General features: G+C 53.0%; 195 protein-coding genes, 4 tRNA genes and 4 pseudogenes (2 of these 203 only partly in view). 87 read left to right on the forward strand and 116 right to left on the reverse strand.

Features of this window, described 5'->3' with window-relative positions; genetic code table 11:
* The 3 genes from rpe to hisG form a co-directional block, all read left to right on the forward strand.
* Window positions 1-399, forward strand: the 3' portion of a protein-coding gene (gene rpe, locus AC1EKS_RS00775) for a ribulose-phosphate 3-epimerase (RefSeq protein ID WP_481008366.1). It extends 261 nt beyond the left edge of the window; the window shows 399 of its 660 coding nt (coding positions 262-660); its start codon lies off the left edge, out of view; the stop codon is at window positions 397-399.
* Between the two features lie 130 nt (window positions 400-529).
* Complete coding sequence (locus AC1EKS_RS00780) at window positions 530-793, forward strand: phosphoribosyl-ATP diphosphatase (RefSeq protein WP_481008367.1); 264 nt, start codon at window positions 530-532, stop codon at window positions 791-793.
* Window positions 794-800: 7 nt separating this feature from the next.
* Entirely contained in the window at window positions 801-1,646 is an 846-nt protein-coding gene (hisG, locus tag AC1EKS_RS00785) for an ATP phosphoribosyltransferase (protein ID WP_481008368.1), read from the forward strand.
* A gap of 65 nt (window positions 1,647-1,711) precedes the next feature.
* On the opposite strand, the gene AC1EKS_RS00790 is transcribed toward hisG, so the two are convergent.
* Complete coding sequence (locus AC1EKS_RS00790) at window positions 1,712-2,842, reverse strand: DUF3866 family protein (protein WP_481008369.1); 1,131 nt, start codon at window positions 2,840-2,842, stop codon at window positions 1,712-1,714.
* Between the two features lie 63 nt (window positions 2,843-2,905).
* Here AC1EKS_RS00790 and AC1EKS_RS00795 point away from each other — a divergent pair, with 63 nt between their 5' ends.
* From AC1EKS_RS00795 to AC1EKS_RS00810, 4 genes are read left to right on the forward strand one after another with little or no spacing between them, the layout of a single operon-like run.
* Window positions 2,906-3,232, forward strand: a complete 327-nt coding sequence (locus AC1EKS_RS00795) for a hypothetical protein (RefSeq protein WP_481008370.1) — start codon at window positions 2,906-2,908, stop codon at window positions 3,230-3,232.
* Entirely contained in the window at window positions 3,233-6,034 is a 2,802-nt protein-coding gene (locus AC1EKS_RS00800; RefSeq protein WP_481008371.1) for a DEAD/DEAH box helicase, read from the forward strand.
* On the forward strand, window positions 6,019-7,623 hold the full coding sequence (gene lnt, locus AC1EKS_RS00805) for an apolipoprotein N-acyltransferase (protein WP_481008372.1): 1,605 nt from the start codon (window positions 6,019-6,021) through the stop codon (window positions 7,621-7,623). Before AC1EKS_RS00800 ends, lnt begins: the two co-directional genes overlap by 16 nt.
* Window positions 7,624-8,358, forward strand: coding sequence for a polyprenol monophosphomannose synthase (locus AC1EKS_RS00810; protein ID WP_481008373.1), 735 nt, complete (start codon window positions 7,624-7,626; stop codon window positions 8,356-8,358). It abuts the gene before it with no gap.
* Window positions 8,359-8,463: 105 nt separating this feature from the next.
* On the opposite strand, the gene AC1EKS_RS00815 is transcribed toward AC1EKS_RS00810, so the two are convergent.
* The 9 genes from AC1EKS_RS00815 to tkt form a co-directional block, all read right to left on the reverse strand.
* Complete coding sequence (locus AC1EKS_RS00815) at window positions 8,464-8,826, reverse strand: RNA polymerase-binding protein RbpA (RefSeq protein ID WP_481008374.1); 363 nt, start codon at window positions 8,824-8,826, stop codon at window positions 8,464-8,466.
* 119 nt (window positions 8,827-8,945) lie between these two features.
* Window positions 8,946-9,656, reverse strand: a complete 711-nt coding sequence (locus AC1EKS_RS00820) for an L-ribulose-5-phosphate 4-epimerase (RefSeq protein WP_481008375.1) — start codon at window positions 9,654-9,656, stop codon at window positions 8,946-8,948.
* Window positions 9,657-9,666: 10 nt separating this feature from the next.
* Window positions 9,667-11,331 carry a ribulokinase gene (locus AC1EKS_RS00825; RefSeq protein WP_481008376.1) on the reverse strand — a complete coding sequence of 555 codons (1,665 nt, stop codon included), beginning with the start codon at window positions 11,329-11,331 and terminating at the stop codon, window positions 9,667-9,669.
* Between the two features lie 61 nt (window positions 11,332-11,392).
* Window positions 11,393-12,754 (reverse strand): sn-glycerol-1-phosphate dehydrogenase, encoded by a 1,362-nt coding sequence (locus tag AC1EKS_RS00830; RefSeq protein WP_481008377.1) that lies wholly within the window; start codon window positions 12,752-12,754, stop codon window positions 11,393-11,395.
* A 27-nt stretch (window positions 12,755-12,781) separates the two neighbouring features.
* A complete protein-coding gene (locus tag AC1EKS_RS00835) occupies window positions 12,782-14,353 on the reverse strand; it encodes an FGGY-family carbohydrate kinase (RefSeq protein ID WP_481008378.1) in 1,572 nt (523 codons plus the stop codon).
* 106 nt (window positions 14,354-14,459) lie between these two features.
* Window positions 14,460-15,320, reverse strand: a complete 861-nt coding sequence (locus AC1EKS_RS00840; RefSeq protein ID WP_481008379.1) for an HAD-IIA family hydrolase — start codon at window positions 15,318-15,320, stop codon at window positions 14,460-14,462.
* A gap of 76 nt (window positions 15,321-15,396) precedes the next feature.
* Entirely contained in the window at window positions 15,397-16,431 is a 1,035-nt protein-coding gene (locus AC1EKS_RS00845; RefSeq protein WP_481008380.1) for a DUF7973 family transport facilitator, read from the reverse strand.
* A 101-nt stretch (window positions 16,432-16,532) separates the two neighbouring features.
* Window positions 16,533-17,024, reverse strand: a complete 492-nt coding sequence (locus AC1EKS_RS00850) for a ribose-5-phosphate isomerase (RefSeq protein ID WP_481008381.1) — start codon at window positions 17,022-17,024, stop codon at window positions 16,533-16,535.
* A gap of 90 nt (window positions 17,025-17,114) precedes the next feature.
* Entirely contained in the window at window positions 17,115-19,214 is a 2,100-nt protein-coding gene (gene tkt / locus AC1EKS_RS00855; protein WP_481008382.1) for a transketolase, read from the reverse strand.
* A 408-nt stretch (window positions 19,215-19,622) separates the two neighbouring features.
* Between tkt and AC1EKS_RS00860 the strand changes: the two genes are divergently transcribed.
* Entirely contained in the window at window positions 19,623-21,617 is a 1,995-nt protein-coding gene (locus AC1EKS_RS00860) for a solute carrier family 23 protein (protein ID WP_481008383.1), read from the forward strand.
* Between the two features lie 16 nt (window positions 21,618-21,633).
* On the opposite strand, the gene AC1EKS_RS00865 is transcribed toward AC1EKS_RS00860, so the two are convergent.
* The 10 genes from AC1EKS_RS00865 to AC1EKS_RS00910 all read right to left on the reverse strand — a co-directional run bounded on the left by AC1EKS_RS00865 (window position 21,634) and on the right by AC1EKS_RS00910 (window position 31,852).
* Entirely contained in the window at window positions 21,634-23,199 is a 1,566-nt protein-coding gene (locus AC1EKS_RS00865; protein ID WP_481008384.1) for an alanine/glycine:cation symporter family protein, read from the reverse strand.
* 161 nt (window positions 23,200-23,360) lie between these two features.
* Window positions 23,361-24,437: an ABC transporter ATP-binding protein gene (locus AC1EKS_RS00870; RefSeq protein WP_481008385.1), complete on the reverse strand. Its 1,077-nt coding sequence runs from the start codon at window positions 24,435-24,437 to the stop codon at window positions 23,361-23,363.
* Window positions 24,419-25,915 (reverse strand): ABC transporter permease, encoded by a 1,497-nt coding sequence (locus tag AC1EKS_RS00875; RefSeq protein WP_481008386.1) that lies wholly within the window; start codon window positions 25,913-25,915, stop codon window positions 24,419-24,421. The genes AC1EKS_RS00870 and AC1EKS_RS00875 overlap by 19 nt, the downstream gene beginning before the upstream one ends.
* On the reverse strand, window positions 25,915-26,916 hold the full coding sequence (locus AC1EKS_RS00880) for an extracellular solute-binding protein (protein ID WP_481008387.1): 1,002 nt from the start codon (window positions 26,914-26,916) through the stop codon (window positions 25,915-25,917). The genes AC1EKS_RS00875 and AC1EKS_RS00880 overlap by 1 nt, the downstream gene beginning before the upstream one ends.
* A gap of 97 nt (window positions 26,917-27,013) precedes the next feature.
* The gene (locus AC1EKS_RS00885; RefSeq protein WP_481008388.1) at window positions 27,014-28,396 is read right to left on the reverse strand and encodes an MFS transporter; all 1,383 of its coding nucleotides are present in this window, start codon (window positions 28,394-28,396) and stop codon (window positions 27,014-27,016) included.
* 130 nt (window positions 28,397-28,526) lie between these two features.
* Window positions 28,527-29,222 carry a response regulator transcription factor gene (locus AC1EKS_RS00890; protein WP_481008389.1) on the reverse strand — a complete coding sequence of 232 codons (696 nt, stop codon included), beginning with the start codon at window positions 29,220-29,222 and terminating at the stop codon, window positions 28,527-28,529.
* Window positions 29,219-29,995, reverse strand: coding sequence for a sensor histidine kinase (locus tag AC1EKS_RS00895; protein ID WP_481010165.1), 777 nt, complete (start codon window positions 29,993-29,995; stop codon window positions 29,219-29,221). The genes AC1EKS_RS00890 and AC1EKS_RS00895 overlap by 4 nt, the downstream gene beginning before the upstream one ends.
* A 2-nt stretch (window positions 29,996-29,997) precedes the next feature.
* Window positions 29,998-30,549, reverse strand: a complete 552-nt coding sequence (locus AC1EKS_RS00900) for a MerR family transcriptional regulator (RefSeq protein WP_481008391.1) — start codon at window positions 30,547-30,549, stop codon at window positions 29,998-30,000.
* Window positions 30,550-30,653: 104 nt separating this feature from the next.
* Window positions 30,654-31,415 (reverse strand): transcriptional regulator FtsR, encoded by a 762-nt coding sequence (ftsR, locus tag AC1EKS_RS00905; RefSeq protein WP_481008500.1) that lies wholly within the window; start codon window positions 31,413-31,415, stop codon window positions 30,654-30,656.
* A gap of 8 nt (window positions 31,416-31,423) precedes the next feature.
* A complete protein-coding gene (locus AC1EKS_RS00910; protein WP_481008392.1) occupies window positions 31,424-31,852 on the reverse strand; it encodes an FHA domain-containing protein in 429 nt (142 codons plus the stop codon).
* Window positions 31,853-32,009: 157 nt separating this feature from the next.
* Between AC1EKS_RS00910 and purU the strand changes: the two genes are divergently transcribed.
* The gene (gene purU / locus AC1EKS_RS00915) at window positions 32,010-32,864 is read left to right on the forward strand and encodes a formyltetrahydrofolate deformylase (protein WP_481008393.1); all 855 of its coding nucleotides are present in this window, start codon (window positions 32,010-32,012) and stop codon (window positions 32,862-32,864) included.
* 60 nt (window positions 32,865-32,924) lie between these two features.
* On the opposite strand, the gene AC1EKS_RS00920 is transcribed toward purU, so the two are convergent.
* Complete coding sequence (locus AC1EKS_RS00920; protein WP_481008394.1) at window positions 32,925-33,785, reverse strand: Fpg/Nei family DNA glycosylase; 861 nt, start codon at window positions 33,783-33,785, stop codon at window positions 32,925-32,927.
* A gap of 62 nt (window positions 33,786-33,847) precedes the next feature.
* Between AC1EKS_RS00920 and AC1EKS_RS00925 the strand changes: the two genes are divergently transcribed.
* Complete coding sequence (locus AC1EKS_RS00925; protein WP_481008395.1) at window positions 33,848-35,827, forward strand: M13 family metallopeptidase; 1,980 nt, start codon at window positions 33,848-33,850, stop codon at window positions 35,825-35,827.
* Between the two features lie 48 nt (window positions 35,828-35,875).
* Entirely contained in the window at window positions 35,876-38,434 is a 2,559-nt protein-coding gene (pepN, locus tag AC1EKS_RS00930; protein WP_481008396.1) for an aminopeptidase N, read from the forward strand.
* Between the two features lie 61 nt (window positions 38,435-38,495).
* Here the strand turns inward: pepN and AC1EKS_RS00935 are convergent, their stop codons facing one another.
* The 5 genes from AC1EKS_RS00935 to AC1EKS_RS00955 form a co-directional block, all read right to left on the reverse strand.
* Window positions 38,496-41,567: an error-prone DNA polymerase gene (locus AC1EKS_RS00935; RefSeq protein WP_481008397.1), complete on the reverse strand. Its 3,072-nt coding sequence runs from the start codon at window positions 41,565-41,567 to the stop codon at window positions 38,496-38,498.
* Window positions 41,564-43,138 carry a Y-family DNA polymerase gene (locus tag AC1EKS_RS00940; RefSeq protein WP_481008399.1) on the reverse strand — a complete coding sequence of 525 codons (1,575 nt, stop codon included), beginning with the start codon at window positions 43,136-43,138 and terminating at the stop codon, window positions 41,564-41,566. Before AC1EKS_RS00940 ends, AC1EKS_RS00935 begins: the two co-directional genes overlap by 4 nt.
* 100 nt (window positions 43,139-43,238) lie before the next feature.
* Complete coding sequence (locus AC1EKS_RS00945; protein ID WP_481008400.1) at window positions 43,239-43,724, reverse strand: hypothetical protein; 486 nt, start codon at window positions 43,722-43,724, stop codon at window positions 43,239-43,241.
* 105 nt (window positions 43,725-43,829) lie between these two features.
* Complete coding sequence (locus AC1EKS_RS00950; protein ID WP_481008401.1) at window positions 43,830-44,108, reverse strand: type II toxin-antitoxin system YafQ family toxin; 279 nt, start codon at window positions 44,106-44,108, stop codon at window positions 43,830-43,832.
* A complete protein-coding gene (locus AC1EKS_RS00955) occupies window positions 44,108-44,389 on the reverse strand; it encodes a type II toxin-antitoxin system RelB/DinJ family antitoxin (protein WP_481008402.1) in 282 nt (93 codons plus the stop codon). The genes AC1EKS_RS00950 and AC1EKS_RS00955 overlap by 1 nt, the downstream gene beginning before the upstream one ends.
* A gap of 363 nt (window positions 44,390-44,752) precedes the next feature.
* Between AC1EKS_RS00955 and AC1EKS_RS00960 the strand changes: the two genes are divergently transcribed.
* Together AC1EKS_RS00960 and AC1EKS_RS00965 are read left to right on the forward strand one after the other, a co-directional pair.
* Window positions 44,753-45,226: a LytTR family DNA-binding domain-containing protein gene (locus AC1EKS_RS00960; RefSeq protein WP_481008403.1), complete on the forward strand. Its 474-nt coding sequence runs from the start codon at window positions 44,753-44,755 to the stop codon at window positions 45,224-45,226.
* A gap of 41 nt (window positions 45,227-45,267) precedes the next feature.
* The gene (locus tag AC1EKS_RS00965; protein WP_481008404.1) at window positions 45,268-45,711 is read left to right on the forward strand and encodes a DUF3021 domain-containing protein; all 444 of its coding nucleotides are present in this window, start codon (window positions 45,268-45,270) and stop codon (window positions 45,709-45,711) included.
* Between the two features lie 117 nt (window positions 45,712-45,828).
* On the opposite strand, the gene AC1EKS_RS00970 is transcribed toward AC1EKS_RS00965, so the two are convergent.
* Together AC1EKS_RS00970 and AC1EKS_RS00975 are read right to left on the reverse strand one after the other, a co-directional pair.
* Window positions 45,829-46,905, reverse strand: a complete 1,077-nt coding sequence (locus tag AC1EKS_RS00970; protein WP_481008501.1) for an ADP-ribosylglycohydrolase family protein — start codon at window positions 46,903-46,905, stop codon at window positions 45,829-45,831.
* A gap of 30 nt (window positions 46,906-46,935) precedes the next feature.
* Window positions 46,936-47,202 (reverse strand): hypothetical protein, encoded by a 267-nt coding sequence (locus AC1EKS_RS00975; protein ID WP_481008405.1) that lies wholly within the window; start codon window positions 47,200-47,202, stop codon window positions 46,936-46,938.
* 236 nt (window positions 47,203-47,438) lie between these two features.
* Between AC1EKS_RS00975 and AC1EKS_RS00980 the strand changes: the two genes are divergently transcribed.
* A complete protein-coding gene (locus AC1EKS_RS00980) occupies window positions 47,439-48,947 on the forward strand; it encodes a hypothetical protein (protein ID WP_481008406.1) in 1,509 nt (502 codons plus the stop codon).
* Between the two features lie 259 nt (window positions 48,948-49,206).
* Here AC1EKS_RS00980 and AC1EKS_RS00985 read toward each other — a convergent pair whose 3' ends face one another.
* The 6 genes from AC1EKS_RS00985 to AC1EKS_RS01010 form a co-directional block, all read right to left on the reverse strand.
* The gene (locus AC1EKS_RS00985; RefSeq protein ID WP_481008407.1) at window positions 49,207-49,509 is read right to left on the reverse strand and encodes a type I restriction endonuclease subunit R, EcoR124 family; all 303 of its coding nucleotides are present in this window, start codon (window positions 49,507-49,509) and stop codon (window positions 49,207-49,209) included.
* A gap of 357 nt (window positions 49,510-49,866) precedes the next feature.
* A complete protein-coding gene (locus tag AC1EKS_RS00990) occupies window positions 49,867-50,343 on the reverse strand; it encodes a hypothetical protein (protein ID WP_481008408.1) in 477 nt (158 codons plus the stop codon).
* 29 nt (window positions 50,344-50,372) lie between these two features.
* Window positions 50,373-51,365 (reverse strand): N-6 DNA methylase, encoded by a 993-nt coding sequence (locus tag AC1EKS_RS00995; protein WP_481008502.1) that lies wholly within the window; start codon window positions 51,363-51,365, stop codon window positions 50,373-50,375.
* 32 nt (window positions 51,366-51,397) lie between these two features.
* On the reverse strand, window positions 51,398-51,631 hold the full coding sequence (locus tag AC1EKS_RS01000; protein WP_481008503.1) for a type I restriction-modification system subunit M N-terminal domain-containing protein: 234 nt from the start codon (window positions 51,629-51,631) through the stop codon (window positions 51,398-51,400).
* Window positions 51,632-51,652: 21 nt separating this feature from the next.
* Entirely contained in the window at window positions 51,653-51,871 is a 219-nt protein-coding gene (locus tag AC1EKS_RS01005; protein WP_481008409.1) for a hypothetical protein, read from the reverse strand.
* 126 nt (window positions 51,872-51,997) lie between these two features.
* On the reverse strand, window positions 51,998-52,135 hold the full coding sequence (locus AC1EKS_RS01010) for a hypothetical protein (protein WP_481008410.1): 138 nt from the start codon (window positions 52,133-52,135) through the stop codon (window positions 51,998-52,000).
* A 94-nt stretch (window positions 52,136-52,229) separates the two neighbouring features.
* Between AC1EKS_RS01010 and AC1EKS_RS01015 the strand changes: the two genes are divergently transcribed.
* Window positions 52,230-52,496, forward strand: coding sequence for a type II toxin-antitoxin system RelB/DinJ family antitoxin (locus AC1EKS_RS01015; RefSeq protein WP_481008411.1), 267 nt, complete (start codon window positions 52,230-52,232; stop codon window positions 52,494-52,496).
* Between the two features lie 6 nt (window positions 52,497-52,502).
* Here the strand turns inward: AC1EKS_RS01015 and AC1EKS_RS01020 are convergent, their stop codons facing one another.
* Entirely contained in the window at window positions 52,503-53,036 is a 534-nt protein-coding gene (locus tag AC1EKS_RS01020; RefSeq protein WP_481008412.1) for a YbhB/YbcL family Raf kinase inhibitor-like protein, read from the reverse strand.
* 206 nt (window positions 53,037-53,242) lie between these two features.
* Between AC1EKS_RS01020 and AC1EKS_RS01025 the strand changes: the two genes are divergently transcribed.
* A complete protein-coding gene (locus tag AC1EKS_RS01025) occupies window positions 53,243-53,704 on the forward strand; it encodes a tRNA (cytidine(34)-2'-O)-methyltransferase (RefSeq protein WP_481008413.1) in 462 nt (153 codons plus the stop codon).
* Here the strand turns inward: AC1EKS_RS01025 and AC1EKS_RS01030 are convergent.
* Window positions 53,701-54,138, reverse strand: coding sequence for a hypothetical protein (locus AC1EKS_RS01030; RefSeq protein ID WP_481008414.1), 438 nt, complete (start codon window positions 54,136-54,138; stop codon window positions 53,701-53,703). The genes AC1EKS_RS01025 and AC1EKS_RS01030 overlap by 4 nt on opposite strands.
* Window positions 54,139-54,422: 284 nt before the next feature.
* Here AC1EKS_RS01030 and lpdA point away from each other — a divergent pair, with 284 nt between their 5' ends.
* Window positions 54,423-55,790, forward strand: a complete 1,368-nt coding sequence (gene lpdA / locus AC1EKS_RS01035; RefSeq protein ID WP_481008415.1) for a dihydrolipoyl dehydrogenase — start codon at window positions 54,423-54,425, stop codon at window positions 55,788-55,790.
* Window positions 55,791-55,814: 24 nt separating this feature from the next.
* Window positions 55,815-57,848 (forward strand): 2-oxoglutarate dehydrogenase, E2 component, dihydrolipoamide succinyltransferase, encoded by a 2,034-nt coding sequence (sucB, locus tag AC1EKS_RS01040; protein WP_481008416.1) that lies wholly within the window; start codon window positions 55,815-55,817, stop codon window positions 57,846-57,848.
* A gap of 86 nt (window positions 57,849-57,934) precedes the next feature.
* Here the strand turns inward: sucB and AC1EKS_RS01045 are convergent, their stop codons facing one another.
* Both AC1EKS_RS01045 and AC1EKS_RS01050 read right to left on the reverse strand, forming a co-directional pair.
* Window positions 57,935-58,957, reverse strand: coding sequence for an RNase H family protein (locus tag AC1EKS_RS01045; RefSeq protein ID WP_481008417.1), 1,023 nt, complete (start codon window positions 58,955-58,957; stop codon window positions 57,935-57,937).
* Between the two features lie 56 nt (window positions 58,958-59,013).
* Window positions 59,014-60,708, reverse strand: coding sequence for a bifunctional folylpolyglutamate synthase/dihydrofolate synthase (locus tag AC1EKS_RS01050; RefSeq protein WP_481008418.1), 1,695 nt, complete (start codon window positions 60,706-60,708; stop codon window positions 59,014-59,016).
* 232 nt (window positions 60,709-60,940) lie between these two features.
* Here AC1EKS_RS01050 and AC1EKS_RS01055 point away from each other — a divergent pair, with 232 nt between their 5' ends.
* The 3 genes from AC1EKS_RS01055 to AC1EKS_RS01065 are packed head-to-tail and all read left to right on the forward strand — an operon-like array spanning window position 60,941 to window position 64,349.
* Entirely contained in the window at window positions 60,941-62,515 is a 1,575-nt protein-coding gene (locus tag AC1EKS_RS01055; RefSeq protein ID WP_481008419.1) for a xylulokinase, read from the forward strand.
* Between the two features lie 15 nt (window positions 62,516-62,530).
* Window positions 62,531-63,577 (forward strand): NAD(P)H-dependent glycerol-3-phosphate dehydrogenase, encoded by a 1,047-nt coding sequence (locus AC1EKS_RS01060; RefSeq protein ID WP_481008420.1) that lies wholly within the window; start codon window positions 62,531-62,533, stop codon window positions 63,575-63,577.
* The gene (locus AC1EKS_RS01065) at window positions 63,570-64,349 is read left to right on the forward strand and encodes a DeoR/GlpR family DNA-binding transcription regulator (protein ID WP_481008421.1); all 780 of its coding nucleotides are present in this window, start codon (window positions 63,570-63,572) and stop codon (window positions 64,347-64,349) included. Before AC1EKS_RS01060 ends, AC1EKS_RS01065 begins: the two co-directional genes overlap by 8 nt.
* Before the next feature lie 80 nt (window positions 64,350-64,429).
* On the opposite strand, the gene ileS is transcribed toward AC1EKS_RS01065, so the two are convergent.
* On the reverse strand, window positions 64,430-67,708 hold the full coding sequence (gene ileS, locus AC1EKS_RS01070) for an isoleucine--tRNA ligase (RefSeq protein WP_481008422.1): 3,279 nt from the start codon (window positions 67,706-67,708) through the stop codon (window positions 64,430-64,432).
* A 272-nt stretch (window positions 67,709-67,980) separates the two neighbouring features.
* On the opposite strand from ileS, the gene proC reads away from it, so the two are divergent.
* From proC to AC1EKS_RS01085, 3 genes are all read left to right on the forward strand, one after another.
* The gene (proC, locus tag AC1EKS_RS01075; protein ID WP_481008423.1) at window positions 67,981-68,796 is read left to right on the forward strand and encodes a pyrroline-5-carboxylate reductase; all 816 of its coding nucleotides are present in this window, start codon (window positions 67,981-67,983) and stop codon (window positions 68,794-68,796) included.
* A 97-nt stretch (window positions 68,797-68,893) separates the two neighbouring features.
* Entirely contained in the window at window positions 68,894-69,220 is a 327-nt protein-coding gene (locus AC1EKS_RS01080; RefSeq protein ID WP_481008424.1) for a YciI family protein, read from the forward strand.
* Between the two features lie 123 nt (window positions 69,221-69,343).
* Window positions 69,344-70,312, forward strand: a complete 969-nt coding sequence (locus AC1EKS_RS01085; protein WP_481008425.1) for a bile acid:sodium symporter family protein — start codon at window positions 69,344-69,346, stop codon at window positions 70,310-70,312.
* 88 nt (window positions 70,313-70,400) lie between these two features.
* Here AC1EKS_RS01085 and aspS read toward each other — a convergent pair whose 3' ends face one another.
* Window positions 70,401-72,185 (reverse strand): aspartate--tRNA ligase, encoded by a 1,785-nt coding sequence (gene aspS, locus AC1EKS_RS01090; protein ID WP_481008426.1) that lies wholly within the window; start codon window positions 72,183-72,185, stop codon window positions 70,401-70,403.
* A 165-nt stretch (window positions 72,186-72,350) separates the two neighbouring features.
* Between aspS and AC1EKS_RS01095 the strand changes: the two genes are divergently transcribed.
* Entirely contained in the window at window positions 72,351-74,216 is a 1,866-nt protein-coding gene (locus tag AC1EKS_RS01095) for a DEAD/DEAH box helicase (RefSeq protein WP_481008427.1), read from the forward strand.
* 120 nt (window positions 74,217-74,336) lie between these two features.
* On the opposite strand, the gene AC1EKS_RS01100 is transcribed toward AC1EKS_RS01095, so the two are convergent.
* Entirely contained in the window at window positions 74,337-75,716 is a 1,380-nt protein-coding gene (locus AC1EKS_RS01100) for a UTP--glucose-1-phosphate uridylyltransferase (RefSeq protein ID WP_481008428.1), read from the reverse strand.
* Between the two features lie 30 nt (window positions 75,717-75,746).
* Window positions 75,747-77,087 (reverse strand): DUF349 domain-containing protein, encoded by a 1,341-nt coding sequence (locus AC1EKS_RS01105; protein ID WP_481008429.1) that lies wholly within the window; start codon window positions 77,085-77,087, stop codon window positions 75,747-75,749.
* 131 nt (window positions 77,088-77,218) lie between these two features.
* Here AC1EKS_RS01105 and AC1EKS_RS01110 point away from each other — a divergent pair, with 131 nt between their 5' ends.
* Window positions 77,219-77,974: an MBL fold metallo-hydrolase gene (locus AC1EKS_RS01110; RefSeq protein WP_481008430.1), complete on the forward strand. Its 756-nt coding sequence runs from the start codon at window positions 77,219-77,221 to the stop codon at window positions 77,972-77,974.
* Between the two features lie 90 nt (window positions 77,975-78,064).
* Window positions 78,065-78,634: a hypothetical protein gene (locus AC1EKS_RS01115; RefSeq protein ID WP_481008431.1), complete on the forward strand. Its 570-nt coding sequence runs from the start codon at window positions 78,065-78,067 to the stop codon at window positions 78,632-78,634.
* On the opposite strand, the gene AC1EKS_RS01120 is transcribed toward AC1EKS_RS01115, so the two are convergent.
* The 16 genes from AC1EKS_RS01120 to thrS form a co-directional block, all read right to left on the reverse strand.
* Window positions 78,623-80,929, reverse strand: a complete 2,307-nt coding sequence (locus AC1EKS_RS01120; protein ID WP_481008432.1) for a RelA/SpoT family protein — start codon at window positions 80,927-80,929, stop codon at window positions 78,623-78,625. The two genes, AC1EKS_RS01115 and AC1EKS_RS01120, sit on opposite strands and share 12 nt — an antisense overlap.
* A gap of 84 nt (window positions 80,930-81,013) precedes the next feature.
* Complete coding sequence (locus AC1EKS_RS01125) at window positions 81,014-81,553, reverse strand: adenine phosphoribosyltransferase (RefSeq protein WP_481008433.1); 540 nt, start codon at window positions 81,551-81,553, stop codon at window positions 81,014-81,016.
* On the reverse strand, window positions 81,550-82,638 hold the full coding sequence (gene secF / locus AC1EKS_RS01130) for a protein translocase subunit SecF (RefSeq protein ID WP_481008434.1): 1,089 nt from the start codon (window positions 82,636-82,638) through the stop codon (window positions 81,550-81,552). The genes AC1EKS_RS01125 and secF overlap by 4 nt, the downstream gene beginning before the upstream one ends.
* Window positions 82,635-84,518, reverse strand: coding sequence for a protein translocase subunit SecD (gene secD, locus AC1EKS_RS01135; RefSeq protein ID WP_481008435.1), 1,884 nt, complete (start codon window positions 84,516-84,518; stop codon window positions 82,635-82,637). Before secD ends, secF begins: the two co-directional genes overlap by 4 nt.
* Before the next feature lie 42 nt (window positions 84,519-84,560).
* Entirely contained in the window at window positions 84,561-84,980 is a 420-nt protein-coding gene (locus tag AC1EKS_RS01140; RefSeq protein WP_481008504.1) for a preprotein translocase subunit YajC, read from the reverse strand.
* A 46-nt stretch (window positions 84,981-85,026) separates the two neighbouring features.
* Window positions 85,027-86,151, reverse strand: coding sequence for a Holliday junction branch migration DNA helicase RuvB (gene ruvB, locus AC1EKS_RS01145; RefSeq protein ID WP_481008436.1), 1,125 nt, complete (start codon window positions 86,149-86,151; stop codon window positions 85,027-85,029).
* 9 nt (window positions 86,152-86,160) lie between these two features.
* Window positions 86,161-86,760, reverse strand: coding sequence for a Holliday junction branch migration protein RuvA (gene ruvA / locus AC1EKS_RS01150; RefSeq protein WP_481008437.1), 600 nt, complete (start codon window positions 86,758-86,760; stop codon window positions 86,161-86,163).
* Window positions 86,761-86,799: 39 nt separating this feature from the next.
* Entirely contained in the window at window positions 86,800-87,438 is a 639-nt protein-coding gene (locus AC1EKS_RS01155) for a crossover junction endodeoxyribonuclease RuvC (protein WP_481008438.1), read from the reverse strand.
* Window positions 87,439-87,447: 9 nt separating this feature from the next.
* Complete coding sequence (locus AC1EKS_RS01160; RefSeq protein WP_481008440.1) at window positions 87,448-88,209, reverse strand: YebC/PmpR family DNA-binding transcriptional regulator; 762 nt, start codon at window positions 88,207-88,209, stop codon at window positions 87,448-87,450.
* An 87-nt stretch (window positions 88,210-88,296) separates the two neighbouring features.
* Window positions 88,297-88,866, reverse strand: a complete 570-nt coding sequence (locus AC1EKS_RS01165) for an NUDIX hydrolase (RefSeq protein WP_481008441.1) — start codon at window positions 88,864-88,866, stop codon at window positions 88,297-88,299.
* A gap of 19 nt (window positions 88,867-88,885) precedes the next feature.
* Window positions 88,886-90,217, reverse strand: coding sequence for a PrsW family intramembrane metalloprotease (locus AC1EKS_RS01170; RefSeq protein ID WP_481008505.1), 1,332 nt, complete (start codon window positions 90,215-90,217; stop codon window positions 88,886-88,888).
* A 97-nt stretch (window positions 90,218-90,314) separates the two neighbouring features.
* A complete protein-coding gene (locus AC1EKS_RS01175) occupies window positions 90,315-91,436 on the reverse strand; it encodes a glycosyltransferase family 4 protein (RefSeq protein ID WP_481008442.1) in 1,122 nt (373 codons plus the stop codon).
* On the reverse strand, window positions 91,433-92,383 hold the full coding sequence (locus AC1EKS_RS01180) for a phosphatidylinositol mannoside acyltransferase (protein WP_481008443.1): 951 nt from the start codon (window positions 92,381-92,383) through the stop codon (window positions 91,433-91,435). The genes AC1EKS_RS01175 and AC1EKS_RS01180 overlap by 4 nt, the downstream gene beginning before the upstream one ends.
* Window positions 92,384-92,998 carry a phosphatidylinositol phosphate synthase gene (gene pgsA, locus AC1EKS_RS01185; RefSeq protein WP_481008444.1) on the reverse strand — a complete coding sequence of 205 codons (615 nt, stop codon included), beginning with the start codon at window positions 92,996-92,998 and terminating at the stop codon, window positions 92,384-92,386.
* 3 nt (window positions 92,999-93,001) lie between these two features.
* Window positions 93,002-93,565, reverse strand: coding sequence for an HIT family protein (locus tag AC1EKS_RS01190; protein ID WP_481008445.1), 564 nt, complete (start codon window positions 93,563-93,565; stop codon window positions 93,002-93,004).
* A gap of 3 nt (window positions 93,566-93,568) precedes the next feature.
* Window positions 93,569-95,578 carry a threonine--tRNA ligase gene (gene thrS, locus AC1EKS_RS01195; RefSeq protein ID WP_481008446.1) on the reverse strand — a complete coding sequence of 670 codons (2,010 nt, stop codon included), beginning with the start codon at window positions 95,576-95,578 and terminating at the stop codon, window positions 93,569-93,571.
* A gap of 51 nt (window positions 95,579-95,629) precedes the next feature.
* On the opposite strand from thrS, the gene gluQRS reads away from it, so the two are divergent.
* The gene (gene gluQRS, locus AC1EKS_RS01200; RefSeq protein ID WP_481008447.1) at window positions 95,630-96,646 is read left to right on the forward strand and encodes a tRNA glutamyl-Q(34) synthetase GluQRS; all 1,017 of its coding nucleotides are present in this window, start codon (window positions 95,630-95,632) and stop codon (window positions 96,644-96,646) included.
* Here gluQRS and pflA read toward each other — a convergent pair.
* From pflA to AC1EKS_RS01255, 11 genes are all read right to left on the reverse strand, one after another.
* A complete protein-coding gene (gene pflA, locus AC1EKS_RS01205; protein WP_481008448.1) occupies window positions 96,606-97,517 on the reverse strand; it encodes a pyruvate formate-lyase-activating protein in 912 nt (303 codons plus the stop codon). The genes gluQRS and pflA overlap by 41 nt on opposite strands.
* 112 nt (window positions 97,518-97,629) lie before the next feature.
* Window positions 97,630-97,881: an autonomous glycyl radical cofactor GrcA2 gene (gene grcA2, locus AC1EKS_RS01210; RefSeq protein ID WP_481008449.1), complete on the reverse strand. Its 252-nt coding sequence runs from the start codon at window positions 97,879-97,881 to the stop codon at window positions 97,630-97,632.
* A 110-nt stretch (window positions 97,882-97,991) separates the two neighbouring features.
* The gene (locus AC1EKS_RS01215; RefSeq protein ID WP_481008450.1) at window positions 97,992-100,088 is read right to left on the reverse strand and encodes a pyruvate formate lyase family protein; all 2,097 of its coding nucleotides are present in this window, start codon (window positions 100,086-100,088) and stop codon (window positions 97,992-97,994) included.
* A gap of 139 nt (window positions 100,089-100,227) precedes the next feature.
* A complete protein-coding gene (gene tgt, locus AC1EKS_RS01220; RefSeq protein WP_481010167.1) occupies window positions 100,228-101,481 on the reverse strand; it encodes a tRNA guanosine(34) transglycosylase Tgt in 1,254 nt (417 codons plus the stop codon).
* A complete protein-coding gene (locus tag AC1EKS_RS01225; RefSeq protein WP_481008452.1) occupies window positions 101,453-102,190 on the reverse strand; it encodes a queuosine precursor transporter in 738 nt (245 codons plus the stop codon). Before AC1EKS_RS01225 ends, tgt begins: the two co-directional genes overlap by 29 nt.
* A 284-nt stretch (window positions 102,191-102,474) precedes the next feature.
* Window positions 102,475-103,137, reverse strand: a complete 663-nt coding sequence (coaE, locus tag AC1EKS_RS01230; RefSeq protein ID WP_481008453.1) for a dephospho-CoA kinase — start codon at window positions 103,135-103,137, stop codon at window positions 102,475-102,477.
* A 107-nt stretch (window positions 103,138-103,244) separates the two neighbouring features.
* Window positions 103,245-104,801, reverse strand: a complete 1,557-nt coding sequence (locus tag AC1EKS_RS01235) for a hypothetical protein (protein ID WP_481008454.1) — start codon at window positions 104,799-104,801, stop codon at window positions 103,245-103,247.
* Between the two features lie 25 nt (window positions 104,802-104,826).
* Window positions 104,827-105,315, reverse strand: a complete 489-nt coding sequence (locus AC1EKS_RS01240) for a hypothetical protein (protein WP_481008455.1) — start codon at window positions 105,313-105,315, stop codon at window positions 104,827-104,829.
* Between the two features lie 173 nt (window positions 105,316-105,488).
* Window positions 105,489-106,946, reverse strand: coding sequence for a 30S ribosomal protein S1 (gene rpsA / locus AC1EKS_RS01245; RefSeq protein WP_481008456.1), 1,458 nt, complete (start codon window positions 106,944-106,946; stop codon window positions 105,489-105,491).
* A 225-nt stretch (window positions 106,947-107,171) separates the two neighbouring features.
* On the reverse strand, window positions 107,172-109,835 hold the full coding sequence (gene polA, locus AC1EKS_RS01250; RefSeq protein WP_481008457.1) for a DNA polymerase I: 2,664 nt from the start codon (window positions 109,833-109,835) through the stop codon (window positions 107,172-107,174).
* A 78-nt stretch (window positions 109,836-109,913) separates the two neighbouring features.
* Window positions 109,914-110,522 (reverse strand): ANTAR domain-containing response regulator, encoded by a 609-nt coding sequence (locus AC1EKS_RS01255; RefSeq protein ID WP_481008458.1) that lies wholly within the window; start codon window positions 110,520-110,522, stop codon window positions 109,914-109,916.
* A 49-nt stretch (window positions 110,523-110,571) separates the two neighbouring features.
* Between AC1EKS_RS01255 and AC1EKS_RS01260 the strand changes: the two genes are divergently transcribed.
* Window positions 110,572-110,657: transfer RNA gene (locus AC1EKS_RS01260), tRNA-Leu, on the forward strand.
* Between the two features lie 235 nt (window positions 110,658-110,892).
* Here AC1EKS_RS01260 and der read toward each other — a convergent pair.
* From der to xerD, 8 genes are all read right to left on the reverse strand, one after another.
* Window positions 110,893-112,332 carry a ribosome biogenesis GTPase Der gene (gene der, locus AC1EKS_RS01265; RefSeq protein WP_481008459.1) on the reverse strand — a complete coding sequence of 480 codons (1,440 nt, stop codon included), beginning with the start codon at window positions 112,330-112,332 and terminating at the stop codon, window positions 110,893-110,895.
* A 41-nt stretch (window positions 112,333-112,373) separates the two neighbouring features.
* Entirely contained in the window at window positions 112,374-113,084 is a 711-nt protein-coding gene (gene cmk / locus AC1EKS_RS01270; protein WP_481008460.1) for a (d)CMP kinase, read from the reverse strand.
* A 122-nt stretch (window positions 113,085-113,206) separates the two neighbouring features.
* On the reverse strand, window positions 113,207-114,337 hold the full coding sequence (locus AC1EKS_RS01275; protein ID WP_481008461.1) for a prephenate dehydrogenase: 1,131 nt from the start codon (window positions 114,335-114,337) through the stop codon (window positions 113,207-113,209).
* Window positions 114,338-114,346: 9 nt separating this feature from the next.
* Entirely contained in the window at window positions 114,347-115,102 is a 756-nt protein-coding gene (locus AC1EKS_RS01280; protein ID WP_481010187.1) for a pseudouridine synthase, read from the reverse strand.
* 170 nt (window positions 115,103-115,272) lie between these two features.
* Window positions 115,273-115,845, reverse strand: a complete 573-nt coding sequence (gene scpB / locus AC1EKS_RS01285; protein ID WP_481008462.1) for an SMC-Scp complex subunit ScpB — start codon at window positions 115,843-115,845, stop codon at window positions 115,273-115,275.
* Window positions 115,838-116,722: a segregation and condensation protein A gene (locus AC1EKS_RS01290; RefSeq protein ID WP_481008463.1), complete on the reverse strand. Its 885-nt coding sequence runs from the start codon at window positions 116,720-116,722 to the stop codon at window positions 115,838-115,840. The genes scpB and AC1EKS_RS01290 overlap by 8 nt, the downstream gene beginning before the upstream one ends.
* Window positions 116,706-117,542 (reverse strand): ParA family protein, encoded by an 837-nt coding sequence (locus AC1EKS_RS01295; RefSeq protein WP_481008507.1) that lies wholly within the window; start codon window positions 117,540-117,542, stop codon window positions 116,706-116,708. Before AC1EKS_RS01295 ends, AC1EKS_RS01290 begins: the two co-directional genes overlap by 17 nt.
* Before the next feature lie 457 nt (window positions 117,543-117,999).
* Window positions 118,000-118,953, reverse strand: a complete 954-nt coding sequence (gene xerD / locus AC1EKS_RS01300; RefSeq protein WP_481008464.1) for a site-specific tyrosine recombinase XerD — start codon at window positions 118,951-118,953, stop codon at window positions 118,000-118,002.
* Between the two features lie 124 nt (window positions 118,954-119,077).
* Between xerD and AC1EKS_RS01305 the strand changes: the two genes are divergently transcribed.
* On the forward strand, window positions 119,078-119,365 hold the full coding sequence (locus AC1EKS_RS01305) for a YciI family protein (RefSeq protein ID WP_481008465.1): 288 nt from the start codon (window positions 119,078-119,080) through the stop codon (window positions 119,363-119,365).
* Between the two features lie 142 nt (window positions 119,366-119,507).
* Here the strand turns inward: AC1EKS_RS01305 and AC1EKS_RS01310 are convergent, their stop codons facing one another.
* The 4 genes from AC1EKS_RS01310 to AC1EKS_RS01325 all read right to left on the reverse strand — a co-directional run bounded on the left by AC1EKS_RS01310 (window position 119,508) and on the right by AC1EKS_RS01325 (window position 124,605).
* Window positions 119,508-120,791: an ATP-binding protein gene (locus AC1EKS_RS01310; protein ID WP_481008466.1), complete on the reverse strand. Its 1,284-nt coding sequence runs from the start codon at window positions 120,789-120,791 to the stop codon at window positions 119,508-119,510.
* Between the two features lie 180 nt (window positions 120,792-120,971).
* A complete protein-coding gene (gene ychF, locus AC1EKS_RS01315) occupies window positions 120,972-122,048 on the reverse strand; it encodes a redox-regulated ATPase YchF (protein WP_481008467.1) in 1,077 nt (358 codons plus the stop codon).
* Between the two features lie 101 nt (window positions 122,049-122,149).
* Complete coding sequence (locus tag AC1EKS_RS01320; protein WP_481008468.1) at window positions 122,150-123,595, reverse strand: alpha/beta hydrolase; 1,446 nt, start codon at window positions 123,593-123,595, stop codon at window positions 122,150-122,152.
* An 8-nt stretch (window positions 123,596-123,603) separates the two neighbouring features.
* Window positions 123,604-124,605: a 4-hydroxy-3-methylbut-2-enyl diphosphate reductase gene (locus AC1EKS_RS01325; RefSeq protein WP_481008469.1), complete on the reverse strand. Its 1,002-nt coding sequence runs from the start codon at window positions 124,603-124,605 to the stop codon at window positions 123,604-123,606.
* 77 nt (window positions 124,606-124,682) lie between these two features.
* On the opposite strand from AC1EKS_RS01325, the gene xseA reads away from it, so the two are divergent.
* The 3 genes from xseA to AC1EKS_RS01340 are packed head-to-tail and all read left to right on the forward strand — an operon-like array spanning window position 124,683 to window position 127,656.
* Window positions 124,683-125,969: an exodeoxyribonuclease VII large subunit gene (xseA, locus tag AC1EKS_RS01330; RefSeq protein ID WP_481008470.1), complete on the forward strand. Its 1,287-nt coding sequence runs from the start codon at window positions 124,683-124,685 to the stop codon at window positions 125,967-125,969.
* Complete coding sequence (locus AC1EKS_RS01335; RefSeq protein WP_481008471.1) at window positions 125,962-126,177, forward strand: exodeoxyribonuclease VII small subunit; 216 nt, start codon at window positions 125,962-125,964, stop codon at window positions 126,175-126,177. The genes xseA and AC1EKS_RS01335 overlap by 8 nt, the downstream gene beginning before the upstream one ends.
* Window positions 126,178-126,180: 3 nt before the next feature.
* The gene (locus AC1EKS_RS01340; protein WP_481008472.1) at window positions 126,181-127,656 is read left to right on the forward strand and encodes an LssY C-terminal domain-containing protein; all 1,476 of its coding nucleotides are present in this window, start codon (window positions 126,181-126,183) and stop codon (window positions 127,654-127,656) included.
* A gap of 69 nt (window positions 127,657-127,725) precedes the next feature.
* On the opposite strand, the gene greA is transcribed toward AC1EKS_RS01340, so the two are convergent.
* Together greA and trhA are read right to left on the reverse strand one after the other, a co-directional pair.
* Window positions 127,726-128,202, reverse strand: a complete 477-nt coding sequence (gene greA / locus AC1EKS_RS01345) for a transcription elongation factor GreA (protein WP_481008473.1) — start codon at window positions 128,200-128,202, stop codon at window positions 127,726-127,728.
* Window positions 128,203-128,347: 145 nt separating this feature from the next.
* Window positions 128,348-129,040: a PAQR family membrane homeostasis protein TrhA gene (gene trhA / locus AC1EKS_RS01350; RefSeq protein ID WP_481008474.1), complete on the reverse strand. Its 693-nt coding sequence runs from the start codon at window positions 129,038-129,040 to the stop codon at window positions 128,348-128,350.
* 150 nt (window positions 129,041-129,190) lie between these two features.
* On the opposite strand from trhA, the gene AC1EKS_RS01355 reads away from it, so the two are divergent.
* Window positions 129,191-129,955, forward strand: coding sequence for an isoprenyl transferase (locus tag AC1EKS_RS01355; protein ID WP_481008475.1), 765 nt, complete (start codon window positions 129,191-129,193; stop codon window positions 129,953-129,955).
* Between the two features lie 3 nt (window positions 129,956-129,958).
* Here the strand turns inward: AC1EKS_RS01355 and AC1EKS_RS01360 are convergent, their stop codons facing one another.
* The 4 genes from AC1EKS_RS01360 to AC1EKS_RS01375 form a co-directional block, all read right to left on the reverse strand.
* Complete coding sequence (locus AC1EKS_RS01360; RefSeq protein ID WP_481008476.1) at window positions 129,959-131,557, reverse strand: AI-2E family transporter; 1,599 nt, start codon at window positions 131,555-131,557, stop codon at window positions 129,959-129,961.
* A gap of 114 nt (window positions 131,558-131,671) precedes the next feature.
* Window positions 131,672-132,169 (reverse strand): hypothetical protein, encoded by a 498-nt coding sequence (locus AC1EKS_RS01365; RefSeq protein WP_481008477.1) that lies wholly within the window; start codon window positions 132,167-132,169, stop codon window positions 131,672-131,674.
* A gap of 73 nt (window positions 132,170-132,242) precedes the next feature.
* Window positions 132,243-133,139 carry a Bax inhibitor-1/YccA family protein gene (locus AC1EKS_RS01370; RefSeq protein WP_481008478.1) on the reverse strand — a complete coding sequence of 299 codons (897 nt, stop codon included), beginning with the start codon at window positions 133,137-133,139 and terminating at the stop codon, window positions 132,243-132,245.
* 153 nt (window positions 133,140-133,292) lie between these two features.
* Window positions 133,293-133,369 (reverse strand) — tRNA-Leu (locus tag AC1EKS_RS01375).
* 149 nt (window positions 133,370-133,518) lie between these two features.
* On the opposite strand from AC1EKS_RS01375, the gene nhaA reads away from it, so the two are divergent.
* Window positions 133,519-134,892, forward strand: coding sequence for a Na+/H+ antiporter NhaA (gene nhaA / locus AC1EKS_RS01380; RefSeq protein WP_481008479.1), 1,374 nt, complete (start codon window positions 133,519-133,521; stop codon window positions 134,890-134,892).
* A 109-nt stretch (window positions 134,893-135,001) separates the two neighbouring features.
* On the opposite strand, the gene AC1EKS_RS01385 is transcribed toward nhaA, so the two are convergent.
* The 4 genes from AC1EKS_RS01385 to gltX form a co-directional block, all read right to left on the reverse strand.
* Window positions 135,002-136,306: a histidine--tRNA ligase gene (locus AC1EKS_RS01385; protein ID WP_481008480.1), complete on the reverse strand. Its 1,305-nt coding sequence runs from the start codon at window positions 136,304-136,306 to the stop codon at window positions 135,002-135,004.
* Window positions 136,307-136,409: 103 nt separating this feature from the next.
* Window positions 136,410-136,485: transfer RNA gene (locus tag AC1EKS_RS01390), tRNA-Glu, on the reverse strand.
* A 32-nt stretch (window positions 136,486-136,517) separates the two neighbouring features.
* A tRNA-Gln gene (locus AC1EKS_RS01395) sits at window positions 136,518-136,589 on the reverse strand.
* Between the two features lie 101 nt (window positions 136,590-136,690).
* Entirely contained in the window at window positions 136,691-138,250 is a 1,560-nt protein-coding gene (gltX, locus tag AC1EKS_RS01400; protein ID WP_481008481.1) for a glutamate--tRNA ligase, read from the reverse strand.
* 149 nt (window positions 138,251-138,399) lie between these two features.
* Here gltX and AC1EKS_RS01405 point away from each other — a divergent pair, with 149 nt between their 5' ends.
* On the forward strand, window positions 138,400-139,584 hold the full coding sequence (locus AC1EKS_RS01405; protein WP_481008482.1) for a MalY/PatB family protein: 1,185 nt from the start codon (window positions 138,400-138,402) through the stop codon (window positions 139,582-139,584).
* A 76-nt stretch (window positions 139,585-139,660) separates the two neighbouring features.
* Here AC1EKS_RS01405 and AC1EKS_RS01410 read toward each other — a convergent pair whose 3' ends face one another.
* Window positions 139,661-140,425, reverse strand: a complete 765-nt coding sequence (locus AC1EKS_RS01410) for a fumarylacetoacetate hydrolase family protein (protein WP_481008483.1) — start codon at window positions 140,423-140,425, stop codon at window positions 139,661-139,663.
* A 55-nt stretch (window positions 140,426-140,480) separates the two neighbouring features.
* On the opposite strand from AC1EKS_RS01410, the gene AC1EKS_RS01415 reads away from it, so the two are divergent.
* A complete protein-coding gene (locus AC1EKS_RS01415; protein ID WP_481008484.1) occupies window positions 140,481-143,153 on the forward strand; it encodes a DEAD/DEAH box helicase in 2,673 nt (890 codons plus the stop codon).
* 111 nt (window positions 143,154-143,264) lie between these two features.
* On the opposite strand, the gene AC1EKS_RS01420 is transcribed toward AC1EKS_RS01415, so the two are convergent.
* Entirely contained in the window at window positions 143,265-148,484 is a 5,220-nt protein-coding gene (locus AC1EKS_RS01420; protein ID WP_481008485.1) for a Rib/alpha-like domain-containing protein, read from the reverse strand.
* Between the two features lie 343 nt (window positions 148,485-148,827).
* Here AC1EKS_RS01420 and AC1EKS_RS01425 point away from each other — a divergent pair, with 343 nt between their 5' ends.
* From AC1EKS_RS01425 to AC1EKS_RS01435, 3 genes are all read left to right on the forward strand, one after another.
* Window positions 148,828-149,397 carry a nitroreductase family protein gene (locus AC1EKS_RS01425; protein WP_481008486.1) on the forward strand — a complete coding sequence of 190 codons (570 nt, stop codon included), beginning with the start codon at window positions 148,828-148,830 and terminating at the stop codon, window positions 149,395-149,397.
* Between the two features lie 143 nt (window positions 149,398-149,540).
* Window positions 149,541-151,163 carry an OmpA family protein gene (locus AC1EKS_RS01430; protein ID WP_481008487.1) on the forward strand — a complete coding sequence of 541 codons (1,623 nt, stop codon included), beginning with the start codon at window positions 149,541-149,543 and terminating at the stop codon, window positions 151,161-151,163.
* A 234-nt stretch (window positions 151,164-151,397) separates the two neighbouring features.
* A complete protein-coding gene (locus tag AC1EKS_RS01435; protein ID WP_481008488.1) occupies window positions 151,398-152,288 on the forward strand; it encodes a DMT family transporter in 891 nt (296 codons plus the stop codon).
* 84 nt (window positions 152,289-152,372) lie between these two features.
* On the opposite strand, the gene AC1EKS_RS01440 is transcribed toward AC1EKS_RS01435, so the two are convergent.
* Both AC1EKS_RS01440 and AC1EKS_RS01445 read right to left on the reverse strand, forming a co-directional pair.
* Window positions 152,373-154,613 (reverse strand): hypothetical protein, encoded by a 2,241-nt coding sequence (locus AC1EKS_RS01440; protein ID WP_481008489.1) that lies wholly within the window; start codon window positions 154,611-154,613, stop codon window positions 152,373-152,375.
* Window positions 154,614-154,963: 350 nt separating this feature from the next.
* Window positions 154,964-156,601 carry an L-lactate permease gene (locus AC1EKS_RS01445; RefSeq protein ID WP_481008490.1) on the reverse strand — a complete coding sequence of 546 codons (1,638 nt, stop codon included), beginning with the start codon at window positions 156,599-156,601 and terminating at the stop codon, window positions 154,964-154,966.
* A gap of 353 nt (window positions 156,602-156,954) precedes the next feature.
* On the opposite strand from AC1EKS_RS01445, the gene AC1EKS_RS01450 reads away from it, so the two are divergent.
* The 3 genes from AC1EKS_RS01450 to AC1EKS_RS01460 all read left to right on the forward strand — a co-directional run bounded on the left by AC1EKS_RS01450 (window position 156,955) and on the right by AC1EKS_RS01460 (window position 160,847).
* Window positions 156,955-158,289, forward strand: a complete 1,335-nt coding sequence (locus tag AC1EKS_RS01450) for a TrkH family potassium uptake protein (protein WP_481008491.1) — start codon at window positions 156,955-156,957, stop codon at window positions 158,287-158,289.
* Complete coding sequence (locus AC1EKS_RS01455; RefSeq protein WP_481008492.1) at window positions 158,282-158,950, forward strand: potassium channel family protein; 669 nt, start codon at window positions 158,282-158,284, stop codon at window positions 158,948-158,950. The genes AC1EKS_RS01450 and AC1EKS_RS01455 overlap by 8 nt, the downstream gene beginning before the upstream one ends.
* 256 nt (window positions 158,951-159,206) lie before the next feature.
* On the forward strand, window positions 159,207-160,847 hold the full coding sequence (locus tag AC1EKS_RS01460) for a mannitol dehydrogenase family protein (protein ID WP_481008493.1): 1,641 nt from the start codon (window positions 159,207-159,209) through the stop codon (window positions 160,845-160,847).
* A gap of 191 nt (window positions 160,848-161,038) precedes the next feature.
* Here AC1EKS_RS01460 and AC1EKS_RS01465 read toward each other — a convergent pair whose 3' ends face one another.
* The 4 genes from AC1EKS_RS01465 to AC1EKS_RS01480 form a co-directional block, all read right to left on the reverse strand.
* Window positions 161,039-161,560 carry a methyltransferase family protein gene (locus tag AC1EKS_RS01465; protein ID WP_481008494.1) on the reverse strand — a complete coding sequence of 174 codons (522 nt, stop codon included), beginning with the start codon at window positions 161,558-161,560 and terminating at the stop codon, window positions 161,039-161,041.
* A 290-nt stretch (window positions 161,561-161,850) separates the two neighbouring features.
* Window positions 161,851-163,647 (reverse strand): PTS transporter subunit EIIC, encoded by a 1,797-nt coding sequence (locus tag AC1EKS_RS01470; RefSeq protein WP_481010169.1) that lies wholly within the window; start codon window positions 163,645-163,647, stop codon window positions 161,851-161,853.
* Window positions 163,648-163,649: 2 nt separating this feature from the next.
* Entirely contained in the window at window positions 163,650-166,175 is a 2,526-nt protein-coding gene (gene ptsP, locus AC1EKS_RS01475; RefSeq protein ID WP_481010170.1) for a phosphoenolpyruvate--protein phosphotransferase, read from the reverse strand.
* Window positions 166,176-166,683: 508 nt separating this feature from the next.
* On the reverse strand, window positions 166,684-168,531 hold the full coding sequence (locus AC1EKS_RS01480) for a phosphoenolpyruvate carboxykinase (GTP) (protein WP_481009863.1): 1,848 nt from the start codon (window positions 168,529-168,531) through the stop codon (window positions 166,684-166,686).
* Between the two features lie 323 nt (window positions 168,532-168,854).
* Here AC1EKS_RS01480 and AC1EKS_RS01485 point away from each other — a divergent pair, with 323 nt between their 5' ends.
* From AC1EKS_RS01485 to AC1EKS_RS01510, 6 genes are all read left to right on the forward strand, one after another.
* Window positions 168,855-169,421 (forward strand): MptD family putative ECF transporter S component, encoded by a 567-nt coding sequence (locus AC1EKS_RS01485; RefSeq protein ID WP_481010172.1) that lies wholly within the window; start codon window positions 168,855-168,857, stop codon window positions 169,419-169,421.
* Complete coding sequence (locus tag AC1EKS_RS01490) at window positions 169,421-170,230, forward strand: energy-coupling factor transporter transmembrane component T (RefSeq protein WP_481009820.1); 810 nt, start codon at window positions 169,421-169,423, stop codon at window positions 170,228-170,230. Before AC1EKS_RS01485 ends, AC1EKS_RS01490 begins: the two co-directional genes overlap by 1 nt.
* Window positions 170,227-171,711, forward strand: coding sequence for an ABC transporter ATP-binding protein (locus AC1EKS_RS01495; RefSeq protein ID WP_481009819.1), 1,485 nt, complete (start codon window positions 170,227-170,229; stop codon window positions 171,709-171,711). The genes AC1EKS_RS01490 and AC1EKS_RS01495 overlap by 4 nt, the downstream gene beginning before the upstream one ends.
* On the forward strand, window positions 171,704-173,518 hold the full coding sequence (locus AC1EKS_RS01500) for an ABC transporter ATP-binding protein (RefSeq protein WP_481009818.1): 1,815 nt from the start codon (window positions 171,704-171,706) through the stop codon (window positions 173,516-173,518). Before AC1EKS_RS01495 ends, AC1EKS_RS01500 begins: the two co-directional genes overlap by 8 nt.
* A 1-nt stretch (window position 173,519) precedes the next feature.
* On the forward strand, window positions 173,520-175,286 hold the full coding sequence (locus tag AC1EKS_RS01505) for an ABC transporter ATP-binding protein (RefSeq protein WP_481009817.1): 1,767 nt from the start codon (window positions 173,520-173,522) through the stop codon (window positions 175,284-175,286).
* Between the two features lie 166 nt (window positions 175,287-175,452).
* Window positions 175,453-177,690, forward strand: a complete 2,238-nt coding sequence (locus AC1EKS_RS01510; RefSeq protein ID WP_481009816.1) for a BspA family leucine-rich repeat surface protein — start codon at window positions 175,453-175,455, stop codon at window positions 177,688-177,690.
* Window positions 177,691-177,699: 9 nt separating this feature from the next.
* On the opposite strand, the gene AC1EKS_RS01515 is transcribed toward AC1EKS_RS01510, so the two are convergent.
* The 4 genes from AC1EKS_RS01515 to AC1EKS_RS01530 all read right to left on the reverse strand — a co-directional run bounded on the left by AC1EKS_RS01515 (window position 177,700) and on the right by AC1EKS_RS01530 (window position 180,521).
* Window positions 177,700-178,221, reverse strand: coding sequence for a methyltransferase family protein (locus AC1EKS_RS01515; RefSeq protein WP_481009815.1), 522 nt, complete (start codon window positions 178,219-178,221; stop codon window positions 177,700-177,702).
* Window positions 178,222-178,286: 65 nt separating this feature from the next.
* Window positions 178,287-178,670 carry a hypothetical protein gene (locus tag AC1EKS_RS01520; protein WP_481009814.1) on the reverse strand — a complete coding sequence of 128 codons (384 nt, stop codon included), beginning with the start codon at window positions 178,668-178,670 and terminating at the stop codon, window positions 178,287-178,289.
* Between the two features lie 265 nt (window positions 178,671-178,935).
* Window positions 178,936-179,136 carry a GIY-YIG nuclease family protein gene (locus AC1EKS_RS01525; protein ID WP_481010174.1) on the reverse strand — a complete coding sequence of 67 codons (201 nt, stop codon included), beginning with the start codon at window positions 179,134-179,136 and terminating at the stop codon, window positions 178,936-178,938.
* Window positions 179,137-179,297: 161 nt separating this feature from the next.
* Complete coding sequence (locus tag AC1EKS_RS01530) at window positions 179,298-180,521, reverse strand: MFS transporter (RefSeq protein ID WP_481009792.1); 1,224 nt, start codon at window positions 180,519-180,521, stop codon at window positions 179,298-179,300.
* 93 nt (window positions 180,522-180,614) lie between these two features.
* Here AC1EKS_RS01530 and AC1EKS_RS01535 point away from each other — a divergent pair, with 93 nt between their 5' ends.
* The 4 genes from AC1EKS_RS01535 (at window position 180,615) to AC1EKS_RS01550 (ending at window position 185,433) form a co-directional block, all read left to right on the forward strand.
* Window positions 180,615-181,316: a TetR/AcrR family transcriptional regulator gene (locus tag AC1EKS_RS01535; protein WP_481009791.1), complete on the forward strand. Its 702-nt coding sequence runs from the start codon at window positions 180,615-180,617 to the stop codon at window positions 181,314-181,316.
* 1,211 nt (window positions 181,317-182,527) lie between these two features.
* Window positions 182,528-184,273: a glycerol-3-phosphate dehydrogenase/oxidase gene (locus AC1EKS_RS01540; protein WP_481009790.1), complete on the forward strand. Its 1,746-nt coding sequence runs from the start codon at window positions 182,528-182,530 to the stop codon at window positions 184,271-184,273.
* Window positions 184,274-184,556: 283 nt separating this feature from the next.
* Window positions 184,557-184,694, forward strand: a complete 138-nt coding sequence (locus tag AC1EKS_RS01545) for a hypothetical protein (protein WP_481009789.1) — start codon at window positions 184,557-184,559, stop codon at window positions 184,692-184,694.
* A gap of 292 nt (window positions 184,695-184,986) precedes the next feature.
* Window positions 184,987-185,433 (forward strand): hypothetical protein, encoded by a 447-nt coding sequence (locus AC1EKS_RS01550; RefSeq protein ID WP_481009788.1) that lies wholly within the window; start codon window positions 184,987-184,989, stop codon window positions 185,431-185,433.
* Window positions 185,434-185,706: 273 nt separating this feature from the next.
* Here the strand turns inward: AC1EKS_RS01550 and AC1EKS_RS01555 are convergent.
* Window positions 185,707-187,276 (reverse strand): annotated as a pseudogene (locus AC1EKS_RS01555) (IS1634 family transposase).
* Between the two features lie 343 nt (window positions 187,277-187,619).
* Window positions 187,620-189,977 (reverse strand): AAA family ATPase, encoded by a 2,358-nt coding sequence (locus AC1EKS_RS01560; protein WP_481009787.1) that lies wholly within the window; start codon window positions 189,975-189,977, stop codon window positions 187,620-187,622.
* 229 nt (window positions 189,978-190,206) lie between these two features.
* Here AC1EKS_RS01560 and AC1EKS_RS01565 point away from each other — a divergent pair, with 229 nt between their 5' ends.
* The 3 genes from AC1EKS_RS01565 (at window position 190,207) to AC1EKS_RS01575 (ending at window position 191,521) form a co-directional block, all read left to right on the forward strand.
* The gene (locus tag AC1EKS_RS01565; RefSeq protein ID WP_481009786.1) at window positions 190,207-190,521 is read left to right on the forward strand and encodes a transposase; all 315 of its coding nucleotides are present in this window, start codon (window positions 190,207-190,209) and stop codon (window positions 190,519-190,521) included.
* Between the two features lie 185 nt (window positions 190,522-190,706).
* Window positions 190,707-191,171, forward strand: coding sequence for a DDE-type integrase/transposase/recombinase (locus AC1EKS_RS01570; RefSeq protein WP_481009785.1), 465 nt, complete (start codon window positions 190,707-190,709; stop codon window positions 191,169-191,171).
* A gap of 29 nt (window positions 191,172-191,200) precedes the next feature.
* Window positions 191,201-191,521 carry an integrase core domain-containing protein gene (locus AC1EKS_RS01575; RefSeq protein ID WP_481009784.1) on the forward strand — a complete coding sequence of 107 codons (321 nt, stop codon included), beginning with the start codon at window positions 191,201-191,203 and terminating at the stop codon, window positions 191,519-191,521.
* 150 nt (window positions 191,522-191,671) lie between these two features.
* On the opposite strand, the gene AC1EKS_RS01580 is transcribed toward AC1EKS_RS01575, so the two are convergent.
* Entirely contained in the window at window positions 191,672-192,064 is a 393-nt protein-coding gene (locus AC1EKS_RS01580) for a hypothetical protein (RefSeq protein WP_481009793.1), read from the reverse strand.
* Between the two features lie 38 nt (window positions 192,065-192,102).
* Window positions 192,103-192,288 (reverse strand): annotated as a pseudogene (locus tag AC1EKS_RS01585) (helix-turn-helix transcriptional regulator); the annotation flags it as partial.
* Window positions 192,289-192,437: 149 nt separating this feature from the next.
* Here AC1EKS_RS01585 and AC1EKS_RS01590 point away from each other — a divergent pair.
* Window positions 192,438-193,010, forward strand: a pseudogene (locus tag AC1EKS_RS01590) (P27 family phage terminase small subunit).
* Window positions 193,011-193,035: 25 nt separating this feature from the next.
* On the opposite strand, the gene AC1EKS_RS01595 reads toward AC1EKS_RS01590, so the two are convergent.
* Window positions 193,036-193,341: a hypothetical protein gene (locus AC1EKS_RS01595; protein ID WP_481009877.1), complete on the reverse strand. Its 306-nt coding sequence runs from the start codon at window positions 193,339-193,341 to the stop codon at window positions 193,036-193,038.
* An 18-nt stretch (window positions 193,342-193,359) separates the two neighbouring features.
* Window positions 193,360-194,337: an Abi family protein gene (locus tag AC1EKS_RS01600; protein ID WP_481009879.1), complete on the reverse strand. Its 978-nt coding sequence runs from the start codon at window positions 194,335-194,337 to the stop codon at window positions 193,360-193,362.
* A gap of 503 nt (window positions 194,338-194,840) precedes the next feature.
* Between AC1EKS_RS01600 and AC1EKS_RS01605 the strand changes: the two genes are divergently transcribed.
* On the forward strand, window positions 194,841-195,284 hold the full coding sequence (locus tag AC1EKS_RS01605) for a hypothetical protein (protein ID WP_481009881.1): 444 nt from the start codon (window positions 194,841-194,843) through the stop codon (window positions 195,282-195,284).
* A gap of 237 nt (window positions 195,285-195,521) precedes the next feature.
* On the opposite strand, the gene AC1EKS_RS01610 is transcribed toward AC1EKS_RS01605, so the two are convergent.
* From AC1EKS_RS01610 to AC1EKS_RS01620, 3 genes are all read right to left on the reverse strand, one after another.
* The gene (locus AC1EKS_RS01610) at window positions 195,522-195,770 is read right to left on the reverse strand and encodes a hypothetical protein (RefSeq protein WP_476466425.1); all 249 of its coding nucleotides are present in this window, start codon (window positions 195,768-195,770) and stop codon (window positions 195,522-195,524) included.
* Window positions 195,771-196,086: 316 nt separating this feature from the next.
* Window positions 196,087-196,710, reverse strand: coding sequence for an alpha/beta fold hydrolase (locus AC1EKS_RS01615; RefSeq protein ID WP_481009900.1), 624 nt, complete (start codon window positions 196,708-196,710; stop codon window positions 196,087-196,089).
* A complete protein-coding gene (locus tag AC1EKS_RS01620) occupies window positions 196,707-196,892 on the reverse strand; it encodes a sodium:proton antiporter (RefSeq protein WP_481010176.1) in 186 nt (61 codons plus the stop codon). The genes AC1EKS_RS01615 and AC1EKS_RS01620 overlap by 4 nt, the downstream gene beginning before the upstream one ends.
* A gap of 361 nt (window positions 196,893-197,253) precedes the next feature.
* On the opposite strand from AC1EKS_RS01620, the gene AC1EKS_RS01625 reads away from it, so the two are divergent.
* From AC1EKS_RS01625 to AC1EKS_RS01710, 18 genes and pseudogenes are all read left to right on the forward strand, one after another.
* Window positions 197,254-197,580 (forward strand): PadR family transcriptional regulator, encoded by a 327-nt coding sequence (locus AC1EKS_RS01625; protein WP_481008983.1) that lies wholly within the window; start codon window positions 197,254-197,256, stop codon window positions 197,578-197,580.
* Window positions 197,580-198,275 carry a DUF5808 domain-containing protein gene (locus tag AC1EKS_RS01630; RefSeq protein WP_481008982.1) on the forward strand — a complete coding sequence of 232 codons (696 nt, stop codon included), beginning with the start codon at window positions 197,580-197,582 and terminating at the stop codon, window positions 198,273-198,275. The genes AC1EKS_RS01625 and AC1EKS_RS01630 overlap by 1 nt, the downstream gene beginning before the upstream one ends.
* Window positions 198,272-198,598 carry a PLD nuclease N-terminal domain-containing protein gene (locus AC1EKS_RS01635; protein WP_481008981.1) on the forward strand — a complete coding sequence of 109 codons (327 nt, stop codon included), beginning with the start codon at window positions 198,272-198,274 and terminating at the stop codon, window positions 198,596-198,598. Before AC1EKS_RS01630 ends, AC1EKS_RS01635 begins: the two co-directional genes overlap by 4 nt.
* 2 nt (window positions 198,599-198,600) lie before the next feature.
* Window positions 198,601-199,434 (forward strand): ABC transporter ATP-binding protein, encoded by an 834-nt coding sequence (locus AC1EKS_RS01640; RefSeq protein ID WP_481008980.1) that lies wholly within the window; start codon window positions 198,601-198,603, stop codon window positions 199,432-199,434.
* A 263-nt stretch (window positions 199,435-199,697) separates the two neighbouring features.
* Window positions 199,698-200,210: a hypothetical protein gene (locus AC1EKS_RS01645; protein ID WP_197413802.1), complete on the forward strand. Its 513-nt coding sequence runs from the start codon at window positions 199,698-199,700 to the stop codon at window positions 200,208-200,210.
* 561 nt (window positions 200,211-200,771) lie between these two features.
* The gene (locus AC1EKS_RS01650) at window positions 200,772-200,978 is read left to right on the forward strand and encodes a type II toxin-antitoxin system Phd/YefM family antitoxin (RefSeq protein ID WP_071128397.1); all 207 of its coding nucleotides are present in this window, start codon (window positions 200,772-200,774) and stop codon (window positions 200,976-200,978) included.
* Between the two features lie 25 nt (window positions 200,979-201,003).
* A complete protein-coding gene (locus AC1EKS_RS01655) occupies window positions 201,004-203,667 on the forward strand; it encodes a type I restriction-modification system subunit M (RefSeq protein WP_481008979.1) in 2,664 nt (887 codons plus the stop codon).
* Window positions 203,661-203,813 (forward strand): annotated as a pseudogene (locus AC1EKS_RS01660) (restriction endonuclease subunit S); the annotation flags it as partial. The gene AC1EKS_RS01655 and the pseudogene AC1EKS_RS01660, both read left to right, overlap by 7 nt.
* 93 nt (window positions 203,814-203,906) lie before the next feature.
* Window positions 203,907-204,872 (forward strand): restriction endonuclease subunit S, encoded by a 966-nt coding sequence (locus AC1EKS_RS01665; RefSeq protein ID WP_235858505.1) that lies wholly within the window; start codon window positions 203,907-203,909, stop codon window positions 204,870-204,872.
* Window positions 204,869-208,021, forward strand: a complete 3,153-nt coding sequence (locus AC1EKS_RS01670) for a type I restriction endonuclease subunit R (protein WP_481008978.1) — start codon at window positions 204,869-204,871, stop codon at window positions 208,019-208,021. The genes AC1EKS_RS01665 and AC1EKS_RS01670 overlap by 4 nt, the downstream gene beginning before the upstream one ends.
* Entirely contained in the window at window positions 208,014-208,760 is a 747-nt protein-coding gene (locus AC1EKS_RS01675; RefSeq protein WP_071128401.1) for a M48 family metallopeptidase, read from the forward strand. Before AC1EKS_RS01670 ends, AC1EKS_RS01675 begins: the two co-directional genes overlap by 8 nt.
* Window positions 208,723-210,321: an ImmA/IrrE family metallo-endopeptidase gene (locus AC1EKS_RS01680; protein WP_481008977.1), complete on the forward strand. Its 1,599-nt coding sequence runs from the start codon at window positions 208,723-208,725 to the stop codon at window positions 210,319-210,321. The genes AC1EKS_RS01675 and AC1EKS_RS01680 overlap by 38 nt, the downstream gene beginning before the upstream one ends.
* Window positions 210,322-210,833: 512 nt before the next feature.
* Complete coding sequence (locus AC1EKS_RS01685; protein ID WP_071128403.1) at window positions 210,834-211,574, forward strand: sigma factor-like helix-turn-helix DNA-binding protein; 741 nt, start codon at window positions 210,834-210,836, stop codon at window positions 211,572-211,574.
* Between the two features lie 5 nt (window positions 211,575-211,579).
* A complete protein-coding gene (locus AC1EKS_RS01690) occupies window positions 211,580-211,825 on the forward strand; it encodes a hypothetical protein (RefSeq protein WP_071128404.1) in 246 nt (81 codons plus the stop codon).
* Window positions 211,822-212,232: a hypothetical protein gene (locus AC1EKS_RS01695; protein ID WP_071128405.1), complete on the forward strand. Its 411-nt coding sequence runs from the start codon at window positions 211,822-211,824 to the stop codon at window positions 212,230-212,232. Before AC1EKS_RS01690 ends, AC1EKS_RS01695 begins: the two co-directional genes overlap by 4 nt.
* The gene (locus AC1EKS_RS01700; RefSeq protein ID WP_481008976.1) at window positions 212,225-213,382 is read left to right on the forward strand and encodes a DUF2800 domain-containing protein; all 1,158 of its coding nucleotides are present in this window, start codon (window positions 212,225-212,227) and stop codon (window positions 213,380-213,382) included. The genes AC1EKS_RS01695 and AC1EKS_RS01700 overlap by 8 nt, the downstream gene beginning before the upstream one ends.
* 6 nt (window positions 213,383-213,388) lie before the next feature.
* Entirely contained in the window at window positions 213,389-213,943 is a 555-nt protein-coding gene (locus AC1EKS_RS01705; protein ID WP_071128407.1) for a DUF2815 family protein, read from the forward strand.
* 76 nt (window positions 213,944-214,019) lie between these two features.
* Window positions 214,020-215,990, forward strand: coding sequence for a DNA polymerase (locus tag AC1EKS_RS01710; RefSeq protein WP_481008975.1), 1,971 nt, complete (start codon window positions 214,020-214,022; stop codon window positions 215,988-215,990).
* Here the strand turns inward: AC1EKS_RS01710 and AC1EKS_RS01715 are convergent.
* Window positions 215,987-216,964, reverse strand: coding sequence for an Abi family protein (locus tag AC1EKS_RS01715; RefSeq protein ID WP_481008974.1), 978 nt, complete (start codon window positions 216,962-216,964; stop codon window positions 215,987-215,989). The genes AC1EKS_RS01710 and AC1EKS_RS01715 overlap by 4 nt on opposite strands.
* A gap of 255 nt (window positions 216,965-217,219) precedes the next feature.
* Between AC1EKS_RS01715 and AC1EKS_RS01720 the strand changes: the two genes are divergently transcribed.
* The 7 genes from AC1EKS_RS01720 to AC1EKS_RS01750 all read left to right on the forward strand — a co-directional run bounded on the left by AC1EKS_RS01720 (window position 217,220) and on the right by AC1EKS_RS01750 (window position 223,462).
* Window positions 217,220-217,999, forward strand: a complete 780-nt coding sequence (locus AC1EKS_RS01720; protein WP_481008973.1) for a phage antirepressor — start codon at window positions 217,220-217,222, stop codon at window positions 217,997-217,999.
* Complete coding sequence (locus tag AC1EKS_RS01725; RefSeq protein ID WP_481008972.1) at window positions 217,999-218,439, forward strand: DUF7768 domain-containing protein; 441 nt, start codon at window positions 217,999-218,001, stop codon at window positions 218,437-218,439. Before AC1EKS_RS01720 ends, AC1EKS_RS01725 begins: the two co-directional genes overlap by 1 nt.
* Window positions 218,439-220,694: a phage/plasmid primase, P4 family gene (locus AC1EKS_RS01730; RefSeq protein WP_481008987.1), complete on the forward strand. Its 2,256-nt coding sequence runs from the start codon at window positions 218,439-218,441 to the stop codon at window positions 220,692-220,694. The genes AC1EKS_RS01725 and AC1EKS_RS01730 overlap by 1 nt, the downstream gene beginning before the upstream one ends.
* Window positions 220,695-220,820: 126 nt before the next feature.
* Window positions 220,821-221,099, forward strand: a complete 279-nt coding sequence (locus AC1EKS_RS01735; RefSeq protein WP_481008971.1) for a VRR-NUC domain-containing protein — start codon at window positions 220,821-220,823, stop codon at window positions 221,097-221,099.
* Window positions 221,080-222,438: an SNF2-related protein gene (locus AC1EKS_RS01740; RefSeq protein WP_481008970.1), complete on the forward strand. Its 1,359-nt coding sequence runs from the start codon at window positions 221,080-221,082 to the stop codon at window positions 222,436-222,438. Before AC1EKS_RS01735 ends, AC1EKS_RS01740 begins: the two co-directional genes overlap by 20 nt.
* Window positions 222,439-222,447: 9 nt before the next feature.
* The gene (locus AC1EKS_RS01745; protein ID WP_481008969.1) at window positions 222,448-222,912 is read left to right on the forward strand and encodes a hypothetical protein; all 465 of its coding nucleotides are present in this window, start codon (window positions 222,448-222,450) and stop codon (window positions 222,910-222,912) included.
* Between the two features lie 160 nt (window positions 222,913-223,072).
* Window positions 223,073-223,462, forward strand: a complete 390-nt coding sequence (locus AC1EKS_RS01750; protein WP_481008968.1) for an HNH endonuclease — start codon at window positions 223,073-223,075, stop codon at window positions 223,460-223,462.
* On the opposite strand, the gene AC1EKS_RS01755 is transcribed toward AC1EKS_RS01750, so the two are convergent.
* The gene (locus AC1EKS_RS01755; protein ID WP_481008967.1) at window positions 223,444-223,785 is read right to left on the reverse strand and encodes a hypothetical protein; all 342 of its coding nucleotides are present in this window, start codon (window positions 223,783-223,785) and stop codon (window positions 223,444-223,446) included. The two genes, AC1EKS_RS01750 and AC1EKS_RS01755, sit on opposite strands and share 19 nt — an antisense overlap.
* 352 nt (window positions 223,786-224,137) lie before the next feature.
* Here AC1EKS_RS01755 and AC1EKS_RS01760 point away from each other — a divergent pair, with 352 nt between their 5' ends.
* Window positions 224,138-226,627: a glycoside hydrolase domain-containing protein gene (locus tag AC1EKS_RS01760; RefSeq protein ID WP_004007624.1), complete on the forward strand. Its 2,490-nt coding sequence runs from the start codon at window positions 224,138-224,140 to the stop codon at window positions 226,625-226,627.
* On the opposite strand, the gene AC1EKS_RS01765 is transcribed toward AC1EKS_RS01760, so the two are convergent.
* Window positions 226,618-227,052 (reverse strand): hypothetical protein, encoded by a 435-nt coding sequence (locus AC1EKS_RS01765; protein ID WP_227469326.1) that lies wholly within the window; start codon window positions 227,050-227,052, stop codon window positions 226,618-226,620. The genes AC1EKS_RS01760 and AC1EKS_RS01765 overlap by 10 nt on opposite strands.
* A gap of 237 nt (window positions 227,053-227,289) precedes the next feature.
* On the reverse strand, window positions 227,290-227,826 hold the full coding sequence (locus AC1EKS_RS01770; RefSeq protein WP_240923141.1) for a ClbS/DfsB family four-helix bundle protein: 537 nt from the start codon (window positions 227,824-227,826) through the stop codon (window positions 227,290-227,292).
* Between the two features lie 70 nt (window positions 227,827-227,896).
* On the opposite strand from AC1EKS_RS01770, the gene AC1EKS_RS01775 reads away from it, so the two are divergent.
* The 3 genes from AC1EKS_RS01775 to AC1EKS_RS01785 form a co-directional block, all read left to right on the forward strand.
* Complete coding sequence (locus AC1EKS_RS01775) at window positions 227,897-228,469, forward strand: P27 family phage terminase small subunit (RefSeq protein ID WP_004007621.1); 573 nt, start codon at window positions 227,897-227,899, stop codon at window positions 228,467-228,469.
* A gap of 79 nt (window positions 228,470-228,548) precedes the next feature.
* Window positions 228,549-229,739 carry a methionine adenosyltransferase gene (gene metK / locus AC1EKS_RS01780; RefSeq protein WP_004007620.1) on the forward strand — a complete coding sequence of 397 codons (1,191 nt, stop codon included), beginning with the start codon at window positions 228,549-228,551 and terminating at the stop codon, window positions 229,737-229,739.
* Window positions 229,711-230,686, forward strand: partial view of a site-specific DNA-methyltransferase gene (locus AC1EKS_RS01785; RefSeq protein WP_004007619.1) — the 5' portion only. 275 nt of this gene lie beyond the right edge of the window; 976 of the gene's 1,251 nt are visible here — the first part of the coding sequence; the start codon lies at window positions 229,711-229,713; the stop codon falls past the right edge of the window. Before metK ends, AC1EKS_RS01785 begins: the two co-directional genes overlap by 29 nt.

The following is a 230,686-nucleotide window of genomic DNA, read 5'->3' on the forward strand; positions in this document are numbered from 1 at the left end:
CATGCCGAGGCGGCCGCCGCCCCGATTCGTCTGGCGCGCGAAATCCATCGCCAAGGAGCGAAAGTGGGAATGGCGCTGCGCCCCGCCACCGATATTGCACCCTATATTGATATCCTTCCCGAAATCGATATGTTGTTAGTGATGACGGTGGAGCCTGGTTTCGGAGGCCAGTCGTTCCTAGAGTCGATGATGGCGAAAGTTCGCCGCACTCGCGAAGCTATTTCTGCCGCCAACCTGCAGGTATCGGTGCAAGTGGATGGGGGAATCACCCGCGAAACTATTAGCGTTGCGGCCGAGGCCGGCGCCGATGTTTTCGTAGCCGGCTCGGCGGTTTATAAAGCTGAAGATGCCTATGCAGAGATAGAGGAACTGCGCAAGATCGCCCAGTCCCACTGCTAAAATTCAGCGGCGTTTTCAGCTGGAAAAGAGCCGGCCTCCTCAGATTTAGCTCCCGCCTTCCATGGGCAGTGTGCGTCTACTAGCTGGAGCCAGCAGGCAAGTTTTTTCAAAAGCCACTAACCTTAAAGCTATGAAAACTTTTGACGAGCTATTTGCGGAGCTGCAAGCGAAAGCTAGCACCCGTCCGGAAGGTTCTGGCACAGTTAAAGAGTTAGACGCCGGGGTGCACGCTATCGGGAAAAAGATTGTGGAAGAGGCGGCGGAAACTTGGATGGCCGCCGAATATGAAAGCCACGATGATTTTTGTTTAGAGGTTTCCCAGCTGCTTTATCACGCCCAAGTGATGATGATTGCTAAAGGGGTCAGCCTCGAAGATGTCTACCGCAAACTCTAGGGGAAAAATGTTACGTATCGCTGTTCCCAATAAAGGTGGCCTGTCGGATCCGGCCATCAGATTGCTTTCGGAAGCCGGATATCGTACCCGGCGCCGGGGGCGAGAACTACATATTACCGACCAAACCAATCAGGTGGAAGTATTTTTTCTCCGTCCTCGCGATATTGCCCAATACGTTGGTGCCGGTTTTATCCAAGCGGGAATTACCGGACGCGATCTGCTAGCTGATTCCGGAGTTAAAGCCGATGAAGTGCTCGAACTGGGGTTCGGAGCCTCTACTTTCCGCTTTGCGGCCCCTCAAGGCACTATGAGCTCAGTTCAAGATTTGGAAGGCAAACGGATTGCTACTTCCTTTGACCGGATTGTGCAAGATTATTTGGCCCGGCAGCAGGTGAAAGCCACTACTGTCCACCTGGACGGAGCAGTAGAATCCTCGGTACGCCTGGGGGTAGCCGATGCCATCGCCGACGTAGTAGAAACTGGCAATACGCTGCGAGCAGCAGGACTGGAAGTTTTTGGCGAGCCGCTGATGCAATCAGAGGCAGTGCTAATCGCTAATCCGCAGGCAGCTGGAAACGCGGTGCTGGAAGTGCTGGAGCAGCGCCTACTAGGGGTGCTCAATGCCCGCAACTATGTGTTGGTGGACTACAACGTACATCGCGACCTCTTAGATCAGGCAGTACGCTATACACCGGGAATATCTTCCCCTACCATTTCTTCCCTGCGAGACAGTCATTGGCTGGCCGTGCGCGCCCTGTGCCAACGCTCTGAGGTTCACGGAGTAGTCGATAAGCTCCATGCCCTGGGGGCGGAAGGAATTTTAGTTACCCAGCTGCTATCGGCACGGATCTAACCAGGGGGAGACCCCTATTTAGTTGTGAGGCTAGTGGTCTGGCGTAGATCGGTCTCAGACACAGCTTAAAGCATTTGGGCGGCGAGGCGGCCGGCTACCGCTGCTGCCAGGAATGGAGCGGCGTCTTCAGCTAGGGAGCGACGCATCGTAGACAGTTTGACCGGACAGTTATCTAATTCTTGGTAGAGTCCGGCGGTTGCGCATTTTTGTACCTGATGCCGAGCACTAATCTGTTTCACTTGCGAAGCTAGTAACTGGGCAAACTCGCGGTTTAAGAGAGACTTTTGCCCTTCGCCCTCATTAGTGAAATCGGGAAGTGGCACCAGCAGCGGAACCGGACTAAAGCCGGAAAGGATCCGCAGGCTGTGGTGGGAGATTCCCTGGTGGCGAGGGCGCGGATCGGCAGCTGACATCCGCAGGGCGCAAATAGCTTTGCCGCCCCCTAAAGCTGCCTGGGTTAAAAAGGCTGATAGATCGAAGCCTGAATAACCATAGGGGGTGCCGGAGCCGGCGTTTCCCGGGCCCTGTCCCACGATCGCAATATCGGCGGATAAGACGTGGCGGGCAGCAAGGAGCGCAGAAAAAGTATTGATAGCTTCCAAGTCACCCCCGAAAGCCTGACCGGCAGTAATCACTGCAGCTAGCCATCCGCTATCGCGCAGTGAAGTAATGTTGCGAGAAAATAATGCCGGCAGCGCCCCACCATCGGTATAAATGTAGACAATTTTAGCCGCCGGTTTTTCCGCTCTGATTCCCGCGATCACTGCGGGTAGCTGGGAATGCAAATCGATGCCTACTACCGGCATTCCCTCCAGGTCTTCTGCCTGCCGCATCTGCTCGTGGAAGGGAGATTCTTGTTCTTCAACGGAGGAAACCATGTATTGGCTGGGAGTGTATCGTGCCTTCATAATGTGACCGTCGTGGGCAGGCAGCACATCTTCTGGAAGACGTCCACAAAGAGCGGTTGCCAACGCGAACCCGCCGGTACCGAGATTTTTTTGCAGGGGAGAACAGTCGAAACGTACCTTTTCGCCCTCTTTTATTTCCCCGGTTAGAGCCGGATAGTTCAAGGCTCGTAGGGTTTCCCCGGTTAAAAACTGGGTTGCCCCGCTAGGGTTAGCGGAGATCTTAACTGTCAGTTCTTGCGTGGCTTTAAAGTTGCGGACAGCTTCGACTTGTCCTTCCCGTAACATCATGCCTTTTATTCTAGCTGCCTTTGCCAGGTGACCGCCGGGCGCATAAACAGGTAGGCTAAGAGTATGTATTGGTTTTTGTTTGCGCTGTGGACGCTGGGGATTCTCGCGGCGATTGTTTGCCCAATCGTGATGTTTATCTGGCTATTTCGCAAGGCCAATGCGACTATTAATCTTTTCGGGGAGCAGACAGCGGCCGTAACCGCCCCGCTAGATAACCTGGGGGAAGCTTCAGACCTTCCGCAGCTACGCCCGGCGGGAGCCAGCGGTGATCCCCAGGTACTTGCGCAGGCTCGCCAGGTGCGCGCTGAGGTAGCTGCCACTCGGCGCACTCGTCGCTACGCCCGCCTAGCAGCAGCCAAGGCACGCTGGGAGAAATTGGGGCTGGTGTAGGTGCCGCGCAGGCGTAAACGAAAAAAACTCACCGCGAAGGGCCCAGATGACTGGGATTCTCTTAGTGCGGCAGAAAAGTTAGCCACTTTTAAACGTAACCAGATAAATAGCGAGACTGCTAGTTTCGCTGCGCGTTTTGATTTTCCCTTTGATGATTTTCAACTTCGCGCTATCCGCGCCCTGGAAGATAAAAAATCGGTACTAGTGGCTGCCCCTACCGGATCCGGTAAAACTTTAGTGGGAGAGTTCTCGCTGTTCTTAGCGTTAAAACGCGGGGTGAGAGCCTTTTATACTACTCCGATTAAGGCGCTTTCTAACCAAAAGTTTCGGGATTTTTGCGCGGCTTATGGCAGCGATAATGTAGGGCTCTTGACCGGAGACGTATCCGTTAACCCGGGGGCTTCCCTGGTAGTAATGACTACCGAAGTACTCCGAAATATGCTTTACCGTCAGGACGGGCGCCTGGATGATCTAGGGTTTGTAGTCCTCGATGAGGTGCACTACCTGGCTGATCGCTACCGAGGACCGGTTTGGGAAGAAGTAATTTTGCATCTGGACCCGGCGGTGAGAGTAATCGCGCTGTCTGCGACGGTATCTAACGCCGAAGAGTTCGGACAGTGGCTACGGCAGGTGCGCGGGGATGTAGAGATTGTGGTTTCCGAAAAACGTCCAGTTCCTCTCTACCAGCATATGTTGGTTGGTGGGCGACTGTTTGACCTAGAAGTAAAATCTTCTGGTGGTAAAACCAAACTCAACCCCGCTTTATTGGCTAGGACCCGTCACTCGCTGGGGCAGACACGCCGGGGTCACCACACTTCTTTACCGGCAGCGGTCGAGGAGTTAAACAATGGCGGATTACTGCCAGCGATAGTATTTATTTTTTCTCGTGCCCGCTGCTCCGAGGGGCAAAAACAACTGGTGGCAGCCGGAATTGACCTGACTACTGCGGAGGAAAAGCGACAAATCCAGACCCGGCTAGAGGAAATAAGTGAAAACATTCCGGCCGGTGACATCTTTACTCTGGGATTCGACTCCCTGTTTGCGGGACTATTGCGCGGAATAGCGGTGCACCATGCTGGCTTGCTACCGGTAGTTAAAGAAGCAGTAGAGAAAATGTTTGCGGCGGGACTGCTGAAAGTGGTGCTCGCTACCGAAACTTTGGCGCTAGGTATCAATATGCCGGCACGTTCGGTGGTGATTGAATCGCTGCGCAAATGGGATGGTCATGAGTTCGTAATGCTTTCTGCGGGGCAATATACCCAGTTGACGGGAAGAGCCGGACGGCGCGGGATCGATACTTTAGGCCACGGAATCGTAATCTTCCGTCCCGGCATGGATCCGGCTATGGTGGCGGCGCTAGCCTCCAAACGTACCTATCCGCTTAAATCAGCTTTTACTCCCACCTATAATATGGCGGTTAACCTGTTGGAGCGAGGCTCTCTAAAGGATACTCGTGATGTCCTTCGGCGCTCTTTTGCGCAGTTTCAGGCGGATCGTTCAGTGGTCGGAAAAGCCCAGCAAGCCGCGGAAAAGCAAAGAGCTGCTGATGAAATTGTCGCTGCAAAAACTTTAGAATGCTCTTTTGGGGATATTTACGAATATGTGCGGCTTCAAAACGAGTTAGAGGCTCGCGATGCCCGTCGCGCTCAACTGCTTGCCCGCGAGCAGGCTCGGCGCCGCAGTGAACTTTTTAGTTCCCTCAAGCGCGGGGATGTTTTGGCATATCAAGATGGGCGCCGCGCCCGGCACGGGATTGTGATGAAGAAATCGGGCACTCGTACCGGGGAAACCACTTTGACGGTGCTAGCAGATAACGCCAAGCTACGAGATTTTTCCACTAATGCTTTTGCAGGCGGACTAGCATTGGTGGGACAAATGTGGGTAAAGGATTATTCGGAGCGAAAACCTCGTGATCGGCAACGCTTGGCCTCTAAGCTGCGTGCCGCTTTACGCGACGGCCTATTTACCGATCCGGAAACCTTAGAACATCCCGGCGAGCAGGCGGCCCCTACCCCCGAAAAACCAGCACTTTCCCCCCGGGAAATATCCTCGCCGTTAGCGGAGAGTGGTGGCCGAGAGCTCTCGCAGCTTAGCGAATTAGAGCTAACCCAGTTGCTCGCCGCCCACCCAGTAGCTAGTTGCCCCCAGCTAAATAGACACTTAAAGCAGGCTTCCCGTTGGGCACGCCTAGAGCGGCAGGCCAGCCGGTTGCGGAAACGGGTAGATATTTCCGAGGGCGCGCTAGTAGATACTTTCGACCGGGTAGTTAAAGTTTTAACCAACTTGGGTTATCTAAATCCGCAGGGAGAAGTGACCGAATCCGGGGCGGTGCTTTGCCGCATTTACAGCGAATATGACCTATTGATTGCCCAATGCGTGCTAAAAAATATTTTCGCGGGGCTAACTCCGGCTCAGCTAGCGGCGGCTTGTTCGGCAGCTAGTTATGAAGCGCGACGAGAAGAAGCAGGCACCCCGGTACCTTCCTCGCTGAAATCGGTAGTGAGCCAGATTGAATATTTGGCTACTGATTTGCGTCAGCTGCAAACCGAGCTAAAGGCTCCGGAAATGCCCCAATCTTCGTCTGCGCTGGTAGCAGCCACTTATTCCTGGGCTAAAGGCAAGCCCCTGGCGGTGGCTTTAGAGGCCGCTGGCTTAGAAGCCGGGGATTTTGTGCGGGCGATGAAACAGCTACTTGATGTCCTGCGCCAACTAGAAATGGTAGGCAGCGTAGAAAGCTCCGCTACCGCCCGAAAAGCCCAAAAACTGATTCTGCGGGGAGTGGTGGCATGGTCGGACGTCTAATCAAAGGCTTTTGGGCACTGTTGGCTGCCGCCGCCATCGCTTTAGGCTTACTGCTGGCTTTTCCTTCTGCCTGGGGATCATATTGGCTGAGTGCCTGGTTAGCTCTGGGGCTATGGCTGCTGATCCTGCGGCGCGCGCGCCGGCGCTACGCCTTGGCAATTTCTATCCTCGCCTCCCTGCTATTTTTCCTAGTACTTTTCCGTTGGGTTTCCATTTCTCTTGGTTTTTCTACCCCCTGGATTGCCCTTGCCCTTTGCGAAACCTTATTTTTAACCCTGTGGGCAGGGTCCGTACTGGCAGTGCGGCGACTGACTAGTCCTGCCTGGACTTTGTGGACGGCGTTCTCTTTTGCCGGGATCGAGGCTTGGCGAGCCGCCTTTCCCTGGACGGGTATGCCTTGGGGAATGTTGGGATTCACGCAGGTAGATAGCCCTATTAAGGGGTGGATACCGCTGCTGGGAGAAAACGGGATGGCCTTCTTGATGGTGGCAGTACTCGCGGCGCTAGTTAGCGTCACCTGGAAAATCTCGATGCCCAATCTGGTAACTGCCGGTCTGGCGCTGCTGGTAGTGATTGCCTCGGGAACGGGGCTCCCTTCCTTACCAAACTCCAAAGACACCCCAAAGATGCAGGTAGCCGCGGTACAGGGGGGAGTTTCTTGGCCGATTGGCGCTACCTATTCCCATCCCGGCACCATTTTGTCCGGTCACCTTACCCAAAGTACTAGCAGTGATCTGCGCGGTTCCCAAGTGATTTTATGGGGTGAGCAAGCCGCAGATATCGATCCTCGCTCCGATGAACAGTGGGGTGAGAAACTGAGATCCTGGCAAGAAGATCTGCAGATTCCCCTTATCCTTGGCACCCTAGTTTATAAGGAAAAAACTACCTCTAACCAGGTGTTAAAGTTTCAGGGCGGCAAAATTTCGCAGGTTTACACCAAGCGGGAACCAGTACCCTTTGGGGAGTTCTTGCCCGGGCGTCCTGTAATCTCTAAGATTTTCCCCGAACAAGTAAAAATGCTGCCCCGTGACATGGTACCGGGTAAAAACCCCGGTGTTACCCCAGTTGGCGAGGCGCGAGTGGGGGCAAATATCTGTTTCGAGGTGGCGATCGATTCGCTGGTGCGCGACACCGTAAATGCCGGTGCAAATCTGCTTTATTTCCCCACCAATAATTCGTCTTTCGGATACTCCTATCAGTCCCGGCAGCAGCTACAGATAGCCCGGTTCCGCGCCCTCGAATATGATCGCTCTTCCGCGCAGGTTGCCGTGGGGGGAGTAAGTGCGCTCGTCAATCCGCAAGGTGAGGTTTTAGCAGAGTCAGGGCTGTTTCGTGCCGATACTTTAAAGGCGGCGTTGCCGTTGCGCGACACTCTTACCGTTCAGGCGCGCTTTGGTGCGGGGATAAACACTTTCTTCCGGCTCGGAGTGCTCGTAGGGTTAGCCTTGATTGGGGGAGTGCTTATTTTTTTGAAAGTACAAGAACGCAGTTTCCAACATTCGCCGACGCCTGCCCGCAGAAGGCGAAAAGCCACTGGTGAAGCCAGGGGAGGGCGCGCATTGAGCGGTTTAAAAGGAAAAGGAAAATAAATGAAAGATACGGTAATTGCCATTCCCACCTATAACGAAAAGGAAACCCTGCCCCGTCAGGTGGCGAAACTGCGCGCCGAAGTCCCGCAAGCAGATCTGGTGATTGTAGATGATAATTCTCCAGATGGCACCGGCCAGCTAGCCGAGGAGCTTGCCCGGCAAGACCGGGGAGTAAAAGTGCTGCACCGGGCCGAAAAAGCCGGACTCGGGCCCGCCTATTTGGAGGCGTTTTCCTGGGCGCAGGATGCGGGATACACCTGGGTGGTACAGATGGACGCGGATGGTTCTCACCGGGTGCGCGATTTGAAAAAATTATTGGCGCGGCGGCTGTGGCCCAGTGAGCCGGATGCGGTGATTGGTTCCCGTTGGATCAGGGGAGGACGGCTGCAGGGCTGGTCCCGACTTCGAGAGGCGCTTTCTCGGGGTGGTAATGCCTATATCGCGGCAATGCTGCTTCTGGGAATCGGGGATGCTACTGCCGGTTTCCGGGTTTATCGGCTCGATTTCCTCAGCCGCTTAGGGTTAGAGGATCTGGATTCGCGAGGCTATTGCTTCCAGATTGATATGACCCGCCGGGCAGTTAGAGCCGGGGGCAAGATTGTGGAAGTGCCGATCACTTTTCAAGAAAGGGCTGCCGGAGCCTCCAAAATGTCCAGTGCCATTATCTTGGAAGCTTTGGCTAAAGTTACCCGCTGGGGGGTAAGCGACCTGTTTAACGCATTATTTGCTAAATAATAGCTCCGGTTTGAGAGGGTAAAAGTGGCTTTAAAAGTAGGGGAGCAGCCCCGGGGCTGCTCCTGCTCAGTAGAGAAAAGTTTCCATTAAAGAGGGTGTAATACTCTAGCGGTAGTGAACCCCGTCCATAAGCGCCCCGGAATGAAGCACCTCGAGTTGTTCTTTCAACAGTACTTGCAGTTCTTCTTCACTGCGACGCTCCATGAGCATATCCCAGTGGGTACGCTGAGGACGTACCGGTTTAGCGTCCTCTTCTACCGCGGGTTCCTCATATTGCAGTTCCCCCATTTCCCCGCATTTGCATTCCCACTCGGCGGGAGCGGCGACTTCGGCGGCAAAAGTCATGTGGAAACGGTGTCCTTGCGGGCAAACATAGAGGCTTTCACGCCTTTCCGCGAATACTACGCCGTCCTCTGTCTCCAGGCTCTTCGACCCGATACTGGTTCCGCGTAGTGCCCGCTCTGCCATAGTTAAAACCTCTCTTTGATGCCCGTCCTAAAAACTCAGCAAATACCGCCCTATTGTAACAGCTCAGCCGGTGGGCAAAAAAGCTAAGGTGCTCTTTTGCCCACCGGCGAAACTTAGTTTTATTTAACCGGAGGTTGCCCGTATACGTTTTGATAACGCTCGTATAGCGAATCTATATGTCTAGATTCAATCGGGCACAACTCCCCGAGGGTGCGGGCGATTGCTACCGTCTTGGCTACTTCCTCTACCATTACCGCGGCTTTCACCGCGGCTTTAGCGTCCTTGCCGATAGTAAACGGCCCATGATTTGCCATTAACACTGCGGGGGAGCGGGAATCTTTCAAGGTTTCCACGATTCCGCGTCCAATGGAGTCATCCCCGATTATCGCGAATGGTCCGATCGGTACTTCGCCACCGAACTCGTCTCCCATCATGGTTAGCACGCAGGGGACCGGCTGTTGCACGGCAGCAAATGCCGTGGCATAGGGGGAGTGGGTATGCACTACCCCTCCCACTTCACTCATATGTCGATAAACATAGGCGTGAGCCGCAGTGTCCGAAGAAGGCTGTAGCTCCCCGGAGGTATCATCATCCAGTTTGTTACCATCTAGATCGCAGACCACCATGGTATCGGCCGATAGCTCATCGTAACGTACCCCCGAAGGTTTGATTACGAATAAATCGGCACCCTCCACCCGCTGCGAAACGTTCCCAGCAGTCCAAACTACCAGCTCGTTAGCCGGCAGTTCCGCGTGTAAAGCCGCAACCACTTCGCGGGTAGCTGCAACCTGCTTGCGGATCTCGGCCGGCAGTTCATTTACATGAGGCATATATGCTCCTTTAGTTAGCGCGGTGTACTCGCGCTCGAATCGCTTTCAAGGTACGCATTACTTCCGTTCCGCCCCGACCGAAGAAGTCGTGCATTTCTTTGAAGGCTGCGTAAATTTCGCGATAGGCTTCCACATTTTCAGGGATCGGTTCGTAGGCATGAGAAATCTTCTTGCCCATAGCCGCCGAAGCCGCGAAAATGTCGGGATATTGTCCATCGGCAACCGCCGCAAACACCGCAGAGCCCAAAGCTCCCGCTTGGTCAGTGGCGGAGATAGAAATGGGCAGACCGGTGATATCGGCATACATCTGCATGTACAACTTATTCTTTAGGAGCCCTCCGGCTACTACGATCTCGTTAATATCGACCCCGTGTTCAACGAAGTTGTCGATAATGACCTTCGCCCCGAAAATAGTGGATTCTAGCAGTGCGCGATACATTTCCTCGGGGGTAGTGGTGAGGGTCATCCCCAGCATCATCCCCGATAGGCGCGCATCGGCCAGAATAGAACGGTTACCGTTCCACCAATCCAAAGCTAATAGGCCGTGTTCCCCAATTCTTTGTTCCGCGGCTTTTTCAGTCAGCAGGTCATGGATATTGATGCCCCGCTTCTGGGCCTCTTCACGATAGCTGGGGGGGATACACTGGGTGGTAAACCAAGAGAAAATATCTCCTACTGCGGTTTGACCAGCCTCAAAGCCCCATTCGCCATCGACAATACCGCCATCGACTACCCCGAAAGTTCCCGGTACGTCTGCGTAGTTATGGGCAGAAACCACGAAACAGGTAGAGGTACCAGCGATTGCGGTTAGTACCCCGTTTTCGGTAGCACCCACACCAGCAGCATGCACATGGGCATCAATATTGCCAGAGCAGACGGTGATCCCTGCATTTAGTCCCATCAGGGAAGCAGCTTCTTCCGTAAGCTCGCCAACTTTGGATCCTAGCGGCGCGATCGGTGCCGACATCTTTTCTTCGAATACGTTGCCGAATCCGGGCGCTAGCGCCTCTAGATATGCTTTATCCGGATACTTGCCGTCCTGGTACATCCGCTTGTAGCCGCTGGCACCAGCGGTTTGGGTGTGTACCCCGGTCATTTTCCAGGTTAGCCAATCCATTACATCGGTAATTGATTCAGCTGCCTGGTATACCTCGGGGGCTTTTTCGAAAAGCTCTAGCATTTTCGGTAATGCCAGTTCAGAAGAAAGCACCCCGCCATAGCGGCCAAGCCAGGGTTCGTTGCGCTCTTTTGCCAGTGCTACGATCCGGTCTGCCTGGTCTTGGCCGCCGTGGTGTTTCCACAGCTTGATATAGGCGTGCGGGTTATTCTTAAACTCTTCCTTTTCACAAAGCGGGGTGCCTTCTTTGTCGGTAACGACGAGGGAAGCGGAGGTAGTGTCTAGACCGATAGCCACCACATCCTTAGGATCTACTCCGGATTCTTTGACTGCCCGCGGAACCGCAGTGGCCAGCACTTTTATATAGTCAGCTGGGACCTCCAGGGCGAATTCAGGAGGCAGTGCCTGCCCGTCGCCCGCGGTTAGAGTTGTATCCATAACTCCGTGGGCGTACTCGGTGACGGCGGAAGCTAATACTTCCCCATCACTTACCCGCACCACTACCGCGCGACCGGACAGGGTACCGAAATCTATTCCGATTACATATTTATTTTCCATTGCAGGCTCCATTGCTTTGCGAATTTAGAAGAGTCTTGAAATTTAACAACTAACTATTTACCTAGTTAGCGTGCCGATGCTTACCCCAGAATCCTTCCGGGCTAAACAGATGATCGATTACCTGGTCGAGAGCGTTAAGATCCATCAGGATGTCCAACACCGTGTAGCGCGAACGAATCATCTGCGCCTGGCGGTGGGTCTTGCGGAAACGATCCCAATCAATCTTGATCATCTCGGGGTGGTAGGGGGCGCCGGCCTTACGCAGGTCTTCTTGCGCTTTCTCCGGAGAGATCAGCTGCTTAGAGCAAACCTCTTTAATATCACTCCATTTTTCCTTCAGCAGTTCCAGGCGTTTGCGCAGGGCTTCTCCCTCTAAATGCTTATTTAGAGTGTGCTTCTTCGCTTCATCCTGAATATTCGGAATGATTAGCTCTTCGACCTTCGCCAAGACATCCGCTTCACTGGGGGCATTGGCAACAATCTCGTCAATGTCCAGGTTAGGAATATCCATTGCCAAGAACTCTTCCCAAATCGCCAAGGAGGCTACTGTGCCGACTCCCACTTTGAAACCGTGCGATAGCGGCGGCTCCCAGTCGAGGCCGTGTCCTTCCATTTCCCAGGTGTGGGAGAACTGGTGACCGGCACCCGAGGCGGGGCGAGAAGATGATAGGGCCTGCATGGCGAGCCCGGACATAATATTGCCTTCAGCCAGCCCTTCGATGGCATCACGATCACCCTTGGCAGCACCTTCCGGATCGGATAGGGCTCCCCGTAGCGGTCCTTGTACTAGGGACCAGGTGTAGTCATCTACGGCTTCGACCCCGAGGCGATCGGCCAGCAGCCAGTCGGCTCCCGCGGGGATCTTTTCAATCAGGTCCCCGTAACCGGTCGCGGTTAGGCGTTGCGGAGCAGCAGCGATTACATCCAGATCAGCCACCAAGCCAACCGGGGCGGGGCAATCACGGGTAATCTTGAATCCATCCTTGGTAATGGAAGCGCCAAAGGCAGCATATCCATCTACCGAGGCAGCGGTACATACGTTCATATAGGGGCGCCCCAGCTCTCCGCTGGCTAGTTTAGCCAGGTCATTTAGGGTACCGGCCGCAATAGAACAAATCACCGTGTCATCGAGATCTTTTAGTACTTCCCGAACTTTAATTACGTTCTCGTAGCCCGCATACAAAGTAGGTTTACCTGGGAAAATATAGGGCTCGTGCATCGGGACCCCAGCTTCCTTCAGGGAATCTACTACTCCCTTTCCAGCTGCCTCGAAGGTGTTTTCATCTGCGACTACCAGGGCTTTTTTACCAGGAAAAAGGCGGGCAAAAAGCGGGCCAGTTTTCTTTAGTACCCCAACGCCGAACTCAATATCTTTAGTGTCGCTAGCAGTCTCTAGTGCTTTCGCGATCAATTCGTTTGTCATTTATACTTCTTTCTTTATTTTCTAGGATTATTCGCCGGCGGCCACGTGGTCGACTAGCTGATGGGTAAGATCCTGCATCGCTGGATAGCTTTCCATGTATTTTTGCAGGTAGAACTGATATTCCTCGTGGGTTTCCGGGTTGGGTTCGATCCGCTCGGTTTCGTGCACCATATTGGCGGCCGCCTCTTGGATATTGGCATATTGGCCAGATCCGACTGCCGCTAGAATACAGGTACCGAGCACTACTGCATCTCCAACTTCCGTCCTTACTAAGGGCTTTCCGGAGACATCGGCGTGCATCTGCATCCACAGCGGCGACTTGGTAGCCCCACCGCACACAGTTACCTGATCGAACCTAAATCCGGCATCTTCCATCTTCTTGAAGTTATAGGCAGTACCGAAAGCTACTGCCTCCATAATTGCATGGTAAACGTGCAGCGGGGTGTGCGACAGCGAGAGACCCCACATAATTCCCCGCGCCTTAGAGTCGGTGTAGGGTGTGCGGTTGCCCTGGAAGTACTCGTTAATAATCAAGCCGTCAGAGCCAGGTCCAATGTTTTCGCACTTGCGATCCAGGATCTCGTAGGGGTTGACCCCTACGACTTCGGCACTTCTTACCAGATGCTCACAAAAACCTTCCTTAAACCATTTCAGGACAGAACCAGAGGAAACCAGGGACCCTTCCAAGGTGTATTGTCCGGGGATAACCCCGTCAGTGTAGGAGCCCATAAAGCCGTTACCATAAACCGGCTTATCAGACTGACCGGCAATAACGTGGGAGGATCCGGTGGTAAGAGATACTCGTCCCGGTTTTACCGCACCCAAGCCGATCTGTCCGGCCCAAGCATCTGCACAGCCCTGAGCGACCGGAGTACCCGGCAAAAGACCGAGTTCCTGCGCCACCGAGGGGAGCAAGCCACCTAGGGGAACCCCTAGGTCTTCAACCCGCTCCGGCATCTTCTCAAAGGCATCGCCGGCCCCGATTGCCTCATAGTAATCTACCGGCCACCCGCCATAGTCGCGGTTGTAGTTCATCCGCATAGAGGCGGAGTTGATGTTAATGGTCCATTCACCGGTCAGGCGATAGGTTAGCCAGTCGGGAGCATCTACGATCCGGTAGGCTTCTTTGAAAATTTCGGGCTCATTTTCTTTTAGCCAGGCAACTTTGAAGGGATACCATTCGGCAGTTGGGGGAGTGGTCTTTCCCCCGTTGTACAAGCGGGCCCAGTGATCCATATCGATGACCCGTTCCATCTGTTTGGTGGCGCGCACGTCCATCCACATAATGGCCCGGCGAATTTCTTTGCCTTCCTTATTGATGGGAACCACGGTCATCGTGGTGGCATCATAGCTGATACCTGCAATATGACGGGCGGGAACACCAGTCTGGTCTAGGACTTTTCTCACCGAAGCTACCAGCGCTTCCCACCAGTCGGAGGGATCTTGTTCCGCCCAACCGGGGTGAGGGTGATGGGTGGGGTATCCGGTGGCGGCAAAGCCAATCGGAGTGCCCCGCAGATCGAAAATTGCGGCCCGGCAAGATTCGGTGCCGTAGTCGATTCCCAATAGGTAAGGACCTTCATAACCGGGTGCTACCATTTGTTTTCTCCTTGAATTTTGCGCCGGCATCGTTGTCGGCGACTTTTGCGCGCAGCAGTGAGCGCATTTCAATATTTTTGAGGGTGCTCAGCAGTTTTATTTAGTTTTAGTCATCTTCTGCGGTCCAACCGTTTTCTTCCCATACTGCAGCGGGAATCAGACGGTCAACACGATCGAGTATAAAGTCGGGTTGATGCTCCTTGGGCAGCGCCAAAGCCTCTTTGGCAGTGGAGTCTCCGGTAAGGGGCATCGCGGAAAACATTCCAGTTTTCTTGGCCATTTCGATATCAGTGTAAAGCCGGTCGCCCACCATCATGCAGTGCCGGGGGTTAACGTCTAGACCTTCAATCGCTACCTCGAGCATTACGGGCTCCGGTTTGCCGGTAATAACCTGGCACTTGGTCTGAGTGCAGGCTTCAATGGCGGCAATAATCGCAGCACAGTCTGGCTCTCCGCGCCCTCCGGGGAAGGGGCAGTAACGATCCGGGTTAGTAGCGACCAGAATAGCGCGGTTATGGAACCAGATGGCATCGAAAGCTATCTGCAGCTTGCGATAGTCAAAAGTACGGTCATACGAAGCGATGACGATATCGATTTCTTTGGGATCATCACTGATCTTGATGCCCGCGTCATGCAGGGCATCAATCAAAGGTTGTTCCGCAATCGGAAAAACGGTCTTATCAGCGTGGTGATCTTTGAGCCAACGGGTCATAGTGACTACGGTGTTGGCAATGTCTTCTAGGGGAGTGGGAATATCCAATCCCTCTAGTTTGTCTACATAAAGATGGGGGTCTTTGGTGGGATTATTCGACAGGAAACGTACCGGAATCTCGCGACGCCGCAGTTCCTCGATTAGTCTTTTAGCCCCGGGTAATAGGTGGTCTCCCAGATAGATGGTGCCATCCATATCGAAAATATAGGCATCATAGAACTCAGTGGGGAACCTTAAAGCATTTCCTGTTTCCAATTGTTTTCCTCTCCAGTATTTATTGGGGTTGGGGTGGAAAGCAAAACTGCTTTCCACCCCAACATTTAGTTATATTTTAGACCTGCGGTGCCGGTACCAGGCCAGCGGCAACTACCAGCAGAGCCGAACCCTTAACCACGGTGTGGGAGAGCCAAATAGCAGCTGCCGGGGGGTCAATATGAGTATCGCCCCGGGCGTACATCAGCCTTTGCGCAAATTCGGCCAAGCCCGCAGCCATCACTCCAAATACTACGGAGGCTAGCAGCGCCAAATACAGGCTGTTTCCTAAAATTGGGAACCAAACCATGGCCGCTAGACCAGCGGTAATCGTAATGTGGTGGGTGACGGGAATCTTGAAGCCGAGAATCAGCATCAAAATGGTGATGGCAGAAATACCGAAGGGCAGAGCCTGAGCATTTCCAAGCAACGCTTTCTCGATGTCTGGGCTCAGGTAGGGGAGTAGGTGGGCAACGCTTAAAGCTAGTCCCCCGGCAAATATCGAAGCTCCTATCCCGATGGTTAACCACTGGGAGGGCTTTTCCTGCCAGCGCAGCCAGCATTCCTTATCGGTGAGCTGCGAAGTCCAGTTAAAGATTCCGGTCTTACCGAAGATCAGGCGGACTAGCAAACCAGATATCAGAACCGTTAATGCCACGGTGTCGGTGTTGTGACCAAACCAAGGAATCAAGCGGATGCAGCGTTCTAATAGGTAGCCGCCCAAGCCGAAGATTGCACCGATCCAGAGCATGGTGGGATTACCAAACCCGGCAGGCGAGGTATCAATATCCTTGCCCTTTTTCTCTCCGTTTAGGCCAAGTTTACCGGCGTAAGCATGGGCTGCAGCTCCACCTGCGAAGCAAATGTGGGGACCAAATACCGGCCCGAATGCCATGTAGTTAAGGACAATATCGCTTCCCGTGCTAGCAGCTACCGCGAAGCCCAGAAATACCGAGAAACCGGTCATTACGAAGGCCCAGTTACCGCCGATCGCAGCCCCGATGATTCCACCGCCAATGGCGCAGATTGCCCAAAACAGTGAAAATCCGGCTGAGGGACCAAACGAGTTTACAAAGTCGCTGGCACTTGCCGCCATTTGTATTGTTTCGATCATATTTTTAATACCTTTATTTAGATAGCGTTTGGCAACATTGCCAAACTTTTCAAAGTTCGACTCAAGCACTCACTTCAGCCGACATTTTACTGAAGTACTGGTTATCCGCAGGAACCAGGAGTGGTTTCCCCGTCGGTCTCCGGTACTTCGTAGTCGCAGATTAACTGGACTTTACGCGCCGAGTTGGACTGGGGGTCAAACTCGTAACCTAGCCATTCATTAACCAGGCGCCGCGCTAGTTCAATGCCGATCACGCGCTGCCCCAGAGTTAAAACCTGACCGTTATTGGACTTGATCAGGCGCTCCACACTGAAAGAGTCATGTCCCACGCTAGCGCGAATACCAGGAACTTTATTAGCGACAATCGCCATCCCGATTCCGGTACCACACAACAGCAGGGCGCGGTCTGCCTCTCCATCAGCAACCATGCGAGCACCTTTGATTCCCACATGCGGGTAGTCAACGTCCTCACCGGCGTTTAGCCCAATATCGATTACTTTTTCAACGCGCTCGTCTGCCTCTAAATCTTTTTTGATTATTTCTTTATAGTCGACGGCGGCTGAATCTGCTCCGATTACTATTCGAAGTCCCATTATTTTCCTCCTCTGGTCCTCGTCTTCGAGACCTAAATTCTTTCTATACTAGCTAGGGCAATTCGCCCTACCGATTCCTTAAAACTGCACTTATGAGCGCACGCGATCTAGAGAGCGTTTGGCAGCAGCTACTACGTGTTCGCTATCTAGTCCGAAGTGCGCAAATAGATCGCCTGCTGCGCCGGGCAGACCGAAGCCTTCGATACCTATGCTCTCGCCGTTATCTCCGACCAGGTCGCGCCAAGGATCAACCAGACCGGCTTCGATCGATACCCGAGCCTTCACGGCAGACGGTAGCACCTGCTCCCGGTAAGCCGCATCTTGAGCTTTGAACCATTCCATACAGGGAACGGATACTACCCGGGCAGCAATCGACTCTTTAGCCAAAGCCTCCCGAGCTTGCAATGCAAACTGAACTTCGGATCCAGAAGCCAGCAATATGACATCGGGCTGGCCCTCGGTGTCGGCCAACACATAGGCGCCCTTGCTGACATTCTTGGCACTGGCTAGCGCTTGGGCGCTGGCTCCCTCCATATCCTCGCGCTCAACGACCGGCAGACCCTGGCGGGATAGAATCAATCCGGCCGGACCGCGTTGACGGAGAATCTCCAACCAGCAAGCAGCGGTTTCATTGGCGTCCATGGGACGTACCATCGCCAAGTTGGGGATTGCGCGGTAGGCAGTCAAATGCTCCACCGGCTGGTGGGTAGGTCCGTCTTCGCCGACTCCGATAGAATCGTGGGTCCAGACATAAGTCACCGGAATATCCATTAGCGCAGCTAGACGCACCGCACCGCGCATGTAATCACTGAAGACGAAGAAGGTGCCTCCAAAGACGCGGGTAAGGCCGTCGAGCCCAATGCCGTTCATAACGGCACCCATACCGTGTTCACGTACCCCGAAGTGTAGTACCCGCCCAAAGGGGTTACCCTTCCACATATCGGTCTGTGCGGATTCGGGGATAAAGCTGGGAGCACCGGCAATAGTAGTGTTATTGGAACCGGCTAGGTCAGCGGACCCTCCCCAAAATTCGGGCATGACTGCGCCGATTGCGGAAATAACTTTTCCAGAGGCCGCCCGAGTAGCGACAGACTCTCCGGCAGTAAATACCGGGAGCGCATCCTCGATGCCCTCGGGAAGTTTACCTGCAAGAATCCGCTCTAGCAGCTGATTCTTGTCCGGATTCGCTTTCTTCCACGCTTCGAAGCGAGGATCCCAGTTGGAGTGCGCCTCCTGGGCACGGGCCGCGGCGTTGTCGCGGGAGTGCTTGACCGCCTCTTCATCGATATCAAACATTTTGTCCGGGTTTGCTCCCAGAGCTTTCTTCAAGCCCTTGAGTTCCTCTTCACCCAGTTTGGCGCCGTGAATAGCCCCGGTGTTCTGCTTGGTAGGCGAAGGCCAACCAATAATAGTACGCAAGGCAATAATCGAAGGCCGATTCTTTTCGGCTTTAGCCGCATTAATTGCCTGGTCAAGAGCGTTTACATCTTCGTCATACTTGCCATCAGCAGCTAGCCAATCCACGCGCTGAGTGTGCCAGCCATAGGATTCGTAGCGCTTTAGCACGTCCTCTTGGAAAGCGATATCGGTGTCGTCCTCGATAGAGATATGGTTATCATCCCAAATCACAATCAAGTTACCAAGATCTTGCACTCCGGCCAAAGAGCAAGCTTCGCCAGAGATACCTTCTTGCAGGCAGCCATCGCCAGCAATCACGTAAATATTGTGGTCAAAGGGACTTTCACCTAGGGGAGTGTCCGGGTCCAGCATCCCGTGAGCACGCCGAGAGGCCATCGCAAAACCAACTGCGGAAGCAATACCTGATCCCAGCGGCCCAGTGGTTACCTCTACACCCTTAGTATGCCGGTATTCGGGGTGACCAGGAGTGTAGGAGTTGAACGTGCGGAACTTCTTTAGATCCTCCAGTTCCAGGTTCTGTCCTGCTAAATACAGCTGAATATATTGCAGCAAGGAGGCATGTCCTGCAGATAGCACGAAGCGATCGCGGCCTAGCCAATCCGAATCTTGAGGATCGAAACGCAAGTGACGCTGGTACAGCAAGTAAGCTGCCGCAGCTAGCGAAATCGGGGTTCCCGGGTGTCCGCTACCGGCATTTTCGACCGCATCGGCGGCCAAAATCTTTGCCGTGTTAACTGCGCGTTGATCAAGTTCATTCCACTCAGTGGTCATATTTTTCCCTTCCAACATTGGATAACGTGGGTTTTTATTCTATTTTGATGCTAACAGCTAGCCTGAAGAAAAAACATCGCTTCAAGTTTTTGCTAACAAAAGTGCAACTATCTTTTTCAAACTTATTTTCGCACTTTGTCATTCGGGTTTGTGTAGATTTGGCGTACCAGTTTAGAAAATCCATAGATTGCACCATTAGTACTAGTTACCGGTCTGTAGGCTGGCAACCGTACCCAAAAGAGCTAGCCCTTCGATCCGATAATGTACATTATGTCAACTAAACTGGATTAAGGCAAATCCCGCCTCTAGGTTTCCCATGCTCCCCCTCTCCTGCCGTTTTGAGTTTAAGGGCCCCAAGGCTTTGAATTGCCTAGGAAACATTCCGGTAGAAAAAGGAGAATATTCCCAATGGCAGCTGACGAGCCGCTGAATCCGCCGCTGAAGGCGCTAGGCGATTCCCTAGAGGCGGAAGTAAAACACGGAAAAAATAAAAAACACCCGATTAATCAAGTACCGTCGGCTCCCCGGACCGCGCTGCTCTCACTGCAGCACGTGTTGGCCTTTTATGCGGGTGCCGTGGTGGTTCCCGTTGTAGTTGCTCACGGTTTAAAGCTAGATACCGCTACCATGGTGCATCTAATTAATGCCGATCTGTTTACCTGCGGAATCGCGACCCTAATTCAGTCGATCGGTTTTTGGCGTATCGGAGTGCGCCTACCGATTATTCAAGGGGTTACCACCATGGCGATCTCCCCGATGATCGCGATCGGCCTCGCAGTGAACCAAAACGGCGGCACCGAAGTACTGCCCACTATTTATGGCGCAGTGATTGTGGCCGGACTATTTACTTTCTTTGCGGCTCCACTTTTTGCCAAACTTATTCGCCTTTTCCCGCCCCTAGTTATCGGGATTGTATTAACTACTATGGGTACCACTTTGCTGGGAGTATCCGCCGCGGATGTAATTGGACGCGTTGACGAACAGGTACCACCGATGCCGATAACTTTGCGCTCTCTAGCCTATGGCCTAGGAACTTTGGCGATAATCGTGATCATCCAGCGCTTCTTTAAAGGCTTTATGGGAACCTTGGCAGTGCTATCCGGGCTGGTTATTGGTACCGGCGTCGCGGCAGTACTGGGCGATACCTCTTTTAATGAAGTCGGTAAATCCTCCTGGGTAACGGTTACTACCCCATTCTATTTCGGCTGGCCGCAGTTCTCCCTCACTGCCTGCATATCCATGATCGTGGTAATGCTGCTGACCATGGTAGAAACTACCGGTGACGTCTTTGCGACCGGCGAGATTGTGGGCAAACGCATTGGCAAGAAAGAAATCACTGCCGCTTTGCGCGCCGATGGTCTGTCTACTACTTTAGGGGGAATTTTAAACTCTTTCCCCTACACCTGTTTTGCGCAAAATATTGGCTTAGTACGGTTAACTAAAGTGCATTCTCGCTGGGTAGTAGCCGCTGCGGGTGGAATCATGATTATCCTGGGAGTTATCCCCAAGGCGGGCGCTATCGTAGCCGCGGTCCCCTCTCCGGTCCTAGGCGGAGCCTCTATGGCTTTGTTTGCGAACCTAACGTTAGTGGGTATTCAAACCTTATCCCGAGTTGACCTGTCTGATACCCGCAACGGAATTATTCTGACTACCTCGATTGCGCTGGCCATGCTAGTCTCCTTCAAACCGGCAATTGCGGACGCTTTTCCAGCTTGGGCGCACATTTTCTTCGCTTCCGGAGTAACCATGGGCTCGGTTACCGCTATCTTACTCAACCTGCTGTTCTTCCATGTGGGATGGCATTCTAAGGGCGAGGACGTAGCGCTGGGCACCGCCGGAAAACGCCGCTCTTTGCGGGCAGTTAACAAAATGAGCGAGGAAGAATTTGTAACCACGTTTGCCCGCTTATTTAACGGGGTTACCTGGCCGCTGCAAGCAGCCGCGGGGATGCGTCCTTTCCGGGACGTAGGCGAGCTTAAAGAAGCACTGCAAGATGCGGTAATGGTGGCAGGGAAAGACGCTCAAGACCAATTGATCGCATCCTATCCGGATGTAACCGCGATGCTGACTGCCAGCGAGAGCGAGGCCAAAGAAATTTCGCAGGACGTCGGCTCTTTGGCCTTGGGCAAGCTCACGGAAGAACAAAAGGCTCAGCTACGCACGCTAGAAAGCTCCTACCATGAAAAGTTCAACCTGCCACTGGTGGCGCTGCTTTCCCGGATGGATAGCGTGGACGCGATTATTAAGGACGGGGTTCACCGCCTAGAGAACTCTCCGCGGCATGAAAGGATAGTTGCCCTGGGACAGGTGGTAGAGGTAGTCAATGACCGCCTGGAGATTATGATGGCGGACGCCAACCCCATCCGTTCGGCTTGGAGCCGCAAGTTCGAGCAGCTCGACTAAAGCGGGCAGCTAACGACTATTTAACCTGGCCTGCCGGGGACGCAGAAGTATCCCAAGTCGGATCAAACCCACCCGGGGTTGTCCATACCCGAGTGGGAAGCTCCCCCGGCAGGTACTGGTTGCTTTCCGAACAGAAGATCGGTCCCGCAGGATCGTCAGTCTTCATTTGCGCCCGGTAGTCGCGCAGGGCACCAACTGCCCATTTTCCAAGGAAAATCAAAGCTACCAGGTTAACCAGAGCCATTAGTGCCGTTGCCCAGTCAGCGATCGACCATACCGATTTTAAGGGCAAAATCGCTCCAATCGCGGTAGAGGCGATTACCAGCAGCTTTAAAGGCAGAGCTGAACGATCTACTCCCACGATGAACTTATAGTTAGTTTCTGCGTAAGTGTAGTTCCCCAAGATGGTGGAATAACCGAAACAAACCATCATTACCATCACGAAAATAAACACCACAGTTTGGGTGGTGCTATTAGAACCTAAAGAAGTCACTATCGAATCCATAGTGAGCACTGCCCCATCGTCATGACTGTGTTTGTCCCAGAAAGGTACCGACATCAAAATAATGAAGGCGGTGGAGGTACAAACCAGCATGGTGTCTACGAATACCCCCAGGGCTTGAATCATGCCTTGCGTGGCGGGGTGACGCACGGTGGCGATAGCGGCAGCGTTAGGAGCCGAGCCCATCCCGGCCTCATTGGTAAACAGGCCGCGTTTAGTGCCGGTAGTGATCGCGGCAATGAACGCTCCCCCGGCTCCGGCAACTGCCGGCGGCATATAGGTGTTTGACTGTCCGAAAGCTCCCATAAAAATTTCCCGGAAAACAAAGGGAATCCGTTCATAGTTCAGGAGGATCACCAAGATGCCCATCCCTACATAGAGCAGCGCCATCGCGGGCGCCAGGTATTCGGAAAATTGGGCGATTTTACGCACCCCGCCAACTACCAACGGCAAGGTTAACAGCACCAGAATCAGGGCGCTAGCCCAGACGGGAAAACCGAGATATTCCGAGTTGGCCAGCTGAGAAATTGAGTTCGCCTGGATCATTTCAAAACTGAAACCGTAGGCGAAGATTAGTAGTACCGCGAACACGATTCCCCAGGCACGCGATCCTAATCCGCGTTGGATATAGAAGGCAGGTCCGCCTCTAAAAGTGCCATCCCCATTGCGTACTTTGAACATTTGCGCCAAGGTCGCCTCTACGAAAGCGGTGGCCATGCCTACCACGGCCACTACCCACATCCAGAAAACTGAGCCTGGACCGCCAGCAACGACCGCCAAGGCGACTCCGGTAATCGAGCCGGTGCCTACCCTATCGGCAAGTCCAATCGCAAACGCCTGAAAGGAAGATACCCCGCCTTCGGAGCCTCCCCGGGAGCGGGTAATCACTTTTAGCATGTGGGCGAACATGGTTATCTGCATGCCTTTGGTGCGCACGGTTAGCCAGATTCCCACCCCCAGCAGGGTCACCATTAACAGCCAGACTACCGAGTTGGAGTAGGCGGTATCTAGCAGACCCGAGATAGTTTCATTCCACTGGTCAAAGGCGCTTAGAGAGTCTTTAGCGGCCGCTATCGGCATAGGATGCTCCTTTTTTGAGGGGGGCGGCGGGTTAAGAAATCCTACCGTCATTCGAGACTGCCTCTCGAAACTTTCTTAAATATACTCGTGAAAGTTTCCGGTTATGAAATTGCGGGTGCTAGCTTAGGTTGGAAAAACTACGCGAATACGGGGGTGCTAGATTAAGCGGGAACTGCCCAAAGATGTTCGGGGAGGGCGGTTACTTTTACCCGATCCCCCACAATGAAGGGCTCGTCTCCGCTTTGACGACGGCTAGCAAGTACTCCGAACTCTGTTTCTACCTGCAATAAATAGGTATCCCCCTCAAATTGGGAACCCACCACCTGACCCACCTCACCCATAATCGGATCGTTTTGGTGCTCCGGTGGTAGATTGCCAATTTTTATGGAATAGGGCGAGCCGACCGCAACCACGTCGTGGCGCTGTCTACTCGCAGAAGATAAACTTTCGCTGGCCGGAATCTCTAAGTCCTCTCCCAAAGCAGATAAATGGGCGCTAACCTGCCCAAATCTATCAGTGGTGATCGTCGCCGGGGCGGCTAGTTGAGTCGTGGCTCCCAGATAGAGCGCAGTTTGTAAGTCGGCAGGGTGAGACACCAGATCCTGGGGGTAGTCATCTTGGATAATCTGCCCGCCACGCAGCAACATAATCCGGTCCGCAACCGCGAAGGCTTCCGGCAGGTCATGAGTAACGTAAAGCGAGGCCGCGCCAATGCGGCGATGGATCCGCTGAATCTCCCCACGCAGACGCGCACGAGAATAGGGATCTACGTGTGCTAAGGGCTCATCGAACAGCAACCACCGTGGCCGGTGCAGCAATGCCCGAGCTAGAGCCACCATTTGCCGCTGCCCAGTAGATAAAGAACCCGGGTAGTGCCGGGTTAAGGAACTAAGCCCCAAGTCAGTGAGGGTTACTTGCAGGTTTTCGCTGGTCCCCCCAGCCAGTGCCACATTTTCTTGAACAGTTAGATGAGGGAAAAGTCCATCAGTATCGGCGACGAGAGCGCAGCCGCGAGCAGCAGGAGGATAGCTCGATACCTCCTCCTGGCCGCAATAAATCTGACCCTTGCAGGGTTGTAAACCCGCAATTGCCCGCAGCAGCGTAGTTTTCCCCGCCCCCGAAGGACCAATCACCGCTACTAACTCCCCCGGATCAACCGAAAAAGATACCGGGCCCAGTACCTGGTGCCCCGAGCGCCAAACCTGCAAATCGTTTACGGTTAGCGTGGACGGTTCCATTTCCCCTCCTCTTTTGGTACCAGCACAAATAGGGTTATGGATACTACTAATGCCGCTAAAGCCAGCCCGAAAGCATCCGCATAGTTCGCTTCGTCCACCATCGCAAACATTTGGGGTACTATTACCGGGGTGTCGGGGGCGGCCACCCACATTAAGGGAGCCGATAAGGTGGTAGAAATGGCAACCACTGTTGCCAGGGTCAAACTGAAATAACGTTTAACTGCGGGCAGAAGAATTTTTAACGCTGTTTGCATGCGCCCCACTCCCAATACTTTCACCGCCTCGAACTCTGCTGGACCGATAGCACGAAAACGTGCCGCCAAAAAATAGGTTACCGGCATCCCAATCAAGAGGAAGGAACACAGGGAGAGGAATCCGCCACTCGAAAACGGCCATGACAGCCCCTGTTGACGTAAAAGCATCCACCCAGCTCCGATAGCGGCTCCCGGAAGAGAAAGAATCACAATAAAAAGAGCTTCGATCGTCATATGCCTGCTGGTAGTCCCCAATCGGCGGGTAGCTGCCAGCACCACTAGACACAAGAATGCAGCTAGGGCAGAAAGTAGCCAGGTGTTGATCACTGATTGCAATTTCGAGGTCGAAAATGAGGCATGATAAAGCAAATAAAGGATCAGTCCTGCCGAGGCTAAAGAGTAGGAAGCTACCCCCAACAGCGGCAGGGGGTGCGGAGAACCTAGGGGGAAGTTGGATGCCCCCAGCGGGGTGGCCGGGAAGAAATTTCGATAAGTAGTGAAATAAAGAGCGATTAAAATGCCCGCTGCACATAGGGAAAGTCCCGTCAATACCAGGGAAGCATGCCCAAGAAAGGCGGTTTCAAAACTTCCGGTGGCGCGCAGCCACAAGGAGTGGGCGGCGTTCATGGTTTTCCCACCCACCAGGTCAGGTACTAGAGGATCGGAAAGGGCCAGGGCAAAGGTAACTCCCAGGGACAAAGGGATAGAGGCAAAAAGCGGACGGGAGATTATTAAACAAAAAATATCCCAACGGCCAAGCCCTAAAATTCGGGCTTGATCTAGCTGATCACGGCGGATTGTTTTCAAAGTGGAGCGCGTAGAAAAATAAGCTAAGGGGGCAAGTGAGAAGGAAAATACCGCAATTACCGGAAGCGGGCCGGTAAGGTTGCTGGCCGAATATCCTGCAAATGAGCGCAGAGCACTAGCGACTATAAAAGGCGGAATGGCGATAGGACATAGACAAAGCATTTCCACGACTTGGCGGAGACGGCCAGATAGCAAACGGGCTCCCAGGGCGGCAGCGCTCCCCCAGGTGGTAGCTAAAATCGCCGAACCTACAGCCTCTAGGAGCGAAAGGCGGAGCGCTGAAGCGATGGCTTCTTCTCCGGCAAAAGGACTCACAATCGCGGCGCGAAATACGAACGCTAGTGGCCAAATGGCAGCCAAGGCGCAAAATCCCGAGATCACTAACCACGATGAACAACGCACCAAGACTTTTCTCATCAATCCCACCCCTGACTAGCAAACCAGGCGAGCCAACGATCGCGATCATCTGCTGATTTTTGCGGGCGTGCCGGCAAAATATGGGGATCTTTTCGCTGCAATCGCGATGCTAAAGAACCGGGGATCTCGTTGGTAATCGCCAGTTGTGGAGTCGCCGATTTTATCGCAACCTCTTGTCCCGGTTTTTGAGAAAGCCAATCCAGAAAGGCTTTCCCCGCCTGGGGATGCCGCGAATTTTTCAGCAGTGCCGCCGAGCCAATTTCATAGGAGGTTCCTTCTCGGGGATAACTAATCTCCAGATTCTGACCACTTGGCGTTTTACCCACGCAATACGGGGTAAAGGTGATCGCGAGTCCTGCCTCCCCTGCCTGCACCAGCTTTACGGGAGCAGTTCCCGAGTTAGTCAAGCGAGGCACGTTTGCATATATCTCTCGGATTGCTGACTTCGCCTGGCTCCCATAGATTTCATCTAGTACTCGGACTACGGTGAATGCTGTACCCGAAGTAAGTGGGGAGGGCGCTGCCACCAGTTTTAGATATTTCTTTTCCCGCAGCTCCGCCCAGGATTTTGGTATTGGCAACCCTTTAGCGGCAAGAGCTTGCCTATTAGAGCAAAACCCTAGCACCGAGCCATAAACCCCGAACCAGTAGTTCTCGCTGTCACGCATATCGGCAGGTATAGCGGCTATTCCTCGCGGTTTGTAGGGGGCAAGGAGATCGCGGCGTCGCGCCAAAACAAAGTTTTCTGCCGGGCCGCCTACCCAAACATCAAAATCAAGATTCTTGGGGCTTGATGCAATCCGGGTAAGTGCCTGCGCCGTAGGTAGCCGCAAATAATCTACTTTTTCGCCCGTGGAAGTGGCATAGGCGTCCCGCCAGGCCTGACAGATAGATTCTTCATTGGAACAGATAAAGAATAACTGCTGCGTTTTAGCTGGGCTGCAGGCGCTGAGCAGCAAGCTGACCGTGAGAGCAGCTAAAACCATTAAGCGGAAGCGCATGTCAGTAACGATAGCAGGCTGGCGGAAACATTTCGGTTTCCGCCAGCCTGACTTTCGCGTTTGTTGTTATTTTAGAGTTTCTGGTCCGAACAGCGTTTTATGCCAAATCGTCCAGTTTTTCTTGATGGGCACTCATAATCCGGCGTTCATCTCGTCCCACGATCGCAAACAGTAGGACAGTCAATACCGAGAACACGATAAACACCATAAAGGTCAGGTTCCAACCGAAGTTATGAACCAAAATCCCTACCCCGGTGGAAGCCAAAGTAGCTCCCAGCAGGTATCCGAACAGACCAGTGAATCCAGCGGCAGTGCCGGCCACATTCCGCGGCGACAAGTCAATGGCCTGCAGACCAATCAACATTACCGGACCGTAGATGAGTCCGCCGATCAAGGCCACCAATAGGATCAAAACCCACATGGGGGTACCTAAAGGCGCCAACCAGTAGCCTAGAATTGCTAGGGCGGTGCAGATAGTAAAGAAGATTCCGGCCCCGGAACGGTAACCTTTGAATACTTTGTCGGACATCCAGCCGCACAGCAGGGTACCGACAATTCCCGCGATTTCATAGGCAAAGATGCCTGCTAAACCGGAACCAATCTCAGCATGATGTTTTTCGTGCATGTAGACGGTGATCCAGTTAAGTACCCCGTAGCGGAGAGCATAAACGAAGACGTTAGCCACCGCGAGCATCACAATGGTGCGGTTGGTGAGAACGTGCTTGAAGATCATATCCTTGGCGGACATCTTTTCGCCCTCATCCACTTCCACTTTGGCGGGGTCGTTACGGTATTCCTCAATGGGAGGAAGCCCCAGCGATGCGGGAGTATCCCGAATCAACAAGAATCCGATAAACGCCACTACCAGCGCGGTTGCTGCTGGCAACCAGAAGGCCGCCCGCCAGTCATTCGCCGTCCAGGCCAAACCGACACCTACGAGAGTAGGTAGTAGGGCTCCCCCGACGTTGTGGGCGGTGTTCCAAATAGAGGTTATAGTGCCGCGCTCATTGGTAGAGAACCAGTGTACTAATACTCTTCCGCAAGGGGGCCATCCCATGCCTTGGAACCAACCGTTTAAGAACATTACGGTAGCGAAGATACCTACCGAGGCGGTCACCCAGGGTACAAAAGCGACCACCAGGTTAGTGCAAGCCGAAAGGGCCAGGCCAATCACCAGGAAGTAGCGGGCATTAGACCGATCCGAGATCATCGCGGAGAAGAACTTCGATAATCCGTAAGCGAAAAGTACCGCATTAGCGATAATGCCGACTCCGACCTTGTCAATGCCAGTTTCATCCATAAGCAAAGGCGCGATGGAGGAGATATTGTTCCTAATCAAGTAAAAACCGGCATAGCCGATAAAAATTCCTAGGAAGACCTGCATACGCAGGCGAGGGAAAAGGTGTTTAATTCTATTTTCTGGTAGTCGTGGCGCCGGCGCTGGTGCCTTTAGCCAGGAAAAGCCGTTTAAGGTTGCCATTTTTCACTCCGCTGTGTTTTAGGCGGCCGTAACCGCCTTATGGAAAACTTACAGAGTCTAGTTTGCCGCCTCGCTGGTAACAGCAAACGGTATTACTGGTGACACCCGGTAACGGCTTTGTTACCGAAGCTCAGCTTTCTGCTCCTAAATATTCTAGGATGTATCCGCCTCCGCGTAGGGTATGAATCATTTCATCACTGCCGGCAGCACGCAGCTTGGCGCGCAGGCGATAGACCGTGGTTTTCACCATATCGCGCCCACCAGAAGTAGAAGTGGTTTCCCACACTTGGTTGAGGAGTTCGCGAATATTAACTACTTCCCCATTAGCTTCAGCTAGCGCGCGTAATAGTTTAAATTCAATTTCGGAAAGTTTGAGGTCTTTACCTTGGTAGTAGGCGCGTCCCCGGGCGGCATCGAGCGATAGCGGACCGAGTTCGCGCCGCGGTTCTGCTTGGCGCGTTTTATGCGTGCGACGCAGAATTGCCTCAACCCGCAGGGACAGTTCCCGGGGAGAAAATGGTTTCGGAAGATAGTCATCGGCACCGGCCTGTAGGCCGGCGATACGCTGTTGGGGATCCCCAAGAGCAGTAAGCATAATGATCGGAACTGTCATCGCGGCCCTAATGCGTTTAGCCAGTTCGACTCCGGAACCATCCGGCAACATTAAATCCAATATCACCAGGGCTAAGTCCGAAGATTTCAGCAGTTTCCAGGCAGAGGCAGCACCGGAGGCCTCTAGGACTTCACATCCGGTTTCCTCCAGGGTGAAACGAACAATTTCGCGCATCTGGGCTTCGTCATCTACTACCAGTACCAGCGGTTTCACTTCGTTCCTCCCTTCGGCAGGCTGACTACAAAAGTAGTTCCTCTACCTTCTAAAGTATCAACCAAAACCTCTCCCCCGTGTCCGTGAACGATTTCAGCCACTACTCCCAGGCCTAATCCCGCCCCCGAATTCGCGGTCGCCGCTTGCGTTGTTTGTCCCCCATAGTAGGTGAATAGGTCACGGCGTTGACTCTTGGAGATGCCCATGCCGTTATCGCTAACCTCTAAAATAACTTGCGAGCCATCTTGGAAAGAACGCACCTGGATTTTTACCCCATCCCGACAGTGGCGGGCTGCGTTATTGATCAGATTCCATATCACCTGGGATAACAACTGACGATCGCCGCGTACATAGAGGGGAGCGCCGGGATCAGTAAGTAAAATATCTACCGATAAAACCTCTCGCACCTGCGAAGCTGCCTGCCGTATCAAAGCGCGTACATCCACGTCTACTATTTCCAAGCGCAGTCCCGAACCGTGGATCTTAGCCCCGGTTAAGAAGGTTTCCGCGAGACGAATAGCGTGGGCAGAGTTAGTGGTGACTGTGTGTAACAGCCGGGTTTGCCGGTCATCAAGGGTGGTATTTTCTAAAAGTTCCGCTGCCCCTGAAATCAGGGTCAAAGGGGTGCGAATTTCATGGCTCAAAAGATCGGTGTTAGTGGCTTCCTGGGGAGTACCCGTTCTTCGTCTGGGTAAATGCCAAATCCATTTATGCAGACCGTATCCAGCTAAAACACCGACAGTCATGCCGATAAAGAAAATTAAGATTCCCACCGTTACCCGGCGTTTCGCCGCGCTCGGGCGGCTGCGAGTTCATCGGGAACTTTCAATTCTTCCTTGGTCGACTCCACGGGAAGTTTTGCCAAAGTACCTTCGATTTCCCGCCAGACACGGCCCACTGCAATCCCGAAGACGCCTTGTCCCCCCTGCACCAGGTCAATTACTTCATCGGTGGAGGTACATTCATACACCGAGGCGCCGTCAGACATCAAGGTGATAGAGGAAAGCGAGTCCACTCCCCGCTTAGAAAGGGCATCAACCGCCACGCGAATCTGTTGCAGGGAAACACCCGTATCTAGCAGACGTTTGACAATTTTCAGTACCAAAATATCGCGGAAGGAATAGAGGCGATGCGAACCGGAACCTTTTGCCGAGCGAATGGTGGGCTCTACCAAACCGGTGCGCGCCCAATAGTCTAATTGCCGGTAGGTTATCCCCGCTGCTTTGCAGGCGATAGGGCCGCGATAACCGGTTTCGGTATCCAAATCCGCTAAGGTATAACCAAATAACATGCCTTGCGAACGCTGCGGGCGCGGCTGCCTATCCATGGGCTGACTCCCTGACGATTGATTTAAGTACTGTCTTAACGGTATTTTCTTTAGCCTGGCCGGTCAAGAACCATTTACGGAAAGTCTAAAGCTTTACTTTAGGTTTAATTCAGCTTTTCGACAGAAACCCGCACCATCTGCAAGAACATTTGGGCAGCGGCTTCAGAAAGTTCTTGCGTTTCCGCTAGATGGCGTGCCTTCGCCACCGAGGAGGCACGGTAGTTAACCGGACTAGCCGCCCTTTCCACTAAGTCGAGCAGGCGGAGAGCAGAAGTTTTTAAGAAACGCAGCTGGCGAGGAGGAATCCCCTGCTCTACCAGGATGGAAGCTAGCTTAACAATCTGGTGGCTGCGAGCAGGAAAACGCCCAGCAAGATCCGGGGAAACCAATCCGGCTTGTACGAAGGAATCTAGTTCTTCAGTAGAAACTCCACTCAAATCTAAAAGTTCGCGGGTAGTAAGGGTCCCATCGGGGGCCGAAGCCGCAACTAGCTGCCCCTCCGAGGCGACCAGTCGGGCCGCCTGTGGTGACGCTGGAACTTCGCTGAGGCTACGACCGGCATCTAGTTGCGCCAGCTGTTCTCGGATAACCCGCAATGGCAAGAAAGAGTCTCGTTGACGAGAAAGACAAAAACGCACCCGCTCGATATCGGCTGCCGAGTATTTACGGTAGCCAGAGGCCGTGCGAGCCGGGGACACAATCCCCTGATCTTCCAGGAAACGCAGCTTCGAGACCGAGATAGTAGGGAATTCACCCTTTACCCGTTCGACCACTTTACCGATCGAAAAAACTGGTTTATTAGATACCCTCGCAGGCCAGGCCGTAGCTTTGGACTCTGGCTGCGAACGCCGCCGCGCCGCTGTCACTGCCAACTCTACGAATCTTTCCGCGAAGCGTAGTAAACCATCCGGTACTTTCCGATTTGTACGCTATCGCCAGTTTTTAACTGAGCAGAATCCACCCGTTCCCGGTTGATATAGGTGCCATTTAAAGAACCGGCATCCCGGACTACGTAACCGCCCTCTTCGCGCACAAAGTTAGCGTGTTTGCGAGAAACGGTGACATCGTCAAGGAAAATATCGCATTTAGGTTTGCGTCCCACCGTGACCTTTTCCGCGTTTAGTAAAAAGCGGGCGCCCACGTTCGGACCGCGCACTACCACCAGCAAAGCCGACCCCTCCGGAAGCTGTGCAATGGTGTTGCGAGCATCTTCCGAAAGCGCACTGTTACCAGCCAGATCATCGTCCCTAATCGCGCCGATAACCGCGGTAGTTAAGGGATCTGCCGAGCCGTTTTCGCTCATGGAGTCCTCCTCTTGCTAGTTCCTTGTCTGCCTACTCTGACAGGCTTTTCAATGTTAACGCAAAAAATCTTTCGCCTCACGGCTTTGTCACATCTTGATAACGAAATTTCTGGCGACAAAATATTGAGAAGCTACCGGCGCTGGTATAGTTTGCGCCATGACCGAACCCGTATCGCATCTCGTTTTAACCCTGTCCTGTCCGGATCGTCCCGGCATAGTCCACGACGTCACTAGAGTGATTGTCGAGGTAGAGGGAAATATTGTTGATTCTCAACAGTTCGACGATCCCGAAACTAAAATTTTCTTTATGCGGGTAGAGATCCATACCCGGCGTAGCGTGCAGGAGGTTCGGGAAGCTTTTACCCCCTTGGCGCAGCAGTATTCCATGCGTTGGAGTGTTAATGAGGTCGGCAAAAAAGTTCGCACCATTATTATGGTTTCCAAAGAAGGACACTGCCTGTCTGACCTGCTGTATCGGCGCCGTAATTTAAATTTGCCCCTCGAGGTAGTGGCCGTGATTGGTAACCATCCAGATTTGGCACCCCTGGCTCAGTTCTACGATGTGCCCTTCCTCTGTATCCCGGTGACCAAAGACACTAAAGCTAAAGCGGAGGCTGAGCTGCTCGCTCTTATCGATGCCGAGAATGTGGAACTGGTGGTGCTTGCGCGCTATATGCAGATACTGTCCGATAAAGTTTGCGAGCGCTTGCACGGTCAAGTGATCAATATTCACCACTCTTTCCTGCCTTCATTTAAAGGCGCCCGCCCCTACCACCAGGCTCATCAGCGGGGCGTGAAACTAATCGGCGCCACCGCCCATTTCGTTACCCCTGACCTAGATGAAGGTCCGATTATTGCCCAAGAGGTAATTCCCGTCTCCCATCGGGATTCCACCGCCTCCATGAAGCAAAAGGGTCAAGACGTAGAACGGCGAGTGCTGGCCCAGGCAGTCACCTGGTATTCCCAACGCCGGGTGCTCCTCAACGGCAACCGCACCGTCGTTTTCGAATAGGACGCGCCCGCGGGCAACAGTAGTCGTCAGCTTTTGGGCCTTTTCCCGCGAAAAAGTATCCTACTTTTGGCACTTAGGACACCAGTAGCTGCGCCTGCCGGCCACTATCTGGTCGCGAATAATCCCCCCGCAGCGCCGACACGCTTCCCCGGAGCGTTGGTAAACCCAAAAACGCCCTTGGGAAGGATCGTCAGTAGTGCAGATCAAGCCTTCTTTCAGGCCGCGGCGCATTTGGGAACGCAAATCTTCCCACAGCGTGCGCAGACGTTTCACCGAAACTTTCGCGGCCTGCCGATTAGGGTTAATCCCGCATCGAAATAGGCATTCGGCGCGATAGATATTGCCGGGGCCAGCAATAAAGGATTGATCCATTACTACTTCCCCAATCCGGCGAGTAGTTTTGCGAGCGCGGGCAATAAAACCCTCAGCAGTGCAAGAATCAATCAGGGGGTCGGGCCCGAGGCGAGCAAGAATCTTCTCTACACCCTCTTTATCTAGCAGTTCGCACTGGTTAGGGCCAGATAGATCAGCTACTGCCCGGGAAAACTCTAGACGCAGCCGCACGTTTTCTCCGGGAGGTAGTGGCTGGAACTGGCCAGAAAAATTTTTATAGGTATCGCCGGGGTGCTCTCCGGGCATCCGGGGGGCGCCAATATGCCCGGGCAGGACTATTCCCGGTCCCGCCTGGAACTTCCACGAACCATAAAGCCCCAGATGTACGTGCAAGCTCGCCGGCTGGGAAATATCAAAATCTAAGAACAAATGTTTTCCCCAGGCCCAGGAGCGAGTAATTTTCGCGTTATCGAGGGCGGCCGCACCCTTTGCAAAACGTCCCTGGGGCGAAGATACACGCGCAGTGCCCAGTTTCGATAACTCGGCAAAAGCAATGGCTAAACGGTGAATGGAATGTCCCTCTGGCATAGGACAATTGTTGCCTAGGGTGCTACGTTTGCCAAACTGCCGGGAATATCTAGGCTTGAAGCATGAGCGAAAATTCCCTGGGGCAAGCCCCGCGTATTCAAGATGACCTCTACCGCCATATCAACGGTGCCTGGCTAGAAAGCTATGAAATCCCAGCTGACCGGGCTGTTGATGGGGCTTTCCGCGACCTGGTAGAGGACGCACTGGCCCACTGTCGCACTCTTTGTGAGGACGCGGCTGCCGGCAGCCTGGAGCGCCCTAAGGATGGTGAAACCAGCAGTGAGCGTTGGGATTTTGATGCCAGCCGGATAGGGCAACTCTTTCAGGCTTATCTCGATCAAGACGCGTTAGTGGCACAGGGAACCGCCCCGATCGCTCCCCTGCTAGAAAAAGTGGGAAACTGCCAGAATCGGGATGAGCTAGCCCAGGTGCTTGGAGAGTTGGAAAGAGAAGGAATCGATTCTCCGGTAGCTTTCCTGGTGAGTATCGATGCCGAAAATCCCGAACGCTATATCGGTCAGTTCTATCAGGCGGGCTTGGGGTTGCCGGACGAGTCCTATTACCGTGAGGATGAACACCGCGAAATTCGGGAAAAATACCGGGAATTTTTAGCGCAAATGGCCCTGGAAAGTGGGATTACTGCCGCCGGAAGCGAAACCGAGTTTGCCCGGCAAGTGTTTGATTTTGAAACCGCGTTAGCGGGCTACCACTGGGATGCGGTGCGTAGCCGCGACGCGCAAGCCACCAATAACCCCACCACTTTTCAGCAGTTTATCGGCGAAAATAAGGGATTTAACTATTCCGCATGGTCAGAAGGCTTGGGAGTCCAGCTTGAGGCCGGCGCGGACCCGATTAACCTCTATATGCCTTCCTACCAGGAAGGATTTGCCCGGCTGTGGGCAGGCACCGACCTGGCTATCTTAAAGCAATATCTGCAGATGAAAGTGGTTTTGGCCTTTGCTCCCTACCTGGATCCGAAGCTGCAAGAGCTGCGTTTTTCCTTCTACGGAACTACCCTTTCGGGGACACCCGAGCGCCCCAAGCTGTGGAAACGCGCCGTAGGAACCGTGGAGTCAGTATTGGACGAGGCACTGGGTCGCGCCTATGTGGCCTATCATTTCCCACCTGAGCACCGCGCAGCGATGGAAAAACTGGTGGACGGGCTTTTAGATGCCTATAAAGATGCGATTAGCAAGCTGGATTGGATGGGGGAAGAAACCCGGGAGCGCGCCCTCGAAAAACTTTCTAAGTTCACCTGCAAAATCGGGTATCCCCGCAGGTGGCGAGATGACTCGGGCCTGCGTTTTAACCCCGGCGCCACCCTGGTAGATATGATTCGGGCTTCCAATGCTTTTGAAACCGACTTCCAGCTGGCGCGGATCTTAAAACCGGTGGATAGAGAAGAATGGCATATGAGCCCGCAAACGGTGAACGCCTACTATTCTCCGCTCACGAACGAAATCGTATTTCCCGCCGCGATCCTGCAGCCCCCATTTTTTGATCCTGAGGCTTCGCACGCCGCTAACTTCGGGGGCATCGGCGCGGTAATTGGCCACGAAATCGGGCATGGTTTCGATGATCAGGGCTCCCACTATGACGGTGATGGCAAACTTACTGAGTGGTGGACCGAGGCCGACCGGGAAGAATTCACTAAACGCACCGCGTCTTTGATCGCCCAATACGATGTTTACCGCCCCAGCGAACTACCCGGGGAGGACGTACACGTTAACGGCGCCCTCACTATCGGGGAAAATATTGGAGACCTGGGCGGTTTGGCGATTGCTTTTAAAGCTTGGAAACAGGCGCATCCGGAAGAAAGCGACTTGGCCCCGGAGTTCTTTTATTCTTGGGCGCGGGTGTGGCGCACCGCGATTCGCCCCGAGGCGGTTCGCCAACGCCTGGTGATTGACCCCCACTCCCCCGCCGAATTCCGCTGTAACGGGGTAGTTCGCAACCTAGATGCTTTCCACGATACTTTCCAGACCACGCCCGCAGATCAGCTCTGGATGGAGCCGGAGGAACGGGTAAAGATCTGGGAATAGGAACCCTTAAAAACAAGCATTAGGATAGGTCTAAAAACAGGAGAGGTTATGCCGGGTACTAATCTGACAAAGATTGAGGCACAAGAGCGTAAGAGCGTTATCGGGAAAGTTGCTTACACCGTCGAGGTGGAGCTATCGGAAAGCGGAGATACTTTCCCTTCCCGCACGGTGATCGATTTTGAAGCCGAGGAGGGTGCGAGCACTTTTGTGGACTTAATCGCCCCAGAAGTGCTGTCTATTAAGCTAAATGGCCAAGATTTGGGTACTGATTGTTACCGCGACCGGCGGATTGAGCTTAGCGACCTGCAGGCAGAAAACCGCCTGGAAGTGGTGGCTAACTGCGCCTATATGCACACTGGTGAGGGCGCGCATCGCTTTACGGATCCCGCCGATGGCCTCACCTATGTTTACACTCAGTTTGAGGTTCCGGATGCGCGAAGGGTATTTGCCTGTTTTGAACAGCCCGATCTAAAGGCGACCTATCAGTTTTCGGTGACGGTACCGGAAAGCTGGACGGTGCTATCCAATATGGATACTCCGCGTCCGCAATCTTTGAAGGTGGAGCGCGCCGGGGATAGTAAGCAACATGTTTTCCGTTTTGAGCGCACCCCCTTGCTTTCCAGCTATATCACTGCCCTAGTGGCCGGCCCCTACCACAGCGTTAAATCGGTGCTTACCAGTATTGATGGGCGCACTATTCCCTTGGGGGTTTACTGTCGGCAATCGCTAGCTAAATACTTAGACGCAGATTTTGTGCTGGAGCAAACCGTTGCGGGGTTCCGTTTTTACGAGTCCCGCTACGCCCGCCCCTATCCCTTCACTAAGTATGACCAGATTTTTGTTCCCGAATACAATGCGGGGGCGATGGAAAACGCCGGTTGTATTACTTTCCGGGATGAATATATTTTCCGCACTAAGCCTTCGGGGGCCCAGCTGGAGCAACTGACAAATACGATTTTGCATGAGCTTGCCCATATGTGGTTCGGGGATCTGGTCACTATGAAATGGTGGGATGACCTGTGGCTAAACGAATCTTTCGCCGAGTTTATGTCGTATTGGTGCATGGCGGAAGGTACTCGTTTTAGTGACGCTTGGACCGGGTTCACGATGCGTAAAGTGTGGGGGGTTAACTGTGATCAGCTGCCCACTACCCATCCGATTGTGGCGCCGATAACCGACCTGGCGGATGTGGAAGTAAACTTCGATGGTATTACCTATTCCAAGGGCGCGTGTGTGCTGCGGCAATTGGTGGCCTATGTGGGTGAAGATAACTTCTTGATGGCGTTGCGCAACTACTTCGCCAGCCACGAATATTCCAATGCTACTTTGGCGGATTTCTTAGGGGAACTTGAGAACGCCAGTGGCCGCAACTTGAAGGAGTGGAGCCAGGTTTGGCTGTTAGAGGCGGGGATTACCCAGCTGGAGTCGCAGATTCAGCGCGACCCGAGCGGTAAAGTTACCAGCTTCAGCATTATCCAGTCTTTGCCGCAGGAAGGCACCAGTTTGCGCCCGCACGCTACTACCGTAGGCGCCTACGATTTTGATGCCAATGGGAAACTGGTGTTGGCGCGCCGGGCTAGCGTAGATGTTCAAGGAGAGGTCACGTCGGTTCCCGGTCTGGTAGGTACCAAGCATGACGTTTATGTGCTTAATGACCAGGATTTGGCGTATGCGAAGATTCGTTTCGATGCTGATTCTTGGGAGGTTATCCGCACGCGGGTTGGTGATTTCGCGGAATCTTTGCCGCGCGCGGTGATTATGTGTGCCGCCTGGGATATGGTGCGTGACGGGGATTTGAGTGCTTCGAAATATCTAGAGATGGCTTTGGGGGCGCTCAAACACGAAACTAATTCTTCGGTTTTGAACGGAATTTTGCGGCATATCCAGGGCGCGTTGGCTTATTATGCTGCCGATCCCGACAGTGCGCATCGCCTGCTAGCGCCGGCGCTTTTCGCCTTGGCGGAGGAAGCAGAACCGGCCTCGGATCGTCAGCGTCAATTGGTGCGGGCATTCTTGCATGTTGCAGGAGCTAAAGAAGCTTCGGAAATCAAAGGTTGGTATGAGGACGGAAAAGTTCTCGAGGGCGTCAGCGTAGATACCGATCTGCGTTGGGATATGCTCTTTGCCCTGGCGGCTAACGGCCAGGCCAACGCAGATATGATCCGTAAAATGGAGGAAAGCGACGATACGATTACCGGTCGGGAGAACGCTTTCTTGGCGCGCGCCGCGATGCCGGGTCGCAAAAATAAAGCGCAGTGGGCGCAGCGAGTGCTGGACGACACGACCCTCACCAATGGGCAGATCGATGCCCTGACAGCCGGAATCGCGCGTTCGCTTTGGCTACAGCCAGCTGATGCCGCCGATATTATCGAGCCCTATTTTGCGGCGCTCAACGATATTTGGTCCTCCCGCACTATGCATATGGCAGAATCCCTGGTGGGCGGGCTTTATCCCTTAGCCGTGCAAAGCCGAGAAGGATTTGACCTGGTAGAGCGGACTGAGCGTTGGCTGGCGGAGAACCCGGATGCCGATAAGGCACTGCGCCGCCTGGTACTAGAAGAGCTCGATGGGGCGCGGCGCTCTAAGCGGGCTCGCACCGGTAAATAAGTTTTTGGTTAGTGGCGGTTGGCTAGTTTGAGAGCAGCTGGCTAAAAACGGCGGGCCGCCGCTAACGAAAGTCCCGGGATTTGCTTTCTACCGGCAGATTCAAAGGTTCAATTTTATCTGCCAGTAGCGCTAGGGCTCCGTCTTTAGCTTGCAGGACTCCCCGCACGATGAGAGCGTTTTGACTGAGGGCGAGGCGGCGGTAACGCTGCCAGCAACCAACTTGGCAAATCACGTTGACTAGCCCGGTTTCGTCCTCTAAAGATAAAAACACTACCCCTTTGGCGGTGTGCGGGCGTTGGCGGTGAGTAACTATCCCCGCGCACCTGATACGTTTGCCCGCCAAAGCTGGATGCAGCTGCTTGGCAGGGAGAATTCCGCGCCGGGTAAGCTCTGGTCGCATTAGTTTTGTGGGGTATCCCCACAGGCTAATTCCCAGGGCAGAGCTGTCCCATTTTACTTGTTCCCCGGTGGTTAAGGGCGCAAACTTAGGCGTCGCCTCGGCGAGGACGAGTCCCGGCAGTTCCGGCTGGTAAAAGCGGTTTTGCGAGGTAGATAATAGGGGCGCGCGCCAGAGTCCTTCGCGGCGGGTAATCCCCAGGGAAGACAGCGCACCAGAGCCAGAGAGAAGTTCTAGCGCCGAAGTGGGCAGAGATACGCGGGAAGTAAAGTCCTCCAGGGTTTTAAAGGGTGCGGCGGCGCGGGCGGATAGGATGCTTTCTATCCATGCCGGGCGCATACCGCGGATCTCCACTAACCCCAGGTTTAGGGAGGTCAGCCCCTCCCCGGGAACCGAATCTTTCTGGGAGGTGTTCACATCTGGGCGTAAGATTTCCAGGCCGTGACGGCGGGCATCAGAGATTAACGATTGCGGGGAATAAAATCCCATCGGCTGGTTAGCGAGGATCGCGGCATAAAAAACCGCAGGATAATAGGCTTTTAGCCAGGCGGAGGCATAGACCAGGTAGGCGAAGGAAAAAGCGTGGGATTCCGGGAAACCAAATTCGGCGAAACCGGACATTTGATCCCAGATTTTTTCTTGTACCGGCGGCGAGATCTGGTTCTTTTCCATGCCCCGAAAAAACTCGACGCGTAAGTCGGCCAGGTGCTCCCCCGGGTTTTTGCGTCCCATCGCTCGGCGCAGGTTATCCGATTGGGAACCGTTAAACCCGGCGGCATCTTTAGCTATCCGCATTAATTGTTCTTGAAAAAGTGGCACCCCCAAGGTGCGTTCCAGGGCGGGTTTTAATAGCGGATGCAGGTAAGTGACTTTTTCTCGCCCTAAGCGGCGTGCCAGATAAGGGTTTACTGCTTGCCCTTGAATCGGGCCGGGACGAATCAAAGCCACTTCGACTACCAGGTCATAGAAGCATTTTGGTTTCAGGCGCGGCAAAGTGGACATTTGGGCGCGGGACTCTACCTGGAAAACCCCGACGGTGTCGGCTGCCTGTAATAGCTGGTAGACGCGCGGGTCTTCCGGGGGTAAGTTATGCAGGCGCCAGGGCTCGCCGGAGGGCGATTTTTCGCCCCGCGCCTCTAAAGTTTCAAAAGCAGTACGCAGCGCCCCCATCATCCCCAGGGAGAGTAAATCGATTTTCACTAACCCGGCTTCGGCGCAGCTGTCTTTATCCCATTGCACCACGGTTCGCCCTGGCATATTTGCCCAGTTAATTGCGGCTACTTCGGTAAGCGGCTTATCGGAAAGCACCATGCCTCCACAGTGAATCCCCAGATGGCGCGGAAGTTTTTGTAGCTGCCCCGCTATATTTCGTACATTTTCCGGTAAAGAGTTCCGGTCTAGCCGCGCCCATTTCGCGACGGTTTTGGCATCGTATCCGAGGGCGCGGGCCGCGTCTTTTAGCGCGGCTCGCGGGCGATAAGTAATCACATTAGCCACTTGAGCGGCATTTTCCCGTCCGTATTTGGCGTAGACGTGCTGAAGTACTTTTTCGCGTTGATTAGATTCAATATCTAGGTCAATATCGGGCAGATCTTTGCGGTCTGGGGTTAGAAAGCGGTCGAATAGCATCTGGTGGCGCACTGCATCTACCGCGGTGATTCCCAGGCAGTAACAGACCGCCGAGTTGGCGGCGGATCCGCGTCCTTGCACATAGATACCGGAGGAAAAACAGTAGTCAACTATTTCTTTCACGATTAGGAAATACCCGGAGAATCCTTTTTGGAAAATCACTTTCAATTCTTGCCGAATTGTCTCTGCCGCTTTTTCCGGCACCGGATCCCCATAGCGGCTACGTGCTCCCTGCCAGGAAAGCTGCTCCAGGTAGGAGTCGGCACTATAACCGGGCGGCACCCGAGCTAAAGGCAGGTGCGGCACCGGGGTAGAAAAATCAAAAATCAGGTCTTTTCCGATTGCGGCAGCATTTTCGAGGGCGTGGGGAATTTGCTGGTAGATGTGGCGCAGTTGCGCCGGGGTGCGCAACATGGCGTGCGAGGCGGGGAGGAAGTCTTGGACTTTATCTAGAGGCAGGCGGTGGCGGGTGGCGGTCATAACGTCTGCCAGGCGCTGACTGGCGGGGTCAGCACAGCGGGCAGCGCTGGTGGCTACTAGCGGCAGCTTAGTTTTACGTGCCAAGTAATCTAGCTGCGCCGCTAGACGATCTTCCCCATCAAAACCGGCTAAGGCGGCCTCTACCGCTATGTTTTCTGCTCCAAACATCTCTTTTAGTTGCTCGAGGAAACGAGCAGCCGCCGCGATTCCGGAGCGGTAAAGTACGCGCCGCAGCGGCCCGGCGCGGGTGCCGGTTAATACTAGCCATTGCCCTTTTGCCCAGGAAGCTAGTGCATCTAGGTTTTGCCGGTCTGCTTCCCGTCTGCCGGCAGCTAGATGATGGGCGCTGATCGCCCCAGTTAAAGCAGAATACCCCTGGTCAGAGCGGCAGATAACCGGCAGATGGGTTTCGTCCTCTAAAGTAAATTCGCACCCCGGCAAGAAAGCGAGGCCGGCTTTGCGGGCAGCGGCGCGCGCCTCCATCAAACCGTAAACTCCGTCATAATCTAGCAGCGCTAGACCAGATAGCCCCAGTTTTTTCGCCCCGTGTACCATTTCGCGCGGCGAACAGGCCCCCACGGCGAAGGAATATGCCGAATGGGCATGCAACTCGATATAGCCGCTCATTTTTGCCCCTCCCAGGCATCTAACCACCAGGAGGATTTGCGGAAAACCAGCAGCAAGGTTTCTTCTTCGCCGTAAACCCGCAGGAAAATCCGGGGACCTAGACGACTGGGGACTCCGGGGCGCCACCACTGTCCGTTTATCGGCCAGGGCCCTTCGGTTTTTTTCACCGCTATTTTGCGTCCGGCTACCTGCACCCATTTGACCGGGGCTTTTAGCTGGCCGTCTCGTCCAGGTAGGATTTGCCGTCCTTGACTGTCAATAATCCCAGCCGGTTTGGGGTGCATGAAAACTATTTCTGGTGCTACCCCACTTAGAGCCCCGACTCTAGGGCGCGGCCGCTTTTGGCTCCCCCGCTCTTGCCAAGTTTTCAGTTCAATCACCGAACGGGGATCATATCCACTGGTTAATTGAGGTACGCGCACCCCGCGTTTACCTAATAAAGAGCTGGCACTGCGGGCTGCCTGATCTACTTCCTGGGGAGGATCGGAGTTTCGTCCCCAAAGCGGGGTCATCGCCTGGCGGGCATCTACCGTCTTTAAGGGATGTAGCTCTATCTGGGAGACCGCCCCTAGGGCTTCGTTGCCGCCACCTCCAACCGTAACCGTCTCTAACTGGTGTTTTATCTTCTCTACTAGGTCTTTGCTGCTAACGTCTACCCCCAAGTTCCAGCTGCGGCTAAGTACTTTTCCGTTTTCGCAACGGCAAATAAACTGCACCTGGGTGCACACCTGCCCGCTTGCGCGCAGGCGGGCATACATTTCTACCACTAACGCCCGGGCGGGCAACAATAGCTGGGTAAGGGAGCTGGCGGGCGGGGTAAAGAACTGGTAGAGACCGGGCGAAGCGGGCGCGGTTTGCACCCGGGCAGTGCCCTCTAGGTTTTCCCCGCTCGCTAAGTCGTAACTAATCGCCCCCAGAGTGCCGAAACGCCGGATTAACGCCGGGCGTCCCAGGGCGCACAGTTGCCCCAAGCTGGTGATTCCCAAGTGGGTTAGGCTGTCTGTCATTTTTGTTAGGTACTGGTCGGAGATATCGAATCCGCTTATTTTTATCCCCGGACGCAAGAAAAAACCCAGGCTACTTAGGGGCTCTGCGCTAAGAAACGGCATTAGCTGGGAATCAGAAACCAGCAGCTGTTCGCGGGCAGCTAGGCACGCCGCCAAAGTACCCCGAGCGATCCCGAACTGCACCGCGAACCCTACCTGCGCTAACTCTTCGGTTAGTTCTGCGGACAGGGCGGATTCTGCGCGGCGCTGACTGCGACTTAAAGTGGCGGTCACCAGCCCGGGAAACCAACATTTGGGGGAATAGAGTTGCTGGGCTGCGGCCTCGATAACCGGTTGAAACGCTAGTTCCGCATCTGCCAGTGAATAGGGTTTTTCTTTGAGGGAGGGACAGAGGACCCGCGCTTGCTTTAGTCGCATCTGCGGCCTGATTCCAGCGGCTCTCGCCGGAGCCGTGACTGCCTGCACCCGTCCGCCACTACACAGCGCGACTGCTTCATCTAGGGGGAGCTTGGCGGCTTGGGCTGGCCACTCGGGGATATAGAGGGCTAGTAATCTATCGTTCATCGCGCCCTCCTCGCCTTAATCGGGACAGCTAGGAGAAAACGAAACGCCAGACATAAACCCAATAACGCCGGTAGCGGGGTTGCAGAGCATAGAGTATCCATCACGCACTCACCTTTATGGCGGTTGCTGCCCCAAGGGAACTCGTAGCAGGCAGGGCGTTAGCTTCTAGGGAGATAGCCCCTGCCCAGGCCGGCGCGGACAGAATTACGCAGCCGGAGCGGCGTGCTTTCGCGGTTAGAATCCGCTGCTGCTGCGGGCCGTAATCTACCATCCCGATAGCCAGGACTGCCGCGCAGGGGACGAAAAGTTGCGCGCATGCCAGGGCGCTGCCGCCGGTATAGGGAACGGTGATTACCCGCCTTAAGTCCAACCCGATTTGCCAGGCGCGCTGCCAGCCTAGATCGGGGAAATCTAGGAATACTGCCCAGCCGCTCTCCCCCATTTTTTCGGCGGCCATCTCTAGCAGCTGCGCTCCGCCCGCTACTTTTTGATAAGCGCTAGCCAGCGGCTTTGGGGCGCGAGACTGCATCGCCAGAACCTGGCGCGCCTTTTCCAGGCGCTGCAACTGAGCCAACTTATCGAACATACGTTCGATTATAGGGAGCCTCCTCCGATTTGTCACCCCTTTTCCCAGGAGTGCTTTTGGGGTAGAAAATCTACCTTTGAGGGGTGCAGATTAGTAGTTCAGAACCTAAAAGAGATCCGCGTGACTTCCGGTTGCAACCAAGGACAGCACCAGTATGTCGTTTTGCTTGTAATAAATCAGCAACCAGTCTGGTTCTATATGACACTCTCGATGTTTTACCCAGTTGCCAGTTAGCGCATGGTCTCGACATTTTTCCGGTAAAGGAGTATCGCTCGCCAGAAGGTCAACGATCCTCGCTAGTTTTCCGAGGTCTTTTCCCCGCTTTTTTGCAGCTTTGAGTTGTTTGCGAAACTGCAAGGAGTACTTAATGGCATAGTGTGCCACTAGTCGTCCTCGCTAAGAGCGGCAGCAAATGCTTCACGGGCACTTGCGTAGCCGGGAATGCGGGGGTCTTTGGCAATCTGTTCCGCCTCTAGCATGGCGGCGATCGTCTCCCTATTAGGGCTGCCTAGTTGAATCTGGAAAGGAATGGCACGCTCGCGGATAGCTTGCCGCACGAAGATGTTGAACGCGGTCGAAATGTTCATTCCCATCTCGCCAAACATCTGATCCGCCTCTTTTTTCAAGGCCGCATCCATACGAATACTGATATTTGTTGTAGCCATAAAAGACCTCCTTTTACGTGCATAGTATGCTAAACGCACGAATAAATCAATACTTTTCATGACAGAAGCAGTATTTAGAAATTACAGATAGACCCGGTAGCGTCTTCGCCACAACGACTGCACGCAAGATCCTAGGGCAGCAGTAACCACGGGCATTTTCTGGGGATACTTTCAGGGTAGAAAATCTACCTTTGAGGGCGGGCGAGCCTCGAAATCTGCCCGCTTGGCGCGGGTTTTATACCGCTTAGTTCAGATTATTTGTACTGTCAGCGATGAGGCTTTTAACTGTAAGTACCAGATACGCAAACGTCCTGGTTTGCGGATTATCGCCGGTAAGTGCGAGAGGAAAGGAGTCGGAACGGAATGAAATTCACGCTCACGATTGATCCCACCGTAACCGAAACTATCGTGACGGTAACGGCGCGGGAGGTCAATGCTGAGGTGCAAGCGATTCAAAGGCTTGCTTCCGGTAGCCTAGATAGCTCATCCTCCCCCGCAGTCGAGCGCCCGCTTCGCCGCCTCATCGGGACGAGCGGCAATGATGCCACGGTGTTGGAAGTGCGTTCGATACTCGCGTTCTTTACTAAAAAGAAAGCGGTGTTTGCCCACACCAGTAAGGGTGATTGGCGGATTAAAGCCCGCATGTATGAACTCGAAGAATCTCTACCTACAGACGATTTCGTACGTATTTCGCAATCAGAAATCGTCAATATTACCGCGATCAAGAAACTTGATCTTTCTTTCTCGGGAACTATCAGTGTGCAGCTAAAAGATGGCTCTCGCTATTACGTTTCCCGCCGGCAACTTCCAGCTTTTAAATCCAAACTCGGACTCTAACCCCCACAGAAAACCTTTAAATCACACGAAGGATAAAAACCATGAAAACTAAAAAAATAGTTGGTCTCACCCTGGCAGGGGCTTGCATTGGGATCACTATCGGCACCAGTATTGAACTTATTTTTTCTTCTCTTTACTCTTCCAGCTATTCGCCTGGGGTTCCAGAATTCTTAAACAGTTTTGGAAACGAAAACGTGGCAGCACTAATTGAGCGGCTGATTTATGCAGCCTACGGCATCATTGGTAGCTTCGCGGGGTTGCTTTACCGTAACGAAACCCGACCAATAGCCCTCAATACCGCAATGCATTTCGGAATCATCCTTATCTGCGGAATCGCAGCTGGCAGCTACCTGAAATGGTGGGGCTCTAGCTTCGATATGCTCGGGGTAATCATAACCATAGTGCTTATCTATCTGCTGATTTGGCTGTTCAATTGGCTAGTGGGTCGCGCCGAAGTCAAAAAGATGAACCAAAAACTGCAATAAAGCCTCACCAGGATTCCCGTTTACTCAAATGGGTAAACGGGAAAATCAGAAAATATTGTTTCCGAACGCTGCTAGAGCGAGCGGCTAGGCGTGACCACAAGCAGCGCACTTATCGGTCTACACGAGATAGGAGCTGTGATCTATTTGTTGGAAGCGTTCGGCTACTTTTTCGAGGTAGTCGCGGCGTTTCAGTTTCGCTAACCATTCAGTAGGGATCGCCTTTTCTCCGTAGACAGCACCCGCAACTGTCCCGGTTAGGCCGGCGTAGGCGGCGCTGTCTCCCCCGAAACTTACAGCGGTTTCGATGGCTTCGCGGAAAGAAATAGTGTGCAAAAGTGAATAGAGGACGATTTCTAGGGTGTCCACCACCTTGCTAGAGGGATGCAAGTCTGCTGGCGTTAGCGCTAAGAAGTTGGGGCTCAAAATTCGTTTATGCATAGAAATGGCTTTTTGCCACTGCGAGTCATCAAGCCGGTAATAATGGAAAAGGATTTGCGAAGTTTTTCGATAGGCCTGCTCAATACTTTCACCAGCGAGAATAAACCGGAGGAATTCACAAAAGTACAGGCAAGATAACTGGGAGACATCAGTGGCGTGAGTTAATGCCGCAGCCTCGCAGACTAATTCGCAGCCCCAATCGCAGATTATGCGCCGGTCAAGCCACAGACTCAGTATATGGAGCAATAGAGGAAAAGTTCGCCGCAGCGCCTCGTTGTCACGTACTCGAGTGTCTGCTGATTTCAGATCCGGCTGTCCGCTCTGGAAACCCTCTGAGGCGGCTAATAACTTTTTTGCCACGTCTCTTGGGCGATATAACTCGCAATAGTCGCTGCTATTTCGGATAAAACACTCCATCATGGCTACCGCCCTGGCAGTATCTGCACCCCAAGAAGCGGTAGGAATACCTGCTGCTGACGCCCCGTAGGCCTCCCCTACTGCTGCCCCGAGCAGTATCGACCGCGTCTGCTCTAGGGTGGGCGGAGGGGTCGTCGTCCAATCGGGATGGCCTAGGCTGTCGTACCAATCTCTGGCTTTGTCTACCTCGATTGTCTTTAACGCTTTGGCCAGTGACCCGGGATCGTAAGGTCCCCAAAAATAGGGCGTGCAGGTTCTACTATCCGTAGACCGATAACAAAGACTCCATTTGTCCAGATCGGGATGGTAGTGAAGGTTGCAATCTGCACGCTCAATAATTTCGACCTGGCTAGCGCCACTTTTTGCTTTTTAGGCTACCCAAACATCAACTAAGGTTTGCGATCCCTGCAGCTTTGTCTTTTGCTGCGAAAAACGGGGACGATACTCCGTTATCGCCACGTGCTGATTCAAAACTTCAATATCGATACAGTGGCGGTCTTGTTTTTCCGGAGGAATCCGGGTTTGTGCCCACCGTTTAATCTCCCTAAGATCTGCAATCGGGATCCTGGTTGGGCGAAACCCGGTTCTATACCCCAAATCTTTCCAAAGTTTTCGCCACCAAGATGGATGATACATACTAAAAATCCTAAAACCCGCCCCACCCAAAGCGGCGGGAAGTTTCCGGAATAGCTAAGTTTTGCCGTCTTTACAGGTAAAGATCTATCCGAGGGTGTGGAAGCGATCGAAGAAGGTTTTCAGCTTTTCTATAACCCGCTTTTTGCGTTCAATCCGACTAGCAGTAACAGGGGTACCGGTAGGGGAATTTCCTTGATACACTCGTTATGGATATCTCATTACAAGCAGGAGGAATAATGAAGGATTGGTTGCGTACCACGGCTGCTTTTGCAGGCGTGGCGGCCCTGACACTGGGAAGCGCTGTTACCGCTACAGCAGCAAATAGCGTAGATGAGGGTAGTAACGTTAAGAGTTTCAAGGTTACTTGGAGCGATAAGGTCAAACGGTACGACCCCAAGCTTGAAGGCACCAAAGTTAACATGATGTTTTATTGTGGGGTCTACGAATTCAAAAACGGCAAGCCAACCGGCAATCCGCTTGGATACGAGTGGCCAAGACTCCAACTCACCGTTGGCCACGATGAAGTAATTCCTCTTAACCTAAACCCCAGCAAGAAAGAGTACAAGAACGCCGACAAGATCGGTGTTAGCGACTGCTACGAATATCGCGACGGGAAGTGGGGACCTAGCCAGTTCTCTTTTGGAACTAGCTATCATGCTGGCGTCAAAAGTCTCGCCATGAACCAGCAGGCCAACACCGATTTCAAGTTTGAATTGGTTAAAGGCGAGTGGGATGGGGAAACCTATCTAGGTGAGATTCCCGAGGGCAAGGCGCCCACAATCACTGTCGGAGTGTCGCAAGGCAAGGTTACAGAAAATGGCGAAAAAGTTTACGAGCCCCTTATAACCAAGGCCGGCGACCCGGCGGCAAACAAGTATGTCTTCGCCGACGGGGCTTCTCATAGGCCTTCTGCCGAAGTCAATCCGAAGAACCGTCAAGACACCCCTATTACTCGTGCTTCAATTGGTAATAGCCTGGACATGTTCTCTGGCTACACGGGTCGTTACAGGTGGTACCAGTTGACCGCTTCTATTGACGATTCTGAACAAGCTAAGCTCTTCCGCGTTGAAAGCGTTGAAGGTAATGACTCTAAAGGCTGGACGGTGAAGGTAAGCTCAGCTATCCGCACGATGACTCCCAAGGCCCCCACTCTAGTAGAGGCAAATAAGTGCGGCGTTGAGGGTACGGTTCAGCTTCCCGAGTCCAAGTACTTTGACTACGAAACTGTTACCGAGGGAACCAAAGTTTCGGTAGCAGCCCTATTGAAGAAGGATTTCACGGACAAGATCCAAGTTAAGGGCGACACCAAGTGGGAGTTCAATGTTGCTCCTAAGCAGTGCAAACTAGCAACTCCGGTTGCTCCGAAGCTGATCAATCCTTCCGCGGATGATCCTGCTTCTTGCACCGTCGAACCTTACGTGACGATCAAGCAGACCGAGGGCGTTGCCTACACCGTTACTTCTAATGGCGTTAAGCTGAATGCTAACAAGGATGGCAAGTACATCTACCCGTACAACTCGAAGGTAGAAGTTAAGGCCTCCGCGCTGGACGGTTACGCCCTAGCTGAAAACGCCCAAACTAAGTGGACCTGGGACAGCCACAATACTGCATTGTCCCCAGCATGCAAGCCGGCTCAGCCTATGAAGAAGTTGGCTTCAACTGGCGCTGAGGTCACTGCCCTAATCGGCATCTCCGCTCTACTGCTCCTTGCAGGCGGTGTGCTAACCGCCCGCAGGTTCAAGTAACCAACTAGCAACCTATATTTCGCCTCCCGGTTAATGCCGGGAGGCGAAATCTTTTTATACGACCTTATGCTCCTCATCCGAAGATTAACTAGCATCGTAGCAACCGCGTTATAAGCTCAGATACCTCTTGTGGGCTGGACGTTAGCTACTAACGTCCAGCGAGTCTGACGCGTATCCTAGTTACCTCCGCACGGAGGATGCGATTTATTTTTTGTAAGCCTCTCAACGCTTCGCTTTGTAGGACCTGGTCAAAACGAAACTATCCGAGAGTGTAAAAGCGATCGAAGAAGGCTTTCAGCTTTTCGATTACCCGCCCCTTCCGTTCAATCCGGCTATCAGCACCGGTAGCGAACAAGGATCCTCGCGGCAAAATCTTGTCAATATCTGATCCGGAAGTTTCCAGATGTCCCCGCCTAAACATTGCGTTAATAAAGTTCTCAGTTTCGGGTTGTTTCAGATTTTCTTCCTTTACGATTCCGGCCAGCTCTAGAGCTTTTTGTTCAGTTAGGAAGGCTTTCCACTCTTCATTTATCTCGCCGCTAGTTGCAGAAACTGAATCCACGAACCGCTCAATCAGATCCAGCTTATTCTGAAACCTTCCTCCACGTTTTCGCGCCCTAGAACCTTCGCGAATTTCAACAGCAGAGAACCAGAACCGCAGGCGGGGTCTATTCCGACACTGTATTTGATACAATTTAACGCTGGTGCGTAAGTCATGTGTTTAACCTCGAAATCCCTTGATTTACAGGGATTTTCGCCTTTCTGCGGAGCTTCCGTCACTGCTTTCCGTGGCGGTTTTTGTATGATTTTGGGGCTTTTCTGTGGCTCTTGCCGGTGTGTCTGTTTACGTTTTTCGTACCCCTTGGCGAGCAATCGTTAAATTATTTGAAGAATCGTTAAAAGGTTTACAGATTGCGAATTATCTGACTAACACTCCAATAATGAACGCCTGGATTACTGATATGATTGGTACTAGCAAAAAGGGTACAAACAAGAAATGTTCCCAAATCGCCAAGTGCTTCATCCAATTCTTAAATTCATAGTCCTTGTGCCCCTCAGTGCCGGGAATAACAATTTTGCTCTTATATTTTCCTTGAAATAACAGACAATCTAACAGCAAAAAATCTCCTGCATTTAAGATGCTCCACTGAATATAGCTCATCCAAAACAAGTTCCAAAAACCAATAATTGGGGAATACATAAGACTCGCAACCGAATAAACAAAACATATCCCAACGAGGCCGATAGTGAATATGAGATTTATCTTTTTCTCTTGCGTTGTCATTGGTAAAGGAGCTGCCTTTTGAATGGCTTTTGGATAAGAGTCCAAAAACCATCTTGGATTGATCAGTGCCAAGCTTGCGACAGCCCCATTAAAAATTGCGGCGATCGCCACGCCGTCAAGTATTGCTCGTAGGATATCCATCAACTTTTATCTTTCTCATTCCATAAATCCGAATCCAAAAATTCTTTTACAAACGTCAGATACGCCTCCGTGTTTTGCGTCATCTCCTCGCAGTGCCCATAGCCTTGCCAGATTTTTATTTCCGCTTTGGGATAATGTTTCTTGATACTTCTTTTTGCGTGTCCAAGATTCGGATCTTTGTCCCCATAGGAAAAGATGACCTCTTTCTGCCTATCTTCCAATAAGCGCGGCAAGCGGATGTGCCCGCAATCGTACACAATGTTTCTGATGCTCTGCTTGTCCATCGAAACAAGTGTGTCAACCAGCAGCTTCGCGTACTTTCCATAGCGCTTGGCGACCTGACTGATCACCACTTGGGGATCTTGCCGTGCTTTCTTTTGTTTACTCAGAAATACATGCCCCAGCATTTTTGAGATAAGTCCTGCGTTTTCAAAAAAGCTGGTTCCTTCAAAGAACAGTTTTTGAATGTGCAGGTTTTTATCCTTGACCAGTTCAAAGAGAACTCCTCCACCCAGGGGAGCGCCAAAGGCCATCTTTATGGTACAAAGATCATAAACCCTGCCTACCCGGGTTTTACCAAGCACCGTCAGCCGGGCTATCAGTTCCGAAACATCTTGGGGAGTGAAGAATTCGCCTCCAGATTTTCCAGCCGAAGAGGCGTACAAGGTCATCAAATATTCGTAGGCATCACCGAAAGTATCAATATCGGCATCCTGATAGTTACCCAGCTCCAGGTCAGCAATAGCGCCAAGCAGTTTTACCAGCTTGGCATTACGTTCCGCAATCGAGTTCCCCAAACGGGGGCTATTAGTATTGACGTCATCGAATAGCCCTTTAAGGTCATCTTCTGAGGATGAACCAATAGCCGAAGCCTCAATATCGGCAAACACCGCCGCTAGAGTCTCGTTTAGATTTTGGTCACGAGGCGCGGCCCGGCGCACGTTTTGGAACAATTCCGAGGGAGGAATGAAAAACCCGAGGGTATTAACCATATATTCCCGGGCGGTTTCTGCCTGCTCACCACTTATTTGGGCGTAGTTGAAATCCGCCTCCCCGCCCTCGGCCTGTATCTTATTACCCAGTTGGTAATGTGTTCGGAAATAAAACGGTAAAACAACATTCCCAACACGTAGGCTTTGAAATCCCATCCATCTACGCTACCGCGTAAATCATTGGCAGCCCGCCGAATCGTTCGATGTAAATCAGGGCGCTGATCCGATGCGACTAGTAGAATCTCCTCCGGGAAGAATCCAGTAATAGTTTAGTAGCTAAAACCTAGCTAGCGCTTCGAATTTCCGCGGGTCTTTTTATTCTTTTCCCGACTCCCGATTATCACAAAACAGGCAAAGCCTAAAGCCCAGACCGGAAGGGTAAACAGCATGTTTCTAAGATAGTTAGCAGTAAAAAGCAAAAAGAAATCCAAAATAGCTGAGAGCGCGACCAGGATAATCCCCGCCCAAACCAAAAAATCATCAATAGTATTTTTACGCTTAGACACGGTCTTTAGTTTACCGCGTTTCGCGTACGCCCCCAGAAAGTTCCCGCGCCATACCAGCTTCGAAGAAGCTCCGATTGACTGAAGGCTCTCCGCTACCCCGCCGCCTTTCCGTTTATGCCTCCGCCCCTACTTGTTTTGGTAGGTAACCTCTAAAGTGGCGCGCGCCAAGGAATGAAACAGGGCCTGGAAGTTAGCAGCCGCGGCCGAGGCGTCCTCATCCAGTTCCAAAGTTTCCGTATCCAGGGCGTGAACCGTAAAAAACAATAATTATATGCGTATTACGCATATAGTACGCATATAACCATTGATTTTTAATCGCAATGTTTCTACTATTTATGTAAGAACAGGAGGGGTAACGATGGCTAAAGTTAGTACCAACATCAATTTGGACGCTGAACTCAAGCGCTCCGCGCAGCTTTTGCTTAAAGACCTGGGCATGGATCTAACTACTGCGGTCACCATATTCTTGCGGCAAACCGTGCGAGATCAGGCAATCCCGTTCCAAATATCGCGCGACATTCCCAATGCCCAGACCCTGGCTGCCTTGCAGGAATACGAGGAAATGAAGGCGCACCCCGAAAAGTACCCACGCTACAGCAGTTTCGAAGAAGCTCCGATTGACTGAAGCGCCCTACTTATTTTGGTAGGTAACCTCTAAAGTAGCGCGTGCCAAGGAATGAAACAGCGCCTGGAAGTTAGCAGCCGCCGCCGAGGCGTCCTCATCCAGTTCCAAAGTTTCCGTATCCAGGGCGTGAAGGGCAAAAATATAGCGGTGAGGACGATCCCCCTTCGGCGGAGCCGCCCCCATATATGACCAGCCGCCCCCATCGTTACGCAAATGGAAGGCCGCGCCGTCAAGCTCCAAGTCGCTGCTGCCCGCACCGGTAGGCAAGGAAGTCATCTCCGCCGGGATGTCGGTAATCAACCAGTGCCAGAACCCGGAAGGCGTAGGGGCATCGGGATCAAAACAAGTCAGCAGGAAAGACTTGGTTTCTTTGGGGAAACCGCTCCAAGAAAGTTGCGGGGATAGATTCTTCCCCGCCGCTATCTGCGCAGATGGCATCTCTCCCCCGGCAGTCATATCGGTAGAAGTCAAAGTGAAAGTAGGAAGTTCCGGCAGCGCCTCGTAAGGATCGAGAGCCAGCGGGCGAGAGTTAAGATCCATGATTCCTCCAAAAACGTGGGAGTCTTACCGATTCCAGATTACTTGAACAGGGAGAACATAGCTGAAGAATCGGACGGCTAGATTCTGCGAGACAGCTACTACCTAGTATTAACCGGCAGCGGTTTTCGATGCCAGTTACCTCAATTTGTTCCGAGGATAGCTAGCGAGATTATTTGCCCCTCGGAAAAGGCTTTAGAATCGAGGACGTGTTGCATTTGATCTATTTCGAGCCGCGCATCCCCGGAAATACCGGAGCCGCTATCCGCTTATCCGCCTGCACCGGTACCCTGTTACACCTGGTAGAACCGCTTTGTTTCGATATGGATGATACTAAGCTAAAGCGCGCGGGCCTGGACTACCACGACCTCGCGCACGTGAAAGTGCACCCTAACTTAGAGGACGCCCTCGCCGAAATCCCTGGGAAAATCCATGCTTTTACCGGTCACGCTAAGCTGCACTTTCAAGACGCCTCCTACGGCCCGGACGACGGGCTGCTATTTGGCCCCGAACCTACCGGGCTACCCGAAGAAGTCATGGCGCATCCTCGGGTAGCGGACTTAGTGCGGATCCCGATGGTGCCGCATCTGCGTTCCCTAAACCTGACGATTTCGGCTTCCATCGGCCTTTATGAAGCCCTGCGGCAAAACTCTTACCCCGATCTGGTTTAGTTGCCGCTGCCGCGCAGCGGAGAAGAAACCAGCAGCCAGATAACCGTTAACACCGTGAGAATCGCGGGAAAATACAGGTATTCTTGACCCCAGCTAAACAGCAGTTGCGCCCGCTCCAGGTGCGGAGCGGAAAACACCAAAGCAAACAGCACCAATAGTAAAGTTTCGATCCCGCTGAGCGCCCAGGCAAGTAGGCGCATCCGCCGCCCATTATGAATGACCGCGATCGCAAGCACGATCCAGTGCGCCACATTCGCCAGCGACAACATTGCCAGCCCGTATCCGGCTGAACCAGCAGCCGGCAGGGTTGAGAACTCGTGAAATAACGCAACCACCGAGAACACCACTAAACCCGCCATGAAGATGCGCCCTACCCCCCAAGAGGCGGTGCGCGGATCCTTATGGGAGGTTTGCGCGGGTGTAGATGCTGGCACTATCTTCTCCGAAGTTTCGTCGTAATATCTTTCAGATTGTACCCGCCCAAGCTGAAAGCATCGCTCCTCGCCCCCATGCTCAGCCTCAAACTGACTGTATTCTCTTTCACATTTCTTCGCCGTCTTGAGAAATAGCATTATTCAGAGTGCACTTAGCGGTCAAAAATGAAAGAATGTGTGCAGGTGTCTGGAAAACCAGCGGTAGGGGCGATATCCCTTTTGGGGTTAGTGCCCGCCAGGTCATAGCCAGACATAGCCGTGATTTTATCAAGGAGAACATCACAATGACGAGCACCTATGACGTTGTAGTCTTGGGCGCGGGCAGCGGTGGATACGCAACCGCTCTGCGCGCTTCTCAACTGGGGATGAAAGTCGCCCTCATCGAGGGAGACAAAGTGGGCGGCACCTGCCTCCACCGGGGCTGCATCCCCACCAAGGCGATGCTGCACGTGGCAGAAACAGTTGATGCCATTAAAGAAGCCTCTCGCCTGGGGGTTAACGCCAGTTTTGACGGCGTTGACATGCAAGAGGTTGGCCGCTTCCGCGACAAGACCATTTCCCGCCTCCACAAGGGACTACAGGGCCTGGTGAAATCCCGCAAGATCGACTACATCCAAGGATGGGGTCGGGTTGTCAGCCCAAATACCGTCCAGGTGGGCTCGGAAACCTACCAGGGCAAGAACCTGGTACTGGCTACCGGCTCGTATTCCAAGTCTCTTCCCGGTCTCAATATCGAGGGGCGGGTAATCACCTCCGATCAGGCATTGCAGCTCGATTGGGTACCAAACAAGGCAGTGGTACTAGGCGGCGGGGTTATTGGAATCGAATTCGCCAGCCTCTGGGCTTCCTTGGGCAGCGAAGTAACCGTGATTGAGGGGCTACCCCATTTAGCTAATAACGAGGACGCCTCCGTTTCTAAGGGTCTAGAGCGGGCATTCCGCAGCCGCGGGATCGCCTTTAAGACCGGCACTATGTTTGATTCGGTTACCCAAACCGGTAACTCGGTGCAGGTTAAAACCCAGGCCGGAGATACTTTCGATGCTGACGTATTGCTGGTGGCAGTAGGGCGCGGCCCCCGCACCAAAGATATGGGATTTGAAGAAATCGGGGTAAACATTGATCGCGGCTTTGTCCCGGTAGATGAACACTTAATGACTAATGTTCCCGGCGTATATGCAGTTGGCGATATTGTTCCCGGCCTGCAACTGGCGCATCGCGGTTTCGCCCAAGGTATCTTCCTAGCCGAATACCTAGGCGGGCTTAATCCCCAGCCGCTGGTAGAACCCAATATTCCCCGGGTGACATTCTGCGAACCCGAGATCGCCTCGGTTGGTTTAACTCAGGCGCAGGCGGAAGAAAAGTTCGGCAAGGACGGGGTGAAAGTCAGCGAATATAACCTGGCTGGTAACGGCAAATCCCAGATCCTGGGCACCGGCGGGATTATCAAATTGGTGGCGCAAAAGGATGGCCCGATTGTAGGCTTCCACGCCCTCGGCAAACGAGTTGGCGAACTGGTTGGTGAAGGCCAGTTGATGGTTAACTGGGAGGCCTTCCCCGAAGATGTGGCAGCGCTGGTTCACACCCACCCCACTCAAGACGAAGCAGTTGGCGAGGCCGCGATGGCGCTTGCCGGCAAACCCCTGCATTCCTAAAGTCCAGAAAGGTAGATTAAGAACATGGCACAAGATATTGAGATGCCCGCTCTGGGCGAATCGGTAACCGAAGGTACAGTTTCTCGCTGGCTAAAGAAGGTCGGCGACAAAGTAGAAGTAGACGAACCCTTACTGGAGGTTTCCACCGACAAGGTTGACTCTGAAGTTCCTTCTCCGATCGCGGGAGTAATCACCGAGATCCTAGTGGAAGAGGACGAAACTGTGGACGTAGGCACGGTAGTTTGCCGGGTAGGTGAAGCTAGTGAAGCCGGCTCGGCAGCGCCTTCTACTCCGGCAGCCCCGGCCGCTGAAGAAACTCCCGCTCCTCCCGCGGTTCCGGCAGTTCCGCCGGTTCCGGAGACCCCGGCAGCCCCGGAAACCCCGGCTGCCCCGGCTGCTAGCGCAGCCCCGGCAGGGGGCGGACAAGGCGTAGAAATGCCGGCCCTAGGCGAATCGGTAACCGAAGGTACAGTTTCTCGCTGGCTAAAGAAAGTCGGCGACAAAGTAGAAGTAGACGAACCCCTGCTAGAGGTCTCTACCGACAAGGTTGATTCTGAGGTGCCTTCCCCGATAGCCGGGGTACTCACCGAAATTTTGGTACAAGAGGATGAAACCGTAGATGTAGGTACGGTGCTTTGCCGCGTAGGCGAGGGCGCAGCTGCTCCGGCGGCCACTAGCGCCCCGGCAGCCCCGGCCGCTGAAGAAACTCCGGCGGCGCCGGCTGCCCCCAAAATGCCGGCCGCTCCCCCAGCTCCCAGCCTGCCAGAAAACCCGGAGGAACTTCCGGGTGCCGGTATCCCCTCCTCGATTAAACGCGAGGGTGACCATCACGTAGTACAGTGGGCATACCCGCAGGTACACACGGGCTATCCGGGAACTATGACCGTACAGGGACAGGTAGTACCCCCCGCCGAGAATGCTCCGGTCGCGCCTAAAGCGCCGGCTGCTCCCCCAGCTCCTAAGGCTCCAGCAGCCCCGGCCGCTCCTAAGGCTCCAGCAGCACCGGCCTCTCCTAAGGCTCCAGCAGCACCGCCTGCTCCCGAACCCGCAGCACCCAAGGCTCCGGCAGCGCCGACGCCTCCAGCTGCGGCTCCGAGCCCGAAGCCGGCAGAAAAACCACAGGCAGCAAAGCAAGTAGGGGGCGGATATGTTACTCCGATCGTGCGCAAGTTGGCGCGGGAAAAGGGCGTAGATATTTCTACCTTGACCGGCAGTGGCGTAGGCGGACGGATCCGGCGCGAGGATGTGCTGGCGGCTGCGCAGAAAGCGCAAACCCCGGCGCCTGCTGCTCCGGCAGCTCCCGCGGCTCCGCTACCCTCGGTCGAGCCGGCGCAAGAACGTGGCAAGACCGAGAAACTTTCCCGGATGCGCCAGACCATCGCCAAGCACATGATGAACTCGCTGGCTTCTACCGCCCAGCTAACCACGGTAGTAGAGGTAGACGTTACCCGGATCGCGAACCTGCGGGCGCGCGCAAAGGACTCTTTCGCCCAGCGGGAAGGCACCAAGTTGTCGTTCTTGCCCTTCTTCGTGAAAGCGGCAGTAGAAGCCCTCAAGGCGCACCCGAAGATCAACTCGCGGGTAAATGACGAAACCAACGAGGTCACCTACTTCGATCACGAGAACGTGGGGATTGCGGTGGACTCGGAGAAGGGTCTGATGGTTCCGGTAATCAAGAACTGTGGCGACCTGACGATCGCGGCTATTGCCCGCAAGATCAACGAGCTGGCGGCGAAAGTTCGCGACGGTTCCATCAGTATCGATGAAATGTCTGGCGGTACCTTCTCGATTACCAACACCGGCTCGCGCGGCGCCCTCTTCGATACTCCGGTAGTTAACTACCCCGAGGAAGCGATTTTGGGGCTCGGCACGATTGTGCGCCGGCCGATGGTAGTGAAAGACTCCGAAGGTAACGACACTATCGCGGTGCGTTCCCTGGTGTACCTGGCGCTGTCCTATGACCACCGTCTAATCGACGGTGCGGATGCAGCTCGTTACCTCACTGCGGTAAAGAAGCGCCTGGAAGAAGGGGATTTCTCCGCCGAAGTCGGGCTGTAAATCTCTTAACTACTGACACAATTCAATAACGCTAAATAAGTTGGTGGCTCCGGAGTTTCCGGAGCCACCAACAATATTTTTAGAGCTTACATGCCGAAAATATCTGCGGGACGCTTAGTAATCTGCTGGAAAATCAGCCGAGCCTGGTTATTTTGGTAGCGCGTCCAAATCCAAGACTGCACCAAAGTGGAATCAAAATAAATCACTTGGGCGGTGTGGGGACCCAGTGCACGTACCTCAACTTCCGAGGGCGAAGGCGGATCTTCCGCTAGCAGCGCCGCCGCCTCCGTACTTGAAATTGGGACCCCTAATTCCCCGATCGACATAAACTCCGGATGCATCATTTCCCGGATCTGTACCCGGTCGGCACTGGCACAATACTGTTGAAAACGCAGATCCTCATCCCTAACTACCTGAGTGATAGGACGCAAATTGGCAGCTGCGCCCCGCGCGGGAGAACCGAGCCCACCTACCCCGACGGGGCCCGAATGCGGCCGGCTTTCCAGGGAAGTTAGCGACTCCCTAGACTGCACCTGGTGAGGAAACTCGGTTACGTTGTCGGGAATCGAGTCCTTAGTTGGCAATAACTGTGTTTCACTTACCTTTAGCTGCTTCGATTTTTGCCCGCGAAGCTTACCGACCAGCTCTTGGTTAAGACCGGGACCCAGCTTGGCCTCTTGCCCATCCCGGTGTGCCAGGGCCGCTTCCCGGGCATAAATATGGGCCTGTAGCAATATTTCTTGCTCCTTAGAGCCGGCACATATTACCTGCAAAGATTTCCCAGCTAGATAGCGATCGATATTACGGATCAGGGATAGATCAGTAACCGGCATCCCATCAAGTTTGCGCCAGTTATTGCTGCGCCACTGGTGCCGCCAAGTTTGCAGCACCGCCGCTACATATTCGGAGGAAGTATAAATAATTAGTGGCTCGTGAATCTGGTGCGAGCGTCGCACAAATGAAAATATCGCCCGAAATTGGGCCTGCGAGACCGACGCGGAATCTTCCACGCATCCGCACGCCCAATTATCCTGGTCGATCACCCATGCCCAACCCACTAGGTTGGCATCGGCAAGCATATAGGCGTCGACCGCAACGATTAAAGTCACGGGAACATCTTTTCACATTTATGCAGAGATTGCTCACTAGTTGCCTGCGTTTGGCATTACTGGGAAGGGTTTTGCCGTTCTAGCCGCCCGGAAAGCAGCTGGCGCGCCTGTCCCGCTAACACAACCGAACCAAAAATCACGATCCCGACCGCATCGGCAGGCAAATCGCCTTCTTCGGTTAGCGAAACCGCCTGGTCGACTGCGTCCAAAAGATTGGGAGCCGCAAACGTTTGTTCCGAACCGAAAACATCGGCTCCGATTTTAGCCAATTCCACCGCTTCCATAGCCCGTTCCCCCTCCATCGGAGTAACTACAATCGCATCTAGCAGCGGTTCCATCTCGGCGAGAATCCCCTCTACATTTTTGTCGCTCATCGCGGAAAAAACGCCCACGATTTTTTGGAAACCGAACGCATCCTCTATCCCTGCCCGCAGCGCCGCTGCCCCCGCCGGATTGTGGGCCGCATCGACAATGATCGTGGGCGATCCTCCCAATACCTCTAAGCGTCCCGGAGAGCGCACCGCATTAAGACCGGTGGCTAAGACTTCCTCTGATAGGGGTTTGCCCGCCCCTAGCGCCTCTACCGCAGCAATTGCCAAGGCCGCGTTTACGGCTTGGTGGCTGCCAAAAAGTGGCAAATACAGGTCTTCATAGGTGGCCGGCGGCGTGGTGAGGGTAAACATCTGTCCCCCGACCGCCATTTTCTGGTCCCTCACCTGAATATCTTCCCCGAACAGACGCAAAGTTGCATCCTTTTCCCGGCAGGCTTCGCGAATAACCTCTAAGGCCTCCGCTGGCTGGGGACCACAAATAACCGTGGCACCCGGCCGGATAATCCCCGCCTTTTCTTTGGCAATTTTCGCGAGGGTATTGCCCAACCATTTTTCATGGTCAAAAGAAATCGGGCAGATTACCTGTACCGCGCTATCGAGAACATTGGTGGAATCCCAGCGTCCTCCCATCCCTACCTCGATCACGCCTACCTCGATAGGTGCGGAAGCAAAAGCTTGGAAAGCTAATGCGGTGAGATATTCAAAAAAGGAAAGACGCCCTTGTCCCGCGGCTTCGCCCTCTTTATCGGCGAGGGCAATAATCGGTTCTACATCCTGATTAGCCTGCAAAAATCCCTGGGTGCTGATAGGTTCGCCATCAATAGATATCCGCTCCCGTACGCTCACCAAGTGCGGGGAGGTAAAGCGTCCTACCCGCAGCCCTTGGGCACTCAGCAGACTGTCGGCAATCCGCGCGGTGGAGGTTTTCCCATTGGTACCGGCAATATGCAAACTGGGGTAAGACAGCTGCGGATCAGAAAGATAGTCGAGGGCGCGCACTATGCGATCCTTAGTGGGCGAAATATTGTGTTCTGGGCGCCGGGTGAGAATCTGGGCATAGACCTGGGCCACTTCAAAATCTGCTTGCAAGGCTTCATCAGAAACTGATGAAGACCCCCCTGCCTGCCCGGCGGAATCTGCCTGGTCGTCTTTTTCTCCGACTTCATCCGCGCCTGCCGGAAGGTCTGCTATTTCGCTCGGCAAAGCGATTCCCCCCGCCTGCAAGACTTCGCGGAGGCGATCCGCGTCAATTTCCTCATCAGAAGCCGCACTGATCGGCAAATCTATACGTTCTTCGCGATCCGCTTCCGCAAGATAAGGCAGCAAATCGGGATCAATCCCGGCGCCGCCCTCCTGCGCTTGTTTAGCAATCTCTTCGTACGGATTAACCTGCCGTCCTTGATCGTCTTGCGTATTCACATGATCCCCCTTTTCAGCTCATATCCTACTTAGGGCGCGCCTACCCTCCCAAGTTTGCAAACCTTTCGCCCAGCCAGGTGCTAATTTCGAGCCTCCCAAAAGGGCGAGAATCTTTTAAAACCAGCTATTTAACAGAAATATTGATAAATAAAACAGATAAACTGTTGTATTCTCACTATTTCTCGGTTACGCTTGAATTGTCGGCTTCCACATTCGAAGGAGAATGCAAAATATGACGAAAGAACAGCAACGCTTATCCGAAGGCCCCCTGGTAGTAGCGATCGACTCTTCTACTACTTCTTCCAAAGCCATTTTGGTAGATGCCGCCGGTAATGTTTGGCATACTGCCAAGCGCAATATTCAGTTACACACCCCGGCTATGGATCACTATGAACATAATCCTTTGCGCTGGTGGGAAAGTGTTTATGCCGTAATTGGTGAAGTGTTATCCAAGATTAGCGCCAAGGATCGCGAGCGAGTCGCCGCCATCGGCATTACCCATCAACGCGAATCTTTCGCCCCCTTTGACAAAGATGGTCGCCCCCTGCGTAACGGGATTTTGTGGCTAGATGGCCGCGCCACTGACCAGATCCGTAAATACGGAAATGACCATATTCATCAACTCTCCGGTAAACCGGCAGGAGTGACCCCCGGTCTGTACAAGATGGCCTGGGTTAAAGAACACGAACCCGAAGTTTTCAAGAACGCTTACAAAGTTGTAGAAGTCCATGGCTATATTGCCTTCCGCCTAACCGGAAAATGGGTATCCTCGCAAGCCGCTACCGATTCGCTAGGTCTTTTCGATGTCCAAAAACGTGACTACGCTCCTGAACTTTTAGAGATCGCCGGAGTCACCCGCGAGCAAATGGCCGACCTGGTGGAACCGTCTAAACCGATGGGAACCCTGCTGCCCGATCTAGCAGCCGAATGGGGAATCAAAGAAATCCCGATTATTGCCGGACTTGGTGACGGACAAGCCGCCGGTATTGGTGCCGCCGCTACCAGCCCCGAAATAGCGTTCCTCAACCTGGGTACCGCGGTGAATGCCGGCGTAGAATCCCCCGATTATCGCTATGACCCGGTATTCCGCACCCACGTTTCCGGAATTCCTGGGAACTATGTATTCGAAGTGTTGCAATCCTCCGGATCCTACCTGGCGGGTTGGTTTAGGGAAGCGCTTGGCGATCCCAAACTATTAGGCGAGCCGGATCCTGCCCTTGATGAAGCTGCGTCCCAGATTCCGCCAGGCTGTGAAGGCCTGATTACCTTGCCGTATTGGAATGCGGTACAAAGCCCCTACTGGGATTCGGTAGCTCGCGGCGCAGTAGTTGGCTGGCGGGGCACCCATTCGCGTGCCCACATGTATCGTTCCATTTTGGAGTCGATCGGCTTCGAAATGCGTTTGAACCTGGATTCGATTGAAAAGGGTACCGGAGTCAAACTCGAAGGATTGCGCGCCATGGGCGGGGGAACTCGCTCGATGCTGTGGCGACAGATCATGTCGGACTGCACCGGCTTGCCGATCACCGTTTGCCTCGAAGATGAAATCTCCGCACTGGGTGCCGCGGTACTGGCTATGGCCTCCACCGGGGTCTTCGGAAACAATGACGTGGCCATTGCCGCGGGGAAGATGGCGCACTATGGCGATACTATTGAACCGAATATGGAGCTCCACCGGCGCTACCAGGAGGTAGCCGACGTGCAGCGCAAACTCTATCCGCGCCTGAAAGACATTTTCGAAGATTTACATAACTTGTCACGCAAGTATCCATCCACTAGGCCCGAGTCCCCAGCGGCCGAGCTATAAAAGAAAAGAGAAATAATGAGTGTTATTACTGTTCTAGGTGCAGGCGCTATGGGCTCTGCCCTTTGTACCCCGGTTGCCGATGCGGGCTGGGAGGTGCGCCTGTGGGGAACTTGGCTAGATGATCATCTACTCGATGCAGTCGAGGCCGGGAAACCCCATCCGCGCACCAACGAGCCCTTGGCTAAAGGGGTAAAAACTTATCGCTGCGACCAGCTAGAAGCAGCCCTGGAGGGCGCTAACGTGGTAGTCATGTCGGTGGCCTCTGTCGGGGTACCCAAGATTACCGAGATGGCGCTGGCAGGAATGGCTAAAGCCGATGCCATCTGGCTAACCTCTAAAGGTTTCTGCCCCGATGAAAAGGGAATTATTGAGCAGCTACCTACCGCGATTCGCCGGATTGCCAAAGAAAATGGCTACGAGAAGCTGCCCCCAATCGTGGCGATTGCCGGTCCGGTTAAAGCCAATGAATGCGCCGCCCGCAAGCCCACCGCCACCATCTTTGGTTGTAAGGATCTGGCGGTAGCCAAGAAATATGCCAAAGAGGCATCGACCGAAAACTACGCCATCGAATACAGCGACGACGAAGTCGGGGTGGAGATTTGCGCCCCGATGAAGAACGTGTATGCGATTGCGCTGGGGATCGCTGATGGCCTAGAAGAAGGCACCGGGATTCCCCACCACAACCTGAAAGCAGCCACTTTCACCCAGGCGGTCAAAGAAATGTCCCTGTTGGGGCAGTCGCAAGGGGCCAAGATGGAGACTGCTTTCGGCCTGCCGGGAGTCGGTGACCTAGAAGTTACTGGCCTTTCGGGTCGCAATAAGGTCTACGGGGTGCGTCTGGGACGGGGAGAAAAACCCAAAGAGGCACTGGCGGAAATGGATCGCCTCGAGCAAACCGTCGAGGGGGTTCCCGCAGCCGGCTTAGCCGCCAAGTTTGTGGAGCAACACGCCGCCGAGATTAAGGATCAACTGCCGCTGCTGGCAGCAGTTAACCAGATCCTAGAATCGGAGGGTCTGTCGGTTAAGGACGTAGTGGCGAAAGCCGTGCTACCTCGTGCCTGAGAGCCCTAAATCCACTCCCGCCTCGCGTCAGCAGCTGATTTTGCAGCAGGTGGCGCGAGGCGGTTCGGCACGCGTAGAAGAGCTGGCAAGAAAGCTTTCAGTCTCGGAAATGACGGTCTACCGCGATATTGCCGAGTTAGAAAAGAGCGGTTTAGTGCAACTAGACCGGAAAGAAATAACCGCGGTTGAGTCTTCGATATTGGAAGCCTCGGCGCGCCTGCGGATAGCGACTAATGAGGCAATTAAATCCGAGATTGCCCGGCTATCTCGCAATTTTTTACGCAGCGGCATGTCACTGGCATTAGATGATTCCTCTACCAATTTGCCCCTAGTGGAAAGCCTGGAATCCCTGGCTCCGCTCACCGTGATTACCAATGCCGAGTTTCTCGCGCAACGGGTGCGCCACCAAAAGGGAATACGCCTAATCTTGCTGGGAGGAACCTACGAGACCTGGGCAGATGCTTACTTCGGGGATTTAACTGAACTCGCAGTCAGTCAGTTAAACATTGATGTTTGCATCATGTCAGCCACCGCTATCAATCATGGCTATTGCTTCCACCCCGATCAGCAGGTAGCCAAATTTAAACGCGCCATGCTGGCCGCCTCGCGGCGTAAAATCCTGGTGGCAGATGCTTCCAAGTTTCGCCGCTCGGCCCTGTTTAAAGTAGGTCCCTTGACCGACTTCGATACTGCGATTATCGATAGCGCCACCGGGAAGCGGGAACGCAGCGAGCTAGCAGATAGCGGCCTGAAAATACTTACTACCGATTAACGCCCGCAAAGCTTGGCACCAGATAGTCTTCCGCCGGCAACCCCAGGTTGCCGGCGGAAACTTTTTGGTACGTTAATGCTTTATGCGGTTACCGGATGCACCGCGGCAATCTTGATCTTCAACGCATCGTCCGAGCCGACCTGGACTTTAAGGTCCGTAGCCAACACTTCGTGCGCGATCATCTGCGCATAAGCCTTGACACTGGTCACTCGGTCTGCCGGGACTTCCAGCACCAACTCAATACGGTCAGAAACATGCAGATCCTGGGCTTTACGCTCATCTTGGATGGAGCGCACCAGATCGCGGGCATAGCCTTCGGCCTCTAGCTCCGGGGTGATTTCGGTATCGAGTACCACCACTGCCCCTTCACCCAGGACCGTGGCCACCTGTCCTTCTTCAACTTCAACCGCGGTAGACAGCGAGAACTGGTCACCGCTTAAGGAAACCGGTTCGCCGTTAACTACTACCTCGGGGAAGACAACCGTTTCGCCCTCTTCGCGCCACTGCCCAGTTTTTTGAGCCTTAAACAGCTGGGAGGTAGCTTTGCGGATCTCCGGTGCGAAGGCTTTCGGATTCAGCTTCAGTTGCCGCTGCAGCTGCAGTCCCGACTCGCTAGAAACCTGCAACACTACCTGCTTGACATTGACTTCCCCAGCGATCAATTCCGAGAAATCTGCCAGCTGCTGGCTATCGTCATCCACTACCGTTAGGGACTGCAGCGGCTGACGTACCCGCAGGCTGTGGGTCTTGCGCAATGAATGCGCCGCTGAAACCACTTCCCGCACCATATCCATAGCGGATACCAAAGCAGGATCATCAACTGTGTCCGGAAGCACCGGGTAATCGCAAAGATGTACCGACTCTCCCCCGGTCAGTCCTCGCCAAATTTCCTCGGTCACTAGCGGAGCTAGCGGTGCCATCACCCGCATCAAGACCTCTAAGCAGGTGTAGAGAGTGTCGTAGGCGGCGGCCTCCTCATTCCAGAAACGATCCCGGGAGGTACGCACATACCAGTTAGTCATCAAATCCAGATGTTCATTTATCGCTTCGCAAGCCCCCGGAATATCGTAGCTATCCAGTAGCTCCTTGACGTTTAGAGCGAGCTTGCGGGTGCGTGCCAAGAGATAGCGATCCATTACTCCCAGGTTCGCAACCACTTGTGGGTCACCCAGATCCAAGGCTTTTGCCTGGTAACCGGCACCTTTATTGCAAGAACCGGCATAGAGGGCGAAGAAGTAATAAATGTTCCATAGCGGCAAAATCACGTGGCGAACCGTGTCGCGAATTCCCTCGCCCTTTACCACCAGGTTTCCGCCCCGCACCACCGGGGAGGACATTAGGAACCAACGCATCGCATCCGATCCGTAAGTGTCGAACACTTCGCTAACATCCGGATAGTTGCGCAGCGACTTCGACATTTTGCGGCCATCATCGCCGAGCACAATCCCGTGAGAAACACAGGAAGTAAAGGCCGGCCGATCAAAAAGCGCGGTCGCGAGCACGTGCAGCACGTAGAACCAGCCGCGGGTCTGCCCAATATATTCCACGATGAAATCGCCGGGATAGTGATCCTCGAACCATTGCTGATTCTCGAAAGGATAGTGTACCTGCGCATAGGGCATGGAACCGGAATCGAACCAGCAGTCCAACACGTCGGGAATCCGGCGCATCATAGATTTGCCGGTGGGATCATCTGGGTTAGGACGCACCAAAGTATCGATAAACGGCCGATGCAGATCTTTAACTTCTACCCCGAAATCTTTTTCTAGTTCCGCCAGCGAACCATAAACATCTACGCGCGGATAAGCCGGATCATCAGACTTCCACACCGGGATAGGGCTACCCCAAAAACGGTTACGCGAAATCGACCAGTCGCGGGCGCCCTCCAGCCATTTACCGAACTGTCCATCCTTAATATGCTCGGGCACCCAGCTGATCTGCTGGTTTAGCTCTACCATCCGTTCACGGAAATCAGTCACTTTCACAAACCAAGAGGAAACCGGTTTATAGATCAATGGTTTACGGCAACGCCAACAGTGCGGATAGGAGTGTACGAAGGACTGCTGGCGCACCAGCACTGCCCGCTTTTCTTTCGGGGTGCGCGCCAAGGGGCCTTCGTCGTCCTCGTTACCGAGCCGGAAGTCGCGAATGATCTGTTTATTGGCGTCAAAAATCTGTACGCCCTGGTAGTCAGAGACCTCCGCGGTAAATAGCCCGGCGTCATTTACCGGGGTGACCGCGTTAATCCCATTGGCGGTCAGCAGGATCATATCGTCCTCGCCGTAGGGAGCCTGGTGCACCAGACCAGTACCGTCAGTAGTGGTCACAAAGTCCGCGGCCAGCACGTGATAGGCCTTAGCGCCCGGGGTTTCCCCCTCCCCCAGCTGGTCTTTGTAGTAGTCAAAAATCGGCTCGTAGGAGCGCCCTACCAGCTCTGAACCGGGGTATTCTGCCACGACCAGAGGATCTTCGCCCAGTTCTTTAGCGTAGGCAGGCAACAGGTCGCGCGCGATAATAACTTTCTCGCCGGCTACCGGCGACTCCAGATCTGCGTCTACCTGCACGGTTACATAAGTGATCTCCGGACCGACTGCGATTGCCAAGTTTGAGGGCAGCGTCCAGGGCGTGGTCGTCCACACCAGCGCCAGTTCTCCCGTTTCCAGGCGCAAGCCCACCGTTACGGTATTGTCTTGACGATCTTGATAGATATCGTCATCCATTTTCAGTTCATGGTTAGACAGCGGAGTCTGGTCGTTCCAGCAATAGGGCAATACTCGAAAGCCCTCATAGGCCAGTCCCTTATCATAGAGCTGTTTAAATGCCCAGATTACCGACTCCATATAGCTAACGTCGAGGGTCTTGTAGTCATTGTCGAAATCCACCCAGCGTGCCTGACGGGTAACGTATTCTTCCCACTCTTTGGTGTAGCGCAGCACTGATTCCCGGCAGGTCTGGTTGAATTTTTCAATCCCGATACCGCCGGGGCCTTCGATTTCGGATTTATCCTCAATCTCCAAAATACGTTCAGCCTCTAGCTCTGCCGGCAGACCGTGGGTGTCCCAACCAAAACGCCGCTCTACCCGGTGGCCTTGCATCGTCTGGTAGCGACCCACCACGTCTTTTACATAGCCGGTTAGCAAGTGCCCATAGTGGGGCAGACCGTTAGCAAAAGGAGGGCCGTCGTAGAACACGAACTCGTTACTTCCCGCATCTCCGGCCTCTCTTTGGGCAATCGACTTGCGGAAAGTGTCGTTCTGCTTCCAATACTTCAGGGTCTGTTCCTCTAACTGGGGAAAAGACGGATTGGCGGCAACATCGCCATCTTTATGCCGCGGATAGTAGCCCACGTTATACCTCATCTGTTTCGAGCCATTACTGCCAGTGCCGGGACGAAGGCTTTTCAGCCTCGCGGTACCACCCCGCTTCACCCAAAACTTGGGCCTCATTAACTGCTGTTACGGGCTTACCCGTCTGGTTCTACTGCCTGTAATCAGGGTTCTTCCAGAGGCTCCTCGGTGATAGCCGGATCGACGCCACTTCCCAACAGCATAGCCGGTTTAACTTTTTCTGGAAATTTTGTCCGCGCTAAGATAAGAACAGTTGGCATAAATCACTTTCTTTAGGAGGACGCATGGTCAAGTTAGGGGTTATCGGGGTTGGATCTATGGGAGGCGCCATTGTGCGCGGCCTCCTTTCTTCCGGCCAAATGCAGGCAGAAGAGATTTTGGCGTTCAACCGCACCCGGGAGCGGATGCGCGCCCTCGAGGAGGAGTTTTCCCTGCCGGTAGCCCCCGATGCTGCTAGCGTAGCCCGGCAATCCCAGTACCTACTGCTAGGGGTAAAACCCTATATGATCACGCCCCTGTTGGATGATTTAGGCGAGGCCCTCGCCGGAAAGCCGGTAGTGATCTCGGTAGCCGCCGGGAAACCCTTAGCGGATATTGAAGCGCATCTACCAGGGCAAACCCCGGTAGTGCGGGTAATGCCGAATGTAAATGCCCAAATCAACCAGTCAATGTCCGGGATCGCCGCCAACCAATACGTAAGCAAATCAGCCTTGGCGGAAGTGCGCGCCATGTTTGATGCCATTGGAAAAACCGCGCTGGTACCCGAAGATCATTTTGCGGCTTACGCCGCGCTTGCCGGGTGTTCTCCCGCTTGGATTTACCGTTTTATTGATGCCCTCGCCCAGGCAGGCGTGGCCCACGGTTTTAAAAAAGACGAAGCCACCCAGATAGTGGCGCAGGCAGTAGCGGGTTCGGCCCTTAACGTCCTCAAAAATTTACCTCAGGGTCTTAACCCGCAGGCTCTAGTGGACCAGGTTTGTTCGCCTGCCGGCACCACAGTGGCCGGCCTATTAGCGATGGAAGATGCCGGTTTTTCGGCGGCGGCGCGTGCGGCGGTTAACGCCGCAGTTGCCCGGGACCAGGAATTATCGAAACCCTAAAATATTGGCGCGTTAGGCCGAAACCTGCGTTAGGATAGAGATAGTTAGCGTTTTGAGAGTTAATCTCAGCTAGCGCTGTGTATAACAGGAGGTAAAGATGGCTACTCCCGGACACGAAGACAATCAAGGAATGTGTCTTTATATAGTTCTTTACGACTACGATCTTGAACTACTGGGTCGTAAAAAAGAGCTGCGAGATGAGCATCGTACCTTTATGCATCGCCTAAACAGCCTGGGCACCGTGCTTTCTAGTGGGCGCACCGCCGCCGGGGATGAGCGAGGATCTTTAACCATTATGCTGGCTCGCGACGCCGAGGAAGCCGAACAAATCCTTAAAGACGACCCCTATGCTAACGCCGGAATCGTTAAATCCATGACCGTTCTCGACTGGTCACCGACAGTCGGAACTTTCGCAGACTCCTAGACCATCTAGCTAGTAACGCTGTTTGTTCCCTAACTATCACTACTTGTTCTTAACTTTCGCCGCGCGCCTGTCGCTTCGAAGACCGTTTAGACCTACTAGGAACCTGCCGGGTATCTTGGTTTTATGAGTGGAAAGCAGCGATTAAGTAGTCTCCTAGATCCTTTCATCATCTCTATTCTGGTGATATTGGTGCTGGGGATCTTAATTCCAGTACCTGCGGTGGTGGTTGACGCCCTGGGATACCTAGGGAACGGACTGATCGTACTGTTGTTTTTCCTGTACGGGGCGCGCCTTTCTACTAAAGAAATTTGGGAAGGATTAAAGAACTGGCGTTTGCAAGGGACCGTTGCACTTTCTACCTTTGTACTTTTCCCGCTGCTGGGAATAGGGATGCATCCGTTAGACATAAAAATGTTGGGGCCGGTCTTTGCGCTGGGAACTTTGTATCTGACCTTGCTGCCTTCCACCGTCCAGTCCTCGGTTACTTTTACTTCGATCGCCGGAGGAAATATCGCGGGGGCAGTTTGCTCGGCTACTATCTCAAATATTGCGGGGATTATTCTTACCCCCGCCCTAGTATTTGCCGTGATGGGTCGAGCCAGCGGAATCGAGGCCTCGCGGGTGGTAAACGTGCTGCTGCAACTGCTACTGCCCTTTGTTTTAGGACAGCTAGTTCACCGTTTTATTGGAAGCTGGCTAAATGCGCACCGCAGCCTTACGAAAGCCACCGATAACGGCACTATCCTGGCGATTGTGGCTTCCTCAGTTTGTGGCGCCACCGCCGGCGGCCTTTGGCAAAAAATCTCCGCCCATCAAGTGGGGCTACTGCTGCTGCAATGCATGGTGGTGCTGGCCATTATGCTCACTCTCACCTGGAACTTGGGACGCTGGGTATCGCTAGCGCGACGCGACCGGATTGTGCTGCTAATGTGCGGCTCTAAGAAGTCCCTGGCCACCGGGTTGCCCATGGCGGCCATTATTTTCCCGCCCGCTACGGTAGCAGCAGTAACTATCCCGGTGATTGTGTTTCACCAATTCCAGTTACTAGTCTGCGCAGTATTGGCGCGCCGCTTAGCCGCCAACCCAGCATAAACCCACAAAACGGGGCGCGCAAGACAAAACCAAACCGCCCCTGCCAGCTAGAAGCCAGGTAGGGGCGGCATTAAGGTTTTTAGCGAGGTTAGTCTTCTTCGTCCTCCGGTACGAAGTCGACCCCGCTTTCTTTACGCTGCTCGGGCGTAATCGGAGCCGGAGCATCGGTTAACGGATCGTAGCCACCCCCGGACTTGGGGAAAGCGATCACATCGCGAATCGATTCCGCGTGGCTCATCAAAGACACGATCCGGTCCCAGCCGAAAGCAATCCCGCCGTGCGGAGGGGCACCATATTTGAAAGCATTCAGCAAGAAACCGAACTTTTCTTGGGCTTCTTCTTCTGACAATCCCATCACCTTAAAGATGCGTTCTTGCACGTCACGGCGATGGATACGGATGGAACCTCCTCCGATTTCATTACCGTTAAGCACAATATCGTAAGCATAGGCGAGGGCGTTCCCCGGGTCTTCCTCGAAGCGGTCAAGCCATTCAGGTTTAGGGGAAGTAAAAGCGTGGTGTACTGCGGTCCAAGCAGAAGCTCCCAGCGCCACGTCCCCTTCGGCTTTCGCCGCTGCCGAAGGCTTAAACAGCGGAGCATCCACCACCCACACGAACTTCCATTCGTTCGGGTCTAGCAGCTCGCAGCGGGCACCGATTTCTAGGCGCGCTGCCCCTAGCAGGGCGCGAGCCTCATCAATCTTGCCGGCACCAAAGAAAATACAGTCCCCCGGTTTCGCTCCGGTGGCCTCCGCTAGGCCTTCCCGCTCGGTATCAGTCAGATTCTTGGCAACCGGCCCCGATAAGGCACCGTCCTCTTCTACCTTTACGTAGGCTAAGCCTTTGCCGCCACGCGAACGCGCCCAATCTTGCCACTTGTCAAAAGTACGCCGCGGCTGGGAGGCGCCACCCGGCATCACCACTGCGCCCACATATTCGGCGTTGGCAAACACCCTAAAGGGGGTGTCTTTAAAGTATTCAGTCAGGTCAGTTAGTTCCAGACCAAAACGCAAATCCGGTTTGTCGGTGCCAAAACGCGCCATGACATCGGCGTAGGTCATATGGGGAATCGGGGTTTCGATATCGACATCAATCAGCTTAAAGATGTTCGTTAGCACCTGTTCGGCCACTTCAATAACATCTTCTTGGCGCACGAAGCTCATCTCTACGTCCAGCTGAGTGAACTCTGGCTGGCGATCAGCGCGGAAGTCCTCGTCTCGATAGCAGCGAGCGATCTGGTAGTAGCGTTCCATTCCCGCCACCATTAACAGCTGTTTGAACAGCTGCGGTGACTGCGGGAGCGCATACCAAGAGCCAGGAGCGAGACGAGCCGGCACTAAGAAGTCCCGCGCGCCCTCGGGAGTAGAACGGGTCAAAGTCGGGGTTTCAATCTCTACAAAGCCCAGAGAATCCAAAGTATCGCGAGTGACTTTGGATACCTTAGAACGCAGACGCAAACGGTTTGCCATCTCGGGTCGACGCAAATCCAGGTAACGGTATTTCAGACGCGCGTCCTCCCCTACTTTGCCGGAGTCCTCGGCGTGTACCGAAACTTGGAAAGGCAGCGCCGCCGCCGGGTTTAGTACCTCAACCTCATCGGCGTAAACCTCGATTTCGCCGGTCGGCAGTTCCGGGTTTTCGTTGCCTTCAGGGCGGGGGTGCACCTTGCCTTTAATCCGCAAAACATATTCGCTGCGCAGCTCATGGGCGATTTTCTCGTCATGGATAACTACCTGCGCTACCCCGGAGGCGTCACGTAAATCAATGAAGCAAACGCCTCCATGATCGCGGCGGCGATCTAGCCAACCCGCTAGTTCTACTGTTTGTCCCACCAGGTCGCGGTTTAGGCTTCCCGCGTCATGCGTTCTGAGCAATGCTATTCCTTTCCTCATGTAACTGTTATTAGTTTAGCCTCCCCCGCGAATTGCCGGCATTTCCTGTCGCTCTTGGTGTCGTGATTCACTGGCTAGCATTTATTTACTTGGCTACTACCTCCGGTAACGTTAAAGGGAATACTTATTAAGCAGACAGGCATAAATATGAGCGAAATAGCCGCGGGGGCGAGTGCGTCCTCTTTTGAAAACGATCCCGACTTTAAAACCGGTGAACTAGACCTCGAGGGAAGCTCCGAAAGCACGCAAGCAGCAGCCCCTAACGAACAGGTCTCGTCCGAAGAAGCCCCCTTCTTTTCCGATCTGGGGTTACCGGAAATTATTTTAGAAACCTTAGAGGATATGGGTTTTACCGAGCCCACCCCGATTCAGCGACAAGGAATTCCTCCCTTGATGGCGGGGCGCGACGTAGTAGGGGTCGCCCAAACTGGTACCGGCAAGACCGCCGCCTTCGGGCTGCCTATTTTGGCGGCCTGCGATAAAACTGCGCAGGTACAGGCCTTGATTCTGGCACCCACTCGGGAGCTAGCGGCCCAATCAGCCAGCGCCCTTACCGACTTCGCGCGGGGACTAAAACTAAAGGTAGTGGCAGTTTATGGCGGCGCCTCCTACGGGCCGCAAATTTCGGCGCTCCGCGAGGGGGCCCAAATCGTAGTCGGCACCCCCGGGCGGATTATGGATCTAATGGAGCGCGGGGAGCTGGACCTATCGGCGCTCAAGTTCTTTGTCTTGGACGAAGCAGACGAGATGCTGCGCATGGGATTTTCCGAGGACGTGGACCAGATTGCCAGCGGCGCTAACCGCGAGGCCATCCGTGCTCTTTTTTCGGCCACGATGCCTCCGGCAATCAAGCGCATAGCTGAGCGTCACCTGTCCGATCCGGTCGAGATTTCCATCGCCCCCCAATCTTCCACGGTGGAGACGGTGAATCAGACTTACGCGGTGGTGCCTTTCAAATTTAAGTCTGAGGCTTTATGCCGGGTACTCGCGCTCAGTGAGGCTGCGGCTTCGATTGTGTTTGTACGCACCCGTATCGATGCCGAGCAGGTGGGCGCGGAATTGCAAAACGCCGGTTTTTCGGCCGCTGCTATTAGCGGGGATGTAGCCCAGGCGGAACGGGAAAGGATTGTGGCGCGCCTGCGCGAAGGAACCTTAGACGTATTGGTGGCCACGGATGTAGCTGCTCGCGGCCTCGATGTCGAGCGCATCGGTTTGGTAGTTAACTATGACGTACCGCGCGAAGCCGAGGCCTATGTACACCGCATTGGCCGTACCGGAAGAGCCGGGCGGGAAGGGACCTCTTTAACGTTCTTTACCCCCCGGGAGCGTCCTCGTAAACGAGTAATCGAAAAGCTTACCGGCGAAAAAATGACGGAGGTCTTTATTCCTTCGCCTGCCCAGGTAGCGCAAGCCCGAGCCAATCGGATGACCGAGCAGATTAGCCGGCGCCTCGAAAAAGGGGAAATGGGCGTCTACTACGACGCTATTCAAGACTTGGTATTGGCCAAAGGAATAGATATTGGCGACGCCGCTGCCGCGCTTCTGGCACTAGCAAGCGGGGATTTCGGTCCCCAAAAACGCAAACTAGAATTCCGGGTCCGCCGGGAGGAAAAGGTCGACGAGCTCGGACGCTTCATCTCTGCCAGTTTTGAAGAAGGCCGCGAAGGCAGTTCCGGGAAAGGTTCTGGCGGAAAGGCTCCCGCCCGGCGTCATTTCTCGTCCCGCTCCGCTATGCGTTACCGGGTGGAGGTAGGACGCCGCGATCGGGTTAAACCCGGGGCTATAGTGGGGGCGATTACCGGAGAAGGCGGCCTCAAAGGTGGCGATGTGGGGCATATTGATATTCTGCAGAGTTTCTCTTTAGTAGAGATGGCGCGCCCGCTCTCCCCCGAAACTATTCGCAAGATTGCCAAAGCCCGAGTCTCGGGACGTACCCTGCGGATCCGCGAGGACGAAGGCCCCGGTAAAAAGAGTGGCAAGAAACGCGACTTCAAGCGCAAGCGCCGAGGCTAAAAGAATCTTTTCCCCGGGATAATCCCGAGCTAAGCGGCGCTGCACTTTGGGCGATTTTCTTTGGTTTAAACGGTTTCGCCTGGCGGTACCCGGACGCGGTTGGCCGATAGCCTAACCGGTTTAACCAGCTAGGTGACTGCCGGCAGCAACCTGTTTTTCTTCGGTAGTTTCCAGGTTAACCTGTCCGGTAACTTTGATATCTTTGCCAAAAGTAAAGGGACCGGTAACTTTAAAACGCTTAGCTTCACGCAGCGAAGGAACCCCGGCAGAAAAACGTTCCTCAAAATCAGCGATCTTCTTAAAGAAGTGAGTATCTAAATCCACTTCCACTTCTTGGTCATTGACTTTCCGCAGGTGATAGTCATCGCCCAGTTCGTAAATATCGGAACGCACCAAAGTCAATTCATTAGTGGTTTTCACCGGTAGGAAGCGGCTGCGCGGCACCAAGATGGCGGTTGCGCCCTTAAAGGAAGCTATTGCCGCCCCCATCGCGGTTTCCATTTGAATCACCGCGGGGCTTTCGGGATCAGAAGGATCAACTGTCTTGTGGTTAGCGATTAGGGGCAAGCCCAATACCGCGTTATTTTCTGTAAGGGCATCCCGCAGTTTCACCAGGTCAAACCAGAGGTTATTGGTATGGAAGAAAGGATGGCGATGTTCATCAGTAAAGTAATCCATTTGCTCCGGCGGAGTCTGGGCAGTGTCACGTAAAATCAGTTGCCCATCGGCCTTGCGGATAGCTAGATGACCGCCCTTGCGGTCATTAATGGTGCGGATACATAGCTCTGCGGCATAGGGGGCGCCACTGGCCGCAAACCAGCCCGCAATCTCCGCATCGGGGGTGGCTCCCAAGTTATCGGAGTTAGAGGTCATCGCATAGCGGTAGCCAGCGGCGATCAGTTTATCCAACAGACCGGAGCCATAGAGTGCGGTATAGATGTCTCCGTGTCCGGGCGGACACCACTCAAGGGACGGATCCTGGTCCCAAGAAACCGGGGTCAAGTCATCGGCTCGCAGTTTCGGTTCCTGATTCTGTAAGAAATCTAAGGGCAGCCCGGCAACTTCAATCCCCGGGTGATTCTGCAATTCCGCGAGAGTATCTGCCTGGGTACGGAAAGAATCCATGAAAATCAACGGCAGGCTTACCCCATATTCCTTTCGGGCCGCCATTACTTGCCGGCAAATAATATCTAGGAAGGTGAGCCCGGCGCGCACCGGCAACAAAGATTTGGCCTTATCCATCCCCATGGAGGTACCCAGTCCCCCATTGAGCTTAATCATTACGGTCTTAGCCAAGGCAGCCTGCGCCTGCTGGGGAGTAACCTGGTTATCTTCCAGACGATCCACGCTAGTAAGCGGGGAGATCGTTTCCTCGGGGATAAAACTGCTATGTCCGCCCTCTAACACCCGGTAGTAATGAGAAAAAACGGAAATAGCAGCGGGACTAACCCCAGCATCCTCCATTTTCTTAACTGCCTGGGCTAGTCCTGCTTCGCTCATCACAACCCTCTTTGTTGACGTTAACAGCTGCTAAAAAGACTCTACCTGTTTTAGCCAAGCCTCACGCGCTGCCAGCGACTCTTTGAGTTCTGCCGCTTTTTTGCTATCCCCGGCAGATTCTGCCTGAGCAATCTCTGCTTTAATCTGTTCAATCAGGCCTATAAGCTGCCCGGCCATTCCTTCGGCGCGGGCTTTAGTCTCCGGATTAGATTTGCGCCAAACTTCTTCTTCTAGGCTGCGCAAGTGATCTTCGACTGCCCGCATCCGCCGTTCCACGCGATCAATATCTCCGCGCGGAACATGCCCAATCTCGTCCCACTGTTCTTGCAGCGGGCGCAACTTCGCCTTCAGCTGTTCTACATCGGTGATTTCTTTAAGGGCTTCCGCCTTCACCAAAAGGGCTTCTTTTTTCTGAAGATTCTCGGTTTCGAGGGCGTTAACCGCTTCGTTCTGGGCATTACGCGCATCAAAGAACTTTTGCTGCGCGCGGTGGAAACGCTGCCAAAGCGCATCGTCTTCGCGACGGGATGCCCTGCCCGCGGCCTTCCAGCGCTGCATCAAATCGCGGTAAGCCCGGGAAGTTTCCCCCCAATTGGTGGAATCCGACAGTGCCTCCGCCTCTTTGATTAGCTTTTCTTTTTCTTGTTTTGCCAGTGCCTGAGCGGCATCCAACTCGGTGAAGAATGCGCGACGTTTCTTTTCAAAGGTCGAACGCGCAGCTGCAAAACGCTTCCAAAGTTCATCTTCTATTGCCCGGTCAAACCGCGGCCCGGCATGCTGGAGACGTTTCCACTCGTCCAATAGGTCTCTGAGTTCTTGCCCCGAATGTTTCCATTGGGTACGAGCAGAATCTTGCGCCGCAATGTCTTCGGCTCGTACCACCACTTTTTCGCGGTTTTTACGAGCCTCTTCTTTTGCCTTCGCCCGCTGCGCGGCGGCCTCTTCCTTACGTTGATCCGCTTTTTCCTGCAGCTGAGCAACTTTTTCCCGCAACGCCGGAAGGTCACCGACCGCAGCCGGTTCCCTGACCTGTTCGCGTAAAGACTGCATAGTCTGGTCAATTTCACGTTCGGCAAGGTTGGGGAGCCGTTCGGCAAATAGCGATACTTGAGCAGCTATATCCAGGTAGCGGCGCACATAGATATTCAGCGGGTTCGCGGGGACCTCCGCCGGAAACTGTCCAATCTGACGTTCTGTTTCTCCGTCCTTGACCCACACGCGTCCTTCTTCATCGACGCGCCCAAAAGGCAAAGCTGCCGAAAAGTCTGGGGTGCGTGGCGGCGCCACCGGTTTGCTTTGCCGAGGAAAACGAATCTTTCCCGGGGTGGGCACAGGTTTGGGCTTCGGAGCGGTATCGGGCTGTTCAGTCACTAATTTTTCCTTAAATCAGTTATTTTCACGGCTAGGCTTAGCCGCTTGCGCGCGGAGCTTATTGCTCCCTAACCATATTATGCACTAGAGCAGCTAAAGCACCAAGGGCGCGCATCCTTTAAGATGAGCCTATGAGGATTGAAAAGTTTTATGCCCCCTTTTATTCGGAAAATCCCTATCTGTTTTTAGCTCCCGGCAGCAACCAGGCGCTAATAGTCGACCCGGGACACGGAGCCTTAGAACAGATAGAACAGGAACTATCTCGTCTAGAGGCAACGGTTGCGGCGGTGCTGTGCACCCACGGACACGCGGACCATATTTGGGATGCTCACGCCGTAGCCGGTAAAGCTCCGGTATATATTCCCGCTCCCGATGAGTACCGCTTTCACCCGGAGAAACTGGATCCTCGCGAACGCACCGAGCATGAACTTTCGCTGCCGCCCTGGCAAGAACCCGAAAATCTACAGGAATTACCGGCCGCTGCTACCAGCGAAGGAGTAGAACTCGCGCCGGGAATATTTATGCGGGCAGTCCCCGCCCCCGGTCATACCGAAGGATCCTCCCTATTTCTTTTTGAAGCCAGCGACCTTAGCGGAAGCGCGGCGCAGGAAGCACAAGACATCTACGATAACTGGCTAGCAGAATCACAGCGAAAGCAGGAAAAACCACAAAAACTTGCCCTCTCCGGGGACGTAATCTTTTTCGGCTCAGTAGGTCGCACCGATCTACCCGGCGGTGACTCCCAGCAAATGCTACATACCTTGCGCACCCTGCAAAACGTGATTGACCCGGATACGGTGCTACTGCCCGGGCACGGCCCTTCCACGGTCTTCGGATTGGAAAAAGCCCATAACCCCTTCTTAGCGCAGGCACGCTACCAGGGATAATATTTTTCCACAGCTACCGTAAATTTTAGTTTTCCTTGCCAGGTTTTCCTGACTTTGTTCGTGACCTAGCCAGGAACCAGGCTGAAACCTATGGAAGCGATCCTAGTGGACGCCCTGGGAAATCAGCTGCTACAGGGAGCGGCACGTTTATCCCTGCTATGCGGTAGTCGATTTATTCATGTGAATGGTGGTTTTGCCGACTTGCTGGCCGAACCAGTAACTTTAGCTTCCATTTATGGACGAGCCCTGTTTTTAGCTCCGCTGCTACCTGCAGGGTGTTTCCTAGCTGCTCACTCCGCGGCGTGGGTTTGGGCCGGAAATTCCTCCCCACCAGAGACGGTGTATATCGCAAGCCTGCACCGCCCCCGCCGCGCCGCCGATTCTCGCTATTGGATTCAGCTAGATGCTCCCTCTCGTCGGCGCCTGCAAAAACAGGGAATCCTCCCCCTAGATTCTGTTAGAGACATCCCTACCTTCCTATCTACCCCAGAAACCACGAGCGGAAGCAAAAACAGTAATGACTTTATAAGCCTGGGGCAGATAAAACTTCTCAGTCCCGCAGCTGCTCTGCGCTATTGTGACCAATACCCGCAGCTGCCCGGAAAAAACACTTGGGATCGAGCGCGTCTAATCGCTTTGACCGGTAGATTACTTTCGTAAAGTACTGGTGGTGCGTTTAGCCAAAAACACCCCGGGAATCTTGTGAATATCATTCAAAATAGCATGCAAATAACGAGAATCTGCCACCTCAAAGGTGTAGCGGGAAGTAGCTACCCGATCCGAAGAAGTATTCATGGATGCCGCCAAAATATTAGCGCGATAATCTGCTAACACTTGGGTAACGTCATTAATCAAGCCCTCGCGATCCAGCGCCTGAATCTCAATTTCCACCTGGAACTTCGCAGTCGGATGGTCCGCCCAAGAAACCTGTACTACCCGCTCGGGATGAGCCATCAAGTTTTGCGCGTTTGAACATTCCTCTCGATGGACCGAAACCCCGTGACCCCGGGTAACAAAACCGACAATTTTATCGCCCGGCAGGGGGTTACAGCAGCGGGCGATCTTCGTCCAGATTTCCCCCTGTTTCATCCCTTCCACCTGAATGCCGGTACCTTCATTACCAGCACTAGGCCGCACATCGGCTTGCTCGGGGAGGACCGCCTCGGAAAGGGTCTCCTCAGCGCCCTCTTCTCCCCCCGCACTTTCCATCAATTTTTCAACTACATTCGCTGCCGAAACATGGTGGCCACCCACGGCCGCGTAGAGGGCGGAAATGTCGGCATATCCCATCCCGGAAGCTAGAGCCGTCATGGTGTCATGACTCATCAGGCGCTGCAAGGGTAGATTTTGCTTGCGCATATAGCTCGAAATAAGACCCTGTCCGGCCTCGATAGCTTCTTCGCGACGTTCTTTAGAGAACCAGGCTTTGATCTTGTTGCGCGCCCGGGGACTAGCCACAAACTTTAGCCAATCTTGAGAGGGACCGGAGTTAGGCGAGCGAGAAGTTAGTACCTCAACGCTGTCCCCATTTTCCAATTTGGTGTCCAAGGGAACCAGTTTGCCACCGACCTTCGCCCCCACCGTGCGGTTGCCTACCTCGGTATGCACCGCATAGGCAAAGTCCACTGGGGTTGCTCCCGCGGGCAAGTCTTTAACTTCCCCCGCCGGGGTAAACACATACACCCGGGAACCCGACATTTCATAGCGCAGCGAATCCAAAAATTCGCCGGGATCTTGGGTTTCCTTTTGCCAATCCACCAGTTGACGCAGCCATCCCATTTCGCCGCCATCTGCCAATGCGGTTTTATTTTCACCCGCAGACTTCGCGTTCGGGTCTTCTTTGTAACGCCAGTGAGCAGCGATGCCATATTCGGCGCGGCGATGCATTTCATAGGTACGAATCTGGATTTCTACCGGTTTGCCGCCTGGCCCTACCACCGTAGTGTGTAGCGACTGATAAAGGTTAAACTTAGGCATCGCAATATAGTCTTTGAAACGCCCAGGAATCGGGTTCCAACGCGCATGCATTTCCCCCAAAACGGCGTAACAGTCTCGCACTGTTTCTACCAGTACCCTTACCCCAACCAGATCGTAAATATCATCAAAGTCGCGTCCGCGCACGATCATCTTTTGATAGATGGAATAATGATGTTTAGGGCGGCCAGTAACTTGTCCCGCGATCTTATTTACCCGCAGATCTTCTCTGATCTTGTCGATCACTTCCCGCAAATATTTCTCGCGCTCCGGGGCGCGTTCATGCACTAGGTTATCAATTTCTTCATAAAGATCCGGATAGAGCGTCTTGAAAGCTAGGTCCTCTAGCTCCCATTTAATGGTGTTCATCCCCAGGCGGTGCGCTAGGGGAGCAAAAATCTCTAGGGTCTCGCGTGCCTTATTTCGCGCCGATTTGGGGGAAACATATTTCCAGGTGCGCGCATTATGGAGGCGGTCCCCCAGCTTTATCACCAACACCCTGATATCGCGGGACATAGCGATAATCATTTTGCGCACGGTCGCAGATTGTGCTGCCTGCCCGTAGGTAACTTTGTCTAGCTTGGTTACCCCATCAACTAGTAGCGCGATTTCCTCTCCAAAATCTGCTGTCAGCTGCTCCAGGGTATAGTCGGTGTCTTCAACCGTGTCATGGAGCAGCGCCGCCGCCAAAGTAGTGCTGGTCATCCCGATTTCCGCCAGGATGGTAGCCACCGCTACCGGATGGGTAATATAGGGCTCTCCGGATTTGCGAAACTGTCCTTCATGGCAGCGCGACGCCGTCTGATAGGCGCGTTCGATTAGGGAAATATCGGCTTTAGGGTGATTCGCGCGTACCGCCCGCACCAGGGCTTGAATATGGGGATCAATGTTCTTCGAACGCCCAGTTAACCAGGCCAAAGACGCACGCACCCGCGAGGACGGAACCGCGTTGGCGCCCTCATCGGGAGTGATAGAACTCATGCATCTAGTTTAGTGACCCACGAGTCATTTCCCCAAGTTTCCAGATAGGAACGACCCGAGGAACAAAAGTCGTGCGCAAATAGGCTAGATCAGAGTCAGGGCTTCACATTCTAGATCGCCAATATGGTCGCGGCCATCTAGCTCTTCCAGCTCCATCAACACGCATACGGATTCCACTATTGCCCCCGCACGTTTGATCAGCGCGGCCGAAGCATTTACAGTGCCTCCGGTGGCCAGCACATCATCGAGTACTAAAACCCGCGCCCCCTCGGCAATGGAATCCGGCTGCAGTTCCATGCGGGATTTGCCGTACTCGAGTCCGTAATCGATTCCGATCACCGGACCGGGAAGTTTGCCGGCTTTGCGGATCATCAAGGTACCCAGCCCCAGTTCTACCGCTACCGGAGCCGCTATCAAGAAGCCCCGCGACTCCAGGCCGGCTACCAAATCGACCCGACCACGATAAAAATCAGCCAGACCTTTCACCAACTGGGAAAAGGCTTCCCCATTGGCCAGTAGCGGAGAAATATCTCTAAAGAGAACCCCGCTTTGCGGAAAATCTGGTACGTCGCGCAGATTGTCGCGGATTATTTTCCCTAGGGGGGCGAGTTTGGGGTTTATCATCGCTTACTCCTGGGGGTGCGTTTAGGTTGTGCCTGTTGTCCCTGGTGATGCCCAGCTTTCAAGGGATGGGCAACCCGGCTAAGCTCGGGAGTCTTTGCGTCTTCCGGGTCGATCCCACCCGCACGCTTGTCCAGTACCTTTTGGGTGTGGCTGGAAATCTTTTCGCTGCGAGAACGCAACAGCATCAGCATAGAAGGCGCAATCAGAATGGAGGACAAAGTACCGGCGATCATACCCACAAATAGGGCGAGCGAAATATCGCGCAGGGTGCCGCCCCCCAGAGTGATCCAGGAAATCAGCAGGATCGAGGTAACCGGAAGCAGCGCCACTACTGAAGTGTTGATTGAGCGCACCAGGGTCTGGTTGATTGCCAGGTTAACGATCTCGCCGTAAGTAGAGCGGGTTTGCTGCTCGAAGTCGACCGACAGTTCGCGTACCTTATCGAATACCACCACCGTGTCGTAGAGGGAGTAACCCAAAATGGTGAGTACCCCGATAATGGTGGCGGGAGAAATCTCTACCCGGGTCAGTGCCAACACTAGACCAGTTATTAGCACGTCATGGCAGAGCGCGAACAGCGCCGAAAACGCCATCGTCCAGGTTTTAAAGTACGCCCACAGCATCAACGCCACTAGCACAAAGAAAATCACTAGAGACTGCAGTGCTTTAAAGGTTACGTCAGCGCCCCAAGACGGGCCGATAGTGGTCGCCGCGACTTTGGCTTCTGGCACCTTATAGGCTTTAGCCAAATCCGTAACCACCTGACGTTTAGCCGTGGTGTCCAGAGAAACTGACTGTACCCGAACCGAGGAAGCGCCGACCGAGTTTACCGAAGAACCCTTGAGCTTCGGATTAGCATTTACTACCTTTTGGGCCGGCGCCTGGTCGCGCCCGGTAACTGAAGAAATCGTAAACTCGGTACCGCCCTTGAAGTCAATAGAGCGTTCCAAGCCCAGTGCTGACATCGCAATCACCGAGATTAGCATTAATGCGACGCCCGCGATCAGCAGGTATTTGCGGTTATCAATAAACTTGTAGGATTTGCGACCAGAATAAAGGGCATTACCCCAACTTGCGAAACTCACTTGTTTTCCTCCTGGTCCGTACTGGATACTGACGCCAGGTCATCTGCGGGGGCATCATCCTCGCTGGAATCCCCACTGGCCGCGTCCTTCCCACTGGCTTTACCCTCACCCGGTTTTTCTGCGTCCTGTTGAGGTTTGGGTTTATAGACGGAGCGAATCTTGCGCACCTTACCCGCGCCTACGTAGCGGTAAGTACCGCGTTGGGCTCCCAAATGCTCCGGATCGAGGCCGGAAAGTTTGTGCCCCTCACCGAAGAACTTAAAGCGCAAGAGCCACACCATCATCGGGTGGGTAAAGATGAAGATTAGCGCCAAGTCAATCAGAGTGGTAATACCCAAGGTGAAGGCGAAGCCTTGTACCCCGCCCACGGCCAAGAAGTAGAGCACGCAGGCAGCGAGCACGTTTACCAAGTCGGAGGTAACGATAGTGCGTTTTGCCCGATCCCAGCCTACGGCAACCGCGCTGGATAGGGCTTTGCCGTCACGTACCTCGTCGCGTATCCTCTCAAAATAAATAATGAAAGAGTCGGCGGTGGTACCGATAGACACGATCACGCCCGCGATCCCGGCTAGGGACAGGCGGTAACCCATCGACCATGACAACAAAGTCAAGGTCAGGTAGAGGAGTACGCCTGCACTCACCAGGGAGCCAACTGCTACTATCGCTAGGCCGCGGTATTGCCAAATCAGGTAGAACACCACCAGAATCAAACCGATAATACCGGCGATAACTCCGTATCGTAGCTGGTCAGCACCCAAAGTCGCCGACACCTGCTGTTCGGATTGCACATCGAAGTTGAGCGGCAGCGAACCAAACTTCAACTGGTTAGCCAGAGCGGTGGAAGAAGACCGGGTGAAAGACCCAGAAATTTCCGCTTTACCGTTAGTGATCGCGTTATTTACTCCCGGCGCGGAAACCACCAGGCCATCAAGTACGATCGCGAACCGGTTCTTATCGTTATTTTGCCCTGGCGGTAAGCCATTTTCTCCCGCAACCGGTTGTTTGCGGTACTTCATCATCCGGGTGGTGATATCCGCGAATTTAGAAGCCCCCTGCTTATCAAAAGACAGGGTCACGATCCACTGTCCGGTGGACTGCCCAGATGCACCTGTTCCCATCCCCGATTCTGCAGAGGTAATTCGGGCACCTGATACCTCGGCCGGCGAAAGAATATATTTTTCGTGACCTTCGCTAGAGCAGGCTACTAGCGGTTTCTTAATATCGCCGGAGGAGCCACCCTCCCGAGAACTCTTTTGTTGACAGTCTTTGGCGTAGAACTCTTCCAGGACTTTTTCGGTTATCCAAGCATCATCCGAGTTATCTTTCGGTTGACTGCGCAGCTGATCGCTGATTTTGCCGTCATGATCTAAATCCGCCATTTGCTTGGCGAAAGCCTGCGGGTCGAGATTAGCCTTCGGGGCTTGTTTCTTCCCCGCTTGTTGTTGCTCTGCCTGCTGAGCTATCACCGCTTGCGGAACCCCCGGGGCAGATCGCAGCACTGCCCGGAAATACAACTCGGCAGACTGGCGCACCAAATCCAAAGTTTCTTTCGAAGGGTTACCTGGCAGAGAAACCAAGATATTGGAGTTCCCCTGGGAGGTAATCTCGGCTTCCGAAACGCCGGAGGCATCAACCCGCTGACGAATAACCTCAATCGCCTGCGTAATGTCTTCCGCCGTCACCGCGCGCTTCGCGCCGGAAGCGGCATTTGCTTTCGGAGTGAGGATCAGCTGGGTGCCGCCCTCTAAATCCAAAGCTAAAGAAGGGGTAGGCTTCGCTTTTTTAGTTAGCACTCCCACTAGCAAAGTTCCAGCTAAAGCCAACACAAGTACCAGGAAAACCGCCAGGGTGCGCCCAGCATGATATTTTTTATTCGCCAATGTTGTTCTTTCCGTTAAATACGGTGAATATTTCTTCGCCTATTAGTTCTTTGCGTCCGGATCGGTTTCCTCGGAAGAAGAATCTTTGGCCTCGTCACCTGAGTTTTCTTCTTCCTTAGAATCGTCCGCTAAATCCTTAACCTCTTCGTCTTTTTCCTCGCCGGTGCCGTCAACATGGTCCGCATCAGCATCGGGAGCAAAAGGCGGGTTTCCGACGCTAACGATAGCCCGAGAAGTCCACAGGGTTTCGGTGCCATCGGAAGTTTCCAATACGATTACGTCACCATCGGTTTCTACGTAGCGTCCATAAAAACCAGAGGTGGTCATTACCCAGGCGCCTGGCACCATATCATTTGCAAGTTTGTCGCGCTGCTCTGCCTGCTTCTTCTTGGCATTGCGTGAAGAAAAAACCATCATCACTAAGAACGCGGCGATAATCGCTAAAAGCAACCCACTACCCATTGTCAACCTTCCAATCTAAAATTCTTAACCGTAATGATTCTAAGCGTTAAAGGACGTCTGTTTCATCTTTAGGAGCCGTTTGGGGGGCGTTTTGTGACCAGTTGCCCCCTGATTCGCTGTCACTGAAGTCAAAAAGCGAGGCTTCGCTACCTGCCCGTGGCGGGGTCAAGCCCAAATGAGCAAAGGCATTAGGGGTAGCGATACGCCCCCGGGGAGTGCGGGCGATAAATCCCTCTCGCACTAGGTAAGGCTCGGATACGGTTTCTACGGTTTCTGGTTCCTCTCCCACCGATACCGCCAAAGTAGTCAGCCCTACCGGACCGCCGGCAAAGCGCTCACACAGCGCTTGCAAAACCGAGCGGTCCAAGCGATCCAGTCCGGCCGGATCTACTTCAAACAGGTCGAGGGCGGCTTTGGCAGCTTTCAAGGAAAGCGTGCCGTCCCCATGTACCTGGGCATAGTCGATAACCCGGCGCAGCAAGCGGTTAGCTATCCGGGGGGTACCTCGCGAACGCGCCGCCATCTCGGCGGCTGCCTGGGGATCTAGTTCGGCTTCCATTAGCCGCGCCGAACGGGTAAGTACCTGCTGTAATTCGGTGGAACTGTAATAGTCTAGGTGGGCGGTAAAGCCGAAACGATCACGCAAAGGTGCTGGCAGAAGCCCGGAACGGGTAGTTGCCCCCACGACTGTGAACGGCGGCAGAGTCAGGGGAATTGAGGTCGCCCCCGGACCTTTACCAACGACCACGTCTACCCGAAAATCTTCCATCGCCAGGTAAAGCATTTCTTCTGCAGTGCGTGCCAAGCGGTGAATCTCATCGATAAATAGGACGTCGCCCTCTTGTAGGGCAGAAAGTATTGCCGCTAAATCCCCGGCGTGTTGAATCGCCGGCCCGGAAGTTAGCCGCAGCGAAGTTCCAGTTTCGTGGGCGATAATCATCGCCAAAGTGGTTTTCCCCAAACCCGGAGGACCAGCTAAAAGCACGTGATCAGGGGTGGTACCGCGACCAAGCGCAGCTTTGAGCACCAGATCCAACTGGCGGCGAATCTTTTCTTGCCCTACGAAAGAATCCAGGTCTTTAGGGCGCAGCGCCGCTTCGGCGGCCCGCTCAACTTCGTCTGCCCCCGGCCCTACCGGAGAGCTAATCGCCCACTCGTTTGTTTCTTCCACTGCGCTCCCCTATGCGTGATGCTTGCCTAACAATTGTAAGGCCGCACGCAAAAGTTCGGGAACCCCTGCCTGCGGGTTAGCTTCGGCGGCCTCGTTAACCGCCTTTTGTGCCAGCGGAGTTCTCCACCCTAGTTGTTCGAGGGCGTGGCAAACTTCTTCCCTGCCAGCGCTGCTTATCCCGCCAGTGGGAGTAGTTCCCACCTGAGTAGGTTCGCCTAGTTTATCTCCGATTTCTACCAGGATTCGTTGCGCCGATTTCTTGCCTACCCCCGGAATTTGAGTAAGAGCCGCTAGATCACCTTGGGAAACCGCTGCCCGCAGCTCATCGGGACTAAAAACCGCCAGGGCGGCTAAGGCCAGTTTGGGTCCGATTCCCGACACCGTAATCAGGGTAGAGAAAATATCGCGTTCATCGGGTCCGGCAAACCCGAAAAGTAACCAAGCATCTTCCCGCACCACTAGGTGAGTTAAGATTTTGGCTTGCTCGCCCGCAGCTAGAGTCGACAAAGTAGCCGGGGTGGCGAAAAAAGTGTAGCCCACGCCCGCCACATCAATAGTGGCTTTATCTAGTCTGACTTCTTCGATGGTTCCCGATAAATGCGTAATCATATAATCTCCGCTAGCTGGCTACTGGTTATAAACGCTATCCTACTTGCCCTTATTTCGCCTAAGCCGGGGATCAACTGCGCCGGTGCGCCGACTTGTTGCCTGCGCCTGAGCCCATAATTTTTGGGCAGCAGTCAGATTCCCCCGCGAAGATATTTTGCCAGAGAGGGAAACATTCACGGTGCCATCCCGGCTCGCCCCCTGCAAACCATCGCGCCGCCAACCATGACAAATCGCGATCGCTAAGGCATCGGCAGCATCAGCGGGTCGCACCACTTTTTCCATCCGTAAAATTCGCTGCACCATATGCTGCACTTGGGCTTTACCCGCGACCCCGGAGCCGGTGACGGCAGCTTTAACTTCTGAGGGGGTGTGGATAGCTAACGGTAGCTGGTGAGCGGCGGCCTCGCTCATCGCTACCCCCATCACCCACATGGTGGAGGTAACCGATTGCACGTTATCTTGGGCGAACACCCGCTCAATGGACATAACTTCCGGTTGGTGTTCCTCGATAGCGGCTGCTATTCGCCGGCGAATTTTGTCTAGGCGAAAATGAGAGGCCATATTCTGCGGAGAGCGGGCAACCTCGACATGCACCAGCTGGGCGCGCCGCTGGGAATCCATATCGATAATTCCAATTCCGCAGCGGGTAAGACCGGGGTCAATTCCGATAATCCGCAAAGATATTGCCTATTCTTCTTCCTCGTATTGGGCCTGTACCTCGCGGCTCACCGAGAGATTAGTGAACACATCTTGCACGTCGTCACTATCTTCTAAAGCATCAATTAGCCGCATAACCTGACGATATTTAGCCAGATCTAGCTCTGCTTCGGTGGTGGCTTTCCACTGGGATTCTGCCGAGTCGTAGTCAATGCCGGCCTCTTGCAAGGCGGTGCGCACCTCAACTAGGTTCGTGGGATCGCAAATAACGGTGAAGGCTTCTGCGCCTTCCTCTACTTCTTCGGCTCCCGCATCCAGGACTGCCATTAAAATGGTGTCCTCGTCGACGCCCTCGCCCTTAGCTACTTCAATCGCCCCCACCCGGTTGAACAGGTAGGACACGGAACCGGGATCGGCCAAGTTGCCGCCGTTTTTACTAAAAGCAGTCCGCACATCGGCGGCCGCCCGGTTCTTGTTATCGGTCAGGCACTCTACCAGCATCGCTACCCCGCCCGGGCCATAGCCTTCGTAGGAGATAGTCTGCCAGTCTGCGCCGCCAGCTTCAGCGCCGGAGCCGCGCGCTACTGCGCGTTTGATGTTATCGGCCGGTACCGAGTTCTTCTTCGCTTTTTGGATCGCGTCAAATAGAGTGGGGTTTCCCGCGGGATCGCCGCCACCGGTACGAGCTGCTACCTCGATATTTTTAATCAAACGAGCAAATAGTTTGCCCCGCTTAGCGTCGATAGCCGCTTTCTTATGCTTGGTGGTAGCCCACTTTGAGTGACCCGACATTCGCTCTCCTTAATTCCGCTCGCGCAATTGCATTTCAAAATACAAGCCCGATTTTAGCGCCTTTGCGCCCTCAGCGTCTAAATAGCCTTAATCATAGACGCTGGGGCAGTTACCATCCCAACTACTTGCCCACTGCTGAGCCAGTTCCGGGAGGCAATTAGGATAAATAGTTTCCCGCTCGGCTAAATGCTTTAGTTCTGTAAGGGGAACCCAGCGGATATCCTCTAAAAGTTGCTTTTCCGAGGGCGTCCACATGGCGGGAAAAGCCTGGGGCGCATTCGCGTTTAAATGCACTAAAAAATAATGTTCTGCCTGGATAGCCCAAAGTTTTCGGAACCGAAGCAAAGATTCCCGGTAGAGTACCGGTCCTTGCAGCTGATCACGGTCAAGGGTGATTCCAGTTTCTTCTTTAAATTCCCGCAGAGCCGCCTGTTCGCGGGTTTCTCCGCCTTCTATCCCGCCCCCCGGGGTAAACCACCAGCGATGGGTGGGGTCAGAAAAATCGTGACCACTGATTAAAAGGATGCGCCCGCGGGAATCAAACGCCACTACCCGCGCAGCGTGGCGACCGGGGTAGCCATCATTATCGATCGGCCAGTCCGGTCCGAGCGGATTTTTTCCGGTAGGCGGAAAAGGGTTCGGGAGCGGACGCGGCACTCGAAAACTAGAACTCACCCTAGGCGCGCCCCATTCGGTAGGCACCCACCGCGCTGCTGGCGATAGCAAATTGCCTGCGGGCCTGCAGTAATTTCTTTACCGCTTCTTCGTTTTCTTTCTGGATACCTTCGGAAAGGCCGCGGTGGGAGCTGGCCACATAGTTCAATGCCAAGACTGTGGAGGCCTGTTGGAAATCAGAGAGCGCCCTGCGGGCGGCGGGAGAAATGGTGCGCGCCGAACGCCGGGCGCGGCGCCGGCCCGAAAGCGAACAGAGCATTTGCGCTTCCCGGACATCAATCCAGCCAGCCGCGATATAGGCTTGGAGACCAGTTTCGATGGCGTTACGTTGCCGTACCGACACTACCAGGTTGATTACTAACCAGGTTATGAACATCGGCCCCCAAAAAAACAGGTATGACACCACGAAGAGCAGCGCCGAATAGGTGGCCAATCCGTTCCAGGCGGCATGCAAACAAATCGCAGAAACCAAACCGGAAACCGGCAGAACAATGCGCATTTTAGGCGAGGCAATCCGGGTAAGCGCCATTCCCAGCGCCAGACCAAAAATCGAAGTGTAAACGGTGTGGCCGAAGGGGCCGAGCATCGCCCGCATAAAGAAAATCACGGGGAGTTGTTCGTAAAAACGCGCAAAGTAAAGCACATTTTCAGTGAAGGCAAAGCCTGCGGCTAGGATCCCGGCAATTACCACCCCATCGAGAGGACTTTTTACTGAGCGCCGCCTGGCCAACATGATGATTACTACCCCAAGGCCTTTTAAGGACTCCTCAATTATTGGAGCCACGATGGTGGCCAACAGCCCAAATGATTGGAAGGGAGTGGGGCCAAAATCTACCGACTGCAGTGCTTTCCCGGAAAAGGTATTTAACCCCAGGGCACAAACCGAAGCGATCCCCGCACCCCACAAAAACGCAATTACTAGCAACCACCAGGGTTTTGGCGCCCAGCGGTCTAGCCACACCATCACGATTACCACGATCGCCATAGGTACCAGGGCAGCGATTACTGCCCCGATGGTGGTGGTGATTGATTCCTCTGAGGAGATAAAAAGAGCGAAGTAGCTAAGTCCGCCTCCGGCCGCGATTAAACACAGTAGCTCTAACCAAGGGAAAGAACGTAGGCGGGAACGGGCGCTGGCTTTTTCAGCTCCCGGATCTACCAGTAACGGCTGCGTGGAAACCCGTTGGGAAATCGCTGGATGCGGGATCAAAGGATCAGCGGGCAAACTGAGAGCATCGAAACTGTAATCTTGCACTAGCTGCTCGGTAACCGGAGGATAGACGACGCCGGCAGTAGCTGGAGCGGGGTTAGCTGGTGGATACCCCGGATTCATTTGGCTCACCTATTCCTCCTTTGCCGAATCTGGGTCTATTCTAGCCGGGAATATAATATTTTCGCCTTCCCTGGGCTCAGCGACAGGACTGGAGTAACTAATCACCAGTGCTTCCATGACTTTTAAGACAGCGCTGATAGACCTGCAAGACTTGATCGGTAACTACCTCCCAGTCATAGCGCCGCGCCCCCTGATGACCACGGCTAGCTAAGGTGGCGGCCGCCTCGCGGTCTTCGCACACCGAAAGCAAACTCTTAGCGAGGGAGCGGGAGTCTTCGGAAGTGAAAATCTTCCCCAGCTTCCCCTGCTCCAAAACTGCGGTAAAGGCGGGAATCGAGGAAGCTACAACCAGGCAGTTGGCCGCCATCGCTTCTACCAGCACGATCCCGAAGGATTCTCCCCCAGTTTGCGGCGCGATATAGGCAGTCGCGGAGCTAAACAGAGAAGTTTTTTCTTTTTCGCTAAGCGCCCCCAAAAACTCTACGCTCTTTCCAAAAGGCTCCAGGCTAGCGCGAGCTCGACTAGCGGTACCGGGACCGGCAATCAGGAACCGCGCAGCCGGATATTTTTCTAACACCATCGGAATGGCTTCTACCAGGATCGCTAACCCTTTTCGGGGTTCATCTAGGCGCCCCAAGAAACAGAACACTGGCGATTCTTCGCTTTGCTGCCACTTTTGAGTGGGGCTTGCCTGCGCAAAAGCCCGATAGTCAACCCCGTTAGGAATCACGGTAGCGTCCCCGCCCTGGTAGCGCAGCAAGGTGCGCCGCGCCTCCTCAGAGACTGCGATTTGCGCGCTAAGTTTTTCTTTAACCGACTGCACCACCGGTTTACCCAAAGTGTAGAGCAAAGATTTCTCGATAGCGGCATGAAAAGTGCCGACCACCGGACAGCGCGCATGTTGCAGGGCGATTAACGATACCGAGGGCGTGGCCGGTTCGTGGACGTGCAAAATATCGAAGTCGCTGTTAATCACCCATTGGCGAGTGCGGGCTGCCACTCGGGGTCCGAATGCCAGGCGAGCTATGGAACCGTTGTAGGGGATGGCGAACGTTTTCCCGGCATTTTCGAATCCGCCCTCACTATATTCCGTTTCTACCGGGGCAAATACCGAGACTTCATGACCGCGTCGCCGGAGCTCTTCTGCCTGGTCACGTACGTGGAACTGTACTCCCCCCGGCACGTCATAGGCATAGGGACAAACGATTCCGATTTTCATGGCTGTGTCTCCTGCCGGGCGCGCTGACGAGCCCGCTGCAAGCGAGCCGGATCTAAATCAGCTACAAACAATTTTTGCAGCATGAACCAAGACTCGGGAGAATCCAGAATCATTTCCCCGACCCTGCTGACCCAATCTTTAGTCATAGTTTCTACTTTAGCTGGCTTTACCGGCCCAGAAATATTAATTACTATCCCCCACCGGCAGCGCGCGGCTCTTCTGCGAGCGCGCCCTAGTGGTTCTAGGGAAATATGCCCGCAATATAGAGGAGCATTAATATTCTGGGCGAGGGCGGCGGGACCGGCTGCTACCAGGGCTTTTGATTTCCCCAAGGTCACTTCCACCCCGCTGCCGGTAATATCGCGGTCAGCGAGCAAGGGGATCAGATAGTGTCCCTCCTGCGCAGCCCGAACTAAGTTAGTGAATGGTTTTTCGCCCTTTTCCACCGCGATTATTCGCATATTAGCCTGTTGTCGCACTTGGGTAAATGCCCGGAACAGTGCTTCCGGTTTTACTTTTTCAGCCACAGTCAGTACCGGTCTGACCTCTTTATTTGCAAAGTAACCAGCCAAATCCCAGTTACCGGAATGGGTGAGCGCTAAACAAACATTCCCGCGCGCGCAGTCTTCCAGCAAGGATTCCCGATCACCGCAGATGCGGACGCGGGCCAGGATTTGGGAAGGAGAGAATCCCCCCAACAAGGCGGTTTCGGAAAACAGCCGCATATAGCCTTTTAACCCCTGTCGCACAGTTTCTTCGATTTTATTTTCTGGGATCCCTAAATGTCGCAGATTTTTTCGATACTGTTTCGCGCCGGAAGTATCTATCTGGTAAAGCACTTCCCCGATCAGGTTCCCGATCCCTTGTGCTAGACAGAGCGGAATGTAGGAGAGTAACTTCAGACCGCTCCGCGCCAGCTGAGCGCTAGAAAATAGCTCAGTTTTCACTTATTTCAGGTGCTTTCTGACGTAAAGGATTCTTTGTACCACGGTCACGAAACTTGCGAAAGCTACCCAGGAAAGCGCAATCGGAAAACAGATCTCCGGCGCTCCCAGATCGGTTATGCCTGCCCCTACTAGGGCGACTACTAGGCGATCGGTGCGTTCCCCGATCCCCACTTTGGCGACCACTCCCAGGGCTTCACCGCGAGCACGCACATAGGGAACTGCCGCTGCCCCTACTAGGGCGCAAATAGCGGCGATAATAGTAGCGGTGCGGATTTCCCCGGGAGCCATTCCGCTGATCGCCCAGTACAGCAGAGAGCCAAAAATAGCTCCATCGGCTAGGCGGTCCAGAGAAGAATCTAGGAAGGCTCCAAATTCGCTGGTCTGATTGGTGAGTCGCGCCAAAACCCCATCGAGGGAATCCGCAAAAGCGGTTATCCCGATCAAGATTCCCCCCAGCGCTAAATATCCGCGCGCCAGCAGGCCCATAGCCAGCGCCATATTGATAACAGTCCCGGCAACAGTGACCATATTGGGGGTGACCCCCGCTTTGGCCAGTAACTTGGCGGGAGCAGTGAAAACAGCGCTTGCTAGACCGCGTCCGTGGTTTCCTAGCATTAGCTATCCTTGCCAGCCGTTAGCTATCTGTTCGCGCGCCTCTCCCAAAAGCTGGGGCACTGCTTTGGTGTGAGCAATCAGAGGGAAAAAATTGGCGTCTCCTCCCCAACGGGGAACAATATGTTGATGCAGGTGGCCAGCGATTCCGGCTCCGGCAACGTCGCCTTGATTTATCCCTAAGTTAAAACCGGCAGGGTTCGCCACCTGTTTGAGGGTTCTAATCGCTTGCGCGGTTACTTCCCCGAATTCGGCGCGCTCGTCCTCGTCCAGGTCAATGTATTCGGATACATGCCGGTAGGGACAGATCAACATATGCCCGGAGTTATAAGGGAAGAGGTTCATGAGGGCGAAGACTTTTTCTCCCCGGTAAACAATCAGGGCGTCCTCGTCGCTGCGATGGGGAGCGGCACAAAACGGACAGTCTTCACTTTTCTTGGTGGCCGGACGTGCCTCACCCGAGATATAAACCTGGCGATGGGGAGTCCATAGACGCTGGAAGGCGTCGGGAACTCCCCCGAAGCAGCGAGAATCTTCGGTCGGCAGCGCGCTAGAATCCGGCGAGGTCATAAGCTATTTCCGTTCTGCGATTGCGGCAGTGATCTTAGCGATTGCTTGCTCGATCGGTACCCCGTTTTCTTGGCTGCCGTCACGGTAACGGAAGGAAACCGCCCCCGCCTCGGCATCCTCGCCCCCGGCAATCAAGGTAAAGGGAATCTTATCTTTGGAGGCGTTACGGATTTTCTTCCCGAAGCGATCATCGGAGGTATCGACCTCTACCCGGACTCCTTGTTTGCGTAGCTGGTGTGCTACCTCAAACAGATAGTCGTTGAAGGCCTCGGCTACCGGTACGCAGCGCACCTGGACAGGTGCCAGCCAGGCGGGGAAAGCGCCCGCATAGTGTTCCAGGAGTACCCCAAAGAAGCGTTCTATCGAGCCAAACAGGGCGCGGTGAATCATCACCGGACGCTGATGGGAACCATCGGCAGCAGTGTAGGTAAGGTCGAAACGTTCCGGCAGGTTGAAGTCCAGCTGGATAGTGGACATTTGCCAGGTGCGCCCGATGGCATCTTTGGCCTGTACCGAGATTTTTGGCCCGTAGAAAGCGGCCCCGCCCGGATCCGGGACTAGTTTCAGTCCGGAAGCAGTCGCTACCTCTTCCAAGGTGCGGGTAGCTTCTTCCCAAGTGTCATCATCACCTACGAACTTGTCGGGATTCTTGGTGGACAGCTCCAGATAAAAATCCTCTAGCCCAAAATCTTTTAACAGATCCAGGACGAAAGTTAGCAGGCTGGCAAGCTCATCGCGCATCTGTTCGCGGGTGCAGTAAATGTGGGAATCATCTTGAGTGAATCCGCGAGCGCGAGTTAGTCCGTGCACCACCCCGGATTTTTCGTAGCGATAAACGGTGCCGAACTCGAAAAGCCGCAGCGGCAATTCCCGATACGAACGGCCTTTGGAAGCATAAATCAGGTTATGCATAGGGCAGTTCATGGGTTTCAGATAGTAGTCTTGCCCCTGCTTGGTGATATTGCCTTCCTGGTCGTGTTCTTCGTCCAGGTGCATGGGCGGATACATACCATCGGCATACCAATCCAGGTGACCAGAGGTTTTGAACAGATCCGCCTTGGTGATGTGGGGACTGTAAACAAAGGAATATCCGGATTCGATATGCCGCTTGCGGGAATATTCTTCCATTTCGTTGCGGATTATCGCGCCTTTGGGGTGGAATACCGGCAGACCAGAGCCAATCTCGTCCGGGAAAGAGAACAGATCCAATTCGCGTCCCAGTTTGCGGTGGTCGCGCCGCTCGGCCTCACGAATCCGGGTTTGATAGGCGACGAGATCATCTTTGCTGGCCCAGGCGGTGCCGTAGATGCGCTGCAGGTGATCATTTGCTTGATCGCCTTTCCAATAGGCGGCAGACGACTTGGTCAGCGCGAAACCGTTACCGATATAGCGAGTATTCGGCACATGCGGGCCGCGGCAAAGATCCTTCCAGGCACACTCGCCGGAACGCTCAACATTGTCATAAATGGTTAGTCCGCCGGCCCCTACTTCTACGCTGGCACCCTCGGCCTGATCCGGGCCGTGACCTTTGGTTTCAATCAGTTCCAGTTTGTAGGGCTGATCAGCGAGTTCCTGGCGGGCTTCCTCGTCGCTTACTTCCCGCCGCACAAAACGCTGCCCACTTTTAACGATTTTCTTCATCCGTTTTTCCAGGTCTTTTAAGAACTCGGGAGTTACCGGATCGATATTGCCAAAATCGTAGTAAAAACCGTCAGTGATGTAGGGGCCTACTCCCAGGTTGGCATCGGGGTAAACCTGTTGCACAGCTTGGGCGAGAACGTGGGTAGCGGAGTGGCGAATAATTTCTAGTCCCGCCTGGCTATCAGCGGTAATCGGTTCTACCTGCGCACCCTCGGGCAAGGTACGCGCCAGGTCCCAGGCTTCCCCCGCGACCCGCATAGCGACCACGCTGCGGTCTTTGCCCCACAAATCCAGGCCGGTGCAAGTGGCAGCTACCTCTTTAGTTTCCCCTGCAATCTGGACATTGATTAGCCCTGCTGCCTCTGCTGCCACGTTTGATCCTCCTAGTTACGGATTAAGTTATTACCTGGCTATTCTACCTAGGTGCTCATTGCGATTAAAATGAAGCCGTTTCTACTTACCCTACTAGCGGAGGGCAGTTCTACGCTCGTTGGTCGATACGCGCCCAGTCCTACCGGCGCTTTGCATTTGGGGAATCTGCGCACCGCCCTAATCGGATGGGCGCTGGCTCGGCAAGGCGACGGGCGTTTCGTGCTGCGTTTTGAAGATTTAGATGCCCGCTCGCGCGAGCAATTTCGCGCCCTGCAGCTGGCAGATTTAGCAGCCCTCGGGATTGATTGGGACGGGGAACCTTTGGTGCAATCAAGTTGTCTCCGGCGTTATGAGGAGGCGCTTGCGCAGCTGGAAGCGGCGGGCCTGGTGTATGAATGTTACTGTTCGCGCCGGGAACTGTCGCAGATTGCCTCGGCCCCGCATACTCCTCCGGGAGCATATCCGGGGTATTGCCGGGGTCTCACCCCCACCCAGCGCGCCCGGAAGCGGGAAGAACTGACGGCGACAGGACGCGGCCCTGCGCTTCGCCTGCGCAGCAATCAAGAAACTTTGACCTTCACGGATACGGTTTACGGGCCCCAGACCGGGGTAGTTGATGATTTTGTGCTCCGCCGCTCGGACGGAGTGTTTTCCTATAACTTTGTTTGTGTAGTTGATGATGCCTATCAAGGGGTCTCCCAGGTGTGCCGCGGCCGGGACTTGCTTTCTTCGGTTGCCCGGCAGAACTATCTGCATCAGCTATTAGGCTCTACTCCGCCCAACTGGGTGCATGTTCCCCTGGTGCTGAATCAAAAAGGAGAACGGCTAGCTAAACGGGATGGGGCGGTCACTTTAGAGCAGCTACGCGCCTGCGGAATCGAAAGCCCGCAGGTGATTTCCACGATGGCCACTTCCCTGGGTTTCCCGCCCGCCAAAACGTCCGAGGAATTTCTTGCCCACTTCGACTTGGGGAAAATGAGTCGCGAAGATTGGCGTTATCTGCCCCCCACGGTAGGAAGACAGTGCTTTAGGAAGAAAACACCTGCTGGATGCCTTGCTCGCGCATGATATTTTTTGCTGCTTCTACCTGTTCCTTAGTGGGCACCGGGGTATCTTCTAGCTGGTAGTGCAGCCCCAGGTTTTCCCATTTGTCCCGAGCCATCTGATGGAACGGTAAGATCTCGAGTCGTTCCAGGTTTGGCCAACGCCGGGCAATCTGCGCTACATTCGAGACATTTTCCGGGTCATCAGTTAAACCAGGTACCAACACGAAACGCACCCACACTGGGACTTTGGCTTCAGCTAGACGGTCTCCGAAAGTAATCGTGGGGGCGAGGGCGCGTCCAGTCACTTGGTTGTAGGTGGCTTCGTCTCCACTTTTGACATCCAAGAGCACTAAATCCAGATTCTTTAGGTCGACAGCGCTCAAATTAGCTCCTAGGAATCCGGAGGTATCTAGGCAAGTATGGATACCTTCCTGGTGACATTTCTCCAGCAGGTTCCGCACAAAGTTCGTCTGCATCAAGGCTTCGCCACCGGAAATAGTCAGCCCTCCTCCGGTGACCCTAAAAATAGCGCGATAACGTTTTACCAGCTTAAACACATCGGTGAGGGTGACTGCATGCCCAGAACGCATCTGGAAAGTATCCGGGTTGTGGCAGTACTGACAGCGCAGAGGACAGCCAGATAAAAACAGGGTCAGCCGGGTACCGGGGCCGTCTACGGCGGTAACCAGTTCCCAGGAGTGCACCGAAGCTAGCTTGCCTTCGCGGACAGCCTGGTTATGCTGGGATCGGCTCATTTCAGGGGCTTCTTGTAGCATCCCTAATCCGAAGCGGCGCGTGCGAGGAACCTGGTCTTCTAGTGGCTCAGGAGCATATTCACCGGTAATCCCATCAGCACCGATACCGATATTTTCGGATCCGCTACCCAGCTCCATTAACTCTGCCTTGCCCTATTTGTACCCATCCGTAACTACCTAACCTCTTCAGAGACAAGGCGGGCATCTCCTTACGGAAGGAAGCTACCCGCCCTGCGCTGATAGTTAATGACTAGAGCTGGCTATGGAAGGTACGGGAGATAACATCTAGTTGTTGTTCCCGAGTTAGTTTCACAAAGTTAACTGCATAGCCGGAAACTCGCACCGTCAGCTGGGGGTATTTTTCCGGATTTTTCATCGCATCTTCTAAAGTATCTCGATTTAGTACATTGATATTCGCATGGTAGAGCCCTTGAACTCCCCCACGGGCTTCGCGATTGGCTTTCATGGAAGCGAGTCGCTCCTCAAAAGTCTTAACACTCATGGTTTCTCCTATACTTGTTTGTTTCGTGATTATTTCTGGTTCTGATTCTGATCTAACCGGCTGCGCCTACGCCTCATAAAAGCGCCCGGTGTCGTTTTAGGCGAGAGTTTTCAGGAGGAAGAGTCTTGGGGAATGAAACCGGCGTCCATAATCCCCACCAGGTTCTGGATTTGTTCCTCTGGGGTTCGTCCCAGTGAAGAGGGCACGATGGTGTTGGTCAAAGAGATACCATCCAAAGCGTCATTGTAGTCCAGCTTTCCAACCGAAAGCATTGAGGCCAACATTCCGTGGGAATCCGCCCCATTTTCCGGGTTGGCTCCGGGAGCGAAGGGAGTTCCGGCCTCATGTCCCGAGGGGAAAGCCCCGGTGGCTTTACCGTAAACCACATTGGAGGTGATAGTAAGCACAGACTGGGTAGGAATCGCATCTCGATAGAGTTCTATTTCTTTGATCTTTGCCATTACAGTGTGCACGATAGTGGCGGCAATGTCATCTACCCGGTCATCGTCATTACCGTAGCAAGGGAAGTTCCCCTCGGTGTGGTAGTCCACCACCAAACCGGTTTCGTCACGGATCGGGGTTACCTTCGCATATTTGATAGCTGACAGGGAGTCAGCCACAATCGACAGTCCCGCGATTCCGCAGCCCATAGTGCGTACAATCGCGCTGTCATGCAGAGCCATTTCCATGTATTCGTAGGCGTAACGGTCGTGGCAGTAGTGAATAATGTTGAGGGCCTCTACATAGGTGCCCACTACCCAGTCCAACATTTTTTCGTAACGTTCCCAAACGTCATCGAAGTCCAGGGGGCCGTCACCGGCAATCCCCTCATGTCCGGAAACTATTTGTTTACCGGTTACTTCATCACGTCCGCCGTTAATCGCGTAAAGCAGGGTTTTAGCCGCGTTTACCCGCGCGCCGAAGAACTGCATTTGTTTACCGACTTTCATAGGGGAAACGCAGCAGGCAATCGCGGCGTCATCTCCCCACTGGCGGCGAATCTGATCATCCGCTTCATATTGGATGGAGGAAGTTTCGATGGAAATCTTGGCGCAGAACTCTTTATATCCTTGCGGTAAACGGGGAGACCAAAAAATGGTGATATTGGGTTCGGGTGCCGGCCCTAAGTTATTTAACGTTTGTAATAGTCGGAAGGAAGTCTTGGTGACGAGGGTGCGTCCATCCTCCCCGAAACCCGCATCAGACCAGGTAGCCCAGTAGGGGTCACCGGAAAAGATTTGGTCATAGGCTTCGGTACGCAAGAACCGCACGATCCGCAGTTTAACCACCAAGGCGTCAATGATCTCTTGAGCGCCCTGTTCATCCAGGGTGCCCTCCGCGAAATCACGCTCAAAGTAGCAGTCAAAGAAAGCCGAAAGGCGCCCAATAGACATGGCGGCCCCGTCTTGGCTTTTCACTGCGGCCAAGTAGCCGAAATAGGTCCATTGCACGGCCTCTTTAGCGTTCTTCGCCGGGCAAGAAATATCGAAACCGTAGCTGGCAGCCATGGTTTTTAGCTTCTTCAACGCCTTGATCTGCTCGGAGTGTTCTTCCCGGTAGCGCGCCCAGTGCTCAGTGAAGGGCTTGTCGGCAACTTTGTCTTTATCTTCCTGTTTCCAAGCAATTAGCTGGTCAACCCCGTAAAGGGCGACGCGTCGATAGTCACCGATAATCCGGCCGCGTCCATAGGCATCGGGTAGACCAGTAATGATATGAGAGGAACGAGCTGCCCGAATTCGGGGAGTATAAATATCAAATACCGCGTCATTATGAGTCTTGCGGTAACGAGTAAAGATTTCTTTTACTTCCGGATTGATTTCTTTTCCGGCTTCTTTAATCGCGGTTTCTACCATGCGCCACCCGCCGTTGGGCATCATCGCCCGCTTTAAGGGGGTATCGGTTTGCAATCCAACAATTACGTCATCTTCTTCACTGATGTAACCGGGCCCGAAAGCATCAATATCGGCCGGAGTGTCGGTGTCAACATCAAAGACTCGTTTTTGACGTTCTACCGAAAGATAGTTTTCCTCGAGCGCTTGCCAGAGTTTTTGGGTTTTGGAGGTCGGTCCACTTAAGAAGGCTGCATCACCCTGGTAGGGAGTGTAGTTTTTTTGAATAAAATCGCGAACATCGATTTCTTTATTCCATTTTCCATCGTTGAAAGCTCGCCAAGCATCGGCCGCGGACGTTTCTACGGTAGTAGACATAAATTTTTCAGCTCCTCCGGCAGGATCGCCGCCAGTAAGGGTGTTTATTGTTGCAGATATATTTTCTCAAATTAAGATCGTACACACACCCCTAAATAGATAAGTGCAACCTAAGTCATAGATTAAACTCAGGTCGCTTCTATCCCCGGTGGGAACGCAGCGGCTCTCCCCCATAAAAGTCGCCGAGGGCGCGCTCTTTATATGCCGGGTAATCGCCCTCAATAATGGATTGTCTAATCCCGCGTACCAGCTGCACAGTGAAGTATTCATTGTGAATAGTCGCCAGGGTAAAACCCAACATTTCTTTAGCTTTGAACAGGTGGTGCAGGTAGGCGATGGAATAGTTCTGGCAGGTGTAACAGTTACAGCCCGCTACCGGGGCCTGGAAGTCCCGTTTAAATTCGGAGCGGGTCAGGTTGAAGCGCCCATAGCGCCCATAGAGTCCGCCGTTGCGTCCTATTCGGGAGGGATTCACGCAATCAAAAGTGTCTGCTCCGGCTTCTACCCCGGCGAAAATATCGTCCGGTTCGCTAAGTCCTAGCAGGTGGCGGGGCTTATCTTCCGGGAGTTCTTGGCAAACCCAATCCACGATAGTAGCCAGGTTTTCTTTCTCAAAAGCGCCCCCGATTCCAAAACCATCAAAGCTACGCCCTGCCACTTCCATCCCGGACAAGTCGCGGGCAGCTTTACGCCGTAAGTCTTCATATTGTGCCCCTTGGATAACCCCATACAGCATTTGATAAGGCTTATCGGCACGTTCCTGAGTGAGGCGCTCATGTTCAGCTAGGCACCGCTCGGCCCAGCGCCGAGTGCGCTCCAAGGATTCCACCTGGTATTCGCGGGAGTTAAGCAAAGTGGTGAGCTCATCGAAGGCCATCATAATATCGGCGCCCAATTGGTGCTGAATCTGCATGGACACTTCGGGAGTAAATCGATGCCGGGAACCGTCCAGGTGGGAGCGGAAAGTAACCCCCTCGTCATCTACGTGGGCGTGCCGTTCCTTCTTGTCTGCCACCGTATGATCAGCCCGTCCCGAGCCGGTGAACTCGCCCGAAAGTACTTTCTTATAGCCAGAACCTAGGGAGAGTACCTGGAAACCGCCGGAGTCGGTAAAAGTGGGGCCATCCCAGTTCATAAAGCGAGCTACCCCTCCTGCCTGGTCTATAACCTCAGGCCCCGGCTGTAGGTAGAGGTGATAGGCGTTAGCCAGGATCGCGGCTGCTCCTAACTCTTTCATGGTTTCCGGCAGCACCGTTTTCACCGTGGCTTTGGTGCCTACCGGAATAAAGGCGGGGGTAGGAATATCGCCGTGTGGGGTGTGAATAATGCCGGCTCGTCCTCCTCTGTCCGGCAGCCCTGCCACTTTAGTGAAGGTCAAGACCGTACCCCTCATGTTTCTTTACCCGGGAAATAACCAGATAAGTAAAGGGCAGGCACAGGATTTCTACCGCGCATTTATAGAGGTAGCCGCCGAGGAAAATATAGATCAGCAGCTGGGAGAAACTCATGATTCCCCCAAATGCGATAGTACAAAACACGATGGAATCGACCAGTTCGCCTGCCAAGGTGGAGGTCACTAGGCGCACCCAGAGATTATCCTCGCCCCAACGCTCCTTGATTTTCACCAATACGTAGGCGTTAAGCCAGTTGCCAAACACATAACCGGCCATAGAAGCGATTACGATCCGGGGAACAAACCCCAGGACGCTCTGGAATGCTTCGTTATTTTGGTAAGAGGCTTCGGGAGGGAGCATCCCCACTACCCAGAATGTCAGGGAGGCCATTACGGAAATCACGAAGCCCATCAGGATGGCGCGTTTAGCAGCGCGCAGTCCCCAAACCTCACTGATTACGTCCCCGAGGACGTAGGTGAGGGGGAAAGTAATAGCTCCCCCGTCAAAAACAACCGGCCCCAGCTGAATCGCCTTAGTGGCGCAAATATTGGCGATCAATAAGAATGCCACAAAAAAGATCACGCAAATATCAAACAGACCACGCGGGCTGCGCGCAAAGATCGCGGCGTTAGTCGCCGCAGAAGCACTTTTTTCGAGGTCACCGGGCTGCGGAGGTGCAGATTCGTCAAATTTCGTCATAGTTGTCACCAGCCTAATCTAGCAGCCTCCCCGGGGTACCCGTCCAGTTAGCCCCAGGGTATTATCCGTTACTTTTTTGGCGGCGCCGAAGGCTCTTTCGGGAACGCGGCTAGTAGCTTCGAGCTTGGGTTGGGTGCGTGAACACCTAAGTGGCGCGGGCAGAGGTTTTATCCGAGTCGGCTAGGCGGGCGTAAAACTCGAAAAATGCCGGTGGCTTTTTCGAGTTTTTGGGCGGGAGGAAAAACCTCTGCCCGCGCTTAAGTAGACGCGCTTACTTTCATGAACCGATTCTATTAGCTGTCGCCATTGGCCAGGCGCCGCAGCTCGGGCCATAGCTCCGAGGCAATCGTGCGCCGTAAATCTTCGCGGGTGGTGTCATTGACCAGTTCAAAGTTGGCAATCGCGCGACGCTGTTCCTCACTGGCTTGCGCCGCGATTCGGGCATCTACTTGTGCCGGCTCCATACCGGAGCGCTGAAGCAGGCGCTGGTAACGCTGCTCCAAGGGCGCAGTCACTGCCACAATCACGTCAAAAGCCCGCGCATTCGGATTTTCCGCTAGCAAAGGAAGGTCGTAAATGCCGATATCTCCCGGAGTGAGGGAGGCAAAGAAACGGTCGGAAAGGAACGCGATATAGGGGTGGGTTATAGATTCTAGGAGGAGGCGGGCGTCGGGATTATTAAACACGATGGCTGCTAGTCCGCTGCGATCGACTCCGCTTTCCCACTCGGGGTGGTCAAAAGCGCGGGCAATATCGGGCGCTAAATCTACTAGAGCCTCCCCTGCCAGTTCATCGGCGCTGCAAGTTTTAGCCCCTAGAGCCTTTAAAGTGTGGACCGCCGTGGATTTACCGGAGCCGATCCCACCAGTTACCGCTACCGAGAGGGCGTTCATGGGAGAGGCCGCCGCCCAACGCGCTCCCCGATCCGGGTTGCGGTAAATCAATAGTTCACTCACGCCCTAAGCCTACCGAGCGAATCCGCTTCCGCCCAAGAGATGATGTTTTAGCGTTAGCAAAATCTACAGCTACCGGGCGTAGATATATCCTTAGTTATTGACGATTTTCACTTTTCCCAGCCCAGAACATAATTTTCATGCGTGCCGTCAAATCCATACCAAAGAATATTTCCTTGAGAGTCTTTCCAAATCGCATCCCAGTAGTAACCGGAGTTCTTATACCTTTGGGGTGAAACCGCAAGAGAAGAATCGGCACCGCGGAACGGCAACAAGTCCGGAACATCGTTCCAAAGGTAATCGGATTCCCCTCCTTCCATGCAGGCTCCTGGGGGCATCACCGCAGAATAGCTTCCATCCAGGACTCTGACTAAGTTGTCCTTAACTGCCCGATATTCTGCTTCTTCACTGCGGGAAACCTGGGTCAACTGCTCCCTGTCTTTGCCTTCAGTGACAACATCACTCCAGCCAGCCTGACTATAAAGGTACTTAACTTTTATCCCCAGGCCTTGCGCCGCCGATAAATCAGCGGCAAAAAGACTCTCGCTACTGACTGGTCCCTCACAAAATGGGCCATTAGAAGGAGGAATCAGCTTGGATTCCATCAACTTAGGCTGTTGACTTTGGGGATCCCAAATCCACACCAGTATCTGTTCGACTCGCCCTTGAAAAGTACGTTCTCCCTCATCTCTTTCCGGTATCTCTCCTCCAACAGTTTGTAGATAGAGAACCTGGGCGAAATCTAGGTAACCATCACCATTGATATCGGCATAAACTTTATCGTTTTGCCTAATACCAACGGCGAGGCCTATATCCCGACCTGGGTCTGGCGACTCCTTGAACCTGCCATCCGTAAGTTTGCACGGCTCGCCCTTGGCGTTAGTAATATCAATATTATTAAAATCCACCTTCTTAATGGCATCCCAGCCGGCAGGCTTTTGGGCGCCGGAATCCGGTGCCCCGGGGACATCAAATCTTTGGTAACTAATCTTCCCCTGCTTATCGGTTAGGCGGGTTGCCCAAATGGATTTACTATTGGCTGCCAAGGCCGGTTTACCCTGCAGACTAGTTTTCCAAATAGTCTTGCCTTTCTGCAGGTAAATAACTGTTTGTGCCTGCTTAGCGCTAGGAGTTGCGCAGACCATAACCTGATTGTCACGGTAGATTATTTCTCCCGCGCAATCGCCGATTTTAGCGGCAGATGCCGGAGCATACTCCTTCTCCCCGAGCGCACCCTTACAAACTATCTGACCGCCGAATACCTCATAGGGCTGCGCCAGACCGTTATCGCAGGCCGGCAAGCTAAAGGGTTCTCCTTTCGCTTTCCCATCCAAAGATAGTGGCTGAGCACTAGCACCTTCGCTAGTAATAAAAATTAGCCAGATATCTACGGTCTCCTTGACCATCACTGCCGGACTAGCTTCAGTAACTACGTAGGGAGTAACGGAATCACTTTTTACCTGTTTATGCACCTCGATCACCGTGGAAACAGTAGGTGTTTTTCCCTTGGTGAATGCCGCGCCCAGTTTCCCGCTGTCACCGGAGAATACAAATAGATAAAAAGTTAGTGCCAAATCAATCAGCACCAAAGTAACTAACACCCCTAACAGGCGCATAACCAAGCGGCCCTGTGCGCTGGCAGCAGCGGAAACTTGCTTAGTTTTCATAGTCACTACCTACCTTAAAACCTGCTCACCACAAACATAAGGTAATATTCCCCAGCTGTTCTACGAGAGTGGTCATTGAAAGCGGTGCTGAAATCGATGCCGGCAACGCCAAAATTTCCGGTTTTACCAGTACCAGCAGTAAGAACCCCAGATACGCTGCCGCGATTATGATCCCAACTATTAACAGCACGACCGCTAATATCTGAGCAGGAGCTGCGCTCTGTCCCGCAAGGTTTGCGTTAAAAGGGACCGCCGCTTTAGGCCTATCACCCGAAGGCTGCTGCCCATATCCCGGAGGAACTGCTGGCGGTAAGGTAACCGGCGGCAGCGCCGGCTGCGGATAAGGAGAGCCTCCGCCCGCCTGCGGGCCGGGATAAGAAAATTGGGGTGCCGTTGGCGGCTGATTTGCGGGGAAAACCGTTCCGGGGGGACCGTAGGCACCGGCCTGCGGTGGGAGCTGGTTCGGGTTTCGAGTCTTACTGCCCTCATTATTAGTACCCGGCATCTGATTCATAGTTTCACGCTACCAGGCATTAACTAAGCAAAACAGAAGATAGAAAAATGAGGCTAATCCGCAATAATCAAGGCTAGTGTCCTGGCAAATAAAACAGGGTGGGCAGAAGCTTTAAGCTTCTGCCCACCCTGAAAGTTAAGCGTTAGAGTTCTTGGTTAGAACTGCAACCTGCTTTACTCGCCAGTTAGTTTCTCGCGGAGAGCCGCTAGGGCTTCATCAGAAGCCAAAGTACCGGAGGAGTCTTCACTCTCGGTCGAGTAGCTGGCATTTTCCGCGGGATCCGGGCGGGTGGCGGCGGCTTCAGTATCGGCTTCCAGAGCCTTAGCCACCTGTTCCTTGTGAGCCTTCCAACGGGCTTCCGCCTGGGCGTATTCTTCTTCCCAAGCTTCCCGCTGAGCCTCGTAGCCTTCCATCCACTCATTGGTTTCCGGATCAAAGCCTTCGGGGTACTTGTAGTTGCCTTCTTCGTCGTATTCGGCAGTCATGCCATACAGCGACGGATCAAACTCGGTATTGTTGGGGTCTACGCCCTCGTTCGCCTGCTTGAGCGACAGCGAAATCCGGCGACGATCCAGATCAATGTCGATAACTTTAACGAATACTTCTTCGCCGACTTTAACGACCTGTTCCGGTACCTCTACGTGACGCTGCGCCAGTTCAGAGATATGCACCAAGCCTTCGATACCGTCCTCGACCCGCACAAACGCGCCGAAGGGAACCAGTTTGGTAACCTTGCCCGGCACCACTTGGCCGATAGCGTGGGTGCGCGCGAAGGTCTGCCAGGGATCTTCCTGGGTGGCTTTCAAGGACAGCGAAACCCGTTCGCGATCCATATCCACATCCAGTACCTCGACGGAGACTTCCTGGCCGACTTCCACCACTTCGGAGGGGTGATCGATATGTTTCCAAGAAAGTTCGGATACGTGCACCAGGCCGTCTACTCCGCCCAGGTCCACGAACGCACCGAAGTTGACGATCGAAGAAACCACGCCGGAACGAATCTGGCCCTTTTGCAGGGTATCCAGGAACTGGGTGCGTACCTCCGCCTGGGTTTGCTCCAGCCAGGCACGGCGCGAAAGCACCACGTTGTTGCGGTTCTCATCCAGCTCAATAATCTTGGCTTCAAGTTCCCGGCCAATATAAGGAGCAAGGTCGCGCACGCGGCGCATCTCTACCAGCGAAGCCGGCAAGAAACCACGCAGACCGATATCCAAAATCAGGCCGCCCTTGACCACCTCGATCACGGTACCGGTGACTACGCCATCGGCTTCCTTGACCTTCTGGACGTCGCCCCAGGCACGCTCGTATTGGGCACGCTTCTTCGAAAGCAGTAAGCGCCCCTCCTTATCTTCCTTCTGCAATACCAGGGCTTCGATTTCGTCGCCCACCTGGACAACGTCTTCGGGACTCACATCATGTTTGATGGATAGCTCGCGGGAGAGGATAACGCCCTCGGTTTTGTAACCAATATCTAGGAGGACTTCATCGCGGTCGACCCGCACGACAGTACCGGTAACGATGTCGCCATCGCCAAAGTACTTAATAGTTTTATCGATTGCAGCAAGTAGTTCTTCTTGTGAACCGATATCATTTACGGCAACTTGATCCAGCTGCTCAGTAGAGGTGGTCATAGAGATAATTTCTCCAAAACGGACTTAATAGACAATATGGACAATTTGGTTCCTAATAAAAGAAACCTTGTTGAGCCTATCAGCAAAAACCCTTTCGGCTCCAGCTGAAAGACCCCTAGCGGAGGGTATTTTGGCAAAATGTATGCGATCACACAGTGATATCAGGATTGAGGATGCGCCCGAAGCTATCTAGTTACCCTCACTTTGCTCGCATAAAATATTTCGCTAGTGGGCAGCGCTCCGCCAGTTTTCACCCACCCCGACACCAACTACCAGAGGTACGGCCAGTTCGGCAGCATGACACATTGCCTCCTCTACCAGGGAGCGCAACCGCGTTTCCTCTCCCGCCGCAACTTCCAGGATTAATTCGTCATGAATCTGCAACAGTACTCGGGAAGCCAGTTTTTGTGCTTTCAATTCCTGATCCACCCGAATCATCGCCTGTTTCATCAAATCCGCTGCCGTCCCCTGGATAGGAGCATTCAAAGCAGCGCGCTCCGCCATGCGTCGCAAAGTGTGATTCGAGCTCTTTAAATCAGGCAGTTGCCGGCGCCGCCCCTGCATGGTTTCGGTATAGCCGCGCTCGCGCGCCTCCTCTACGATCTGCCCTAAATAGCTGCGTACTTTGCCAAACCGCGCAAAGTACCGCTCCATTAATTTCTCTGCTTCCTTTTGCGGAATCCGCAGCTGATTCGCTAGTCCATAGGCCGATAAGCCGTAAGCCAATCCATAGGAGGTGGCTTTTACCTTCGAGCGCATCTGGTCATCTACATCTTCGGGTGAAATCCCGAAAATCATGGCGGCCATAGTGCGGTGTAAATCTTCGCCGGTCCTAATAGCGGCTATCAGATCTTGATCTCCCGACATATGCGCCATTACCCGCATCTCAATCTGGGAATAATCCACGCTCATCAAGTTTTCGTATCCCGGACCGCTAACGAAGGCTTCCCGGATACGTTGCCCGGTATCGGAGCGTACCGGAATATTTTGCAAGTTGGGGTCGGCAGAGGAAAGCCGGCCGGTGGCGGTGACAGTTTGTTTAAAGGTGGTGTGGATGCGACCATCATCATGAACTGCTTTTTGTAGCCCCTCCACGGTCTGCAAAAGTTTTATCGAGTCCCGGTGCGCCAGCAAATACTGCAGGAACGGATGCTGGGTTTTGTTAAACAGCCACTCCAAGGCATCCGCGTTCGTGGTGTATCCGGTACGAGTTTTCTTCGTCTTGGGCATCCCTAATTGGTCGAATAAAACTTCTTGTAGCTGTTTGGGGCTAGATAGATTCAGCTCCGGCCGGTCCACTTCACTTCTAGCCGCCTGCTTGGCGTCTTCGGTCTGCCGTCTTAAATCATTCTCGAGGTCCCCCAGCACCTGGTCCGATATCGCAATTCCGGTATCTTCCATCCGGGCAAGAATTTCGGCTATCGGCCGCTCCATCTCTTGCCATAAATGCTGGGTACGTCCCGCAGATAGCCGCTCTTGCTCCCCGCGGGCAATCTCGGGTAGCGCGGCCGCTATCTGTGCGGTCTTGGTATTAGAGGTACCCGAAAAATCTAGGGCGGTTTGTCCGCTAGCTTCTTCTTCCTCTACTACCAGAGGATGCCCCAAAATCTTGCCGCTCAATACCTCAATATCGTAGGAGCGGGCAGAAGGATCCAGCAGATAACCGCCAATTTCACTATCCCAGCTGGGTAAACCGAGCGTAATTCCCACTCCCTTAAGGGCGTGCCAAGCGCTTTTCCAGTTATGGAAAACACTTCGCTGGGGGTTTTGCAACCATTGGCTCAGCGCGGCTACTGTTTCGGCGCCATCTTCAATGAAACTGATGCGGGCAGCTTCATTTTTACTGGCCAAAGTAACCTGGGTGGCCTCCCCACTGCCAGGGGTGAAGACTCCCTCAACTACTACCCCTACCGGCTCGGTGAGGTCCGCTATCCAGGCGGCAACCTTCTCCGGGGCAACGAGTTTGACTTCGGCGCGTTTTTCCGGGGGCTTAGATCCGAGGGAGAAGGCAGGAATACTGGCTAGCGCCTGGCGGGTTCCCGGTCCTATCTCCAATTTGTCGAGTAGTTTTTCTAGCTTGGGGGCATCTGCTTTCCCAAAAGTGAGTTCGGTAACCTCTACCCCCAAATCCAGATCAGTCAGCAGCGCATTGAGCTTGCGGTTGCGTTTGACATCCTCCAGGTGGGCGCGCAGGTCTTCCCCCCGTTTGCCGCCAATATCGGCGGCATGGGCGATCACTCCCGCCAAGCCGTCATATTTATTTATCCAGGCGGCAGCGGTTTTCTCCCCTACCCCCGGCACGCCTGGCAGGTTATCGGCTTTCTCCCCAGTCAAGGCGGCGATCTCCGGGTAGCGACTGGGCGGCACCCCGTATTTATCTGCAATAGCCTGGGGAGTCATCCGTTTTAAGTCGGTGATCGAGCGGGAAGGATAAAGTACCGTAACCTGCTCATTTGATAACTGGAAGGTGTCACGATCCCCGCTGGCGACCAGCACCTGCATTCCGGATGCTGCCCCCCGGGTGGCGAGGGTAGCTAAAATATCGTCGGCCTCGATGTTTTCTTGTTCTAAAGTGGTGACTCCCAGGTGGCGAAGCGCTTCTTTTATCAGATCCACTTGCCCTATAAACTCTGGCGGAGTGGGTTTGCGGCCCCCCTTGTAGTCCGGGTATTCATCGGTGCGGAAAGAATGGCGGGAAACATCGAAAGCGACTGCCAAATAATCGGGTTGTTCGTCCTGCAGCATTTTTACTAGCATCCGCAAAAACCCGAACACCGCGTTAGTATATTGCCCCTCTTGGGTACGGAAATTCGCGGGGTCGAGGGCGTAGAACGCGCGAAAAGCTGCAGAATGCCCGTCAACTACTAGCAGAGTTTTCTTATCGGCCATATTTTCCTCCTAGTAACTATCCTAGAGGAAAGGCCCTACTGCTACAGCAGCACTTTATAGCTGCTGTTCAAAGTAGTTTTAGCCGATCTGTTCCACCACCGCTTCGGCAACTTCCCGCATTGTGAGGCGCCGATTCATGGAAGTGGTTTGAATCCAACGGAAAGCGTCCGGTTCGCTCATCTCCATGTTTTCCATCAGCAGCCCTTTAGCCCGATCCACTACTTTGCGAGTCTCGAAACGATCCTGCAGATCAGCGACTTCATTTTCCAGGGATTGAATCTCGGCGTGCCGCGAAAGCGCGATTTCTACCGCGGGCAAGAGTTCGGCGGGAGTAAAAGGTTTAACTACATACGCCATAGCGCCCGCGTCCCGCGCCCGTTCCACCAATTCTTTTTGTGAAAATGCGGTGAGCATCACTACTGCGCAAGAAATTTCCTTCATGATTTTTTCCGCAGCCGTGATTCCGTCCATTTTGGGCATCTTCACATCCATTACGCACAGGTCAGGCTGATATTCAAGTGCTGCCTGATAGGCCGCCTCTCCATCTCCAGCCTCAGCTACCACTTCGTAGCCGGCATCCGTGAGAGTTTCCACAATATCCAGGCGGATCAGAGTTTCATCCTCAGCTACCAGCACTTTACGTGCGGCAGTCTGTTCTTTCTTTGCATCAGATTTCGAAGTTGCCACGTGTCTATATTAGACTGAAACCCGTCGCGCTTTACAGCGTTACGAGAAAGCCTCGATGGCGGAATTGGTAGACGCAGCGGATTCAAAATCCGCCGTCCTTCACCGGACATGTGGGTTCGAGTCCCACTCGAGGTACTGATCAGGGGTTAACCCCCAAGGTATCGGCAGTTTCCCTACTCATTTTTATCGGTTTTCTTCGCGGGCAGGCTGCACTACTTTTAACTTTCTGCGTCGGATCCTACCTACGAAAAGTCCCTTATGAAACTCCTCACTAAAGCGGTGGTTATCGCGGTTAGGGGCGATTTTTCTAAAAACTATCCTCCCGAGGGCGCTTGCCCCTTGAATACCGGCTGCACCCCTATTTAAGGCTTTAGTGACGCTTGCGGCGTTCGCGCACTCGCACCGAGATCTGGATGGGGCTACCGACAAAACCGTACTGTTCACGCAGGCGGTTTTCGATAAAACGGCGATAGGAAGGATCTAAGAATCCGGTAGTGAAAAACACGAACCGGGGAGGCGCCGCCGAAACCTGGGTAGCGAACATGATTCGCGGTTGTTTTCCACCCCGCACCGGGTGGGGGTGCTCCGCAACTAGCCGCCCGAGGAAAGTATTTAATTCACTGGTAGAAATCCGGGTATTCCAACCCGCAAGTGCCTGCGCTAAGGCTCCCTGGATGCGATTGGTATGCCAGGCGGTTTTAGCAGACAGGTTAATCCGCGGCGCCCAATCCACGTGAGACAGCTGCAAATCCCATTCGCGTTCTAAGTCGTGGCGGCGTTCCTCATCGAGCAAATCCCATTTATTGTTTACCAGTACCAGGGCTCTACCCGCAGAAATAACTTCCTCGATTATTCTAATATCGGCGCTGGCCAGCGGCTGAGAGGCATCAAGTAACACCATCGCCACATCGGCTTCTTCAATCGCGCTTTGGGTACGCAAAGAAGCATAGAAGTCGGCGCCCCGGCTCTTTAGCATCCGGCGGCGAATCCCGGCGGTATCCACGAAAGTCCAAGGAACCCCAGCGATCTCGATTACTTCATCTACCGGGTCCCGGGTAGTGCCTGCCAATTCGTTTACCACTACCCGCTGCGAACCGGCGAGGGCGTTAAGCAGGGAAGATTTACCCACATTCGGGCGCCCAATCAAGGCCACTCTCCCGGGACTGCCCTCAGGCAAAGCCCGCGAATGCTGGGATTCTTCCGGAAGCAATGCAACCGCTTTATCCAGCAGGTCGCCACTGCCTCGCCCATGGAGGGCAGAAAGCGGAAAGGGTTCTCCTAAGCCCAGTGACCAAAGCGCGGCCGCGTCGGCCTCTACCCGCTCGGAATCAACTTTATTGGCTACTAAAATCACCGGTTTATTGCAGCGCTGCAAAATCCGAGCAATCTGCATATCGGTTTCGGTGGCCCCCACCTGGGCATCGGTGACAAATAGCACTGCATCGGCAAGCTGAATGGAGGCTTCGGCTTGCGCCGCCACCATCTGATCTAAACCTTTGACCCCGAGTTCCCAGCCGCCGGTGTCGAGCAACTGGAAATCTTTCCCCGCCCATTGGGCCTGGTAACGTACCCGATCACGGGTTACTCCCGGCTGGTCTTGTACTACGGCCGCGCGCCGCCCCAAAATTCGGTTAACCAGGGTGGATTTACCTACGTTTGGGCGACCGATAACCGCTAAAACCGGCAGGGCGCCGGCATCTAAGGCTTGCGTGGAGGCAGGCTCGCCCGCTAACAGCTCCAGATCATCGTCCTGGAGCTCAATTTCATTGAGCAGATTCGCAGAATCCGCGGGGTTTAGGTCTTCACTCACGCCTTTTAGTTTAGGCGAGGCTAGGGGGCTTTGGCGAAAGCTTAGCCCTGACGCGCCCGGAAAGTCCGACCGACAATATCCACTACTGCTTCCATAGTTTCTTGTTCATCCAGGTCGGAGGAATCTAAGAGCTCAACTCCGGGAGCAGGAGTAGTGAAGTTATTTACCTGCGAGTCGGCCCGGTCACGGGCAGCTACTGAATCGCTACCTGCACCTAGCTGTTGGTTGCGTCGCTGCTCGCGCACCTCGGGGGAGGCGGTCAACAAAATTTTAACGTCCGCATCCGGAGCCACCACCGTGGTGATATCGCGTCCTTCGGCTACGATCCCCCGTCCCGATGCTTGGGCGGCTTGAATTATTTGTCGCTGGCGAGCAATCATCTGTTCGCGCACGCCGGGAACTGCACTGACTTGGCTCACGGCATTGGTGACCTCCGCTCCGCGCAGCAAGCGAGTCACGTCGCGTCCCGCAATCAAAATACGCGGGGCATGCGCCACTGCTTCTACCTGCATGGGGATCGTGGCTGCCAGCTGTGATAGGCCCGCGTGGTCATTTAGATCTGCGTGCTGCTGCAGGGCATACCAGGTGAGGGCACGATACATGGCGCCAGTGTCTAAAAAGTTAGTGCCTAGCTCCGCGGCGGATAGCCGGGCGATGGTAGATTTACCTGCCCCGCTGGGGCCATCAATGGCGATTACCAAGCCAGCTCCAAGGATCTGCTGGCTAACGTATTGCGAACCGTCACCTGACATAGCGTTATAACCCTTCTGAAAGCATGATCAATCGGGGTACCGAATGCACCCCATACCCTTCGATACTATGCTATTTATGGCCTTTTAGGATAGCTTCCTAGCTAATATCTGCCGCGCATAAGCTAAGAAGCCACAATTTCCCAGCCTTTTATCTCCAGTTTCTCTGCTAACAAGGCCGCGGAGTTGGGTTCAATCGCCAGCCGCGCTATCCCGAAAGCCGCTCCCGGGGAGTGCTCTAGTTCTAGATCTTCAATATTGATACCGGTATCGCCTACCGCCTGGAAAAGCCGCCCCAAAGTACCCGCCCGATCCGGGACCTTCACCATTACTTCCTGGTAACGTCGGGGCGCTCCCCCGTGTTTGCCGGGAATGCGCGCCACTCCCAGGTTGCCTTGCCGCATCGCTAAGGTTACGGCTCCTACCAAGCTGGGGGAAGGAATAGCGGCTCCCGGATGTTCGAGGGCGTGCAAAACTTGCTGCATATCATCTGCAAATTCCCGCAGCACTGTCGCTACATGTTCGGCGTTACCAGCGATGATTGCTGCCCAAAGTGCAGGATCGGAAGAGGCAATCCGGGTAGTGTCCCGCAGACCTTGCCCGGTTAGTCCCAAAGATTCCGGCATGGCTTTCGCTAATTGGGCGGCTAGCAGCGAAGATACCAGTTGGGGAACGTGGGAAACCAGAGCCACAGATTGGTCGTGGGTTTCCGCATCTAGTTGTAGCGGCAGGGAACCGACATCTAATGCTAGGCTGCGCATCGCCAGCACTATTCTCGGCAGGGTTTCTTCATTGGGAACTACCACCCAGGGGCGAGACTCAAATAGGTCTTCGCGGGCAAAAGCAGTACCGGAGCGTTCCCGCCCCGCCATCGGGTGCGAGCCGATGTAGCGACTAAGGTCCGCTCCGGCCTCCGCAACTTCCGCTAAGATCACGGCTTTTACCGAGGCCACGTCAGTGACCATGGCATCCGGGAACTCATTAAGGGCAGCAATTACCTCTTCCGCGGCTACATCAGGGGGCGTGGCAACTACTACCAACGCAGGGTCGGGGCAGTTTTCCCCCCAGGTTTGACCGGCGCCCATATCGCAGGCCAGAGCGTTAACTACCGGGGAAATATCCCGTAAAAAAACCGATAGCCCCAATTTGCTCAGGCGCATCCCCAGAGACGCTCCTAGCAGGCCGGCTCCGATAATCAATACCGGCCCGGTAGTACCTACTTGGGTATCCGAAAGGGGTGATTGTGGGTTTGTCATAGCTTCACCTTAAAGATCTACGCTTTCCATCAGTACACTCAGCTCGGGTTTTGAGAGCCGGCGAGTCGCCCCTAGCGGCAAAGTTCCCAGTTTAACGGTGCCGTGTGCAATCCGCGATAGTTCCATCACCGGGGCGCCGACCGCCTCTAACATGCGGCGCACAATCCGATTTCGTCCCAGATGCAGCTCGATTTCTACCAGGGTAAGTCCCCCGTGGGTACCTTTTATTGATACCCGGTCAGCGCGAGCAAACCCGTCCTCCAGCATGATGCCTTCCCGCAGCTGTTGCGCGGTTTTCCCAGTAAATTTGCCTTTCACAGTCGCCAAGTAGGTTTTCGGCACTTCCCAAGACGGGTGGGTAAGGCGGTTGGCGAGTTCGCCATCATTGGTTAACAGCAAGAGCCCGGAAGTATCCACGTCTAACCTGCCCACATAGAAGAGACGTTCCGGGTAGTCGTTCAAAAATTGAGTTAGGTCGTTAGCGGCTCCCCTCAGGGAAGATTCCACCCCGGTAGGTTTATTGAGCGCGATAGTTACCCGGGAATCATCTAGCATTACTAGCTGCCCATCAACATGCAGCATCACCTGATCAGGGTCAACCTTGGTACCCAACTCGCGTACCACTTTCCCGTTGACTTTCACCCGCCCAGAAACGATTAGTTTCTCGCAGGCTCTCCGGGATGCTACTCCGGCAGCTGCTAACACTTTTTGTAGCCGTTCTTGCTGTCCGCTTTCCGCGGTTTCGGAGACCTCAACTGCCGGCATCTGCGGGTCTTTGCGCCGCGGAGGCATCGGGGCTAAAGGAATCTTGTCTGCCGGGCGCCCTTGCCGGTCGGTGCCCTCATCGCTTTCCTGATAGGAACTAAGATCAGTCAACTTGGCTTCTCCTATGGGTTTTATCTTCTTATCTGTTCCCATCCTATCGCGAGGAAGTATTACTCCTTTAGCCGTGCCTCTAGCTCGTCTAGCTCTTCGCTGCCGGGCAGGTGGGGCGCGAGTGGCGGTAGCTCCTCCAGACTGGTCATTCCCATTCGCTCTAGGAAACTGACGGTGGTGCCGTAAAGAATCGCCCCCGACTCCGCCCGGTCGACTTCTCGAATCAAATCATGAGCCAGTAGGGTGCGCACTACCCCATCAACGCTCACTCCCCTGATACTGGCGATCACCGAGCGGGAAACCGGCTGACGATATGCGATTACGGCCAAGGTTTCTAATGCCGGGTTAGATAGATGAGAAGTCCCTGACTGGGTGAGAAAGTCGGAGACGATTTCTTCTTGCGCGGCGGCAGAATAAATCCGCCAGCCTCCCGCCACGTTGCGTAAAACGAAACCATGCGGGCGGGTAGTTTCCCCGGCGTATTCTGCGCGCAGCTGCTCTAAAGCGGCATTTACCTGCTGAGGGGTGCTGCGAACTCCTGCCGCCAGTTCCTCGGGACTTAAAGGCTCGGCAGCAACAATCAAAATAGCCTCTAGGGAGGCCAACAGCTGGTCATCGGCGGGGCTAGTCATCTACGGCTCCATATTCATCGAAATTAAAGTTAGTAAAGTCTGGAAGTTCCTTAGTTTCTAAGGTCACGTACAGTTCATCTAAGGCACTTTCCTGGATAAATTCCACGCAGCTATGACGGTACAACTCCAGTAAAGCTAGGAAGCGAGTGACCCGTTCGGTAGCGTTTTTGGCGGAGCGGGTAAGCTCCCTAAAGCTAGCTTTACCGGTGCTAGCTAGCTCCGCAACCACGATTTGGGCTTGTTCTGCCAGGGAGGCTTGAGGCAGATGCAAATGGGAGAGGGAGACTTGGGGAGGACGGCGGGTAAAGGCTTCGGCAGCGGCGCGAGCGAGATCTTCGGGGGTGAAATCAACTCGCAGCGGCGGCAACAGGCGAGCGAACTTGGCCGGCAGTGGAACTTCCCGCGGATAGTATGCCTGACCTTCCCCGATGCGTAGGCGCAAAAATTCTGCGACTTCCTTATAGGCACGGTATTGCAAAAGACGGGAGAACAGCAGGTCGCGAGCCTCTAAATATTCCGGATCCAGTTCCTCGGCTTCTTCCCCGGGCAGCAGCTGACTGGCCTTAATATTAAGTAAAGTTGCGGCAATTTCTAAGAACTGGGAAGCTTGCGATAAATCTGGAAACGCCTGCATATAGGCGATAAAATCATCGGTTACCTGCGCTAGCGCCACCTCGGTAATATCCAATTTATTCTTGATGATCAAGGTGAGCAGCAAATCTAGGGGCCCGGAAAATACCTCAAGTTCCAGTTCAAAAGGGGGAGCTTTTTCTACTTCCGCTTCGCTAGCATCCCGGGAAGGAAACAGCGGGGAAATCTCCCCGGTGTTCTCCTGATGTTTAGGCGAGACTGCCGGCGAGTTAGGCGGCGTCACCACGGGCTATAACCTCGCGCGCCAACTGCCGGTAAGCGGCCGCCCCCGGATGGGAAGGCGCAAAAGTAGTTATCGGTTCGGTTGCCACCGAGGCATCGGGGAACTTCACAGTCCGGCGGATAACTGTCTGATAGACCCGGTCTCCAAAGGCTTCTTGCAGCCGCTCCATGACTTCTCGCGAATGTAGCGTCCGGGTATCAACCATGGTAGCCAAAATGCCGTCGATTTTTAGTTTCGGGTTCAGACGATCCCGCACTTTTTCAATGGTTTCAACTAGCAGCGCCACCCCGCGCAGGGCAAAAAATTCGGTTTCCATGGGGATTATGACCCCGTGGGCCGCGGTCAGGGCATTCACCGTGAGCAATCCCAGGGAGGGTTGGCAGTCGATCAAAATAACGTCGTATTTTTCGCTAACCGGATGGAGGGCGCGTGCGAGTGCCATTTCCCGGGCGACCTCGTTAACCATTTGAATCTCGGCGGCCGAAAGATCAATATTGGCCGGTACCAGATCCATGCCTGCAATCGCGGTGGGGTGAATAATCTGCTCCACGGTTACGTTACGATCCAGGAGCACATTGTAAATAGTGGCGTCCAGGTCGTTGCCGTTTACCCCCAGCCCGGCAGTGGCTGCGCCTTGGGGATCGAAATCAACGATCAGCACTTTGCGCCCATACTCTGCTAGCGAGGCCGCCAAGTTAATGGTGGTGGTAGTTTTACCCACCCCACCTTTTTGGTTGCACATGGCAATAATCCGCGCGGGCCCATGGGAATCAAGGGGCGCAGGCGCGGGGAACTCCGCATCTTTCGGGGTCGGCGGGGGCATCAAACCTGGTTGAATCTCACTCACCCTTATAACGATATGACAAGCTGAGAAAAAATGTTACCAAGCGGCGCTCCCGTAAACTTTTTCCCGACTCGCTAACGTGAAATCGGTATCTCGCTACTCGCATATAAAAACACAGGCGACAGTAACCATCTAGATAGAGATTTGAAAGTAGTCATGAATCCCCAGGTACCGAAACTAACTTGCGGGAATGTGCAATAAAGCCCTCATTCGAGCAACGGCACACAATGAGGAGATTATATTTTTCAGGCCAGCCGCGATGCTTTAGTGCGGAGACTCGATTTTTTCGAGTAGGCACAGAGCAGGTAAGAAGTGGGGCTCAGATTTTATCCGAGTAGGTGCGGTGGGCATAAGAATTCGGAAAATGCTGGGGCATTTTTCGAATTCTTGGGCAGGAGGAAAAATCTGAGCCCCACGCAACGCACTCCCACAACCGCTACCGAGCACGCGGATGGGTCTCTTGATACACCTCGCGCAACAAAGTAGCAGTGACCTTGGTATATATCTGGGTGGTGGTTACATTCACGTGACCGAGCAGTTCTTGTACTACCCTAACGTCCGCGCCGCCCTCTAACATATGGGTAGCGAAGGAATGCCGCAGGCTGTGGGGAGAAACCGGCGTTTTTATCCCCGCTTTTTCCGCGGCTTCGCGAATAATATTCCAGGTGCTCTGGCGAGAAAGACGCCCTCCCCGCAGATTCAAAAACAACGCGGAACTACCCCGGCCTTTTTGCGCGAGCTGCGGGCGGGCGCGTACCAGATAGGCATCTAAAGCCTTGACCGCGTATTCTCCTAGCGGTACTAGCCGCTGTTTATTACCTTTGCCGGTCACGGTAACTAGGGTAATCGGGTTTTCTTCCGGCATATCACCTGAGCTATCAGCTAAAACCCCTAAATCGTCAACGTCAAGGGCACACACTTCACTCACCCTAGCTCCCGAAGCATAAAGGGTTTCTAGTAGCGCCCGCGAACGCAAGGAGGCGGCATCTTCCCCGCTAAACGCTTCCAGCAGGGCGCGAGTCTGGGTGATGCTGAGCGCTTTAGGCAACGGTCGCGCCAAGCGGGGATTTTCCAGGTTTTCCGTGGGGTCGATGCTGCTTAAGCGCTCGTTTACCGCAAAGCCGTGGAATCCGCGCAGGGAGGCCATTAGCCGCGCGATTGACGAGGTTGCCAAGGGGTTTTTCCCATCTTCCCCGGCAGCGGCTGCCTGCAAGAATGCCCGCAAAGTTTCCGGAGTAATTTCTGCTAACACATGAATACCGGCGCCCGCTAGATATTCGTGGTAACGCGCCAGGTCGCGTCGGTAGGAACCGACAGTGTTATTGGATAGTCCGCGCTCAATCGCCAGGTGATCTAGATATGCCCCGCTCGCCTGCTCGATTTCATCCATGTATTTAGTCTAGAGGGCGCATCCACTTTTACCTTGCCTCCCCTGCGTCAAAAGTTATTTTCCGGCGCGGCTTCGCTTCCCGGGTGATAATAGAAGCACCGTTAATTTTTAGGAGTGACCATTTATGGCTTTATTCGCCGTCGAATATTTTTACGATCCCGCCGCCGCTTCGCAAATGGATGAGGTTCGCCCTGACCACCGCGCTCACTTGCGGGGCCTGCATGCTCAAGGCGTAGTAAAACTGGTGGGATCCTGGGTAGATGATCCCCATCCGGGCGCGCTCATCGCAGTAGAAGCCGAATCTAGCGAGGACGCCTTGGGAGCTTTAGCGGAGGATCCGTTTTTCCTGGCAGGTTTCATCACCGAGCGCAAAGTACATCAATGGAATGTAATCATCGGGGAAATCGCCTAGTCAAAGCCCTGTTAACGACGCCTGGAGTTACTAGAGCCAGAGGGCATGCCCCTATAAGTATTAACCCCCTACGCCACCTGCAGGGATTTTATACTCCCCTGCTCCCTCTGCCTCATCACCTGCTGCGCTGATGCAGAAACATTTAAGGTCTGAGGGAGGTGGCTGGAATTATGTAGATTCCGGTTCCTTTATCTTGCATTACGGATTGAAGGTGTCCAACGATAATCCCCATCACCTTCGGCTTCTTTTTCGCGTATTGGTAAAAGCGAGTAAGACTGGTTATTGCGTCACCGATGCTGCCATCACTTAACTTAATTTCGAAAGCCGCATAGTCGCCGTTCTTAAACTCGAGGATGGCATCTACTTCATCACCCAAAGCATTGTCGCGGAAATGGAAGAGATGCCCCCCGTAGTAATCCGCATAAATTCGTAAATCCCGCTCGACAAGTGCCTCAAATAGAAGCCCAAAAGTTTCATGGTCATGCAGCAATTTTTCAACATTGAGCCCCAGGCTTGCACAACAAAGAGAAGGATCCACCAGATGTCTTTTGGCTGTTTTTCCAATCCTCGCTGAAGAGCGGTAATTAAGACTAAAGGCTTCCTGATTTGCGGTCAGATATAAACTGTCGAGGACAGCGAGATATTCTGCTACGGTAGCACGACTTTCGATTAATTCATCTTGATTTTCATATTCTTCAATATCTTTAACCAGGGTTTTGTTTCCTACTAAAGTTGACTCATTTCTGGAAAGCGAACGTAAAAGCATACGCATCTTGTGCGGGTTACGTTTCTTCCCTGCCCCTTCATGCATATCTTTAGTTACCAAGGAATCAATATAGCTCTCGGGAATAACTCCGCAATCTTCTTCAGCGGTATAGATGTTTTCTGGCCATCCACCTCTAACAATGAGGAGAGCCAGTTTTCCCAACTCCACCGGGCCTACATAACCTGTGTCAACAGTTCCTTGTAATAGTCCCGACAAGGATACTTCCCCGGTGGAATCACCTGATTCATATAGACTCATGGGATGCATGCGCAGGGTTACTATTCTTCCTACCCCGGAGTGGAATACTTTGTGCGTACCTTCATTGACTTTCAAAGCGGTTGAACCGGTGAGAATAAATTTCCCTTTTTCGCTATCTGTGTCACACTCATGCCGCACTGCGTCCCAAATCTCGGGAACAATCTGCCATTCATCAATCAATTGCGGACTTAGGTGAGTAAAAATGTATTTGGGATCAACCATTGCCAGGTCACGCTGACTTCGATCCGTTACATAACTGGCGCTATTTGCGTGTGCCAAACTCGTCCAGGTCTTACCGCACCACTTCGGCCCCTCAATAGATACAGCTCCGAAGATATCTAAATATCTTGCGATTTTTTCGTCAATAAGTCTTGAGCAATATCCCTCTTTCTTTAAGCTCATCCCCTTACCTCCAAAGGAAGTCTACCTGGGAATTGAGCACTTTTCAAGCAAATCAATGTGCACTTTTCAAGCAATTCATTGAGCACTTTTCAGAGATTGTTCTTATGAACGATCACTGGCAAGATAAAGCTGATAGCGGGTTTGTAGGTGTATCTAAAACAGCGCTAGAGGCTAATAACGCTAGACGTTAAATTTGAATTCGACTACGTCGCCGTCTTGCATCACGTATTCTTTGCCTTCTTGGCGCAGTTTTCCAGCGTCACGAGCAGCGTGAATAGAGCCGAGTTCCACTAACTCATCGAAGCCAATAATCTCGGCTTTGATGAATCCGCGTTCGAAATCGCTATGGATTACCCCGGCAGCTTGAGGGGCAGTCCAACCTTTATGAATCGTCCAGGCCCTAGATTCTTTTTCCCCGGCAGTCAGGAAAGTTTGCAGCCCCAAAGTATCGAAACCAACGCGCGCTAACTGGTCGAGGCCGGACTCGCTTTGTCCGGATTCTTCCAGCATTTCCCGGGCGTCCTCTTCATCTAGTTCGATTAGATCTGCCTCGAACTGGGCATCTAAGAAAATCGCTTTCGCCGGTGCCACCAGGTTTTCCAGCTCCGCTTGGCGCTCTTTATCTAAAATCTGATCGGCATCCATATTGAATACATAAATAAACGGCTTCAAAGTCATCAGCTGGAACTCTTTTAGCAGTTCCTTATCCAGTTCACTGTGGGCTGATAGCAACTGCCCGTCCTCTAAAATCTCCTGGGCTTTCTTTACCTCTGCTAGCACTTCTGGCGGGGTTTTCCGCCCGCGAACTTCCTTTTCCAGCCGCGGCACCGCTTTTTCTAAGGTCTGCAAATCCGCCAGGATCAGCTCGGTAGAAATGGTTTCAATATCGGAGGCAGGATCAATCTTGCCGTCTACGTGCACCACATCGGGGTCACTAAACACCCGGGTGACCTGGCAGATCGCATCGGCTTCCCGTATGTTAGCTAGGAACTGGTTACCCAGCCCTTCACCCTGGGAGGCACCTTTTACGATTCCCGCGATATCCACGAAAGAAACCGTGGCGGGCACAGTTTTCGCAGACTGGAACATTTCGGTAAGTTTCTTCAGGCGCGGGTCTGGCAGCGGCACCACTCCCACGTTGGGGTCGATAGTCGCGAACGGATAATTCGCTGCGAGTACGGTTGCGCGGGTGAGCGCATTGAACAAAGTTGATTTACCGACGTTAGGTAATCCTGCAATCCCAATTGTTAAAGCCACGCCTCTACCCTATCGAAGGGCGAAAGCGGCGGGAAATCTCGCAGAGAAAACACTAGGAGGCCCGGCAATACCCCACACTAGGAGGCCCGGCAATACCCCCGCTAGGCACCTCCGGTAATAGTGTGCACAATTTCCATAACGGAGGTGTAGAACTCCCCCCAGCGATTTATAGGAAGCAACACCGCTACAATCACCAAAATCATGGCGCCGAGCGAGCCTGCGAGGGCCTTTAAAAAGGCGGCGCGGGTGGCGGTTTTCATCACTTTCGGCACCCGGCGAATCAGCGCGGCCAGACCCAAAATGGCGACCAAAGCCGCAACCAGGATCGTCCCCCATCCCATCAGCGAGAATAGTCCCGGAGTAGTTTCCGGCAAGAGGGCAGAATCAGCGCCATTAATCTGCAAATTCTTGGGAGCCTCGCTGGTGCGCACTTGCTCCCACCAGCGGTATAGCTCTGGCATTTGTTCGCGCCAAGTAGCCCAGTTGTGTCCGCCCTCCGCCTTAATATGTAGTTGCAGACGGTCACCGGCTTTGAAAGGAGCCCGCGCCAGATTCTTCGCCAGATGCAAAGAATCTCGATCCATTTGCGCCCCAAAAACGTACATATTTAGGGGCCAAGGACGGGGCTCACCTACCAGGTTCGACAGGGTATTGGCCTCGAAGGCGGCGGAAGTATGCCCTCCCCAAGATCCCACAATCGGTTGATCATAACCGGAGAGGACGGCGGAGACGCCAAAAACATCGCCGTAAGTAATCCCCAGGCGCCCGGCACAATAGGCGCCCGAAGAGTTCCCGGTAATCAGCCAGTCTTTTCGCTTATCGGATACATTCGGGAAAGTAGAACGCACCATTTTGGGAATATCGAAACTGAGCCAGGTCGCTGTCTGCGCCTTACCCGCTACATCTGCGCAGGTGGGAGCCTTAAGGTCTACATTTCCTTCCGGAATAACCGCGATAGTGGGGGCGATCTCGCCCCTGTCGATCGCCTTTTGGAGGCTGCCGGAAAAATCTAGGGCGAGGGCGACCGAGACTGGAGACCCCGGATAGCCGTGCAGAAACTCTATTACGTTATAGGTTGTGGAGCGATCCGTAGGGTCATAGCCTTCGGGGGTCCACACCATTACTTTTTCTTTCACCCCGGATTTTGGCCCGGCGAACTCGGTGATGGCTCCGGCCTTTCCTCGCGGTTTGAACTGGGGTATCCATTCTTCTTGTCCCGGCAAGGCTGGTGCCGTTAAAGGATTTATTTTTTCTAAGTCTGCGGGCGCCCGCTTTTTTAGCAACCTTCCCCGCTGGGTATCGGTAATCTTCACCTTGGTGTTTTGCTGGTTGCTAAGCATCTGCCAGAGCTCGGTGGGAGTGGATACATACTGCATCGGTAGGTTGATAACCAGCCCAACCGCCACCACCTGCACCAGCGATACGGCCACCACTTTTAAGATCGCGCTTAGCCGCCGCGCAGACTTCGCAATCAGGAAGGGCAAGGAAAAAACTAACCCCAAGGCCACCAGGCAAACTGCTACTACAAAAGGTACCGAAGTTAGCATCTTGGTCTCTAGCAGGTATGTCCGGGATCGTTAGTGCGCCGCCGATTATCGGTGGTGATTATCCCGGCTTCTTTAAGTTCTTTGCGTAGCGGCAATGGCAGTGCGAAAGTTACGGTTTCCCGGGCAGTTTCCACTTCCTCTACCTCGGCAAAACCCCACTGTGCCAGCTGCGCTAAAACTTCCTTTACCAGCACTTCGGGCACGGAAGCTCCGGAGGTTAGCCCCACGGTTTCAACGCCGTCAAACCAGTCAGCTTCCATCTCTAGGGCTTTATCGATACGATAGGCGCGCTCAGCCCCGCCTACTTCTGCCACTTCTTTCAGGCGCACCGAGTTAGAGGAATTTGCAGACCCGACTACCACTACTACTTCGGCCTGTTCGGCAATCTTTTTTACTGCCCCCTGCCGGTTCTGGGTGGCAAAACAAATATCTTCGCTGGGGGGATCACTCAATTCGGGGAATCGTTCCCGCAGTTTCTCTACGGTTTCCCGAGTTTCATCCAGGCTCAAAGTAGTTTGCGATAGCCACACCACTTTTTCCCGGTCGCGCACCTTTACTTGGCTTGCGCTTTCGGGATCCCCCACTACCTGAATATGGTCGGGAGCTTCCCCTTGGGTGCCTTCTACTTCCTCGTGACCTTCGTGCCCCACCAGCACAATGTCATAGTCTGCTTTGGCGAAACGCAGGGCTTCGCGGTGAACTTTAGTCACCAAGGGGCAGGTAGCATCCACGGTTTTCAGTCCCCGCCGCTTAGCCTCTTCCCGCACCGCCGGAGATACTCCGTGGGCGGAAAACACTACCCGGGCCCCGGTGGGGACTTCATCGAGTTCGGTTACAAAACGCGCACCCTTAGCGCTTAACTGTTCGACTACAAACTTGTTATGCACAATCTCTTTGCGCACATAAACCGGGGCTCCATAGAGCGACAAAGCTTTTTCCACCACGTCCACGGCGCGATCCACTCCCGCACAGTAACCGCGCGGGGATGCCAAGAGTACCTTTTTTGCCACGTCCCTATCCTACCCAGGTATATTTCTTCCCGCCGAACCGATGATTACTTCTTAGCAGCTGTGGGTAGAATGAAGCGGTGCGCACGAATCCGGATTTTCCCAATCAACAGCTGGCTCCCACGGCCGCCCAAACCACTCGGGATAACCCGTGGCCACTGTCTTTACTGACCGCTAATATCAAGAAATACGTGAACCGGATGTCGCCGCTGTGGGTGAGCGGGCAGGTAGTGGAATACAAGCGGCGCCCGGGCGCGCGCATAGCTTTCTTTGTTCTGCGCGACACTAAGCAAAGCACTTCTATGACGGTAAAGTGCTGGCCCACAGTCCTCGACCCGGTGGGAGATAACTTTACCGAGGGCGCGCAAGTAGTTGTTTACGCCAAACCGGATTTTTATGAGGGTTCGGGTTCGCTGTCTTTATTCGCAAAAGAAGTCCACGCCATCGGAGTGGGCAACCTGCTAGCCCAGATCGAGGCTCTGCGTAAGAAACTTGCTGCCGAGGGCTTATTTGCGCAGGAAAACAAGCAGCCGTTGCCGGTGATTCCTCGAAAAATTGGGTTGATTGTAGGACGCAACGCGAAAGCTAAACAGGACGTAATGGTAAACGCCTTGGCACGCTGGCCACTAGCCGAGTTTGAGGTGCGAGAAGTGGCAGTGCAGGGGGCTACTTGCGCCGCAGAAGTAAGTAGGGCGCTGGCCGAACTGGACAGAATCCCTCAGGTAGAGGTGATCGTGATTTCCCGAGGCGGCGGCGCAGTCGAGGATCTGTTGCCTTTTTCTGAGGAATCCCTAGTGCGGGCGGCGGCTCAGGCACGCACCCCTCTAGTTTCCGCTATCGGCCACGAAGAAGACGCGCCGCTGCTGGATTTCGTGGCTGACTATCGGGCGTCTACCCCTACCGATGCGGCGCGAAAGATTGTTCCGGATTTACAGGAGGAATCTTTGGGGGTCCAGGGCGCCCGCTCCCGTTTGCGCACCCAGATGCTCGCCCTCTTAGATCAGCACTTGGGACAGTTAGCCCAGTTGCGCGGCCGCCCCGTGATGGCCGATCCTTCCGCAATTATTGCGGCTCAGGAACATTCTTTGGCAATAGACAGTCAACGGCTGCGTTTTCGTTTCGAAACTCAGTTAGAAAATCAGGTAACTTCCCTGCGCGGATGGCGAGATGCTTTGAAAGCCTATTCTCCCCAGAGGATTTTAGAGCGCGGCTACAGTATTTTGCGCTCGCCGGCTGGTGGGGTCATCAAATCAGTATCGCAGGTAAATAAAGGCGATCTGCTAGAGGCGATTTTCGCAGATGGAACCGCAGTAACCAAGGTTTTTGGTACGAATCAGAAAAATAGTTCAGGAGGCAGTGATGAGTGAAGAAAACACGGAAGTTCCCGTGGGGGAACTTTCCTATGAGCAGGCGCGCGAACAGTTGGTGGCCGCTATCGCTCAGCTGGAGTCCGGCAAGCTCGGCCTGGAGGAATCTTTAAAGGTGTGGGAGCGCGGGGAGCAACTCGCCAACCATTGCCAATCCTTCTTAGATGAGGCCAAGCAGCGTTTAGAACAGGTCAAGAAACCGGAATAAGCCATGGCAACCAGCGAAGATAAGCCGACTCTAAAAGCCGAGGGCAAGAAACAGGGGCCTATGGGCGAGGGCGAGGGCGCCCTAGTGGCTACTAAAGACCAGGAGGCTAGCGCGGGGGCAGGATCGGAAACTGATGAGAATCTGCCCTTTGAATTGGGGCAAAAGCTGGGATATCACAAATCTGCGCCTCTCACTTTCTACCAGATCATCGATTACGTTTTTGTGGTGATCGCGGCGGTTTTAACCGTGCGCCTAGCTTGGATCCTCCTTAAACACGGTTTCCAGTTATCCCTGGTTATCCTGATCTATTTAACTTTTTTCTGGGTGCTTTTGGCCTATCTGGCGCTGCCGCGACTGCATCAGATAATGTCTTCGCTCTACGTTCCGGACTATTACATTGGGCGTTCTAAAACCGGGGATGGGATTCTGGGGGATCCTATTAACCTGGCTTGGCTGGGAGAAGAGGAGGATATTCACCTGGCGATGCAGGCAGCGGGCTGGACGATGGCAGACGAGATTACGCTTTCTTCTTCTTGGAAGATTATTTTCGCCAGTGTTTTTAAGCGTTCCTACCCGGCGGCTCCGGTTTCTCCGCTCTATCTTTTCGGGAAGAAACAAGATTTTGCCTATCAACAAGAGGTAGACGGCAATCCCAGTCAACGACACCACGTGCGTTTTTGGAAGGTTCCGGAGGGTTGGAAACTGCCGGGGGGATTCCAAGCAGATTGGCTGGCAGCGGCAACTTTCGACAAGGCGGTCGGCCTGTCTCTATTCACTTTGCAGATCACTCACAAGATTGACGAGAACATCGATATTGAACGTGACCACGTAGTAGATACCGTCCGGGCGGCCTGCACCAGCGTTGAAGTAGATGTAATTCCCGACGCTACCAGCGCCTATCACTCGCGCAATGGCGGAGGTGACCGGGTGCAAACCGATGGGAGCTTACCGGTGATTGAAGCCAATCTGGTAAGTGAGGAACATCTGCATCGGCGCGAAAACTTGGCCTTGCAACATAAGGGGTACCTGCGTTCTTCCCGCGAACAGGCAGAGAAAAAGAATAAGCGCCGGCTGCTGCGGGACCGCGAGGTGCCAGCCACTTCTCTCGCCTGCGGAATTACTTTGACGGTTCTGCATGCTCTGGAGCTGGCGGCGATTGGCTATATCCTCGCTACCAACCCAAAATATGCAGATGAGTTGGGGTTTTCTTTTTACCAGACTCGCCTGGCGGGTTACGGTTTTATGGCGTTAGCGGTCTTACTTACCGTCCTAATCGTGGGAACTTTATTTCACCAAAAATGGATGCGTCTGGGACTGCTCTTGGTGCTTACCGCAACGGTGATCGTGCGGATGATGGAGTCCTTGGGAATCGAGGGCGCCTCCGGTACGCCCCTATGGATAACTTCCACTACCCTGTCGGTGCTGGCAATCTTAGCGATTACTTCTCCGGCCGCTCGGCGTTGGGTGAAGGTGGAGTAGCTTTAACCCGCCCTTCACTTCCGAAAGTTTCAGTTTCTCCGGATTGCCTCTGGCTACTATCACCTCTGGCTACTCAAAAGGGGTAACTTCCAGCAGCTTTACCTTTATGCTTTTGCCGTTGGGAGCCTGGTAATCAACGGTATCCCCCACTTTATGTCCCATAATTGCCTGCCCCAGCGGAGCATCCGGGGAATAAACATCGATATCCACATCGGGGCTGGCTTCACGCGACCCCATCAGGAACTTCACTTCCCGCCGGCCCAAAGTAGCTTTTACTACCATCCCCGGTTCCACAATCCCGTCATCTGCGGGAGGCTCGCCAACCTCGGCATTCTCTATGATTTCTTTTAGCTGCAGAATCCGAGTTTCATTCCAGGACTGTTGTTCGCGCGCCGCATGGTAACCGCCGTTTTCCTTCAAGTCGCCCTCTTGCCGGGCCTCATCGATTCGACGGGCAATCGCCGGACGCTCTACTTCTTGGAGATGGCGTAGCTCTTCTTTTAGACGGTCATATGATTCCTGGGTCATCCAGGTCTTGTCTGCCATCGTGTTCTCCTCAGCTAATAAATAAAAGACTGACCACGCCGAGCGCGGTCAGTAAACAGCAGGTATCAGTGTAACAAATTGCCGGTGAAGTTGCTATTGGGAGGCGCGGGGGAACATACCAGTCCCAAAGTAACGCTCCAGGCGCTTAAGCCAAAACCGCGAAATAAGCAGCGATGCAAATACAGGTCCAACCGGCTACCGTACCGGCATGGAAAATCTCGTGATACCCAAAGTAGCGGGCGCGTCTGCCTGGCCAGCGGATTCCGTAAAACACGGCCCCTATTGAGTAGCACAGTCCCCCCGCCACTAGCAGCCAAATTAGTACTAATCCTCCGGCTTGGCGTAGCGGCCCCATATAAGCCAGTGCCACCCAGCCCAGCAAAATATAGATCGGTACGTACAACCAACGCGGAGCCCTCGGCCAAAATATAGACAGCAAGATACCTGCCAAGGCTCCCAGCCATACCAACAGTAATAAATTCCTGGCCTGTTGGTAGTCCAGTAACGATACCGCTATCGGAGTATAAGATCCCGCAATCAGGAGGAAGATATTGCAGTGGTCGAGACGGCGCATTACGCTGAGGGCACGATTGCCCCAGTCGATGCGGTGGTAAAGCGCGGAAACCCCAAAAAGCAGCAGAGAACACACCAGGTAGACCGCACAAGCCCAACGTTTCGCAGTAGTATCAGCTAAACAAATCAACACAATCGAGGCGGCTAAGGACAGCGGGGTGGTTATGGTATGAATCCAGCCCCGCAATTTAGGTTTCGGCAAGGCATTTAAAGAATCCTTTACCCGCGTTTTCACCTGCACGTATCGTCCATCTTCAGGTGTCATCCGTGCTCCTCAGTTCGAATAGAAACCCGCCCTAGCCTCTAAAGCCGCGGTAGGGTGGCTGGTTGCAACCTACGCTAATTGTAGGGGGTAAATACTGTCAACTGCTCGCTAGAGGGGTAAAATTCAACTATTACCCCCAAAGGAGAAAGCTTGACTCACTTTACCGACCTGCTCTATCGTCTCTATGCCCGCAACCTCGAAAAGGCACTACCCACCGAATCTTTGCCGCGCCACGTGGGGGTAATTTTGGATGGAAATCGACGCTGGGCTCATCAAGTGGGAGCAGAATCTGAAACTGGCCATAAGGTTGGTGCCGACAAGGCACTGGAATTTTTAGGTTGGAGCGAAGAAGTAGGAATTCCGGTAGTAACTCTCTGGATGCTCTCTACCGACAATCTGCGTCGCTCCGGGGAAGAACTCACCAAACTTTTTGACATTATTTGCGGAGTAGTAGAGCAAATAGCTTCTTTAGGTCGCTGGCACCTGCGTTTACTCGGTAATCTTTCCCTCCTGCCGGATCCGGTGCAAGATCGCCTGCGGGAGGCAGTGGCACATTCTTGTCAGGACTCTCCCCTGACTGTAAATATCGCAGTCGGCTATGGCGGGCGCGAAGAAATTACCGAGGCCGTGCGGGAGTTGCTACTGGAAAAAGCCAACGAGGGAGCGGATTTAAGAGCCGTGGCCGAAGAACTTTCCGTGGACGAAATAACTTCCCACGTCTACACCGCGGGCCAACCCGACCCGGATCTAGTTATCCGCACCTCCGGTGAACAGCGGCTATCTGGATTCCTAATGTGGCAATCTACCCATTCGGAATACTACTTTTGTGAAGCCTTCTGGCCGGACTTCCGTAAGATTGATTTCTACCGTGCCCTGCGCGACTTTGCTCTCCGTGAGCGTCGCATGGGCAGGTAAAAACTATTCCTCTGCGTCCTCGTCCTGAGAATTGTCTGCTTTCGAGGGCGCATCCTGGTCTTCTTCTTGGGCGGCTTGCTCGGCCTCTTCCACTTTCTGAATCTTGGTCGTTGCTCCTACCTCAAAATCGGTTTTAGCATCCGCTGGCACGATCTGATTCGGATCTGCGGCCGCAAATTCCTTAAGAGAGTCTTGAATCTCCAGCTGTACTTTCTCGGCATTTTCAGCGTGTTCGCGCAGGGTTTGCAGCTGGCCATCCTTTTCAGCTAGCGCCTTTGCCTCCCGCGCCTCGGTTAGATTCTGTTCACTGGGGCGAGCCGCCTCGGCAAGTTCCTTATCGAGGGATCCGGGAGGACCACCGGGACGATCCTGCTGGTAACTGAGGCGAATGAAACTGTCGTAACCACGCAAGTACAGCACGGTAGTGTTCACAAACGCTAGAATCGGCACCGCGAAAACCGCACCTACTATCCCCATGGCAGCACCGCCACCGGCAACTGCCAGCAGCACCGCCACCGGATGCAAGCTGACCGCATTAGACATTAATGCTGGTTGTAGCAGGTTAGATTCCACCTGTTGAACCACCAAAATAATAATCAGCATCACGATCGCAGTGGTGAAGCCCTTATCTACCAAGGCAATCGCTACCGCCATCATCCCTGAGAGAATCGCACCCAGAATCGGTACGAAGGCCGCCAGGAACACTAGGATTGCCAGCGGAATCGCTAGGGGAACTCCAATCAGGTAGGCACCGCCACCAATACCTACGGCGTCAATCGCCGCAACTAGACACTGGGTGCGAGTGTAGGCGCCGAGAGTTACCCAGCCGCGAATAACCGCCTCGTTTAAAGGATGGCGCGCGGAGCGCGGGGTCAACCGCAAGAACCATTGCCAGATTTTACGTCCGTCTTTAAGGAAGAAAAATAGGCAAAATAGTGCCGCAAGTCCCCCGGTGAAAGCCCCGGCCACCGCCGACATGGTTCCCAGGGCATTGGATGCTAGCCAAGACGCATTCTGGCGCGCGTAATTTTGGATTTGGTTTTGGGCCTGCCCCCATAGCCTCGAAGCGGTCTCGGTATCCATCTTCAAGGGGCCGGTGGCCAGCCATTGAATACCTTCATCAACGCCCTCTTTGGTGCGTCCGATTAGATTAGGAAGTTCGCTGGCCAATTGGGTAGTGGAAATCGAGATCATCGCGGTGACGATCCCCAACCCAATAATCAGGGTAACTGCCGCTGCCAAAGTCCGTGGCAAATGCAGTTTTACATATAAAAGTCGCAACACAGGTTCTAGCAAGACCGAAAGTAGCACTGCTACAGCTACTGGGACCATAATCACTTGGAATTGAGCAGCTACGTAGAGGAAGCCGGCAAAAGCCACTGCTACTACTAATAAGCGCCACGACCAATCAGCCGCGACCCGCAAAGATAGCGGAACCGCTTCATTTTCTGAGACTGGCTTAGATTTTGCTTTCACGGCAGCTAGGTCCTGTTCATAGGATTCGAGTGCCTGCGGGGCAGGACTAGCTTTGGCCTGAGGACGGGACAGGGTACTTAGCAACCGCCGACCAACTTGAGAGATTCGCGCGAGACCAGAATTCATAACTTAACCCTAGCAGTGCCCCTAAGCCTGCTTGCAAACTCCCTGCCCGGTGCGGCCCTCGGGTTGGCTTACAGTTCCCAATGCCTAAGACCTTCCCTCCCCAGGTGTCCTAGTTCAACGGGTCATCCTAGAAATCATTTGCCCCGAGTCCTCATCTACGAGGCTGAGCCCATCCATAGTGAAACCATTCACCCGCAAAAAACGGCGTTTCACCTGGTCTGAGCGCAGTACCCAGGCTTGAGCGGGAGCATCAGAATCAAGAACATAGTCCAACAACCGCTGGGCAATATCTGGGGAATAGTACTGGTGAATAATCCCTAAGAAAGCAATATCTAGGGCACGAGGAGCCGGGCCCAGCTGGTGATCATCCGCGGGAGAAGGGGTAACATAGGCCATCCCCACCACCTGACGTCCTCGGGATGCGAAGGCAATGCGGCGCCCTTTGGTCTGCAATATCTGCTGGTGCCAATAGCTGAGCAGGGCCTCTTCATTGTATTTATCCCAAAAGCCGTCCGGAACCTGGTTATCTAGGGTCTCGGTTAGAATCCGGTGATGCGCCATGGCTGCGCCGGCAGCATCAACTAAAGTTGGGGTTCTCACAATCACCGGCACAGCTAGTTTCCTCCCTAAAAAAGTTTGGGGCGACTACAGATTATAGTAGTCGCCCCGCAGCAAAGTTTTCTATTTAGTTATCTCTCAGGATCGCTAGGATTCTCAGAATCTCGATGTAGAGCCAAACCACAGTCACCATGATTCCTAGGGCGCAGCTCCAGGCCATCTCTTTGTCAGTCCCCAAGCGCACTCCCTCGCGAACCATATCGAAATCAGAGATCAGCGACATCGCTCCGAAGATTACCGCGAATAGTCCCACCAGCAGTCCTAGCGGCAGTCCCATCACCGTGATTTGATCCAGGTTACCAACCGAGCTGGTGGGGGTAATCATCGCCAGAACCATCGCCAAAAGGCGATATACGATGATTGAAACTATGCCGACCAACATGATCTTCATGAACTTAGAGTTCACTCGCACCAGGCCGGATTTGAACAGCACCAGGCAGGTTGCGAATACGGCGACTGTCCCGATCAAGGCCTGTACCACGATCCCGGGATAGAGCATTTCAAAGAACGCAGAAATCCCACCGATAAACAGCCCTTCGAAGAAGGAATAGCCCAGGGTAATCACCGCTGAGGGTTTGCGACGGAAGGAAGACACCAGCACTAGGGCGAAGGCGATCAGCGCCGAAACGGAGGAAATGGTAAGCATAGTTCCCCCGTTGGCTGTCAGGTCGTTTACACCCCAAAACCACAAGGCGGCCGCTGCCAGTACCATTACTCCGAAGCTCAAACCGGTGCGCACCAACACATCGTCCAAGGTCATGGGACGAGATACCCGCTGTGGGCTCCCCAGTTGTTCACCCTGTCCAATCGGAGATTGCGTGGCAGCACTGGGGGTAGCGGACTGCGGATAGCTCGGATTTGCGGACCGGGCATCTCCTCCTACCTGGTAGCCCGGCATTTCGGGATAACCGGCGGGGGTGCGACGCATCTGCTCGCCTACTTGATTCATAACCGGATTTGCCATCTGGATCTCTCTTTCTTCATTTACCAGCCGCTTCCATTTTCAACCTCATCAGTCGCGCTCTGAAATTATCCAGAGGCGGAAGCTAAGCCACTAATCAAATTATTAGTGAATGTTTCTTAAAACTTTCTGAACGTGTTCCGCAAAAATAATGGATGGTACCCCCGGTCGGACTCGAACCGACACTGGACTGATTTTAAGTCAGCTGCCTCTACCGATTGGGCTACGGGGGCTTTACCAGGAACTTTAGCCTTCCTCGCGGATGCGAGAGCGCCAGCCAAGTTTTGTTTTACCAAAAGTGAAAACCTTTTGTAAAGCGCCACTCCATATTAAACCTCAGGCATCCCCGATTGTCGAAACGAATAACAGCTACCATAGTTTCATGCGCGAACAACAAGGTGACGAAAACAAAGAATCCGCAAACAAAGAAACCCAGCGAGACATTCATTACTTTCCGCTAGAAAAAGAGGTAGAAGAACTGGTTAGTCCCCCTGACTATCAGGATCTGGCAGCTCCTGCTCCGAAGGATTACAGCGAGGAATCTCCTCACGGGATCTTTACCTCCATAAAACGGGTATTAGCTAACGACATTGTGGCCGGCATGATTTTGGTCTTTGCCGCCATTTTGGCGTTGATTCTCGCGAATGCTCCTTCCCCGGTGCGCGAAGGTTACATGGCACTTTCGAACTTCGAGTTCGGTCCCCACTCCTTAGGGTTACACCTAGCGGTACATGAGTGGGCGCAAGACGGGATCTTAACCCTGTTCTTCTTCGCAGTGGGTCTAGAACTTAAACAAGAGTTTGCGGTGGGATCTTTGCATAACATCAAAGTGGCGGCGATGCCGATTATTGCTGCCCTATTCGGGATGATTGGACCGGCCTGTGTCTATCTAGTAGGCACCGCAATTTCAGGTGATAATGCCTGGCACGGTTGGGCCATTCCCACCGCTACCGATATTGCCTTTGCAGTGGCGATTCTGCAGATTTTCGGGCGCGGCTTACCTTTAGCTGCCCGCACCTTCCTGCTAACCCTGGCAGTCGCCGATGACTTGGGCGGGATTTTAGTAATCGCCATCTTCTATGCCAGTGGAATGAAGATTGTTTCCCTACTGCTGGCATTCGTTTGCACCGCTATTTTCGGTTTCCTTGCCCAAAAACGGTGGGGACGCTGGTGGATTTTAGTACCTCTCGGCATTGTGACCTGGTATTTCATGTTTGACTCGGGGGTACACGCCACTATTTCCGGGGTGCTACTGGGGATGACGGTTCCCGCCAAACAACGCGCGGGCGAAACCGAGCCAGAAACCGAACGTCTTACTGAAGCAGTCAACCCCTTTAGCGCCGGGTTGGCAGTGCCGATCTTCGCTTTCTTTGCTGCTGGGGTAAATGTGGTGGATGTGTCCGGCGGTCCGCTGGATGTGATTACTCACCCGATTGCGATCTCGGTAATGCTGGCAATGCCGCTCGGTAAGGTCATCGGAATCTTCGGTTCTGTAGCCATCTTTACCAAGCTGACTCCTCTCACCTTAGGCAAAGGCGTGGGCTTGCGCGATGTACTCCCGGTATCGTTAACCGCCGGTATCGGCTTCACGGTAGCGCTGCTGATTTCTCACTTGGCCTTTAGAGGAGACGCAGAACTAACCCAAGCGGGATCCTTGGGGGTATTGATGGGAACCTTCGCTTCCGTGATTCTGGCCGCTATCGCCTTGCACATCCGGGTGCGGCACTTAAAGGCCGCCGGGAAAATCCCCAGCTAAATGCCAGAGTTCCCCAAATTTGCTACCTCCCGCTGGAATCGGAGATCTTGCGGCCTGCGACCACAGCGGCTAGTGGAGGAGCTTGGCGCGCTATTTCGCGCCCTCGAATCTAGTTTTCGAGGATGCGCGCCTGCTCCAGTAGTGTCTTAAAGTCCGGATCTGCCTGTTCGGCAGCCTCTAGGTAGCGGCTAGGCAGTAGCACCCGATTGTATCCCAAGGACGCTGCCTGTTCGAAGAATCCTGCCGACATTTTACGCGGGGCTTTCAGGAGACCGGCATTACTGGCGCCTGCCGCCAGCAGCCCTTCCCGCAGGTGCAAGGCCGCCAGGGCTTCATGCGGCTTTTGATAGGCCAATGCCACCTTTAGCTGCTGCCCCTCTTGGGGAAGAGACACCAAATCCACGATCCGTTCGAAACCGAAGCTGAAACCTACGGCGGGAACATCTCGCCCCAGCCAGCGTCCGACCACCCCGTCATAGCGTCCGCCTCCGCAAATCGAAGAGCCGGAGGCGGTGTGGGAAACTTCGAAAATCGGTCCGGTGTAATAGCCCATGCCCCGCACCAAAGTGGGAGTAAAAGAAATCTTGATATCAGGAGCGATCTCTCGGACTTGGGAGGCGATTGCCCCCAGGTCAAAGAGGGGCAACTCAGCGTTAAGGGAAGGCACCTGCACGGTTGTAACTGCGCTATTCAGTTCTAGCTCGGCGATACTGCCTACTGCCTCTACTAGGGCTTTCGCTTGCGAGTCAGCGGCTATTTCCTGCCCGACTAGCTCTTTGATAACTCCCTCTGCCCCGATTTTTTCCAGTTTATCGAGGGTGATGAAAGCACTATCGTGGTTTTCCTCTGCGACCCCGGCCGCTGTCATGAGCTCTCGCAGGAAACGGCGATCGTTCAGCAGGATCGTGGAATCTTTATCTAGTCCCAGTTTGCCGATTGCATTCCACATCGTCACGATGATTTCGACTTCTGCGCTGAAAGAGGCCTCGCCCAAAATATCGATATCTACCTGGTTAAACTGGCGGAAACGACCTTTTTGAGGACGCTCAGCGCGCCATACGGGACCGGTCTGGAAGGCGCGGAACACATTTGGCAGCTCGGCTTGGTGACTGGCGAAGTAGCGAGTCAAGGGCAGGGTCAAGTCATAACGGAGCCCTAGGTCTACCGCCTCTGCAGGCAAGATCCCTGCTTGGGGATCCAGGCCGCGTCGCATCACCTGGAAAATCATTTTCTCGTTTTCCCCACCTTGCCCAGATTGCAGCCGTTCAATCGGCTCCAGGGCTGGGGTTTCTATCTCCATGAACCCTAGGGAAGTGTAGGTTTCGCGCAGGACGTTAAGGACGCGTTCGCGCCAAGTTTTTTCGGTGGGTAAAAAGTCTCGCATTCCGCGAGTGGCAACAATTTTTCCAGACATGGCTATCACTTTAGCATTGGCGAAAGTTTCGGATTTGGGACTAAATAAAACCTAGATCCGCGAAATAAAGCGGAAAATTGGGATTCAAAATGAAAAGTACCAGTGGTACCCCCAACGGGATTCGAACCCGTGTCTACGCCGTGAGAGGGCGGTGTCCTAGGCCGCTAGACTATGGGGGCCTGAAACAAGAACCTGCAGGTTCCCATTTTCGCTGGGGTACCAGGACTTGAACCTAGAATGGCTGAACCAGAATCAGCTGTGTTACCGATTACACCATACCCCAAGGGCTGCAAACCTCGGCTCGCGCCGGGCTGCAGTCATCTACTCTAACGCAGGCACTCAGGCTGCTTCAAATAAATTCCTTGTGTCACTAATCACCTGATGTTAGGCCTGTTCCAGGTGGTTTTGTAGTTTACGCAGACGTTCGATGCTGGCCTTTTTACCCAAAATCCCGATGGAATCAAACACCGGGATCGATACGTTAGAACCGGTGATCGCCATAAATAGCGGCTGGAAAGCCACGCGGGGTTTGAGTCCCATTTCTTCCACCATTACCTGGCTCATGGCCGCTTTAACTGCCTCCGGATCCCCAATGGTACCGGCCTCCCCTACTTCACCTTCTGGCAGACCGTCTACGACTTTAGCCGCGGCCTCCAGCACCTGAGGAGCATTATCTTTGAGTTTGCGTAGCGGTTTTTCTTGATATTCCACCTGGTCATCAGCAATAAATAGGAATCCGAGCAGGCTCTTGGCTTGGGAGAGCACCTGCATCCGGCTTTGGGCCAGCGGAGCTGCCTCCTCTAAAAGCTGTTTTTCCTTATCCGTTAAATCAGCTAGCTGCTCGGCGCTTACGAATCCGCCGGCGTGTAGATAGGGAACGATCCGCTCAGTGAAATCGCCGGTTTCTAGCATCCGAATATGGTCAGCGTTAATCGCTAAGGCCTTCTTGGAGTCGAAACGCGCCGGATTGGGGTTCACGTCCTCAATATCGAAAGCGGCAATCATTTCTTCTTTGCTAAATACATCTCTATCTGCAGATATAGCCCAGCCTAGGAGGGCTAAATAGTTCACTAGCCCTTCGGGAATCATCCCATTTTCCCGGTGCAAAAGCAGATTTGATTCCGGGTCCCGCTTGGAAAGTTTCTTGTTACCCTCCCCCATTACATAGGGCAGGTGCCCGAACTCGGGTACCCGATCCGCAATCCCTAACTCGATGAGGGCGCGATAAAGCACAATTTGGCGGGGGGTAGATGAAAGCAGGTCTTCCCCGCGCAACACATGAGTAATATGCATCAGGGCATCATCGACCGGGTTTACCAAGGTGTAGAGAGGATCGCCGCCGCCGCGCACAATCACATAGTCGGGAACGGAACCGGCCTGGAAAGTGATGTCTCCCCGCACCAGGTCATGGAAAGTAATATCTTCATCCGGCATCCGCATCCGCAGCACTGGCTGGCGGCCTTCAGCGCGGAAAGCAGCAATCTGTTCTTCCGTCAGGTTGCGGTCATAGCCGTCATATCCCAGATGCGGGTTACGACCGGCAGCTTTATGGCGGGCAGCGATTTCTTCGGGAGTGGAATAGGATTCGTAGGCGAATCCTCCGGCGAGCAGCTTATCTGCGACCTCTTTATAAATATCCATCCGTTCGCTTTGGCGATAGGGACCGTAGGGGCCGCCCTTGCCCACGCCCTCGTCCCAATCTAGTCCCAGCCAGCGCAAAGAATCTAGGATTTGCTCAAAGGATTCTTCCGAGTCGCGTTTGGCGTCGGTGTCCTCGATCCGGAAAACAAAAGTTCCCCCCGTATGGCGAGCGTATGCCCAGTTAAACAGGCAGGTACGTACCATTCCCACATGCGGGGTGCCAGTGGGTGAAGGGCAAAACCGCACCCGAATAGGGGAAGTAGCATCCGGATTCATACCTAAAATCTCCTTGCGTAAAATCATTAGTTCCCCTTGATTCTACTTCGCTCCCCGCCTGATTCTCGAACCTGGAAGCATTACCGCGGCTAACCTGATTCCCGATACTTTTCCCGCAGCCTCTTGAGACCGTATTTATGCGCGCCCTAACTGCTCTGGGAGCGTAGAGTGACGTTATGCAAGATTTTGATCGTTTATCCCTGCAAGAACTACGACGACGAGGATCTTTAAAATGGACAGGGAAGACGAGCGAGGGCGAGCCTTTATGGGGAGCCTGGGTTGCGGAAATGGATTTTGGAACCGCGCCCGCAGTTGCACGCTGCCTGCACCGCGCTATTGATGACGGTTTCTTTGGTTATATGCCGCCTGAACTGGCCAATGGTCTACGGGAAGAGACGCGGCGCTTTCTTGCTGATTCCTATGGCTGGCAGGTGAGCGCCGACGATGTTTTTATTTCCTCCGATGTGCTTTCGATTCTGCGTGCCCAAATCCAGCTGACAACTAAACCCGGACAGGCGGTGGTGGTACCTACTCCGGCTTATATGCCGTTTTTGACTATTCCCGCTCAGCAGGGGCGAGATTTAATCGAGGTTAAAAGTCGCTACCACCAGGGCAGGTGGGAGCTAGATTTTGAGGCACTCGAAAGCGCCCTCACTCAAGAAAAAGCTAAGCTGCTGGTACTTTGCAACCCTTGGAACCCGACCGGGCGGGTCCTCAGCGAAGCAGAGCTTCGAAAAGTGGGACAGCTGGCACTTGCCCATCAAGTAACAGTGTTTGCCGATGAAATCCATGCTCCCCTGGTGCTGACAGATAAGGCTCGCCATATTCCGTTTGCCAGCCTAGATCCTGCTTTTGCCCAGATTACGGTTAGCGCGCACGCGGCATCTAAGGGCTGGAACCTGGCGGGACTTCATTGCGCACAAATGATTTTGCCGCCCTCACCGCTACGTGATCTTTTTGAGCAGTCAGGGGTGACTACCCAACTAGCGATGGGCGCGACTCCGCTGGGAGCTTTGGCCGCTCGCGCCGCCTACCAAGAGGGAGGCGCTTGGCTGCAAGAAATCAAAGGCTATATTCGCGAAAATTTAGCTCGCTCCCGGGATTTGGCGCTACAGATTGCTCCCCGGCTGGAAATCCCGGAAGTGGAGGGCACCTACCTGTCGCTTTGGGACGCGAGTAGCTATTGCGAAAACCCGGTCAAGATTGCGGAGGAGAGAGCCCGAGTGGGGGTAAATGGGGGCGAGATTCTGGGTACCGGCTACCCCGGTCTGTTGCGACTTAACGCTGCTACCCCTCGCTACCTGTTCCTGGAAATGACCCGGCGCCTAGCTAGTGCGCTGCGGGAAGCAGAAAACGATTAGTCGCGCTGCTTGCCGGAGGCGTTAACGGTCTAGCGGTTGGCGCTGCGTACGCGGTGCACGCGGCGGCGTTTTTGGTTTAACGGTTCGCGCTAACCACCATATTTTCCATCTGCCCCACCCCAGTGATGGCGCTTTCTAGGCGCGCCCCGGGGCTTAGAGGTTGCGGCAGCTCGATTCCTCCTACGATCACTACGTCCCCCGGCAGCAAGGTCATCATGGAACTGACCTTCGCGAAAGCTTCGGCGGCTTTTAGCGGCAAGTCAGCACTGTTAGCGGAGGCAACCTCCTGCCCGGAAACGCTGGCGCTAATGGTGAGGCTATCGGGATCAAAATTGGGGTCCACCACAATCCAGGGCCCCACTACTGCCGAAGTATCCCAAGCCTTTGCCTGAGCGAAACTGATTTCTTCGCTGCCGCTGGCGCAATCTACCCCGATAGTCCATCCGGCGATTACTGACTCCACCTGCTCGGGGGTCACGTTTTTACAAATAGTTTTGGCGACCGCCGCTAGTCCTACGAATACGCGCGCCTCGTCGCCGCCCCAAGTAGGAATCGCGATGGGATCATCCGGGCCAATCACCGCAGTATTCGGTTTGATTGCCACCTGCGGCCACTGCTCTCCGCCCGCCGTTTTACCCGCCAGATTCGCGCAGCAGCTAACTGCCTTCGAGCGAGGAATAACCGGAGAGAGCAACCGCGCCTCCTCTAAGTTATAGAGCTGCCCGGAGGGTTCCGCCTTTTGGAATAGGGGGTCACCTTTGAGGGCTACTATCCGTTCACTTCCGTCCTCTAAAGCTCCGTAAATAGGGTGGGCATCAATCCGAAATCGCACAATCTTCATAGAGCCAAGTCTAGCGTCCTTGCTAGAGTAGGAAGGATGAGCAAAGGAGGAACGCGTGAGTAGCAATGCCCCGGAACCGGCCTGGCGACGCCTGATTTCTGCGATGTTCACTTCCCCGCACCCCAAGATTGCTCCTGGTGCTGACCTGGGAATTTGCATTGAATTAGATGGTAGTTTCCATCCTTTGCGTCGAGAAGTTTCTGGCACTTGGACCCGCAATCGTGCCAGTTGGCGTGACCTTTGCCAAACTAAATGGGAGTCGGTTTCTGCCGGTTTAGATAGGGCGCAGCTGAGCCATTTACGGCAGGTGGCTCCCCTATTAGAAAAAGCTCCCCAGCGGCTATCTTCCGAGGAGGCCGCGCAGGTATCGCCTGCTATCCGCTCTTTGGCGCGCGCCGGATTTTCTTTTGTACTCGGCACCGAGCCCCTCACTCCGCTGCGTTTTTCTCCGATTCTGGCGCGCCCTTTCCTGGATATTTGCGCCCCGGGTGACGTGACGCTGCGCTTCGGGATTGATTTTTCTGCCGGTAAAGACCCTGCCCAGCGCACAGTAGCCGCTACCTGTGTGGCGGCCGGTTTAGAACTGGTGGCCAGCGAACAGCTGGAGTGTTTTGCTCTTTGGGATGATCGTTTCGGGGCGCTTAACCGAGTGTTGGGGGCGAAACCGGTGCGGGTGCCACAAGCAGATTTAGCGGATTTCTTGTTGCAAGACTTTCCGAATCTCAGCGATAGTTTCCCGGTCTATTCTTTGGATGACAGTTTTGAGTTCCCTAAATATCGCTACCTGCTGGAAGTGGGAACTTCTCGGGCAGAGGATCTTTACCGGATTCACTTGCGGGGTATGCGCGAACTCGGGGGTGAAAAGATTGAAACCAACGCCTTGCCAGTTCAGATTGCGCAGCTGAAAACCCAGGTGACGAAGTGGCTGCGCCGCCAAGAAGGGGTTTTCACCTTCGATAGTTTCCTTTCTTGTCCCGCTCACCGCATTAACCAATTGCTGGATGAGCTGGAAAACGCTTTTGACAGACAGGATTTAGAAGTTAACCGCCACGGAATTCCCCGTTCATTTTCGCAAAGGGGCGGAGAGATCATCGTGGATTTATCCCCCAACACTTACGGCTGGTTTACCCCGAAAGTGCGCTTGCATTTAGATGACCGTGACTTTGGGGCCTTAGAGATTGCGCAGATTCGCGAGCGCGGTGGGCTAATCGATGCCGATACTTACCTAAGCGAAGCAGATCTGGATCGGCTGACGCTGCTAATTGAGCGCGCTGGCCTTAATCGGCGCGGTATTCACCCGGCGATTATTGACCTTTCCCAGATTTTGGAGGGCACGCAGGCGCAGGTTCGCGGCCTGGAAGCGTGGAAGTCACGCCAGCTAAAGTTGCCGCCGATAGCCCCGCCCCACACCGCTAAGCTGCGCGAATATCAACGCACGGGGGTGTCCTGGTTGCTGGCGCAACTATCTATTGGGCCCGGAGCAGTGCTTGCCGATGAAATGGGGCTGGGAAAAACTCTGCAGATTCTAGCGGCGATTAAATCCCTATCCGCCGGCGATCCGGTGCTGGTAGTGGCGCCAACTTCCGTGATTAACGTTTGGGAGTCGCAAGCGCAACGTTTTTATCCCGAGATGGAGGTGCGGGCGCTGCGTAGCGGCACCGATATCGAGGACGGTTTCCGCGGCGCAGATTTAGTGGTGACCTCTTACGGGTTGCTGCGGCGTCACTCCGAGACTTTTTTAAAGCCCCAGTGGCAGGGAGTGATTTGTGACGAGGCGCAGCTGGTGAAGAATCCGCGTACTCAAGCCTGGCGCGTTCTTAATGATTTGGATCGAAGGTGGACGATTTGTGCTACCGGCACTCCCCTAGAGAATTCTTTAGCGGATTTGCATGCGATTTTATCTTTGGCACAACCGGGAACTTTGCTTTCGCGGGAGCAGTTTTCTGCCCTGCAGCTGCGCGGGATCGACCAGGTGCGCTCGCTGGTGGCTCCCTATATGTTGCGGCGCACTAAAGCTGAGGTAGCACCGGATTTGCCGCCGAAGATTGAACAGGTGTTGCGGGTTGATTTGGAGCCGGGGCATATTGCCGCATATCGCCAGCTAGAAGCCCAGGCGCGCCACCAGGTTAGCGGGTTGTTGCGCTCCGGGGACCGCATGTCGATATTGGCGGCACTGACGGCGCTGCGGCGAGCGAGCTTGGATTTGCGCCTAGTGGGAGGACGAGCGGGGATAACCAGCGCGAAAACTAACGCCCTGGTGGAACAGTTACAGGCGATACCCGGCCATAAAGCCCTGGTGTTTTCCCAGTTCACCTCCTATTTAAAGTTAATTAAAGAGGCTTTGGATGAGACGGGAATAAAAACTGCTTACCTGGATGGGTCTACCCGGCAGCGCGACCAGGTGGTTAAAGAGTTTTCGGAGGGAGACGCGCAAGCATTCCTGATTTCGCTGCGGGCAGGCGGCACCGGACTTACTTTGACCGCCGCCGACTATGTGTTTGTGATGGATCCGTGGTGGAATCCCGCGGTGGAAGAACAGGCAATCGACCGCGCCCACCGCATTGGGCAAGACCGTCCGGTTAATGTCTACCGCCTGGTGGCGAAGGGAACCATCGAAGAAAAAGTCTCCCAGTTGCAACAGCGGAAGCGCGACCTCTTCACTTCGGTAGTTAAATCTTCCGGTTCCCTAACCGAACTAGCCAGTTCCCTGCTTACGGATATTAACTAGCAGGTCACCTTTTGGGGCTAATGCCCGTTTTTAGGGGGCGCTTAAAAATTGGAGTGAGCCGTTGCCCCCCCCAGAGGGGCAACGGCTCACTTGTCTCAACTAGATTGCGCTCTAGTTTCTTGAGCGGCGGCTATATAGCAGGAACCCGCCTGCCATCGTGGACAGCAGAGCCGCCAGCAACGCCAACTGCGCGGTGCTACCGGTTTTCTCCAGCGGGTTGCCAGCTGTTGGTCCCGCCACCTTAATGATGAGCGTAATGACTTCGGAAGTTTTATCCGGATAGGTCACTCGCACCTTCACTGGGTAATCACCCGGCGCCGCATTTGCGGGAATCTTCGCAGTCACCGCACCCGTATCAGGATCCACCGTCACCCAATCTGGCCCACTAACCTTGCTATAGGTAGTACCTGTCGGCAACGGTTTGCCGTCTCTATTCTTCGGACCCGGAACCTCAAGGCTCGTCCCCGCCTCACCAGGCTTCGGATCTGAATACTTCGGATCATAAATCGTGTTTTGGTCAGGCGGGTTCACCGTAAATGTGAAGGTGGATGAAACCGGAGCTCCGTCCTCCCCGATAGCGGTTACAGTCACCGTCTGCGGACCGTTTGTCGGCTCCGTGGGAGTTCCGACGATCTTTCCTTGTGTCTGATCGTAGGTCAAACCCTTGGGCAAACCGGTAACTGTTATCGGATGGTTCGGATCTCGATGCTGCACCTCAATGGGAATAGGCGTCAGGGGATCTCCCTGCTTTCCAACCTGGTTCGGTATCGGGGTAATCGTCGCCGAGGCTCTGGGTTTCTGCGTCACCGTGGCTTTGGCAATAGCCGTATCCTGGGTACCGTCCTTGTACTTGACGACAACTTTAATGTTGTAGTCCTGTGGGTTCGCATCAAGTCCCGGCGTCATATTGATGGCACCGGTGTTCTCATCGACACTGACCCAATCCGGCATTCCGTCCGCTTTATAGAACTTGGTGCCGTCAGGCTTAGGTACTTCAGTGCCGTCCTTCTCCTTGAAAATCGGAGGATTAGTGGTCTTGGTTTGACCTTGTTCGATAACCTCTGTTTCGCCGTAGATCGGATTCGGCACCGGTTTATATTCAGGTGTCACCACTTCGGTTTGACCGTTCACTTTAACTATGGCGGAGGCGGTTCCCTTTGAGCCGTTGCCGTAGTTAATAACTACCGGTATCTCGTGGTTGCCGATGGTGGCATCCGATGGAATAACCCAGGTAATGGCACCCGTGTTGGAGTTAATGGTTGCTCCCGTCGGAGCACCTGCTCCCAGAGTATAGGTGGTTCCGGTAGGTGGCGTACCGGCAGCGTTAGTAACCGTGTCCTTGAAAGTCGGAGCCGGAACTGTCACGGTGTCTATGCCGCGAGTGCCTTCCTTAGTTCCGTCGTACTCGGGGGTGAGACGCTGCTGAGCGGTACATCCGTCGGTATCTACCGTTGACGAGGCAGGAGTATCCGGGCACTTATCATTCTCGTCATTAACCCCGTCATGGTCGCTATCCGCAGCCGGAACCGGGGGCTTGGCATTCACGTGCACCGGCACCGTGACATCGTCGAAGGTGCCGTCGGGATAGGTGACATGAATCACCGCGTTATAGTCCCCTGCCGGGGTGTCTGCCGGCGGTTTAATCGTCACCGCTCCAGTGTTGGGATCGACCGTAATCCAATCCGGACCAGAGGTCTTGGAGTATGTAGTCCCATTGGGAAGCGGGTTACCATCCGCATTCTTAGGCGTCGGTAACGTCTGGGTGCCACCCTGGTCAACAGGCGGGGCATCCTGATACTTCGGATCGTTGCCATTCGAAATCGATGCCACAGAAACCTTGGCATTAGCGCTGAGGGTGCCGCCGTTATCGGGGAAAGTCACTTTCACCGGAATGGACACATCACCCAACGCCTGGTTCGTAGGCACATCCCAGGTGATTGCTCCCGTGTCTGGATCCACCTTGATATCGCTTGCGCTCACGCCGCTGGGCAGGTGATCCGTGTCCAAAGCGTACTTGGTGCCAGCCGGCTCCGTGTTGGGAGCTCCGTTGATGGCGTTCTTGTATGTCGGTGCCGGGACAGTAACGCTAGTCCCTGGAGCGACCTTCTGCGAACTATATTCCGGCAGGTACTTCTGGTTCGCGGCGCACCCGTCGCTATCTACCTTCAACCCCGGGTTAGTGCCGGGGCAAACATCCTTAGTGTCATCTACCCCATCCTTGTCGGTATCCGGTTTGGGTGCCGGGTTAATAGTGATAGAGAAAGAAGTGGAAACTACTTTTCCATCCTGTCCTTTGACTTTCACCGTAACCGGGTAGGTTTTCGGGTTTTCCAGAGGATTGCCCGCATCGTCCACCGGGTTAACCGTACCGGTAATGGTGCCGGTATTCGGGTCATAATCCAGCCCCGCGGGCAATCCTTCGAAGGTGGGTGGCTCCACTCCGTTAGCGATTTCTACCGGGATCGGGTTAATTGGCTGTCCGGCAGTCCCGCTTTGGTCAGCAATCGGCGTGATAGTCGCGGGTTTATCCGGAGGTGTAACCGTGTATTTGAAGGTCTGGGTTACTTCTTTACCGTCCTTACCTACAGCTTTAATGGTGACCACGGAGGGATCGCCGCTGGGGCTGGCTGTCGTGGGAGTACCGGTAATTTGCTTGGTCGCAGGATCGAAAGACAGCCCGTCAGGCAGTCCGCTCACCGTTAGGGTGCCGGGCTTGATGTTTTCTGCACTCACGGTTATAGGGGTGATTGCCTCTCCCGCCTTTGAGCTTTTATCGCCGGGATTGGTGATGCTGCCAGCTGGAGGCGCCGGCGCGTCATTCACTTTGAACGGCGCATTTGCTGTCTTGGTTCCACCACTATTGGGATATGTGAGCTTCACCGGGAGATTGTAGGTTCCGGCAGCTGTCGTCTGGGGAATGTTCCAAGTTACCTCGCCGCTATTGGGATTCACACTCACGTCAGAAGCGTTCACGCCAGCAGGCAGGTTAGTGGTGTCCAACTGGTAGGAAATGCCGCTGACGGGCGGGGTGGTGGAGGCGGGAGTGGAACCGAGGGTGTCTTGGAACTTCGGCAGTCCCGAACTGGCGGTAGCCCCAGGATCCGAAGTCGTAGTCTCATAGCTCGTATCGTACTGCTGCGCATAGGTACAGCCGTTAGCCTGCACCGTGAGACCGGTGGGAGTATTGGAGCATTTATCTTTATCATTTGCTACCCCATCACCATCGTCATCCAGGGGAGCTTGGATAATGAAGGGAACACTCGCAGGTTCTGAAATTTTGACGGATCCTCCGCCAGCAATTCGCTTGGAGTAAGTCATTTTCACCGGGACCGAAATGACGGTGCCGTCCTCACCGGCGGGGCTCTTCCAAGTAACCGCCCCCGTCGAGGGATTAATGGAAAAATCATCCTCATTTAGACCGGCCTCGGTCATCTTTGCCTTGTCGAGTTCGAAAACCGGATTATAACCCTCAGGCAATGACGGATCCTGCTCTACCTCGTCAGTATCTTTCTTATCGAAAGTAGGAGCCGCAGAAGTTGCTTCCACGCCCACCTTGGTTTTGGTCTGCTGGTAATTGGCATCGTAATCCGGCAGCACCGCCAGGAAGGAATCGGTACCTAAAACTACTACGTCTTTCCCTTGCTCATCTACCGAGGTCAACACCGCGTTATACACAGTGTTTTCCTTCAAATCTACCGGGACTTTAAACGGACAAGATTTTAAAATACCGCTGTTGTCAGCTGTTAAGTCGCAGCTTTCTACCTGCTTCTCACTGGGGTCGTACCAGGTGATTCTATATTTATTGCTATCAATCTTATTGGCAGGAGCCAGCCCCTCGGTAGAGGTGTTTACCGTGGTACCCGGGGTGGCGGCATGGGTACTGGTGTCATATTCCAGGACATCAAAATAGGTCTCTACCGGCACCAATCCCAGATTCAAGTCATCCCACTGTTCATTGGAGCCAGCAAAATTTCCGGTGACACCGAACGGCTTGAACATAGCCGAGCCTTGGCGGGTGTCGAAGAAGTTGTTGCCGCGCCACGGATCCATGTATCCGATACCCTCTGGCTTATCAACCAAAGAAACGTTCAAATAGTCCCAGTTCACGTGCTTCTGGTCATTCCTACCAATCCCTTCCCAGGATCCGGTGTCGGGATCAGGCGCAACCTCGCCGCAAGTTCGTCCCGCCGGAACCGTCTGGCAGCTGCGTTGGTTATTACCCCAGCTGCCGTTGAACTGCAACGTGTAGGTGCCATCTGTTCCGGTAGTGGCCTGCACGGTTTCTGCGATCCACTTACAAGACCCCGTGTCTTTAGGGATTTGTTGCTGGATGTATTTTTGTAAGTTGGCTTCATCCTGGGCATCCCACCGGGAAGTAACAGGAGTGGTGGAGGCGGAGGCACGGAAAGTGTGATTCTGAAAAATCGCGGCTTTGTTGTCGGCGTAATACTTTTCAACTTGTTTCACGGCACAATCGCTCAGGTAAGACGCCCGCACCTTCTGATCCTGTGCTACCTTGTCACCGGCAGGATTATTTAAATCCAACCAACGCGCCGAGCCCACGCCCTGCACCCAGTTCCAGTAGACCTTACCGGAGATATGACCACCTCGTGAACTCGACAGAGTGTTGGTGGTGTTGACGGTGGCGGCGCTAGTCTTGGCGGGGTCTTGTTTCTCCACAAAGAAGGTGTCCGCGCCCTTGACACCGTAGGTGTTACCCCAATAGGCGTTACCGGTGGAGTCCTGAACTATACCGTCCGGAGAGGGACGCTGACCGTATCCCCAGAATTGGTTGAGATTTTCGCGATCCGGGTTGATGACCCAAATCTGGATTTTTTCGTTATACATTCCCCCCGGATGCAAACCGACTTCACCGTCAAAAGTACGTTTCACCCCATTAACATCGGTGTAGGGCAGCATTTTTATCTTAAAATTACCGTTGACATCGGTGGTGCCCTTGTAGATGGGCGACGCCCACCTGCCTTTGGACTTAGAGCCTTCGCTCCACTGGGCGTACACCGTCACATTCGCCAGTCCGACCCCCAAGTCTGCGGTGGCAGAAATATTACCGGTAGCCGGTACTGCCAGTAGTTTCTTGACGGAACCGGAGACGGTTTTGGCGTCTATGGGAGACTGCGAAGAATCAATGGCATCCCGGAATTTCGCTGGAGCCTCTGCGTAAGCTGGCTGCGAGGACGCTCCGAACATCACCGCTACTATTCCTAGTAGCACTAAAGAAAATCCGGCGCTGACAGCCGCTATTTTCTGGATCTTTCGGCGACTGTTATCGCGGAAATTTGTGGTAGTAACGAGGGAAAGCAAATGCCTCATTGCTCTGCCTTTCTGTCTACTCAGCTGAATCGCCCTAAACCTATATATAAAGGCAAAGTTCAACCGCTCAGCCAATAACCCGACATTTTTCAACATTCTACCCGATAGCCCTTTAAGAAAGTAGCGAGGATAACCTAAGAAACTACCTCCCCGGAGCGCGCTCCCTAGGGGAACAGTGCCGAACATTCCTAAAGCAACACTACGAAGTCTCGTCAATACCCGTTTGGAACCACAACTCGTGGGGAGAGGTTTTATGCGCCGGGAGCTGAATTCTGGTTCCTCCCCTAGCGGGGGGCAAGCTTTCTCCTAGAAGATTAAGAGGAAACAGAGGAAAGGAATAGCTATGAAGACCTTGGAACTATTACAGGATCGCCGCTCCCGTTACCATTTGGAGAGGAAAATCCCCTTAAGCCACCAGGAACTGCTGGATTTGATTGACGAGGTTACCGCGCAGGTGCCGGATGCTTTCAATATGCAGTCGCAGCGACTCCTGGTAGTTACCGGCGAGAATCAAGACGCCCTCTGGAATCGGGTTTTCGAGGTTTTTGAAGGTAAAGTTCCGCGGGAAAAGATCGATTCTTTCCGCGCTGGTTACGGCACTATTCTCTACTTCTATGACCAGGAAGTCACCGAAGAAATGGCGGGCAAGTTCACCACCTATGCTGACAAGTTCCCGCACTGGGCAGCGCAATCCCTGGCCATGTTGCAGTTTTCGCTGTGGGTAGCGCTCCGCGAGGCGGGCATTGGCGCTTCGCTACAGCACTACAATCCGGTGATTGACCACGCGGTGAAGCAAATGTTTGACCTGCCCGAAACCTGGGTACTAGATGCACAAATGCCGTTTGGGCTTGCCAGCGATGAGCCCTCGCCTAAGCAGCTGCAAGACATTCGCCAGCGGGTATTTCAGCGCTAGCCGGGTAATCTCTCCCGGAGTGGCATTAAGTAAAACAGATTAAAATAACCCATTTATTATTTGCTTAGAATTTACGTAATCGTCCGATTTTATTTAACTTGCGTCTTATAGCATGTTAACTGCAATATCTGCAGGAGACGCCCATGAATAAAATTTTTTCGATTACCGCTTCCCTGATAACCGCAGTCGCTTTGACCTTTGGTCTTAGCGGCTGCGGTTCTAAGACTCCCCCCTCCAGCTCTTCTTCAAAGCCGGCCTCTATCAGAACCGCGGATCAAGCGCCAGCGTCCGTGGACATTAAAGGTGAATACAATAATGGTTCAATGTGGGCAAAAGTAGGTCCCATATATCGACAAGAGGACGGAACCTCAGTTCTAGCGCTAGCGGCAGGATATTCAAAAGAAGTGACCGGGTGGCCTGCTAACACAAATGTGGGGCAGGCGATTACTAGCGTCAATAACACTGAGCAAATCGCTTATTCGGGGATTTTCATGCTCAACGATTCGGAAGTGTTCGAGCCGCTCAGAATGAAAGATAACCAGGTTGCTTGGGTGCCGCAGGACGCAAAACTAAAAAAAGAACAGATGCATTCTTTTAAGGAGCAACAAAAAGGCGAATTGAAAGAATCTGTGTTGGTGCCTTTCGGCGACATCGGTGAAGGCACCAAAGCAGCCGGGGTTTCGGTGGGGCTGATTGGGTTTGCAGCAAATGTGCCAGTTCTTGACAGTGCGCAGGCTCCCCAGAAGGTGCAAGAAGCACTGGGAAAGATACCGCAGGACGCAGAGGTAAATATCCATGCCCCCTATGCCCAATACACTATGACCCCGGGAATGGGGATTTCCTCCGGTAAAGAGAACCTGAATGTAACTTTGGCGGCAGACGTGTTCTTTGACTCGGGCAAATGGGATATTAAAGCGGACTCCAAATCCGTCCTCGATCAGGCAGCAGCCGCTCTAGCTACTCATGAGCCTGGTGAAGTCACCATTGTGGGCCACACCGATGACATACCTGATAAGAACGTGGGGAACCAAGTATTGAGTGAAAACCGCGCGAATGCGGTTAAAGCAGTTTTGGCAGGAAAATCTGAGCTGGTCGGTTTTAGTTTTAAGGCCTCTGGTAAAGCCGCTACCCAGCCCGCGGTCAAGGGCACAACCCCCGAGGCACGCGCGAAGAACCGGCGGGTAGAAGTGAGCATAAAAACTCCAGTTAAGAAAGAGGTCGCCGAACTGCAGGCGGCGAGTGCCAAGATGCCTGCTGCAGCCGCTAGCGAGTCTACTTGGCCTGCGGCGGTGACATACGATGCCGATACTACCGGCGCTAAACCCACCACTATGGAAATTAGTGCCTCGAAAGCGGTAGCGTACCCGCACTATACTTTGGTGACCTTTACGGTTACCGCCAAAGACGTGAGTATGTGGTTTACAAGTCTGCAGTTCGAGGCGAACTATCATGGCACGCCCAATGGTAACAACAAGTTTTACGGTGCCGATATTTTGCGGGGCCAGGCTCGCACCGCCCCGCTAGAATATACGCGTCCCCTACAAGGTGGCACCGAACAGGCGGTGATAACTGGCGGTGGGGTCCATGGCGCCGGCACCAGCATCAAACCGAGTTACAAACTGACTATCCCCGTCCTGTATCCGCCCACTAAGGACCAGACCATCACCATTGATGCCACCTACCATAACCCCCAGGTCAATAAGAAAGACTTGGGTTGGCGCATCAAAGATATTCCCGTAGAACCGGCAACCGAGGACGGTAAATAAGTCACCCTTTACCGGATCGATCTTTCCCGCGCGGGAAAATAAAACCAGTTTGCGCGGGAGAGAGAAAACACCCCGGACTGGCTGGTCACAAAAGCATCTTTCGCGGCAGCGCGGATTGCGCGCGCTTTCCCCAGGGCAAAACCACTCTTAAAAGTTTCATGCCCTCCCCTAACCGGAATTTCGGTATTGGAACCTGGCTCCCTGTGCTCACTTCCCGTTGATAGGGTGGCAAGGATGAAGAAAACGAGTACGCGCGGGCTGGAAATACTGTTAGCTTTGGTGATGATGGCGCGTGGTACCTCGTTTATTTTCAGCAAACTTCTGCTAGAAACCATGAACACCTTCAACGTATTGGCGCTGCGTTTTGGGATCGCCTTCCTGCTATTGGCAGCGCTGTTTGCCCGCCGTCTCTATCGAGCCAGCCGGAAAGTATGGATAGCGGGATTCCTGATTGGATTCCTATATTTCTTGGTGATGTCACTGGAACTGACCGCTTTGACCATGGCAGATACGGGACCCGTAGCACTCACTGAACACACCAGCATCGTGATGGTGCCACTGGCAACAGCCGCTTTGGCCAGGGTGCGCCCTAATCCCATAATGCTAGTATCTGCATTCCTGGCGGTTACCGGGGTGGGGATGCTGACGCTGCCCGGCGGGAATCTCTCTGCAGGGCTATTAATCGCCCTGCTGGGAGCCGTCTGCTACGCAGCAACCATCATTGTTACCGATCGAGTAACCCATAGCCCCGAGGAAGGGTTTACCGTCGGAATTATTCAGCTGGGTACGCTCGCGCTCCTAGCTGCTATCGCCAGTTTTTTCTTAGAATCCCCGCATTTGCCCTCCTCCCTCGCGCAATGGGGAATGTTGGCAATGCTAGTAGTGGTGTGTACGGTTTTCGGTTTCACTTTCCAGCCCGTTGCTCAGGCGCGGGTATCGGCAGAAATGACCGGACTGTTAGCAGCTTTAAATCCGGCGGTAGCAGCGATAATCGGCGCGTTCGTGTTAAATGAACAGTTTGGCTGGCTGGGTGCGCTGGCAGTTGCGGTGATCCTAGTCGCTATTACCCTCCCCAGCTGGCTGCGCATCCTCACCCCTAAAGTCGGAAAAGTTTCACCGCAGTAACAGCACCCGTAAACCCGGCACTGCCCTCTCTAAAGCTGCACGAACAGCGATAATTCTCAGCTAACTTTAGGACGAGCTCTCAGCTTAGCGGTAGCGGCGGCGCAGGATAATTGCCCCGCCCAGCGCTACTCCCAGGAAGCAAATCCCTAAAAGAGAAGCAGCGCCGCTGCCGGTATGGACTATTTTCTCCGGTACCGGCGGGGTGGTAGGAGGAACCGTAGGAGGCGTCACCGGCGGGGTGGTTGGTGGGGTCACCGGAGGGGTGGGCGGAATAAAGGTATTGGTGAAGAATACCAGGTTGACCCCATCATTCTGCTCGGCTTGAGCTACTTGGCTGACTTTAAACTTACCCGTAAGTTCTGCCGGTAAATTCTCGGTCACCTTATAGGTGAGCGCTACCCGCTCAGCCGGTTTCTTCTCCACATCTGCTGGCGTATATTTTGGTAACTTCTCGAGGGCGAATTGGAAATCTTTACCCTCGCCCTGCTGGAAACTACCGGCCCGAAGATACTTTCGCACCGGCTCGGTCGCTATTTTGTTCTTTCCTTGCCAGGTTTCCAGCTGGAAGTTATCGATATAGTCCCGCATATCGAGATCTTTGAGCAGGTCATCCCCGCCCTCCCAATGTTTCTTAACCAACAAATCGAGGTAGGGGACAATCTCGGTTTCCGAATCAGGAATCCGGTTAAATAGGGGCTGCTCCCCCACCTTTTTCACCTTCACCTGGAACATAATCGTGAGGTCCCGTGCGGCGGGGAACTCGATGGCCTTACTAAAATCGAACTCTGCTACCTGGGGCTTAGCGTGATCTAGCAGCTTGATCTCCCGGCTGGTCGGGTTGTAGCTGGCCTCAAAGTCCGTAGTTACCGCTTCGCCCTCCATCACCTTTAAGGAACCCGGAACCAGTTCCAGGCGTTCATCGAGCTTATCGACTACCGTGACCGTATTCTTAAAGCCCATGTCCACATACTTGCCAAACTTAACCACCAGGCGGTGATCTCCAGGTACCTTAGCGTTAATCCGGTAGTCGATCAGGTCTCCCTTACCGGCATAGGCTTTCTTACCGTCCTCACCAATCGGATACTTCGCCTGGTCAATCACTTTGGCGAAACTCGGTTTTTTCGGTACCAGCAATAGCAGCGGGGTCTTGTAACCAATCAAAGCCCGCGAGCGAGCATCATCCTTAAAGCGGTCATCGGTACCGCCATAGGGATTAGTCCATACCTCTTCATCACTGCCTGAGCGGAGCATCTTCATAGTTAAGCGCCCATTTTCTGCCAGGCGAACTCCGTACTGTAAGGACAGATCATAGTCTTTCTTGAACGCTGGCGCCGCGTCCTCAATCCGAACCGTATAGTCCCCCGGGGTTACTGCCTTAAACAGACTTGCCGGAAAATCGTAGGCAGTTTTGGTGGCAGTAGATTTTGCGATCAGCTTTCCTTGCTGGTCATAGAGCCCCAGAGTAAACCCGGCTTTCGCGTGTTCGGTTGCAAAAGAGTCATACTTAACGGTTTCGATATTAGAAGTCAGGATATAAACCTGTTTTCCCAGGGTAACCGTCAAGGTGTTGGTCTCCGAATCGAATTTTTGCTCCGCAATCCCGTAATACATATAGGATTTCGGCAGGCTAGGCAAAGATAGCTTCGCCCCTTCGGGTACCCCACTGGCTTTAATATCGAAAGAATAATCACCGCTGGCAGTAGGCAGAGAAAGCTGTTTTTCTGCCTGGGGATCTGCTTTGCCCCCGATATTAAACTTCCAGCTGTCACTTTCCGCCAGCACCTCCAGAGGGCGCTTGATAGTGACGTGATAGGTCTGATCCACCAGCTTTACCTGCTTTAGAACCAGCTCGAAACCGTCATCTTTGGCCAGTACCTTTTGCACTGAATACGGCGTTTTCTGCCCGCCGTCCTGCATGGTTACGGTCGGCAAATCTACCTGTGTTGCCGGAACCAGTGAGCTCGGGGCAAACTTGCCGTTATCGTCATAGGCAGCCGCTTGTAGGAAACCGTGACCAGAAGAATCCTTAGTGACAGTTACATTCTCATTTTTCTTGCTAACCGTGTTATAGAGCGGCAGCTCAAAAGATTCAGCGCTGCCGGCAATAGCAGCCCCCGTCTCATCGCTCATCGTTACCGGGTAGCGCTTAGAAATTTTTTCTTTGAAGGTCATCCGCATTTGCGGGGTGCCATCACTGGCGGCCTCGACCTTGACTTTTACCCGCTCCCCGATCCGCGAGAAACCTTTCTTTACCGAAAAAGTGATTTCCTTGCCCATCGGGTAATCTGCGGCCTCGAGAGCGAATTCAATCTCGCATTTGCGCAACCCATTTTCTAGGGTTTTGTCGGAGGTGACGTCTGCGTCCTCAATCTCGTAGGAGTCAGCAAACCAGCCGGTACCTTCCTGGATTTCTAAGTCGGTGCAGTTAGCCCGGGTATAAATCGTGGCATAAAGGGCAGCGGCATCTTCATCCTCGCCTGCGGCCTCAGCCAGGGGGGGCTAACAACGCCATTCCCAGGACTAGCGCCATTACCAGGGTGATGAAAGCATAGTTCGCAGATTTTTTAGTCATTTTCCCTACCGGTTATATTGGGGCAGTTTTAATCACAGAATATCGCCCGCGCCCCGCTGCCAGCAACGCAAAGGCAGCCTGGCTCGCCCCCTAGGGACTGCTACTAATGCAAGAGCAGTATTCCGCCGGTGAAACAAACAACTACCACGAAAACGAGCAGGCCCAGTGACCAGAGAATCACTGCCCGCAACAAATCGATTTCTTTTTCTGGCGCCCCCATCGCGGCGGCCGCGATTGCCAGGGATTGCGGGGCGATCAGTTTACCGATCACTCCCCCGGCGGTATTAACTGCGACTGCGAAGGCTCCCGGCAACCCAATCTGTAGGGCGGTGGTTTCCTGCAGGGAGGCAAAGAGAGCATTCGCGGAGGTACTCGACCCAGAAATCGCGGTGCCGAGGTAGCCAATCAGTGGGGACAAGACCAGGAAGAAAGTTCCGGTGCTGGCCAGCAAAGTTCCGATGGTCAAAACCATGCCAGAGATGTTCATCAGGTACGCCAGAGCCATCACTTCTAAAATGGTGGCCGTCGAAAAACGCATAGAAACGATGGCGGCCCCCAGTTCTTTTAACACCCGCTTAGCCCCCAAGGGATAGGTACCCTGCTCATGCAGCAGGGAAAAAGCTATGCCGGTAATAATCGCGGAGACCGCAATCAGGATTCCCGGTTGGGAAAGGATGGGGATGATCACGGTGCCAACATGGGAGGCTACCTGGGGGTTATCGGCGCTCGCTACCTTCCCGGCCAGAGCCGGCCAGCTAACTTGCACGTCGGTAGCACTTAGGCTTTTCGCAAACAGGGGCACCATCCGCCCTAGAGACAAAATTGCAATCACCGAAACATAGGGCAGCACCGCCATCGCTATCCGTCCTATGTGCAGATCAGTGGGCTTTTCAGTCAGGAACTCTTCCGGAATCGGAGGACGATAGATCAGCACCATCAGCCACACCACCAGGAAAGTTACTATCGGAGGGAGCACTCCACCTAACTCGAAGGACACAAAACGCAGCGTCAGGAACTGACCTAACCCTTCTACCAGCCCCATCACCAGAGCTAGAGGAAATAGTTGCCGAAAATTCTGCCTGTCTATCAGCACAATAAGGACGAAGGGAATCACCAAAGCAACCGCCGGCTCCGTCAAAGACACATATCTCGCAATCTCGGCTGCGTTTTCGTTTAAGTGATGCCCCCTCATGAGGGCGGCGGCAGTGGTGATCGGCACCCCGAAAGCCGCATAGGCTACCGGGGAAGTATTTGCCACCAGGGCGATCATCGCAGCTTTTATCGGTTTAAACCCCAGTCCTATTAGCAGAGCAGCGACAATCGCTACCGGCACCCCGAAACCAGACAGCCCCTCGAGCAGGCCTCCGAAACAGAGAGCGATCAGCATGGTTTGAATCCGTAAATCCCCGTTTCCCACCGCCGAGAAAACTTTGCGCAAATCAGTTTCGCGTCCGGTGGCCTGCATTAAGCGGTGCAGCCACACCGCCGCAATCACAATCACAATGATCGGGATTAGACCTTTTAAAGCCCCTAGTAGGCTCGCAGATATAGCCATAGTCACCGGCATTTTGAACCCGGCGATGGCAACGATTAGACCCGTAGCTAAAGCAATCAAACCTGACAGATGCGAACGCATCCTAAACGCCCCTACCAGGATGAAAAATACCACTATCGGTAGCGCTGCTACCAGAGCAGATAGCCAGAGTCTGCCCCCCACAGCGGTAACGTCAGGTACAAACATTTCCTTGCTCCTTTTCGTGATACTTTGTGATTTTAGCTACCGGAAACAAACGTTGAAAATAGCGGAGCCATTATTAGTAGAAAAATCACGCCCGAAAGATTATTTTTTACAGTGACTCCAGCCCTCCTCACCCTGCGTCTTTGTGTCCTTTAGTGCTCTTTAACTGCAGGAATAAGAATCTAGGTTGGTTAAAAGCAGCCTGGGATCCCACAACTTTCTTACCCGGCCTTCTGCTCACATACTGGACACTTGCTGGGTACCTGCCGCCCCGATTTACTACCGCGGCAAGGGCGGCGAATTTGTTTAGTAAATAATGCTTGCACCCGCGAGGGTGTCTGCGTAATATGCACTTCGTGGCTAGAACACAACGCCATTACTTTAACTATGCGGCGGTTATTTTATCGGGGTTCCTCATCGCCCTGCTGATAGGCACTTGCCTGTTGATGCTACCGGTATCAACTGTGCATGTCGGGGGGATCCCCTTACTACCTGCCCTATTTACCGCCACTTCGGCTCTGTGCGTTACCGGGTTAACCATTGTGGACACCGCCACCTACTGGACAGATTTCGGCAAAGTCGTAATCTTGGTACTCATCCAAGTGGGCGGTTTTGGAGTAATGAGCTTTGCGGCGGTGCTCGCCCAAGCAGTGATCCGCCGAGAAAGCCATGGCGCCAAACTAGCCTCCGCCGCTGAGCGGCGCAGCGGCAGCGGCAGAATCCGTACCCTGCTGCGACGGGTTCTGGGCACTTCCCTCTTGATTGAGCTATTCGCCGCCATTCCGCTAACGATTCGTTTCCTGTCCCTAGGGTATTCGCTGCCGCGCGCCCTCTGGCATGGGGTATTTCATGCAGTTTCGGCTTTTAATAATGCAGGCTTTGCCCTCTATTCGGACAATATGTCTTCCTTTGTGGGCGATTGGGGAATATGTTTACCCCTGATAGTAGCGATCATTATTGGGGGTTTGGGCTTCCCCGTCCTCTTCCAGCTTCGCACCAGTCTGCTAAAACCTTATCGCTGGTCACTTCATACTCGCATGGTGTTAGCTGGCACCGCAGGTCTGCTAGTATTTTCTTCCTTGATCGTTACTGCTTTTGAGTGGCATAACCCCAAGACCTTGGGCAAGCTCCCTGCTCTAGATGCGATTTTGGCTGGAATATTTCAAGCGGTGCAAACCCGTACCACCGGTTTTAACTCGATTGATATTGGGCAGATGCATGAATCCACCCTGTTTGCGATGGATACCTTTATGTTTATTGGCGCTGGACCGGCCGGAACTGCCGGCGGTATCAAGATAACGACTTTGTTTGCTCTGCTAGCTATCGTGGCTGCGGTTATTCGCGGTCGGCGGCAAGCAGTGGTCTTTGGTAAAAGCATCTCAGCTGACGTGGTGCACCAAGCGGTAGCGGTAGTGGTATTGGCCTTTTTCTTGGTAGCTACCGACACCATCGCCATCCTATTTTTATCCCCCTTCAATTTGTCCCAAACCCTATTTGAAGTGCTCTCGGCATTTGGGACTGTGGGGTTATCAACTGGGATAACCCCACAACTTAACGATCCTTCGCAACTAATCCTGATAACTTTGATGATTATTGGACGCCTAGGTCCGATTACGGTTGCTACCGCACTCGCTTTCGCACCTAGCGCCTCGCAGATTTCCTTCCCCACAGAAAGGCCGATCATTGGTTAACTTCTCAAAACCTAGTTACGCGGTTCTTGGATTAGGACGCTTCGGCAGCGCGGTAGCTCGCGAACTGATGTCCGACTATGCCGTGGTTATCGGTATCGATTTAAATGAGACGGTGGTGAACCGCAATAACGGTATCTTGAGCCAAGTGGCGCAAACCGATGCCACCGATATTGCCTCCATTACCGAACTGGGCGTCGCTGATTGTGATGGCGTAGTAGTCGGTATCGGCGGCCCCCACGTGGAGGCGTCTATCCTCGCCTGCTCCCTGCTCACCGATATGGGGGTTAAGAATCTGTGGGCAAAGTCCTCCGGGACTGCTCACGGCCGTATCTTGGAACAAATCGGGGTGCCTCATATTGTGCATCCTGAAGTAGCCATGGGGCGGCGGATAGCCCACCTGGTACGGGGAGTAAACCTGGACTACGTGGAGCTATCTGCCGGAACCGCCATCGTAAGAACTATTCTGCCTCCGTCCGCGGTCGGGCCTCTTGATGAGGTCGATCTTTGGAACCGGTATGGGGTAAAGATCGTAGCGGTGCTGCGAGAAAACCAATGGCAACCGGTACTGCAAGACATCGAACTTACCGAGGGCGACCAAGTACAAATTTACGGTAGCGCGAGGCAGGTAGAAAAGTTCGCCCGCCTCGCTCCCCGCCCCTAGCGGCCTCAGAGAAACCAGATTTAACGCCCTCATGAGTGCAGGTCATTTCCCTGCCTTGCCTAGCGACTCCAACCGGATGAATAGTCATGTCTTCTGGCTTAAGGAAGGGATTTCAAAGCGATTCGCTTGCCCCGTGTCCTACTTATTTGTCATTGAAATGAACTCCTCGTTCACTCGTTTAGAGAACCTGAAACCCAACTTATCTATGCATATCGCCATATAATCAAGTAAGAATCATGGTTTAGAGCTTTGAATCATGTATCTTTCACCCCGTCCGACCATCACGGAGGATTCCATGGAACTAAAACTAAATGAAATAGTCTCGAACGCTGATGCGTTCAAGAGCAAGAACATCGCTCTGCCAAGTTTTGACGTTGCCAAGATGCAAGCAGACGCTAAGGAAAACCCGCGCTGGGTTCACTTTGGTCCGGGAAACATCTTCCGGATATTTTTAGCGCGCATGGCAGACGATATGTTAGCTGACGGCGAGTTTTGGCCGATTACCACCGCGGAGTCTTTTGCTGTCGAAGAAATGAAACGACAGCTTTGGGACCATGATCTCTTGACCTTAAGCGTCATCTTGCACCCCGATAATCGTCGCGATCTACGCGTCATTGCCGGTATAGGGGAAGCCATCGTGTGTTCAGAAAAATTCGAGCGCCTGCTTGAAATTTTCGCCGATCCGCAAATGTCCACCGTAACCTTCACTATTACCGAAAAGGGATACGCGATTCGCGATGCCCAGGGCGAATTTCTGCCCGGCGTCCGGGAAGGACTAGCAGCCCCCGCCATAGCGGCGCACTCAAATGCCATGGTCTTGCTCACCGGCTTGTTGCTGCATCGTTATAACGAGGGCGCGGCCCCTATCAATCTACTCAGTTGCGACAACCTGGTTGATAACGGAGTTACCTTGCGTAATACAGTGTTAACTATCGCGAAGGAACGACTGAAGAATGCCAGTGTAACCAATGATTTTGTGGAGTGGTTGGAAGACCGTACAAAGGTTAGTTTCCCCGTCAGCGTGATTGACAAGATCACTCCTCGTCCTACCGAACCGGTATCTAAATACTTAAGCGAACTTGGTTTCAGCGATATGGGGCTTGAAGTTATAAACCGTACCGAAGTTGCGGGATTTGTTAACTCTGAGCCCGTCGAATACCTGATTCTTGAAGATGCGTTTGCCGCTCCGCGACCTCCTTTTGAAAAATATGGAGCCCATGTAGTTGATCGCGAAACGGTAGATAAATTCGAGCGCATGAAGGTTACCGGGTGCCTGAACCCGCTGCATACAGCACTGGCGATTATCGGGGTTTTGCTCGGGTTGGAAACGGTAGATCAGGGGGTAACGGATCCTACTGTGAGGGCGCTGGTAGACACCTTAGGCTATAAAGAGGTCATGCCGGTAGTCGCCGACCCGAAGATAGTCAAACCCGCGGATTTCATCGATGAAGTGCTTAACATTCGCTTTGCCAATAAAGCCTTGCCGGATTCCTTGATGCGGGTGGCTACTGACACCTCCCAGATAATCTCGATTCGTTTCGGTGAAACTGTCAAAGAATACATTGCACGCGATATGGACTTGGACAACCTAGTTGCGATTCCACTATTTTTCGCCAGCTGGTGCCGTTACCTGCTGGGGATTCGCGATGATGGAACGCCTTTTGATTTTGCTCCGGATCCGCTGGTAGATGAGTTGCACAGGCATTTTGCCGATATAACTCTCGGATCTGAATTCGATGTCCATCAATTACTGGAACCGATTTTGTCGAATTCGACCATGTTCGGGGTAGACCTGAGCAACACTGCTCTAGCGCCCCGGATTGAGCAATACTTCTGGCAGATGACCCGCTCTACTGGCGTCTTGCGCGATATTATCGAGCGCGAATTTAAAGATTAGATCGGATCCCAGCACTTTGCCCACCTCTATTGAAAAGAGGTGGGCAAAGTTATATCCATCTGCGTCCCCCCCCCTGCCGGGAACATCAAGCCTGACTGACAAAATCCGCCGCGAAATTGACGGAGTCATCGCCACCATCATGGCTTGGATAGGGTAACCGGATGTGCTAACAGCCCAAAAAGTGGCGCAGTTTATGATTCGCGGAGACTGTTGTTGCTGTGAGGCGGCCAAGGAAAAATGCGATTAACGCGGGCAGCGTATTGGGTGTATTCATCCCCGAATTCATTTTCTAGCCAGCGTTCTTCAGTGCGTTTCATCAAAATAGTCAAAGCCATCCAATAGATGAACGGTAGGGATAGTAGCCACCAGTTCGCTTGCACGAGCAGCAGTCCGCAGTTCAATAGCAGGAAGGAAGCATACACCGGATGCCTAACCCAGGCGTATATCCCGCTAGTCATTAACTGACCAGTTTTAACGCTTTCTACCATGCGAGAGCCAAAAACAGCTGAAACCCATACGATTACGGCGATCACCATCAAAACCAGACCCGCCGCAATCATGAGGTTACGTACCAAACTATTTCCGATAGTTCCACTTGCGATCCCGCCTAAAAATTTGAAAATACTCGCTGCAATCGTGGCAGCGAAAATACCCGAAACATACAACGGACCTACACCTAACACAGGCAGATGAGAAGTTCCGGTTTTACTCATACAGCTATTTTCGCATGACCTCAACAAAGTATCCATGGGAGTGAAATGAGGCGTACTGGGTTTTGTTCCCTTCCGAATGCGCGGAACAAAACCCAAGACACTTCACAGCAACGGAGAGGGTTGTCAATTCAGTTCCTGATTCTCTTTTAGCCAAAAACTACTTATCGAGGCGTTAGCAGCATTTCGGTTGCATTAGCGATCATCTTGATGGCAAGCAAAACTTAGCCAAGTTTGAATCACACAACAAATCATAGTGACGCTGTGTGGCGTCGATGATAGCAATCAGTGCTTTAGGCGTTGGACGGTGCCAATCGCCGCCGCATAGCAGATTCGAAGTGGTCAGCCTCTAGCCCGGCAACAAGGTGCCAAACCCCAGGCGAGACCGCTATCGCAGCAGGCAAACCAGCCTTGCGCAAAGCCTCCACATCGACCTTCGAGGAATCTGCGACAGTGACCCGCAGCCGTGTTTCAGCTAGCAGCTCAACATTTTCGATATTGTCCTCGCCGCCGAGCGCCTCGATCCACTGTTTCGCCTGGTTGGTTTCTACGTCCGTGACGACGATAACCTCTGGCTCGCTCTGGACGGCATCCAAGTCTTTACCGGCCTTAGCTGCTTGACGCTGCTCAGGAGTGCGGTAATCGGTAATGAGAATAGCCAAGAAGGATGTGACAAACGCTAAGACAATAGCCACCACGTAAATCCACATTGGCTTGAATACTGGGATCGTCAAAATCGAGGTGAAAACAAAGGCATTCGTTTGCAGACCGGCGCTGCCAGTAATCATGGACAACACGCCGATAGTAATGCCGCCAGCCAAACAGCCGGCAATCATTCTCGGATAAATCCGCTTGTAGCGCAAGTGAATACCGTAGAGAGACGGCTCAGAGATACCGCCTAGCAGACCAGCCGCTAAAGCACCGGTTGCCGTTTGCCGCATGATTTTTTCTTTATCTCTAATCGCTATTACCAGCACTCCGGCAGTAGCACCAAAACAGGCAAAGTTCCATGCGCCCATCGGTCCTTGAATAAAGTCGTAACCCAAGGTATTAATATTGGCAAGCATTAAAGCATTTAACGGCCAATGCAAACCGAGAGGCACCAAGAACGGATACAGCAACGGAATCAAAATGGCGAATACCACCGGCGCATTTGTATTTAACCATCCAAGTCCACTACCTAGACCGGTACCGATCCATACCCCAAGTGGACCAATCAGGAAAGCGGTTACTGGAATCATCACCAGCATCGACAAGAATGGCACGAAGACTATATGCAGACTTTCTGGAATCACTTTCTGCCACAGTTTATAAACTGGAGCTAACACTGCAACCATGATTAACGGGACGAAAACCTGTCCACCGTAGGAATTTAGCTGCATACTCAACCCGAAAACTTGGGCGACACAACTTTCAGTGCCTAAGGCTTGATTTGTAGTACACACCGTGTCTGCTGATTTAGCAAGACTGAGAAATTCTGGCGTCATTACTGCCGCCATAACGGACGTACCTACCCAAGGGTCAACGTTGAGTTTCTTCGAGGCATTATAGGCAACCATCAATGGCATGAAATAGAACACCGAACGCCACATCGCGTCCACGAAAACCCAGGTCGCTGTTTTATCTGTAGCACGCGAATCGACAATTCCTAATGCATCCAAAACGGCTACTACCGCTAGTACTAAAGAGGCGCCTAACAGCACCCCAAGCATAGGTCGGAAACTATCGGATAGATATTCGAAAAAGTTATCTATCCAGGCAGCTTTGCCACGAATACCACCAGCGCGAGCCGCAGCCTTTATATCGGCGTCAGACATTTCTCCATCAGCAGCCGGTGCTTTACGGTTAGCCATTTCGGGCAAGCTATTGATCTCGTTGAATACGGTAGCCACACCGCCACCACAAATAACCTGGTAACGGTCACCAGATTGGGGCACTGCACCCATTACACCTTTGACTTGTTCAACTTTGGCGCTATCAACCAGTTTGGCGTCGTAAAGCTCGAAACGTAGCCGGGTGGCACAGTGAGTTAGGGATTTGATATTTGTTGATCCGCCAAGGGCGGCAACGATTTCTGCTGCACTGGACATTGTTAGTCCTCCTCTAACGGGACGAGATCACGAACTTCTTGAGCGGTTGTCTTGCGCTGCGCGCTTTGCGCCAATGATTTGCACCGATCGTACGAGTTAGCTCGAACTTGAGCCTTGACGGATGCGATAGCTGGTAAAGAACAGCTCAGCTCGTCCACTCCTAGGCCAAGAAGCAACGGCACTGCCTGCTCGTCTGAGGCAGCACCGCCACAAACCCCTATCCAGCGGTCATAACGGTGAGCAGCTTCGGCAGCCCGGCCGATAAGCGACAACACCGCTGGATTGAGGGCATCAATTTGGGGAGCGAGCATCGGGTGACCACGATCCATCGCCAGAGTATATTGCGTCAAATCATTCGTACCGACACTAAAAAAGTCCGCCTCGCGAGCGAATTGCTCGGCCATTATTGCCGTAGACGGTACCTCGACCATAATGCCTAACGGCACTTGTGGCACCTTAAGTTTTGCCCGTTCTGCCTCGAAAATCTCTTTAGCATTACGAAAATTAGCCAAGGTGGACACCATTGGGAACATCACAGAAATCTGCGCGCCAGCCGAAACTGCATGCAAAATTGCCCTTGCTTGGGTTTGCAAAATACTTGGCCTATCCAAACCAACACGCACCCCACGCAAGCCTAAGTATGGGTTTTCTTCTGGGGCGATGGGCAGATATGGCAGTGGCTTGTCACCGCCAACGTCTAAAGTGCGGATGACTAGGGGCTTACCCTTAAGCTCGCTGGCAATTTCGGAATATATCTGAGCCTGTTCTTCCTCGCTTGGCGCTTGCTGGCGACCCAAGAAAAGGAATTCCGAACGCAATAACCCAACACCATCACCGCCCATGGCGACAGCTTTCTTGGCGTCCTCCACCCCACCAATATTTGCCACCACCAACACATTGTGGCCGTCTGTAGTGACCGCCGGTTCGTGGGCATGCGCTTCCGCTTCGGCTCGGCGCTCAGCGATTCTGCTTTGCCTGACCCGAATGGTGTTAACTTCTTCTTCAGATACGCCGGTACGCAATTGACCACGAGTGCCATCCAAGAAAACCAGTTCGCCGTTAGGCACATCCAGTGCTGCGGCCTCTATTCCAGCGATCGATGGAATACCTAACCCGCGAGCCAAGATAGCCACGTGGCTAGACGATCCGCCGCCGACCGTAGCAAAACCGGCGATTTTTTCCGGATCCAGCGTTGCCGCGTCGGAGGGCGTCATATCCTCGGCAATAAGAATAGTGCCTGCTTCATGGCTTACCTCTTCGCTCTTTTCGCCAGTGAGCTCCTCTAGGACGCGGCGCCCCACGTCGCGCACATCGTTAGCACGCACGGCAATAACCTCGTTATCTACTGCCGCTAACTGGTCTGCATAGGACTGATATGCGCCACGCCAAGCAAACTCAGCAGTTTTGCCCTTGTCAATGGCGGACGAGGCTAAATCAAGCAAATCCGGGTCAGCCAATATTTCTCGGTGAGCCGCAAAAATCGCCGCTTTCGAGGCGTCAGACATTGAAGATTCTAAAGCCTGCAATTCTTCTAGCGAACGGTCTATCGCAGTATTTAACCGACGCCGCTCCACATGCTTGTCAGTAGCAGATTCTTCCTTAACCTTAATTTCTTCCCGCCGCATCTGCCTGACTTTGCCAACCCCAAGCCCAGGAGAAGCGGAGACGCCGATAAACAAATTCGGGTCATCACTGCGTCGCTTTTTGCTGACACTCTCTTGCTTTGCCGGCGCCTTTTCGGCTGCCGGAATGTCGGTGACAACAACAGTTTCCTCGCCCAAACCGTCTGCTATAGCGACCTGCAACTGTTTGACGGCGTCCTCAGCATCTGGGCCGGTAGCAACCACCCGCACCCTATCCCCCAAAGCAACAGCCAAACCTAGAACACCAACGACTGATTTGGCATTGGCTGAATCTTCGTCACGGTATAGCCGAATCTTTGAGTCGAATTGTTTGGCGATGCTCACTAAGGTGGCTGTTGGCCTGGCGTGCAGCCCGATTGGGTTACCAATGACGATAGCGTCTGAGGAAACAGTAGCGCCACCCACTTCTTCACCCTCAACGCTTGCTTTGACGTTCATAGTGGCTAGCTCATCGCCGACGCTAACAACACCCGTCGCGGCTGGCGCGAAATCTTCAATCACATCTGAATTAGAAATGACCACCTGAGTCAATAAACTTTTGGCCTTTTGAGCCACAAAATCCATATCGAAATCAATCAGCCGTTCACCGCATTTAACCTGCTGGCCAGCCTTGACTAGGGGGCTAAATCCGTCCCCCTCTAACGAGACGGTCTCTAAACCGATATGCATCAACACTTCAACGCCGCTAGCGTGACGCACCGTCACCGCATGTCCGCTGGGCTGGACGAGCACGACTTCCCCATCGCACGGGGCGCAAAGGTGAGCCTCGATAGGGTCTATCGAAATACCTTCCCCAACCATTTTTTTAGCGAAAACCGGATCGGGAACCATTTCTAATGGAACGATAACGCCGCTCATCGGCGCCGACAATGCAAGTTGATTCACTAAAGCTCCTAGCTACAACGGTCCTCTTTGACTTTGCTAATCCTAACAAAATAATTAAGATTTGCACAGCAGTTCAACAAAGTCCCAGATTGTTGTCCTAGCAACCGAAACTGACGTCTTATAGATGAGGTCGTGCGCCTGTCCACTTCCTCAACCAAGCAGCTGGCCTCATCTGACAAGATCGCTGCAGAGAAGAAATACAAAGACCCCTTCTCCTTCACGCCCTCACACACGCTCGGGTTGTACATGAATCACCCGCCCAGAGTGGGAGCTATGGGTAGCGGTATTTGGCGTCGCCTGACCAGTGAAGGCTAAAAGCTTGATCGTAAGCATTACGAATCGCTACTTCAATGTGTGCCACATCATGCAACACGGCTCCAGCCAAATGTAGATTCCAGGGTTAATACCCAAAGTGGCGGGTTAATCCCAACAAGAGCCATAGCTACCCGCTGGAATTAACCCGCCTGAAGGAAATCCACCCGTCGCTAGTGCAAAACCAGGTGGCCAATTAAGCGTTAAACGCCTGCTCTATGCGCTCGTGCGCGGCCCAGATCTGCTCAGGTAGATTCTTGAACTGTGCAAGGTGTTCGCGGCGGTAGCCCATCTCCTTCCTCCACAGTTCGGTGTCGATGGAAAGAAGCTTATCCAGATCGGCGTCGTCACCTTCGAAACCATCCAGATTCAACTCTTCCTTTTTCGGCAAAATACCTACCGGTGTTAGCACGCCCTCAGCGCGCCCTTCCTTAACATCTAGCAGCCAAAGCAGTGCCCGCAGGTTGTCACGGTAGCCAGGCCAACGGAAGTGGCCGTCTTCCGGATCGCGCTGGAACCAGTTCACGTGCGCAAAAATGGGCTGTTCCTTCGCGGAACCAATAATCTTCAACCAGTGGGCCGCGTAGTCCCCTTCGGGGTAGGACATGAAGGGGCGCATCGACATCGGATCGTAACGCAGCACGCCCTCCTTGCCCTCCGCCGCGAAAGTGGCCTGGGCGCCCAGGGTCAAACCGTCGTAAACGCCCTCGGTTAGGTCGGTGATTGCCCGGATAAGCGGCTCCCGGTCCTTTACTCGCCCGCCAAAGATAATCGCGTCAATTGGCACCCCTTGCGGTTCTTCGTAGTCGGGGGCCACGTTGGGCACGTTAGCCAAAGATGTGGTGAAGCGGGAATTAGGGTGTGCCCACTCGTCACCCTTGGCCTCGGAGCGCTGCCGATCGGCCGGGCGGTCGGAAATCTTTTCGCCCTTCCAATCCAGCCACCCAGTAACATCTTCGGGGTAATCCGGGGTCTTACCTTCCCACCACAGCTCTTGGGTTTCGGGGTTGTAGGCGACGTTGGTGAAAAGCGTCTTAGAGCCTTCTTTGATGGCGTCCATGGCGGTGGGATTAGACTGCCAGTTGGTGTCCTTTGCCACGCCGAACGCGCCGTATTCGGGGTTCATGCCGTAAATCTTGCCGTCTTCGCCAACGTGCAGCCACACGATGTCATCGCCGTAGAAGTAAACTTCGTAGCGGTCACCCAAGGCGTCCGGGGCTAGCATCATAGCAAGGTTGGTTTTACCGGAAGCTGAGGGGAAGCCGCCGCACACGTAGTAGGTGTGATCCTTGAGCTTATCCTTAATCCCGATCAGCATGAACTGTTCGGAGAGGAATTCCCCGGAGGCCCAGCCGTCGTAAGAAGCTTGGCGCAGACCGTGGGCGATCTTGCCGAGCAGCGCGTTGCCGCCGTAGGAGGAACCGAAGTGCAAAATTGTGCGTTCGTCAGCTACCGTGGCAAACAGGCGCTTATCCTTATCGGTGCCCTGCCCCAAGTTCTTCAGGTCGCCGGTCACGTGCACTGCGCGCACGAATTCTGCCGGATTTTCCAAATTGTTCAGGTGTTCTACGCCAACCCGGGCCATGCGGATCATGTGAAGAACTACGGTGAGGTTGTCGGTAAGTTCCACCCCGCGAGCCCACTTTTCTAGCGGTGATTTCGGCGGTGCCATCAGATAGGGCACCACGTACATTGTTTTACCTCGGGAGGCGCCCTTCATGCTTTCCAACTGCCGGGCAGTTACTTCCGTGGCGTCGTGCCAGTTGTTGTAGATTCCGGCTTCTTGCGGATTGTGGGTGGCGACGACGGTGCGTTCCTCGCTGCGCGCCGTGTCCTTGTAGTAGGAGCGGGAGTAGTAGAGTCCATCGCCCGCAGGTGCGATTTCACCGGTGGCTAGGCCTTCGGTGATGAGCCGGTCGTCATCCTTTGCGGAAATGACTTCGATGGCAGCGGGTTCGGTAATTCCGGCCCAGTGCGCTACGTACTCAGCTACTGCGGAATTTTCCAGCCCGGCATCGCTAAGGATCTTGGCAATGTTATCCATATTTATTACTCCTAATTCATTACTAATAAAACTTCGGGTATCCGAACATTAAGTTTAGGATACCCGAAACTTTTGAAGCAAACTTGGATTTAAGTCCCACCTGGAATAAATAGGAACAAAACCTGGGACGCTTCAGTATGGGCTAGTAAATCCGCTAATAGGCGAGCCATCTGTGGGCTAGTCAGCCTCTTAGCTCTCCCCTTTTCCCTACCTATGTGTCGGATAGGTCACCCGGAAACTACTTGACCAAATAGGAGGCTTTTACGCTACCCTAATTATTAGGCAAGGCTTACCTAATTAATTATTTAGAAGGGGTATATAACGTGAAAACACGCGACTTTATCAACATTGGCGTTTTCACCGCAATTTATTTTGTGCTAGTTTTCGGCACCGGAATGCTAGGCATTATTAATCCAGCAATGATGTTCGTGGGCTACGCCCTAGGACTTATCGCTAACGGCGCCGTAATAATGCTGTTTAAGTCACGGGTACCAAAGATTGGGGCTCTGGCACTAATGGGACTATTAGTAGGGGTTTTAATGGTAATTACCGGTCACCCTTGGATTGTTGCCCTGCTTGCACCCTTGCTGGGACTAGCCGCAGACTTCCTCTTCGCTAAAAACTCAGCGGTTTTTCGAGTGCTTGGATACGCCGTCATGTCCGTGTGGTACGTCGTGCCCTGGTTCCCCGTATTTATTGATGCTCAGGGCTACTACAAAAATATTGCCTCCTCTATGGGAACCGCCTACGCCGATTCATTACGCTGGTTCTTGTCACCATGGATGATTGTGGCCTGGGGGGCGGGAGTTTTCGTTCTCGGGCTCATCGGCGGAGTCTTCGGAAATTCTCTAATGGCTCGGCACTTCCGTAAAGCTGGCATCGCAAAGTAATGACTCTTCAATGCCAAATCAGCGACCACGGATCGGCAGCAAGCTATCACCAGGATCAGATGACCAGCGTTGAAATCTTAGCAGCCAACCAACGCCACTCCCGGCCAGATCCGCGCACCGTTTTACTGGTTATATTTGTATTAAATGCCCTGGTAATGTCCCGGTTACCCATATTTATCGTTTTCTTGGTAGCAGGTATTGCACTCTCGGCTTTACTATCGACGCGCTGCTATTCATGGGCTCTAGGGTTCCTTGCCGTGGAAGGAACCTGGATTGCTTGCATCTATCTTTTCCCAAAAATCTGGCCAAGCGCCCTCACCGCATTCCTAATGGTTTTAGGCTACTGGATGATAAGGATTTGCACTGTTGGCGGTCTGGCAGGTTACGCGATTAAAGCTACCGTCCCCGGAGAACTCGTAGCCGGTCTTCGCAGCTTACGCATACCGATAGCTATAACCGTTCCCCTGGTAGTGCTATTACGATTCATACCGACAGTATTTCGAGAATACCGTGCAGTAAGAGAAGCAATGTCCCTGCGGGGATTACAAATGGGATGGCGCGCCCTCTTACATCCCCTCCATTTTCTAGAAATGGTTTTAGTTCCCTTACTGGCATCCTGCGCGCGAACCGCTGATGAAATGACCGCCGCCGGCATGGTGCGCGGTTTAGGATCCACTATTTGCCCAAGCACTTTGAAACAGCTTCGATTTAACCGACTAGACGCCCTCTGGATATTGACGCTAATCGCCCTGATTGCTCTCATCCCCTACTCAGATCATCTAGCTATACTCTCGGGCGGATTCAAATGAGAACCTCAATCGACCATGTCTCCTTCGATTACCAGTTCAACCCGGACGGAGAAACCTCATCAGCTCACGTAAGCGCAGTCAGTGATATCAACCTCGATTTCGCTAAAGGATCTTGCACCCTAATCACCGGTCCTTCCGGAGCAGGCAAGTCAACCCTATTAAAACTTCTGAACGGTTTAATACCCGAACTTTATAAGGGTAACCTGAGCGGAGGCACTACCCTTGCCGGTCTCGATACCGCGCAAACAGATATCCAACAATTAGGGCGTACCGCCGGGACAGTTTTTCAAAATCCCCGTTCCCAATTTTTTACGGCAAATGTACTAGAAGAGTTAGCATTCGCGAGCGAGAATGCCGGAGATACCCCCCAAACAATCGCTAACCGGATCGCGGAAGCTGTTAACACCTGGGGCATTCAGCGGCTGCTGGGCAAAGGGTTACGTCAGCTTTCCGGAGGTGAATTACAGCTAGTTGCTTGCGCAGCGGCAGTGGCCGGCCCGCAGCAAATCCTGCTTTTAGATGAGCCCACCTCTAACCTTTCCCCCGAAGCAATCTCCGCATTCAGTAAAGTCTTACAAAGATTAAAAAGCGCCGGCTGGACCCTAGTAGTAGCAGAGCACCGCGTTTACCCCCTAAAAGGTCTCGCAGATCAAGTCGCGATCATGGCTGCAGGACGAATCCAGCATTTGTTTACTGCGGACGGGTTTTTTAGTTTGTCTTCTAAACAGCGTAAAGAGTTGGGGTTGCGCACCCTGGAAAAACCAAAAAATTGCGTTAGAGCCACTCCTGATCAGCAGGCAGACGGTATCACCGCAAAAAATTTAAGGTTCAGTTACGGCAAACACCGCGTCCTCAATATTCCCTCCCTATGTTTACCGAAGGGAAAGGTAGTTGCGCTAGTCGGCCCGAACGGAGCGGGCAAAACTACTCTCGCGCGCACCCTCATCGGGTTAGCTCACCCGGAGGGAGGCAGCGATATTAGTTTTAGCGGCAAATCCTGCCGGGCGGCAGACAGACAAAGACGCAGCGTGCTAGTAATGCAAGATGTGAACCGGCAGCTATTTGCCGAAACAGTAGCGGCAGAGGTCGTACTAGGAAATGACAATCTCAGCGAAGAGCAGGTGCAGGCGCTTCTAGGCGATCTGGGGTTGCAAGGATTATCTGAACGCCACCCGCTGACTCTTTCCGGGGGACAAAAACAACGTCTCGTGATTGCCAACGCCCTGGCGAGCCAGGCAGAGCTTTACGTATTCGATGAACCCACCTCGGGGGTTGACTACCGGCACCTACTGTCGATTAGTTCCCAGATTCGCTCACTAGCCGCTAAGAACAAAGCAATCCTGATCATTAGTCACGACTTGGAGTTCATCAATGAAGTGGCCGATTACCAGTTATTGCTCCGGCCTCTCGATAACGAAATAAACGTGCAACTTACCGCGCCTGACCAAGAGAAACATGGAAAGAGGAAGACAAGTGACTGATCACCAAGTTAGCGAACCGGCAAAAGATGCAGCGGCGAATATCAAGCTGACCAGCAAACAAGGTAAAGCCGCATTACGAGAACTTTTAGCTCCTGTACAATTGGCGCTGCGAGTTGGGCAAGTAATGGCGGTTATATCCGCTATTTTGCGAGTGTTTCCTTTCGTTGCTCTAGTGGGGATCGGCAACGAACTCCTAACTTCACTAGGTAATGGCGCATCCCCCAACCAAAGCGTCATCATATTTTGGGTAAAGGTGTTAATCGGAACATTTTGTGGAGGGCTACTCGCCTATTTTGTGGGCTTGTTAGTTACCCATATTGCAGATAATCGTCTATCTGCAAGTATTCAGCAAAAGATTATTCGTTTTCTGGGGCAAGCTCCTTTAACTTGGTTTAGCGATAACACTTCTGGGCATGTGCGGAAAGTGCTGCAAGACGATGTAAAGAATCTACATGCGCTAGTAGCACACCGCCCCGTAGATTCGCTGATCGCCACCCTAATGCCCATATTTTGCGCGGGTTATACCTTCACTATTGATTTAAGACTCGGACTTTTAGTAATTGTTACGGTGCCGATTTACATCATTGCCTACGCGGTGATGATGCGGGGAATGAGCGATAAATCCTTAGAACTTGATGCAAAACTTGATCAGGTTTCCTCCGCAATGGTGGAGTTCGTGAAAGGCATCCAGGTGGTTAAGACTTTTGGGATCACCGGAAAAGCACACCGCAAATATGCCCACAGCGCTAATGAAGCCTGTGACTATATGGAGGAATGGAATCGGCCAATGGTGCATGCGGCTTCCCTGACCGCCGCCCTCACCTCTACCCCATTGATAGTTCTCTTATTTGGGATTGTCGGCCCCTGGTTCGTCTCCAAGCATTGGGTTAGTCCGGTAGAAGTAGTTGCCGGTTGTTTAATTGCCATCGCATTGCCCTCATCAATTAACCTGGTAACCCAGCTTGCTTGGAATTACCAGTTAGCAGGTGCCGCGGCCAAAAGGATTCTTGATCTTCTTAGGGTAAAGCCCCTCGCCTGCCCTGATCAGTCACTGCATTTACCCCAAGACGCAAGCATCGAATTTGAAAATGTATCGCTCAGCTATGACCATACCCTAGCTTTGGATAATATCTCTTTACGTTGTGCGCCCGGTACAGTAACCGCACTCATGGGACCATCAGGGGCCGGAAAAACCACCCTGGCCAAATTGGCCGCCCGCTTCCTGGATCCCGATACAGGCACAGTACTAATCGGTGGAGTCAACCTTAAAGACCTGAGTAGAACCGATCTCTACCGTCACCTGGGGTTCGTCCTGCAAGATGCGCAACTCTTGCGGGCTTCCATCCGCGACAATATTTCTATCGGGCGACACGATGCAGATGAGACCGAGATTATTTACGCTGCTCGCCAGGCACAGATTCATGACGAAATCATGGCACTACCTAAAGGATATGACACCGTTGTCGGGGAAGATCTGAAGCTATCGGGAGGGCAAGCTCAGCGGATTGCCATCGCCAGAACCCTACTATTGGATGCGCCGATACTCATATTGGATGAGGCAGCAGCCATGGTAGATCCGGAATGTGAAGCACAAATCCAAAAAGCTATTAACCATCTAATGGCCGGACGTACTGTTCTGGTCATCGATCACCGTCCCGATTCAGTCAAAAACGTCGATCAAATCGTCCTACTTGATCAAGGGCAGCTGGTGGCCTGCGGTGATCACCAGAAGCTACAAAATATAGAACTCTACCGTCGCCTGTGGTCGGCATCCAATGTTGAGCTCACGGAAGGAGGACGAAACTGAAATGGATAAGTCAATGGGAGCTATCGACATAATTCGAACAAATTTCCGGCTCAGCGCCAACTCGCAAAATCACAGCAGAAGTATCAGCTGGACAGCTCGGATCATCAGCGGCATAGCGCAGGGGGTAGGCTTACTTGCACTGATTCAGCTCGCAAACACCTGGGCCGGTAGGCAAGAAGAAACTGCTAATAACGCTAACACCTGGATTGTAACCCTGCTGGTAACGGCAATTATCGGGGCGATCAGTATCTACATACGAGATAGGTTCTCCTACGAAGGTGCTTTTTCGGTGATGCGCTCTGTCCATCGCCGCGTCGGGGATCAGTTGGCAAAACTGCCCCTGGGATGGTTCTCCACCGATACTACCGGGCGTTTGTCCCGCCTAGGGGCAGCTACTGTCAATGAGCTCGGAAACCTGAGTGCCCATTTGCTCACGGAAATGTCCGCCGCCACCGTCACTTTGTTGACGTTGCTTGCTGGTCTGCTCTGGTGGTATCCCGCCCTGGGGTCAATCTTTGCGCTATGTCTAATCTGTTACCTAATACTGATGTGGGCATTAACTTATCTTGACAGTGCTGCCAGCGCCTACGCGGCACCGGCGGCTACTGAACTAGCTGATCGGATCGTAGAATTTTCTACCTGTCAAGCCATGCTCCGCGCATGTGACCAGACGACTTACCCCCAAATGACCACGGCTTTAGCAGAAAATCGCCGCAGATCCGCTCGCCGACTATGGGTAGAATGTATCGGAAATTTTCTCGGCGGCATTGCCGCGCAAACAATTTGCGTTGTAATGATTATTTCCAGCGTTCATCTTGCTTTTACTGGAAGTCTTGCTCCCTTGGCAGTGGTGGCGGTTATTGGGATAAGCCTGGAAATCACTCATTACCTTTCCACGATTTCTGATTGTCGAACCGGGTTATTGGCGGTTGGACCGACAATGGCGACTATTAACGAAGTACTAGATGCGCGCCCTCTTCCTGAGCCGGAAACTTCGCTACCCCAATCCCTACCCCATCAAGTTGAGCTTCGAGAGGTTGATTTTGCTTACGGGAACGATAAACAGGTGCTCAACCAAGTCAGCTTCACCGTTGCGCCCCACACTATGACCGCACTCGTTGGCCCTTCGGGGGCAGGTAAAACCACTATTGCCCGCTTAATTTGTCGATTTTGGGACGTAAACTCGGGTGGAGTACTCGTTGGAGGTCGAGATGTCAGAGAACTAACGACTGAAGATTTAATGAGCCAAATTTCAATGGTTTTCCAAGATGTCTATCTTTTCGATGACACTTTGGAAGCAAATGTCCGCATTGGTAACTCCAAGGCCACCAAAGAGGCTCTCCTACATGCGGCAGAGTTAGCTGGTGTCAACGATATTGTCAGCCGACTTCCCGATGGTTGGGATACGCATGTTGGTGAAGGTGGCTGTGCATTATCGGGAGGGGAACGCCAACGGGTTTCGATTGCTCGCGCGATCTTAAAAAATGCTCCGATTGTGCTCTTCGATGAAGCTACCAGCGCTCTTGATGCCGAGAATGAAGCAAATCTGCTGCGCTCTTTTGAAGTATTACGTCGCCAATCCACCATGTTGGTGATCGCGCATAAACTCAACACGATTACTCGGGCTGACCAGATTGTGGTTCTAGACAATCAGGGGCAAGTGGCTCAGATTGGCACCCACAATCAACTTGTTAGCTGCCAGGGTATTTACCGAGATTTTTGGGATGAGCGTCAAGCGGCCTCTGGATGGAAAATATCCGCACAATAGTTCGGAATAGGTAGGTAGCATACACGGAATTATTTGCAAGTATTTTCCGGTTAGAGGTCGTTGCAATGGCTATTACTTCAATATTTAAGGAAAAAGTCTAGAGATTAATGCCAATTATTTTTCTGATTCGGCATTGATGAATTCACTGAAGGATTTGGGGGAAATCATGAGGTATACATCTAATTTTAGGGAAACTACTATTTCTCGTCTCCTGTTTATTGCGGGCACTATTTCTGCTGCCGCGAGCCTATTCTTAACTTCTTTAGGAGTTGCAGTAGCCCATGCAGCAGATACCGAAACGACCAGTGTAGGAGATAACCTCACTGCCTCCTGGGATCCGACAGCCAAGACCCTGACCGTCAGCGGGCATGGCCAGCTAGATCGAGACAAATGGATGTCTAAAACTCCGGCTACCTACAATGAGTCCAATAGTAGATTCTGCGGAACTGTTAAAGATGCAAACGGCAACGCCAAGCCAGCCGAACCGCAGCCAGTGGAAATAAAATTTATTCCTGATCCGGGCACCACCATAGATTTCCCACAAGATTCCAGCTTCCTTTTTTCCCACTGTGACAAGGCCAGCATCGACTTTCCGGATACTGGTATTAATACCGGCAAAGTCACCACGATGAGCCATATGTTCTATAAGGCGACGCTGGCGAACCCGAATACCTCTAACTGGGATACCAGCAAGGTGACCAGTATGAGCGGCATGTTCGGCGCCACCAAATCAGCTAATCCCGATACTGCAAAGTGGAATACCAGCAAGGTCACCACTATGAACGGAATGTTCCATACGGCCGCGGTCGCCAACCCGAATACTTCCAACTGGAACACCGAAAACGTCACCGACATGAGCGCCATGTTCTATAAAGCGCCAGCCGCAAACCCCGATACTGCAAAGTGGAATACCAGCAAGGTCACCAATATGAGTGTAATGTTCGGCGCGACGGAAGCAGCTAATCCCAAAACTTCAAACTGGAATACCAGCAAGGTCACCAGAATGAATGGAATGTTCCAGAATGCGAAAGCGGCAAATCCGGATGTATCAAACTGGGATACCAGTCAAGTCACTGATATGGCTCGAATGTTTAAAGGAACAATCGCCGCGAACCCGAACACCTCCAAATGGAAAACCGAACAGGTTATTAATCTGAGCGGTATGTTCCAGAATGCGAAAGTGGCTAATCCAGATGTATCAAACTGGGATACCAGCCAAGTCACCGACTTGAGCGACATGTTCAACGGAGCTACTGCTGCCACCCCGGATGTCGCCAATTGGGATACCAGCCAAGTCACCAACATGGAAGGTGTCTTTACTGCAGCAACTGCCGCGAAACCAGATGTGTCAAAGTGGAAGGCCAACAGAGCTACCAATATGCACAATATGTTTGCCGGAGCCAGCAGCATAGAAAATTTGGACGTATCTGGCTGGGATATTAGCCAGGTTGAGGTAGAGACCGACGCAGACGTTTTCGCTACTGAGGGGCGCACGAGTGTACGGATCAAAGGCACTACTTTAAAGCGTAATATTTCTAGCTGGTTTAAGTTTATAGCCGACCCTTATCATATTCGCAATGTTGACGATGGCACGGTGTTAAACGCTACCCCGGGTGATGGGCAAACAGTTTCTGCCATGTTGGATTCGGTTAAAGACAAAATTGTAGATAAGGCCACCTACCTAATTCGCCCTAATGAAATAGTAAAAGTAACGGCAACTCCGGCACAGGTTTGGCAAGGCGAACCACTGCCAGTCTTGGATTACCAGGTGGATGCGGCTCATAGCAAAGATTTACTCACCGGTGCTCTCAGCGCTGACTACGGGGCAGAGACCCCGGCGGGACAGGTTGCGATTAAGCAAGGAACTTTAAAACTTAAAGACGCAGTAACCGGAGCATATTCACTAGAATTTACCGCAGGAATTCTCAATGTTAATGCTCGCCCAGAGCAACCGGAAGCTAAAGTTGATACTTCTAAGTGGGCTGATAACAATCACCCGGGGGCTAAAAATTGTGCCGATCGAAAGGTATCCCAAAGTAGGACCATCACCACTACCCCTCATAAATGGGATAGCAATAAACATGAATGGGTTTTAGATACTGCAAACGCGAAGGAAAAAACTGAGAGTCAATCGCGGGATATGACCGACCAGGAAATCCGCATATGCGCTGATAACCAACCTGGAAACCAGCCTTCCGTTAAGCCCACAGAGCATTCTGGTAAGCACCCCACTGTGCAGCCAGTCCCTAAAATTGCTCCAGTGAAGAAAACTGAGCCTACTGCGGTAGCCCAGATCTCCACTTTGCCTCAGACCGGGACTTTGGTTGGCCAAATCGCGCTTCTAGCTTGCTTGCTAGGGGCCGCCGGCAGCATTGTTTGCCGCTTGCGCCGCAACACCCGCTAGCGGATCAGTTTATGATTCGCGGGGTTTGTTGAGGCGTTGGGGCGGCCAGGGAAAAATCCGATTAACGCGGGCAGCATATTGGGTGTATTCTTCCCCGAATTCATTTTCGAGCCAGCGTTCTTCAGTGCGTTTCATCAAGATAGTCAACGCCGCCCAATAAATGAACGGTAGGGTTAGTAGCCACCAGTTCGCTTGTATGAGCAGCAGACCGCAGTTCAATAGCAGGAAGGAAGAATATACGGGATGCCTAACCCATGCGTATATTCCGCTAGTCATAAGCTGACCAGTTTTAACGCTTTCTACCATGTGAGAGCCAAAAACAGCTGAAATCCACACGATTACGGCAACCACCATCACAACCAGGCCCGCCGCAATCATGAGGCTACATACCCAGCTATTTCCGATAGCTCCGCTTGCAATCCCGCCTAAAAAATTGAAAATACTCGCTGCAATCGTGAGAGCGAAAATACCCGAAACATACAACGGACCTACACCTAACACAGGCAAATGCGAAGCTCCGATTTTAGTCATACAGCTATTTTCGCACAAACCTAACCCGCTCTAGCAATGGCAGAAGTAGCTAACGCTATGGCAGCTTATGCTCCGCGGGGAGTGCTAGTACTGTGAGATTTTGAGTAAAACAAGCTGCCGATCTTGTTAGCTATTAATGCCACCAGCGAATAAGCAACCCCGTAGATCAGCGCGGATTCGTTGAAAAAGATCAGCATGGGCACCACGAAAAACACTATCGGCATCACTATCCATAAAACAGTGAACCCCTCCGCGATTCCATCCCAGGCGGCTAGCGCCATAGTGGCGAGTGGAAACGCTATGAAAAGCAGCAAGATAAACGCCATCATGCCTAAATCGGAGGCATTGCCTAATCCGATGGCAGCTCTAGTAAGAGCAGGCAGTAAAAGATAGCAGGCGAAAAGCGCGCCAAGTCGCACCCACGTGCCGCGTCTTTCCCACCTTCGCATACCCTCATTTTTCCATGATCAGAAAGGAAAAACCATGGGTCTTAGAAACTGACTACGCTCCAAACCGTATAATGCTAAAAGCCAACAGATATCCTCGTCCTACTCGTTTCTATTTGTGCAAACACCCCCTGGGAGTCCGGTGACCGAACGTAGCGCGATGTAGATGACCGCCGTCTACAGCTACCTGTGGATTCTGCTCCCGGGATCGGTTTTGCTGGGAGCTTTGGTTATTTCTCGATTCCGAGGATGATACCGGCTACCACCATTATTCAACCAGACGGGCTTCTAAATAACCCCAATGCCCCTCGTTAAAAGACCGCTGCAAGCTCGCAATAATAACGACCTTTTCCCACTGCGGCTTCTTTTTGTCATGATCGCGTAAACGCTCAACAAAGTTTTCTGTCTTACCTATATAGCACCAAGTGTTCTCAATAGCTTCAAGGTCATTACCAAGAAGAATATACACACCATTACAAGCGATTGAGCTGAATGACCCCGTGTTTGCATGGGGTTTTTGAGACGTTTGAGTTTGTTTGAATCCCGTAGCGACTAGACATCATAGTTCTGCTGAAGTCAACACCGCTTTAGCAGGGATTTTTATGGTTTTTGCTTCTAATCATAAAGAGATTATTCGCGGAACTCGGGATGGTAAAAACTCAACAAAATTGCCGCAGCTATCAGGACTGTGCAACATGTCATTGGTAGCCACGGAGAGAGTCCGTAAAGTGCGGTGGAGGCTATCGGTGCCACTACATAGGCTGCACCATTGTTAGCATTAATCAACCCGGCCAGCCCACCTTGCTCTTCGGGCTTCATTTGCAAAGTAGGCGCCGTGTTGTAGCCAGGCATCGCCAGGCCTAGACCAAACCCTGTCAAGATGCTGGCCACGATGAACAGCCCAAGATTTAGTGGATAAACCAAGAGCAGTAACCCGAGAAGAACGATTATTAATCCTCTTCTAAAGAGCTTTTTAGCACCCCAGTTTAACCTTGGAGCCACCAAGGCCTGCGCCAGTATCATCACCACACCCATTATTGACATGCACAAAGCGGTGAGCCCTGCTGTGGCGCCGGCCGCTAGCTTCAAAACATCCTGCAGTAAAAAGCCGAAAAGTGTAGCCACGGTAGAAAAAGCGGTAAACATTAGGAAACCGCAAGCCAGGAACACGAATACTCTTGAATCAAAATAGGAAACTTTTGCCGGTTGAGCGACTTTTTCTTCGCCACCTGTGGGTTTGAATGTTAGCAGCAAAACGGCAACGCCCAAAAGCATGACCAGAGGCATCACCAGCAAGGGCATCATGAAACCTCCTATAGCTGCAAGGCTGCCACCCAATAAGGCTCCAAGAATAGACGAGAATCCTTGTGCAGCGCCCAAGACTCCCAGACCTTTTACCCGTTGCGTCTCATTGTAGGTATGAGTCACAACGTAGGTTTGCGCGGCTGGGGAAACTGATGCGATGGCACCGCCGTACAGCACGCCCCTAGTTATGACTACTCCTATGATCAACGCTATGCCGGTGAGCAGACCCTTAAATCCTAGCCACACCACCATGGCGAATCCGCTTAGAGCCAGGATTCCGGCAAGCATGCCAATAAGCAAGATACGCCGAGATCCCCATCGCAATGAGACCCGTCCCCACCTGGTGGAGGTAAGAGAAAACATTATGGCAGCTAACGAAATGGTGGCGCCAATGTGCCATTCCTTCAGCCCGATTTCGCGCGATAGCGGAGCCAGAATTGGATTAAGAATCATCTGCCCCATATATGCCAGTAAAACCGTCAAAAACAGGGGAAACAGTCCCGTTATTTTTGATTCGACTTTCTCGTTTCGTTCATTAGTGGCGCACATTAAAACATCCTTTCCAAAGTGAGCTACCAATCAAGCTGAAACAATACTAGAACAATGTTCTAGTATTGTCGAGGTTGAGGGTATGCTGTTTTCGTGGGAAATAAAGACAAGCGGGTAAACACGGGTAGACGCGCCTGGCTGACGCAGGAAAAGATCATGTACACCGCAATGGAACTGACCCGAGAGTGCGGTCTAGAAAAATGGTCGATTCGCGACCTTGCGCAGCATCTGGGAGTAGTTCCCTCTGTCATCTACCACCATTACCAAAACCGTGACGCCATTACCGCTTCTGTAATCGGCGAGATCACTAGCACCATCGAGCTACCGGACGAGCAGCTGGAATGGAAAGATTGGTTCATCTCCCTAGCAGAAAATGTCAGGCCCGTCTTTCTTGAATTCCCCGGAGTCACCGACAAACTGATGTATGGACATATGGACGCCGCGTTTATACCAATCTTGGAGGTGGCTTACGAAAAACTACGGGACGCTGGTTTTAGCAAGTACATTCACATCGCATACTCAATTATCATCAACACGATGCTGTGGAGCATTACTGCTCGCAACTTGCGCAGTCCAACCAGGCAGGAACAGCGCCACGACCTAGGCCAAATGATTACCCAACTTCAGCCCCTAGCTGCCTGCTCCACAACGCTGGCTGACATCATCCAGGGCTACTTAATTCCGCTAGCCAACCCGAAGAACGAAGACCGCATGAGTCAGGAATACTTTGAAATCATCATAGAAGTCGTACTCGCCGGTTTAGAGATAGCGATCTTGCCTCGCGAAAACGCCTAACGAACCCGTGAACAAGAGAAATCATCAATACGCATAAAATATTGCCCAAAATCGCAAGGCATCCAGCTAAGAGCAGAGCCTTTCAGCCTCTCCCTCTATTTCCTGCGATTTTCCAATAAATACAAGAAGATCCACTATATCCAGAGCTTCCCAAACAACTAGTACGACTACGTCAAATACGGCACCGCCAATGAACTAGCTATCGCTCTTCACAGTACACAGGCTTCTCCCAGGAATCCGCAGCCTATATTGAAGACTGAGCCCACCCTATTACGTATGGACGAAGAGGAAACCTCCATCTCGACTTCTGGCTTACCTCTTCGACGAACATCAACGTGAAGAAAGAAGCCGACGAAATCTTCCACTATTGTCTTCCTCTCGCTTATAAAGCTGGGAAAGTTGATCGCGGCGTGCAGAGGTGAGAATGCCCGTCCAATCCGCTATCCCTGCAGTAGCCATACCACCTGGGGTTCCATCGACCAGAAAAAGCTCTACCGCTTTACCACGCGCCATCACAACCACGCCCTTCGTTCACACGCACCTAACCTCAAGAATAACCGAGAAAAGCAGATCACCCCTCAATACGAGGATCCAACAGAAAGGAAACATCATGGCAACTGAAGGAAATCAAATCCGGCGCACTGACCCTCATTGTCGATGATCTCGGGGTCGAGGCAGCAGCCGCACTCACCAGGGCAACACTGGATGTCAACGAAGTACTGATGCCTGCTTCGGAAGATGGCGGGACTTTGGTAGCTACCAGATTCCGTGCCGCTAGATGTTTTCTCACACAGTCCGCCCTCGCGGAACAACCTTTAATAAAGGCCGCACAGCGGGGTTATATGACCTTAAGTAGAATTGATGCTTCCTTTTGGCCGCATCTGTGATTGGCCAACGAAAGCTTTTTTGGGGGGTCGGTTAATAACCGTCCCCCCATTTTTGTGTTTCCTTCCGCGCATTAGGGCCTGTTTTGATTACCTCTTCATTCTTTTAGGATTTTTAGCGGGCCTGGGGAGTTGTCAAAGGAGACAATTCTTTCTACTTATTTTAAGGCCGGGTTATTTTCACGGGTAAATACGTGATTTTATGTCCTAAGGTGAGCGGTCGGTGAAAAAATGCTCAAATGTGATGCCCATTAGTGCTCACTTAGGTTAGCCTAACCTTAGGGCTAATTGGATTGCCCTAAATTAACTAATACGAATGGAGCTACGATGTTCACGACGCAGTTATCGCCAAGCAAGCGCGAAGAGGCGCTACGCGATATGCAGGAAAATCCGCTTGATGTTTTAGTGATTGGCGGAGGTGTTACGGGAGCGGGGATCGCACTAGATGCGGCAAGCCGTGGTTTGCGAGTCGGTATAGTCGAGGCGCAAGACTGGGCCTCCGGCACTTCGTCGCGATCTTCAAAGCTGGTGCACGGTGGTCTGCGATACCTTTATCAACTTAATTTTGCCTTGGTTGCTGAGTCTTTGAGGGAACGTGGCTTATTGCTTACCCACACGGCTCCGCATTTGGTGAAAGCACAGCCTTTTTTGTGGCCCATAAAAATGCGCGTAATAGAGCGGGCTTATTCGGCTGTTGGGGTGGGAATGTATGACGCCATCGCACAGTTTGCACATAGGGGTTCAGTGCCCATTCAAAAGCACTACTCGAAGAAAGGGTCATTGGAGCTTGCGCCCGCGTTGAAAAAAGACGCACTTATTGGCTCTTTGGTTTACTACGATGCCAGGGTGGATGACGCCCGTCTGGTGGTGAATCTGGTTCGCACGGCCGCTCAGTTTGGCGCTTTGGCTGTGAATCGTACCCAGGTTGTTGAAATGCTAAAGGATGAAAACAAGGTGGTTGGCGCCAAACTTCGTGATATGGAAACAGGCGCTGAACATGTGGTTAAGGCAAAATCCATCATTAATGCAACGGGGGTTTGGACTGAGAAATCGCAGTCTCTTTCCGGTTCTACGGGTGGCTTGAAAGTTTTGGCCTCCAAGGGCATTCATATTGTTGTGCCGAAGGAAAAGATTGATTCCAAAGTTGGTTTATTCTTGCGCACAGAGAAGTCTGTGTTGTTTATAATCCCGTGGAAGCGTTATTGGGTTATAGGAACTACTGATACTAAATACCATGAAAATAGGTTAGAACCGGTAGCTGATTCTGAGGATATTGATTATCTGCTTGAGCATGCGAACTCGGTGCTGGCTAACCCGCTAACGCGTGATGACATCATTGGGACTTTCGCTGGGCTAAGGCCTTTGTTGCAGCCGGGAACTTTGGACGGAGATAAGGCTAGGTCAACCAAGGTTTCCAGGGAGCACACAGTTACCGAAGCTGCTCCGGGGCTCACTGTTATAGCAGGTGGAAAGCTTACGAGTTACAGGCAGATGGCTGAAGATGCTGTTGATTTTGCCTTGGGTAAGGAGCTGGCTAAGCAAATGCCGTGCGTTACCAGAACCACTCCGCTTTCTGGAGCTGTTGACTATGGAGCTATGTGGGAACAGCGTGAGGCGCTGGCAAAGGAAAACGGTTTGAGCGTGGATCACGTAGAAGATCTGCTAAATAGGTATGGAAGTGACATCAAGCTGATTTTCAAAATGATTGAGAAGGATCCTTCTTTAGGGAAGGGGCTTAAGGGTGCTGAAGAGTATCTGCGTGCAGAAATAGCGTTTGGTATTTTGTATGAGGGTGCTTTGCATGTGGAAGACTTGTTGGCGCGCCGAACCAGGCTGTGTTACGAGCATCGGGATCGCGGATTGGCTGTTATTGACGAGGTTGCGGAGATAGCTGCTGATATTCTTGGCTGGGATGAGGCGGCCAAGGCGCATGAGATAGAAAACTACAAGGCGCGGTGTGATGCCGAAGAAAAGGCGGAGGGTATAGTTAGCGAAGCCGAAGCTCAAAAGGTACGTGAGCAGGCGGTGCCTATAACCGAATTTGTTGATGTGTCTCCGCAAATTGACGGTTAAATCCGTGGGGATTTTTGCCCTTTAAATCGCTGAGTCTAAGGCCTTGGAGGCGTGTACTCCAAGGCCTTAGATGTGCTTAGGATGGCACTAGGCCCGCTCTGGAAACAGAGCAAAATTCGGTTTTAGGCGCTTGCCGTAGAAGCACATTCGATAATGCGGTATTCAGGTACTGAAATAAAAATAATTGAGGTCAATATGAATGCACAGAACCCCGAAAGTGCACTGAACCCCGGAAGTTGGACGGTTATTTGTTCAGTTTTATCCAAGATAGTGAGTGATAAAGATGGCAGATGCAGAAACTTGGTTAGGCAGCACTGTTGTAGAATCGGAAAGTTTTATTTTACAAGCAAAAAGTGTTGTAGATATACAAAAGTTTGGCGCGAATTGCGAGAATTGGGAAGATTCTTCTTTTCCCCTGTAGGAATGACTGGTATATTCTTTTTGGCTCTTGGATTTGGTTCGATACCGCAAAAAATTGGAGGCATTCTGTGCACAGGCGCGCTCATCGGGCATCTGACAACACCTTTTTACAGAAAATTAACCCAAAACTGGCATCCAAAGTAAATGAGCATAGCCCCGGACTAGTTTCAGATCTAGTTTTTAACGGGTTTAGTGAACAAATAGTCCTCTTATTGCCCCTAGCAACCGACCAAGAAGAGACCACTTGGACAGCTCTAGCCTCTAAACACAAAATTTCTGTCCCTAGTCATTGCTTGACTCGAAAAACATTCCAAAATCGTGGTGCTGAAGGTATTTACTATCCAGAAGGAGAGATTCCTGATAAAGAATATGCCTCTAAGCTAGCAGCTGCACTATCAAATTCTTCTGAAAGTTCTTCTTGGACTGGAATTTTTTGGGGCGGATATGCTGAACAGCAATGGCGAGCAAATATTATCGGTCCAGAAGAATCTTCATTCCTTAGACCCGAACCATATTCCATGATTCAGCTTCCGACAGGGCAATTGGGAGCTTTATTGCAAGAACGTTTACCTTCAATACTTTTCGATGACTCGGTTTCGTGTGTGGTGACTCAACCAATCTACGGAGATCGACTTTACGTTTCGTGCGAACACAGACTGGCTACAGTTTTGGCCTATGAACTAAGTGACGTTTTCCCTGTTTCACCGGCTGACCCCATGCCAGATTATCTGCCCTATTAACCTATCGGTGTAGTCTCAGCCAGCTCGCATTTTCAAGTCCATATCAAATCGTTTTTATTTAACATCGATGAGAACCTGACTAGTCACCTTGGAATATCTCATTCTCAGCTTCTGCAAGGTTGACCAGTCATGCTAGCCAATCGAAGCTTTTACTTCTTAGAGTTAGCCTTATTTCTCCGATTCTCAAATCCGCAACCGATACAGCGCCGTTCATCCGTTGTGTGAACAGCGCGAGCGGGGCGATCGTATCACGCCCCCCTGACTCGTGCAGCTTTAGTGACCCAGTTTGTCTAGGATTTTTTGGGCTTGTGGGGTGGTGGGGGCGCTGGATTGGATTTCGTGGCCTTGGTAGAGGATGGTTTGCTCCTGGATAGGTCGTAGGATTCGGACGAGCTTTTTGGTGGTGATTCCGGTTTTTTGATACAGGTAGCGGGAAATGGCGAGGGCGGTCATAACAATGGTCAGGTGCGCTTCGATGGCATCTTTTTGGTGGTGGAATATCGGGCGGGCTTTCAGGTCGTTTTTGGACATGCGGAAGGACTGCTCCACATGCCATAACTCATGGTAAGAGCTGATGATCTGGTTTGCTGGCATGAGCGGGGCGGGGATATTGGTGACGTAGCCTTTTAATCCTTGTAGTCTGTGGGCGCGTTGGAAGGCTTTCTCGTCAAATCTGTAACCGGTTTTGGATTGTTTGACGAATCGGGGTTTACGGGCGGGTTTTATACCTTCTATCACATCTAGAGCGCGGCGGTGCTGGGTCTTTAAAGTCACCGCGTCTCTTTTGGCTCGCTTTGCACAGTATTGCCATATCGCCCGCCAGGATTTACTCATCTCAGGATTCCATACGGGTTCTGCTTTGACCAGCTTGTTGTTTACTTTCGCGTTGGCGTGCCTGGGGGGGGGTTATCGTGTCGATAACTTGTCCATCAGTAAAGTAGTCGCCGTGCCAATGAAAATGCGGTTCCAGGTCGTGGGGTGCCTTAGTTTGCCGCGCTCCCACAATGAATCTGAACCCAGCCGCATCTAGAGTCTTGAGGTTCTCGGCGGAGAGCATGCCAGCGTCTGCTACCACCACGAAACCATCTAGCCCGTGGCGTTTTTGAAAACCCTTCACGATTGGCAGGAGGGTTTTGGTTTCGGCCTTATTACCCTTAAAACACCCTATCTCCAGAGAAAACCCGCTACGGTCTACCAGCAGACCAACCACAATCTGGGGGCCTACCCGGCGTTCCTTAGAATACCCGACCTTGCGCAGACCCTGATCGGTTCCACTGTCCTCATCCTCTTTGTCGGCCTCGAAATACAAGGTCGTCACGTCATACAACACCAAGGACAAATCCCCCATTTTAGCGGCATGTTGGAAACAAGCCCCAGCAACCCGGCAACGGTAGTCTTGCCTGGCACAGCGTTGCAGGGTAGTGAACATGGTTCGCAAACTCGCATGCTCCACCCCGAGCTCGTCTAGAATCCGTACAGTATCGGCCTTAGAGGCGGGCTCTACAATCCTAGCCAAAACCAGCTGCTCAAAGGCCGCATCCCCGATAGCCTGGTCGAAACCAAGAACTCGATACGCATCACGCAGGACTCCCCACAGCAGCACCGAGCATTTAGACAAGGTAATGGCACGCGAGGCGCCCGGACAGCCAGTATCAAACAAGTCGAATTCCAACTGATCGGGACAAAGCTACTGGCGACCTTTCTCCAGTAATACCTTAAGGCTAGCCTCATTGCGAGCCGAGCCAAGATGCTTCACAACCCGGTTTACACGACCCTGTTTCTCCACTATCTGCACCGCCGTAGCACCAGAGGCGGTTCTCACTCTACGCAAAAAAGACGACACTCGAACAGTCTAACCGAAACCACCACCAATTTAGTGCCCCAAAATCACCAACCAAAACCCCACCACCAGCACAAACACCAAAGAAAAACCAGAAAACCAAAAAAGTTGCACGACTCAGGCCTGAGGAGATTATTTTTACCTGACCGAAGATTGTCCCGCCTGGTCTGTGGAAACGCAGCTCAGTGACGCGCAGCTGAGAACATTAGATAAAGAGGTGTCGTCAGTGTGGGGTGTCCCCCCGCCCCAAAAGTGGCGAATTCCGAGTGAAGAGTGACAACTCTAATTTGAAAAAATACTACTTCGCATCACGGCTACGACTACATTTCTTGCTGGATATCGCGTATCACGATGCCACAGGAGTAAATCTACCAGACCACTTTCTCAAGTTGTTCTCAATTTCCTGCTGACTAATCTGGCAACTACCAAGATGCTTTTTCAGATGGATAGGGTCAAGCTTGTCAAGAATGACCATGACACATTGAGCGCATCCCTTTTTCTCCTCATCGCTGTATCGTTCAAAAGCGTTTGCGGGATTTAACGTTTTTACTCGCTTCTCCATATGACTGGCATCGTTGAAAGCAAGGCGATACATGACCCTGTCAAGGAAGGGTAGCTGGTCACCGAGACGCTCTCGCAGGTCAGGGTCGCGCGACAGTCGAGACATTCCTATCCCGTAGTTGAAGGTACTGTATCCCTCGAGAACCCTCCTGAGTATGTTGCCAATCACGTACGACTCGTTCGGGTCGACATCCTCGGCACTGGCAAATAGATATGCGCGTTTTAGCAGAACAACATATTCGCTGCTTTTCTTGCCGCGCGGTTCAGAAGACCTTCCCCTAAGCTCAAACAGATCAGTCTTGATTTTCTTCCCGTCGAAGCACTCACTTATGTCCGCGAAGATATTTGCCAGCTCTTCTACAACGCCCCCATCATGAGTCATGACCGTAATACGGCTCTCCGGATTTGACCTCAGAAGATGCTCGGAGCGTTCTCTAATCAGCGAACAGACCCCTATTCTGTTCTCCATGTCGAAGCTAGAAATTGGATCATCGAGAACGAGGTACTGTGGGTCGTCATCCTCGTGATTCTTCTCCCTGTCCTTTCCACCTTCGGCGAAGAAGTAGCAGAGGGCAAGAATGTTTCTCTCGCCTGTCGAGATATCCTTTGGCTTTACGGTATGACCGTTCAAGATCACCTTGTACATATTGCCATTCGGTTGAAGCTGGAATTTCCTAGTATCGAAATAGACGTTCGCGAGATACGCATTAATCACGTCGACCGCAATGTCCACGTTCTGCATTCTGGCTTGCTGCTCGACCTTACGCTGGCGCAGATTTTTAAGAGTATCCTTGTTCTTCTTTTGACTTTCTTGAGCTTTGGCTAGGTCTTCAGACGCCTTCTTACTCTCTTTAATTTTTGGAAGAGCATCCGCCGCAGCAATCTTATTATTCAGGTCTAGAAGAGCCTTGTGGATTTCTGCCTTCTCGTCGATGGCTTTGTTTATCGATGCAATTTCCTGATTGATGCGCTTAATCACTTCGTTCAAGTCCTGAAGCGCTTCCGACAACCCCAGGGGGTCAATAGTCTTTGGTGAATAGACGTTCCGTTCCCTCTCCAGTATCAAGTTGTTGTACCCCTTCACCAGGTTGATTACCTTTTGCTCGACCTTGAGCAAGTTAGCCTTCAGCGAATCAGATACCTGGTCGGCGACACTCTGCTGAACAATTTCTTGTAAGAGCGCTTGTCGGAGCTCCGCTTTGAATTCGTCTACTTCTTTACTGAGTACCTTGTGCACACTATCGACAATAGAGGTCTTTTCCTGCGTGGAAATCTCTCGTAGGCACATGGGGCACGCATCAGTCTCTGGGCTGGAGAAAATCTTAGCTGATTCTTCAACCTGAACCTGATGCCCGTTTTGAACAAGTCTAAGAATCCGCTTTTCTCGGTCGCTGAGCGTGGGATCTTCTACGGGTTTTGCCAGAAGCTCTAAAACCCGCGTTTCGTCGTGTCGCTTAACCTCTATCAGCGAAAGCCCAGGTAGATGGCTGTCACCAGCTCCGCTAGCCTTTTTATATTCCACCAGTTTGTCATTGAACTGTTTTTCGAGAGATTCGCGTGACTGTCCAGACGCTGATTTACATATTTCACCCCATCGGTTAGACGTGAGATTCGGGGCTTTGCCGTCTACCTTTTCTGCCCTAGATCCCCACCCACCGTCCTTTGCAGCCTTCTTCGCTTCTTCCTCCAGGACTTTAAGAGAATTCTTGCCACTATTGAGTTCGTCAATTATTATTCTCAGCTTCTCGTTTTCGGCACTAACGCTATTAATCTGCTCATCGATTTTCTTGATTTCGTCCGCTACTTCGACTTGTTCGCCAAGCATCGCAAATGCCTCAATACCATCGTCATCGATACGTGTTTTCGACTCGATGTACTCTTCGCTGAAAACCCTTATTCGCGTATAATCGGCATCGTCCAAATCTATTATTTTACAATCTGAATCGTAAAAATACCCTGAACTGTTGCCTTCTCTAATATCCTTAATTTCACGTGCAATAGTCGATTTTCCGGAACCGTTATGACCAAAGATAATCGAAATGCGTTTCCCTGATTCGCTTTTAAAAAGAGTGATATCACGCCCTTCTGAGAAGGCTCCGCGTTGCACTCGAACGCCGCAGATAAACGGAATGTTACTAGCCATTAGAACCTCCAAAAATCTGAGATGCATAGGGTTATGCAATCCAAAGGACAGAAGTTCCGCATCCTTTAGTTTTTATTATATAGAAACCTGCTCCCCATTCCTGCTCGTATAAATGATGAACGGTAAATGACCCACACAATTACCATCGAAGCACCGCCTAGCGTGGTGGAGATTTGAAGCGTCCCAGGTTTTGTTCCTAGGTTTTTTGGTTTTTTGAGAGGATTGTTTTATGCCTAGGAAGTATTCGCAAGAGTTTCGCAATCGTGCTGTCGGGTTGGTCTTTGACCGGCTTCGGGATGATCCTGGTGTTTCGAGAGCAGCGATTATTAGTGATACCGGGTTAAAGCTTGGCGATAGTCGTGAATCATTGCTTCGCTGGGTGGTTCAAGCCGAGATAGACCAGGGACAAAGACCCGGACTTAGCCTGGAAGAGTCTGCCGAGATAAGGCGTTTGCGTAAGGAAAATGCGGAGCTGAAGCGTACTAACGAGATTTTGAAGCTCGCATCGGTTTTTTCGCGAAAGAGCTCGACCACCCCGCGATAGCATGATTGCGTTTATCAATAAGTATCGTGATTGTTTCTTACTCGAGTTTATTTGCCGGGTTATGAGCGAACACACGGTTGGGGGTTTTATTACTCCGCGTGGTTACCGGGCGGCAAAGTCAAGAAAAGTGTGTGCTAGGCGATTAAGAGATGTCGTGCTAGTAGAGGAAATCGTGAAGATTTTCGATGATACCTTCCGGGTCTACGGGATTCGTAAAATCTAGTTGGAAATCTATTGGATTTCCCTACCGTTTCCTTGACCTCGCCAATACGAGCAAGCTCGGTATTGTTCTCGGTCTGCGTCACGGTGGCGTGCTACGGGTCCGGGCTGGCTGGGATATCGGGCGGGAACAAACTGGTAGATTGATGCGTTTGGCCCGGATTTGTGGGGCACGTAGGGGACGCAGACCAGTTACTACCCGTCCTTCTAAAGCCTCTGATACGCGCCCGGATCTCGTTAATCGCCAGTTTAAGGCAGATAGGCCTAACAGGTTGTGGGTAGCAGATATTACCTATGTTCGTACTCTGTCTGGTTTTGTTTATACCGCGTTCGTAACCGATGTGTATTCTCGAAAAATTGTGGGCTGGGCTACCCAGTCATCAATGAAAACCGAGGTACTGCCCCTGCGCAAGAATTCGAGCAGGCCATAGCCCTAGCAAAAGACAATCTTGCAGGTCTGGTGCATCATTGCGATCACGGTAGCCAGTACACCTCCATTACCTATAACGACAAACTTACTGATTACGGGATAAAACCTTCTACTGGGACCGTGGAAGACTCCCACGATAACGCCCTGGCAAAGACCGTAAATGGTTTATATAAGAGCGAACTGATCTATTCGCAAACCAGGGAAACCCTCTCCGAGGTCGAGTTCGCCACCATGAACTGGGTTTACTGGTGGAACAATATCCGCCTTCACGAATCCCTGGACTATTCCACACCCGAGGAGGTTATAACCCGATACAATCAAACCCACGCTAAACAACTAGCACCCACATAAGAAGCGGAACAAAACCTGGGACGCTTCAGTTCTCAAAAATGTGACAGCACAAATCACACGCGTCAACTACTTTGAAAGGCTGCTGAAATTTCTCAATACCAAGGTCTTGGAAATGCTGTGCGAGGAGGGGCTTATCGCTGGCCATCATAATTAAATTGTGCGGTTGACGACACGGTAGGCATCCTGGCCGATCCGGAACTTCTTATCCACACGGTGACTAAGTTCCTCTGCAATGACGACCACTGGGGTAACGGTTGCAAGGAGTTGACGGTTCTTATCCTCAACGAGGTAATAGCGCTCATTGAGCTTCTCAAGACCGTTCTTAAGATTGAAAATACCCAAAATGTCGACGATGAAGTAGTTCAACGTAGACATGATCCACTCGATCGCTGATTCCGCTTTTGTGTTCTTGTGCCTGTGCCGTAGTGGCAGGATGGTCGCATTCGGGAATACATGACGAATTGCCGCGTCGTACTTTGCCTGTTTGGATCCGGTAGATCCGTGTCCGGCAGCCACGTTTTCCAGATCAACCGGTACTCGCATCTTCGCATCTGTAGTAGAACCAGGCGCTTCGTCAAGTAGGTAGTCAACGCGACATCGAACAACACAGACATGGCTTTGAGGTTATCGATATCTGGATAGCCTTTTCCGGATTCCCATTTCGTGACTGCTTGCCTCGAGACATGAATTCTCTCAGCGAGTTCTGCTTGCGAGAACCCGAGGTTAGTGGGGCATTCCTTAATGCGTTCTGCCAGTGCTATAATCATCCTTTCTCTTCGATCGGTTTAATACTATAAGCGTCTACCGCGTCGGAGGCAGCCGCAAGCGATCACATGGCTACGCGGGATTTCCTACCAGCTACCGATGGTTGCCACCTGCGTGACCAGCATAAATACTGCAACATTGTGAGGACTCGATGGCTCAAGATAGAGCAAACTGAGGCGGCAGACGCGTCCGAGCGGGCGCGAAACCCGACCCGCTCAATGAGAAACTGACAAAGGGTCTGATTGCGACTCGCTTGGAAGGACCGCTAGCGAGCCCTTTCGATTTCGAGGGCACAGATGTTGGTGATGGCGCGGTGCTTGCTGGTGAGGTGATGCCGGAGCCTTCTGAGTATCTGTCGGAGGTTCAGCGTGATGGCAAGCCACTGGGCGCGGACATTGTGTATCGAGAGACGTGGCGGTGGCTTGATGAGCGTGGCTGCACAAGGTTTGTTTCTAAGCGTCTGATTGAGACCTACGCCCAGGCTTTCGCCCGGTATGTGCAGTATGAGCAGGCGATTTCCAAGTTTGGTTTGCTCGGCAAGCACCCGACCACGGGGGCTGCTATCGCTTCCCCGTTCGTTGCGATGAGCCAGTCTTTTGGTAAGCAGGCGAATGTGTATTGGTATGAGATTTTTGAGATTGTGCGGGCTAACTGCACTAGTGACTATTCGGGTGCGGCTCCTGGTGATGAGGTTATGGAGCAGTTGTTGAAAGCACGCTCGTAGATGCGTCCTCGTTGTTTACCGGGGGTTATTTGGAGCGTTTTGTTGCGCTGAAGCCTGCCCCTAGCGCGATTCCGACTCCTGTGCCGATTGCTACCCCTAAGGCGATATCGTCCATAATGAACCCAAAGATAGTGCCGGTCATTATCCCGGCAATCATTCCATAGGCCACGGCTTTAGCATCGCCGCCGGAAGGCTCTGGCGGATTAGGTTTACTCGTTTCGTCTTGCACGAATCCCAGTATCACACATTTGGGTATTAACCCGCCCATCACGAGTGGATCTCGCCCGATATTAGCTGGCCCCGTATCAGAAATGTAGCTGCTGATGGACATGAGGGCGACTATTACAGACTAACTGGTGGGGTTATTCCATAAAGATAATTTTTGCCACTCTTGAGGTATTCCCATTTCTGTTATTGATCGGGATTCTAGAGGTAAGTATTCAGACTCAATGAGGTGGCGGACTTTGTTCGACCAACTGGTTCCCGGAGAAATCTGGCGCAGTAGGAAAGACATGACCAGGATTGCACCGAAAAGACGGTCGCTTTGGCCTTTAGGAAGAGAGAAAAGATCGGTGATTGTACGCAACGCGTTCGTTGATGCAGGAGTGAGATACCTGTTCCATAACCTGCCATGGTGGGCACATATATTACGTAGCACCGTAAGCTGTTCACACCAGCGAGCCAAAGGATCTTGCCTATAGTAGCTGCCTTTCTGCTTAGCGGTGAGCCTATCTGGATCCACGACCAGCCCTAGCGATTCAGAGATGGCGCGTTGATCGTCAAGCACCATCCCGTCAAAGAGCTGCGAAATATCCGAAAAATCGAGTGCTTCGACTAAAACCCAAATCGGATATTCACCATACTTGCTGGCATAGTGTTTTATCGCGGTATCACGTTTCTTTGCTCTTTCGACTCGGGCAAGCGCCGTATCCAGCCAGGCGCTGTGATCAAACTCCGGACGAAAAAATGCGGGATTCAGATAAGACAATGCATCTGTGAGAGCTAGTCGATCACTAACGCGGGCACGCAAACCTACTTCGATACGCTCCATACCATCGTGAATGAGTGTCCGAAGTTTGCGGTCGAACTCATACAATTGAGCAATATCGCTAAACGATGTTTTCGTCTCAAATATATCGAGACGGTGAGGTTTTTTCGGATCTGCATCTGCGGGCAGCACCCTGTAAGAATACCAATAGCCAGAAAGGCGGTAATAAGACACGTTCGCGAGCCACTGCCGGGCAAGCGACTCATCAAGCGCCATCCCGCGCTCACGTAAAATTTCAATCTGCTGATCAATGATCGTTGCCGGTTTCAGAACAGCCACCTGCACTCCTCCTTACTGGCAGAAAGAAATCCAGCCCGTCTGCAACCAAAAGTCACAGCGGGCTGAACGATTAATATCAGGCTATCACACGCAACCGACGGTCTTCTAGTCGCGAATGTTAAAACGCTGGATTACCCACGAAGTAATCAAGCTATCAGCAAACACGCCATTGACGCGCAGATAGCAGCCAAAAACGCCAAAGCCACCGCGATAAAAACCGCCTACTCCCAGCTAGCTGACAAACCCATCGAACACTTCCAGTCCTGTCAATGGAATGCCCTGATCGACCACACAGCTGCCAGCGCGAAGGTTACGCTCGCAGAAGGGTATACCCTTATTCCTAACTAACGCGCGATCAGGCATTTTTTACGATGTGACAATACTTTTATCGCAGAAAACTAATTGTTAATACTTTAAGTCTGGGTATTTATTTTTTACGCCTCGATTTACTAAACTTTGAGCATCTCAATACATAGAGGACAATACGTAAGGAGCGTTGAATCATGGCAAAAAATACATCCATACGGATAGTTGCACTTATTGCAGGCGTGTTATTGCTCACTTTAATAATCGTTGCTATTTTTGTTCTCCTTGATAGAAAAATTGATTCTGAGCAGGAAGAATTTGCGATAAATTCTTCCTGGGTATACGACGAGTTAAACAGCGGTGACCAGCTTGACACTACATATGCAAATAAGGAACCTCTTTACCTTTTCGCTTCTCGTGACTTACTCGAGACCGGTTATGACTTCACTCAATGCAAACCCGGCAGCGATAGCTTTAGCACCCATGATTCACATTTCAATCTTCCGTCAAGTTCCGGAGCCGCATTATTCCTGGTAGCGGAGTTTGACCCCGCCGTTTCTAAGGATGCAAAACTGAGCTGTAAATCCATTCCAGAAAAAGGTCAGTTAGCGGTTGGGTTCCAAAAGGAAAAGGAGAAATAAGACAATATCATTCTAAGTTTACTGACCTAAAACCAACACCACTGATCCACCGTTAACGCCGGGTCACAGAGGCGCATTTTTCATCTCCGTTAGCGAGTTAAACCCCCAAAACTTTTTTAAACAGGGAAGACATGACACCGAGTAACGCAAAACCCCAACCCTGTAACGGCCTAAATTACAGAAAAACTATCAATCAAACCTACAGCAGACGCATTTCCTTTGGCTAACATGCGTGACCTAAACAATGTCGAGGTAGGGTATAACACCTAATAGCTGAAGCGCAGCTAATACCGTAACTAATGCCGCTGCAATTCCCAGGAAAAGCTGCAAGCACATTTGCCTATTAGCTAAACGTAAACGTTGATATAGAGTACGTTTTCGTCCAGTTTTTTTATCTTTAGCATTAGGCATTTCAAGCCAAGAAACAGTGCAGAAAAATACCGCTAAACATCCAAACAAAATAAACTCAACTATTAACTTCACCATTTGAGTATCTTTCTGTAACTCCCGCCATCTAGAACGCCTGTTTAGCCATGTCTACACAACTCTTTATTCCGATTATGTCTGGTATGCCCTCTTTATATTTCGCATTGATTTCACAGTGTTTGTGAATACCTTAACGTGTTTTATTATCGTCAAAAAGCGCGCCCTACTTGTACCACCAAGCTTTGAGCGAGGTAAGAGCCTTCCGCACAGGGACTGCCGAACCCTAAGAGGAACGCAAGCGGGTATCGCAACTACAACGAGCAAGAAGTTCTGCTACTCACTCAAATTTTATCAACGACATTATTCCTGCCGGGGTTTAGCGGGCTAAATGTTTCGTGAGATAACAGGCGAATAGCTGAGGATGGGTGGCGTGCCACTGGTGCCCTGCACCTTGGATAACCTCTAGGTGAGCTGTGGGGATAAGGCTTGAGATTTTACGGGCTGCGGGAAGGTTTGCTTTATCTTTACTGCCGCAAACCACAGTTACGGGCACGGATAAGGCTGGAAGCTGCGAAGTGAGGTCTAAACCTTTCAAACTATCGAGCACGTCCACCAGCTCAGGTTTGCTAAGCTGCGGCGGACAGACCCATTTCGTTGGTAAAACTCGCATTAGTGCCTTTTGCAGACTCATCAACATTTTTGGGGGTTTAGCTTGCGGAGCTGAAACAAACAGTGAAGACACCTTATCTGGATGGGTGATCGCGATATTTAAAGCAATCACTGCACCCAACGATAACCCGACCAAGTGAACTGGTTCGGTCAGCGAGTCAACAATCTGGGTACATACGTCTTCGAGCGACCAGCAAGCCAGCGGCGGTTTCGTTCTCAAAACGTCTAAAGATATGCACTCGGTTTGTGGTAGCTGTTTTATTACCGGGTTCCAAATATCACGGATTTCACCCAACCCGTGCAGAAACACGACCTCTTGGGCATCATTCATTTACGCAGCGCGAAAAAACCTGCAACCAGGCTAGTTATCAGAAAACCAGCAGCATTTCCGATAGCGGTGACCGGCGAAATCACGTGTGTGAACCCGAAAACAGCAAAACAGATAGCTGCAATTAATAGCCCAACGGCTACCAACATTAACCAGTTACGCACTCGCGCATTGTTCTTTCCCATATATGCCCTTTCAATTTTACGTGCTCGTTCACTGATTATCCCATAACTGTCGTTACCGGAAAGAGAGGGAAATGCCTGTGGCTGATTCGTCTTTCGGTTTGCAGATTGGCCTTGAAAGTGAGCTAAAGAAGAACCCATACCGACACCACTAACACAGCGTTATTTGCGAGTCAGAAAGACGCATTCTTCATCTCCGTTAACGAGTTAAACCCTAAAACCCTACCCGAACCGGGAAAACACGATACTGGGTAACACAAAGGGGCACTTATCAGAACTGACGTCCTAGCGAAAAGTAGTTGCTAGGCCTTTATGTATGCGGTAGTATGTTATGCAAGGAACATGGTTAAGCAAGGAGGGGCTGGTGTCTGAGTCACAGTTACGCAAGGGCGCTGTTGAACTGATTGTCCTTGGATTGCTTTCGTCTCATCCTTCTTACGGGGGGCAGCTTGTAGAGCGTTTTCGTGAGGAAGCGGGGTTGGAGATTTCGACGGGTACGTTATATCCACTGCTTGCGCGGCTACGTAAATCAGGGTTGGTAGTTACGGCTTGGGAGGAGTCTCCGATAGGGCCGCCGAGGAAGATTTATAAGCTCGCAAAATCTGGGAAGAATCGCTTATTGCAGATGCGCCGCGAGTGGGAGGCGCTTGATTGTGCTGTGAAGCGAACAACGCAGAAAGGAATACAGTAATGAAGTGGTTCGGTAAGGACGCAGAAGGGCAGGCGCGAGTTTTGGGGATGCCTGTCTCCGGGCTATGGTTAGGGCGCTCTGATGCTGCGTTGGATGGTTTTGAACCAGAGAATCCGCGCTTGTTCATTCCTCGAAAATACGGACTGGGTTGGGACATTAATCTGGGTGCTATTGGTGTGCGTTTAGGGCTAATTCGGCCCGATGATTCTCTACCGGACTTGGCCAACTATGTACCCACACGTCTAAAGCGAGGCATTAAGCTCACCACTATTGCTGGCGGGATTGGGGTTGCGTTCTTGGCGGTACTCGTTAGTCGCAAGGAGCAGGTTCTCCTCCAGCGCTCAACACGCGGAGCGTCTGAAAAATTTATTACCGGCAAGCAGGCTGCGCTAGCTCCAGTGGTTTTAACGACTGTTGCAGCACTAGCGCCACAGGTCTTCCGACGCGATGACCCAGAATCCGAAGATGCCGTGCGTTTGGCTAATCAGGCTGATCTGATGGGCGTTGAAGCCATGTCCATAGCCTGGCTTGCAGCAATGCGCCGGGCTGGCGACAAGCAGGAAATGAGCCGCCGGTCGATGGTGCCCATTGTTGCTTTATGGCCCCTCGTTGCTGGCGCTTGCCAACTCGCTTATGTAAAAACCGCGTTAGCCAGGATAAAAACCCGGCTACAGAATTCAGGAGACAAGCAATGAACCCTATAGATAAACTGTTGGATCTGCCGACCCCAGCATTAATAGGAGTTTGCATCCTTATAGGAGTGCAACTGATAGCGGTGGTCTGGTCTTTAATTTGTCTGCTGCGCGATAAGCGAACTCACATTGCCGGCTTAAATCGCCTAGTGTGGCTCTTGGTTATCCTCTTTGGCCAACTGATTGGGCCAATCGTCTTTTTGGTTATGTACTTTCACGAACAAAGACAGCTTAAGGTCCAGCGTGAATATGAACAGAAAGCTACAGCCAAGCATCACCAGGTTGATGCGAGTTCAGTGGTAAGCAAGCTGTATCTGAAGGAATGAACATGGATTTAGCAGTCTGTACTAAAGATTTGTCCAAAACCTTCGGTAAGCACCAAGTACTAACCAACATAAACCTTCGAGTTCCTACCGGCTCCTGTTATGGGTTTGTGGGAGCTAACGGGGCTGGCAAAACCACCACCATGAGGATCCTTGCAGGACTGGCCGGAGCCAGTAGTGGCAGCGCCACCGTGCTGGGAGTTAGTCGAGGCAAACTTCCGGTCAAACCGATCCCTGGCGTGTCTTACCTGACTGATGCCCCCCAGATTAGCCCCTGGCTTAGAGCCAAGGATGCACTCATCACTCTCGCCCGCCTTGGTGGAATCTCCCCAGACCTTGCAGCCGAAAGAAGCGACGAACTACTCAATCTGGTTAACCTCGACAAAGCCCCCGGAAGAATCGGCTCCTTTTCTAGAGGCATGAAGCAACGGATGGGAATAGCAGCAGCACTCGTTACTGCCCCGAAACTACTACTGATAGACGAACCAACCAGCGCTCTTGACCCGATCGGGCGAGCAGATGCTCTGGCGCTACTACGCGAGTTAACCGGGCAGGTAACGATAGTATTTTCCTCCCACATCCTCAGCGATGTCGCTAAAGTCTCTACCCACGTGGGGATCTTGCATCGCGGTAGCCTGCTCGCTCAAGGACAGTTAGGCGAGCTGGTCAATCAGCAAACTAAACACGTTACCCTTGATGTCACGGTGCGTTCAGACGTTGCCACCGCCGTGGCTAAGGCTATCTACAGCCTCGATTCTGCCGCAAAGATTCACCCCACCTTTACCGGCTTAGATGAACTTTTCACCAAACTAACTAAGGACGGCGGTAAAAAATCGTGAATACCTCGAGTTTCAGATTGATCTGGCGCTATCAAGCTGTATGGCTCCTACGCTCCTATGGGACATGGATTATAGGTGGGGTATTCGTTGTCCTTGCTCTCACCCAAGGATTGTTTACCCAATACACGCCGCGAATCATCAGATTTCTGGCCGGATCAGAAGTAACCACGCTAATACAGTCACTACCAGAACCCTCCTGGCAGCAATCCTACGCGGGATGGATAAAGAACCTTACCCAAATTCTTACCGTAATCCTGGTTGCAATGAACTCTTTTCGTTGCAGCGTGCTTACCGGCAATGGTGACATTCCTTTTATTTTCCCTGGTAGCGTGCAGCGCTCTCACTACCTCATCAGCTTTGCTATCAGCAGCTGGCTATCTACCCTATTCCTTGCAGTCTTCAGCGCTACCCTGGCTTGGGCAGGAACATCACTGTTATTCCCAGGCGCTAATCCCGCCCCGATCATATTGGCTAGTTTGGTATGGGCGCTACAAATCATTCTCATTCACGCAACACAAACGGTCGCAGCCACTTTTAAACCAGGCATCGGCATGCCCCTTGCGGCCGGATTCGGAGCCTACCTACTAATAACAATGTCAGCGATATTTATCCAGGAGGGCAACAAAACTCCCCTTGGCCTCGCCCCCATAATCAACAACCTCGCTCAAGACACACTCGAGGCACCTTGGCTCTGGCCAATCACCAGCAGCCTACTGCTAATCATTGCGCTGCTTTTCACCGCCACTTACGTATACAACAGAGTAGAACTTAACTAAAAGCCAAACACGGGCAACGCAAATAGATCCGATTCAAAAATAGAAATAGAACCACCATCACAAGCACGGGAGGGCACGCCACCTGCCATCCGTTAGCGAGTTAAACCCCAAAATCATATTCGAACAGGGAAAACACGATACTGGGTAACACAAAATCCAAACCCGCTAACGCAGGCGATTTTTCACACCCCCCTAAGCGATACTCGCTAACGCAAAAGGGTACTTATCAAATCCGACGTCTAAGTGGATATTAAGACGTCGGATTTGATAACAGCTGCTTGAGATTAAGAATCCTTGTTGAACAGGGATTTTATTGTTTCTGAGGGAAGTTCATTCGGTCTCAGGTTGCACTTCTTCCCGTTCTGGGGCCGTTCTCAAGCCTAACTCCGGTTAGCTCTTGGCGCTCAGGGGGTGTGGCTTTCGGTTTCCGTTAGCGGGTATCAACTAAGGGGGGCGTTGCTCTTTCCACAGTCCTCTTTGTTTGCGTAGAATAGTGAGGATTGTAATGACTTTTAGGGTCGCTAACTTAACTACCTTCTTATTTAGGTGAGGGAGGCGTGAATGGAAGCGGAACCTGAGAAGACGACGATGGATTTCTATAACATGTCGGATTTTCTGCGTGGCCAGTCATCGAAGATCATCACGAAGCTGTCCGAGGAAGATGAGGCGGCTTTTGTGTTGAAGAATGGCAGACCCATGGCGGTGTTGATGTCGATTGACCGGTATGAGCGGTTGATGAAGGCCGGCATAGACATCACTGATTACTAATATTACTTTCTACGAGGGATTTTGGATGGCAGTGAAAAAGACAGAGCTTTACTCGTTGCTGTGGGAAGCAGCTAATAAGCTTCGTGGAGGGGTGGAGCCTGCTCGCTACAAGGACTATGTGCTGACCCTGTTGTTCTTCAAGTACGTGTCCGACCGGTACAAGGGTCAGCGCTACGGCGATTTCATCGTGGAAGAAGGCGCATCGTTTGATGACCTGATTGCCGCGAAGGGAAAGAAGGATATCGGTGAGCGCGTCGACAAGATCCTGTCCGCTTTCTTAGAAGAGAACCAACTGCAAGGTTCGCTACCAGACGTTTCGTTCAACAATGAGGACGAGCTCGGGCGAGGCAAGGAGCTGGTGGACAAGGTCACTGATCTGATTGCGGTCTTTGAAAACCCGGCGATTGATTTCAAGACCAACCGCGCGAGTGGCGATGACATCATCGGTGATGCTTACGAGTATTTCATGATGAAGTTTGCTCAAGAATCCGGTAAGAGCAAAGGTCAGTTCTACACCCCGTCCGAGGTGTCCCGAACCATGGCGCGGCTACTAGGAATCTCAAAAATCCAGCCCCGCAAAGGCCGCCCATGGACTCTATATGATCCTGCTGCTGGCAGCGGTTCTCTGCTGATTCGGGCAGCCGATGAGGCTCCAGTGAACCGTCAAGGCAATGCGATCGTGTCGATTTACGGTCAAGAGAAAGACAACTCGACGGCTGGTTTGGCGAAGATGAACTTGGTGCTTCACCAAAAGGGCACCGGCGAAATCAAAACGCACTCGACGTTGACGTCTCCCCAATACCTCGACGAATACGGGCACCTCCGCAAGTTCGACTTCATCGTGATGAACCCGCCGTTCTCCGATAAGTCATGGTCTGACGGCATCACGCCTGAAAACGATATTTACCACCGGTTCGATGGGTATGGGATACCGCCAGAAAAGAACGGCGACTGGGCCTGGTTCCTGCACGTGCTCAAATCACTGACCGAGGACGGTAAAGCAGCGATTATCATGCCGCACGGCATCTTGTTTCGAGGAAACTCTGAAGAGACGATCCGCAAGCAAGTCCTGGCACGCAAGTACATAACTGGCATCGTTAGCCTGCCGGCGAATCTGTTTTACGGCACTGGTATCCCCGCGTGCATCGTCATAGTCGACAAGGAGGACGCGGACGAACACGAGGGCATCTTCATGATCGATGCCAGCCAAGGCTGCAAGAAAGACGGCAACAAGAACCGGCTCCGCGAACAAGACATCGAACGAATCGTTCTGACATTCAATAACCGCCTCGAGGATGACGGATACTCCCGGATGGTCGGCTATGACGAAATCCTCGAGGAAAACGACGGCAACCTAAACGTCCCTCGCTACATCCAACGCTCAAACACCGAGCTCCCACAGGACATCGCTGCCCACCTTCAAGGCGGAATCCCAGCTGACGACGTCGACTCCCTGGATGAACTGTGGCAAGTAGCACCCAACCTGAAGCAACTCCTGTTCTCCCAACAACAATCTGGCAGGTTCTCACTCCTTCACGCCCCGGATGAACTAGCGGCAGAAATCACGACCGACGAGAGCCTGGCTGCGCAGAAGGTTATCGAATCCTCGGCGCTACTAGATGCGTGGGCACAAGCCTGCGCTAGGCCAGCACTTCTTGACGTGGGCAGCGACACAGACCCACGTATGATGATCCGTCAGATCGGGCAGGAACTCCTTGAACACTATGCAGCAGCGAAAGTACTCGACCCATTCGATGTTTTCGACGTGCTGATGAACTACTGGAACGCACTCCTGCAAGACGACATCTACATCATCAAAGCCTCCGGATATCAAGCAGGCCATGAAGTCGATTACACCTACAAGAAGAGCACCAGCAGCCAAAACACCGATACTGGCAAAGTTGAGAGCTTCGAAGGAATTCTCATCCCGGCAACACTCATCGAGGCAGAGTACTATCCCGAAACGCAGACGCTCTTAGCCAACCTCAACCGAGCAATTCTCGACATCGAAGCCGAACTAGAGGCACTACTGGAAGACCAGTCTGAAGAAGATACCCCATTTTCCGAAGTGCTCAGTGACACAGGGAAAGTCGTGGAAAAGGAGCTCACCGCTCGCCTCAAAATTCTCGACAGTATGAAAACATCAGCACAACTCAACATCCTGGATGAGTTACTCGAACACCTTGCCGCAAAACATAACACACGTGTCAGTTGGGTGCTCAAGCAGCATCCAGACATCGCAGACCTCGATTTATATGGCAAGACCGGAAAACCAATCAAGACGAAACTCACGGCAGCACGCCAGCAACTAGCATCATTCACGCCAGTACCGGAAGCCTACAAAGACGAATATGAAGCCCTAACTGGTTATCGGAACAAACTGGAACGGATCAAGGCTCTGAAGAAGCAAGCCAAGGAAGCCCGCGAACAACTCGATCAGAAGGTAATCGCGAAATATGACAAACTTACTGAAGACGAGATCAAGCACTTGCTATTCGACCGCAAATGGTTGGTTCATCTGGCATCCGAAATAGAAAGTCTCTTCGATCAACAAGTCAACGCCTACGCCACGCGAATCACCAACGTCGCCCGACGCTACGAACGTACCCTGCCTCGCATCCAAACCGCAGTTAATTATTCTCGCGAGTCGGTTTTGAATAGCCTAAAGAAAATGGGATACACATGGTAGTTCCTAGTAATTGGACGGTTTGCACGTTAAGCGACTTGGGGTCCGTGAAAATGTGTCGGCGAATCTTTAAAGATCAAACTAATGAGATCGGCCCTATTCCCTTCTACAAGATTGGAACGTTTGGGAAAGCGCCCGACGCTTTTATCTCAAAGCGGCTTTTTGAAGAGTACCGGTCTAAGTATTCGTACCCAAAACGTGGGCAGATCCTCATCTCTGCGGCCGGGACCGTAGGGCGGACTGTGGAGTACAAAGGGGAACCCTCTTACTTCCAAGATTCAAATATTGTCTGGCTTGATACTGACGAGTCCCTTGTCGACAACAAGTTCCTCATGTATGTCTTTGATAGCTTTCCATGGAAAGGCATGGAAGGAACAACGATCAATAGGCTCTACAATGATCTAATCCTTAGTACAGAGATTCTTCTACCTCCTCTGCATGAGCAACGTGTGATTGCTGGGGTGTTGTCTGGGTTTGATGAGCACTTGGCGAACCTGGATGAACTGATTGTGAAGAAGAAGGCGATCCGCGACGGAGCATTGGATCAGCTGATTACAGGTGATACTCGCATCTCTGATTCAAGAGATCCTTGGGTGCAAATCAGCTTCGGTGATTCCATCACGCCAAAAGCCAGGATAGGTTGGCAAGGTCTAAAAGCGGAAGAATACCTCCCTATGGGATATAGCTACCTTATAGGTGGCACAGATTTTCGTTCGGGGACTATTTCACTCGATAAAATCAGCTTTGTTGACCGGGAACGGTTTGAGTTAGACCCTTTTATCCAAGTCGAATCTGGTGACGTTTTAGTTACCAAGGATGGCACAATTGGCAAAGTAGCTCTCGTCCCTGAACTGGATAAGCCCGCCACATTAAACAGTGGTGTTTTCGTTTTCAGGCCAAATGAAAATCTTAGACGCGATTACCTTTATTGGGTACTTTCATCTTCAGTTTTTACAGATTTTATTGAGGCTCTGTCTGCAGGATCGACCATTAAGCATCTTTACCAGAAGGATCTTAAAGAGTTCAGTTTTAAGATTCCGTCTTCTCTAACTGAGCAGCGGATGATCGCAGAATCACTCTTCAGTATGGACGAGGAGATTAGCGTGCTAAAAGCAGAACGGTCGAAGATTGAGGCGCTTAAACTGGGTGCAATGGATGACTTGTTGACTGGGCGGGTGCGCCTGCCTGTTGAGGAGGAAGCGGCATGAGCGTCGTAGTGAGTAGCGAGTTTCATACGCAGAAGCGACTGATCAAGGATTGCCTGATCAACGAGCTGGGCTACGAATACCTTGGGAACTTGCATGATCAGTCAAATAAGCCTGTTGACGAAGAACGTCTAGAGCGCTACCTGTACAGTCGGGGTTATCCGAGGCTTGCTGTAGTTAAGGCCATCAAGGAGCTGAAGGATCTGACTGAGGATCGGGTCTCTTCGCTCTACGAGCTGAACAAGAAGATTTATTCGCTCCTGCGCTACGGCATCACCTATCGCGAGTCCGGGCAAAAGGATAAGCGGCTTCACTACATCGACTGGCAACAACCCGAGCTCAATCACTTCGCCGTCGCCGAAGAGGTCACGGTTCGTTACACGACTGGTAAGAAGTCTAAACGACCTGACATCGTGTTGTATGTGAACGGGATTGCTCTTGGTACGTTCGAGTTGAAGAAGTCTTGCGTGGAGGCTTCCCAAGGCATTCGCCAGCTGATCACGAACCAAAAACCTGAGTATATTTCTGGGTTCTTCACCACTCAGCAGCTTTTGTTTGCCGGTAATGAGGCTCAGGGTCTCTTCTACGGAACCATCGAAACACCTGAGAAGTTCTATCTCCAGTGGCGTGAGGATCCCAAGGCCTTGGACGAAACGTCCATTGAGGTATGCCGTCTACACGACCAGGCCAAGAATCCCTTGCAACATGGCGTTATCTCGTTGTGCGAGAAGCGCCGTCTGCTTCAGATCATCCACGACTTCATCATTTTCGATGCTGGAATCAAGAAGGTTCCCCGCCCCAATCAGTTCTTTGCTAACCTAGCAACTCGTCCCTTCATCGAGCGCGCTGAAGGCGGCATCATTTGGAACACACAGGGCTCGGGAAAATCGCTGATCATGGCCTGGCTGGCCAAGTGGATCATCGAACGCATTGACGATTCTCGCGTTGTGATCATCACTGACCGCGATGAGCTGGACAAACAGATCCAGGACTTGTTCTTTGACGTCGGAGAGAAGATTCGCCGCGCTACTAGTGGCGCAGATCTGCGGGAGATCCTGAATAAGTCAGAGGATAGGGTGGTGTGCTCTCTGATCCACAAGTACGGCCACAGTGCTGGCAAGAACTCGGACATTGAGGCATATCGGCGAGAGCTGCTGGATAGTCTGCCGTCGGATTACCAGGCGAAGGGCCACATCGTCGCGTTCATAGATGAGGCACACCGCACCAATTCAGGGAAGCTACACGAGGCAGTTCGGCAGCTCATGCCCGGCGCGACACTTATCGGTTTTACGGGCACGCCACTGTTGAAGCGAGACAAAAAGACCACTTTAGAGGTCTTCGGCCCTTATATTCATACCTACAAGTTCAACGAAGGTGTTGCTGACGGAGTTATTCTTGATCTGCGCTATGAGGCACGTGACGTTGATCAAGAGCTGTCCAATGAAGCAAAGGTTGACCAGTGGTTCGACAGTCGCACTGCTGGACTGACCGAGACGGCAAAAGACAAGCTGAAGGCCTCGTGGTCAACACTGAACAAGCTCTATTCGTCAAAAGAGCGCCTGCAGAAGATAGTTTCCGACGTCATCTTCGACATGCAGACCAAGCCGCGCCTTAAACAAGATCGTGGCACCGCCATGCTCGTCGCGGGCAGCATCTACCAAGCATGCCGCTACTGGGAGCTTTTCCAGATGAGCGGCTTCAAGCGTTGCGCTGTCGTTACCTCGTATGAGCCGACCGACGCATCTGTTCGCACGTCTGCGACTGATCCAAATCAGGAAAGCGAGGACGAGTACAAAAAGCGTATCTATGAGCGCATGCTTGATGGCAAATCAGTCAAGGACTTCGAGGACGAGGCAAAGCGCCTGTTTGAGGACGAGCCCGCTCGGATGAAGTTGTTGATTGTTGTCGACAAGCTGCTTACTGGTTTTGATGCGCCTAGCGCTACCTACTTGTACATTGACAAGTCAATGCGGGATCACGACCTTTTCCAGGCGATCTGTCGCGTGAATCGTCCTGATGACCCGTCCAAGGACTATGGCTACATCGTGGACTACAAGGACTTGTTCCGTTCCGTGCAGTCCGCGTTTGCTGACTATACGAGCGAAGCGTTCGATGGTTTTGCCCCCGAAGATGTGGAAGGGCTGATCAAGCAGCGTGCTCTTGAGGCGAAAGCCAAGATGGAAGGTGCGCGGGACTCGCTGCGCCAGCTTCTATCTGAAGTTCCTGCTCCGCGTGACGATGCTGCGCACATTCAGTTCTTCTGTGAGCCACCTGCTGCCGAGGACGAAGCGGACGCTGATTCTCGTAAACGCAATACCTTCTATGGCCTGGTCTCGGCTCTGACACGTTCTTTCTCTGATTGTGCAGACCGGCTCGTTGAAGACTTCGATTACACGTCACAGGACGTCGAGCAGATTCGGGCGGATGTGCATAACTACAACCAGTTGAAAGATGCTGTCATGTTGGCTGCCCAAGACTGGATCGACCTGCGTAGTTATCAAGAAGACATGCGCTTCATCTTGGACACGTACGTGACCGCGCAAGACAGCACGCTCGTCTCTAAGCTGGACGACACCCCGTTAGTCGAATTGCTGCTGAACAATGCCTCGACCACTCCGGTTGACCAAATCTTGAGCACTGTCACCGGGGACGACAATGCCAAAGCAGAGATCATTGATGCGAACTTGACCAGCGAGATCATTCGCAAAATGCCAATGAACCAGACCTATTACGGCAAAATGTCTGAGCTGTTGAAGAAGATCATTGGCGAGCGTCGCCTTGGCGCTCTGTCGTATGCCGAATACCTGCGTCAAGTTACTGAGCTTGCTCGGCGCATTCATAATCCGGAAGAAACTGAGAACTACCCAAAGCAGATCCAGGACACTCAAGCAGGCCGAGCGATGTATGACTTCGTCGGTGAACAGGACGCACTGCGTGAAGCTGACTTAGGTGACCTTGCATTTGACCTGCATTATGGAATCATCGAATCTCTCGAAACTGGCTGGTTGGCAAACAGGCAAAAACAGCAGCGCATTAAGCGTGCTATTGCCGACACTTTGAGGGAATATGGGTGCCCAGCGGATCAGATCGACAATCTTGTCGACCAGGTCTACGAGATGGCAACTAGGCAGGAAGAGTATTTCGATGACTAAAGAGGAGCTTCAAATCGGGAATGTTCCTGTGACGGTGCTTCGCAAACAAAACCTGAAGAACGTGTATTTGCGTATCCTTCCTCCGGATGGTCAGGTTACTGTCAGCGCACCGTCTTATGTGACTAACGCAGAGCTTTCTAACTTTCTTTTATCAAAGCTACCCGACATTTATGTGCGTCAAGAACGGATGCGTTCACAGCCTCGGCAATCAGAACGAACCTATGTCTCGGGCGAAGCTCACTACCTCTGGGGCAAGCCCTACCGACTGCAAGTGGTCTACGAAGGAACACGTACATCGGTCACGAAGCAGGCTAACAAGCTGGTGATGAAGGTTCCAGACGGTTACACGGTCGAGCAACGTGAGCGCGTCATGACGGAGTGGTACCGGGGAGAGCTTCGTCGGGTGCTTCAGTCTGCTACTCGGCGTTGTGTGCAGATTACTGGAATCGAGGCTGACGATTTTCGGATCAAGAACATGAAAACGCGTTGGGGAACCTGCAATATTCCGCAACGCCGCATCTGGGTTAACCTCCAATTGGTGAAGAAGCCACCTGAATGTCTCGATTACGTGCTCATCCACGAATTGATCCACTTGGTTGAGCCAAACCACACGCACCGGTTTCACGAATTGGTGGAAAAGTACTGCCCGAACTGGCGAGAAGCCGACAAGGCGTTGAAGGAGATGCCCTTGGACTACATCAATGAAGGAGAAACATCAGTTGCCAACAACGACGCGTAGTCGCTCTGATGTATTTGACATTAACCCACGAACCGGCGCTTTGATTCTGGGCAAGAACCGGTTAGACGACTATGCCGAAAAGTATCTCTCCGAGCATTACCCACCCGCCCTCGAAACGCCGATGGCTATCCCAGTGGATGAACTTGTCGAAGAAAGTGGTCTGCGGATAGAAAAGGCTTGCTTATCTGCGAGCTCAGATGTGTTTGCCTGCTGTGTACTTGTTGACGGTGAGGTCACCACCTATGAGCCCACCACCGGTGAGTACACTCAGACGTTTTACCCGGCAGGTACTATTGTGATTGATCCCCAGTCAGAGTGGTCGATGGGTGAAGGAGCGCGACGTAACGCTCTCATGCACGAGATCCTGCACTGGGAGAAGGATCGCACATTCTTCCAAATCCACCACGCGCGACTCCCTAGTGTCGGTGAAGGCATGGAGCCGATGAAATCTCGGGTGTCCACGACATTTTTCGAGCCTTCGGAAAAGTCTAGGCGAAAGGAAACCGAGCTGCAGTGGCTCGAGTGGCAGGCTCACCGCCTAGCGCCACGAGTCCTCATGCCTAAGCCCACGTTCACCAAGGCGGCCACCGACATCTTGGACTCCTCTCCTGAGGTGAATTGTGGAGCCTTCTTGGATCAACTTGCTGACCTCTTCCAGGTCTCCCGCTCTGCGGTGAAATACCGACTCCTCGAAGTGGGGCTAAAGAACCGCATCTCGAAACTTCCCGAGTATGACCTGGTCTACAGATTCATGGGCGAAGGTACAGAGGACTTCATAGCAATCACCCACACTGAAGCTGCCGTCCTGCTCAGTCAAAATCCCCGCTTACGCCAATGGGTACAAGCAGGCGACTACATATTTGTTGAAGGCTACTTTGTTAGAAACGCCACCAAATATGTGCGTATCGATACCCGTGGCGCTTACCGGCTTAAGCCAGCTGCGAAGAAGAGCCCCAAGAAAGCTTTCTTGCGCATCCGATCGGTCACAACCAAAGACTATGTCGGTCTCGATAAAGATCTCGACTCCCTGTTCCACTTAGAACACCGACACGGGGTCGACAAGCGCATCATCTATATCGATCCCACCCACCAGGCAACACCTGACGATCATGACAATGAGAAAGTCTACGCAGCAGCAGCCAAGACAATGAGTGCCGCGTTTGAAGAAGCTGGCAAGCTTGGTGACATCATTAGCAACCGCCGCGCGTCTCTCTGCCAAGTCATTGCTGATCTCCTTGAGTATCGAGGTATCCGTTACCCGCAGACTTTCACGGAACGTACCGGCCTCTACGACGCGCTGTTCAACAAGATTCAGCACGACAAACTGACCACGATGAAGCGAGAGACGCTCATGGCGATCGCTGTTGGCCTAGGCTTGAATGCCCACGCCACCACCAAACTAATGGAAAAGTCGGGAATCCACCTGAACCGGGACATTTCCCCAGACAACGTCTATCTATTCATGCTTGAGCGCTTCCCAGGTATCTCGATTCACGAGGCTAACGGCATCCTAGAGGCCCACGGTCTTGACTTACTCGGAAGCAAATCCCGCACCAACTAAAACTCGAAAACTCCGAAAGTCAGAATAACGCCCCGAAAGGGGCTTTTTTCATGCCCTAACACTCCACACAAACCGTCTGAACAGGCAATTTAGTCTGACTTGCCAAGTCAGGATATACCTCTCAAAAGCAAGCATCCTCAGTTACATGAGTAGTTCACCAAGGGTTCGCGCACCGCCTCAACGCACTCTTCTTGCTCTTGATATCCGAAAAAAGTGGATGTCAAGGAAGACGGATGAGTTCGGACGTACTGCGGTGGCCAACGCAGCCGAATCACCTCATGGGAACCCACCTCGCACGTGGGACACCCTCCAGGACTTGTGCATTCCTGGTTGTAAGCACACCTACTTTTCGCTAGTGGGACCTGTTCGGTAAGCGCTCGACGGGTCACCTGACCGCCCCTTAGCTGGGCTGGTCGGGTGGCTCGTTTTGTTTTCGCTTAACCGCCACAGATTCCCACCCACCGACAGGTCTCCATACCTCGGCGTCATGCCGAAGAAATGGAGACGAGACCGTGAAGGTCGTACTCAAGTTTGAAGTAAATACGTTTAAGAACGAGTGTCAGGTTGCGAATTTTGATGTTGATGCTGGTGATTTCGCGGTGATGATTGATACTGACCGTCGCCGACGAGCCCAAGAAAAGGGGTTGCCCCTCAACGAGGTTGCGCCCCGCAGTGCGCAGGAGATTTGCGATGAGTTGTGGCGGGCAGAGGAATCGGTTGCCCACGGTGCGAAGCGTGGCGATCGAGGCAAAGGTCGCAAGAGGTGTACCTGTGGTCATGGCTGCAAGAAACGTCAGGGCTGCAGAGCACCGGAATCGTTTCCGGAGTCTTTCGATACTGCGATGGAAGAAAACCGTGATGGAAAAGCTGCCTCATGCTCTGCTGAGAACCAAATGTTTCTAGAGCACGCCGATGCTTATTCCCAAGTTTTACTTGATGCCCTGAGGGTGGCGCGTGAGCACTTAACTGGTAAGCATCGCCAGGTCATTGACCTGATGCATCCAGATGATTACGGCCAAAAGCCCGGCACAGAAACCTCTGACTCCTATGTTTGCAAGCCAGTCTCTCAAGCTGACGTGGCTCGTGCGCTTGGTCTTACTCGAGCCCGGGTTTCCCAGCTTTATAAAGAGGCTCTCGCGATGCTTCGCAAGGCGCTAGCGGAGAGCGGATTTAACACTTTGCACCCGGTCGGCAGTGAGTTAGAGGGAGATACCAATCAGGCGGCTCCCATAACTGAAAGGCAAGGTGATTAGCAATCATGACATCTCATGGCTTAAGACTTTCCATCGCTAATCGAATCCCGGCCGATCCGGGAATCGTTGGCACCAAAATCGTAAAAATACGCGAACGAATAGCACGGATTTTGTTTGGTGCTCCGCGCAGGATGATGATCATCGTCCCTGGCGACAGTGTTGACGAGATTAATATTCGTGAAAAACCCGATGACTCTTTGATGGCGTTAGCTGAAGCTGTCGGTGTGGTTAAAGGCGGTGAAGCGAAGTGAACATCACGCAAGCAAACAACGTTATTGCTGCTCTTAATCGTGTTGCCGAGCTGGTTACTAGCCTAGCGGCTGATGTGGAATCGGCTGCCTGGCAAGGCATCGAGGATCATGCCGGCATGCCAGGTACGCGGCCTATTGCTGCTGCCCAGCTCGCTCAGCCATCCCTTGAGGCTGCAGCAGCTGAACATAACCAGGCGCAAGCAGAGGATTCGGCTCAGGTTGAAACTCCAGATTTGGCGCTTTCACTTGAGGATGTACGCGCGGTTCTTTCTGATCTTTCCGGTCAAGGACTGACCAAGCAGGTGCGTCAGCTGATTGTGGATGCGGGGGCTGATCGTCTCTCGGAAGTAGATCCAGCTAATTATGGGTGGTTGCTTACGCGGGCGAAGGGACTTGCTGATGCCTGAGCAATATGCCCTCTTATCGGCTTCTGGTGCGCACCGGTGGCTGAATTGTCCGCCATCAGCCCTAGTGGAGGTGGGCTTGCCGGATTCTACTTCGGCTGCTGCCGAACAAGGCACCATCGCTCACGCGCTGGCGGAGTGGAAGCTACGCCGCGCCCTAAACCTTTCACCAACCATGAAACCAGAGTCCACCTGGATTGACAGTGAAATGGAGACTCTCACCGACGATTATCTTGCTTTCGTGCAAGAGCGCCTGCGTGAGGCGCGCAAGACGTGCAAGGATCCGGTTGCGCTCGTCGAGCAGCGTTTGGATTTCTCTCATCTGGTGCCTGGCGGGTTTGGTACCGGGGACTGCGTGCTTATTGCCGAGCCTTTGTTGCAGATTATTGATTTCAAGTACGGGCAAGGCGTACTGGTTGAGGCTGAGAAGAATCCGCAGCTCTCGCTGTATGCCATCGGTGCGCTTCATGCTTTCGATGCTCTTTACGAGATTGAAGAGGTTGCGGTGACGATCTTCCAGCCCAGACGATCCAACGTAGCGACCTGGCATGTCAGCGTAGCTGATCTTCAAACCTGGGCTGAAGAGGTTGTGCGCCCTACAGCGAAGCTGGCTGCGAAAGGCGAAGGCTCTTTTGTTGCAGGTAGCTGGTGTCGGTTCTGCAAAATAGCCCCTACCTGCCGCACGAGAGCCGAAAAGAATCTGGAGTTAGCCAAACTCGAGTTCGCTCCCCCACCCCAACTCTCTGATGCGGAGATTGCCCAGGTACTCGCGAAACTACCTGAGCTAAAGAAATGGGCATCCGATGTAGAGTCCTACGCACTGTCCCTTGCGGTCAATCAAGGCAAGACCTGGGCCGGTTTCAAACTCGTCGAAGGCAGAAGTATCCGCAAATACGTCGACGAGATAAAAGTCGTGGAGACAGCCCAGGCTGCCGGGATTAACGACATTTTTGAGCGCAAGCTCAAGACGATTACGGCGTTGGAGAAACAGTTGGGTAAGCGGCGCTTTGGCGAACTCCTTGGAGATTTGGTTATCAAGCCGCCCGGTAAACCTGCACTGGTGCCTGAAACCGATAAACGACCCGCGCTAGCACTCAGCGCGGCTGAAGAATTTCAAAAAATTGAAACCAAGAAAAATACAGAAAGTAGGTAAATAACCATGTCAGTAAAGAATCCAACTCGAGTCATCACCGGCGAAGTACGTCTTTCGTACGCGAATCTTTTCGAGGCGAAATCCATCCAAGGATCCAAACCGAAATATTCGGTAAGCCTGATTATCCCGAAGTCTGACAAAGTGACGTTGGCGAAGATTGAGGCCGCTATCGATGCAGCCATTGAAGCAGGCATAGCCAAGTTCGGGGGTAAACGTCCTAATAAGGCTGCGCTGAAGTTACCGTTGCGTGACGGGGATACAGAGCGCGATGACGAAGCTTACGCGAACTCGATGTTTGTTAACGCTAACTCCACTACCCCACCTCAAGTGGTAGACGAGTCGCTCTCCCCAATCTTGGATCGCTCCCAGGTCTACTCCGGGTGTTACGCCCGCGCGAGTATTACTTTCTATGCCTTCAACACCAATGGCAATAAGGGAATCGCCTGCGGACTGGGGAATGTCCAAAAGATTAGGGATGGTGAACCGCTCGGTGGCGGACATGTCAGCGCTGAGGAAGACTTCGCTGCGTTTTCCACTGCTAACGAGGACTTCCTTAACTAGCTGGTAAGTACATATTAGTGGTGGGCAGTAGCTGTATGGTTGCTGCCCACCACACCTGATTTTGAAGGATAAAACCTTGAAATATCTAAGTATTGATCTGGAAACTTACAGCCCCCTTAATCTCTCCAAGACTGGGGTCTACCCCTATGCTGCTCACCCAGACTTTGAGATTCTGTTGTTTGGTTATGCCGTAGATGATGGCCCAGTGCAGGTGGTTGACCTGGCGAGCGGAGAAAAACTACCCGATGAGATAGTTGCCGCTCTGGTGGATCCTGGTGTGGTTAAGTGGGCGTTCAACGCGTCCTTCGAACGCATCTGCCTCTCATCTTGGTTACACCGCTACCACCCAGAACTATTACCTGAAGGCAGTTTCCTGGATCCTGCTCAGTGGCGCTGCTCCATGGTATGGGCTGCATATCTTGGGATGCCAATGAGCCTAGACCAAGTAGCTCGCGTCCTTGACTTGCCGGTGAAGAAAGACGCGGCCGGTAAGAAACTAATCAAGCAGTTCTGCACGCCAGCGACCCCAAACCTGATTAACAAGGGCGCGCGGCGTAATCTACCGTCCTTAGATCCGGAAGGCTGGAAGGCATTCAAGGAATATAACCGCCGCGACGTGGAAGTAGAACAAGCCATCCACACCCGCCTGGCAAAGTTTCCCGTACCGGATGAGGAGTGGAAAGCCTATGCCCTGGATCAGCGCATTAACGATGCTGGGATCAAGCTCGATACGACCCTCGTGGATGCCGCCGTTACCCTCGATGAAAAACACCGCAATGCCACTTTGGCTCGTGCCCAAGAGCTGACTGGTTTGGAGAATCCGAATAGCCCGATACAGCTTAAAGACTGGCTGACCCAAAACGGTTGCCCTCTCGATTCGCTTACGAAAGCTGAAGTGGCAACCGCCCTCGAGGACGCTACTGGGGTAGTTAAAGAAATACTTCAGCTGCGCGGGGATCTCGCAAAATCTTCCGTCAAGAAGTATCAGGCCATGCAAAACGTGGCAGGCACCGATGACAGGGCGCGTGGGCTACTGCAGTTTTATGGAGCAGGACGTACCGGACGTTTTGCAGGCAGGTTAGTTCAAGTGCAGAATCTACCTCGCAATTATCTGCCCGATCTCGACCAGGCACGCACCCTAGTCAAAGACGGAAATCTTGAAGCCGTAGAGCTGCTCTACGATTCGGTACCAGACACGCTTTCTCAGTTGATTCGCACCGCCTTCATACCCGCCTCGGGGAACCGTTTTATTGTCGCTGACTACAGCGCTATTGAGGCTCGCGTGATTGCCTGGCTCGCAGGTGAAAAAACTACCCTCGAGGCCTTCCGTGACGGCAAGGATCTATATTGCGAGACTGCTAGTCGCATGTTCAAAGTTCCAGTTGAAAAACACGGCGCAAACGGCGAGCTACGACAAAAAGGAAAAATAGCGGTACTGGCTTGCGGATACGGCGGCTCGGTCGGCGCGCTCAAAGCGATGGGCGCATTGCGCATGGGACTGGCCGAAGACGAGCTCAAACCCATCGTGGACGCTTGGCGAGCAGCTAACCCCCATACCGTCTGGTTATGGCAAGAAGTAGAAGAAGCAGCACTTACAGCCATCACCACTAGACAGCCTGTTCGGCTGCGCAACCTCACCTTCACGCTCGAATCCGGCATCTTGTTCATCACCTTGCCGTCCGGTCGAAGGTTGGCGTATGTGAAACCAGGTTTAGGCCAAAACCGGTTCGGTGGCACCTCCATCACCTACTGGGGAATCAACACCGGACGCAAGTGGGGACGCCTAGAAACCTACGGCGGCAAACTCGCAGAGAATATCGTTCAAGCTATAGCCCGCGACCTACTCGTCAACGGCATAAAAAACATTGCTGAAGCAGGCCACCAGATCGTGATGCATGTTCACGACGAAATCGTCATCGACGAGCCCCTAGATTCCGGCTTCACCGTCGAAGATGCCTGTCAACTCATGTCTAAGCTGCCGGCCTGGGCTGGCGGTTTACCGCTCACGGCTGATGGATATGAATGCGACTACTACCGCAAAGATTAAACGTCCGGGTTATTCCATAAAGACAACTGCTGCCAGCCCCCAGGCATGCCCATTTCTACTGTTGATCGAGATTCAAGGGGAAGGTATTCGGCCTCGATGAGATGACGGATTTTGTTCGGCCAACTGGTTCCCGGAGAAATCTGGAGCAACAGGAAAGACATGACCAGGATTGCACCGAAAAGACGGTCGCTTTGGCCTTTAGGAAGAGAGAAAAGATCGGTGATTGTACGCAACGCGTTCGTTGATGCAGGAGTGAGATACCTGTTCCATAACCTGCCATGGTGGGCACATATATTACGTAGCACCGTAAGCTGTTCACACCAGCGAGCCAAAGGATCTTGCCTATAGTAGCTGCCTTTCTGCTTAGCGGTGAGCCTATCTGGATCCACGACCAGCCCTAGCGATTCAGAGATGGCGCGTTGATCGTCAAGCACCATCCCGTCAAAGAGCTGCGAAATATCCGAAAAATCGAGTGCTTCGACTAAAACCCAAATCGGATATTCACCATACTTGCTGGCATAGTGTTTTATCGCGGTATCACGTTTCTTTGCTCTTTCGACTCGAGCAAGCGCCGTATTACACCATGCGCTGTGTTCAAATTCCGGGCGGAAAACTGCAGGATCAAGGTAAGACAGCGCCCCTATGGAAGCTAACCGGTCACTGATTCTGGCACGTAACGCCACTTCGATGCGCTCCATACCATCGTGAATGAGGGTTCGAAGTTTGCGATCAAACTCATACAATCTCGCAATGTCACTAAACGATGTTTGCTGCTGGAATTTATCGAGACGGTGAGGGTTCTTCGGATCAGCATCTGCGGGTAGCACACGGTAGGCATACCAGTAGCCAGAGAGCCGATAATACGACACGCTCGCCAGCCACTGGCGGGCAAGCGGCTCATCAACACTCATCCCGCGCTCACGCAAAATCTCAATCTGCTGATCAATGCTCGTTGCCGGTTTCAGAGCGCTCACCTGCAGCCTCCTTTAGCAAAAAGAAATCCAGCCCGTCTGCGACCAAAAGTCACAGCGGGCTGAACGATTGATATCAGCGTACCACACGAACCCTGCGGGCGCCTAGCCGCTGAAAGACCGTTCCTTTGGGTTACCAGCGAAGCTGACAGAATTTAACACTTTTGGGTTCGTCGGCAGTCGTGTAGGAGCCCTTACTCTACTGCGCCGCCGGCGCACCACTTTTCCTCTACCTGGGGCTCTCAGGAAGGAAGCCCCATGGGTAACCAACTACAAATTTTCGCCAGTGACCGGTTCGGCCAGATTCGCATCATCGAGCACTGTGGCCAATCGTGGTTTGTTGCCGCCGATGTATGTGCAGCCCTAGAGCTTGCCAACCCCACTGTAACGGTAGGCAGGCTTGATAAGGATGAGAAGGCTAAGTTCAACTTAGGGTTAGCCGGCGGGTCAACCTGGTGCGTTAACGAGCCGGGCTTGTACTCGCTGGTGCTGGCATGCCGAAAACCCCAAGCCCGGGCATTCAAGCGCTGGATCACCCACGAAGTGCTCCCTGCTATCCGCAAGCACGGCTTGTATGCGATTTCAGATGTGGCCGAAAATCCTGAAGCCTTGCTGGCCGCACTGCAGGCTCTTATCGCCGAGAAGAAACGTGGCGAGGAGCTAGAAGCTCAAAATCTAGCCCAAGCGCAGCTTCTCCTTGAGGCCAGCCCGAAGTTGTCGTACTACGAGAAAGTTCTGCGAGCACCAGGTGCGGTGGCGATTTCTAAGATTGCTAAAGACTACGGGATGAGCGCACGCCGCCTCAATAAGCTCTTGCATGATCTTGGTATCCAGTACAAGCAGGGCGACCAGTGGCTGCTCTATCAAGAACATGCCGCTAACGGTTATACGAAGTCTGAGACCGGAACCAGTAAGGACGGTCACGTGTGGATGCATACCAAATGGACTCAAGCTGGACGGCTTTTCATCTATGACCTGCTTAAAAACCGCTGCGGGATTTTGCCGGTCATTGAACGCGAGGGGCTGGTGGAAGCCTGATGAGCGCTACAACAGATCAAGTCGTTGGGCTCTCGCGCACAAATGCCCACGGTTATGCTGACCCGACCAGCTACAAGGCTTTAAAGAAGATCCAAGGAGCTGAATATGAGGCTCGCCCGCTTACATATATCTGCTCCCCCTATTGCGGCAATGTCCACCAGAACCAGGCTTTAGCGCGGGAGTTTTGCGCCTTCGCGGTAGCTGCTGGATATATCCCGCTAGCCCCACACTTGTTCTTCCCGCAGTTCATGGATGATACCGACCCTGATCAGCGCGAACTAGCCATGGAGTTTAACCGCGTACTTTTAAGCAATTGCGCGGCCATGTGGGTTTACACCGGCCACGTTAGCCGCGGGATGCGCGCCGAGATCGAGTGGGCCCGCGAACTTGAACTACCCATCCACTATTTCAACGCTGATTTCCAGGAGGTTACCTTTTGATGCATCCCTTCACGCTTTACGCCACTGACATGGCAGGCAGGCAAACCAACAGCCACTACCCTAACCGCCACGAGATCACCAGCAGACCCGACTTAGAAATGACGGTACGTTTTGATCATGTCGCAGCCACCTACAAGAATAATCATCGCTCGAGCGCGAACTTCCTGGTTTCGGATTGCGTGGTGATGGATATCGACAACGACCACACCGAAAACCCCGACGAATGGGTCACGCCCGAATCGTTATCTGAGGTGATGGCAGGGGTCGAGTTTATGACCGCCACCTCCCGCAACCATATGAGAATCAAGGGCAGCGAGTCTGCTAGGCCGCGTTTCCATGTCTACTACCCAATAAACAAGATTAACGACGCTAGCGAGTATGCAGGGCTGAAGAAACGCCTGGCTGCTCGTTTTGATTTCTTTGACCATAACGCACTCGACGCGGGCAGGTTCATCTACGGAAACCCCACCCCCGAAGTGCATGTTTTCAAGGGTGAACAGCTACTGGATGAATGGATCGCGGCAGCTGATGAGCAGGACATGTTTGCTGCTTTCGATGCCGCAACGATCACTATCGGCGAGGGCTCTCGAAATGCGACATTGTCTAGGTTCGCTGGTCGGGTGTTGATCCGCTACGGCAACACCGCCCAGGCGCGGGAGTTATTTGATCGTAAAGCCACCCTTTGTGACCCGCCACTACCAGATGCAGAGTTGGGCCTGATTTGGGATAGCGCGTGTAAGTTCGCTGCCAAGGTTGCCGCCGAACCGGGTTATGTGCCACCGGAGGTATATAAGCAGCTGACCAGTCTGCGCCCTGATGATTTTACCGATGTTGGTCAGGCGACGATTCTTGCTGGTGAGTATGCTGACCGGATTTGTTATTCGCCTGCTACCGCGTGGATGGCCTACGACAAGGGTGTATGGGAGGAAAACGAGCCTAAAGCCCAGCATGTTGTCCAAGAACTCACCTCCCGGCAAATAGAACAAGCCCAAAAAGAACTGGATACAGCCACCCAGCAAGCAAGCCGGCTGGGAGTAACAGCAATGCTGGTAGCGATGAGCAAGGCCAAAGCCCTCTCTGCATTCACCCGGGAGCAATCCCAGGTCTACCAGGAAATGATGGCAGCGCAAGAATGGTTAAAGTTCATATACAAGTGCCGCTCAGATCGCACAATCTTGGCGGTCATGCGCCAAGCACGCCCGTTAGCGTTGATTAACCCGCAGGTGCTCGATGCCGACCCTTATCTGCTCAACACCCCAAGCGCCACCTTTGATCTGCGCGATACTTCCCGGCACGAACACAGCCCCGGTGACATGTTGACTAAACAAACTGCCCTTGACCCATCCGATGAGGGGATGCAGATATGGCTAGACAGCCTCGCCGTCACTTTCGGCGGGGACGCTGAGTTGATTGGGTATGTGCAGCGGGTGTGTGGGCTGGCGGCAATCGGTAAAGTCCTTATCGAAGCGTTGATCATTGCCTACGGGGACGGTAATAACGGTAAATCCACTTTCTGGAATACCATCGCCCGCGTGTTGGGCTCTTACGCGGAGACGATCTCGTCAGAGGTGCTGATCGCGGGTAAGAAGAACAATGCCAAACACGAGATGGCAGAAACCAGGGCCAGACGCTTGTTGATAGCCGGCGAAAACGATGAAGGCGTGCGCCTATCAACCTCATCAACCAAACAATTAGCCTCGACTGACAAGATCGCCGCAGAGAAGAAATACAAAGACCCCTTCTCCTTCACCCCTTCCCACACCTTGGTTTTGTACACGAACCATCTACCGCGAGTAGGAGCTATGGATACCGGCATCTGGCGCAGATTAATTGTGATTCCATTCGAGCAAACCATCACCCCGAGTGTGGACATCAAAAATTATGCCGACCATCTATACGCCAAAGCTGGCGGAGCGGTGCTGGCATGGATTATGGAAGGTGCTCGCTTAATCCACTCCGAGAACTACCACCTGACCCCACCTAAACAAGTCGTTGCCGCATCGGAGGCGTACCGGGCTGCTAACGACTGGTTCGCTCACTTCCTTGAGGACTGCTGCCAGGTAGGTCAAGGCCTATCAGAGCAGTCCAAGGATCTCTACGACGCGTACCGGTCTTGGGCAATAGGCAGAGGCGAGTATGTGCGCTCCACTAGCGACTTTTATGCTGCCGTCGATAAAGGCGGATATAGGCGCAGGCGAACAGCTCGGGCACGATTCGTAGACGGGCTCGCCTTGATCAGCGAATTCGACCTGTAACCGGCCAATAGTGACAGTCGTGTCAGTCGTTACTAGCCCTTTCTATAGGAAAATAAAAAATACAGTCCTATATAGGGTTTAGGGACAGACCGACACGAGTGTCACAGATCTTATGAAAGACGTGACATGAAAGAAAAACACCTAGAAAACGAACTGAAGAAATCAGTTGCAGCCATCGGCGGAATCTGCTGGAAACTCGTGTGCCCCGGCGTCACTGGCGTGCCAGATCGGATCTGTCTGAAGAGCGGACGAGTTGTTTTCGCTGAAGTAAAAGCACCAGGAGCCAAACCTAGACCAATCCAGAATCGCCGTATCAAGCAGCTGCAAGGTCAAGGCTTCCAAGTCTTCGTGGTAGACAGCGTGGATGGGATTGCGGAGGTGGCAAATGCGCTACAAGCCGCATAACTACCAAACCCAGGCAACGGGTTTCATCATCAACCATGACGAAGCCGCAGTGTTCTTAGGTATGGGTTTAGGAAAAAGCGTTATTGCGCTGACCGCGATCTGGCAGCTTGTCCTCGACTACTTCCTCGTACAGCGAGTGCTAGTAATCGCGCCGCTACGCGTGGCACGCGATACCTGGCCTCAAGAAGCGGCCAAGTGGGATCACCTTACGGGGCTGACGTTGGCGGTAGCCGTCGGATCAAAACAAGACCGCCTTCACGCGTTAGCTAAGTTAGCAATGGTGACGGTGATTAACCGGGAAAACGTGCCCTGGCTGGTTGCCCACTACGGCGCGGCCTGGCCTTTCGACATGGTCGTCATTGACGAACTCTCCAGCTTCAAAAACCACCGTGCAAAGCGCTTCGCCACGCTGGTGAAGATGCGACCCTATGTAAGCCGTTGGGTTGGGTTAACCGGAACCCCAGCCTCTAATGGCTTGATGGATCTATGGGCACAGTTCCGACTCCTAGATGGCGGTAGCCGTTTAGGGCGCTATATCTCCCGGTTTAGGGATCGCTGGTTCGTACCTGATAAACGCGGCGGCATGCAGGTGTTTACCTATAAACCGCGAGCAGGTGCTGAAGATGAGATCTATGAGGCCATCTCGGATATGACATTGTCGATGCGCACCACTGACCACCTCACTTTGCCTGAGCTGACGCTAACAACCACGAAGGTAAAACTCGCCGATCAAGAGCGGGCAGTATATGAGCGTCTAGAGCAGGATTTAGTGATCGAGTTGAACGGGCAAGTAGTGGATGCGGCTAACGCGGCAGTCCTATCTGGAAAACTCCTACAACTGGCAAGCGGCGCTATCTACGACGAAAACGGAGATGTCATTGCTGTTCATGGCGCGAAGCTGGATGCACTCGAAGATTTGGTTGAGGCGGCGAACGGGCAGAACCTCCTCGTTGCCTACTGGTACAAACACGACCTGGAACGCATCATCGAGCGCTTCCCGCAAGCCCGGCCCCTAAAGACCGCTGAGGATATAGCGGCTTGGAACAACGGAGAGATCGCTCTCGGTTTGATTCACCCGGCCTCTGCCGGCCATGGCCTGAATCTACAAGCAGGCGGGCACCTACTCATCTGGTTCTCCCTGACCTGGAGTCTGGAGCTGTATCAGCAAACTAACGCCCGGCTTTACCGGCAAGGCCAAACCCAGCCGGTAACGATCACTCACCTGGTCGCTGAAAAAACCCTCGATGAGGCAGTACTTACAGCCCTAGACGCCAAGAACCTCACCCAGACTGCCTTGATCGAGGCAATCAAAACACAACTGGCAAACCACTCTAGATAAGGAGAAATCATGATGCATGTGATGACGAAATACTTAGATACCCGCAAGGCAGCAATCAGCGCCCTAGAGGACTACCCACTGATGGAACAAGCAGCCAGCCAAGACACGCAAGCTGAGGCAAACCAGCTACGCGAAGACCTCGCCAGCCCCACTAGCCCCAAAATCACTGGCATGCCCCGCTCACGCGACCCCCACGCTGGTGAACGCCGCATAGCTGCCACCCTCGACAAGATTGATCTGCTCGCAGCCCGTAGCCAACAAGCCCAAGAGTACCTGGACTGGTTCCTGCCCGCCTGGCAAGCACTCAAGACCGATGACCAGTTCGTGTTGGAAAACTTCTTCCTCGGCCAAGGCAATCAAGACGAACGAGTCCAAATGATCGGTGACCACTTCTATATTGAACGAGACAGTGTCTACCGGCGAAAGAACCGAGCATTAGATCGCCTGGCAGTAGCGCTATATGGCAGACGCTAACTTGCACCCATGCGTTAGCAAGTATCCGAACCCTGCTATGGAAATCGTTACTTAACCCTGAAATACTGTAGGTGGTTGAAAATATAGGAACGAGCCCTCCGGCAAGCAGTTATCACTGCCCGGAGGGTTTCGTCTTGCCTAGCAAAGGAGGGTGAGGCTGGTGCCAAGCAAACCAAAACGTCCCTGCTCTGCGCCTGGCTGTCCCGAACTAACTCGCGAAAGGTTCTGCCAGATCCACGCCAAAAAGGCAGACAAGAACTACCGTAAGTTTCAACGTGACCCGAGAATCAACAAGCGTTACGGTGCACGCTGGCGACGCATCCGTGCCGCATACATTTCCCAGCATCCTCTATGTGAAGACTGCCTGGAAAAAGGAGTGACCACCCCAGTTCAGGAAGTCCACCACGTCCTGCCCTTAGAGCATGGTGGCAGCCACGACTTTTCTAACCTGCGCAGCCTGTGCAAACCCTGCCACTCCAGGCAGAGCGCGTTAGACGGTGACAGATGGAGGCAAGGCTTACGGGTTTATCTCTATGAGTCTTCGTCATAGATATCGATGACATGCTCTGGTCCAAATTCGATGAAGTTCCCGGCTTCAGCCCCTTCTAAGAAGCCAGGAGTATTGTCGAGCTCTCCAACATAGCTTTCACCTTGCACATCTGTAATGCGTACCCACATACGCTCTGCACCAGGTTCATCTCCCTCTGGGGTATCCAGCGAGAAGATTAGCTTGACGAAGTCACCTACTTGTAAATTTTCTCGAGTGTAGCGATCTGGGATCCAAAAAGTATCGGGAAATTCCGCATGTATTTGCTCCGCATTCTCTAGGTGGAAATCCACGGGAATCGGCATTTCAAAATTTTCATAATCCATGGTTCGATTTTATCAAGTTGCTGCGAAACGTTTGGGATGTCTGGTTAGGGGTTGGGGGCCTCGAATCTCTACAGCTTCGGCGAAGGTCAGCGGGCGGGGCCAACCGTGCGCAAAGTCCCCGAATCAAACAAGGTATTAACACTTCGGGCTTCGTCGGCAGTACCAGTGAGGGGTGAAATCCCGCTGAGTGTTGCTCGGTTTTCTTGCGCTTTGTCCGTCCGGATTTGGGTTTCCCAGGGACGTACAGGTGAGGGCAAAAAACTCGGAGCTTCTCATCCGGTGTTCTGGATCCCTCTCTGGCAGGTGTTCGCCTGTCTTGAGTTAACAAACTGGTTTCTAAAAAGGAGGAATCATGACAGATCAAATGGTGCTAAAAACACAGCAATGGCTCAATCGCACCTATAGGAGCAAGGCTGGATTCGGTTCAGTCGTAGAGGACGGATATACCGGCTGGGGCACGGTCAACGCTTTGATTCGGGCCCTGCAAATCGAGCTGGGTATTACGACAACGGCGAACAATTTCGGACCGGGAACTATCAGTCGCTTCCAGTCTCGGTGGCCTAACGGCATCCACCAGCAGGATGACGGTGCGCAGGAGACTTCTAATGTGTACGGCATTATCCAAGGTGCTTTGTGGTGTAAGGGATATTCTGCTGGTGCCAGCGATATCACTACGCATTTCTATAGCGGAACTGGAAAGGCCATCAAACAGCTTAAGAGCGACATGGGCATTGGTGGAGATTCCACTGTGACGCTCGACGTCATGAAAGCGCTGTTGTCAATGCAGCAATTCGTCCTGCTTCGCTCTTATGGGGGCATTTCAGCGATTCGGCAAGCACAGCAACAAATCAACCAACAGTATCGCGCTTATACCGGAATCATCCCAACCGATGGACTCTACGGTCGGGAAATGAACACTGCTCTGATTCAGGTCTTGCAAGCCATTGAAGGATTTAGCCCTGCGGAAGCCACAGGTAATTTCGGCAATGGCACCAAAGCGCGTCTAACAATAGTTACACCCAGCAATGCGGCAAGTTTACCGAAGTGGGCTTGGCTAGCTCAGGTTGCTCTAGTGTGTAACCGGATTTCTCCCGATATCTATCCTTCTGCACAAACCGCACTGTCAACGTTCGTTCCGCAATTCCAAGCAAAGTATCAGCTCCCACGAAGCGGGGTGGTCGACTCGACTACATGGATGAGCCTGTTGACCTCGAAAGGTGATCCGAATCGCGCCTGCAAAGCATGCGATACACGCTTCGAGATTACGGCTGAGCGACTCAACCTACTTAAGGCGAACGGCTATGAGATTGTGGGGCGTTACCTGACTGAGCCGAATCAGGATTCAAAAGATCCGTCTGACTATTTCAAAGCAATTCGCCCCGGAGAACTTGAACGCATCACCAACGGAGGAATGAAGTTCTTCCCGATTTTCCAGGAGTACTCAACCAAGCTTCGACATTTCACGCGGGAAAACGGCGCTCGGCACGCGACGCTCGCAAGGCAAGCAGCCCAAAGACTTGGCATTCCGGGAACGTATATCTATTTCGCAGTTGATTTCGACGCGACCGACCCCGAGGTCACAAGTCACATTCTTCCGTATTTCCAGGGTGTGCGTGGAAGCCTGGGAGGCGGATACAAAGTAGGCATCTACGCCTCGCGTAACATTTGTAGCCGCATCATTAAAGCCGGCTACGCTGGAAGCGCGTTCGTCTCGGACATGTCTACAGGATTTTCTGGCAACCTTGGCTTCCCTATTCCTGACGATTGGAACTATGACCAGTTCACTGAAATCAGTGACTACAAGGGTGCTGGTTTTGACCTAGACAGGGTCGCCTATTCAGGACAAGCAGCGGCAGTTGATCATGTTGCTCCTTCGAGTGCCGGTGGCGCTGCGCCCGACACCAGCATTGATTACACCAAGCTGGCTCCGATTGATCTGATCTGGCATTTAGAGAAACGCTTCGAAGAACTTCGTGCCAGTGGCAAGGTTGGAAAAGACTACGTTGCGGGTTCTCATGGTGCGGGAACGCGGATTGCCGTTCCGACTTGGCGTTGCATCCTCAACTATTTAGCAAAAGCCTACCTGCGTGACGGTGGTAGTGGATCTGCGGTGAATTGGTCCGTGTCTGCCGAAAGTTTCAGGAGTGCTGACGCGAGCGTACTCGAGAAGGACGCTGTAGGCAAGAAGATCATCGCTGCCTTGAATCGCTATATTGATAACACGTGGCGGCAATCCATGACCGACAAGACCGGAGAATCGGTTGATCTGGCGCATCTGGCGGCAACAACACTTGGATACACCAACTGGAATGTTATCCCTGATGCGTGGACTGGCTGGGCCGGAGACCTAGCTACTGCCATGGAGAATATTCAGAAAACACTTGAGTGGAATCCCAGTGCGAACCTGGATCAGGTGGCCACAGCTCTAATCGGTCAAGGTAACGATTACCGTCAGCATCCTGGCTTGAAGGGGCTAGTACTTGACAAGAAAAACGACAAGGGAAAATGGGAATCGGTAGGAAACAACTGTAACCGTGACGATCTCTGCTGTGACGGAGATGCCATCGTTATCGCTAACACGCTAGAAAACGGCAACGACTCCAACGCTCATCTTCTGTCAGCAACATTGCGAGAGTACTACAACAATTCCAGCAAACTTGCCAACAGATTCAAGCAGATTGGCTGGAGCTTGGGGGCGAATAATTCCACTGAGGCATATCAGAAAATAAGTGAATATGCCGACTTGGATAGCGCCGTTTTAGGATGGTTCCTGGCTGGATACGTCAAGGAAGAGATTCGTTTGACAGCTTGCCGAAAGCTAGCTGAATTCATCTACCGATAATTGATTTGGTCTTTTCCTTGGTGTGGCGCTTGGGTAAAAACGCTAAACCCAAGCGCTACACCACCAGCAACAAGAGCGCCGATGGCGGGAACGGAAAACTGGCTCAGCAGTTGAGAAAAAGAATCACTATGAACTAACGAGCCGACACCATCGAGTGAAAAGAGAAAAGCTGAGAGTCCGATAAAGGCTCCTGCTGAAAGTTGCAACGCGCGGGCAGATTGAATACCGATGAAATGCTTATTAAAAAGCAGAAGAAGAATCGTGAAACACACATACATGAGTGGCATCAATAAGAAGACCACAAAAAATCTCTGATCCTGATCCTTGCACCGTAGAAAGATGGCGGCGAAAAGCCACGCGCCGACAAAATATGCCAGAGCGGATACAAGAAACACAGATATTTTTTTGATGACCAGTCCCTTCAACTTTTCGCTACACATTTTGATACGGCAACGGCATCAGGAGTTGTATGCCCCAATAAGTTCTCATTCTACAAGAAGGGTTTCCCTGCATTGCTAAGGATAGCGCTGATCGGGCGGATGTTGCGTGAATGCAGGCACGAGGCCTGGTGCGTTGAACCCGACAGTCACGAAAAGGCGCACGGGAGCGCCTATACCAGAGGCTCCCGAGTATCTGTCTGTGGTGTACAGCGTGGTAAGAAGCTACTGGGGGGCGGCTTGGTTATGGGGTTGTTCTGGCGGCTTTCTGGTGAATGCACGGAGCTTTTTGATTGCCCATTCGTAGTGGCTTGATGTGGCTGACACGCAGTAGGAGCCGAGCGAGGTTGTGCCCGTCCACGGGAAATGCGCCTTGGTGAATAACTCCTCGTTGGTGAACTCGCCGATGAGAGCCACTACTGCGGTGTGGCTGTCAGCGAGGTTCTCGCGGATAGCCTCAAGCTCAGTGCCCTGATATTGAGTCCAAATCTCTTGGTTGAGCGTTGGCGTGGTTCGCCACGTGTGAGGAAACGGAAGAAACGGTCGAGGCTGACCCTGGCGGTTGGCGTCGACGAAGCCAAGCAACATGCGCTGCCACTCGTGCAGGTGGGCAAGGACGTCGCGCAGGTTTTTGTCCCGCGCCCAGTGGGCTTCTTTACCGATTTGAGTGATGCTGGGATCAAAATTCGTATGCTGATCGTCGGAACTCATGCCCTCAATGAGGCTGTCCAGTTTCGCATACTGCGCCTCGGCGGCATCCAATAGTTCAGTTTTCGTCTTCGGTCTCGGCACGCCACTAATTGTCTCACAGCAGGAAAGCAGATGAAAACCTATGGCGAAAGACGGAACGAACCGGGGTGGCCGCCGTGTGCGGGCAGGTGCGAAACCCGATCCGCTGAATGCGAAGCTCGCAGCTGGCCGCCCAGCCACGCGGCTTGATGATCCGCTGGGTGAGCCGTTTGACTTTGAAGGCTCAGATATCGGGGATGGTGCGGTGCTTGCTGGTGAGGTGATGCCGGAGCCTGCCGAGTATCTGTCGGAGATTCAGCGTGATGGTAAACCCCTCGGCGCTGACCTCGTCTACCGAGAAACATGGCAATGGCTCGATCAACGTGGCTGTTCCCAGTTCGTCGCACCGCGCTTGATCGAATCCTATGCGCAGGCGTTCGCGCGTTATGTGCAGTGTGAACAGGCGATCTCCAAGTTCGGCTTGCTCGGCAAACACCCAACCACAGGGGCTGCGATCGCATCCCCTTTCGTTGCTATGTCCCAGTCTTTCGGGAAGCAAGCGAACGTGTACTGGTACGAGATTTACGAGATAGTGCGCGCCACCTGCACCAGCGACTACTCAGGTTCGGCGCCGGGTGATGACGTGATGGAGCGCCTGCTGCAAGCCCGCTCCTAACACCCCTTTGATTCTCGTGTGCCTGCCCGAGATGGGTGGGCACTTTTCTATGTCCCGATTCTTTGGAAAGTGAGTGTGTATGTCTGTTACGAAGACTGCTGAGGCCGTGTGTATCGGCCATCCCGATAAGCTCTGTGATTTGATCGCTGACACGATCCTTGACGATATCCTCTACGAGGATCCTGCTGCCCGCGTTGCAGTAGAAGTGATGGCATCTGGCCGCAGGATCATTGTGACTGGCGAGATCACTTCGAAGGTTCGTCCGCGTATTCGTGAGTCGGTGCGTTACGCGCTGGTGAAGGCGGGTTATGTGCCGTGGAAGTTCCTCGTTTTCGTCTGGACACGCCGCCAATCCCCAGACATCAACGCAGGAGTTTCCAAGTCCTTGGAGGCTCGCTTCGGAGACACGAGTGAGTTTGCGTTGCAGGGCGCTGGCGATCAAGGCACCGTCTACGGATACGCCACCAACGAAACCCCGCAGCGTTTGCCATTGCCGCTCGTACTCTCGCATGAGATCTGTGGGCGTCTTGATGACGCCCGCAAGGACGGCACGATCAGCGGTATCAAGTCCGATGGTAAGGCGCAGGTGACGGTTCGCTACGACGCCGCCGGACAACCCGTAGCAGTCGAAACCGTGGTGGTGTCGATCCAACACGACGCTACGAAGACTCTGGACGAGCTTGCGGCTGAGGTCAAAACACTGATCGTCGCACCCGCGTGTAAGCCGTATCTGCCAATTAGCGCTGACACCGAGATTCTGGTGAATCCCTCGGGCTTGTTTACGGTGGGTGGTTCAAAGGCAGACACGGGGCTCACTGGTCGCAAGCTGATGGTCGACACTTACGGCGGTCTCGCCCCACATGGTGGTGGGGCGTTCTCGGGTAAGGACGCGTCCAAGGTTGACCGCTCGGGTGCGTATATGGCGCGTCTGATAGCCAAGACTATCGTCGACTCCGGTCTTGCGCAGGAATGCCAGGTCGCGATTTCCTATGCGATTGGGAAGGCTGATCCGGTCGCCTTCACCATCGACACGCTCGGCAGTGGTGAATACTCCGACAAGATCCTGACCGAGGCTGCGCGTGAGGTGTTTCCGCTACGCCCAGGAGCGATCATTGACGCTTTGGGGTTGCGAGCACCCGGCTACACCCGCTACTCGACCTACGGACACTTCGGCCATGCCGGTTTGCACTGGGAGAACTCGTTCGCTCACGTCGACGCATTAAAGAAGGCGGTGACCACACATGCTCATGAAACCAATGCCCATCAGTGAACTCAAGCCCGCTGACTACAATCCGCGTAAAGACCTCCAGCCTGGCGATGCCGAATACGAGAAGCTCAAGCGATCCTTGACCGAGTTCGGCTACGTCGAACCCGTCATCTGGAACTCCACCACTGGCAACATCGTCGGTGGACACCAGCGTTTGAAGGTGCTCGAAGATCTCGGCCACACGGACGTGGACGTGATCGTTGTTGAGCTCGATGAGACCCGCGAGAAAGCACTCAACATCGCGCTCAACAAGATCAGCGGCGAATGGGACAACGACAGACTTGCCCTCCTCATCGCCGACCTCGATGCTTCGGATTTCGATGCTGAACTCACCGGTTTCGACGACGCCGAAATCCAGCAGTTGATCGGCTCCTTGGATGAGAACGAGGTTGAGGACGACGACTTCGACCTTACCGCCGCACTCGAAGCATCCGCGTTCGTGGAGCGTGGGGATATCTGGACGCTTGGCCGTCACCGACTCGTGTGCGGCGACGCCACCAGCGTCGAGGACGTCGAGTTGTTGATGGATGGTAAACGTGCGAATCTTGTGTTGACTGATCCGCCATATAACGTCGCCTTCGAATCAGGATCCGGATTGTCCATCAAGAACGACAAGATGGATGGCGATAAGTTCTACGATTTCCTGCTATCAGCGTTTTCGAACATGGTGGGCGTGTGTGAGAAGGGCGCGTCCGCGTATGTGTTCCACGCTGACACTGAAGGCTTGAACTTCCGCCGCGCCTTCGTTGAGGCAGGCTTTTACCTGTCGGGCTGTTGTATTTGGGTTAAAGATTCCCTCGTATTGGGACGTTCCCCGTATCAGTGGCAGCACGAGCCGGTGCTATTCGGGTGGGTGAAGACGGGTAAGCACAAGTGGTACGCCGACCGGAAACAAACCACGATCTGGAACTTCGCCAAGCCCCGCCGTAATGCTGACCACCCGACCAGCA

Source organism: Varibaculum sp. C0165D1 (assembly GCF_056590355.1).

Bases quoted from the DNA above. Each gene is read 5' to 3' on its own strand.
- AC1EKS_RS01160 (WP_481008440.1), bottom strand. From the start codon at position 88,209: ATGTCGGGTCACTCAAAGTGGGCTACCACCAAGCATAAGAAAGCGGCT.
- AC1EKS_RS01115 (WP_481008431.1), top strand. From the start codon at position 78,065: ATGGAAGCGATCCTAGTGGACGCCCTGGGAAATCAGCTGCTACAGGGA.
- nhaA (WP_481008479.1), top strand. From the start codon at position 133,519: ATGCGCGAACAACAAGGTGACGAAAACAAAGAATCCGCAAACAAAGAA.
- AC1EKS_RS01640 (WP_481008980.1), top strand. From the start codon at position 198,601: ATGGATTTAGCAGTCTGTACTAAAGATTTGTCCAAAACCTTCGGTAAG.
- hisG (WP_481008368.1), top strand. From the start codon at position 801: ATGTTACGTATCGCTGTTCCCAATAAAGGTGGCCTGTCGGATCCGGCC.
- AC1EKS_RS01175 (WP_481008442.1), bottom strand. From the start codon at position 91,436: ATGAAAATCGGAATCGTTTGTCCCTATGCCTATGACGTGCCGGGGGGA.
- pepN (WP_481008396.1), top strand. From the start codon at position 35,876: ATGCCGGGTACTAATCTGACAAAGATTGAGGCACAAGAGCGTAAGAGC.
- AC1EKS_RS00825 (WP_481008376.1), bottom strand. From the start codon at position 11,331: ATGGAAAATAAATATGTAATCGGAATAGATTTCGGTACCCTGTCCGGT.
- AC1EKS_RS01510 (WP_481009816.1), top strand. From the start codon at position 175,453: ATGAGGTATACATCTAATTTTAGGGAAACTACTATTTCTCGTCTCCTG.
- AC1EKS_RS01340 (WP_481008472.1), top strand. From the start codon at position 126,181: ATGGCAACCAGCGAAGATAAGCCGACTCTAAAAGCCGAGGGCAAGAAA.
- AC1EKS_RS00795 (WP_481008370.1), top strand. From the start codon at position 2,906: ATGTATTGGTTTTTGTTTGCGCTGTGGACGCTGGGGATTCTCGCGGCG.
- AC1EKS_RS00790 (WP_481008369.1), bottom strand. From the start codon at position 2,842: ATGATGTTACGGGAAGGACAAGTCGAAGCTGTCCGCAACTTTAAAGCC.
- ileS (WP_481008422.1), bottom strand. From the start codon at position 67,708: ATGAGGTATAACGTGGGCTACTATCCGCGGCATAAAGATGGCGATGTT.
- AC1EKS_RS01125 (WP_481008433.1), bottom strand. From the start codon at position 81,553: ATGATAAACCCCAAACTCGCCCCCCTAGGGAAAATAATCCGCGACAAT.
- AC1EKS_RS01060 (WP_481008420.1), top strand. From the start codon at position 62,531: ATGAGTGTTATTACTGTTCTAGGTGCAGGCGCTATGGGCTCTGCCCTT.
- AC1EKS_RS01140 (WP_481008504.1), bottom strand. From the start codon at position 84,980: ATGGGTAGTGGGTTGCTTTTAGCGATTATCGCCGCGTTCTTAGTGATG.
- AC1EKS_RS01465 (WP_481008494.1), bottom strand. From the start codon at position 161,560: ATGAGTAAAACCGGAACTTCTCATCTGCCTGTGTTAGGTGTAGGTCCG.
- AC1EKS_RS01730 (WP_481008987.1), top strand. From the start codon at position 218,439: ATGCATCCCTTCACGCTTTACGCCACTGACATGGCAGGCAGGCAAACC.
- AC1EKS_RS00900 (WP_481008391.1), bottom strand. From the start codon at position 30,549: ATGGATAGGCAGCCGCGCCCGCAGCGTTCGCAAGGCATGTTATTTGGT.
- polA (WP_481008457.1), bottom strand. From the start codon at position 109,835: ATGGCCGATAAGAAAACTCTGCTAGTAGTTGACGGGCATTCTGCAGCT.
- AC1EKS_RS00810 (WP_481008373.1), top strand. From the start codon at position 7,624: ATGAAAGATACGGTAATTGCCATTCCCACCTATAACGAAAAGGAAACC.
- AC1EKS_RS01530 (WP_481009792.1), bottom strand. From the start codon at position 180,521: ATGTGCGCCACTAATGAACGAAACGAGAAAGTCGAATCAAAAATAACG.
- AC1EKS_RS00830 (WP_481008377.1), bottom strand. From the start codon at position 12,754: ATGACAAACGAATTGATCGCGAAAGCACTAGAGACTGCTAGCGACACT.
- greA (WP_481008473.1), bottom strand. From the start codon at position 128,202: ATGGCAGACAAGACCTGGATGACCCAGGAATCATATGACCGTCTAAAA.
- AC1EKS_RS00780 (WP_481008367.1), top strand. From the start codon at position 530: ATGAAAACTTTTGACGAGCTATTTGCGGAGCTGCAAGCGAAAGCTAGC.
- gltX (WP_481008481.1), bottom strand. From the start codon at position 138,250: ATGATTTTACGCAAGGAGATTTTAGGTATGAATCCGGATGCTACTTCC.
- AC1EKS_RS00960 (WP_481008403.1), top strand. From the start codon at position 44,753: ATGAAATTCACGCTCACGATTGATCCCACCGTAACCGAAACTATCGTG.
- AC1EKS_RS01515 (WP_481009815.1), bottom strand. From the start codon at position 178,221: ATGACTAAAATCGGAGCTTCGCATTTGCCTGTGTTAGGTGTAGGTCCG.
- AC1EKS_RS00955 (WP_481008402.1), bottom strand. From the start codon at position 44,389: ATGGCTACAACAAATATCAGTATTCGTATGGATGCGGCCTTGAAAAAA.
- grcA2 (WP_481008449.1), bottom strand. From the start codon at position 97,881: ATGAGTGTTAAGACTTTTGAGGAGCGACTCGCTTCCATGAAAGCCAAT.
- AC1EKS_RS00975 (WP_481008405.1), bottom strand. From the start codon at position 47,202: ATGTATCATCCATCTTGGTGGCGAAAACTTTGGAAAGATTTGGGGTAT.
- AC1EKS_RS01460 (WP_481008493.1), top strand. From the start codon at position 159,207: ATGTATCTTTCACCCCGTCCGACCATCACGGAGGATTCCATGGAACTA.
- AC1EKS_RS01420 (WP_481008485.1), bottom strand. From the start codon at position 148,484: ATGAGGCATTTGCTTTCCCTCGTTACTACCACAAATTTCCGCGATAAC.
- AC1EKS_RS01080 (WP_481008424.1), top strand. From the start codon at position 68,894: ATGGCTACTCCCGGACACGAAGACAATCAAGGAATGTGTCTTTATATA.
- AC1EKS_RS01435 (WP_481008488.1), top strand. From the start codon at position 151,398: ATGAAGAAAACGAGTACGCGCGGGCTGGAAATACTGTTAGCTTTGGTG.
- AC1EKS_RS01100 (WP_481008428.1), bottom strand. From the start codon at position 75,716: ATGAGCGAAGCAGGACTAGCCCAGGCAGTTAAGAAAATGGAGGATGCT.
- AC1EKS_RS01505 (WP_481009817.1), top strand. From the start codon at position 173,520: ATGGATAAGTCAATGGGAGCTATCGACATAATTCGAACAAATTTCCGG.
- AC1EKS_RS01630 (WP_481008982.1), top strand. From the start codon at position 197,580: ATGAAGTGGTTCGGTAAGGACGCAGAAGGGCAGGCGCGAGTTTTGGGG.
- AC1EKS_RS01085 (WP_481008425.1), top strand. From the start codon at position 69,344: ATGAGTGGAAAGCAGCGATTAAGTAGTCTCCTAGATCCTTTCATCATC.
- AC1EKS_RS01445 (WP_481008490.1), bottom strand. From the start codon at position 156,601: ATGTTTGTACCTGACGTTACCGCTGTGGGGGGCAGACTCTGGCTATCT.
- AC1EKS_RS01190 (WP_481008445.1), bottom strand. From the start codon at position 93,565: ATGACCTCGCCGGATTCTAGCGCGCTGCCGACCGAAGATTCTCGCTGC.
- AC1EKS_RS01410 (WP_481008483.1), bottom strand. From the start codon at position 140,425: ATGAAGATTGTGCGATTTCGGATTGATGCCCACCCTATTTACGGAGCT.
- AC1EKS_RS01700 (WP_481008976.1), top strand. From the start codon at position 212,225: ATGCCTGAGCAATATGCCCTCTTATCGGCTTCTGGTGCGCACCGGTGG.
- AC1EKS_RS01215 (WP_481008450.1), bottom strand. From the start codon at position 100,088: ATGTCTACTACCGTAGAAACGTCCGCGGCCGATGCTTGGCGAGCTTTC.
- pgsA (WP_481008444.1), bottom strand. From the start codon at position 92,998: ATGCTAGGAAACCACGGACGCGGTCTAGCAAGCGCTGTTTTCACTGCT.
- AC1EKS_RS01020 (WP_481008412.1), bottom strand. From the start codon at position 53,036: ATGGATCTTAACTCTCGCCCGCTGGCTCTCGATCCTTACGAGGCGCTG.
- AC1EKS_RS01605 (WP_481009881.1), top strand. From the start codon at position 194,841: ATGGCAAAAAATACATCCATACGGATAGTTGCACTTATTGCAGGCGTG.
- AC1EKS_RS01430 (WP_481008487.1), top strand. From the start codon at position 149,541: ATGAATAAAATTTTTTCGATTACCGCTTCCCTGATAACCGCAGTCGCT.
- AC1EKS_RS01015 (WP_481008411.1), top strand. From the start codon at position 52,230: ATGGCTAAAGTTAGTACCAACATCAATTTGGACGCTGAACTCAAGCGC.
- AC1EKS_RS01120 (WP_481008432.1), bottom strand. From the start codon at position 80,929: ATGAGTTCTATCACTCCCGATGAGGGCGCCAACGCGGTTCCGTCCTCG.
- AC1EKS_RS00965 (WP_481008404.1), top strand. From the start codon at position 45,268: ATGAAAACTAAAAAAATAGTTGGTCTCACCCTGGCAGGGGCTTGCATT.
- trhA (WP_481008474.1), bottom strand. From the start codon at position 129,040: ATGACACCTGAAGATGGACGATACGTGCAGGTGAAAACGCGGGTAAAG.
- AC1EKS_RS01595 (WP_481009877.1), bottom strand. From the start codon at position 193,341: ATGTCCATCAGCAGCTACATTTCTGATACGGGGCCAGCTAATATCGGG.
- AC1EKS_RS01735 (WP_481008971.1), top strand. From the start codon at position 220,821: ATGAAAGAAAAACACCTAGAAAACGAACTGAAGAAATCAGTTGCAGCC.
- lpdA (WP_481008415.1), top strand. From the start codon at position 54,423: ATGACGAGCACCTATGACGTTGTAGTCTTGGGCGCGGGCAGCGGTGGA.
- AC1EKS_RS01310 (WP_481008466.1), bottom strand. From the start codon at position 120,791: ATGAGCTTAAAGAAAGAGGGATATTGCTCAAGACTTATTGACGAAAAA.
- AC1EKS_RS01235 (WP_481008454.1), bottom strand. From the start codon at position 104,801: ATGAAAACTAAGCAAGTTTCCGCTGCTGCCAGCGCACAGGGCCGCTTG.
- AC1EKS_RS00860 (WP_481008383.1), top strand. From the start codon at position 19,623: ATGGCAGCTGACGAGCCGCTGAATCCGCCGCTGAAGGCGCTAGGCGAT.
- AC1EKS_RS00885 (WP_481008388.1), bottom strand. From the start codon at position 28,396: ATGGCAACCTTAAACGGCTTTTCCTGGCTAAAGGCACCAGCGCCGGCG.
- AC1EKS_RS01425 (WP_481008486.1), top strand. From the start codon at position 148,828: ATGAAGACCTTGGAACTATTACAGGATCGCCGCTCCCGTTACCATTTG.
- AC1EKS_RS00995 (WP_481008502.1), bottom strand. From the start codon at position 51,365: ATGGTTAATACCCTCGGGTTTTTCATTCCTCCCTCGGAATTGTTCCAA.
- AC1EKS_RS01680 (WP_481008977.1), top strand. From the start codon at position 208,723: ATGAAGGAGAAACATCAGTTGCCAACAACGACGCGTAGTCGCTCTGAT.
- AC1EKS_RS01580 (WP_481009793.1), bottom strand. From the start codon at position 192,064: ATGCGAGTACCGGTTGATCTGGAAAACGTGGCTGCCGGACACGGATCT.
- AC1EKS_RS01055 (WP_481008419.1), top strand. From the start codon at position 60,941: ATGACGAAAGAACAGCAACGCTTATCCGAAGGCCCCCTGGTAGTAGCG.
- AC1EKS_RS00935 (WP_481008397.1), bottom strand. From the start codon at position 41,567: ATGAGCGGCTATATCGAGTTGCATGCCCATTCGGCATATTCCTTCGCC.
- AC1EKS_RS00875 (WP_481008386.1), bottom strand. From the start codon at position 25,915: ATGAGAAAAGTCTTGGTGCGTTGTTCATCGTGGTTAGTGATCTCGGGA.
- AC1EKS_RS01560 (WP_481009787.1), bottom strand. From the start codon at position 189,977: ATGGCTAGTAACATTCCGTTTATCTGCGGCGTTCGAGTGCAACGCGGA.
- AC1EKS_RS00850 (WP_481008381.1), bottom strand. From the start codon at position 17,024: ATGGGACTTCGAATAGTAATCGGAGCAGATTCAGCCGCCGTCGACTAT.
- AC1EKS_RS01095 (WP_481008427.1), top strand. From the start codon at position 72,351: ATGAGCGAAATAGCCGCGGGGGCGAGTGCGTCCTCTTTTGAAAACGAT.
- tgt (WP_481010167.1), bottom strand. From the start codon at position 101,481: ATGAGGGGTACGGTCTTGACCTTCACTAAAGTGGCAGGGCTGCCGGAC.
- AC1EKS_RS00945 (WP_481008400.1), bottom strand. From the start codon at position 43,724: ATGTTCGATAAGTTGGCTCAGTTGCAGCGCCTGGAAAAGGCGCGCCAG.
- AC1EKS_RS01385 (WP_481008480.1), bottom strand. From the start codon at position 136,306: ATGTCTGGAAAAATTGTTGCCACTCGCGGAATGCGAGACTTTTTACCC.
- AC1EKS_RS01745 (WP_481008969.1), top strand. From the start codon at position 222,448: ATGATGCATGTGATGACGAAATACTTAGATACCCGCAAGGCAGCAATC.
- AC1EKS_RS01470 (WP_481010169.1), bottom strand. From the start codon at position 163,647: ATGTCCAGTGCAGCAGAAATCGTTGCCGCCCTTGGCGGATCAACAAAT.
- AC1EKS_RS01650 (WP_071128397.1), top strand. From the start codon at position 200,772: ATGGAAGCGGAACCTGAGAAGACGACGATGGATTTCTATAACATGTCG.
- AC1EKS_RS01540 (WP_481009790.1), top strand. From the start codon at position 182,528: ATGTTCACGACGCAGTTATCGCCAAGCAAGCGCGAAGAGGCGCTACGC.
- cmk (WP_481008460.1), bottom strand. From the start codon at position 113,084: ATGTCAGGTGACGGTTCGCAATACGTTAGCCAGCAGATCCTTGGAGCT.
- AC1EKS_RS01520 (WP_481009814.1), bottom strand. From the start codon at position 178,670: ATGCGAAGGTGGGAAAGACGCGGCACGTGGGTGCGACTTGGCGCGCTT.
- AC1EKS_RS00940 (WP_481008399.1), bottom strand. From the start codon at position 43,138: ATGAACGATAGATTACTAGCCCTCTATATCCCCGAGTGGCCAGCCCAA.
- AC1EKS_RS01755 (WP_481008967.1), bottom strand. From the start codon at position 223,785: ATGGATTATGAAAATTTTGAAATGCCGATTCCCGTGGATTTCCACCTA.
- AC1EKS_RS01280 (WP_481010187.1), bottom strand. From the start codon at position 115,102: ATGCCGGCAGTTGAGGTCTCCGAAACCGCGGAAAGCGGACAGCAAGAA.
- AC1EKS_RS00870 (WP_481008385.1), bottom strand. From the start codon at position 24,437: ATGGAACCGTCCACGCTAACCGTAAACGATTTGCAGGTTTGGCGCTCG.
- AC1EKS_RS01275 (WP_481008461.1), bottom strand. From the start codon at position 114,337: ATGACAAACCCACAATCACCCCTTTCGGATACCCAAGTAGGTACTACC.
- ruvA (WP_481008437.1), bottom strand. From the start codon at position 86,760: ATGATTACGCATTTATCGGGAACCATCGAAGAAGTCAGACTAGATAAA.
- AC1EKS_RS00845 (WP_481008380.1), bottom strand. From the start codon at position 16,431: ATGATCGAAACAATACAAATGGCGGCAAGTGCCAGCGACTTTGTAAAC.
- scpB (WP_481008462.1), bottom strand. From the start codon at position 115,845: ATGACTAGCCCCGCCGATGACCAGCTGTTGGCCTCCCTAGAGGCTATT.
- AC1EKS_RS01670 (WP_481008978.1), top strand. From the start codon at position 204,869: ATGAGCGTCGTAGTGAGTAGCGAGTTTCATACGCAGAAGCGACTGATC.
- proC (WP_481008423.1), top strand. From the start codon at position 67,981: ATGGTCAAGTTAGGGGTTATCGGGGTTGGATCTATGGGAGGCGCCATT.
- AC1EKS_RS01760 (WP_004007624.1), top strand. From the start codon at position 224,138: ATGACAGATCAAATGGTGCTAAAAACACAGCAATGGCTCAATCGCACC.
- AC1EKS_RS01635 (WP_481008981.1), top strand. From the start codon at position 198,272: ATGAACCCTATAGATAAACTGTTGGATCTGCCGACCCCAGCATTAATA.
- AC1EKS_RS01570 (WP_481009785.1), top strand. From the start codon at position 190,707: ATGATACCTTCCGGGTCTACGGGATTCGTAAAATCTAGTTGGAAATCT.
- AC1EKS_RS01335 (WP_481008471.1), top strand. From the start codon at position 125,962: ATGAGTGAAGAAAACACGGAAGTTCCCGTGGGGGAACTTTCCTATGAG.
- AC1EKS_RS01240 (WP_481008455.1), bottom strand. From the start codon at position 105,315: ATGAATCAGATGCCGGGTACTAATAATGAGGGCAGTAAGACTCGAAAC.
- AC1EKS_RS01720 (WP_481008973.1), top strand. From the start codon at position 217,220: ATGGGTAACCAACTACAAATTTTCGCCAGTGACCGGTTCGGCCAGATT.
- AC1EKS_RS01490 (WP_481009820.1), top strand. From the start codon at position 169,421: ATGACTCTTCAATGCCAAATCAGCGACCACGGATCGGCAGCAAGCTAT.
- AC1EKS_RS01170 (WP_481008505.1), bottom strand. From the start codon at position 90,217: ATGAATCCGGGGTATCCACCAGCTAACCCCGCTCCAGCTACTGCCGGC.
- AC1EKS_RS01725 (WP_481008972.1), top strand. From the start codon at position 217,999: ATGAGCGCTACAACAGATCAAGTCGTTGGGCTCTCGCGCACAAATGCC.
- AC1EKS_RS01480 (WP_481009863.1), bottom strand. From the start codon at position 168,531: ATGGATAACATTGCCAAGATCCTTAGCGATGCCGGGCTGGAAAATTCC.
- AC1EKS_RS00880 (WP_481008387.1), bottom strand. From the start codon at position 26,916: ATGCGCTTCCGCTTAATGGTTTTAGCTGCTCTCACGGTCAGCTTGCTG.
- AC1EKS_RS01110 (WP_481008430.1), top strand. From the start codon at position 77,219: ATGAGGATTGAAAAGTTTTATGCCCCCTTTTATTCGGAAAATCCCTAT.
- AC1EKS_RS01620 (WP_481010176.1), bottom strand. From the start codon at position 196,892: ATGGGAAAGAACAATGCGCGAGTGCGTAACTGGTTAATGTTGGTAGCC.
- AC1EKS_RS00865 (WP_481008384.1), bottom strand. From the start codon at position 23,199: ATGCCGATAGCGGCCGCTAAAGACTCTCTAAGCGCCTTTGACCAGTGG.
- AC1EKS_RS01370 (WP_481008478.1), bottom strand. From the start codon at position 133,139: ATGGCAAATCCGGTTATGAATCAAGTAGGCGAGCAGATGCGTCGCACC.
- AC1EKS_RS01320 (WP_481008468.1), bottom strand. From the start codon at position 123,595: ATGCTAACTTCGGTACCTTTTGTAGTAGCAGTTTGCCTGGTGGCCTTG.
- AC1EKS_RS01405 (WP_481008482.1), top strand. From the start codon at position 138,400: ATGCAAGATTTTGATCGTTTATCCCTGCAAGAACTACGACGACGAGGA.
- purU (WP_481008393.1), top strand. From the start codon at position 32,010: ATGACCGAACCCGTATCGCATCTCGTTTTAACCCTGTCCTGTCCGGAT.
- AC1EKS_RS01690 (WP_071128404.1), top strand. From the start codon at position 211,580: ATGACATCTCATGGCTTAAGACTTTCCATCGCTAATCGAATCCCGGCC.
- AC1EKS_RS00815 (WP_481008374.1), bottom strand. From the start codon at position 8,826: ATGGCAGAGCGGGCACTACGCGGAACCAGTATCGGGTCGAAGAGCCTG.
- AC1EKS_RS00820 (WP_481008375.1), bottom strand. From the start codon at position 9,656: ATGCCTCATGTAAATGAACTGCCGGCCGAGATCCGCAAGCAGGTTGCA.
- xerD (WP_481008464.1), bottom strand. From the start codon at position 118,953: ATGGATGAAATCGAGCAGGCGAGCGGGGCATATCTAGATCACCTGGCG.
- AC1EKS_RS00835 (WP_481008378.1), bottom strand. From the start codon at position 14,353: ATGGTAGCACCCGGTTATGAAGGTCCTTACCTATTGGGAATCGACTAC.
- AC1EKS_RS00925 (WP_481008395.1), top strand. From the start codon at position 33,848: ATGAGCGAAAATTCCCTGGGGCAAGCCCCGCGTATTCAAGATGACCTC.
- pflA (WP_481008448.1), bottom strand. From the start codon at position 97,517: ATGGAGCTGGGTAGCGGATCCGAAAATATCGGTATCGGTGCTGATGGG.
- AC1EKS_RS01495 (WP_481009819.1), top strand. From the start codon at position 170,227: ATGAGAACCTCAATCGACCATGTCTCCTTCGATTACCAGTTCAACCCG.
- sucB (WP_481008416.1), top strand. From the start codon at position 55,815: ATGGCACAAGATATTGAGATGCCCGCTCTGGGCGAATCGGTAACCGAA.
- AC1EKS_RS01305 (WP_481008465.1), top strand. From the start codon at position 119,078: ATGGCTTTATTCGCCGTCGAATATTTTTACGATCCCGCCGCCGCTTCG.
- AC1EKS_RS00910 (WP_481008392.1), bottom strand. From the start codon at position 31,852: ATGAGCGAAAACGGCTCGGCAGATCCCTTAACTACCGCGGTTATCGGC.
- AC1EKS_RS01610 (WP_476466425.1), bottom strand. From the start codon at position 195,770: ATGGTGAAGTTAATAGTTGAGTTTATTTTGTTTGGATGTTTAGCGGTA.
- AC1EKS_RS01705 (WP_071128407.1), top strand. From the start codon at position 213,389: ATGTCAGTAAAGAATCCAACTCGAGTCATCACCGGCGAAGTACGTCTT.
- AC1EKS_RS01645 (WP_197413802.1), top strand. From the start codon at position 199,698: ATGAACTCTTTTCGTTGCAGCGTGCTTACCGGCAATGGTGACATTCCT.
- AC1EKS_RS00920 (WP_481008394.1), bottom strand. From the start codon at position 33,785: ATGCCAGAGGGACATTCCATTCACCGTTTAGCCATTGCTTTTGCCGAG.
- AC1EKS_RS01615 (WP_481009900.1), bottom strand. From the start codon at position 196,710: ATGAATGATGCCCAAGAGGTCGTGTTTCTGCACGGGTTGGGTGAAATC.
- lnt (WP_481008372.1), top strand. From the start codon at position 6,019: ATGGTCGGACGTCTAATCAAAGGCTTTTGGGCACTGTTGGCTGCCGCC.
- AC1EKS_RS01775 (WP_004007621.1), top strand. From the start codon at position 227,897: ATGGCGAAAGACGGAACGAACCGGGGTGGCCGCCGTGTGCGGGCAGGT.
- AC1EKS_RS01675 (WP_071128401.1), top strand. From the start codon at position 208,014: ATGACTAAAGAGGAGCTTCAAATCGGGAATGTTCCTGTGACGGTGCTT.
- AC1EKS_RS01360 (WP_481008476.1), bottom strand. From the start codon at position 131,557: ATGAATTCTGGTCTCGCGCGAATCTCTCAAGTTGGTCGGCGGTTGCTA.
- tkt (WP_481008382.1), bottom strand. From the start codon at position 19,214: ATGACCACTGAGTGGAATGAACTTGATCAACGCGCAGTTAACACGGCA.
- AC1EKS_RS01655 (WP_481008979.1), top strand. From the start codon at position 201,004: ATGGCAGTGAAAAAGACAGAGCTTTACTCGTTGCTGTGGGAAGCAGCT.
- metK (WP_004007620.1), top strand. From the start codon at position 228,549: ATGTCTGTTACGAAGACTGCTGAGGCCGTGTGTATCGGCCATCCCGAT.
- AC1EKS_RS01545 (WP_481009789.1), top strand. From the start codon at position 184,557: ATGGCAGATGCAGAAACTTGGTTAGGCAGCACTGTTGTAGAATCGGAA.
- AC1EKS_RS01565 (WP_481009786.1), top strand. From the start codon at position 190,207: ATGCCTAGGAAGTATTCGCAAGAGTTTCGCAATCGTGCTGTCGGGTTG.
- rpsA (WP_481008456.1), bottom strand. From the start codon at position 106,946: ATGACCACCTCTACTGAGCAGCTGGATCAAGTTGCCGTAAATGATATC.
- AC1EKS_RS01295 (WP_481008507.1), bottom strand. From the start codon at position 117,542: ATGCCCCCGCCGACCCCGAAAGATGCGGAGTTCCCCGCGCCTGCGCCC.
- AC1EKS_RS00980 (WP_481008406.1), top strand. From the start codon at position 47,439: ATGAAGGATTGGTTGCGTACCACGGCTGCTTTTGCAGGCGTGGCGGCC.
- AC1EKS_RS01740 (WP_481008970.1), top strand. From the start codon at position 221,080: ATGCGCTACAAGCCGCATAACTACCAAACCCAGGCAACGGGTTTCATC.